Source organism: Pseudomonas sp. TMW22089 (assembly GCF_022496645.1).
Classification (GTDB): Bacteria; Pseudomonadota; Gammaproteobacteria; order Pseudomonadales; family Pseudomonadaceae; genus Aquipseudomonas; species Aquipseudomonas paraversuta.
This window is the reverse complement of record NZ_SCFG01000001.1, coordinates 57672-288357: the sequence shown is the minus strand read 5'-3', so window position 1 is coordinate 288357 and position 230686 is coordinate 57672. Positions and strand designations below refer to the sequence as shown.

Below are 230686 nucleotides of genomic sequence, written 5' to 3'. Positions count from 1 at the left end.
TTGGCCTGGTCGCCCTTGAGGTCGTACAAGCCGATCCCGGCGTGGGTATCGAGGTAGGCAAAAGGTTGATCTTTACGCGACATCAGGGCGATGAGGCGGGTCAAGACAATGTGTTTAAAGACGTCGGCGTGGTTGCCGGCGTGGAAGGCGTGACGATAGTTCATGGTTGCTCCTGCGCAGGGGGCGAAGTTTACCCTGTGCAGGGAATAACGTCAGGGGTTAAGCCCGTGGCCGCGCCAAACGGTTCAGCCAGGCAGGGCCAGCGGTGCCGCGCAAAGCAAAAAAAAGGCCCGCCTCCAAAGGAGACGGGCCTTTTCTCAAGGCCGGCAGAGCTGGCCCTGGCTCAAAACACTTAGCTGTTTTGCTGGAAATCTTTCTCGGCAGCGTCGAAGCGCTCGATCATCTTCTTGCTTGGGCCTTTGCCCATGGAGCTGACCAGCACAATGGCAATGCTGGCAAAGATGAAGCCCGGGATGATTTCGTACAGACCGAACAGGGAGAACTGCTTCCACACGATCACAGTGACTGCACCCACCAGAATACCGGCCAGCGCGCCATTGCGAGTCATGCCTTTCCACAGTACCGAGATCAGTACCACTGGACCGAAAGCAGCACCGAAGCCTGCCCAGGCATAGCTAACCAGGCCCAGAACGCGGTTCTCGGGGTTGGCAGCCAGCGCGATTGCGATCAACGCAACGGCCAGCACCATCAGACGACCGACCCACACCAGCTCTTTCTGGGAAGCATTCTTGCGCAGGAAAGATTTGTAGAAGTCCTCGGTCAGGGCGCTGGAGCACACCAGCAGCTGGCAGCTCAAGGTACTCATCACGGCCGCCAGAATGGCCGACAGCAGGACACCGGCAATCCAGGGGTTGAACAGCAGCTTGGCCAGTTCGATGAATACACGCTCAGGGTTTTCATTCACAGGACCTGCCACTTCCGGGTGTGCCGAGAAGTAAGCAATACCAAAGAAGCCCACGGCGACGGTACCGGCCAGACACAGGATCATCCAGGTCATGGAAATGCGACGCGCCTTGGCGATCGACTTCACCGAATCGGCGGCCATGAAACGCGCCAGAATGTGCGGTTGACCGAAGTAACCCAGACCCCAGCCCATCAGCGAGATGATGCCGATGAAGGAAGTGCCCTTGAGCATGTCGAAGTTGCTTGGATCGTTGGCTTCGATTGCCAGGAAGGTGGTATCAACACCACCCGTGGCCAGCAGCACGATGATCGGCGTCAGGATCAGCGCGAAGATCATCAGGGTTGCTTGTACGGTGTCTGTCCAGCTGACCGCCAGAAAACCACCGACGAAGGTGTAAGCGATGGTCGCTGCAGCACCGGCCCACAGCGCAGTCTCGTAAGACATGCCGAAGGTGCTTTCAAACAGGCGGGCACCGGCCACGATGCCGGACGCGCAGTAGATGGTGAAGAACACCAGAATCACGATTGCCGAGATAATCCGCAACAGTCCGCTTTGGTCTTCAAAACGGCTGGAGAAGTAATCCGGCAGGGTCAGCGCATCACCGTTGTGCTCGGTCTGCACCCGCAGACGGCCGGCAACAAACAGCCAGTTCAGGTAGGCACCGGTCACCAGACCGATGGCAATCCAGCTTTCCGACAGCCCGGACATATAGATCGCGCCCGGCAAACCCATCAACAACCAGCCGCTCATGTCGGAGGCGCCAGCGGACAATGCAGTCACTACGCTGCCCAGGCTACGGCCACCGAGAATATAGTCAGAAAGGTTGTTGGTGGAGCGATAGGCCATAAAGCCGATCAGCACCATTGCCGAGATATAGATCACGAACGTGATCAGGGTTGGGTTACTTACAATCATTGAGTTAAGCCCTGGCATTGTTTTTATGTTTAGCGGCGGTCTGGCCGTACGCTCACAAACGTCCTGTCTGAGACGATTAACCTGGCCGCGCATTTATGACTGATGTTTCCCCAGAAAATCCACCAGCCGATGAACCAATCTGTATTTCGAGGTTGCACCTTAACCGCGGATGCTATGCAACAAAGCAAATAAGGTGCAACCAGTTTTTGCCGTCCTAGTTGCACCTTGTCGCATTTTCAACTCAATTGAGCTTTTTTGCTCCTTTTCGGAGCAAGAAGTCCCTGTTACTGCCTAAATACAACCCACCCTGCAGGAGCGAGCTTGCTCGCGAGTTTTTCCTCACAAGCCCTCAAGATCTCGCGAGCAAGCTCGCTCCTACATTCGGGTTAGACACACCGCCGATTTTTTCCGACAGAAAACGGGTTGCACTAGGTTGCACCTGCTTCAGCGCAGCGCTAATCTTGCCGCCAGCTGCTGCCACGCAAATGTGGCACCCATGAGGATAAAAATATGGCTACCACCACCCTTGGGGTCAAACTCGACGACCCAACCCGCGAGCGCCTCAAAGCCGCCGCGACCTCGATTGATCGCACGCCACACTGGCTGATCAAGCAGGCAATCTTCAATTACCTGGAAAAACTCGAGGGTGGTGCAACCCTGAATGAGTTGAGCGGCATCCCTGGCATTACCAGCGATGACGCCGACGACGCGCACGCCGATCACGCGCATCAGTGCTTCCTGGAGTTCGCAGAAAGCATCCTGCCGCAATCCGTGTTGCGCGCAGCCATCACCTCGGCCTACCGCCGTCCGGAACCGGAAGTGGTACCCATGCTGCTGGAGCAGGCCCGCCTGCCCGCGCCAATGGCTGAAGCGACCCAGACCCTGGCGGCCTCGATTGCCGAAAAACTGCGCAATCAGAAGAGCGCCGGTGGCCGTGCCGGGATCGTCCAGGGCCTGCTGCAAGAGTTTTCCCTGTCGTCCCAGGAAGGCGTGGCACTGATGTGTCTGGCCGAAGCGCTGCTGCGGATCCCTGACAAAGGCACCCGTGACGCCCTGATCCGCGACAAGATCAGCACCGGCAACTGGCACCCGCACCTGGGCAACAGCCCGTCGCTGTTCGTTAACGCCGCGACCTGGGGCTTGCTGCTGACCGGCAAGCTGGTCTCGACCCATAACGAAGCAGGCCTGACCTCCTCCCTGAGCCGCATCATTGGCAAAAGCGGCGAGCCGATGATCCGCAAGGGCGTCGACATGGCCATGCGCCTGATGGGCGAACAGTTTGTAACCGGCGAAACAATCGCCGAAGCCCTGGCCAACGCCACGCGCTTTGAAGCCAAAGGCTTCCGCTATTCCTACGACATGCTCGGCGAAGCGGCCCTGACCGCCCATGACGCGCAAAAGTACCTCGCGTCTTACGAGCAGGCCATCCACTCGATCGGCAAAGCCTCCAACGGTCGCGGCATTTACGAAGGCCCGGGCATTTCGATCAAGCTGTCGGCCCTGCACCCGCGCTACAGCCGCGCCCAGTACGAACGCGTAATGGACGAGCTGTACCCGATCCTGCTGTCGCTGACCCTGCTGGCCAAACAATATGACATCGGCCTCAACATCGACGCCGAAGAAGCCGACCGTCTTGAACTGTCGCTCGACCTGCTGGAGCGTCTGTGCTTCGAGCCGCAACTGAGCGGCTGGAACGGTATCGGGTTCGTGATCCAGGCTTACCAGAAGCGTTGCCCGTACGTGATCGACTACGTGATCGACCTGGCACGCCGCAGCCGTCACCGCCTGATGATCCGCCTGGTAAAAGGCGCGTACTGGGACAGCGAAATCAAGCGCGCCCAGGTCGAAGGCCTGGAAGGCTATCCGGTCTACACCCGCAAGGTGTACACCGACGTTTCCTACATTGCTTGCGCGAAAAAACTGCTGGCCGTACCTGAGGCCATCTACCCGCAGTTCGCCACGCACAACGCCCACACCCTGTCGGCCATCTACCACCTCGCCGGCCAGAACTACTACCCGGGTCAGTACGAGTTCCAGTGCCTGCACGGCATGGGCGAACCTCTGTACGAGCAAGTGGTAGGCAAGGTTTCCGAAGGCAAGCTGAACCGTCCGTGCCGCGTGTACGCACCGGTCGGCACCCACGAAACCCTGCTGGCGTACCTGGTACGTCGCCTGCTGGAAAACGGCGCGAACACCTCGTTCGTCAACCGCATCGCCGACCACTCGATTTCAATCCACCAGTTGGTGGCCGATCCAGTGAGCCAGATCGAGCAGATGGCGACCGCGGAAGGCGGCTTCGGCTTGCCGCACCCGCGCATCCCGCTGCCGCGTGACCTGTACGGTAGCGAACGCGCCAACTCCAGCGGCATCGACATGGCCAACGAACACCGTCTGGCGTCGCTGTCCTGCGCCCTGCTGGCCTCGGCCCATAACGACTGGAAAGCCGCGCCAATGCTCGGCTGCCCGTCGAGCAACGAAGTGGCTGCAGCGGTACTCAACCCGTCCGACCTGCGTGACATCGTCGGTTACGTGCAAGAAGCCACGATTGAAGACGCCGACAACGCCATCCAGTGTGCCCTGAGCACAGCCCCGATCTGGCAGGCCACCCCGCCCGCCGAGCGCGCGGCGATTCTGGAGCGTGCTGCCGACCTGATGGAAGCCGAGATCCAGCCACTGATGGGCCTGCTGGCCCGTGAAGCCGGCAAGACCTTCGCCAACGCCATCGCCGAAGTCCGTGAAGCGGTCGACTTCCTGCGTTACTACGCAGTGCAGGCACGCAACGATCTGACCAACGACGCCCACCGCCCGCTGGGCCCGGTGGTCTGCATCAGCCCGTGGAACTTCCCGCTGGCCATCTTCAGCGGCCAGGTGGCTGCAGCGCTGGCTGCCGGCAACCCGGTACTGGCCAAGCCTGCGGAACAAACGCCGCTGGTGGCTGCCCAGGCGGTACGCATTCTGCTCGAAGCCGGTATTCCCGAGGGCGTGCTGCAATTGCTGCCGGGCCGTGGCGAAACCGTAGGTGCCCGTCTGGTCGGTGACGATCGGGTCAAGGGTGTGATGTTCACCGGCTCCACCGAAGTCGCACGCTTGCTGCAACGCAACGTGGCCGGCCGCCTGGATGCCCAGGGCCGTCCAATCCCGCTGATCGCCGAAACCGGCGGCCAGAACGCCATGATCGTCGACTCCTCGGCACTCACCGAACAAGTGGTCATCGACGTGGTGTCCTCGGCCTTCGACAGCGCCGGTCAGCGTTGCTCTGCCCTGCGCGTACTGTGCCTGCAGGAAGACTCGGCAGACCGCGTCATTGAAATGCTCAAAGGTGCCATGGCCGAATCGCGCATGGGCAACCCGGAACGTCTGAACGTGGACATTGGCCCGGTGATCGACGCCGAAGCCAAGGCCGGAATCGAACAGCACATCCAGGGCATGCGTGATAAAGGGCGCAATGTCTACCAGATGGCCATTGCCGACATCGAAGAGTGCAAACGCGGCACCTTCGTGATGCCGACCCTGATTGAGCTGGAAAGCTTTGACGAGCTGGAACGCGAAATCTTCGGCCCGGTCCTGCACGTGGTGCGCTACAAGCGCAAAGACATCGACCAGCTGATCGCACAGATCAACGCTTCGGGTTACGGCCTGACGCTGGGCGTGCACACCCGTATCGACGAAACCATCGCCAAGGTGGTCAACAACGTCAATGCCGGTAACGTCTACGTCAACCGCAACATCGTAGGCGCCGTGGTCGGCGTGCAACCCTTTGGCGGTGAAGGCCTGTCCGGCACCGGCCCGAAAGCCGGCGGCCCGCTGTACCTGTACCGCCTGCTGTCGACTCGTCCGGCCAACGCGATCGAACAATCGTTCGCCAAAGTCGACGCCATCACCGTACCGGACACCCAGGCCCGCGAAGCGCTGAGCAAACCGCTGCACGCCCTGCAAGCCTGGGCCAGCAGCAACCAGCAAGCGGCGCTGGCTGAACTGTGCGCCGAGTACGAGGCTCACTCGCAAAGCGGCATCACCCGCCTGCTCAACGGCCCGACCGGCGAACGCAACAGCTACGCCATCCTGCCGCGCGAACACGTACTGTGCCTGGCCGAAGTTGAAACTGACTTGCTGACCCAGCTGGCTGCGGTCCTGGCCGTAGGCAGCTCGGCAGTCCTGCCGGAAAGCGAACTGGCCAAAGCACTGGTTGCACGCCTGCCAAAAGAAGTGAAGGCGCGCATTACCCTGGTGCCTGACTGGACCAAGGACGACGTCATCTTCGACGCCGTTGTCCATCACGGCGACTGCGATCAGCTGCGTGACGTCTGCCAGCAAGTGGCAAAACGTCCGGGCGCCATCGTCGGCGTACAGGGTCTGTCCCAAGGCGAAACCAGCATCGCCCTGGAACGCCTGGTGATCGAGCGCGCACTGAGCGTCAACACCGCTGCCGCTGGCGGTAACGCAAGCTTGATGACAATCGGCTGATAGCAGGCTGAAACGCGAAAACCGGACGCCCTCACAGGGGTCCGGTTTTTTTATGTCTGCATAAACCTGCGGGTGGCCGTTCAGGCCCGGACGGCGAACACGATATAAACCACCAGCGCCATGCACATCCCGCCCAAGAGCGTCCACAGCACATCGCCGCTGCTGAAACCGTGATTACCCAGGCCCTGCGGGTCATCGGCCAATATATTGATTGCGCGCTGGGCGCCGATGAACAGGAACAGGCTACCTTCCATCAGCACGGCATCCACCACCAACACAAAAACCGTGTCCGAAGGACGATCAAAGAATAAAGACAGCAGAATGCAAATCATGACCACCAGCATGATCAGTAACCCTCTGGCCTCGCAATACCAGAAATACCCCCGCCCCCTGATATCCAGGCTTCGCTGGATGTTGTCAAACAGCTCGAGAATGAAAAAGGGCCAGAACAGGCCGCGCATGAGCGGCATGATAGGGGCCCCGCCAATACCTTTGAAGCACGCCCAGTTGCGGTAAGACCAATAGAAAATGTACCCGCCACCGGTCAGAAGATATAACAGTACAAACTTGGTAACTGACACGACGTACAGCGGGTACGGGCCGTCAAACAGTGCCCGCTTTCCATCCGGCGCACACGTGTTATGCGCAGTGGTGGGTTTCATGACTGTGCCACTCCTTAATAAAAAAGAGATGTACAGATACAACCCGCCCAGCCAAAAAAATGCAGGACTTTTCCATTTCTTCCGTATGCAAGTTCCTCTGAGCCGGATGTAAAAGATTTATCAGCTCCTGCCCGCCTCAACCCCTGGCGCAATCATGCCCGGCAAAACCTTTTTGACAGCCCGCCAAGAACGCAGGTTAGAATCGCTGGCACGCAGACTGCATAAGCCGTTTGCGCCCTGTCTTGTAGGTTTCCTGGAGTACTGCCTTTGAATGCGACGACCATCAACAGCCTGTTCTTGATCGGCGCGTTGCTGGTAGGTGCAAGCATTCTGGTGAGCTCACTGTCCTCGCGTCTGGGCATCCCGATTCTGGTCATCATCCTTGCGGTGGGCATGACAGCGGGGGTCGATGGCGGCGGGATTATTTTCGACAATTACCCCACAGCGTATCTGGTAGGCAACCTCGCCCTGGCGGTGATCCTGCTCGACGGCGGCCTGCGCACCCGGGTCTCGAGTTTCCGGGTGGCGTTATGGCCCGCACTCTCGCTGGCCACGGTCGGGGTAATGATCACCACCGGCCTGACCGGCATGATGGCGGCCTGGCTGTTCAACCTGAACATGATTCAAGGCCTGTTGATCGGCGCCATTGTCGGCTCCACCGATGCGGCTGCAGTGTTCTCGCTACTGGGCGGCAAAGGCCTGAACGAACGGGTCTCGGCCAGTCTCGAAATCGAGTCCGGCAGCAACGACCCAATGGCGGTGTTCCTCACCGTGACCCTGATCGACATGCTCGCCAGCGGCGAAACCAGCCTGCACTGGAGCCTGCTGCTCAACTTGCTGCGCGAATTCGCCATCGGCGGCGCGGTGGGCCTGGCGGGTGGCTGGCTGCTGCTGCAAATGGTCAACCGCATCCATCTGGCCAACGGCCTGTACCCGATTCTGGTGGTAGCGGGCGGGCTGGTGGTCTTCGCCCTGACCAACGCCCTGCATGGCAGCGGCTTCCTCGCGGTTTACCTGTGCGGTCTGGTGATCGGCAACAGCCCGATTCGCAGCCGCCACGGCATTTTGCACATGCTCGACGGCATGGCCTGGCTGGCCCAGATCGGCATGTTCCTGGTACTGGGTTTGCTGGTCACCCCCCACGACTTGCTGCCCATCGCGGTACCGGCCCTGGCTCTGGCATTGTGGATGATTCTGTTCGCACGCCCGCTGTCGGTGATGGTCGGCCTGCTGCCCTTCAAGGCCTTCCACGGACGCGAAAAAGCCTTTATCTCCTGGGTTGGCCTGCGCGGCGCGGTACCCATCATTCTGGCGGTGTTCCCGCTGATGGCCGGCTTGCCCAATGCACAGCTGTATTTCAACCTGGCGTTCTTTATCGTACTGGTGTCCCTTCTGGTGCAAGGCACCAGCCTGCCCTGGGTCGCCAAACTGCTGAAGGTAACGGTTCCGCCGGATCTGGCTCCCGTGTCCCGCGCAGCGCTTGAGGTCCACCCCACCAGTGAGTGGGAACTGTTCGTTTACCGGCTCGACGCACAAAACTGGTGCATCGGTGCCGCCCTGCGGGAACTGAAAATGCCGGAGGGCACCCGTATCGCTGCCCTGTTCCGCGATCAAAAATTGCTCCATCCGTCGGGCAGTACCACCCTCGAAATCGGCGATCTGCTCTGTGTGATCGGTCACGAACACAACTTGCCGGCCCTGGGCAAGCTGTTCAGCCTGCCGCCGACCCGAGGCCTGGATCTGCGTTTCTTCGGCGACTTTGTGCTCGAAGGCGACGCCCGGCTGGGTGCGGTGTCGGCGCTGTACGGTCTCAAACTCGACGGCATCGATCCCGACCTGCCCCTCAGCAGCTTCATTGCCCAGAAAGTCGGCGGCGCTCCGGTGGTCGGCGACCAGGTGGAGTGGAACAACACCATTTGGACAGTGGCCGTCATGGACGGGAACAAGATAGGCAAAGTAGGCGTCAGATTCCCCGAAGGAAGTGCCCCGGGACCGGGGTTGTTCCTCTAAACTCCAACTTTTCGCCCCTTGTCTGACCGGTATCTATGCCAACTCTGCGCACGTTTTTCGCAACAGTCCTGCTCGGCCTGAGCCTTAGTGTCGGGATGCTCCAGGCCGCCGAGCCGCCCTCCGCCGAGGCGGTACAGCAAAGCCTGGACAAAATAGCTGATCGCAAACTGCCAGAGGCCGACCAGAAAGCCTTGCAGACGGTGCTGCAGCAGACCCTCAGTCTGCTGGCCAACAAAGCCGATTACGAACAGCGCCTGAACGATGTCAAAGAACTGCTGGCCAATGCACCGCGCCAAACCACTGAAAACCAGCGGGAACTGGCGCGGCTCAAGGCCACCAAACCCCTGCCGGTAGCCCAGCGCTACAGTGGCCTGAGCGTGCCGCAGCTGGAGCAGATGCTGGCGGACCGCACCACACAACAGGGCGAGCTGCAAAAGGCCCTAGCCAGCGCCAACAGCCAGAGCATCGCGGCGCAAACCCGGCCGGAGCGGGCCCAGGCTGAAATCAGCAACAGTCAGACCCGCATCCAGGAAATCAGTAACATCCTTAAACTCGGTCGCGACAATGGCAAATTGCTCAACGCCGACCAGCGCAACCAGCTCAACGCCGAATCCGCTTCGCTCACCGCATTGATTGCCCTGCGCCGTCAGGAACTGGCGGGCAACAGCCAGCTGCAAGACCTGAGCGGTAGCCAGCATGATCTGTTGCTGGAAAAAACCACGCGTCAGGATCAGGAAATCCAGGAGCTGCAAACCCTGATCAACCAGAAGCGTCTGGCCTACTCCCAGCAGACCGTGACCGAACAGTCCATCGAAGCGCAAAAATCAGGCAGCAGCAGCCTGCTGGCGACCGAAAGCGCGATCAACCTCAAGCTCTCGGACTACCTGTTACGCAGCACCGACCGTCTCAACGAAGTCACCCAACAGAACCTCGAAACCAAGCAACTGCTCGATAGCGTCACCCAGAGCGATCAGGCGCTGGATGAACAGATCAGCGTGCTCAAAGGCAGCCTGTTGCTGTCCAAGATTCTCTACAAACAAAAGCAGGCCCTGCCCCGCCTGCAGAAAATGGACAAAAACCTGGCGGATGAAATTGCCGATATTCGCCTGTATCAGTTCGAGATCAATCAGCAGCGCGAGATGATCAGCAACCCGACGACCTACGTCGACAACCTGCTGTCGACTCAACCTGCCGATCAGGTAACCCCGCAACTGCGTAAAACCCTGCTGGAGCTGGTCAACACCCGCGGCGACCTGCTGGACCGCCTGAACCGCGAATTGAGCTCGCTGCTCAACGAGTCGATCACCCTGCAACTCAACCAGAAACAACTGCTCAGCACCTCCCAGAGCCTGCGCGCCACACTCGATGAGCAGATGTTCTGGATCCCCAGCAATAAACCGCTGGACCTGGAATGGCTGCAAGGTGCGCCACGGCAACTGGAGCGGCAGGTCATTACCCTGCCCTGGACTTCAAGCTTCAGCGAAGTCGCCGAGGGTTTGTCCAAGCGCCCGCTGCTGTTCCTGCCATTTTTGCTGCTGATGGTGGCCTTGCTGTGGAAGCGCAGGTACCTGTACGGCAAGCTGAATAAAATCCACCAGGACATCGGTCACTTCAAACGCGACAGTCAATGGCACACGCCACTGGCGATCCTGATCAACATCCTGCTGGCAATGCCGGTCTCCCTGGCGCTGGCCCTGTGCGGTTATGCCCTGCAGATTGATGCCCGGGGAATGAACAGCAACACCGGCGCGGCCCTGATTCAAATGGCCGAAGCCTGGTTGGTGTTCTACACCGCGTACCGCATCCTGGCCCCCGGCGGCGTGGCCGAGCTGCATTTCCGCTGGGACAAACCGCTGGTTGAATTCCTCCAGAACTGGATCCGCAAGCTCGGCTTTGTGGTGCTGGCACTGGTGGCCGTGGTCGCCTTTGCCGAACAACAACCGGCCGCACTGGCCGAAGACGTGCTGGGCATTCTCGTGGTCCTGAGCTGCTACGCCGCCATGGCCTGGCTGCTGATGCGCCTGCTACTCAACGACAAGACCGAGAAAAAAGCCTATCGGCTGCGCAAATTCCTCGGTTTTCTGTTTGCCATCCTGCCCATCGCCCTGTTTGTGGCCGTGTGCTTTGGCTATTACTACACCGCCCTCAAACTCAGCGACCGCCTGATCAACACCCTGTACCTGCTGATGCTGTGGATGGTGGTCGAGGCCGCCTTCGTTCGCGGTCTGGCCGTGGCGGCGCGACGCCTGGCCTATCAGCGTGCGCTGGCAAAACGCCAGGCCGCCAAGGAAGCCGGCGAAGGCAATGACATCATCATTGAAGAACCGACCCTGGACATCGAACAGGTCAATCAGCAGTCGCTACGCCTGATTCGCCTGGCCTTGCTCGCGGCCTTTATCGGCGTGCTGTATTGGGTGTGGGCCGACCTGATCTCGGTCTTTTCCTACCTCGACAACATCACCCTCTACGAGTACACCAGCGGCACCGGTGCCAACATGAGCATGGTGCCCATCAGTATTGGCGATATGGTCGGTGCGCTGATCATCATCGGCATCAGCATTGCACTGGCGCGCAACCTGCCCGGCCTGCTTGAAGTACTGGTGCTGTCGCGGCTCGATCTGGGCCAGGGTAGCGCCTATGCCACCACCACCTTGCTGACCTACGTGATCATCGGCATCGGCTTTGTGTCGACCCTGTCGACCCTCGGCGTGAGCTGGGACAAGTTGCAATGGCTGGTGGCCGCACTCTCGGTGGGCCTGGGGTTCGGCATGCAGGAAATCTTCGCCAACTTTATCTCCGGCATCATGATCCTGTTCGAGCGCCCGGTGCGCATTGGCGACACCATCACCATCGGCAACCTGTCGGGCACCGTGAGCAAGATCCGCATCCGTGCGACCACCATCACCGACTTCGACCGCAAGGACATCATCGTCCCGAACAAGACCTTCATCACCGGGCAACTGATCAACTGGTCGCTGACCGACACCATCACCCGCGTCACCCTCAAGCTCGGTGTCGACTACGGCTCAGACCTGGATCTGGTGAAACACCTGCTGCTCAAGGCCGCCCAGGAAAACCCGCGAGTGCTCAAAGAGCCGGAGCCTCACGTGTACTTCCTCAATTTCGGCGCCAGCACCCTGGACCACGAACTGCGCATGCACGTGCGGGACCTGGGTGACCGCAACCCGGTAATCGACGAAGTGAACCGCTTTATCAACCGCGAGTTCAAGAACCATCACATCAACATCTCGTTCCAGCAGATGGAGGTGTACCTGAAAAACCTCCAGGGCCAGGAGTACAAACTGGTACCGGTCGGGCCGGAAGCACCGCCCGAGCCGCCACCGCCGCAAAAGCCGCAACTGGGCAAGCTGGACTGATCACTGCCCCCTGCAGGAGCGAGCTTTTCCATATAGCCGCACAGAGCTCGCTCCTACAGACGACACGCCCCCCATTTCTCACTGGAGACGGTCATTGAAAGCCCTCGACGAACTGACCTTCGATAACCGTTTCGCCCGCCTGGGTGACGCCTTTTCGACCCATGTGCTGCCAGAACCCATCGACGCGCCACGCCTGGTAGTTGCCAGCGATGCGGCCATGGCCCTGCTCGACCTTGATCCGGCTGTCGCCCAGGACCCGGTATTCGCCCGGCTGTTTGGCGGCCACACCCTGTGGGCCGACGCCGAACCCCGCGCCATGGTCTATTCCGGCCACCAGTTCGGTTCCTACAACCCGCGCCTGGGTGACGGTCGCGGGCTGCTGCTGGGCGAGGTATACAACCAGGCCGGCGAGCATTGGGACTTGCACCTCAAAGGCGCCGGCATGACACCCTGGTCGCGTATGGGCGATGGCCGCGCCGTGCTGCGTTCATCGATCCGCGAATTCCTCGCCAGCGAAGCGCTGCATGCACTGGGCATCCCGAGCAGCCGTGCCCTGTGCGTGATCGGTTCCGACACCCCGGTGTGGCGCGAGAAACAGGAGCGCGCGGCCATGGTCCTGCGTCTGGCGCAGAGCCACATACGCTTCGGGCATTTCGAGTATTTCTACTACACCAAGCAACCCGAGCAGCAGAAGCAGCTAGGCGAACACGTCCTGGCGCTGCACTTCCCCGAGTGCCTGGAGCAGCCGGAGCCGTATCTGGCGATGTTCCGCGAGATTGTCGAGCGCAACGCCGAACTGATTGCCAAATGGCAGGCCTACGGCTTTTGCCACGGGGTGATGAACACCGACAACATGTCGATTCTGGGCATCACCTTCGACTTCGGCCCGTTCGCCTTCCTCGACGACTTCGACGCCAACTTCATCTGCAACCATTCCGACCATGAAGGGCGTTACTCCTTCAGCAACCAGGTGCCCATCGGCCAATGGAACCTCAGTGCACTGGCCCAGGCGCTGACGCCGTTCATCAGTGTCGAAGCACTGCGAGAAACCCTGGGCCTGTTCCTGCCGCTGTACCAGGCCCATTACACCGACCTGATGCGCCGCCGCCTGGGTCTGACCAGCGCTGAAGAGGGTGATCAAAAACTGATCGAAACCCTGCTGCAGCGCATGCAAGGCAGCGCCATCGACTACAGCTTGTTCTTCCGTCGTCTGGGCGATGAGCCCGCTGCACAGGCCGTAGCCCGGCTGCGTGACGAGTTTGTCGACCTCAAGGGCTTTGACGAGTGGGCGGCGCAGTATGTTGATCGGGTGGCGCGTGACGGCGTGAACGATCAACACGCCCGGCGTGAGCGCATGCACGGGGTGAATCCGCTGTACATCCTGCGCAACTATCTGGCGCAAAAGGCCATCGATGCGGCTGAAGCGGGGGACTACAGCGAAGTACGGCGCCTGCACCAGGTGCTGACCCAACCGTTCACCGAACAACCGGGCATGCAGGGTTATGCCGAACGCCCACCCGAATGGGGCAAGCATCTGGAGATCAGTTGTTCGTCATGAAATCCATGGGAATGCCCCTGCCCCCGGATTGTGTGCAGATAGATCATGGCCAGTGGCGTGCCAGACCATCATCTGCTGAACTGCACCTTCCAAAGACATGCACATGACCTGTGGCAGCTGGCTTGCCAGCGATTGGTTGGCACCTGCAACCATCCCGATTCCGGAGTATTTGAAATGACTGACCCGCTACTCATCCCCTGCCCCCACTGCAACGGCCTGAACCGCATTCCCGCTGCGCGCGTGGGCGAACAGCCAAAGTGCGGACGCTGCAAAAACGAGATTCTGCTCACCCGGCCTTTCGACTTGAAGCAAGCCGACTACAGCAGTCAGATCAAGGGCGATCTGCCGTTATTGGTGGATGTGTGGGCTGAGTGGTGCGGGCCGTGCAAGGCGTTTGCGCCCGTATTTGAACAGGCCGCCAGCCAGTTGCTGGGGAAATGCCGTCTGGCCAAACTCGACAGCGAAGCCAATCAGCAATTGGCCACGCAACTGGGGATTCGCTCGATCCCCAGTCTGATCCTGTACAAAAACGGCCAGGAGGTTGCCCGTCAAAGCGGCGCCTTCCCCTTGCAGCAACTCAAGGCTTGGCTGCAAAGCCACGGCATCAGCGCTTAAGCGTTCTGGTCCAGGTAGTCATGCAACTCGACAAATTGCTGGGTCAGCTTGTGTCGCGGATCAAAGTAGACCAGCGGTTGACTGGCCTGATGGGATTCGCGCATACGCACTGAGTTGCTCAGGTACACCGGCAGCACGGGCAGGCCTTCAGCAATCAGCTCATCGAGCATTTGCTGGGGCAGGCTGGCACGGGCCTGGAACTGGTTGACCACTATGCCTTCGACCAGCAAGTCTGGATTGTGGTCTTCTTTCAACTCTTCGATTTCCGCCAGCAGGCCGTACAGGGCTTGACGCGAAAAGCTGTCACAGTCGAAAGGGATCAGTACCCGATCGCAGGCGATCAGCGCCGATACGGCATAGAAATTCAAGGCTGGCGGAGTATCGACATAAATCCGGTCATAGTCTTCGGCCAGTTCATCGAGCAACTTTCGCAACTTGTTGATCTTGTGCTTGGCTTCCAGCTTTGGTTGCAGGTCAGCCAGTTCGCAAGTGGCGGTAATGACATGCAAGTTGTCGAACGGGGTTTCGTAAATATCGACCCGGTTTTTCTTGCTGCCCACACCGGCTGACAAACTGTGCTTAAAGAAGTCGGCGATCCCCATGGGGATGTCCTCGCCCGTGAGCCCGGTAAGGTATTGAGTGGAGTTGGCCTGAGCATCCAGGTCCACCAATAGTGTGCGATAGCCCTCACTGGCGCTGACTGCAGCCAGGTTGCAGGCGATGCTGGACTTGCCCACACCACCCTTTTGATTGAACACCACGCGACGCATTTCAAAACCTCCGTGTATCAATAAGTGCCCGAGTGTAGATGTCATTTGTGACGCTTCGCTACCTTGCAGCGAAATGAGCTACGACTCCAGCGAACATATCTCTGTTTTGGAAGTCATAAACACTATCCCTGGCTCAATAATGGCAAAAAGACAGCTTCTCTCCCGAACTGCGGAAAAAACCCTGCCCAAACTGCAAGGGATGTTTGCTACGAGCCAACTGCACCGGGATAATGCTGCCACTCTGTAATAGGTGCCGCATTGATCGCTGCCTACCTTCGCATCAAGGAAGCCCGCAAGGGCGGGATAGACCTCCAGTGATTAATTTCAATATTGCCGCATGGCGCGCCTGGTCTCCGGGCCTCGACAGCGTGGCCGATTGGCAGGCCTGGAGCCAGCAACCCCGCCTGCTCGACGCCAGCGATAGCGCCCCCGACGTCTCGTTTCTACCCGCCATGCAGCGCCGTCGCCTCAGCCGTCTGGCACGCATGGCGTTCAGCGTCGGCTGGCCCCTGGCAGAAGGTCTCGAAGCCTTGCCACTGGTGTTTGTCTCGCGTCACGGCGAAACCCCGCGCACCTTCGACATTCTCAGCGACCTTGGCGCGGGGCAGCCGCTGTCGCCCACTCAGTTCAGCCTCTCGGTGCACAACGCCGTGATTGGCCTGTGGTCGATCATGCGTGGCGAGACCAGCGAAATGACAGCCGTCGCCGCTGCCGGCGACGGCCTGGAACACGGCCTGATCGAAGCCTGCGCACTGCTGCATGAGGGCGCCCCCGCCGTATTGCTGGTGATCACCGAAGAGCAGCCTCCCGAGGCCTATGCCCGCTGGATCGACGATGTACCCTTTCCCTATGCCGTGGGCCTGCTGCTGACGCCGGGCGAACAATGGCAGGTGTCACTCAGCGCCGCCCCTCCCGGCGCCCCCCGAACCCGCTGGCCCCACGCCCTGGAACTGCTGCGTCACCTGCTCGCCGGGCACACCCCGTTCCAACACGCCTGGAAAAGCCGTGTCTGGAACTGGCAACGCACTCCGTGAGCCCGCGCAGCGACGGATATTACTGGCGCCTGTTTGCCACCGCGGTGAGCTTCACGCTGTTCGGGCTCGGCGGCCTGAGCCTGCGCCTGGTGGTATTCCCGCTTCTGAGTTGCCTGCCCGGCGATGCCGTGCGCCACCGGCAACGTGCGCGTTACACCGTCAGCCGACTGTTCTGGCTGTTTATCCGCTTTATGACGCGCACCGGCGTGCTGAGCTATGAAGTCCATGGCGCAGAGCGCCTGGGCCGGCCCGGGCAGATGATCATTGCCAACCATCCGTCGCTTATTGACGTGGTGTTTTTGATCGGCCTTATGCGCGACACCAACTGCGTGGTCAAACAAAGCCTGTGGCAAAACCCGTTCACCCGCAGCCCGGTGCGGGCCACGCAATACATCAGCAATGACGGCAGTGTCGACATGCTCGACAACGCTGCCGGGGCGCTCAAAGAAGGCCAGACCCTGATTATTTTCCCGGAAGGGACGCGCACCCGGCCCGGCCACGCACCTGCCTTTCATCGCGGCGCCGCCGCCATTGCGCTGCGGGGTGCGAAGATCCTCACCCCGGTGGTGATAACGGTCAATCCAACCTCGCTGACCAAGGCTGAACCCTGGTATCGGATCCCCAAGCGACGCATGCACTTCAGCTTTCGGGTCGGGGCCGATATAGATCCACAAACCTTTGCCGCACTTGGCCCGCCGCCCAAAGCGTCGCGCCTGCTAAACGACTTCGTGCATAACTATTTCATTAAGGAGCTCGCCATAGATGAGCGATCTGAACCGTGACATCAAACAGCTGATCATTGACGCCCTGGGTCTGGAAGACATCAGCGTCAGCGATATTGGCGACGAGCAAACCCTGTTTGGCGAAGGCCTGGGGCTGGACTCGGTCGACGCCCTGGAACTGGGCCTGGCGATTCAAAAAACCTACGGCATCAAAATAGACGCCGACGCCAAAGACACGCGCAATCACTTTTCCAACGTGGCCAGCCTTGCGGCTTTTGTCACCGCCAAACAGGCTGCCTGAGACCGAACCATGCAAACCCGTGAAGACATTTTCAATACCCTGCGCGACTCCCTGGTCGAACTCTTTGAACTCGAGCCCGAGCGCGTCACCCTGGACGCCAACCTGTACCAGGACCTGGAAATCGACAGCATCGACGCCGTTGACCTGATCGACCATATCAAGCGCAAAACCGGCAAAAAGATCGCGGCCGATGAATTCAAATCGGTGCGTACCGTCAACGACGTGGTTGAAGCGGTTTACCGTCTGGTTCACCCGGACGCATGAGGCGACTGATTGCCCCGGCACTGCTGCTGGCCGGCCTGCTGTACCCCTTTGCGGTGTATTTCGGCATGGCCCGTTTCGCCCCGTGGCAGTTTGCGCTGCTGCTCGGCGGCCTGTGGCTGGCACGCGCACTGACCGGTGGACGACGCCCGGCCGATCTGTGGATGGCCGGTCTGGCACTGGTGTTCTGCGGGTTGCTGGCGCTGTTCAACAGCCCGCTTCTGCTGCGCTGGTACCCGGTACTGATCAGCACGTTCATGCTCAGCCTGTTCGGCCTGAGCCTGAAGTTCGGCCCGCCGGTGATCGAGCGTCTGGCGCGACTGCGCGAACCGGAACTGCCCGCCATCGCAATTCATTACACACGACAGGTGACCAAAGTCTGGTGCCTGTTTTTTCTGTTCAACGGGTTAGTCGCAGCCGGCCTGACCCTGTGGGCACCGCTGAGCTGGTGGACGTTGTACAACGGCCTGATCGCCTACGGGTTGATGGGCCTGTTGTTTGCCATTGAATGGCTGGTACGACAAAAAGTAAGAGGCAGGGCATGAACTGGATAAAACTTGAGCAGCTATTGCTCAAGGGGCACAGCGGCCGAGCGGTCAGTTTCGACCCGGCACTGGATCACGACACCCTGCGCGGGCAGGCATTGAGCCTGGCAGGCGGGCTGCAACAGCGCGGCGTGCAACGTATTGCGCTGCACCTGGAAGATGCCGCCGAGCTGGCGGTCGCCCTGCTCGGTGCCTGGCGGGCCGGCGTCAGCGTATTGCTGCCCGCCGACCTGCAAGCGCAAACCCGGCAACGCTGGGACCCGCAGGTTGACCTGTGGATAACCCAAAGCAGCGAACTGCAGGCCCTTTATGCAAACCCCCTGCCCGGCGCCGGGCTCGATCTCGATGCCTGCCGGCTGAGCCTGTGTACTTCGGGCTCCAGCGGTGAACCCAAGCGCATCGACAAAACCCTGCGCCAGATGGCCAATGAAGTTGAGGCCCTGGAGCAACTGTGGGGCAACGAGCTGGGCGAGGCCTGTATCATCGCCAGCGTCGCTGCCCAGCATATCTATGGCCTGTTGTTCCGGGTGCTCTGGCCGCTGTGTGCGGGCCGCAGCTTTGTGCGCCAGCAACTGGCGTTCCCCGAAGACATGCAGCGCGTCAGCCGCGAGCACCCGGCATTTGCCTGGATTGCCAGCCCTGCGCTGCTCAAGCGCATGGGCGACAACCTCGACTGGCCGGCGCTGAGCCCGGTGCGCCGGGTATTTTCCTCTGGCGGTGCCTTGCCGGCCGAAGCCGCCCAAGCCTTGCACCAGCGCCTGGGCCAATGGCCTACGGAAATTTTCGGCAGCTCCGAAACCGGCGGCATTGCCTGGCGTCAGGGCCCGGGCCTGTGGCAACCCTTTGCCGATGTACAACTCAGCCAGGGCGAAGACGGGGCCCTGTGCATTGCCTCGGCTTACTTGCCCCCAGGCCATGTCGAACATAGCGCCGATGCGGCACGCATCGAAGCCGACGGGCGCTTTGAATTGCTCGCACGCCTGGACCGCATCGTCAAACTCGAAGAAAAACGTATCTCCCTGCCAATGCTGGAACAGGCACTGGAGGCACACGACTGGGTGCTTGAAGCTCGCTTGGGTGTAGTGCGGGAAAACCGGGCGTCACTCGGCGCCTTGCTGGTCCTGAGCGACAGCGGCCTGTTTGCCTTGCGTGAACATGGCCGGCGCACGCTGACCCAGACCCTGCGCCAGCACCTGAGCCAGCACTGCGAAGCCCTGGCCTTGCCGCGCCGCTGGCGCTTGCTGCGCCAGTTGCCGCTCACCAGCCAGGGCAAACTGCCCCAGGCGCAGGTCGATGCACTGTTATTGGCACCACGGCCCAAACAGCCTGAAGTCCTGAGTCAGAACCAGCGCGATGGTGTTTGGACCCTGAGACTGGCGGTGCCCCCGGACCTGGCATTCTTTAGCGGTCACTTCCCCACAACCCCGGTGCTGCCGGGCGTGGTGCAAATAGACTGGGCCATCAGTCTGGGCCAGCAATTGCTCGACCTGCCACCGCGGTTTGGCGGGATGGAAGTCCTCAAATTCCAGCAACTGGTGCGCCCCGGCGACGAGATTGAGCTGACCCTGGGTTTCGACCCGCAGCGCAGCAAATTGCACTTTGCCTATCGCCATGGCGACGCCGCCTGCTCCAGCGGGCGCATTGTCTGGGCCGCCAATGACAACCTCGGTGGGAGCAGCGACATCAAGGAGCCTCCCCATGCATAACCCCTGCGCCGTGATCCCGGTTTACAACCACGAAACTGCCGTGCCTGACGTGGTCGAAGCGCTGCTCGCTGCCGGCTTGCCCTGCGTACTGGTGGACGATGCCAGCAGCCCCGCGTGCAGTGCCGTCCTGGAACAACTGGCGCAAGGCCCAGGCATCCATCTGATCCGCCTGGCGATCAACCAGGGCAAGGGCGGCGCAGTCATGGCCGGCCTGCGCGAAGCCGAGCGCCTGGGCTTTAGCCACGCCCTGCAGGTGGACGCCGATGGCCAGCACGACCTGCGTGATGTGGCGACTTTTATCCAGGTTTCGCAACTCAATCCCGAAGCGCTGATTTGCGGGTATCCGCAATATGACGCCAGCGTGCCCAAAGGCCGTTTGTACGCGCGTTACCTGACCCACGTCTGGGTGTGGATCAACAGCCTGTCGCTGCAAATTCCCGACTCGATGTGCGGTTTCCGGGTCTACCCGCTGACCCCGACCCTGGCCCTGATCAACTCGGCCAGACTGGGCAGGCGCATGGACTTCGACCCAGAAATCCTGGTGCGTCTGGCGTGGCGCAATCAACCGATGCGCTGGCTGCCGACCAAGGTCCATTACCCGCAAGACGGCCTGTCGCACTTTCGCCTGTTCCATGACAACGCATTGATCAGCGCCATGCACACCCGGCTGTTCTTCGGCATGCTCCTGCGTTTTCCGGTCATTCTCTGGAGGCGCTGGCAGGCATGAGCGAAGCACAACAGCATTGGGCCGAGCACAAGGAGCGCGGCAGTTTCTGGCTGATGAAACTCACCGCCTTCGGCATCAAATTGCTCGGCCGCCGCCTGCTGGCCCCGGTGCTGTACGGCATCGTGCTGTACTTCTTTGTCTTCGGCCGCAGCGCCCGCCGCAGCATCTGGTGCTACCAGCAGCGGCTGGCCGACTGGAGCGGCCAGACCGCCCCGGGCCCTTCCCACAGGCGGGTATTCGGGCAATTCATGGCCTTCGCCGACGCCCTGCTGGACAAGCTCGACATGTGGAATGGCCGCCTGAAGATTGCCGACATCGAAATCGTCGACCCGGCCGGCCTGCGCGATCAACTGCGCGGCGAACGCGGGCAAATGCTGGTGGGGGCGCATCTGGGCAACCTTGAGGTCTGCCGCGCGCTCGCCGAGCTGGGCGAAAAGGTCACCATGAACGTGCTGGTGCACACCAAGCATGCCGAGCAATTCAACCGCCTGCTGGGGGAAGCCGGGGCCACCAACCTGCGACTGATCCAGGTCAGCGAACTCAACCCGGCGGTCATGCTGCAACTGAGTCAGCGTCTGGAAAACGGCGAGTGGCTGGCGATCGCCGGTGACCGCGTACCGCTGCATGGCGGGCGCAATGTGCGGGTCGATTTTCTCGGCCACCCGGCGCCCTTCCCCCAGGGCCCGTGGCTACTGGCCGGACTGCTCAAGTGCCCGGTCAATTTACTGTTTTGCCTGAAACGCGAAGGCCGTTACCGGGTCATCCTCGAACCCTTCGCCGACGCCGTGCAGTGGCGGCGCAGCGACCGCGAGCAGGTCATCGCCGAATGGACGACACGCTACGCCGAACGCCTGGGCCATTACTGCCTGGAAGCGCCACAACAGTGGTTCAACTTTTACCCTTTCTGGAAAACCGATGACGACGCAACCCCATGAGCCAGTAACCTTCGGCCAAACCCCGTTGCGCATTGAAGACGTGCTGGCGCTGGCCAATCGTCAGGTGCCGACCCGCCTGCAAGACGACGCCGAGTATCGCGAGCGCATCGCCAAAGGCGCGCGTTTTCTCGATTCGTTGCTGGACAAGGAAGGCGTGATCTACGGCGTGACCACCGGTTACGGCGACTCATGCGTGGTGGCGGTGCCGCTGGAGCATGTCGAAGCGCTGCCCCGTCATCTCTATACCTTCCATGGCTGCGGGCTGGGCAAACTGCTCGATGCCCAGGCCACCCGCGCCGTGCTGGCGGCGCGTTTGCAGTCGCTGTGCCATGGGGTCTCCGGGGTACGGATCGAGCTGCTGGAGCGGCTGCAGGCCTTCATCGCCCACGACATCCTGCCGCTGATCCCGGAAGAGGGCTCGGTCGGCGCCAGCGGTGATCTGACCCCGCTGTCCTACGTCGCCGCGACCCTGTCCGGCGAGCGCGAAGTGCTGTTCAACGGTGAACGCCGCCTGGCCGCTGACGTCCACCGCGAACTGGGCTGGACCCCGCTGGTACTGCGACCCAAGGAAGCGCTGGCGCTGATGAACGGCACCGCGGTGATGACCGGCCTGGCGTGCCTGGCCTATGCCCGCGCCGATTACCTGCTCAAACTGGCGACCCGCATCACCGCTCTCAACGTGGTCGCGCTGCAGGGCAACCCCGAGCATTTCGACGAACGCCTGTTCGCTGCCAAGCCGCATCCGGGGCAAATGCAGGTCGCCGCATGGATTCGCCAGGACCTGGCCATCGACGCCCCGACCGCTCCATTGCATCGTCTGCAAGACCGCTACTCGCTGCGTTGTGCGCCCCACGTCCTGGGGGTGCTGGCCGATAGCCTGAACTGGCTGCGCGGGTTTATCGAGATCGAACTCAACAGTGCCAACGACAACCCCATCATCGACGCCGAAGAAGAGCGCGTGCTCCACGGCGGTCACTTCTACGGCGGCCATATCGCCTTCGCCATGGACAGCCTCAAGACCCTGGTCGCCAACGTCGCCGACCTGCTGGACCGCCAGCTCGCGCTGCTGGTGGACGTGCGCTACAACCACGGCCTGCCGAGCAACCTGTCGGGTGCGACAGCGCAACGGGCGATGCTCAACCATGGTTTCAAGGCCGTACAGATCGGCACCAGCGCCTGGACCGCCGAGGCCTTGAAAAACACCATGCCGGCCAGCGTGTTCTCACGCTCCACCGAGTGCCACAACCAGGACAAAGTGAGCATGGGCACCATCGCCGCCCGCGATGCGATCCGCGTGCTGGAGCTGACCGAACAAGTGGCCGCCGCAACCTTGCTCGCCGCCAATCAGGGCGTGTGGCTGCGCAGTCGTGCCGAAGATGCCCGCCCGCTGCCGCCTGCGCTGGCCGCGATGCACACCGAACTGAGCAAAGACTTCCCGCCCGTGGTTGAAGACCGCGCCCTCGAAGCCGAACTGCGCCTGTGCCTGGCCCGGATCGCCCAACAACACTGGAGGCTGCATGCGTAGCAAAGGCGTTCTGCACGTTGACACTGAAATTCTGGTGCCGTTTTTCGACATCGATACCATGCACGTGGTGTGGCACGGGCATTACGTCAAATACCTGGAAGTGGCGCGCTGCGCGCTGCTGGACCACATCGGCCACAACTACACCCACATGCTCGCCGCGGGCTACGCCTGGCCGGTGATCGACATGCAGCTGCGTTATGTGCGCGGCGCCACCTTTGGCCAGCGGATCAATGTACGCGCCAGCCTGGTGGAGTGGGAGAACCGCTTGAAGATCAACTATCTGATCAGCGACCTGGCCAGCGGCGAACGCCTGACCCGCGCCAGCACCGTGCAAGTGGCGGTGGAAATTGCCAGCCGCGAAATGCAACTGGCGTCGCCCGCCTGCTTTACCGAAGCCGTCGCCAGGGTGCTGCCATGAGCCCGAAATCCTGTAGCAGCGAGCTGGCTCGCGAGATGTCTGGCCGCTTTAAAAAGCTCGCTGCTACAGGGTTTGTGCTGATGTTTTTATGTTCATCAGCCCAGGCCTTCGACCTGCAACAACTCAGCACACAGCTGGCCAGGCCACAGGTTATCCACGGCGATTTCATCCAGGAAAAACACCTGCGCGCCCTGCCCAAACCACTGATCAGCACCGGTACTTTTGTACTGGCCAAGGACCACGGCCTGCTCTGGCAACTCAAGACCCCGTTGCAACAGGACTACCGCATCACCGCCCAGGGCATAGCCCGGCGCAACGCTTCTGAATGGCAAATGCTCCCCGGCAAGAGCGCCGGAGCCGAGCAGAACCGGCTGTTCCTCGCCGTCCTGCAGGGCGACAGCAGCGACCTGCAGCGCGACTTCGAGCTGCAACTGCAAGGCGAAGCCAGCCACTGGCAACTGACCCTGACCCCGCGTTCAATGCTGCTCAAACAGATTTTCACCCGGATCAATATCGACGGCGGCGAACTGGTGCAACGCATCGAGCTGCAAGAAACCCAGGGCGACAGCACCTTGCTCAAGCTGCAAAACAGCGTCAGCAATCAACCCTTGAGCGATGCGGAGCAGCACGACTTTGCCCAGTGAACGCTGGTTGCCCCGTGGCTTTCTGATCCTGCTGCTGGCCGTGCTCGCACTGGCCGCCTGGCAATGGCGTCACGGCGCTCCGCTGTCGGCCAACCTGATGGAACTGGTGCCCGGTGAATCGCCGGACGCCCTGGAACTGAGCGCCGAACAGCGCATGCAAGAACCGCTGAACCGAGAGATGCTGGTACTGGTGGGCAGCGCCGATCGCCAGCAGGCAATCGCCACTGCCCGGCAACTGGGCGAAGCCTGGCAAGCCAGCGGCCTGTTCGAGAAGGTGCAGTGGAACCTGCAAGCCGACCTGCCGGCCCTGCGCCAACAACTGCTGCGCGGACGTCTGGCGATGCTGGCCGAAGCTGATCGTACGCAACTGATCCAGCATCCCGATGCGTTCATCCAGCAGCGGGTGCAGTCGCTGTTCGACCCCTTTACCGGGTTCAGCCTGGTGCCGAGCCAGGACGACTGGCTGGGCCTGACCGGACGCATTCAGAACAGTCAGCCGGCCCGTGGCAGCGTGCAGCTGGATATCGGTAGCGGAGCCCTGATCGCCGATGCCGACGGTAAAAGCTGGGTGCTGCTGCGGGCGCGCACCCTGGGCAATGCCTTTGACATGCAGCTGCCGCTGCAAGTGGCCGGGCTGCTCGAACAAAGCCGCCAGCAAGCGGCCAGCCACGATGTGCAATTGCTGGCCGCCAGCGGCCTGCTGTATGCGGCCAGCGGGCAACAGCAAGCGAGCCGCGAAATCACCTGGGTCGGCGGCGGTGCCACCCTGGGCATTCTTCTGCTGTTGCTGTTGGCCTTTCGCCGCTGGCGAGTATTGCTGGCCTTTGTCCCGGTGTTGGTGGGCATGCTGTTTGGCGCCGTGGCCTGCGTCGCCTGGTTTGGCAGCATGCACGTGATGACGCTGGTGCTGGGCTCCAGCCTGATCGGGGTGGCAGTGGATTACCCGCTGCACTACCTGTCCAAAAGCTGGAGCCTGAAACCCTGGCGCAGCTGGCCCGCCTTGCGCCTGACCTTGCCCGGGTTGAGCCTGAGCCTGGCCACCAGCTGCATCGGTTATCTGGCCCTGGCCTTTACCCCGTTCCCGGCCCTCACCCAAATCGCCATTTTCTCCGCCGCCGGCCTGGTCGGGGCTTATCTGAGCGCCGTGTGCTTGCTGCCCGCCTTGCTCAAGGGTGTCGAGCTGCGCCCGGCGCAATGGCCGCTGAGCATTGCGCAAACCCTGCTGGATATCCGTGAAGCCTTGCTCAGAAAGATTCCCACCCCGGCATTGCTGGCCCTGTTGCTGGCGTTTTGCGCCGCCGGGTTGTGGCAACTGACCAGCAAGAACGACATCCGCCAATGGGTCGGCGCACCGCCGCAGTTAATGGCCGAAGCCCAGGCCATTGCGCGAATCACCGGCTACCAGCCCACCAGTCAGTTTTTTCTGGTGCGCGCCGACAATCAACAGCAGTTGCTGGAGCGCCAGGCCGCCCTCAGTGAGCGCCTCGATCAGTTGGTCAACATGGGCAAACTGCAGGGCTATCTGGCGCTCAACCAACTGGTCAACCAGCCTGGCGCGCAACATCAACTGCGGGCCGCCCTGGATCAACTGCCACACCACTGGCAGCCGCTGCTGGAACTCGGCGTCAGCGAGGCCGCCCTGCAAAATGAGCTGGCCCAACTCCAGGCCTTGCCCGAGCAGCAGATTGACGATGCCTTGAGCGGGCCGCTGGCCGAACCGTGGCGCCCGCTGTGGCTGGGTAACACCCCCGAGGGCGTGGCCGCGATGGTCAGCCTGCAAGGGCTGAACAATGCCAGTCTGCTGCGGGTGCAGGCGCAGGACCTGCCCGGTGTGCAACTGGTGGACCGGCTGGGTGATTTGAACCGGGTGTTCGCCGCCACCCAAATCAGCGCCGCCGAATTGAAACTGCTGTCCTGCGTCCTGATCGTGCTGCTGTTGATCGCGCCATTCGGTTTTCGCGGCGCGCTGCGCATCGTCGCCCTGCCGTTGCTGGCCGCGCTGTGCAGCCTGGCCAGCCTTGGCTGGCTGGGTCAGCCGCTGACCCTGTTCAGCCTGTTCGGCTTATTGCTGGTGACGGCCATCAGCGTCGATTACGCCATTCTGATGCGCGAACAGATTGGTGGCGCTGCAGTCAGTCTGCTTGGCACCTTGCTGGCGGCACTGACTACCTGGCTGTCATTCGGCCTGCTGGCCGTATCCAGCACCCCGGCGGTGAGCAACTTCGGGCTGTCGGTGAGCCTGGGGCTGGCGTTCAGCTTCATCCTCGCGCCATGGGCCGGGAAGCAGGAGCACAAGCCATGCTGACCCTGCTGTTCTGGCTGATGGCCCTGGCCCTGTTTGCCGGGGCCACCCGGCTGGGCCGCCACTTCGGGGTGATCCCGATTGTCAGCCAGTTATTGTTGGCGTCCATCGGTTTGCCGCTGCTGATGCTGCTGTGGGTCGAACCCCACTGGCAGCTAAGCGGCGCGCAGCTGGTCACGCCAGGGTGGCTGAAAACCCTGTACAGCCTGAGTTTCGCCCTGTTGCTGGGGCATATCCTGAGTGATGTGATTGACCTGCGCATCGACCGCCAGAGCCTGAAAATCGCCCTGCCCAGTTTTGCCATTCCCTTTGTCTGCGGGCTGGCCTGCGCGGTGTGGCTGCTGCCCGCACAACCCTGGCTGAGCTCGCTGGCGGTGGGCCTGGTGTTTGCGATCACCGCGATCCCGGTGCTGTATCTGTATCTGCGCCATATCGACTACCCGCCCGCCGCTGCCCGCCGCCTGGTACAAAGCGCGATCCTGATCGACCTGACCTGCTGGAGCCTGTTCGGCCTGGCCCAGGGCAGCCTCAATCTCAGCAGCCTGCTCCTGCCGCTGGCGGGCGCCCTGCTGCCGTTGTTGCTGCGCGGACTGCGGATTCGCCAACCCCTGTGTTACAGCCTGGGTTTTCTCGCCCTGCTGGTGGTAGCCGAGCATTACCGGCTCAATGCGCTGGTTTTCGGCGTCGGTTACCTGTTGTGCATGGCGTGGCTCAAAGTCCCGCTGGTGATGCCGTTGAAAGCCGCCTGGCTGGAAAGCCTGCAAACCCGCCTGGCGGTGCCGTTGATCCTCACCTTCGGCATTGTGCAGATCAACCTGCACAGCGCCCTGAACAGCATCAGCGCCTTGCAGATAGCGGCACTGTTGCTGCTGCCGATGGCCAGCAAGCTGCTGGGCAACTGGCTGGGGTTGAGCTGGGCCACGCCTTCGTTTACCGGCGCCAGCAAGTGGCGTGAAAGCCTGCTGCTGAATATTCGCGGCTTGAGTGAAATCGTCTTTCTCAACCTGCTGCTGCAACAACAGCTCATCAGCCCCGCACTGTACTTCGCGCTGATGCTGATGGGCCTGATCGCCACGCTGTTACCGGCGCTGGCGGGCATCAACAAAACCCCTGTGAAGTCTGCCGTCCCCCCCGGCAAGGAGCCCGTGTGTCAGTAATAGATATGGAACGTCGTCAGGTCGTGGTGATTGGTGCCGGGCCGTCCGGTGCAATCGCGGCGGCCTTGCTCAAACGCAAAGGGCACGATGTATTGATCGTCGAGCGCCAGCACTTCCCGCGCTTTTCCATTGGTGAAAGCCTACTGTCGCACTGCCTGGATTTCATCGAGGAAGCCGGCATGCTCGAGGCGGTGCAAGCCGCCGGTTTTCAACTGAAGAACGGCGCCGCCTTCGCCTGGGGCGAGCAGTACAGCGCCTTCGATTTTGGCGACACCTTCAGCAACGGCAAGCCGACCACGTTCCAGGTCCAGCGGGCCGATTTCGACAAGCTGCTGGCTGACCAGGCTGCACTGCAAGGCGTCGAAATCCGCTATGGCGAAACCGTGACCGCAGTGGATATCGAGCGCAGCAAGCCGCTGCTGGATGTGGTGCGCGAAGACGCCAGCAGCTACCGGATCGAGGCCGACTTTATCCTCGACGCCAGCGGTTACGGACGAGTTCTGCCGCGCCTGCTCGATCTCGAAGCGCCCTCCGGTTTCCCGGTGCGCCAGGCGGTGTTCACCCATGTCGAGGACCGGATTGACTGCACGGGTTTCGAGCGCGAAAAAATCCTCATCACCACCCACCCGACCCAGCGCGATATCTGGTTCTGGACCATCCCCTTCAGCAATGGCCGAAGTTCGGTGGGCGTGGTGGCGGCGGCGGAACACTTTGTGGGACGCAGCCAGAACCCCGACCAGTGCCTGCGCAGTTTTATCGAGCAAACCCCAAGCCTGGGCCGGGTACTGGCCAATGCCGTGTGGGACACCCCGGCACGCACCCTCGGCGGTTACTCGGCCAACGTCAAAACCCTGCACGGGCCGGGTTTTGCCTTGCTGGGCAATGCCGCCGAGTTCCTCGACCCGGTGTTCTCTTCGGGCGTGACCATTGCCATGCGCTCGGCCAGCATGGCCGCCGCAGTGCTGCACCGCCAGCTACAAGGCGAAGCCGTAGACTGGCAAATCGAGTTTGCCGAACCGCTCAAACGTGGAGTCGACACCTTCCGCTGCTACGTCGAAGGCTGGTACGCCGGCACTTTCCAGGACGTGATCTTCCACCCCGACAGCTCGCCACAAATACGGCGCATGATCAGCGCGATTCTGGCCGGCTATGCCTGGGATGAAAGCAACCCCTTTGTCAGCGAACCCCGGCGCCGCCTGCGCATGCTGTCGGACATCTGCGCCACGGAGACCCCATGAAACCTCTGAGCGATACCTACGTCGAAGAAACCCGTTTCGGGTTCTGGTTTTTACGCAGTCACACCTGGCAGCATCACGTACTGCGCGTGGCCATCAACGACCTGCGCAGTCTGTTCAGCGCTGAGCTGCCAACGGCGCCGGTCATCCTCGATGCCGGTTGCGGGCAGGGCAAGTCGTTCCAGTACCTGCAACAAACCTTCGCCCCCAGGCGCCTGATCGGCCTCGACGCCGACCCGCTGAGCCTGACCCTGAGCCGCGAAGAAGCGCGGCGTCAGGGCATCGACATTGAACTGATCGGCAGCGACTGCGCCGAACTTGAAATCGCGGACGCCAGCGTCGACATCCTGTTTTGCCATCAGACTTTCCATCACCTGGTGCAACAGGACCGCGCACTGGCCGAGTTTTATCGGGTGCTCAAGCCCGGCGGCTATTTGCTGTTTGCCGAATCTACCGAGGCTTACATCGATACCTGGGTGATTCGCTGGCTGTTCCGCCACCCGATGCACGTGCAGAAAAGTGCCGCGCAATATCTGGAGATGATCCGCGATCAGGGCTTCGAGTTTACAGAGCAGAACGTGTCATACCCGTATCTGTGGTGGAGCCGCTCCAAAGACTTCGGGCTGCTGGAACGCCTGGGCCTGCGTCGCGCGAAACCGGTGGGCGAGCGCGAGGAAACCCTGGTCAACCTGGTGGCCCGTAAACCTGCGGGACCTGCGCAGTGAGCCTGGCGATGCACAAAACCTGCAGGAGCGAGCTTGCTCGCGAGATTTTTAAAAAGATCAAACAGCTCGCTCCTGCAGGTTTGCTGGCGTGCCTGCTATTGGGCGGCTGCGCGAGCCTGCCACTGCCCGAACAGACCCCGACCCTGGCGCTGCCGATGCAATTGCATATTCAGCGCGAACAGGCCGACCAGCGCCAGGACTGGCTGCTGGTGATTCAACAGCAAGGCGCAGGCTTGCGCTGGTCGTTGATGGACCCGCTGGGGATTCCCCTGGCGCGTCAGGTGTTGCAGGACGGAAGCTGGCATGCCGACGGTTTGCTGCCTCCCAACCCCGAGGCCCGGGAGCTGTTTGCCGCCCTGCTGTTTGCACTTACGCCCCAGGCCGAACTGGCGGCCAATTATCCACAGGCAGAATCGGCGGCCGACGCGCGGTTTCTGAAACCACGCTGGCAAGTCCATTATCGACAGCCACAGGTATTGCGCATTGATATCAAGGGCGATGTGCATTACGCCATCAGCCCGCTGGAGGCGCCACCATGACCGCGTATCTGAATGCCTTGGGCATCATCTGCTCCCTGGGCCGCAGCCCCGATGAAGTGGCGCGCCGGCTGTTTGCCGGTGACTGCTCGGGCATACAGCGCGCCAGCGGCCTGGTACCCGGACGCAAGGTGTCGGTGGCCGGTGTGCAGGGCGAACTGGCGGCGATCCCGGCGCAATTGAGTGCGCACGCCAGCCGCAATAACCAGTTGCTGCTCGAAGCGGCATTGCAGATTCGCGAGCCCATTGAACAGGCAATCCGCACCTGGGGCCGTGACCGCATCGCCATTGTGCTGGGCACCAGCACCTCGGGGATCGATGAAGCCAGCCAGGGTATTGCCCACTACTTGCAGCATCAGCAGTTCCCCGAAAATTACGACTATCAGCAACAAGAACTGGGGGCGCCGGCCAGTTTCCTGGCTGACTGGCTGAATGTCAGCGGCCCGGCCTATGTCATTTCTACCGCCTGCACCTCCAGCGCCCGGGCCCTGATGAGCGCCCAGCGCCTGCTGGACATGAACCTGTGTGACGCGGTGCTGTGCGGCGGTGTGGACAGTTTGTGCAAGCTGACCCTCAATGGTTTTTCGGCCCTTGAAGCGGTGTCCGATGAACGCTGCAACCCGTTCTCGGCAAACCGCTGCGGAATCAATATTGGCGAAGCCGGCGTACTGTTCTTGATGAGCCGTCAGCCCGCCGCAGAACATTCGATTGCCCTGCTCGGCGCCGGCGCCAGTTCGGACGCGCACCATATCTCGGCCCCCGAGCCCACTGGCCGGGGTGCGGTGCAGGCCATGCACAAGGCTTTGCACCGGGCCAGTCTGCAAGCCGGCCAGATCGGTTACCTGAACCTGCATGGCACTGCCACCCGGCACAATGACGCCATGGAAAGCCACGCCGTGGCCCAGGTGTTCCCCCAGGCGGTGCCATGCTCGTCGACCAAGCCCATGACCGGCCATACGCTGGGTGCAGCAGGCGCACTGGAAGCTGCGTTTTGCTGGTTGAGCCTGACCCGCGGCAACCTGCTGCCACCCCATGTCTGGGACGGCCAGGGCGATCCGCAACTTCCGGTACTGAATTGGGTGACGCCCGGCCAGACCCTGGCATCTACACAACAGCGCTGCCTGATGAGCAACTCGTTTGCTTTCGGTGGCAATAACGTCAGCCTGATTATCGGAGACGCCCCATGATTGCTTGGCCGCTCGCCGAATTGCTGCCCCACGCCGGCGACATGATCCTGATCGATCAGGTGCTGGAGTTTGACCAGGAACAGATTCATACCCGTCTCACCGTGCGCCCCGGCGGCTTGTTCAACCGTGAAGACGGCAGCCTCCCGGCATGGGTGGGCATCGAGTTGATGGCGCAAAGCGTGGCGGCCTATGCCGGTTGCCGCGCACGCAGTGAAGGCAACCCCGTCGAGCTGGGCTTTTTGCTCGGCACGCGCAAATTTGAATGCAATGTCGAACACTTTCCGGCGGGCGCCGAGTTGCAGATTCACGCCCTGCGCTCACTGGAAGACGACAACGGCATGGGGGTTTTCGAGTGTCATCTCACCGCCCCCGGCATTCATGCCAGCGCCCGCCTGAACGTGTTCCGTCCACCCCAGGCACAAAACTATCTTGCTCAAGCCTCCCGGGAGACCCGCCATGACTGAGTCCATTCTGGTTACCGGTTCCAGCCGTGGCATCGGCCGCGCCATCGCCCTGCGCCTGGCCCGGGCCGGTTTCGATCTGGTGCTGCACTGCCGCAGTGGCCGCAGCGAAGCCGACGCCGTGATGGCCGAGGTCCAGGCCCTGGGGCGCACTGCCCGGGTACTGCAATTTGACGTCTCGGATCGCGCCCGCTGCCGGGAAATTCTTGAAGCCGACGTAGAAGCCTTTGGCGCCTATTACGGCGTGGTGCTCAATGCCGGCCTGACCCGCGATGGCGCCTTCCCGGCGTTGAGTGAAGACGACTGGGACGAGGTGATGCGCACCAACCTGGACGGTTTTTACAACGTGCTGCACCCGGTGATGATGCCGATGATTCGCCGCCGCAAGGCCGGGCGCATTGTGTGCATTACCTCGGTGTCGGGCCTGATCGGCAATCGCGGGCAGGTCAACTACAGCGCCTCCAAGGCCGGTCTGATCGGTGCCGCCAAAGCGCTGGCCATCGAACTGGGCAAACGCAAGATCACCGTTAACTGCGTCGCTCCGGGCCTGATCGACACCGCCATGCTCGACGAAAACGTCCCCGTGGAAGAACTGATGAAAATGATCCCCGCACAACGCATGGGCACCCCGGAAGAAGTGGCGGGCGCGGTCAACTTTTTGATGTCCGGCGAAGCCGGCTACATCACCCGCCAGGTCCTGGCGGTCAATGGAGGCCTGTGCTGATGAAGCGCGTTGTCGTCACCGGCATGGCCGGCATCACCTCGCTGGGCAGTGACTGGGCCAGTATCGAAGCCAATTTTTTAGCCGGTCGCAGCGGCATCCGGCGTATGGACGAGTGGGACCGGTTCACCGAGCTCAACACCCGTCTGGCCGGCCCCATCGATGACTTTGTGGTGCCAAAGCACTGGACCCGCAAACAACTGCGCAGCATGGGCCGGGTCTCGCGCCTGGCGGTTGGCGCCGCCGAACTGGCCTTGCAGGACGCCGGCTTGCTGGGCAACCCGATCATTCGTGACGGACGCATGGGCGTGGCCTGCGGCTCGTCCACCGGCAGCACCGACGAGATCAAGGCCTTTGGCAACATGCTGCTCAACTCGGTGGCCGACGGTCTGAACGCCAACAGCTACGTGCGCATGATGCCCCACACCACCGCGGCCAATATCAGCATCTTTTTTGGTCTGACCGGGCGCCTGATCCCCACCTCCAGCGCCTGCACCAGTGGCAGCCAGGGCATCGGCTATGCCTACGAATCGATCAAGTTCGGACGCTTGCCCCTGATGCTCGCCGGCGGTGCCGAAGAACTCTGCCCCACCGAAGCCATGGTGTTTGACGCGCTGTACGCCACCAGCCTGAAAAACGACGCACCGCACACCAGCCCGCGCCCCTACGACCAGGACCGGGACGGCCTGGTGATAGGCGAAGGCGGCGGCATGCTGGTGCTCGAAGAGCTGGAACACGCCCTGGCCCGTGGTGCCCATATCCATGCCGAGATCGTCGGTTTCGGCAGCAATGCCGACGGCCAGCACACCACCCGCCCGGAAGTCAGCACCATGCGCCGGGCCATGGAGCTGGCGCTGGAAGACGCAGGCATCGCCGCGCAGGCCATCGGCTATGTCAACGGACACGGCACCGCCACCGAACAGGGCGACATTGCCGAAACCCTGGCCACCAGTGAATTGTTCGGCAAGCACATGCCCATCAGCTCGCAGAAGAGTTTTCTGGGCCACACCCTGGGTGCCTGCGGGGCGCTGGAATCGTGGTTCTGTATCGAAATGATGAACCGCGACCGCTATGTACCGACGCTCAACCTGGACCAGGTCGACCCGCGCTGCGGCGAGCTGGATTATCTGCGGGGCGGGTTTCGCGAGATGCACAACGATTACGTGATGAACAACAACTTTGCCTTTGGCGGGGTCAACACATCGTTGATCTTGCGCCGCTGGTCGTAACGCTTCTGGAGCCAATGGAATGTCTTACCTGCTACGCGTAACCCTGATCGCCCTCGCCCTGCTGAGCACCGTGTCGTGCAGCAGCAAACCCATGCAGACCCCCGACCGCACACTGCACGCTTCGATTCATGCCGACCGGGCGCAGATGCAGCAGGCGATCGTCAAATCCCTGGTGGGCCGTGGCTGGACAGTGCAAAAAATCACCCCTGACCTGGTGCAGGCGCAAATCACCGTGCGCGAGCAATACCACGCCGAAATCGACATCCCCTACAGCGCCAGCCACTACCAGATCATTTACCGCAACAGCAGCGGTCTGGACTACAAGGACGGCAAGATCCACAAAAACTACATCCGCTGGGTGCGCCTGCTGGACCGCGACATCGTGCGCGATCTCAAGGACAAGCAGAACGAGCGTACGGCGCAACAGCTGTCGGAAGCGGCTGCAAAGTGACAATCAACCCCCCTGTAGGAGCTCGCTCCTACAGGGGTTGGTTAACGGTTTTACGCGTCAGCAGTTCGGCAAATGCCGTGGCCATCGGCGAGCTTTGGCCCTTGCGCTGCACCAGCCACACGGCTGTATGGGCGTAGGCATCCAGCAGCGGTCGATACACCACCCCCTTGATCCGCATGTGCTGGAACGACGCAGGTAGCACCGATACGCCCAGCCCTGCCGAGACCAGGCCAATGATGGTCATGGCCTCACCCGCTTCCTGGGAAAAATGCGGGCTGAAACCCGCCTGGCGGGCCAGGCTCATCAGCTGTGCATACAATCCGCTGCCGTAACTGCGCGGGAAAAATACAAAAGGCTCTTCGGCCAGGGCCGCCAGCTGCAAACCTTCTTCGCTGCCTGCAGCCAGCGGGTGATCGGCCTGGATCACAGCCACCAGAGGCTCGCTGAACAGTTCCACCACCGTCAATGACTCCGGCAACGCCAGCGGGCGGATCATCCCGACCTCGATGGACTCGTCCACCAACCCTTCGGCCACTTCGCGGCTGCTCATTTCCTTGAGGTTTAAATGCACCGCCGGGAACGCCTGGCGAAAGGCAAATATGGCCTGGGGAATGCTCGAGCTGAATGGCGCCGATGAGGTAAAGCCGATCTTCAGTTCCCCCAGCTCCCCCAGCTGTGCGCGCCGGGCCACGTCGGCTGCCTTGTCGACCTGGGCCAGCACCAGTCGCGCCTCCTCCAGAAACAACCGGCCCGCTTCACTGAGCTCGACCCGACGGTTGGTCCGGTCGAACAGGCGAGCCCCCAGCTCTTGCTCCAGGGCCTGTATTTGCTGGCTCAGGGGCGGCTGGGAAATACCCAGCAACTGGGCCGCGCGACCAAAGTGCAGTTCTTCGGCAACAGCGATGAAGTAACGTAAATGACGCAATTCCATAGGAGCCCCATTGAGTCGTAAAACCTATCAAACAGGTCGAACAATATATTGGAAAGAATCGTTAGCCACCTATATTCTTTTGCCATTGCCGCTCGGCTTTATGTTTGTCTGAGGTCCCCGTGAAAACTGCTGTCGCCCCTCTCGCCCACGAAATCCCGCCGCCCGCGCAGGATGATATGGGCACGCAACTGAATGACATTTTCATCGAGAAAGGCACACCGCTGTTTATGCGCACGGTGCTGGCACTGTTCTCCGGGGGCTTCGCCACCTTTGCCTTGCTGTATTGCGTGCAGCCGATGATGCCGGTGCTGTCCCATGAATACGGGATCAACGCGGCGCAGAGCAGTCTGATCCTGTCGGTAGCCACAGGGATGCTGGCCATAGGTTTGCTGATCACCGGGCCCATTTCCGATACGTTCGGGCGTAAACCGGTGATGGTGTTTGCATTGTTTTCGGCGGCTGCGTTTACCCTCCTCAGCGCGCTGATGCCCACCTGGGAAGGTGTGCTGATCACCCGGGCGCTGGTGGGTTTGTCACTGAGCGGACTGGCCGCCGTGGCCATGACCTATTTGAGTGAAGAAATTCACCCGCAGCACATCGGTCTGGCGATGGGTCTGTACATTGGCGGCAATGCCATTGGTGGCATGAGCGGACGCCTGATCAGCGGCGTGTTGATCGACTTTGTGAGCTGGCATACGGCGATGCTGGTGATTGGCGGCCTGGCACTGGTGGCCGCCCTGGTGTTTGTGAAGATCCTGCCCGAGTCGCGAAACTTCCGCCCCCGCACCATGAACCCGCGCAGCCTGCTGGACGGGTTCACCATGCACTTTCGCGATGCCGGCCTGCCATGGCTGTTTCTTGAGGCGTTCTTGCTGATGGGCAGCTTCGTGACGCTGTTCAACTACATCGGTTATCGCTTGCTGGCAGAGCCGTACAACATGAATCAGGCGCTGGTGGGCTTGCTGTCAGTGGTGTACCTGTCCGGTATTTACAGCTCGGCGCAAATTGGCGCGCTGGCCGACAAGCTGGGGCGGCGCAGGGTGTTGTGGGCCGTGATCGTGCTGATGCTGGCCGGGATCGCACTGACCATGTTCGAGCCTGTGGCGCTGGTGATCATCGGCATGTTGCTGTTCACCTTCGGCTTCTTCGGCGCGCATTCGGTGGCCAGCAGCTGGATCGGCCGGCGCGCCACCAAAGCCAAGGGCCAGGCGTCGTCGTTGTACCTGTTCAGTTACTACGCCGGATCGAGCATCGCCGGGACCGCCGGCGGTTTCTTCTGGCATTACGCCGGGTGGAACGGCATTGGTTCGTTTATCGTCGCGCTGCTGGTGATTGCATTGTTGGTGGCGTTGCACCTGGCCCGATTGCCGGTGCTGCCGAGGAACGTGAAGAGCATTTGATCCAGGGCCTCGCGCAAGCCAAAAAAAACCCGGCACTGGCCGGGTTTTTTTATAAGGCTTGAGCTTACTCGTGATACTGGCCCGAGAACTCGTGCACGGCGCTGATAAAGGCACCCGCATGTTCCGGTTTCACTTCCGGGGTAATGCCATGCCCCAGGTTGAATACATGGCCCGAACTCTTGCCGTAGCTGGCCAGGATGCGCTTGACCTCGGTGCGGATTGCCTCGGGGTTGGCGTAAAGCACAGTCGGGTCCATGTTGCCTTGCAGCGCAACCTTGTTACCGACGCGCTGACGGGCTTCACCCAGGTCGCAGGTCCAGTCCAGGCCCAGGGCATCAGCGCCGGCATCGGCAATGCTTTCGAGCCACAGGCCGCCATTTTTGGTGAACAGGATCACCGGTACTTTGCGCCCTTCATGCTCGCGGATAAGACCGCTGACGATTTTGCGCATGTAGGCCAGGGAAAATTCCTGATAAGCCGCAGACGACAGGTTACCGCCCCAGGTATCGAAGATTTGTACGGCCTGTGCGCCGGCCAGAATCTGGCCGTTGAGGTAGGACGTAACCGACTGCGCGAGCTTGTCGAGCAACAGGTGCATGGCCTGGGGGGTGTCGTAGAGCATGGCCTTGGTTTTGCGGAAGTCTTTCGACGAACCGCCTTCTACCATGTAGGTGGCCAGGGTCCACGGGCTGCCGGAGAAGCCGATCAGCGGCACACGACCGTTAAGCTCGCGGCGGATGGTGCTGACCGCGTTCATCACGTAGCCGAGGTCTTTTTGCGGGTCCGGGATCGGCAGGGCTTCGATGTCAGCCAGGGTGCTGACCACCTTTTTGAAGCGCGGGCCTTCGCCGGTTTCAAAGTACAGGCCCTGGCCCATGGCGTCAGGGATGGTCAGGATATCGGAGAAAAGGATGGCCGCATCCAGCTGAGGGAAGCGGTCCAGAGGCTGCATGGTGACTTCACAGGCGAACTCGGCGTTCTTGCACAGGCTCATGAAATCGCCGGCCTTGGCACGGCTCGCGCGGTACTCCGGCAGATAGCGACCGGCCTGACGCATCATCCAGACAGGCGTGACATCTACGGGTTGCTTGAGCAAAGCGCGAAGGAAACGGTCATTCTTGAGATCAGTCATGTCTGCATCCGGAAAAAAAGTGGGGGCATTTTCTCAGAGACGGACGCAAAAGGCACGGCAAGAGCCGTGCCTTTTATCTATCGGGGCGATTTGTCGCGGGGATTTTGATTTGGCGCAGCCCACAAACCTCATTCTGGAATGAGGTTTGTGTGGGAGCTGGCTTGCCAGCGATGCTGACAACGCGGTCTTTGATCAAGACCGAGGTGATGCTATCGCTGGCAAGCCAGCTCCTACATTTTGATCATGTTTCAAAAATTACAACCGCATCACACGCCCAGGTAATCCATGATCCCTTCAGCCGCGGTGCGGCCTTCGAAGATCGCGGTGACCACCAGGTCGGAGCCGCGCACCATGTCACCACCGGCAAAGATCTTCGGGTGGCTGGTCTGGTGCTTGAACTGCGACTGCTCGGGCGCAATGACACGGCCCTGGCTGTCGGTCTGGATCTCGAACTGCTCAAACCATGACGCCGGGCTCGGACGGAAACCAAAGGCGATGATCACGGCGTCCGCCGGGATGATCTCTTCAGAACCCGGGATCGGCTCCGGGCTGCGACGGCCGCGGGCATCGGGTTCGCCGAGACGGGTCTCGACCACCTTCACGCCTTCAACCCGGCCTTCGCCGACAATGGCAATCGGCTGGCGGTTGTAGAGGAATTTCACGCCTTCTTCCTTGGCGTTCTTCACCTCTTTGCGCGAGCCGGGCATGTTGGCTTCGTCACGACGATAAGCACAGGTCACCGACTTGGCACCCTGACGGATCGAGGTACGGTTGCAGTCCATGGCCGTGTCGCCACCACCAAGCACCACAATCTTTTTGCCTTTCATGTCGACGAAGTCTTCCGGCGACTTTTCAAAGCCCAGGTTGCGGTTGACGTTGGCAATCAGGAAGTCCAGCGCGTCATGCACACCCGGCAAGTCCTCACCGGCAAAGCCGCCCTTCATGTAGGTGTAAGTGCCCATGCCCATGAATACCGCGTCGTACTCGGCCAGCAGCTGCTCCATGCTGATGTCCTTGCCGATTTCGGTATTGAGACGGAACTCGATACCCATGCCGGTGAAAACTTCGCGACGGTGGCTCAGCACGGTTTTTTCGAGCTTGAACTCCGGGATGCCGAAGGTCAGCAGACCGCCGATTTCCGGGTTTTTATCGAAGACCACCGGGGTCACGCCACCACGCACCAGCACGTCGGCACAGCCCAGGCCCGCAGGCCCGGCACCGATGATCGCCACACGCTTGCCGGTCGGCACCACCCGCGACATGTCCGGGCGCCAGCCCATGGCAAAGGCGGTATCGGTGATGTACTTCTCCACCGAGCCGATGGTGACCGCGCCAAAACCGTCGTTGAGGGTGCAGGCACCCTCGCACAGACGGTCTTGCGGGCACACCCGGCCGCACACTTCGGGCAGGGTGTTGGTCTGGTGCGACAGCTCGGCGGCGGCGAGGATGTTGCCCTCGGCCACCAGCTTGAGCCAGTTGGGAATGAAGTTATGCACCGGGCATTTCCATTCACAGTACGGGTTACCGCAACCCAGGCAGCGGTGGGCCTGCTCGGCCGACTGCTGGGGTTTGAAAGGTTCGTAGATTTCCACAAACTCTTTTTTGCGTTGACGTAACAGTTTCTTCTTCGGATCTTTGCGCCCGACATCGATAAATTGGAAGTCGTTACTCAGACGTTCAGCCATCTTCAAAACCTCTTTACGACAGCTGCAAGCTTCAAGCTTACAGCTGCAAGAACACGTTTACCGGAACACCCCTGACTGCTTCGAGCTTGCGGCCTGAAGCTTGCCGCCTGCCGCTGCGTCGTCACTGCGGACTACCCAAAGTACTGGCCAGCAGAGACTTCAGGCTCGCCGCCTTGGGTTTGACGAGCCAGAAACGACGCAGGTAATCATCGAGGTTTTCCGAGAGGTTGCGGCCCCACTCGCTGTTGGTTTCCTGAACGTATTCGTCCAGCACGTGTTGCAGATGGTTGCGGTAGGCCTCCATCGCTTCGCCACTGATACGCTGGATTTCCACCAGTTCGTGGTTAACCCGGTCGACAAAGCTGTTGTCCTGATCCAGCACGTAGGCGAAACCGCCGGTCATGCCCGAGCCGAAGTTGTAACCGGTTTTGCCCAGTACGCAGACGAAACCGCCAGTCATGTATTCGCAGCAGTGATCGCCCGTGCCTTCAACCACGGTGTGGGCCCCGGAGTTACGCACGGCGAAACGCTCGCCCGCCGTGCCCGCCGCAAACAGCTTGCCGCCGGTGGCGCCGTACAGGCAGGTGTTGCCGATAATCGCGCTGTCCTGGGTTTTGTAGACGCTGCCCGCAGGCGGCACTATCACCAGCTTGCCGCCGGTCATGCCCTTGCCCACGTAGTCGTTGGCATCGCCTTCGAGGTACAGGTTCAGGCCGCCGGCGTTCCACACACCAAAGCTCTGGCCTGCAGTGCCTTTGAAGCGGAACGTGATCGGCGCCTTGGCCATGCCCTGGTTGCCGTGGGCACGGGCGATTTCACCCGAGATCCGGGCACCGATCGAGCGGTCACAGTTACAGATGTCCAGGGCGAACTCCGCGCCACTCAGGTCGTTGATGGCAGAAGTGGCCATGTCGACCATCTTCTCGGCCAGCAGGCCTTTGTCGAACGGCGGGTTGCGCTCTACCTGACAGAACTGCGGCTTGTCGGCCGGGATATGGTCGCTGCCCAGCAGTGGCGTCAGGTCGAGGTGGTGCTGCTTGGCGGTTTCGCCCTGCAGGATTTCCAGCAGGTCAGTACGCCCGATCAGCTCTTCGAGGGTGCGCACACCGAGTCTGGCCAGCCACTCGCGGGTTTCTTCAGCCACGTAGGTGAAGAAGTTGACCACCATGTCGACCGTGCCGATGTAGTGGTTTTTACGCAGCGATTCGTTCTGGGTCGCCACGCCGGTGGCGCAGTTGTTGAGGTGGCAAATACGCAGGTATTTGCAGCCCAGGGCGATCATTGGCGCGGTGCCGAAGCCGAAGCTTTCAGCGCCGAGGATCGCGGCCTTGATCACGTCGAGGCCGGTTTTCAGGCCGCCGTCGGTTTGTACCCGCACCTTGCCGCGCAGGTCGTTGCCGCGCAGGGTCTGGTGGGTTTCAGCCAGGCCCAGCTCCCACGGCGCGCCCGCGTATTTGATCGAAGTCAGGGGCGATGCACCGGTGCCGCCGTCATAACCGGAGATCGTAATCAGGTCGGCATAGGCCTTGGCCACGCCTGCGGCGATGGTGCCTACGCCCGCTTCCGCCACCAGCTTGACCGAAACCAGCGCCTTGGGATTGACCTGTTTGAGGTCAAAAATCAGCTGCGACAAGTCTTCGATGGAGTAGATGTCGTGGTGCGGCGGTGGCGAGATCAGGGTCACGCCGGGTACTGCGTAACGCAGTTTGGCGATCAGACCGTTGACCTTGCCGCCCGGCAGTTGCCCGCCCTCGCCCGGCTTGGCGCCCTGGGCCACCTTGATCTGCAGCACTTCGGCGTTGACCAGGTATTCCGGGGTCACACCGAAACGGCCGGTGGCCACCTGTTTGATTTTCGAGCTTTTGATGGTGCCGTAACGCGCCGGGTCTTCGCCGCCTTCACCGGAGTTGGAGCGTGCGCCCAAACGGTTCATGGCTTCGGCCAGGGCTTCGTGGGCCTCCGGCGACAGTGCGCCAAGGGAGATGCCCGCCGAGTCGAAACGCTTGAGGATCGACTCCAGGGGTTCGATCTGGTCAATGGACAGCGGCGTGTCGAGGGTTTTGACCTTGAACAGATCGCGGATCATCGACACCGGGCGTTTGTCGACCAGTGCCGTGTATTCCTTGAACTTGCTGTAGTCGCCCTGCTGTACAGCCGCCTGCAGGGTGGCAACCACGTCCGGGTTGTAGGCGTGGTATTCGCCACCGTGCACGTACTTGAGCAAACCGCCTTGCTGAATCGGCTTGCGCGCGCTCCAGGCTTCGGCAGCCAGCAATTTTTGCTCGGCTTCAAGGTCAACGAAACGTGCGCCCTTGATCCGGCTTGGTACGCCGCGGAAGCTCAGGTCGCAGATTTCTTCAGACAAGCCAATGGCCTCGAACAGCTGCGCTCCGCGGTACGAGGCAATGGTCGAGATGCCCATCTTCGAGAGGATCTTGAGCAGGCCCTTGGTGATGCCCTTACGGTAGTTTTTGAAGACTTCGTAAAGGTCGCCCAGCACTTCGCCGGTGCGGATCAGATCACCCAGCACTTCGTAGGCCAGGAACGGGTAGACCGCCGAAGCGCCGAAGCCGATCAGCACCGCGAAGTGATGCGGGTCACGGGCAGTAGCGGTTTCTACCAGGATGTTGCTGTCGCAGCGCAGACCTTTTTCGGTCAGGCGGTGGTGCACCGCGCCCACAGCCAGCGAGGCGTGAACCGGCAGCTTGCCCGGCGCGATATGGCGGTCGGTCAGGACAATTTGCGTACGGCCGGCACGGGCGGCTTCTTCAGCCTGATCGGCAATGTTGCGCACCGCCGCTTCCAGGCCAACCGACTGGTCGTAGTTGAGGTCGATGATCTGACGCTCAAAGCCCGGCAGGTCGAGGTTCATCAGCGAGCGCCATTTGGCAGGCGAGATAACCGGTGAACTGAGGATCACGCGCGAAGCGTGCTCTGGCGATTCCTGGAAGATGTTGCGCTCGGCACCGAGGCAGATTTCCAGCGACATGACGATGGCTTCACGCAGCGGATCGATCGGCGGGTTGGTGACCTGCGCGAACTGCTGACGGAAGTAGTCGTATGGCGTGCGCACTCGTTGGGACAGCACCGCCATTGGCGTGTCGTCCCCCATCGAGCCCACGGCTTCGTAGCCCTGTTCGCCCAATGGACGCAGCACCTGATCGCGCTCTTCGAACGTGACCTGGTACATCTTCATGTATTGCTTGAGCTGGTCAACGTCGTAAAACGCCGAACCATGGTCATTGTCGTCGATGGTGGCCTGAATGCGCAGGGCATTCTTGCGCAGCCACTGCTTGTACGGGTGGCGCGACTTCAAGCGGTTGTCGATGGAGTCGGTGTCCAGCACCTGGCCAGTTTCGGTGTCAACGGCGAGGATCTGTCCAGGGCCCACACGGCCTTTGGCAATCACGTCCTGTGGCTGGTAGTTCCACACGCCGATTTCCGAGGCGATGGTGATATAGCCGTTGGTGGTGGTGACCCAGCGCGCCGGGCGCAGGCCGTTGCGGTCGAGCAGGCAGACAGCGTAACGACCATCGGTCATTACCACGCCCGCCGGGCCGTCCCACGGTTCCATGTGCATCGAGTTGTACTCATAGAACGCCCGCAGGTCGGGGTCCATGGTTTCAACGTTCTGCCACGCCGGTGGAATCAACATGCGCACGCCACGGAACAGGTCAATGCCACCGGTGACCATCAGCTCCAGCATGTTGTCCATGCTGGAGGAGTCAGAACCCACGCGGTTGACCAGCGGGCCGAGCTCGTCGAGGTCGCCGATCAGGTCGTTGGCGAACTTGGTGCGACGGGCCAGGGCCCAGTTGCGGTTGCCGGTGATGGTGTTGATCTCGCCGTTGTGGGCGAGAAAGCGGAATGGCTGGGCCAGTGGCCATTTCGGCAGGGTGTTGGTCGAAAAGCGCTGGTGGAACACGCAGATCGCGGTTTGCAGGCGCTCATCGCTCAGGTCCGGATAGAAGGCGGTGAGATCCGCCGGCATCATCAGGCCTTTATAAATGATGGTCTTGTGGGAAAAGCTGCAGATGTAATGGTCGGTATCAGCGGCGTTGGCCACCGACGATCGACGACGGGCGCTGAACAGCTTGATCGCCATGTCCTGATCGCTCAGGCCGGCACCGGCAATGAACACTTGCTCGATCTGCGGCAGACGATCCAGGGCCAGACGGCCCAGCACGCTGGTATCGATCGGCACTTTGCGCCAGCCCACCAGTTGCAGGCCCGCCGCGAGGATTTCGCGGTTCATGTTGTTACGGGCCGCTTCAGCCTTGATCGGGTCCTGGTTGAAAAACACCATGCCGACCGCGTACTGCTTGGGCAAATCACTGCCGAACTGTTCTTTGGCCACGGCACGCAAGAACAGATCAGGTTTTTGAATCAGCAGGCCACAACCGTCACCGGTCTTGCCGTCTGCGTTGATCCCACCGCGGTGGGTCATGCAGGTCAGGGCCTCAATGGCGGTTTGCAGAAGGGTATGACTGGGCTCGCCCTGCATATGGGCAATCAGGCCGAAACCACAGTTATCCTTGAATTCATCGGGGTGGTACAGACCTGCTTTCATAGACACTTTCTCACCAGGCTGCCCCATAAAGGGGCAAATTTCTTTTAATTCAACCACTTGGTCCCCGCGCTGAACGTACGCCAGCTTGGCAGGGCAAAAGGGTGGTCATTCTACACACCGACGTAAGAGCTCACAAATTAAGCGGCGAATTGCCGTAAATTCATGTCGCATTTATGAAGGTTTAAAGCGATTACCTGTGCTAGTCAAAACATTTTTGATGTTGACCGCCACACGGCGCAGACACCACAAGGCATACGGCCTATTTAGCCGCATGCTCAAGCTGGAATTTTGATGTACGAGAACGGCGGCCTGGGTAAGGCCGCCGGAGCATCAGCGAGCTGCTGCCAGTTCTTGTTGGACGCTGGCGACAGTGCGAGGCCAAGGTTTACCAGCCTGAATCTTCGCTGGCAAGTTCTTGATTGCCGCAGTTGCTGCGGCATGGTTCGGGAAATTGCCGTAGGTGACGACAAACAGGGGCTTGCCGTTGAGCGATTTCTTGAAGTAGCGGGCTTGGCCACCTACTTCTTTGACGACGTTTTGTGCAGAGGCTTCGGAGCTGGTGCCAACAATCTGCACCACGTAGTTAGTTGCTGGCTGGCTGGAATACCAGCTACCGCCCGGTGCCGCCTTGGCCAGTGTGACCGGCTTCTCGGCCGGTTTCACCACAGGCTTTGGAGCCGGGGCCGGAGCAGGTTTGGCAACCGGAGCAGGTGCAGGTTTGGCTGCTGCCACGGCCGGTGCCGGTGCCGGCGCAGGACGTGGTGCTGCCACTGGTGCCGGGCCCGATGCCACGCCTGGAGGCGGCGCAGTGGTGGTTACGGTTGGCGGCTGGGCCACGCCACCGTCGACTGCAGGTACGCCGCCGTCATCGCCTTCAGCAATGCCGCCAGCGGCTTCAGCCAGAGGCCCGCGCATGACCGGCTGCGATTGACCCACCAGCGGCAATGGCATTGGCTGCGAAGAACCGGCGAAATCTATCGACGGATTGGCGCCGCCATTCGGCGTGGCCTGGCCCAATTGTGTCTGCTCAGCAGCGGGTGCGGTTGGTGCTTTGCTGCGACCCGGAATCAGAATGGCAGCGGCTACTGCCACCACCACTACGGCACCAATGGCCAATACGTGTTTCTTAGGCATGTTGAACCCCATACTTGGACGTTTGACCGCAGAACGGCTAGCAATCATGGCTTCGATCATTGCATCGCGGGCGACCTGATTGATGATGCCAGGCCAGCCTTCGGAGCTCTCGTGTATATCTGAGATCTGTTGTGCGCTAAAGAGTTCGATTCCACGCCCGGCACCTTCAAGGCGTTGCGCCAGGTACTCGCGGGTTTCTTCCTCGGTATAGGGCTGCAGCTCGATCACATGGAAGCGCTCTTCATCAGCGCTCAACTGCTCAAGCCCGTCAATCATTGACGGCTCGCCAAACAGGAAGACATGCGGCCGGCCTTCCGGCGCACCCGCCGCCAGGGCCAGCAGGGCCTCAAGAGCAGACTCGTCGAGCTGCTCGGCGTCATCGACCAGCAGGTAGACTTCCTGCCCGGTCAGCGCCAGCTGTACCACTTGCGCCAGAATCGCGCCCACATCGGCCCGGGCAGCGTTCAGGGTCTGCGCCACCTGGCGCAAGATGCCAGCAGCGTCACCGGCACCCCGTGCCGACACCACCACGCTCTGTACTGACTGTTTGTTGGTGCTGGCGACCAGTGCCTGACGCAGCAAGGTCTTGCCGCTGCCCTCAGGCCCGGTCACCACCAACAGCAACTGGCTATAGCGGGCTAGGTGGTGCAATTGCCCCAGCACCGGCTTGCGCTGGGCAGGGAAAAACTTGAACCCCGGCACCCGCGGTGCAAAGGGGTCATGGTTCAGCTGGAAGTGACCGAGGAACGCCTCGTCGGCATGCAAACTAGTCATCAGGATCTTATTAACCTTTAAGCTGAGCCAGTGCGCGGTAATCCGCACCCAGCGTGGCTTGTAGAACCTCTTGTGGATAATCGTCAGTCACTGTGGCTTCGCCAAGACGGCGCAACAGCACCAGTCGCATACGACCGTCGATCACTTTTTTATCAACTGCCATGTGTTGCATGAAGTCGGCTTCGCTCATGTCGGCAGGCGGCACAACCGGCAAACCTGCACGCTGGAACAAACGGATACCGCGATCACGCTCGGCCTGGTCGATCCAGCCTAAACGGAAAGACATTTCCAGCGCCATCACCGTACCTGTCGCAACCGCCTCGCCATGTAGCCACACGCCATAGCCCATATGGGTTTCGATGGCGTGGCCAAAGGTGTGTCCAAGGTTGAGGGTGGCACGCACACCCGACTCGCGTTCATCGGCGCCGACCACTTCGGCCTTGGCCGAGCACGAACGCTGAATGGCGGCAGTCAGGGCAACCTGATCGAGGCCACGCAGGGCGTCCATGTTGTCTTCCAGCCAGGTCAGGAAAGGCTCGTCGCAAATCAGCCCGTACTTGATGACTTCCGCCAGCCCTGCGGACAATTCGCGGGGCGCAAGGGTATTGAGGGTTTGCGTATCGATCAGCACCAGATTGGGCTGATAGAAGGCACCGACCATGTTCTTGCCCAGCGGATGGTTGATCCCGGTTTTGCCGCCCACGGACGAATCAACCTGCGAGAGCAAGGTGGTTGGCACCTGGATAAAGTCGACACCGCGCTGATAGCAAGCGGCGGCAAACCCGGCCATGTCACCAATCACGCCACCACCAAGGGCAATCACCGTGGTGCGCCGGTCATGGCGGGCTGTGAGCAGGCCATCGAAAATCAGCTGCAGGGTTTCCCAGTTTTTGAACGATTCGCCATCGGGCAGGATGATCGGCAGCACCGAATACCCCGCCAGGCTGCGGGTCAGGCGCTCAAGATAGAGGGGAGCCACGGTGGTGTTGGTCACAATCGCCACCTGGCGACCGGCGATGTGCGGAGCCAGCAGCAGCGGCTGATCCAACAAACCTTCGCCAATGTGAATCGGGTAGCTACGCTCGCCTAGATCAACCTTCAGTGTTTGCATGAATCCCCGCATTGAAAAAGGACAGCCGGCGCCCTGTCTCACAATTATCAAGTGTGGGTCGCGCCGGGAAGTGACACAACTCTATAGCCTTTGGCCATACCGCTGAAGCAAAACAAGCTTTGTCGGAGCGGGCCTGGCGGCGGCTGCATGAACCTGGTCAAACCTTGTGACCGCGGCACCTGCATCGCTGGCAAGCCAGTTCCCTCAATACCTTTGACTGCCTGACAGCACGCCATGGCCGGCGCCGAGGATAGCGCATTTCGCAACGCACTTTAATGGCCCGGACATGGATACACCGTCAAGGGTGCGATGGTTTTTTGTAACCGCTGTCGAAGCAGCGACTACCGTGGGGCAAGTTGAGCCAGACGTTCGAGAATATTCAGAACCACCATCCGCGGCGGTCGCTCATCGGTTTCGACCACCAGATCGGCGATTTCCCGATAGAGCGGGTCGCGAACAGCCAGCAGGTCCCGCAGAATTTTCTCCGGGTTGGCATTGCGCAGCAGGGGTCGGTTGCGGTCACGCGCGGTACGTGCAACCTGCTGCTCGATGGAGGCATGCAAGTACACCACCCGCCCGCCATTACGCAGCGCAAGCCGGTTTTCCGGGCGCATGACCGCGCCACCACCGGTTGCCAGTACCACGCCATCGGCTTCGCAAAGCTCGGCAATCATCGCCGCTTCACGATCACGAAAGCCCGGTTCGCCTTCTTTATCGAAGATCCACGGGATATTGGCACCGGTGCGCAATTCAATTTCCTTGTCGGAATCTTTGAACGGCAGGTGCAGCTCTTTGGCCAGCAAACGTCCGATGGTGCTTTTTCCAGCCCCCATTGGCCCAACAAGAATCAAATTTCGCACAGAATCAATGACTCACAGCAATCGCCTGGTTGTTCATGATACGCGGAGTCAGGAACACCAGCAGTTCGGATTTTTTTTCCTGGACAACGTCTCTCCGGAAAAGTCGGCCAACATACGGCAGATCGCCAAAAAATGGCACTTTATCTATTACTTTGCTTTGAGTATTTGAGAACACGCCCCCAATCACAATGGTTTCTCCGTCTCTAACCAGCACCTTGGCCTTGACCTCGTTCTTTTTGATCGGCGGCACATCGTTGACCATATTGATGTAGTCAGGCTCGTCCTTGGTCACCACAACGTCCATCAGGACGCTGTTGTCCGGGGTGATTTGCGGCGTCACCTGGAGAGACAAGGAGGCCTCCTTGAATGACACCGAGGTTGCCCCGCTGCCGCTGGTCTGCTGATAGGGAATTTCGGAGCCCTTGAGGATTTTGGCGGTTTCCTTGTCTGAGGTAACGACCTTGGGTTGAGAGATGATTTCACCGTTTCCGGTCTTTTCCATGGCACTGAGTTCCAGATCAAGCAACAGGTTGTTGCTGATGAAGGCGACACCCAACCCCGAGGTATTGCCCCTGACACCGAGATCGACGAAGGGTGAATTCAAGTCTGCAGCCCCGCCTGCTGCATCAATACCTCCTGCGCTCAACCTGCCACCCTGATTGACCGCCCCGCCCCAGCGCACCCCAAGATTCTTTTCAAAGTCCACCCCGGCCTCAACAATACGGGCCTCGATCATGACCTGGCGCACCGGCACATCCAGCTGAGCCACGATGCGCCGCAACTCTTGCAGTTGCTCGCCGGTCTGCAAGGCAATGATGTGATTGGTGCGCTCATCAACCGTGAGCGAGCCTCGCCCCTGGGCGCCGGGCTGAGCAGCGGTCACTGACTGAAACAGGCTGGCAATGTCTGCCGCCCGGGCATGCTTGATCTGCACCAGCTCCCGACGCAACGGTGCATGTTCGGCCAGTTGATTGCGCAGATCCTGCTCATACTGCTGGCGGGCAGCCATTTCTTCGGCAGGCGCTACCAACAGCACATTGCCTTCAAGGCGTTTGTCGAGATCCTTGCTTTTAAGCACCAGGTCCAGTGCCTGGTCCCAGGGTACGTCCTGCAAATTGAGGGTCACACTGCCTTGCACGGCATCACTGACCACCAGATTGAACCCGGTAAAATCTGCCAGCAACTGCAGCACCGTGCGCACTTCGACGCCCTGGAAGTTAAGGGATATTGTTTCGCCCACATAGACCGCCCCGGGCGCTTTTGAGCCTGGGGACTCAAGAGGGCCGGCTGGCACGACCGCCAGTAACTGCTGCGAATTCAGCGCGCTGCATAGCGCCAGTACACACACCGGGAAAGTCCTTTTCATGGCGTAGTTCCGTCAAGACTGCTGTTTTAAAGGGATCGTCAGGGACCGCTCCAGCCAACCGCCCCGACCATCGGAAATAACCTCAAACACCTCAACCCGGGCGTTATTGATCGAGGCAATCTGACCGTTGTTGCGACCCAGGTAATCGCCGATTTTCAACCGATGGACAACACCCTTGGCTCGCAACAAGGCATTGATTTGCAGAGCACTGGAAAGCGTGCCGACCATTTCGAATTGTTCAAGGTCAATGCCTTCCAGAAACTGCCGGGGCCGGTTGCCGTCAAGTTCATCATCGCGCAGAAGACTTGTTTGCCAACTACCGGCGCCAGCTTCTCCTGCAGCCTGAAAAGGGCTGCGCAGAGCCTGGGCCGTGTAGACAAACGGCGGCCGGTCACCAGCCTGCGCAACCGTTACAACCGCATCCCCCCCATGCGTCCGGACTTCCTGAAGCCAGGCCTGCAACTGCACAGGGCTTTGCCCGTTGTCGCATCCCGCCAGGGCCACCGCCCACCCCATGACCCATAACCGGGCCAGAACACTCACGGGGCAGATTCCTGATCGTGGGTGCGGTAAGTACTGGCCAGCAGGGTCATGCGCAATTGGCCGTTACCCGCATCACTGAGCGGGGCAAGGGTAAAATCCTGCACCGTCACAATGCGCGGCAAGCCAGCAAGGCCGCTGACGAAAAGACCAAAGTCGTGATAAGCCCCGACCAGCGACAACTGCAATGGCAGCTCGCTATAAAAAGGTTGAAGAACTTCGGGCAACCACTGGATGCGTTCGATCATCAGGCCGCTGGTCAGGCCCAGTAGTGAGATCTGGTCAAGCAGCGCGGGGACTTCTGCCTTGCGGGGCAGTTGCGCCATCAAGTGCCTGAAAGAGCTTTCCAGCACCTGCACTTGCTGCAGGTGAGCATCAAGCCCCGAAACATGCGCGGCCATGGACTCAAAACCGGCCTTGAGCACAGTCTCTGTCGCACGTTCCTGCTCGAGCCTGGTGAGCGCAGAATGAATCTGCAGCAGATACCCCGCCAGCAACACAAACCCCACCAACGCCAGCGCCACCAGCGATTTTCGCCGCAGTGACCAGTCACCCGACTGAGCCGGGTTCAACTCGTGCAGCTCAAGGACGCGCAGGCTCTGCAGCCAGTGCGCGGCCATCAGAGCACCCCACCGGCGGGCGCATGCCGGCTGCGTACGGTCATCTGAAATAACCGCTCATTGCCCCCGGTGTGCACCGGCCCCGCTTTCACATCGATCAGTACGGGGGTTTCCAGCCAGTGCGACGCATCCAGGTTGCGCATCAACTCGGCGACCAGTTTATTGGACAGGGCAACCCCCGTGATGACGATGGTGCGCTCGGTCATTTTTACGTCGGTGAAATACACCCCCACCGGCAAGCTGCGGGCCAGTTGCTCGAGGATAATCCCGCTGTCCGAGCGGTTGCCCTGAAGCGTCTCGATCGTTTGCATGCGCTCAAGCAATTGCTCGCGGCGCACCTTCAACTGATCGATTTGCCGGGCTCGCCCGTCCAGCTGCACCGTGGCGCTGCGGATCAAGTCATTGCGCGCCAGCTGCCGCTCTACGGCGCGGTCGATGAAGCGATCGATCACCAGCAGGCCACCTGCTGCTGCCACAGCCAGGGCGAGCAGTACAATCAAAAAAACCCGGCTGCGCTTTTCACGCAGCAATGCGCGCCAGGGCAGCAAGTTGATTCTCGCCATTAATCAAACCCCCTCAAGGCCAGACCACAGGCAGTCAACAACAGCGGAGCATCGCAGAACAAGGCTTCAGGCGCGAGTGCAGGATTGAGATCCATGAGCGCAAACGGGTTGGCCACCCGCGTCGGTATACCCGTTTGCGCCTCAACCCGCTGATCCAGCCCCGGGCGCGACGCCCCAGCACCCGCCAACAGGATCGCGACCACCCCAGGGCCACTGCCGGACTCGGCAAACTGCGCAAACCCGCGCTGCAGATGCTCAGCCCCAGCGGTGCTCAAGGCTTCATTGCAAAAATCAGCGGAGCCAAACGGCAGCTCTGCGCAGTGGATCACAAGGCCTTGCCGGACGATGCTTAACCCCGTCGTTGCCGCGGCGAAGTCCAGCACGGCCACTGTGCCCGTCACGTCCAAGGGCTGAGGCGGACCAGGGGCCCAGACCGCTCCACGGGCCAGGGCATGGGCCTGAACATCAACCACTCGCGCCTTCAGTCCGGCACCGCTCAACAGTGCCTGGTACCAGGCCAGGGTTTCTTGCCGGCAGGCCACCAGCAATACGCTGACCTGACCCGGGCTGCTGGATACATGCTCTTGAACCTCGAAGTCCAGTGCCGCATCTTCAAGGGCATAGGGCAGATATTGCTCGGCCTCCAACCAGACATGAAGCTCCAGATCTTCCCGGCTCAGCCCCGCTTGCACCTCAAAGGTTTTACCTATGACCAGCGCGTCAGGCACCGCCACGACAGCATCACGGGCCTCTACCCCCGCCCTGCCCAATGCCCCGAGCAGCGCTTGTGCGACACTTTTCGGATCCGCGCCGGTCTGATCATCTGCACCCGGGATCGCCAGCGGTTGAACGGCATATGCCTGCAACCTGAACCTGCCGTGCGCACGGCTCAGTTCGACGATTTTTATCCCGTGCGAACCGATGTCGATTCCCACATATCGCTGGCCGGACTTGTTGAATAATCCGCTCACTGATGTTTTCCCTAATGCAATCCGTGACTTACGGAGGGGTAAAAAATGAGATCCGCTCAAAACCCGTTCTGACATGTGGCCCATGACGCCCATGAGCGAAAAATGCTTATAATGCCGGGCGTTTTTTTCCGTATCGTCGACCCGGCGCACTTGCGCATTACCCTGACGTGCAAACCCATTTCTCAATCTGGAAATCCAAAAGCCTTGATTCGTCTGCTGAAGTTTTTCGGGTGGTCTTTCGTTGCTGTGTTCTGCGGGCTCCTGCTCGTGCTGAGCGGCGCGTTTCTCTATCTTAGTCCTGGCTTGCCGTCCGTAGAGTCGTTGAGAAGCATCCAGTTGCAGATTCCTTTGCGGGTCTTCACCAGCGACGGCAAATTAATCGCAGAGTTCGGCGAAATGCGCCGCTCCCCGATCAAGTTCGCCGACATTCCACCCAATTTCATCAATGCCTTGTTGTCTGCAGAAGATGACAACTTCGCCAATCATTACGGGGTTGATCCCAGCAGCCTGATGCGTGCCGCCACCCAGCTGGTAAAAAGCGGACACATTCAATCGGGTGGCAGCACCATCACGATGCAGGTGGCGAAGAACTATTTCCTCTCCAGCGAGCGCAGCTTTTCGCGCAAAACCAATGAAATCCTGTTGGCTCTGGAGATCGAGCGCGAACTGACCAAGGACGAAATCCTTGAGCTGTACGTGAACAAAATCTACCTGGGCAACCGCGCTTACGGCATCGAGGCCGCGGCGCAGGTGTACTACGGCAAGTCGATCCGCGACCTGAGCCTGGCGCAGATGGCCATGATTGCCGGTCTGCCCAAAGCCCCTTCGCGCTTTAACCCGCTGGCCAACCCGGTGCGCAGTAAAGAGCGACGCGACTGGATTCTGGGCCGCATGTACAAGCTCGGGAAAATCGACCAGGCCAGCTACGAAGCCGCAATTGCCGAGCCGGTCAACGCCAGCTACCACGTACCCACTCCGGAAGTCAGCGCACCGTATATCGCCGAGATGGCCCGCGCCGAAATGGTCGGGCGCTATGGCAGCGCTGCCTACACCGAGGGCTACCGCGTCACCACCACCGTGCCGAGCAATCTTCAGGAACTGGCCAACACCGCCGTACATGAAGGCCTGATCGCCTATGACCAGCGCCACGGCTATCGCGGTCCGGAATCCCGCTTGCCGGGCAAAACCCCGGCGGCCTGGGCTCAAGAGCTGGCCAAGCAACGCCCGTTCAGCGGTCTGGAGCCGGCCATCGTGACCCAGGTCGACAAAAACGGCCTGCAAGTGCTGACCCGCACCGGAGAAGGCCACGTGGCCTGGGACAGCATGAAATGGGCGCGCAAGTTCCTCAATACCAACAGCATGGGCCCCATGCCCAAGCAGCCTTCCGATGTGGCGCAAGTCGGCGACCTGATTCGCGTACAGCCACAAGCCGATGGCAGCCTCAAGTTCAGCCAGGTGCCAAACGTACAAGGCGCTCTGGTTTCCCTTGATCCGGACAACGGCGCCATTCGTGCCCTGGTCGGTGGTTTTGCGTTCGAGCAGAGCAACTACAACCGCGCGATGCAGGCCAAGCGCCAACCGGGTTCAAGCTTCAAACCTTTCATCTATAGCGCCGCGCTGGATAACGGCTACACCGCCGCCACCCTGGTCAACGACGCGCCGATCGTGTTTGTCGACGAGTACCTGGACAAAGTCTGGCGCCCGAAGAACGACACCAATACCTTCCTCGGCCCGATCCGTGTGCGTGAGGCGCTGTACAAGTCGCGCAACCTGGTCTCGATCCGCTTGCTGCAAAGCCTGGGCATCGACCGCACCATCGACTACATCAGCAAGTTCGGCTTCAACAAACAGGACCTGCCGCGCAACCTGTCGCTGGCCCTGGGCACGGCAACCCTGACCCCGATGGAGATTGCCACCGGCTGGAGCACCTTCGCCAACGGCGGATACAAGATCACGCCGTACCTGATCGACAAGATCGAAAGCCGCAACAGCGAAACCCTGTTCGTGGCCAACCCGCCAAGCGTGCCGAAAGACGCCAGCAAAGATGTGCCGAAAGAAGCCGCAGCGCTGACCATCGACACCATCAACGCCGCACCGGGCTTGCCGACGACTGAAACCCAGGCGGTCGCCGAGCGCATCGTTGACGGGCGTACCACTTACATCCTCACCAGCATGCTGCAGGACGTGATCAAGCTCGGCACCGGGCGCCGCGCCCTGGCGCTGGGCCGTACCGATCTGTCGGGCAAAACCGGTACTACCAACGAATCCAAGGATGCGTGGTTCTCCGGGTACAACGCCGATTACGTGACGACCGTGTGGACCGGTTTCGACCAGCCGGAAAGCCTCGGACGTCGCGAGTACGGTGGCACCGTCGCCCTGCCGATCTGGATCACCTATATGGGCGGCGCACTCAAAGGCAAGCCTGCTCACAGCCAGGCCGAACCCGAAGGCATCCTCAGCCTGCGCATAGACCCGGCAAGCGGCCGTATCGCTTCCCCCGGCACCCCTGGCGCCTACTTTGAGCTGTTCAAGAGCGAAGACACACCACCTACCAACAGCGAACTGGGCAATGGCGTAGCGCCGGGCAGTCCACTGCCGGCAGATGATGGCGCGCCGATCGATCTCTTCTAACGAGGTCGCCAGCCGCAAGCGCCCCTAACAGGCGCTTGCGGCCAGCCCAGAGTGGCATTGATCCAGGCCAGCGTTCAAAAAGTCATAAACCTGCATGGCTGCTTGCCTGAAGCCAGGTCAAACGGGCAATTGCCCAACGTCGCCAGCTGATAGTGGTCCAGTGCGCAAGATTGCGGGCTGCCTGAGCGCATCGGACACAACGCCCCCAAGCACCCCGAAAACCAAAAAGCCCCGATGCTTCGCAGCATCGGGGCTTCAGGTTTGACGCTAAACGAAATTAGCCGTTAAACACGTCATCCACGCTTTTGAGCGGGTAGTTTTTCGGGTATGGCAGGGTAGCAACACCGGTCTCGATCGCAGCTTTGGCCACGGCATCGGAGATCAGGGTGATCAGGCGGGCATCCATTGGTTTCGGGATGATGTACTCACGACCGAACTCCAGCTTGATACCGCCGTAGGCGTCGCACACTTCCTGTGGCACTGGCAGTTTGGCCAGTTCACGCAAGGCGTTGGCCGCTGCGATTTTCATCTCTTCGTTGATACGCTTGGCACGGACGTCCAGAGCACCACGGAAGATGAAAGGGAAACCCAGTACGTTGTTGACCTGGTTCGGGTAGTCCGAACGACCTGTGGCCATGATCACGTCGTTACGAGTGGCGTGGGCCAGCTCCGGAGAAATTTCCGGATCCGGGTTGGAGCACGCGAACACGATCGGGTTAGGCGCCATGCGCAGCAGGTTTTCAGCGCTCAGCAGGTTCGGACCCGACAGGCCAACGAACACGTCTGCGCCTTCCATGGCGTCAGCCAGGGTGCGCTTCTCGGTGGCGTGGGCAAATACCGCCTTGTACTGGTTCAGGTCGTCACGGCCGGAGTGAATCACCCCGGTACGGTCGATCATGTAGATGTTCTCGATGGCCGCGCCCATGCTCACCAGCAATTTCATGCAGGAGATGGCTGCAGCGCCGGCGCCCAGGCAAACGATTTTGGCATCGGCCAGGGTTTTACCGGCGATTTCCAGGGCGTTGATCATGCCGGCCGCGGTCACGATGGCGGTACCGTGCTGGTCATCGTGGAATACCGGAATATCGCACTGCTCGATCAGGGCACGTTCGATCTCAAAGCACTCAGGTGCCTTGATGTCTTCGAGGTTGATGCCGCCGAAGGTGATGGAAATGCGTTTAACGGTGTCGATGAAGGCTTGCGGGCTTTCGGAGTCAACTTCGATGTCAAAAACATCGATACCGGCAAAGCGCTTGAACAACACGCCTTTGCCTTCCATAACAGGTTTGGAGGCCAATGGGCCGAGGTTACCCAGGCCCAGAATCGCGGTACCGTCAGAAATTACGGCTACCAGGTTGCCCTTGCCGGTGTACTTGTAGGCAAGTTCAGGGTCGCGGGCGATTTCGCGCACTGGTTCGGCTACACCCGGGCTGTAAGCCAGCGCTAGATCGCGGGCAGTAGCGGTAGGTTTGGTGAGCTCGACACTCAGTTTCCCTGGACGGGGCTGGGTATGGTATTCGAGAGCGGCGGTTTTCAAATCAGACATGTGGGCAATCCGCTTTTATGCTGTTGGACAGACGGATCGCCGAGCATACGCGTGTCGCAAAGTCCCGACAAGACTGACCAGTCAGCAGTGTCAAGGGCTTTACCTTAAGACTTTGGGCCAAGAGCCGCGCCCTGCAAGGGTTAGAGTGTTCACAATCACCATTAAAAATTGTCTACAATTTTTAATGCGCAATGACTTTAAACATCCCCGGATCAGTCAAAGGCAGCATCCAGCGCGCCTGCCCACCTTGCAAACCGCCCCGCCTGGCGCGATCCAGAACCCAGCCACGGGCCTCAATCTGCGCGCCCTGCAGCCTGAGGAGGGCCTTGTGATCAAAGCCGCCCAGCTGATTGGGTGCAATATGCAATACCAGACCGCCCTGCAGATCGATCCAGAGTCCACCGCGATTGCGCTGCACCTTACTGACCGTTGCGCTGACCAGAACGAAACCCGAGCGGGTGATTTGCTGCGGCGTCAGCACCGGCGACTGCCGCCATAGCCCCAGCCCGGATGCCCGGGCGCTTTGCTCGGCCGCTTGCTGGCAATCGAGTAACCGGGTATTCGGGGCGATTGCCACCTGATAGGCCAGGCCATCGGCCAGCAACCGGGCTTCAAGATTACTGCCATCGGCGCCAAACACATGGGCAAGGGTGCGCCCGTAACGGTCCTGAGCCTGCTTGCCCGCGAGCAATCCGACCCGGCCATCGCTTTGCGCCACCAAGTCTTGCAGGCGCTTGCGCGCAGCGTCGGCAAAAGGCTCGGCGGACTGGCCTTGCTTCCCCGTCTCCGGGGCATTGAGGCCGATCATGCGCACGCTGCGGCCATCCTTGAGGCGCAGGGTGTCGCCATCGACCACCCGCTGCACCTGTGCGTATGACAAGGCTGCCGGTGCAGGGCACAGAGGCGCGGCAGAAACGTCAGCCAGCCAAATCCCGGACACAAAAAAGGCGCCCGCAAGGGACGCCTTTTTCAATAACCCGGCCAGACCAGAAAGCCTGCCCAAGGTCATCAGCCTTACTCGGCTGCTTTGTCTGCTTCTGCTGCTGGAGCTGCTTTAGCGCCGAAAGCACCAAAACGAGTCTTGAAGCGATCAACACGACCGCCAATGTCCAGAGTTTTCTGCTTACCGGTGTAGAACGGGTGGCACTCGTTGCATACGTCAGTGCCCAGTGGCTTGCACAGGTTCGAACGGGTTTCGAACTTGTTGCCGCAGCTGCAAGTTACCAGGATTGTTTCGTACGCTGGATGGATATCGGCTTTCATGGGGTATTCCTCAGGCTAGCGTGCCGCCACTCAACACCATTGTTGAATACCGCACGTAAATTTAGGGCGCCGATAATACCAGACCTTTGCATTGACGCAAGTGACCAATCATGCTCCCCCCAAATTCTTTCACCATTCATTGACCTGCCTTTTAGTCCCGGACCGCGTTGTCTGCTAGGCTCCGGGCCATCTTTGCCGTTCATCACTTGAGAGCCCCGCGTGCCCGACGCCATTTTGCGCCTTGCCCTGCCTTCCCCCTTGCGCCGCCTGTTTGATTACCGGGCGCCTGCGGGCGTGCTGCGCAGTCAATTACAGCCCGGGATGCGCCTGCGGGTACCGTTCGGGCGGCGGGAAATGATCGGGATTCTGGTGGAAGTGGTCGACCACAGCGAAGTGCCGGCCGACAAGCTGAAACCGGCAATCGCACTGCTCGATGCCACACCGCCGCTGCCGGCCTCCCTGTTCAAGCTCTGTTTATGGACCTCGCAGTATTACCAGCACAGCCTGGGCGACACCCTTAGCTGGGCGCTGCCGGTGTTGTTGCGTCAGGGCGAGCTGGCCGAAACCCGCCAGGAGCGGTTCTGGCAGATCGCCCCCGGGGCCAGGCTTGACGACCCGCGTGTCGCCCGGGCCCCGCGCCAGCGCGAGGCGCTGGCCACCCTCGCCCAGCACCCCCACGGCGTGGCCCATCAACTGCTCAGTAAATTGATGTTGAGCAAAGACAGTCTCGACCTGCTGCTGGCCAAAGAACTGGTCACCGTGGAAATCCGCCGTCACGCGCCGAGTGAGCGCCACGAACACTGGCTGGCCCAGCCCGAACTGCCACTCAACAGCGAACAACGGGCCGCCTACGAGGCGATCCGGGCAGGATTCGACCACTTTCATGCCTTTTTGCTGGCTGGGGTGACGGGCAGCGGCAAGACCGAAGTGTATTTGCAACTGATCCGCGAGACGCTCCAGGCAGGTAAACAGGCGCTGGTGCTGATCCCCGAGATCAACCTGGGCCCGCAAACCCTGGCCCGTTTCGAGCAGCGCTTCAACGCGCGCATCGCTCTGGTGCACTCGGCGGTCAACGATCGGGAACGCCTCGAAAGCTGGCTGGCAGCCCGGGATGGCGAAGCCGACATTATTATTGGCACCCGCTCGGCATTGTTCACCCCGATGAAAAACCCCGGGCTGATCATCATCGACGAAGAGCACGACGGCTCTTATAAACAGCAGGAAGGTTTGCGCTATCACGCCCGGGATTTGGCACTGGTACGCGCCCGCCAGGAAAACATCCCGATTGTGCTGGGCTCTGCCACCCCGTCCCTCGAAAGCCTGCACAACGCCTATACCGGTCGCTACGGCCTGCTGCGCCTGAATGAACGCGCCGGCGGGGCCAAACAGCCACGCTTCCTGCGCCTGGATGTGAAAAGCCGTCCACTGGACAGCGGCATTTCCGGGCCGATGCAACAGGCCATCGGCCAGACGCTCGCCGCAGGCCAGCAAGTGCTGGTGTTTCTCAACCGCCGGGGCTTCGCGCCGACCCTGTTGTGCCATGACTGCGGCTGGATGTCGGAATGCCAGCGCTGTGATGCACGCATGACCGTTCATCAGCGATCCGGCGAACTGCGCTGCCATCACTGCGGCTACGTCGAACCTGTACCGCGCAATTGCCCGCAATGCGGCAAAGTCGATTTACGGCCCGTGGGCGCCGGCACCGAGCGCGCCGAAGAGCGGCTGGGGATTCTGTTTCCGGACTACCCGGTGCTCAGGGTCGATCGCGACAGCACCTCGCGCAAAGACGCGATGAACCAGCTGTTTGCCACGATTCAAAAGGGCCAGCCGTGTATTTTGATCGGCACCCAGATGCTTGCCAAAGGCCATCACTTTCCCCGGGTGACGCTGGTCTCGATCCTCGACGCCGATGGCGGTTTGTTCTCCGGTGACTTCCGCGCCAGTGAGCGCATGGCCCAGCTTATCGTTCAGGTCGCGGGTCGGGCCGGGCGCGCCGAAGAGCCGGGCAAGGTGATCATCCAGACTCACCTGGCCGACCATCCGCTGCTGATCCAACTGACCGAGCAGGGTTACTTCGCCTTCGCCGAACAGGCCCTGAGCGAGCGTCGGGCCGCCGGGCTGCCGCCCTTCGCCCACCTGGCCCTGCTGCGTGCCGAGGCCCACAAGCCGGGACAGGCCGAAGGTTTCCTGGATGAGGCGTGCAGCGAGGCCGAACGTTTACTGGCCGAGCTGAACCTGGGCGGCATCGAACTGCTCGGCCCGGTACCGGCACCCATGGAGCGCCGTGCCGGGCGCTATCGTGCTCAGCTATTATTGCAAGCCAATGCCCGCGGCCCCTTGCATCGACTGCTCAGCCAATGGCTGCTGGTGCTGGAGCAAATGCCCAGCGGCCGTCAGGTGCGCTGGTCGCTGGATGTAGACCCGGTGGATTTGTATTGAGCCACCGGCAATTTGCATAAACCCTGAACTACCCGGCCGCCAAGGTTGGCAAGGCTGCTTTCGCAACGGATAATACCCAGTTTTTCCACCTGCGCACTGAGGCGCTACCGCGCTTGCGGTCGACAGAGAAGACCATGAAAGACACCATTCGCCAGCTGATTCAAAAAGCCCTAGCTCAACTCGTCACAGAAGGTGTGTTGCCTGAAGGCCTGACGCCAGCGATTCAGGTGGAAAACGCCCGTGACAAGACCCACGGCGACTTCGCCAGCAACATCGCCATGATGCTGGCCAAACCTGCCGGCATGAAGCCCCGGGATCTGGCTGAAAAAATCATCGCGGCCCTGCCTGCCGATGAGCAAATCAGCAAGACCGAGATCGCCGGCCCCGGCTTCCTGAACTTCTTTCAGAACACCCAGGCCCTGGCTTCGCGCCTGGACGCAGCCCTGGCTGACCCGAAAATCGGCGTGCACAAGGCCACCAGGCCAATGCGCACCGTCGTGGACATGTCCGCCCCCAACCTGGCCAAAGAGATGCATGTGGGCCACTTGCGCTCAACCATCATCGGCGACGGCGTTGCACGGGTCCTGGAATTCCTCGGCGACGAGGTGATTCGCCAGAACCACGTGGGCGACTGGGGCACCCAGTTCGGCATGTTGATGGCGTACCTGGAAGAAAACCCGATCACCAGCGACGAGCTGTCCGATCTCGAGAACTTCTACCGCGCCGCTAAAAAACGCTTCGACGAGTCTCCTGAATTTGCCGACCGCGCCCGCGGCCTGGTGGTCAAGCTGCAAGCCGGCGACCCGGATTGCCTGGCGCTGTGGACCAAGTTCAAAGATATCTCGCTGTCCCACTGCCAGAAAATTTACGAGCAGTTGAACGTCAAACTGACCATGGCTGACGTTATGGGCGAAAGCGCCTACAACGACGACCTGATCAACGTGGTCAACGACCTCAAGGCCAAGGGCATGCTGGTGGAGAGCAACGGCGCCCAGTGCGTGTTCCTCGACGAGTTCAAGAACGCTGAAGGCGAACCGCTGCCGGTGATCATCGTCAAAGCCGATGGCGGCTATCTGTATGCCACCACTGACTTGGCAGCCATTCGCTATCGCAGCGGCGTGTTGAAAGCCGATCGGGCCTTGTACTTCGTCGATCAGCGCCAGGCATTGCACTTCCAGCAAGTGTTTGCAGTTGCCCGCAAGGCCGGCTTTGTAACCCATCCGATGGAAATGGAGCACATGGGCTTCGGCACCATGAACGGGGCCGACGGTCGTCCGTTCAAGACCCGTGATGGCGGTACGGTGAAGCTGGTCGACCTGCTGACCGAAGCCAAGGAACGCGCCTACACCCTGGTCAAAGAGAAAAACCCGGAACTGGCGGAAGACGAGCTGCGCGCAATCGCCAAGGTCGTCGGCATTGGCGCGGTGAAATACGCGGATCTGTCCAAACACCGCACCAGCGACTACAGCTTCAACTTCGACCTGATGCTGAACTTTGAAGGCAATACCGCACCTTATCTGCTGTATGCCTACACCCGAGTTGCGGGCGTGTTCCGCAAACTGGGCAAGAACTTCGACGAAGTTGAAGGTCAAATCGTCCTGGAGGCACCGCAAGAACAAGACCTGGCCGCCAAATTGGCACAGTTCGGTGAAGTACTGAACAACGTTGCCGAAAAAGGCACCCCGCATACCCTGTGTACCTATCTGTACGAAGTGGCCGGGTTGTTCTCCAGCTTCTACGAAAACTGCCCGATCCTGACGGCCGAAGACGAAGCGCAAAAACACAGCCGTCTGCGCCTGGCAGCTCTGGCGGGTCGTACCCTCAAGCAAGGCCTGGAACTGCTGGGCCTGGAAACTCTGGAGCGCATGTAAGTTGGCCGCCAAGAAAAAACCTGCACCCAAGCGAGGCGCCAGCCGCTATCAGGCGCCTGCAAAGAAGCCGATTCCGGGCTGGCTATGGATGGCCATCGGCCTCACCGTGGGTGCGTTTATCGTGTTTCTGATGAAACTCGAGCCCGGCAAGGGCGACGATGTAAAACGGGTCAAGCAGGAGCAGCAGAAAGCGGCGCAAGTCGCCGAGGCCAACAAAACTGCGCCTAGCCCGACCCAGCCGGTCAAGCCCAAGTACGACTTCTACACCTTGCTGCCGGAGTCGGAAGTGATAGTGCCGCCGGAGGCCGTACCGGAGAAAACTCCGCCTACGCCGCAAACGGCGCCACTGGCACCGGTGACGCCTGCCGAAGCTGCAAAAATCGATACTGCCCGCGCCCAGGCGGCCTTGAGCGGCATTACCCCGCCTCCTGCGCCACCCGTCGCCAAAGCTGCACCTGTTACCAGATTTTTCCTGCAGGCCGGTTCGTTCCGCAAACAGGCCGATGCTGAACGGGTGCGCGCGCAAATCATTTTGCTGGGCCAGACCGCCACGGTTGAAGCCGGCACGGTGAAAGATGAAACCTGGTATCGGGTACTGGTCGGCCCGTTCAGCAACCGCGAACAGCTGACCGTCGCCCAGAAACAGCTGGCCGGTAGCGGCTTCAACAACCTGTTGTTGCAACAACGCCGCTGACCAAAGGCGGCTCCCACAGAAACTGCAAACAATCTGTGGGAGCCGGCTTGCCGGCGATGGCAGCCCCCCATCATCCAATTCGCTGGCAAGCCGGCGCCCGCCCAATTCCCCCTCGTATCCGCGTTCCATTCATCTGCATTCCCTCTGCGCTGTTGAAAAACCGTCTACAACCCCCATATGTATTTCCATCAGGCATTTTCGCCCCGCTGCGTGGAGACTCTCCCTTGACCACCATCGTTTCAGTACGCCGTCACGGCAAAGTCGTTATGGCTGGCGACGGCCAGGTTTCTCTTGGCAATACCGTGATGAAAGGCAACGCGAAAAAAGTCCGCCGTCTCTATCACGGCCAGGTCATTGCCGGTTTTGCCGGTGCTACCGCTGATGCATTTACCCTGTTTGAACGCTTCGAAGGCCAGCTGGAAAAACACCAGGGCCATCTGGTTCGTGCAGCTGTCGAGTTGGCCAAAGAATGGCGTACCGACCGCTCGCTGAGCCGCCTTGAGGCAATGCTGGCTGTCGCCAACAAAGACGCGTCCCTGATCATCACCGGTAACGGTGACGTGGTTGAGCCGGAAGACGGCTTGATCGCCATGGGCTCCGGTGGTGCATTCGCCCAGGCTGCAGCCCGCGCCTTGCTGATGAAAACCGATCTGTCGGCCCGCGAAATCGCCGAAACCGCGCTCGGTATCGCCGGCGACATCTGCGTATTCACCAACCACAACATCACTATTGAGGAGCAGGACCTCGCTGAATAAGCCAACTGCCGGGCCGGCTCACCGGCCCGTTTGCTTGATTCTGCTAGAGGAACGCCAATTACTATGTCCATGACTCCCCGCGAAATTGTCCACGAACTCAATCGCCACATCATCGGCCAGGACGACGCCAAGCGCGCCGTTGCCATCGCCCTGCGTAACCGCTGGCGCCGGATGCAACTGCCTGAAGAACTGCGAGTTGAAGTCACCCCGAAAAACATTCTGATGATCGGTCCGACCGGCGTCGGTAAAACCGAAATCGCCCGCCGCCTGGCCAAACTGGCCAACGCGCCGTTCATCAAGGTTGAAGCGACCAAGTTCACCGAAGTGGGCTATGTCGGCCGCGACGTTGAATCGATCATTCGTGATCTGGCTGATGCGGCGATCAAGCTGCTGCGCGAGCAGGAAATCGTCAAGGTTCGCCATCGCGCCGAAGATGCAGCCGAAGAGCGCATCCTCGACGCCCTGTTGCCGCCTGCCCGTACGTTTGGCGAAGAAGCCGCCACGCCGCAGGACTCCAACACCCGTCAGCTGTTCCGCAAGCGCCTGCGTGAAGGCCAGCTGGACGACAAGGAAATCGAAATCGAAGTCGCAGACATTGCCGGCGTCGATATTTCCGCGCCGCCAGGCATGGAAGAAATGACCAACCAGCTGCAAAGCCTGTTTGCCAACATGGGCAAAGGCAAGCGCAAGAACCGCAAGCTGAAAGTCAAAGAAGCACTGAAAATGGTGCGTGACGAAGAAGCCGGTCGCCTGGTCAATGACGAAGAACTCAAGGCCAAAGCCCTTGAAGCCGTTGAGCAACACGGCATCGTGTTCATCGACGAAATCGACAAGGTTGCCAAGCGCGGCAATGTCGGCGGCGCCGATGTGTCCCGTGAAGGTGTACAGCGTGACCTGCTGCCGCTGATCGAAGGCTGCACCGTGAACACCAAGCTGGGCATGGTCAAAACAGACCACATCCTGTTTATCGCTTCGGGGGCATTCCACCTGAGCAAGCCAAGCGATCTGGTGCCGGAGCTACAAGGCCGCCTGCCAATCCGGGTCGAGCTCAAGGCACTGACGCCGCAAGACTTCGAGCGCATCCTCAGCGAGCCGCATGCGTCCCTGACCGAGCAATATCGCGAGTTGCTGAAAACCGAAGGCCTGAACATCGAGTTCATGCCCGAAGGCATCAAACGCCTGGCCGAAATTGCCTGGCAGGTGAACGAAAAAACCGAGAACATCGGTGCTCGCCGCCTGCACACACTGCTTGAGCGCTTGCTGGAAGAGGTGTCTTTCAGCGCCGGCGATATCGCCAGCGCACAAAAAGACGAGCCTATCCGGATTGATGCTGAATACGTGAACAGCCACCTGGGCGAACTGGCCGAGAACGAAGACCTCTCGCGCTATATCTTGTAAACCCTCACACAACCTGTAGCCGCTGGCGCAGGCAGCGATCGCCGACTCCGTTGCCGATCGCTGCCCGTGGCAGCGGCTACGGTGTGTGTGATGAGAAAAAGGTTTTGTCCCATGAGCTCTACTCCAGCGCCAATCCCCAGCGCCATCAACCTGCACAAAGCCTCAAAAACCCTCACCCTCAAATATCCCTCTGGCGAGCAATACCACCTGCCTGCGGAATTTCTGCGCGTGCACTCCCCGTCCGCCGAAGTTCAGGGCCATGGCAACCCCATTCTGCAATTCGGGAAAATCAACGTAGGTCTGAGCAAGGTAGAACCGGCGGGGCAATATGCGCTGAAAATAACCTTTGATGATGGCCACGACAGCGGCCTGTTCACCTGGGAATACCTCTATCAGCTCGGGGTTCGCCAGGAAGAGCTGTGGGCTGATTATCTGCAGCAACTGAAGGAAGCCGGCAAGTCCCGCGACCCGTCAGAATCCATCGTCAAGTTGATGCTGTAACGCCAGCCCCGGTGGGGGCCGGCTTGCCAGCGATGGCATTGGCATCGCTGGCAAGCAAGCCCAGAGTTGCTATGGACTAAAGCGCTGCGTCAGATTTTGGCTCTGGAGTAACCACAGAAGACTTGGCGGCGGCCGGCTTTTTGGCTGCGGCCGGTTTTTTAACCGCCGGTTTGGCTGCTGCAGGTTTAGCTGCGGGCTTGCTCGCAGCAGTTGCTGGCTTGGTTGCCGGCTTGGCCGCTGGTTTTGCCTTTGGCTTGGCGGCTGACTTGGCGACTGCTTTAACAGCCGGTTTTGCCACTGGCTTGGCCGCTGCGGGTTTGGCAGCGGGTTTGGCTGCAGCTTTGGCAGCTGCTGGCTTGCTGGCAGACGAAGCCTTGGTGGCAGCAACTTTGGCTGCCGCCGCGGTGAGCTTCTCGATATGTTTGGTCAGGGTCTCGACCTTGGTGTGTAAGGTTTTGACCTCTTCACGGCTCGGAACACCCAAACGTGAAATCGCGCTGTTCAGGCGTTTATCAAACGCCTCTTCGAACTCGCTCCACTTGCCCATGGCCAGGTCTTTAACATCCTCGACCCGGGTACGGGCAGAAGAGGTGGTCGATTTGGCGCTGTCAGCCAGTTTACCGACTGCGGCCTTGGACAGTTTTTCGGCCTTCTCCCCATCTTTGACTAACGAATCAAATAGCTTGCTGCCGTCTGTATCGATCTTCGAGTACACACCCAAACCTGCCAGCCAGATTTTGCGCGAGTACTCTTCGACCTTGCCTACCCATGAATTGCTGTCTTTGGCAGTCGGTTTTTTAGCAGCCATCGTGTTCCCCTCAATGTTAAGTCGCGACGTCAGTGAGCAAGATCGTCGAATCATCAAGATGAACAGAGTGCTCACCTGCATCAGGTTTAGACGCTAAGTGGCCTTGCTGCCAGTCAGAAGCCCATCGGGGCAGGCACAACAGTGCTACTTCACGACAACGCCTTGTCCAGCGAGCGCTCGATTTCCGATTGAATCATGCCGCTCATCGCAGACATCAGCATGCCCAGCTCAACGTCGACCCGAATGGTTTTCTCGCCGATTGCCAGGGTGCCGTTAACCCCCGAACGCTTGAGCTTTACTGTATCTCCGGACCAGTCAGGGGTCAGCCCATACTGCCCCGCCAGCTTCTCAACCAGGGGTAGAGCTTTTTCACGTGCTGCCTCAAGGCCCAGGGTATGGGTCCGTTCAACGCTGATACGAGCCATTGGTTCACTCCGAGTAAATAAGGCCGACACTATACTTACCTTCAGCCTCGCCAAGACAAAGCCGGCCACCGGGATTAGAATGGCCAGCATTCTCTTTTGGTGACAGCGATATGACTGATCAGCGCAAAGGCAGCGATGCCGAACCCACCACCCACTTCGGCTTCAAAAATGTGCCGGAAAGCCAAAAGGCGGAAAAAGTCGCCGAGGTTTTTCACTCTGTAGCCGCTAAATACGACCTGATGAACGACGTACTGTCGGGCGGCATGCACCGCCTGTGGAAGCGTTTTACCATCGAACTGTCCGGCGTTCGCCCTGGCAACAAGGTGCTGGACATCGCAGGCGGCACCGGTGACCTGGCCCGTAAGTTTTCCCATCTGGTTGGCCCGACCGGCCAGGTAGTGCTGGCAGATATCAACGCCTCCATGCTCAAGGTTGGCCGTGACCGCCTGCTGGACAAAGGTGTGGCCGGCAATATCGAGTTCGTTCAGGCCGACGCTGAAAAGCTGCCGTTCCCGGACAACCACTTCGATTGCGTGACCATCGCCTTCGGCCTGCGCAACGTGACCCACAAGGAAGACGCATTGCGCTCCATGCTGCGGGTACTCAAGCCGGGCGGGCGCTTGCTGGTGCTGGAGTTCTCCAAACCGACCAACCCATTGATGTCCAAGGTTTACGATGCTTATTCGTTCGCCTTCATGCCGATGGTGGGCAAGCTGATCCTCAATGACCCGGAGAGCTATCGCTACCTGGCCGAGTCGATCCGCATGCACCCGAACCAGGAAACACTGAAGTCGATGATGGTCGAGGCCGGGTTTGACCGGGTGACCTATCACAACATGACTTCAGGCATCGTTGCGCTGCACCGCGGCATCAAGCCCTGATGTTGCTCCGCGGCCTTCTCGCCAGCGTCGAAAACGGCGTCAATCGCATTTTGCGGCTGGACAGCACGGCCATGGCGCGCTTGCAGCCTTTGACCGGCAAAGTGATTGCTGTCGAATGCGCGGCTCCGGCATTGCAGCTGTTTATCCTGCCCAGCGATGAAGGCCTGCTGCTGGCCACCCAATGGGCTGCCGATGCCGATTGCACCCTGCGTGCACCTGCTGCCAGCTTGATGCGTCTGGTCCTGAGCAAAGACAAGACCGCCGTGCTGCACAGCCCTGAAGTAGACCTTGAGGGCGACAGCCACGTGTTGATGGCGCTTGCCCAGGTGCTGCAAGACCTGGAGCTGGACTGGGAGTATGAACTCTCGCGCTGGCTCGGACCGGTTGCCACGGCACTGATCGGCGGTCATTTGCGCAGCCGCGCCAACTGGTATCAGCAAGGGTTCGCCAGCCTTAATCAGAATCTGGCCGAATACCTCAGCGAAGAAGCCCGCACCTTGGTCGGAGAACGTGAAGCGCAAGCGCGTTTTGACGAACTCGACCAACTCAAACTCGACCTGGACCGCCTTGAGGCGCGCTTTGAGCGCCTTGGCCGATCCCTCAATTCCAGCGATAACGCATGAAGCTGCTTGCCATACGCCGTTTGTTCCGCATCCAGCGCGTCGTCATTCGCTACCGCCTTGATGACTTGCTGTTCGCCCTGCCCTTGCCATGGTGGATGCTCTCGCTGCGCTACGCGCTGCCGTGGCGCTGGTTCCCGCGCAAGAAGCTGGAGCTGAGCCGGGGCGCTGCGCTGCGCCTGGCGCTGCAGGATCTGGGACCGATCTTTATCAAGTTCGGGCAAATTCTCTCGACCCGTCGCGACTTGCTGCCCGAAGACATCGCCGACGAACTGATGCTGTTGCAGGATCGCGTACCGCCGTTCGACCCGCAGGTAGCGGTCAAGCTGATCGAAGAGCAACTTGGCGCCACCATCGGCGAAGTGTTCAGCCGTTTCGACATCGAACCCCTGGCCTCGGCCTCGGTGGCCCAGGTGCACTCGGCCAAGCTCAAGACCGGCGAAGAAGTTGTGGTCAAGGTCGTACGCCCGGGCCTCAAGCCAATCATCGGTTCAGACCTGGCCTGGCTGTTCATTCTGGCCAGGGTTGCCGAACGCCTGAGCGCTGACGCCCGCCTGCTGCACCCGGTGGATGTAGTCAGCGATTACGAAAAAACCATTTACGACGAGCTCGACCTGTTACGTGAAGCGGCCAACGCCAGCCAGCTCAAGCGCAACTTCGAAGGCTCGCCGATGCTTTACGTGCCTCAGATCTACTGGGACTGGTGCCGGCCCAAGGTTCTGGTCATGGAGCGCATCTACGGGGTTCAGGTCACTGACCTGAAAACCCTCGCCGATCAGCGCACCGACATGAAGATGCTGGCCGAACGCGGGGTCGAGATTTTCTTCACCCAGGTTTTTCGTGACAGTTTCTTTCACGCCGACATGCACCCCGGCAACATTTTTGTCAGCACAGTCAGCCCGTGGAGCCCGCAATACATCGCCATCGACTGCGGCATTGTCGGCAGCCTGACCCCCGAGGACCAGGACTACCTGGCGCGCAACCTGTTTGCCTTCTTCAAGCGTGATTACCGGCGGGTGGCGCAGTTGCACATTGATTCGGGCTGGGTACCGGCGCACACCAAGCTCAACGAGTTTGAAGCAGCGATCCGTACCGTATGCGAGCCGATTTTTGAAAAACCGCTGAAAGAAATTTCCTTCGGCCAGGTGCTGATGCGCCTGTTCCAGACCGCGCGGCGCTTCAACATGGAAGTCCAGCCACAGCTGGTGCTGCTGCAAAAAACCCTGCTCAACATTGAAGGGCTGGGGCGTCAGCTGTACCCCGACCTCGACCTGTGGAGCACCGCGCAGCCGTTCCTTGAACGCTGGATGCGTGAACGGGTGAGCCCGAAAACCCTGTTGCGCAACCTGCACAGCCAGGTCGAGCAGATCCCGCATCTGGCGGGCATGACCCGCGACCTGCTGGAACGCATGTCGCAGCCCCATAGCAAAAATCAGCGGCTGGTGGTCAGCGAACCCCGGGACAGCTGGTTCCTGCGTCTGCTGGGTGCCGGGCATCTGGCCGCCGGGGCCCTGCTGGCCAGTGTCGGGCCGCTGCACACCCTCAGCTACTGGCCGGCCGGTATCTTGCTGGCAGTGGGCCTGTATCTGATCGTACGCAGATAACCTGCAGGAGCTAGCTCTGTCCTGCAGGAGTTCTAGCCACTCTCTGGCGAGGCTGGCAAACTGTTAAATCGCTACGCGCGGAGTCGAACATGAACAACTGGCTGGACGAGATCAAATGGGACAGCGACGGCCTGGTGCCGGCGATTGCCCAGGACCATAAAACCGGGCGCGTTTTGATGATGGCCTGGATGAACCGCGAAGCCCTGAGCCTGACCGCCACCGAGAACCGTGCCATTTACTGGTCACGTTCCCGTGGCAAGCTGTGGCGCAAGGGTGAAGAGTCGGGCCACGTACAAAAGCTGCATGAAATGCGCCTGGACTGCGACGCTGACGTCATTATCCTGATGGTCGAACAAATCGGTGGCATCGCCTGCCATACAGGTCGTCAGAGCTGCTTCTACCGCGTGTACGAAAACTCCGGATGGAAGACCGTCGATCCGGTGCTTAAAGACCCGCACGCCATTTATCACGCAGGACACTCCAATGACTGACACCTTGAGCCGCGTAGCCCGGGTACTCGAAGAGCGCAAAGGCGCCTCGCCGGACAGTTCGTATGTCGCCAGCCTGTACCACAAGGGTCTGAACAAGATTCTGGAGAAGGTCGGCGAAGAGTCGGTCGAAACCATCATCGCAGCCAAAGATGCGGCCATCAGCGGAGATTGCAGCGATGTCATCTACGAAACCGCCGATCTATGGTTCCACAGCATGATCATGCTCGCCCAGCTGGGTCAGCATCCTCAGGCCGTACTGGATGAACTGGAGCGTCGCATCGGTACCTCCGGCCACGTGGAAAAAGCCTCACGGCCATCCGCTTAAACTTTTTTGCAAGGAACTCATCATGGGCATTTTTGACTGGAAACACTGGGTCGTCATTCTGGTAGTTGTGGTCCTGGTCTTCGGCACCAAAAAACTGAAAAACCTGGGCACTGACGTGGGCGAATCGATCAAGGGCTTTCGCAAAGCCATGAACGACGACGAGAAGCCTGCCGAACCGGTAGTGCCGCCTGCACAGCCAACGGCCGCACCGCAGCCACACACCACTTCGACCCTCAACGAGCCGCACACCATTGACGTGCAGGCCCAGAAAGTCGAAGAGCCGACCCGCAAAGACGTGTGAGCCAAAAATAATGTTCGGTATCAGCTTCAGTGAACTGCTGCTCGTCGGCCTGGTGGCCCTGTTGGTGCTTGGCCCCGAGCGCCTGCCGGGAGCAGCACGCACGGCGGGGCTGTGGATCGGCCGCTTGAAACGCAGCTTCAATGCGATCAAACAGGAAGTTGAGCGTGAAATCGGCGCCGACGAAATTCGTCGGCAACTGCACAACGAGCACATCATGTCGATGGAAGAAGAAGCCAAGAAGATTCTGGCCCCGCTCCAGCCGCCTGTGCCGCCTGTGATGCCGACCCAGCCTTTGGCCGCACCTGCGCAGCCGGAGCCCGCAGAGCCGCCGGCCCCTGCTCCGGTCAGCCTGAGCAAGACCGAGTCCGGGCCTGCACCTCAACCGGCAGTGCCACACGACCCTACCCTGCCACCGCGAGCCCCCTAAGCGCATGAGCGATAAGCCTGAACACGACCAGCCAATGCCGCTGGTTTCGCATCTGACCGAGCTGCGCACCCGCCTGCTGCGCTGCATCGCCGCGATTTTTCTGATCTTCATCGGGTTGTTCGCCTTCACCCAGCAGATCTACACCCTGGTTTCCACGCCATTGCGTGAATACCTGCCGGTGGGCGCCACGATGATCGCCACCGACGTGGCATCGCCGTTCCTCACACCGCTCAAGCTGACCATGATGGTGTCGCTGTTTATAGCGATCCCGGTGATCCTGCATCAGATCTGGGGCTTTATCGCCCCCGGCCTGTACAAGCACGAAAAGCGCATTGCCGTGCCGCTGCTGATCTCCAGCATCTTCCTGTTCTACGCCGGCATGGCGTTCGCCTATTTCCTGGTGTTCCCGCTGGTGTTCAAGTTCTTCGCCTCCGCGACACCGGAAGGCGTGGCCATGATGACCGACATCAGTAGCTACCTTGATTTCGTCATGACCCTGTTTTTTGCCTTTGGCGTAGCCTTTGAAATCCCGGTGGCAGTGGTGCTGCTGGTATGGATCGGTATTGTCGACGTCAAATACCTGCGCAAAATCCGGCCGTACGTGATTATCGGCTGCTTTGTAGTCGGCATGATCCTGACCCCGCCGGACATCTTCTCCCAGACCCTGCTGGCGATTCCGATGTGGATGCTGTTTGAAATCGGCATTCTGTTCGGCAGCCTGATCAGCAAAAACAAGCGTGGCGATCACCCGGACGAACAGCCCGAGAACGACAGCAACGCCCAGCCGCCAGCACCGCAAGCGTGAACCTGCTGCTCCTCGAAGAGGCTGATTTCATTGCCGCCGATCGCGTGATCCTGCGCGATCGGCGCCTGACTCACATGCAGGAAGTGCACCGTGCGGCAGTGGGCGACAACCTGCGGGTCGGACGCATCGGCGGTTTAATGGGCAGCGCCGAACTGGTGCGCCTGGAGGCCAAAGAAGCCGAACTGGTTATCCACAACCTCGACCAGCCGCCGCCCGACAAACTGCCCCTGACCCTGTTACTGGCCCTGCCGCGCCCGAAGATGTTGCGCCGGGTCCTGCAGACAGTTGCCTCGATGGGCGTGCCCAGGGTGGTTCTGGTCAACAGTTATCGGGTCGAAAAAAGCTTTTGGCAGACCCCGTTTCTGGAGCCCGAAGCAATTCGCGAACAGCTGATTCTGGGGCTGGAGCAGTCCCGCGACAGCGTGCTGCCTGAAATCATCATCGAAAAACGTTTCAAGCCGTTTGTCGAAGACCGCCTGCCACAGGTGGTCGAAGGCACACTGGGCCTGGTTGGCCACCCCGGTGATTACCCCGCGTGCCCACGCGGCCTGGATCAAGCCGTGACCCTGGCTATCGGCCCGGAAGGCGGCTGGATTCCGTACGAAATCGACCTGCTGGCCAAAGCCGGCCTGCAACCGGTGCAACTCGGCGCGCGCATCCTGCGGGTCGAAACCGCCGTCACCGCCCTTCTCGCCCGGCTGTTCTGAGCCCTGCCACCTAGTCGCTGACTATGAGCGAGGCTGCGCCCCCCGGGGCCAGCTTCGCAGCCATCGCAGCCTCGTTCCTCGGCGACTACGAAGTTGCGCTGCGGGTTTGAGGCCTCGGTCACACATTCAACACCCCCCGCTTCAGTTCCCCTGCGCCACGCCGATGCCCTGATACCCGTGAAGAACGCAAAGCAATGGACGGCTTCCCGTCAGGCTGCTCGCGTCATAAAAGGAGTTTCATCATGTACCGTCAACTGGCCAGACTACTGGGCAATATCGGTGTTAATCGCAAGCTGGGCCTGGGATTTGGCCTGGTACTGGTTTTAACAGTGCTGATAAGCGCAATCGGTTGGAAGGGTCTGGTTTCAGTGATCGACCGCGGTGACAAGCTGGCCAACATATCAAAGACCATCGAGCTGACCAAAGACTTGCGCATTGCACGTCTGGACTACGAGCGGGACAAGGGTGAAAAAGGCAACGCCGAGGTAAATGGCCAGTTGACCGCCCTGGACCAGACGCTGGACCTGTCGCGCCGCCAGCTCACCGATCCTGCGGAGCTGGCCCTGGTCGAGCAACAGCTCGCCGCGGTGGCCGAATACAAAAGCGCATTCGCCGACTCCGGGCTGGCCACTCAAGCACGTGAAGCCAACCGCGTACTGCTCGGCAGTACCGCCGACAGCGCCGTCGCCAGCGTTGCAGACATTGAGCAGACCTTGCTGCAAAGCGACAGCCTGGCGCAGTACAAGAGCGTCATCGAACTGCAAAAACTGCTTCAGCAAGCCAGGTTCCAGGTGCGTGGCTACACCTATAGCGCCAGCCCCGAGGCCGAGCAGCCCGCCCTGGATGCCATCGACCATGCGCTCAAAGAACTCGACAGCCTGCCCGCCAGGCTCCCCGACGAACATCTGAGCCACTTGCAGCAAGCCACGCTGGCCATGCAAAACTATCGGGCCGCCGTGACCGGCTTTCGCGATGCTCAAGTCGCCAGTGCCCGGGCGCTGACGCGCATGCAGCAGCAAGGCAGCACCCTGATCGATCTGAGCCAGAAGCTTTCGACCCTGCAAACCGAAAAACGCGACCAGGACAGCCAGCAGGCCGAGAACCTGCTCATAGGTTGTACATTACTGGCGCTGGTACTGGGCATCATTGCTGCCTGGGTTATTACCCGGCAGATCGTCATCCCGCTGCAGCGCACGCTCAAGACCGTTGAGTGGATCGCCGCAGGCGACCTGAGCCATGACAACCCCACCGCTCGCCGCGACGAGCTGGGGCAATTGCAGCAAGCCGTGCAAAGGATGACCGAAGGTCTGCGCGAACTGATCGGGGGCATCAGCGATGGCGTGACCCAGATTGCCAGCGCGGCCGAAGAACTCTCAGCCGTGACCGAACAGACCAGTGCCGGGGTCAACAGCCAGAAAGTCGAAACCGATCAAGTCGCTACCGCCATGCACGAAATGGCGGCAACGGTGCAGGAAGTGGCGCGCAATGCCGAAGAGGCCTCAGAAGCCGCTGTTGTTGCCGACCAGCAGTCCCGTGAAGGCGACAAAGTGGTCGGTGAAGCCATTGCCCAGATCGAGAAACTGGCGATTGAAGTGGGCCACTCCACCGAAGCCATGGATCATCTCAAGCGCGAAAGTGACAAGATCGGCAGCGTGCTCGATGTGATCAAGTCGGTGGCCCAGCAAACCAACCTGCTGGCGCTCAATGCCGCCATCGAGGCCGCCCGGGCCGGTGAGGCAGGCCGTGGCTTTGCGGTGGTAGCCGACGAGGTACGCAGCCTGGCGCAGCGCACGCAAAAATCCACCGAAGAGATCGAAGAGCTCATTGAAGGCCTGCAAAGCGGTACCCGGCAGGCCTCCAGCAGCATGGACAGCAGCCGTATCCTGACCGACAGCAGCGTTGAACTCACCCGTCGTGCAGGCGAAGCGCTGGGCAGCATCACCCGCACGGTGTCGACCATTCAGGGCATGAACCAACAGATTGCGGCGGCCGCCGAACAACAAAGCGCCGTAGCTGAAGAGATCAACCGCAGCGTGCTGAATGTGCGTGACGTGTCAGAGCAGACGGCAGCGGCAAGCGAAGAGACCGCGGCGTCCAGCGTTGAGCTGGCGCGCCTGGGTGCGCACCTGCAGGCGCTGGTGGCACGCTTCAAGGTCTGAAGTCTGATAACCCTGCAGGAGCGAGCCCCTGCAGGGCTGGGGTTTTACAGCACCTGACGCAGGAACGCCTGGGCCCGCAGGTCTTTGGGCGAATTGAAGAAGTCTTCCGGGGCGGAGTCCTCCAGCAGCTTGCCGTGATCAAAGAACAGCACGCGATTGGCCACTTCACGGGCAAAGCCCATCTCGTGGGTCACACAGACCATGGTCATGCCTTCACGGGCCAGGGTCTTCATCACGTCCAGCACTTCGCCGACCATTTCCGGGTCAAGCGCCGAGGTCGGCTCGTCGAACAGCATCACCTTGGGTTCCATCGCCAGGGCACGGGCAATCGCCACCCGTTGCTGCTGGCCACCCGATAGCCGCGACGGATACTCGTCAGCCTTCTGCCCGATCCCGACCTTCTCCAGCAGAGCCCGGGCCTTGGCCTCGCGCTCGGCCTTGCCGCGCTTGCGCACGACCTTCTGTGCCAGACACAGGTTTTCGAGCACGGTCATGTGCGGGAACAGGTTGAAATGCTGGAACACCATGCCGACTTCACGGCGATAGGCGTTGACGTCAGTTTTCGGGTCGGCCAGGTCCAGGCCGTCGATGCTGACCGAACCGGAGTCGAACTCTTCCAGGCCGTTGAGGCAGCGTAGAAAGGTCGATTTACCTGAGCCCGAAGGCCCAATCACCACCAGCACTTCGCCTTTGGCCACTGTGGTGCTGACATTGTCTACCGCACGGACGACTTGCCCGCGGGTATCGAAGACTTTTACCAGTTCGCGAACTTCAATCACTTTGCGCAAGCCTCCGCTCAAGCCGGCTGGCCAAATGCGACAGCGGCAGGTTGATCAACAGGTACAGGCCCGCCACGCAGAACAGAATCTCGAACGGCGAAAACGAAGTGGTGATGACTTCACGGCCACTTTTAAGCAACTCGGTAATCGCAATCACCGACACCAAAGAGGTGTCTTTTACCAGACTGATAAATTGCCCGGCCAAGGGTGGCAGCACGCGCTTGAAGGCTTGTGGCAGAACCACGTGACGCATCGACTGGCTGGCATTGAGACCCAGCGAGCGCGCCGCTTCGTCTTGCCCGCGGGCTATGGATTGCACGCCCGAGCGGATGATTTCGGCCACATAGGCACCGGTAAACAGCGACAACGCGGCAATACCGGCAAACTCGCGGGACAGGTTGAGCACGGTGCCGATAAAGAAGTAAAAGATAAAAATCTGTACCAGCAGCGGCGTGCCACGAACCAGTTCCACGTACAGGGTCGACAGATCGCGCAGGGTCGGGTTTTTCGACAACCGGCAGAGCCCGGTGGCCAGGCCGATCAGCAACCCCAGCACACCGGATACCAGTGACAGCCAGACGGTGGTCCACAAGCCCCAGAGCAGCGGGCCTGCCGCCCAATGACGATTGACCCCCACCACATCGCCTTCGGCAACATCGTCACCTTCGGCCAGTTGCAGGCTGTTGTCGGCCACGGTCAGACGCTGTTCGGCGCCATCGTCACCTTTCAACACCACTTCGGTATTGTCGCCCTTGCGCACCAGCTCAATCACGGTGGAGGTTTCGGCTGCCCGCTGGGCTTCTTCAGCCTGGTAGGCGAAGTACTGCGGGACTCGATTCCAGCGCCATTCGTAGGACATCAGCGAGGTGGCGTAGTACAGACCGCCCGCCAGACCGATGAGCACCAGCACGGTCAATACGTGCCAGGGCCACTGGGGTTTTTTTTGTTTGATCACTTTCAGGTTCCACGTTTTGTGTCGCTAGGGAGGCCGTCAATCGCGGGCAGGCTCGCTCCTGCAGGAGTTAACGCAAATGCTCGCGATTGAAGAGTCGGCCTTATTCCATGTCTTTGAGCCAGGCAGTGTCTTTGAACCACTTGTCATGGATGCGATCGTAGGTGCCGTCTTCGTGGATCTGGTGCAGGAAGTTGTTGATGTAGTTGATGCTGTCGTAGTCGCCTTTCTTCAGACCGAAGGCCAGCGGCTCGTAGGTGAATGGCTTGTCGAGGAACACCAGCTTGCCGTTACCGAACTTGTTGACGGCCACAACGTTGTACGGGGCGTCATAGATAAACGCATCGGCCTTGCCGTTTACCACGTCCAGTACCGCTTCCGGTTCGTTGTCATAGCCGTGGTACTGGGCTTTTGACATCAGTTTGCGGGCGACGATTTCACCCGTGGTGCCGATCTTCGAAGTCAGGCGGTATTGCGGGTCGTTGAGGTCTTTGTAGGACTTGACCTTGTCTTCCAGTTCTTTGCGAATCAGCAGGGTCTGGCCCACAACAATGAAGGGTTCGCTGAAATTGAGGCGCAGGTTGCGCTCCTGGGTCAGGGTCATGCCGCTGCCGATCATGTCGAACTTGTTGGTCATCAGGGCCGGGATGATGCCGTCATAGCCGGTGGACACCAGTTCCAGTTTGACGCCCATGGACTTGGCCATGGCTTTGAGCAGATCGACTTCGAAGCCAATGATCTGACCGCGTTTGTTAGTCATTTCGAACGGCATGTAGGTCGGGTCCATGCCCACTTTCAACGTACCGCGCTTGACCGCGTCCTCGATTGCGCCTGCATGAGCGGCGCTCACCGCCAGCAGTGCAGTGACACCGCACAGCAGTTTTGACAGAAACTTCTTCATCATCAACTCCCCTCGACCTGCTTATAAAGGTGTTGGCCAGCGGCGGGCTCGATTCAAAAAGCCAATAAAGCCGGGCACTCACCCATTCGGAGACGGATGCTAACTCACAGAAGGGTTATGAGACGAGTTTTGCGATAGAAAAGCGCGACAGGCGGGGGGGGGTGCAGGCAGGTGTGATTTATAGCGGGTGATCTGTGTGGCAGCCGGCTTGCTGGCGATGCTATCGCGGACAAGCCTGCTCCCACAAAAGCAGGAGCAGGTTGCTCGCGTTAGATCATGCTGCCGGTTGCAGGGGCAGCAACGGCGCGTGAGGATCGGCCGCAACCGATTCACGCCAGGCGTTCAGCCAGTCTTCGTGGCCTTCGCTCCATACCAGCGCATGCAGGCGGCCCAGTGCAACCGGGTCGCTCAACAACGCCATGCGCTCGTTATTGTTCAGACCCTGAGGCCCGACCTTGAGAGCATGCCGCACGCGCTCGGCCCGCAGCCATTCAATCGGCTCGGCGGCACGGTGACGCGAGGTCGCCAGGCCACAGGCCAGGGCGTTCTGCTGCGGATCAACCACGGCCCGGACAAAGCCGTCATGCAGCGCGCGGTAGCGGTTCTCGTGGGTGTACTCGGCGGTAGCCGACAACTCACGGGGCGGCGCGTATTCCTCAGGAATCAGGAACAGGCTTTCGTCACGGGACTTGAGGCCCAGCTTGACCCGGCTGGAAATCACCGACACCGGAATCGACAGCATCAGCGAACCGACAATCGGCACCAGCCACCACAGAAAGCTCGGATTCAACCACAGTACCAACCCGGCCCAGGCCGCACCCAGCAGAGTTTGCGGGCCATGCCGGCGAACGGCTTCGCTCCATGGGGTGGAGTCGTCGTCGCGTTGTGGCGAGTTCCAGGTCGCAGCCCAGCCAAGGAACGCAGCCAGTACAAAGCGGGTGTGGAAGATCATGCGCACCGGTGCCAGCAGCATCGAGAACAGCATTTCCAGCAACATCGACAACGTGACCTTGAACTTGCCACCGAACTCTTTGGCGCCCTTGGCCCAGATCAGAATGATGCTGAGCAATTTAGGCAGGAACAGCAGCACGATGGTGGTCGAAAACAGCGCCACAGCCTTGTCCGGGTGCCATTGTGGCCACAGCGGATACAACTGGCGCGGTTCCATGAAGTACTGCGGTTCCATCAGCGTGTTGACCGCCAGCAAGGCCGTCGACAGCAACAGGAAGAAGAACCACAACGGTGCTGACAGATACGACATCACACCCGTCAGGAACACCGCGCGATGCACCGGGTGCATACCCTTGACCAGGAACAGGCGGAAGTTCATCAGGTTACCGTGGCACCAGCGACGGTCACGCTTGAGTTCGTCCAGCAGGTTTGGCGGCAGTTCTTCATAGCTGCCCGGCAAGTCGTAGGCAATCCATACGCCCCAACCGGCACGACGCATCAACGCGGCTTCAACGAAGTCGTGGGACAGGATCGCCCCCGCAAAAGCCCCTTTACCCGGCAGCGGCGCCAGGGCGCAGTGCTCGATAAAAGGTTTCATGCGGATGATTGCGTTGTGGCCCCAGTAGTGGGATTCACCCAGCTGCCAGAAGTGCAAACCGGCGGTAAACAGCGGCCCGTATACCCGCGTCGCAAATTGCTGCATGCGTGCATACAGGGTATCCATACCCGACGCCCGTGGCGCGGTCTGGATGATGCCGGCGTCTGGCGTGGCTTCCATCAAGCGCACCAGGCTGGTCAGGCATTCGCCGCTCATGACGCTGTCGGCGTCGAGCACCACCATGTACTTGTAATCGCCGCCCCAGCGACGGCAGAAGTCGTCGAGGTTGCCGCTTTTACGTTTCACACGACGGCGCCGACGGCGATAGAAAATCCGCCCGAAGCCTTCTGTTTCGCGGCACACATCCAGCCAGGCCTGTTGTTCGGCAACACAGATATCAGGATCGTTACTGTCGCTGAGCACGAAGAAGTCGAAGCGATCCAGATCACCGGTGGCGGCGACCGACTCGTACGTAGCCCGCAGGCCCGCAAACACGCGGGTCACGTCTTCGTTACAGATCGGCATCACCAGCGCCGTACGCGCCTGCTCCGGGATCGGCTCATTGCCGGCACTTTTACCGGAAATGCGGTATTTGTCATGCCCGGTCAGCAATTCCAGAAAGCCCATCAAGGCCGTCCAGAAACCCGCCGAAACCCAGCAGAACAGAATCCCGAACAAGATCAGGATGCTGGTCTGCAAGGCATACGGCAGCACTTGCTGCGCGGTCTGCATCAATGGCTGGTGCAGCACTTCATCAAGGTCGACGAAGGCCCAGCCCTGATACGGCATGATCCCTTTCATGTACCAGCCGGCGACGATGGTCTGACCCAGCATCAGGACCAGCAGGATGTAACGGCGGATCGAACCCACCGTACGCCAGCGGGCCTTGGGCAGCACCCGCTCGTCGATTACCGGCTTGGGCGGATTGCTGCGCCCGGTCAAACGACGCCAGCCACGCACCAGAATATTGGTCCGCCACGGCTCGGGCACCACTTTGGTACGGCGAATCGGCGGTGTGGCCTTGAGCATCACCCGGCCGCTGGCGTCGAGGGCGAGCATTTCTGCTTCCTCGAGCTCAGCTGCCGAACTCAGGTTAAGCCGCGTGCCCACCGAAGCCTGAGCGGCCTCGGCAGCATCGATGTCCGATTGCGCCGACAAACGCGCGTGCAACTCGGCGAACGAGGTGCAGCTCGCCAGTTCGGCGCGCTGCTCATCGTTCAGTGGCAAGTGCGCCAGATACTCGCCGAGCGAGTCTGGCCGGGCTTGAGCGTTACTCATCGGCGGGCAACTGGTAGCTCCAGGTCTCGGTCAACACTTTCTCAGTCTTGACCGGTTCTGGCGTGGCCGGTGCAGCTTCGGCTTCAGGCGCCTTGGCGTTGTGCTCTTGCTTGTCCTTGACCTTGGCCGCAGCTTTTTCAGCTTTGGTGACAGGCGCTGCAGGTTTGGCCGCCGGGGTTTCTACATCCTGGACCAGTGCCGCACGCATTTCCGTGGCCTTGCTCGGGTCTTTGATTTTCATCCGCAGGGTCAGGCGCCAGCCTTTGGTCTCAGGGTTGTAACGTACGTTGTTTTCAACCAGGTCGGCATTGTCGCCGACACTGACCTGGCTACGCACAGGGGTATTTTCAGGCAGTTTTGCAAGCGACGGGCCTTCGAAATCGACCAGGTACGCCACGCTGCCGTCCGGCTGACGGATCAGGTTGGACTGCTTGACGTCACCAGTGGAACGCAAGGTCTGCTTGACCCAAGCGCTGTCCGTCGGGTGCAGGGCAGCCTCATCCAGGGTCCAGTGCATGCGGTAGGCGAAATCAAACGGCTTGAGCGGCTCTGGCTGTGTTTCCGGGCTCCAGAACGCAACGATGTTGTCGTTGGTTTCGTCGGCAGTCGGAATTTCCACCAGGTTTACAGTGCCCTTGCCCCAATCACCCTGTGGCTCGATCCAGGCGCTCGGGCGCTTGTCGTAGCGGTCATCAAGGTCTTCGTAGTGGCTGAAGTCGCGACCACGTTGCAGCAAGCCAAAGCCCAGCGGGTTTTCAACCGAGAAGTTGCTCACCGACAGGTGTTTCGGGTTGTTCAGTGGACGCCAGATCCACTCGCCATTGCCGGCATGGATCGCCAGGCCCGACGAATCGTGCAGTTCGCGACGATAGTTGAGGACCTTGGACGGCTGGTTGGCGCCGAACAGGTACATGCTGGTCAGCGGAGCGATGCCCAGCTTGCCCACTTTGTCACGCAGGAACATTTGCGCCTTGACGTCCACCACTGTGTCCATGCCCGGACGCAGGGTAAAGCGGTAAGCACCGGTCGCACGCGGCGAGTCAAGCAAGGCGAAGATCACCAGATGCTTGTCGTTCGGCTTGGGCTTCTCGATCCAGAATTCGGTGAAACGCGGGAACTCTTCGCCCGATGGCAATGCAGTGTCGATTGCCATGCCACGCGCCGACAGACCATAGATCTGGTCTTTGCCCACTACGCGAAAGTAGCTCGCGCCGAGCATGGTCATGATTTCGTCCTGCTTGTCCGCCTTGTTGATCGGATACAGCACGCGGAAACCGGCCCAGCCGAGATTTTCGGTGGCCTTGGGGTCGAACTTGACGTCACCGAAGGAGAAACGGCTCGGGTCGTACTTGATCTCTTCGACCTTGGTGGCAGTCACTTCATTGATTTTCACCGGCGTGTCGAAATGCATGCCCTGGTGATAGAAGGACAACTTGAACGGGGTTTTATCCCCGGCCCACTGGGCTTTGTCGCGGTTGAACTGAATTTTTTGGTAGTCCGCGAACTTCATGTCACGGAACTCATTAGGCAAATTGCTGCGTGGCGCTTGGTATTTCTGTTCAGCCAGGGTCTTCGCCTCGGCCGCCACGTCATCCAGACTGAATGCCCACAGTTGACCCGCACCGAACAAGCAAAAGAGCGCAGAGCCCGTCACCAGTGCGTTGCGTAACCGCTTGGCAGACATTTTTGGTGCATTAATTGGACTAACAATCACGAGCAAACCTCGCCGAAAACAGATGATGAAACCAACGGCCAGCGATCTAAATGCCAGGTTGGCGAGCACTCTTCCGACAGCCAAAGGGATGAATGATTCCCCAAGACAGTAGGACAAGACTCTATGTAGCGCAGGATTATCTAGTAGGCCGCGTTACAACGCATCTAGTCTCAGCAAGTATTTATCGCTAAAACCCCCTGTTTTCGGACGAAAACGAGGTTTTTCGGGTTTTTATGTATGTAACAAAAATGTAACCGGGCCGTCGTTGACCAAATGCACCTGCATATCGGCTGCAAAGCGGCCCGATTCGACATTTGGATGCAGACGTTTGGCATCGTTTAACAGGTGATTGAACAGCGCCTCGGCCTGCGCAGGGGGCGCTGCCGTGGAGAAGCTCGGGCGCAGGCCGCTTTTGGTATCGGCCGCCAGGGTGAACTGCGAAACCAGCAGCAAACCGCCGCCGATATCGGCCAGCGACAGGTTCATTTTGCCCTCGGCATCACTGAACACCCGATAGTTGAGCAATTTGTGCAGCAACTTGGCGGCATTGGCTTCGGTGTCATCCGGCTCGACGGCGACCAGCACCAGCAAGCCCTGATCGATGGCACCGACAGTTTCTCCGCCAACCTCTACCCGTGCGCTGCTGACCCGCTGTAACAGCCCCTTCATGCTTCGGCGGGCTGCAAGCGCAGCAGACGGCGGGCCATTTGCTCGGTGGCACGCACCAGCGCGTCAGTAATACCGGGTTCGGAGGCCACATGCCCGGCCTCCCGAATCACTTGCAGCTCGCTGTCGGGCCAGTTCTTGTGCAGCTCCCAGGCATTGTCCAGCGGGCAGATCATGTCGTAACGACCGTGCACTATTACACCCGGCAGGTGGGCAATCTTGTGCATGTCGCGGATCAGCTGGTTGGACTCCAGAAACGCATTGTTCATGAAGTAATGGCACTCGATCCGGGCAATCGACAGGGCCCGGTGCGGATCGCAGAAGCGGTCGACCACTTGCGGGTTGGGGCGCAAGGTAGCAGCACGCCCCTCCCAGGCCGCCCACGCCTTGGCCGCATGCATCTGGGCAATCTGATCATTACCGGTCAGGCGCTTGTGGAAAGCCGTCAGCAGGTCATGACGCTCTTCCTCGGGGATCGGCGCGACATACTCTTCCCAGTAATCCGGGAAAATCCGGCTGGCACCCGACTGATAGAACCATTCGATTTCTTGTGGGCGGGCCAGAAATATTCCGCGCAGGATCAGGCCCTGTACGCGTTCGGGATGGGTCTGCGCGTACGCCAGCGACAGGGTCGAGCCCCATGAGCCGCCAAACACCACCCACTGCTCGATACCCAGGTACAGACGGATGCGCTCCATATCTGTGACCAGATCCCAGGTGGTGTTGTTTTCGAGGCTGGCGTGAGGGGTCGAACGCCCGCAACCGCGCTGGTCGAAGGTAATGATGCGGTACAGGTTGGGATCGAAATAGGAGCGGCTATTGGCATCGCAGCCCGACCCTGGCCCGCCGTGGACAAACAGCACCGGCAAGCCGTCCGGGGAGCCACTTTCATCAATGTAGAGCACATGCGGCTCGTCCACCGCCAGTTCATGCCGGGCGTAGGGTTTGATCTGCGGGAACAAGGTCTGCATTACGCACTCCATGTGGGGCTGAAAAAATGTTGCCGTCTGGCATCATAAACCCGATTGCTGGAATGAGCATGCGCAGATGAATACGCCGAAAAACTCGCAGCAGCGAGCTTTTCCATCCATTGGCAAGCTCGCTCCTGCAGGGTTCAGGTCAAGCGTAGCGCTGCTGGCCCCACTGGATGATCCGCGCCAGCAATTGCTTGAGCACTTCCTGAGTCGGCGCTGCCAGATCCTGGCGATATTTGAACGGCTCGAACTCTTCCATGTAGGTGCTCTGCGCCAGCTCCAGCTGCACGGCGTGGATGTTATCCACAGGGCTACCGTAATGACGGGTGATGTGGCCGCCCTTGAAGCGCCCGTTCAGCACGTGACTGTAGGCCGGATGCTCGGCGCAGATCGCTTGCAGATCGCTGGCCAGGGCCGGGTCGCAACTGGCGCCATTGAAGGTCCCCAGGTTGAAGTCCGGCAGCCGACCGTCAAACAGGTGCGGCACCTGGGAGCGGATCGAGTGCGCGTCGAACAGCAGTGCATAGCCAAACTCATCCTTGAGGCGCTTGAGCTCCTGCTGCAAGGTCTGGTGGTAAGGCTTCCAGATGTGCTCCAGATAGGTCGCCCGTTCTGCCGCCGACGGCACCTGCCCCTCGCGAAACAAGGGTACTCCGTCGAACAGTGTGGCCGGGAACAGACCGGTGGTTGCCCCCACGTACATCGGCGCATCGTCTTCGGGGCGATTGAGGTCAATCACAAAGCGCGAATACTCGGCCGCCAGGGTGCTGGCCCCCAGATCGGCAGCAAAGTCGTAAAGCTGCGGGATATGCCAGTCGGTATCCGGCAGACTTTGTGCTTCGGGAATCAGACCGGCTTTAACGGCCGGGGTCAGCTTCAGGCCGGCGTGGGGCATGCTGATCAGCAATGGCACGCGACCCTGTTTGAATGTCAGAACCTTATCCACAAGCGTTTCTCCTAAAGCTCAACGTCGGCGCCATTGCGCACGACGCGTTTATCCAGATCACCACCCAGCCAATAGGCCAGGTCTGCCGGCCGATCGATGTTCCAGGCCACAAAATCGGCCACTTTGCCCGGTTCCAGCGAACCGTGGGTCTGGCCCATGCCCAATGCCGTTGCAGCGTGCTGTGTAACCCCGGCCAGAGCTTCTTCAGGGGTCATGCGGAACAGGGTGCAGGCCATGTTCAGCATCAGGCGCAGCGACAGACCTGGCGACGTGCCGGGGTTGAGGTCGCTGGCGATGGCGATTTTAACCCCGTGTTTGCGCAAGGCATCCATGGGCGGCAGTTGAGTTTCGCGCAGGAAATAGAACGCACCCGGCAACAGCACCGCCACAGTGCCCGATTTGGCCATGGCGATGGCGTCGTCTTCGGTCATGAACTCCAGATGATCCGCCGACAGCGCCTGATAGCGCGCCGCCAGACTGGAACCGTGCAAGGACGACAGTTGCTCGGCATGCAGCTTGACCGGCAACTCCAGCGCCTGCGCCACCTTGAACACCCGCTCCACCTGTTCAGGGGAAAACGCCAGGTATTCGCAGAACGCATCCACCGCATCCACCAGCCCTTCAGCTGCCAGCGCCGGGAGCATTTCGCTGCAGATATGCTCGATGTAGTCATCGGCCCGGTCTTTGTATTCCGGCGGCAAGGCGTGGGCCGCCAGACAGGTGCTGCGCACCGTCACCGGCAACTCCTGGCCGAGGCGACGAATCACCCGCAGGATTTTGCGTTCGCTCTCAAGGCTCAAGCCGTAACCGGACTTGATCTCGACGCTGGTCACACCGTCTCGCAACAGACAGGTCAGACGCTGACGGGCACTGGCAAACAACTCATCTTCACTGGCAGCACGGGTCGCCCGCACGGTACTGGCAATGCCACCACCGGCGGCGGCGATTTCGGCATAGCTCACACCTTGCAGGCGCTGCTCGAACTCGCCGCTGCGGTTACCGCCAAAGACCGTATGCGTGTGGCAATCAATCAGCCCCGGGGTGACCCAGGCGCCTTGCAGTTCTTCGGTCCGGGCGTACTCGCCCACTGGCAATTGCAGACGCGGGCCGATCCACTCAATGAAGCCCTCACGGGTCACGATGGCCGCATCCTCGATGATTGAGTACGTGCCATTGGCCATGGTCGCGACATTGCAGTGTTGCCACAGGGTTTTCATTCGCTCACTCCGTCAATGATCAAAAACTCAGGAAAGCTCGGGAGCTTCTTCAACCGCAGCGCCGGCAGCCGGTTTTACCCACAGCAGGTAAGCCACCACCAACAGCACAATCCAGACCGCACCCACCATCAACGCCGCCTGAGTTTCAGGGAAGTAGCCCAGCACGCCGAAGATAAACACCATGAACACGATGGCGGCAATGGGTGCATAGGGCCAGAACGGCACCGGAAACTTGAGCTCGGCCACTTGTTCACGGGTCATGGAGCGGCGCATGGCTACCTGGGTCACCAGAATCATCAACCATACCCACACGGTGGCGAAGGTCGCAATCGAGGCGATAACCAGGAAGATGTTTTCCGGGATCAGGTAGTTAAGCAGCACACCGGCCAAAAGTGTGACCCCCATGACCAGAACGGTCATCCACGGCACACCGTGACGGGAAATTTTGGCAAAGCCTTTAGGCGCCTGCCCCTGCTGGGCCAGACCGAACATCATGCGGCCTGCGCCGAAGATGTCGCTGTTGATTGCCGACACGGCTGCCGAAATCACCACGATGTTGAGGATGGTAGCCGCCGAGCTGATGCCCAGGCTGTCGAAAATCTGCACAAACGGACTGCCCTGGCTGCCAATCTGGGTCCATGGGTAAATGGCCATCAGCACAAACAGGGTCAGCACGTAGAACAGCAAAATCCGCAACGGGACCGCGTTGATTGCCTTGGGAATGACGCGCTGCGGATCTTTGGCTTCGCCGGCAGTGATGCCGATAATTTCAATGCCGCCAAACGCAAACATCACCACTGCAAACGAAGCGATCAAACCGCCGATGCCGTTGGGCATAAAGCCGCCATAGGCCCAGAGATTGCTGATCCCGGTTGCGGCTGCGTCCGTGCTGGAGGTTCCGATGCCAAACAGCATGATGCCGAAACCGCCCAGAATCATTGCCACAATGGCGGCAACTTTGAGCAGCGACAGCCAGAACTCCATTTCACCGAAGACTTTGACGCTGCACAAATTCAACCCGCCGATCAGCAGCACGATGCCCAGCACCCAGATCCAGCGCGCCACTTCGGGAAACCAGAAGCCCATATAGATACCGAAGGCGGTGATATCGGCCAGACACACGATGATCATCTCGAAGGCATAGGTCCAGCCGAGGATAAAGCCGGACATCGGCCCCAGGTAGGTACTGGCGTAATGACCAAACGAGCCGGACACCGGATCGCGCACGGCCATTTCCCCCAGTGCGCGCATCACCATGAAGACCGCGGCGCCACCAATCAGGTACGCCAGCAGCACAGCAGGTCCAGCCATTTGGATGGCAGCGGCTGAACCATAAAAAAGACCCGTTCCGATCGCTGAACCCAGCGCCATAAAACGGATGTGACGGGCCGATAGCCCGCGCTTCAAACCTTGAGTTTGACTTTGCATTTCGCGTCCCTAGTTATTTTTGTCGGCGAAAACAGATACGCAGAGCGCTCAACGAGCGCTCTGCGTTTTTTGGGTTACAGGCTTGGAAGAACGTTGGCAGGCACCAGCTCATTCAGACAGCGCGAGGCCAGCAACTGCATGGCGGCTTCGATATCCGGGGCGAAGAAGCGGTCTTTTTCGTAGAACGCGACCTTGCTACGCAAAGTGGTACGGGCAATTTCAAGCTTGACCGAGGTTTTCAGGCCATCACGCAGATCAAGCCCCTGGCACGCCGCCAGCCACTCGACCGCCAGCACGCCACGGGTGTTCTCGGCCATTTCCCACAGACGCTTGCCTGCAGCCGGAGCCATCGAGACGTGGTCTTCCTGGTTGGCCGAGGTGGGAATGCTGTCGACGCTATGGGGATGGGCCAGTGCCTTGTTCTCGCTGGCCAGGGCCGCAGCCGTTACCTGAGCGATCATGAAGCCGGAGTTGACGCCGCCATTGGCCACCAGGAACGGCGGCAGTTGCGACATGTGCTTGTCCATCATCAACGAGATACGGCGCTCGCTCAGCGAACCGATTTCTGCAATGGCCAGGGCCATGTTGTCGGCCGCCATGGCAACCGGCTCGGCGTGGAAGTTGCCGCCCGAGATCACGTCGCCCTGCTCGGCAAACACCAGCGGGTTGTCCGATACGGCGTTGGCCTCAATGCCCAGCACTTCGGCGGCCTGGCGGAACTGGGTCAGGCAGGCACCCATCACTTGCGGCTGGCAACGCAGGGAGTACGGGTCTTGCACCTTGTCGCAGTTTTTGTGCGACTCGGACACTTCGCTGCTGGTGCCCAGCAGATCACGGTAGATCGCAGCGGCGTCGATTTGCCCGCGCTGGCCACGTGCGGCATGAATGCGCGGGTCGAACGGCGAGCGCGAACCCAGTACCGCTTCCACCGTCAGGCCGCCGCAGGCCATGGCGGCGGCAAACAGGTCTTCACCTTCAAACAGGCCGCGCAGCGCGTAGGCAGTCGACACCTGAGTGCCGTTGAGCAAGGCCAGCCCTTCCTTGGCCGCCAGGGTCAGCGGCTCAAGGCCAGCCTGCTTCAAGGCCGCAACGGCATCCAGCCATTGACCTTTGTAGCGCGCCTTGCCTTCGCCCAGCAGCACCAGGGACATATGGGCCAAAGGCGCCAGATCGCCCGATGCACCCACCGAGCCTTTTAGCGGGATGTGCGGATAAACCTGGGCATTGATCAAGGCGATCAAGGCGTCGATCACTACGCGGCGAATACCGGAGAAACCACGGCTCAGGCTGTTGACCTTGAGCACCATGATCAGGCGCACCATGTCATCGCTCAACGGCTCGCCGATACCGGCCGCATGGGACAGCACCAGCGAGCGCTGGAGGTTTTCCAGGTCTTCGCTGGCAATTTTTGTCGAAGCCAACAAACCAAAACCGGTATTGATGCCATAGGTGGTGCGGTTCTCGGCAAGGATTTGCTCGACGCAGGCCACGCTGGCATCAATCTGCGCCGAAGCGCTTTCGTCCAGACTGAGGGTTACCGGCTGCTGATAAATGTCACGCAGTTGGGCAAGGCTCAGTTGACCGGGGATCAGGTTTAAACGGTTCACATTAATGCTCCTTTGAAATTCTTGTTGGCTGCCAGTCACTGCGGGCTTTTTCAAATTGATGTTTGCAGGCTAAATCGTCGCCGGCACTACGGGCAGCACAGCTGCCGTATGGGCGGGCGCATGGGTTTGGGCCGGTAAAATCAGGTGCTCGGGAACCGGCCGCGCCCACTTCCTTGCAGCCCAGTAATACAGGGCTGCAGGCACGACCAGACCGATGATCCAGGAGATATCGGTGCCACCCAGGCTATCCACCAGCGGGCCGGTGTAAAAATGGGTCGACATAAAAGGCATTTGAATCAGCACGCCAAACACATAGACGCTCAAGCCAACCCGGTTCCAGCGGCCATATCGACCCTCGGGGTTGGACAGCGCCGGAATGTCGTAGCGTTCTTTGGTAATGCAGTAGAAATCCACCAGGTTGATCGCGCTCCAGGGCGTAAAAAACGCCAGCAGGAACAGGATAAAAGCGGAGAAATCCTTGAGGAACGAGTCTTTGCCCAACAGAGCCAGGGTGGTGGCCATGGCGACCATCACCAGGATGTAGAGCAGGCGCACGCCACCGGGAATCCGCCGGCTGCCGCGAAAGCCGCTGACGATGGTGGCGATGGACATGAAACTGCCGTAGGCATTGAGCGTGGTGATCGTCACCTTGCCGAAGGCCACGGCGAAATACAGCAACGCCGCCACAATGCCGGTGCCGCCCAGTCCGACAATGAACGACACTTCGTGGTGGGCGAATTGCGAGCCGGCCAGAGCGGCAGCCAGAACGCCGAACACCATGGCAATCTGGGCACCAATGACGGACCCCAGACTGATCGCCCAAAAGGTTTTGACCGGTGAAGTTTTGCTCGGCAGGTAGCGCGAGTAATCCGCCACATAGGGGCCAAACGCAATTTGCCACGAGGCGGACAACGAGATCGCCAGCAAAAAGCTGCTGATGGAGAAATGCTTGTTGGCCAACAGCGCGCCAATGTCATTGCCGGCCAGCAGTTTGTAGAACAGATAGATGAAGGCAATCACCCCCAGCACACTGGCGATCCGGCCAATGCCGTGAATCACCCGGTAACCGAAGATGGTCAGGATCACGATAAAACCGGCAAAGGCGACAATGCCGATCCAGTCTTCAACATGCAGCAACTGGGCAATCGCTTGACCGGCCAGCAGCGAGCCGCTGGCCGAAAACCCGATATACATCAGGCACACCAGCACCAGCGGCACCACCGCGCCATACACCCCGAACTGCACACGGCTGGAGATCATCTGCGGCAAACCCAGTTGCGGACCCTGGGCACCGTGCAGCGCCATTACCGCGCCACCGAGCAATTGCCCGACAAACAGGCCGATCAGCGACCAGAACACATCGCCGCCCAGCACCACGGCCAGCGCGCCCGTCACAATCGCCGTGATCTGCAGGTTGGCTCCCAGCCACAAAGTGAATTGACTGATGAGCCGACCATGACGCTCGGACTCGGGAATGTAGTCGATCGAGCGTTTTTCGATCAGCGGTGTTGCGCCTGCACGATCATCATTAACAGCCATGTGCCCCACCTCAAATAAAGGAAAACGGGATGTGCTCTGAATTTGGCTCGCCAGCGATGCAAACACCTCACTGCATCAGTCATTGCGAGGTGCTCTGATCGCTGGCAAAGCCAGCGCCCACATTTTTTGCTGCCAGCCGGATCAGCCGTTGATCATCGGCAGGTTCAGGCCCTGTTCGTTGGCGCAGTCGATGGCGATGTCGTAGCCGGCATCGGCATGGCGCATCACGCCGGTGGCCGGGTCGTTGTGCAACACGCGGGCAATGCGCTCAGCTGCTTCGTCGGTGCCATCACACACAATCACCATGCCCGAGTGCTGCGAGAAGCCCATGCCTACGCCGCCGCCGTGGTGCAAGGACACCCAGGTCGCGCCACTGGCAGTGTTGAGCAAGGCGTTGAGCAGTGGCCAGTCGGATACGGCATCCGAGCCATCTTTCATCGATTCGGTTTCGCGGTTCGGGCTCGACACCGAACCGGAGTCCAGGTGATCGCGGCCGATCACGATCGGCGCTTTCAGCTCGCCGCTACGCACCATTTCGTTGAACGCCAAGCCCAGCTTGGCGCGCTGGCCCAGGCCAACCCAGCAGATACGCGCCGGCAGACCCTGGAAGCTGATGCGTTCGCGTGCCATGTCCAGCCAGTTATGCAGATGCGCGTCGTCGGCGATCAGCTCTTTGACCTTGGCATCGGTCTTGTAGATGTCTTCTGCATCGCCAGACAGAGCAACCCAACGGAACGGGCCTACACCGCGGCAGAACAGTGGACGTATATAGGCCGGTACGAATCCCGGGAAGTCGAAGGCGTTTTCAACGCCGACTTCTTTGGCCATTTGACGAATGTTGTTGCCGTAGTCGAAGGTTGGAATGCCGGCCTTCTGGAACGCCAGCATGGCTTCAACGTGTTCGCCCATCGAAGCCTTGGCGGCTTTGACCACGGCAGCCGGATCGGTCACGGCGCGGTCGCGGTACTGTTCCCAGGTCCAGCCTTTTGGCAGGTAGCCATTGAGCGGATCGTGGGCGCTGGTCTGGTCGGTGACCATGTCCGGGCGTACACCACGACGGACCATTTCGGGCAGCAGTTCGGCAGCATTCCCGCACAGGGCTATGGAGATGGCCTTGCCTTCAGCGGTGTATTTCGCGATACGGACCAAGGCGTCGTCCAGGTCGACGGCTTGCTCGTCGACATAGCGGGTGGCCAGACGGAAGTCGATGCGGCTCTGCTGGCATTCGATGTTCAACGAGCAGGCACCCGCCAGGGTCGCGGCCAGTGGCTGCGCACCACCCATGCCGCCCAGGCCTGCGGTCAGTACCCACTTGCCTTTAAGGCTGCCGTTGTAATGCTGACGGCCGGCTTCGACGAAGGTTTCGTAGGTGCCTTGCACGATGCCCTGGCTGCCGATGTAGATCCAGCTGCCGGCGGTCATCTGGCCGTACATGGCCAGGCCTTTGGCGTCGAGTTCGTTGAAGTGTTCCCAGGTGGCCCAGTGCGGTACCAGGTTGGAGTTGGCGATCAGTACCCGCGGCGCGTTGCTGTGGGTCTTGAACACGCCGACCGGCTTGCCCGACTGCACCAGCAGGGTTTCGTCGTCGTTGAGGTTGGTCAGGCTTTCGACGATTTTGTCGTAGCACTCCCAGTTACGCGCTGCACGCCCAATACCGCCATATACCACCAGTTCGGTCGGGTTCTCGGCCACTTGCGGGTCGAGGTTGTTCATCAACATCCGCAGCGGAGCTTCGGTCATCCAGCTTTTGGCAGTGAGCTGGGTACCGCGGGCGGCGCGGATTTCACCATCACGATGACGGGTAAACGCAGCTGGCGATTTAGGGGTAGTTGAAGTCACGGGTAACTCCTCAGCGATGGGCAGATGCGTCGGGGACAAGAGGATCGACGCACACTTATGTACTTGTACATACAAGCATATGCAAGTAAGCGGCCAAGGTGCGATATCAGCCCGTGAAATTTAAGTATTCGAAGCTGCAAGGCACGAAAATCAAGGCGATGAGGGATGAAGGATTTTTTTGCAGGGAGTAAAGGGCAAAGCGCAGGGATGTTACTGAAGCGGGGGTTTTGCGTCTTTTTGGGGCGTTCGGTAACAAGATGGGGCGCAGCAATGACTCAAACCTTGCAGGAGCGAGCTCTTGGTGGCCGCATTCAAGAGCTCGCGAGCAAGCTCGCTCCTACAGAGGTGTATGTGCGGCTTAGATCCCGCTCAACTCAATCACACAGCAGCGCCCGGTTACCGTGATTTCCAGCAGTTCACTGTTGTCGTTCAGCTGCAGGCAGTCATAACGCCCCAGATGTTGCTGCTGAGTGTTACCCGGGCAGACATGGACTTGCTCATCGACAGCGAAAACCAGCAGGGTCCGGGCCGAGCTGAAGAAACGCTGCGGTGTTACCGCGTCCAGCCACTGCAGGCGCGCACTGTAACGATCCGGGGCGTAGATCAGGTTGAAGTCGCGGATTGGTCCGTCAATCAAGGTGCAACTGACCGCGCTGTCACCTTTGAATGCATAGGCATCGAACGGCAACAGGGCCCGGGTGCTGGCGCCATCGACCTGCAGGTTCATGCCCGCGCCTTGCAGCACGCTGATAATTCGCTGATAGCCGTCGAAGCGGGAAAATCCGCCCGACTCACCAATATCGGCAATCGACAGGCGCCAGCCGAAACCTTCAAGGCCTTCCCCGGCGTCACGGGTAATTTCTTCGGTGCTGCCGCCGCCGTTCTTCCACGGCATGCTCGGGTAATCAACAGCGCGTAAAACTTTCAATTCATTCATTTACTGAAGCGTCCTTCCAGGCGATGGCGGGAACCGGGGTGGATCAACCGGGCGGCGGTAACAGGCTGACGCCCGGACCAGGTGCGGCGGCGGATCAGCAAGCAGGGTTCGCCGGGTTCGATTTGCAGCAGTTTGCACTCTTGGGAGTCAGCCAGAATCGCTTCGACAATGTGCTCACCCTCGGTCAGGGGTGCGACCTGGGACAGGTAGGCGTAGGGCGTTTGCAAAGTGAAGTCTTGCTTCAAGTAGTCCGGCGCCACCTGGGCATTGACGAAACGGTCCTCAATTTGCACGGCAATTTCGTTTTCGTAATGCACGATCAATGAGTGAAACACCTTCTGCCCTTCGCGCATGTCGAGCACGGCCGCGCGCTCTGAACCGGCAAGCTCTTCACCCAGGCTGATCACCTTGCAGGAGTGCCGGTGCCCGCGAGCGGCGATTTCATCGGCAATGTTATTCACTTCAAACAAGGCCGACTGGGTTTTGGGCTCGGCGACAAAGGTGCCGACACCTTGCATGCGCACCAGCAGGCCGTCGGCGGTCATTTCACGCAGCGCACGGTTGATGGTCATGCGGCTGAAGCCCAACTGGCTGACCAGTTCGCTTTCAGAGGGCACGCGGTAATGCGGAGGCCAGTTCCCGCTCTGGATTTGCTGGGTGATCATCTGCTTTACACGGGCGTATAGCGGGGCCGGGCTATCGCCCATGTGGGCGGCCAGCGGGGACACGACAGGCGGAGTCGACACAGGCAATCCTTGTTTATGAGTTAGGGGCTTAGATTGCCGGAGTTTACCGAGCAGGCAAACGTCTGTATATGTATATACAAATAACAAACCATGGGATGCCGAACCAATGTCCGTCTTCTTTGCCGAGCGTGCGCTGTTACCTACAGGCTGGGCGACCAATGTCCGAATCGAGGTGGGTGCCGATGGCCGCCTGACCCGCATCCAGGCCAATGCCGACGCCCACGGCGCCGAACGCTTGAGTGGCCCGCTGCTGCCGGGCATGCCGAACCTGCACTCGCACGCGTTCCAGCGCGCCATGGCCGGGCTGGCCGAAGTCGCGGGCAATCCCGATGACAGTTTCTGGACCTGGCGCGACCTGATGTATCGGCTGGTCGGCAAAATCAGCCCCGAACAGCTCGGCGTCATTGCCCGGCAGCTGTATATAGAAATGCTCAAGGCCGGCTACACCTCGGTTGCCGAGTTTCATTACGTTCACCATGACCTCACGGGCCAGCCCTATGCCAACCCGGCAGAGCTGGCACTGCGCATCAGCGAAGCGGCCCGTTCGAGCGGGATTGGCCTGACCCTGCTCCCTGTGCTGTACAGCCACGCCGGTTTCGGCGGCCAGGCGCCCAATGAGGGTCAGCGACGCTTTATCAACAGCACCGAGCAATACCTGCAACTTCAGCAACAGTTAAAGCCGCTGCTGGCACAACAACCGGCCCAGAACCTGGGCCTGTGTTTCCACTCGTTGCGCGCCGTGACCCCGCAACAGATCCACGATGTACTGGCTGCCAGCGACACCACCTGCCCGGTGCATATCCATATCGCCGAGCAGCAAAAGGAAGTCGACGACTGCCTGGTCTGGAGCGGCAAGCGCCCTATCCAGTGGCTGTATGACAACGTCGAGGTTGACCAGCGCTGGTGCCTGGTACACGCCACCCATGCCGATGCGGATGAAGTACGTCTGATGGCACAAAGCAAAGCGGTGGCTGGTTTGTGCCTGACCACTGAAGCCAACCTGGGTGACGGGATCTTTCCGGCGGTGGATTACCTGGCCCGGGGCGGTCGCCTGGGGATTGGCTCGGACAGCCACGTGTCATTGAGTGTGGTCGAAGAGTTGCGCTGGCTGGAATACGGCCAGCGCTTGCGTGACCAACGCCGCAACCGGCTGTATCGCAGCGATCAGCCCATGGTCGGGCGCACACTGTACGACGCGGCCCTGGCTGGCGGCGCCCAGGCGATGGGCCAGCCGGTAGCAGGTCTGGCCGTAGGCCAGCGCGCAGACTGGCTGGTACTCGACGGCAAAGACCCGTACCTGGCCACTGCCCAGGACGACGCCATTCTCAATCGCTGGTTGTTTGCCGGTGGCGACCGCCAGGTGCGCGACGTACTGGTGAATGGCCAGTGGGTGGTCCGCGACGGCCATCACGCCGATGAAGAAGCCAGCTGCCGCGACTTCACCCGGGTATTGCGCGAGCTGTTGGGCTGACGGAGCGAGGTTGCCTGTAGGAGCGAGCTTGCTCGCGAGCTCTTTCAACCGCCGACAGCTCGCTCCTACAATGATTCTGGGCCTTGATGTTGTGCGGCCCATTCCCGCACCTCGGCATAGGGGTAGTTTTCCAATGCCGCAAACCCGGCAATCCCCCGGGCTTTCATTTTGGTAAACAACGGCACGCTGATCCCGCATAAAAACCGGGTCAGGCGTTCCGGCGGGGGATAACTTGCGGTGAATTCCTGATGCCTGTGGATAAAAACAGCGCACAGCGCTTCAAAGTTTTTATCCACAAGCGGCGCCAGCGCGGGGGGTTCAGGCAAGTGCGCGACCTGCCCGGCACACACCGAGCAATGCCCGCATTGTTGCGGTGCCCGCCCGTCACCGAAGTAGTGCGCCAAGCGATAGCTTAAGCAGGTGTCACTGGCGAACAATGCCAACATGGCGTGAATGCGCACAATCTCGCCACGCTCATGGGCTGTGAAGTACTCATGCAGCTCCAGGCTCAGCGCCTCGACGTCAAACTCTGTCAGCAACAGGCTGTAAACCTCGGTCATCTGTTTGCTTTCAAGCTCGATCCAGCCCTTTTCCTGGAAATAATCCAGCGCTTTGACCACCCGGTTACGGTCGGCCTGATGCTGGCTGTACAGGGTGTCGAAATTGACCGTGGCCCAGGTCCGGGCACGGCTGGAGGTCTGGATAATGGCCGAGACAAACTGCTGGCGCTCACCCTCGAATCTGGCCAGCAGTGCATCGGGCTCAATCAGGAACTTGAAACGGTACTCGGCAAAATACGCATAGCGCGGAGCAATCAGGCCACGCAATTCCAGCTGCACCAGCAGGGTCTTGAGCGGAAGCTGGCGAATATTGCTCTGATCGGCCAAAGGCCCCAGCAAGAATTCCCACTGCCCTTCTGGGATGGCTGCACGCAGTTCTTCAAGCACACAGCGGATGCCCTGCAATTCGGGGGTGTCGCCGTACACAAAATTTTCCAGCACGTTGAGACTGTCACGATTGGCCAGAACCAGGCAGTCCGATGGCTGGCCATCACGCCCGGCGCGACCGATTTCCTGACTGTAGTTTTCGATCGACTTGGGCAAGTCGAAATGCACTACGTTGCGGATGTCGCTTTTATCGATGCCCATGCCAAAGGCGATGGTGGCCACGATGCAATTCAATTGCCCGCCCATGAACTGACGTTGAATGCCCTCGCGCTGATCGTGGGGCAAACCGGCGTGATAAGCGTTGGCGCTGATGCCGTTCTGGTTCAGATGCGCGGCGATCTGCTCCGCAGTCTTTTGCAGGGTGACGTAGACAATGCTCGGCTGGCCGCTGCGCTCGCCCATCCATTGCACCAGGCGCTGGCGCTTGGCGGCCCCGGTGACCGGCTCGACCCACAGGTTGAGGTTGGCGCGATAGAAACCGGTGGTGATCACATCCGCCTCGGCGATCGCGAATTTGCTCTGCATGTCGGCAATCACGTTGGGCGTGGCCGTTGCCGTGAGCAGCAAGGCTTGCGGGATGTTGAACTGACGCTGGTAGTCCGGCAGCTTCAAGTAGTCCGGGCGAAAGTTATGCCCCCACTCGGAGATACAGTGGGCCTCGTCCACAACCAGTAACGAAATCGGCACCTGCTGCAAAAAATTGCGAAAACGCTCGTTCTTCAGGCGCTCAACCGAAATCATCAGGATCTTCAATTCGCCCGCTTTGGCCCGGGCCATGACCGCACTGGCGTCATCACGGCTTTGCGCCGAATCAATGCTGGCGGCGGCAATGCCATGGCGCTGTAAAAACGCCAACTGGTCCTGCATCAGCGCCAGCAGCGGCGACACCACCAGCGTCAGGTGCGGCAGCAGCAAGGCCGGCAGCTGGTAGCACAGCGACTTGCCCGAGCCCGTCGGAAAAATCGCGGCCGCCGAACGCCCGGCCAGCACGGCACTGATCGCCGCCTCTTGCCCGTCACGAAACTGTGGATAACCGAAAACCTGTTCCAGGGTGTTGTGCATAACTGTCACTCCATTGACCGCTGCAAAGCGCAAAACTCTAACCCGAGCCGTGCAGTCGATCGAGAAAAGGCAGCAGGCTTGACGCCACAAATTGATACAGAGAAAACCTGCACGCCTGGACAAAACCACAGACATTAACACGCCTGACCCGACCTGCCGCACGCAGCGACACCACGGGTATTAACCATGGAATTTATCCACAAAAGGACCCACCCATGCCTGAGGCGTTACCCCATCACCGGAATAAAGCATCGATCTCCATGCTGCAACGCACCACTCTGCTCGTCCTGCCCGTGCTCCTTCTGGGCTGCGTCACACCAGCGCCCGCGCCGCCGGAACTGGACACAAGTGTCTTTGAAACAACTGAATACCTCGCACAGAAAGCCCTGCCGGTGGTCAAGGCCTCGACGCTCTATGCCCGGGGCGGCACCGGCCAGAACGTCAAGGTTGCCTTGATTGACTCGGGCATGAACGACACCCTTTCCGAGTTCCGGGGGCGTATTGCCGACCTCGGCCATGACTTTGTGCGCAAGCAACCGGGCACCGTCGACATCAAGGGCCACGGCACACAAATGGCCGGCATTATCGCCGCCAACAAAGACGACAAAGGCATGCATGGCATTGCCTTCAACGCCCAACTGATCCCCATGCGCTTTGGCGACGACAAGGAGCCGTTCTATTTCGACGCTGAAATTGCCCGGGCGTGGCAACTCAGCCATGACAAGGGCGCACAAATCATCAGCAACTCATGGGCCAACCCGATTGAAGCCAACACCAATGAAGCCATTATTTATGAACGCCTGATGGGCGACTCCCTGGCGGCTGCCAAAAAGCTGGTGGCGGACGGCGCCGTCTTGGTGTTTTCCACCGGTAACGAAGTCAAGCGCGAACCCCTCGCCGAACCGGGCCTGCCCGCGCTGTACCCCGAACTGGAACCCGGCTGGATTGCGGTAATGGCCCTCAAGAGCGACGGCACTGCCATCAACCAGAAATCCAACTACTGCGGTCTGGCAGCACGCTGGTGTATTGCAGTACCCGGGGGCGACAGCGGGGATGGCTTGCTCACCACACGCGAGGACGGCAGCTATGGACCGACTATCGGAACCTCTCCTGCCGCGGCGCTGGTCAGCGGCGCCTTGGCAGCCCTGCAAAGCCGTTACCCGCAGATGACCCCGCAACAGTTGCGCGAGCGCTTGCTCAGCACGGCCAATCGCAGCGGCATCTATGCCAACAGCGAAGCTTACGGGCAAGGCTTGATGGATCTGGAGGCCGCTTCGCGTCCCGCCCCCGGCCAGTAAAGTGAGGACGTCGGCCCACTGGCTAAAGACCCATGGGCCTGCGTACCGTCTTGAGGTATTTTGCTGCTCACCCAAAGCCGATCTCGCCCAAACTGCCATACGGAGACTGCCGCCATGAAACTCGCCGCCGACCTGCCAGATAACCCGACCTTGCGCGAGCTGGTGCAACTGCTGCATGAAGAAATCGGCCTGCCGGAACACAAGACTGTCAGCCTGAAGACATCGATCAACCTTGACCTGGGCTGTAACGGCAGCGACGCCCTGCATTTGATGGAAGTCCTCGAGGAGCACTTCGGTCTGGACCTGGCGGACTACGATGCCTACCGCTATTTCCAGCCGGCAGGCAACGATCCGCATTTCAAGCGCGATGCCAAGGGCCGGGGCAATAAAGTGCCCCTGACCATCGGCATGCTGTACGCGGCGATAAACAGCGGGCAGTGGGACACGCACACCCTGGAAGGCTAAATTCCAGGCAGAAAAAAGCCGCCCTTGCAGGCGGCTTTTTCGTGGATCAAACAGCTGACCGCAAGCTTACAGCTTAGGGCCGGCAGCCTTGATCGCGTCGCTGACGTCGAACTTCTTGAAGTTCTCTACGAACAGGCCGGCCAGGGCTTTGGCAGCTTCGTCGTAGGCAGCTTTGTCAGCCCAGGTGTTACGCGGGTTGAGCAGCTCGGTGTCAACGCCCGGTACGGTCAATGGCACGTCGAGGTTGATGGTGTCCAGGTGCTCGGTTTCTGCACCGATCAGAGCGCCGCTCTGGATTGCTGCAATCACGCCGCGGGTAGTCGGGATGTTGAAACGCTTGCCAACGCCGTAGCCGCCGCCGGTCCAGCCGGTGTTAACCAGGTAAACCTTGGAGCCGAAGCCACGGATGCGCTTGATCAGCAGCTCTGCGTATTCGCCAGCCGGACGCGGGAAGAACGGTGCGCCGAAGCAGGTGGAGAAAGTCGACTTGATGCCGCTGCCCGAACCCATTTCAGTCGAGCCCACCAGCGCGGTGTAGCCGGACAGGAAGTGGTAAGCCGCCTGCTCTTCGCTGAGGATCGAAACCGGAGGCAGTACGCCAGTCAGGTCGCAGGTCAGGAAGATCACAGCGTTTGGCTCGCCGCCCAGGTTCTTCTCGGAACGCTTGGCAACGTGCTCCAGCGGGTAGGCTGCACGGCTGTTCTGGGTCAGGCTGACGTCGGCATAGTCAGGGTGCTTGGCGTCGTCGATGACAACGTTTTCCAGCACCGCACCGTGCTTGATGGCTTTCCAGATAACCGGCTCGTTCTTCTCGGACAGGTCGATGCACTTGGCATAGCAACCGCCTTCGATGTTGAACACCACGCCTTCGCCCCAGCCGTGTTCGTCGTCACCGATCAGGTAACGGCTTTCATCGGCGGACAGGGTGGTTTTACCGGTACCGGACAGGCCGAAGAACAGAGTCACGTCGCCTGCTTCACCGATGTTGGCGGCGCAGTGCATCGGCAGCACGTCGGCAGCCGGCAACAGGAAGTTCTGTACCGAGAACATGGCTTTCTTCATTTCACCGGCGTAACGCATACCGGCGATCAGCACTTTTTTCTGGGCGAAGTTGAGGATCACGCAACCGTCGGAGTTGGTGCCGTCACGCTCTGGCACGCATTCGAAGTTGGCCACATTGAGCACTTGCCATTCTTCACGACCGGCCGGGTTGTACTGAGCCGGGTTGATGAACAGGCAACGACCGAACAGGTTCTGCCAGGCAGTCTGGGTGGTCATCTTCACGGCCAGGTAGTGGTCTTCGGAAGCACCTACATGAACGTGGGAAACGAAGTGTTCCTGCGCATTGTTGAACGCCTCGACGCGGTCCCACAGAGCATCGAACTTGTCAGCCGGGAACTTGCGGTTGATCGCGCCCCAGGCAATGGCAGCCTGAGTAGTCGGCTCTTCAACAATGAAGCGGTCAGCTGGCGAACGGCCTGTACGGTGGCCTGTTTTAACTACCAGTGCGCCATTGTCGGCAAGCTCGCCTTCACCACGGCTCAGGGCTTCTTTGACCAGATCGTCGATGCTCAGATCGGTGTACACGGCGTTATTAGCTTGCGTCATGAGGTTCCCCGTCGGCCATTGGCCGAGTGCGCCAAACGTTTTGTAGTAGAAAAGTTTGCACTACTACCGCGAAAAAAGTGGGGCGGATTATGCCAGAAATGCCCAAAAAAAGTAGGGCCCACCTGTCAGAACCGCGCAAGAACGGGGTTTGACAGGTGTTTCACCTGGGCTGAAACGTTTTAGTGATGAGTGTCGGAAGGCGACTTTACACCGGCACCGGAGAACAATTGGTCCACATCGGCAGCATCGAACAGGTAGCGCTCATTGCAGAACTGGCAGTCGATTTCGATATGGCCGCCATGTTCGGTGACCAGATTCTGCGCATCTTCAAGACCCAGGCTGGTCAATGCAGTGCCCGAGCGCTCACGGGAGCAGCTGCATTTGAAAACAACGGTTTCGTCGTCAAACAGGCGCACGGTTTCTTCGTGGTACAGGCGATGCAGGATGGTTTCGTTGTCCAGACTCAACAATTCTTCAGCCTTGAGGGTATCGCCCAGCGCCAGCAATGTGTTCCAGCTGTCTACGCGCTCATCTTCATCTTTGGTTTTGTCGGCCGGTAGTTGCTGCAGGAACATGCCGCGGGCACGTTTACCATCCGCGACCAGCCAGAAGCGGGTCGGCACTTGCTCGGACATGACAAAGTAGTTGGTGAAACAGTCCGCCAGGGTTTCGCCGTTCAGATCCACAATGCCCTGGTAACGCTTGCCAACGGTCGGATCGATAGTAATGGCCAGTACGCCGTTGGGCAGCAGGTCTGCAAGGGTCGCATCCGGGGCAATCCGCTCGGCGTCGAAACGGGCAATACCGCGAATTTCACGGTCGCTGGTGCACTCGATCATCAGCAGTGGTACCGGACCTTCAGAGCGCGCCTGCAGGCTCAGAAGACCATCGATTTTCTGGTTGCCCACCAGCAACGCAGCCGCTGCCATCAGCTCACCCAGCAACTGCTGGACCGGCAGCGGATAATTATGTTTGGCCAGCACTTCAGCGTAACTGTGCTCCAGCGAAGCCAGCTCGCCGCGGGCATCACAGGTGTCGAACATGAAGCGTTGGGTGGCATCGGTTTTGTTTAAGTCGGACATAGGAATAAGATTCTAAAAGTGGTTACTAAATGTGTTCGAGCCTGTAAACAGACTGCAGATATTAAGGCTAATAGCCCTATATGGCGTCACACATGAATGGTTACAAGCCCCCGGCTAGCCAGACACGACGCACGGTCGGTGAGCCATTGACGGCCAGGCAGCCCTTGGGGGAGCCCGGCTCCCACAAGGGTTGATATAGGGCACAGAGCTAATCCGCGGCGCCAGAATCATGAAACTGATGCAACTGGCGGCGTTGTTTCTTGGTTGGTTTACCATCGCTGATAATGCCCATCGCCCCCGATTTTCGCATCGCTGCCAGGCTTTCGCGCTTGGCAATGCTCTGCCCGGTTTCGGCGTACAGCAGTTGCGCTTCAGGAGCGCCGCGGCGCACCACCGACAAGGCTTTGACCTCCACAGTACGCTCTTCGAGCCCTACACGGATTTGCAGCTCGTCGCCAATCCGTGGCTCTTTGCTCGGTTTGCAGCGCTCACCACGGCAGTGCACCTTGCCGCTCTCAATGGCGGTCTTGGCCAATGCACGGGTCTTGTAAAAACGTGCAGCCCATAGCCACTTGTCCAGACGGACCTTGTCGTCCTCTTCCTGTTTCTGCGCCATTGGAACCCCCTTCACCAGATATTCGGAACTGTACTACGTCTTTTGATGATCCAAAGAAGGAACCCGCTCGATAGAATTCCGTCTGCTGCAATACCTGTGCTGAAAACACAGCACAGCGTACGCGCAGATAACTGTCGCCATTTACCGGATATTCTGCGTGAATACCGACTTTATGCTTTCGAATCGGCGTTCGCCGATTGTTTTACCTGCAGGGTCTGCCCTGCGGCCTGGATACGTTAATCGCCGGTTACTTATATTGAAGACTTTTGACCATTTGACCGTTGTCGGTCTGCGCGAGTGGGTGGCGCTTCCCGATCTGGGAGTCGCGGGCCTGCGGGCGAAAATCGACACCGGTGCCAGTACCTCCAGCCTGCACGCCACTGAAATCGAGCCGTTTGTGCGTGATGGTGTCGAGTGGGTACGTTTCAATGCCCATTTGGGAACGCTGGTACAACTACGCCACCGCCGGTGCGAAGCGCCGCTGGTGGCGATAAAAACCATTAAAAGCTCCAACGGCCATACCCAGGTGCGTTATGTGATCCGCACCGGCCTGGCACTGGGTGATCGGGTGTGGTCGGTGGAGTTCACCCTCGCCTGCCGCAAATCCATGCGTTACCGCTTGCTGCTGGGCTCAAAAGCGCTGATCGACGGCCAGTTGGTGGTCAATCCAGAGCTTAAATACGTACAAGACAAGCCGGTGTTTCCGGTCACTACTACCTCTGCCACAGGTGTTGCATGAAGATCGCTGTGCTGTCGCGTAACCCGCGTCTGTATTCCACTCGTCGTCTGGTTGAAGCCGGTATCGCACGAGGCCATGAAATGGTAGTGATCGATACCCTGCGCGCCTATATGAACATTGCCAGTCATAAGCCGCAGATCCATTACCGTGGCAAGCCGCTGGAAGGCTTTGATGCGGTGATCCCGCGCATTGGTGCGTCAGTCACGTTTTATGGCTGCGCGGTATTGCGCCAGTTCGAAATGATGGGGGTTTTCCCGCTCAACGAATCGGTGGCAATCGCCCGCTCGCGAGACAAGTTGCGCTCGCTGCAACTGTTGTCGCGCCGCGGCCTGGGCTTGCCGGTGACAGGCTTTGCCCACTCGCCGGATGATATTCCGGACCTGATCGAGATGGTCAATGGTGCACCGCTGGTGATCAAGGTCCTGGAAGGCACCCAGGGTATCGGCGTGGTGTTGTGTGAAACCGCCACCGCGGCCGAGTCTGTGATCGAGGCTTTCATGGGCCTCAAACAGAACATCATGGTGCAGGAGTACATCAAGGAAGCCGGCGGTGCGGATATCCGCTGCTTCGTGGTGGGTGACAAGGTGATTGCGGCCATGAAGCGCCAGGCCAAGCCCGGTGAATTCCGCTCCAACCTGCACCGCGGAGGCAGTGCCAGCCTGATCAAGATCACCCCGCAAGAACGCATGACCGCCATTCGTGCGGCCAAGGTCATGGGGTTGAGTGTGGCCGGGGTCGATATCCTGCGCTCCAACCACGGCCCGCTGGTGCTGGAGGTGAATTCCTCGCCCGGGCTGGAGGGGATCGAAACCACCACCGGCAAGGATGTGGCCGGGCTTATCATTGAGCATCTGGAAAAAAACAGCACGCCCCACATGACCCGGACCAAAGGGAAAGGTTGAAAGCAGCCACCCCTGACAACTCTGCAGGAGCGAGCTTGCTCGCGAGCGGTTAGAAGCTCGCGAGCAAGCTCGCTCCTGCAGACAGGTCGAAGGCTTTAAACCGCCCCTCTGGGCAACATCAGGCCCAGCGGCAATCGCACCCGGGCCTCAAGGCCTCCGCCGGCACGGTTACGCAGTTCAACATTGCCACCGTGCATGGAGGCGATGCGCTTGACGATGGCAAGGCCCAAACCTGTCCCCTTGCCGCCACGCGCACGGTCACCGCGGATAAACGGATTGAAGATGTCTTCAAGCTCTGAAGGGTCGATGCCCGCCCCCCGGTCCATCACACTCAGCACCACATACGGCGCACTGGTGTCGCCGGAGACGTAGGCGGCCACTTCCACGTTATCTCCCGCATGGTGCAAGGCATTGCCGATCAGGTTATTGAGCAAGCGCTTCATCGAGACCCGACGCAGCGCAAACGGCTGAATCGGCTGCAGGCGCAAACTCACTTGATGTTCGTTCTGGTTGTAAGGCGCCACGACTTCGCGAATCAGTTCACACAAATCGACCTCTTCGACCGGCTCGTCGCGCCCGTCACGGATAAAGGCCAGGAACTGATCAAGAATCGCGTCCATATCTTCAATGTCGCGCACCATGTCGTCGGACAGGTCGCTGTGGTTGCCCATCAGCTCCAGAGACAGGCGCAAGCGGGTCAACGGCGTTCGCAGGTCGTGGGACACCCCGGCGAGCATCAGTTCGCGTTCACGGCCAGCCTGCTCCACATCTTCTGCCATTTGATTGAAGGCGCTGTACACCTCGGTCATTTCGCTCGGTGTATCACTGATCGGCAGCCGCACACTGCGCCCCTGCCCCAGTTGCCGGGCGGCATAAACCAGACGCTTGAGCGGCTGGTTGAGCTGACTGACGAATATCCATGCCGACGCCGTCGATAGCAGGCCGATGGCCAGGAACCAGCCCAGCACACTCCAGATTTTCTGTCCGCGTAACGGATGCGGGTACAGCGGCACTTTCAGCCAGCCATCGCCAAGGCTCGGGGCACGTACCCACAACGCGGGCGGCGCATGCATGCGCAAGCGAACTTCGGTATCGGCACCCAGCTCTGCCTGCATCTGGCGCTCATAAATCTCACTGTACGGCCAGTGCTGCTCGCCTTCAGGTACGCCACCGCCGACCACCCGGATCAAACCGGCCGCATCGGCAATTTTTTCGCGATTTTCTTCATCGGCAGCCCAATAAGCGCGCAGGGTCAAAGCCACGCCATGGCTGTACTGGCGGTCGACCAGCATGTCTTCGTTCATCAGCAGATAAACCAGGGTCAGGGCCTTGGAGAACAGTACGACAATGAGGACCAGCCACAGGGTGCGGGAGAAAAAACTTTGGGGGAACCACAGAGGGGTTTTCATAGACAGCCGTCTTAACACTTTGCAGGAGCGAGTTGTGAGGCTCGCAAAATTTGGAATCGCGAGCCTTCGGGCATCCGGGTACCGGAAAGGCTCGCTCCTACAAATGATCCGTCACTTGGTCGCGTTGCCGTCCGGCACGAACACATAGCCTACGCCCCAGACAGTCTGGATATAGCGCGGTTTGGACGGGTCAGGTTCGATCATGCGGCGCAAGCGGGAAATCTGAACGTCGATGGAACGCTCCAGGGCATCCCATTCACGGCCACGGGCCAGGTTCATCAGCTTGTCGCGGGTCAACGGCTCGCGGGCATGCATGACCAGCGCTTTAAGCACGGCGAACTCGCCGGTGGTGAGCATGTGAACTTCATCGCCACGCTTGAGCTCGCGGGTTGCCAGCGACAACTCGTAATCACCGAAGGTAACGCTTTCGTCTTCGCTGCCCGGTGCACCCGGTACCGGCGCTGCCTGACGACGCAATACCGCACGCACCCGCGCCATCAGCTCGTCAGGGTTGAACGGCTTGGCCAGATAATCGTCCGCGCCCAGTTCCAGGCCCTTGATGCGGCTCAGTTCGTCACCTTTGGCGGTCAGCATGATGATCGGCACACGGTTGCCCGCAGCACGCAGGCGGCGGCAAGCGGACAGCCCGTCTTCACCGGGCAGCATCAGGTCCAGCACCACCAGGTTGAATACCTCGCGGGCCAGCAAACGGTCCATTTGTTCCACGTTCGGCACAGCGCGGGCGCGATAGCCCTTGCTGACGAAGAAACGTTCCAGCAGGCTGCTCAGCCCCGGATCGTCGTCAACGATGAGAATTTTTTCGCCTTCTGCCGCTTGTGCAATGCTGCTCATTAGATGCTCCTGTGATCTCGGCGCGCATTATGGCTTAGCTGCTGTCATGCGCATGGAGTGCATTGTTAGCAGATTTTTCCTCCGCGAACAGCACGCAGACCAATGTGCGCCGTAGCGTAGCCCCCTGAATTCGGGAACGCTGGTTATAATGCGCCGCCTTTTGTGTCGGGCAACCTTGGATTTTCAAAGATCGCGCCAGAATTTATTTTTTCAAGTCCTGGCGTAATGTGCTGATTTCGCGGGTCAACAGGCCGCCCTTTTGGCCCAGGCAGCGGCCCCGTTAAGGTCGCTCAACCAGCCTCGCAAGCCAAGAAACCCGGGCATGCGAGCCTGCTTCACAATTTGTCAGGTGGTTTTATGGACAGCATCAACAGCCGCATCGCCGAAGAACTTGGCGTGCGCCCGCAGCAGGTCGAAGCGGCCGTCGCGCTTCTGGATGAAGGCTCCACCGTACCCTTCATTTCCCGCTACCGTAAGGAAGTGACCGGCAGCCTGGATGACACCCAGTTACGTCATCTGGAAGAACGCCTGCGCTACCTGCGTGAACTCGACGAACGGCGTATCAGCATCCTCGCCAGCATCGAAGAACAAGGCAAATTAACCCCGGAACTGGCCCGCGACATCAAACTCGCCGAGACCAAGACCCGCCTTGAAGACCTGTACCTGCCGTACAAACAGAAGCGCCGCACCAAGGGTCAGATCGCCCTGGAAGCGGGCCTGGGTGAACTGGCAGACGGCCTGTTCAACGACCCGACACAAACCCCTGAAATCGAAGCAGCACGTTTTGTCGATGCTGAAAAAGGCGTGGCAGACGTCAAGGCCGCACTCGACGGCGCCAAGTACATCCTCATGGAGCGCTTCGCCGAAGACGCCAGCCTGCTGGATAAACTGCGCAGTTTCCTGAAACAGGAAGCGATCCTCAGCGCCCGGGTGATTCCCGGCAAAGAAGAGGAAGGCGCCAAGTTCCGCGATTACTTCGAACACGACGAGCCGCTCAAAAGCATGCCGTCGCACCGCGCGCTGGCGATTTTCCGTGGCCGCAACGAAGGCATTCTCAGCTCCTCGCTTAAAGTCGGCGAAGAGCTGCCGGGCACCATGCACCCCGGCGAAATGATGATCAGCGAGCGTTTCGGCCTGCAAAACCAGAACCGCCCGGCTGACAAATGGCTGGGCGAAGTGGTGCGCTGGACCTGGAAGGTCAAGCTTTACACCCACCTTGAAACCGACCTGCTGGGTGAGTTGCGCGACGGGGCAGAAACCGAAGCCATCAACGTGTTCGCCCACAACCTGCATGACTTGCTGCTGGCCGCACCTGCCGGCCCGCGCGCAACCCTGGGCCTGGACCCGGGCCTGCGTACCGGCTGCAAGATTGCCGTGGTCGATGCCACCGGCAAAATGCTCGAATACGCCACCGTGTACCCGCACGTGCCGCACAACAAGTGGGATCAAACCATCGCCGTCATGGCCGCCCTGTGCGCCAAGCACTCGGTCGAACTGATCGCCATCGGTAACGGTACCGCCAGCCGCGAAAGCGACAAGCTGGTGATTGACCTGATCAAAAAATACCCGGCCCTGAAAGTCACCAAAGTGATGGTGTCTGAAGCCGGTGCTTCGGTGTACTCGGCGTCAGAACTGGCCGCCAAGGAATTCCCCGACCTCGACGTATCGATCCGTGGCGCGGTGTCGATTGCCCGCCGCCTGCAGGATCCGCTGGCAGAGCTGGTGAAAATCGATCCTAAATCCATCGGTGTCGGCCAGTACCAGCACGACGTATCCCAGCTCAAGCTGGCACGCGGCCTGGACGCCGTGGTTGAAGACTGCGTAAACGCCGTGGGCGTTGACGTGAACACCGCATCGGTGGCGCTGCTGGCCCGCATCTCGGGGCTCAATGCCACACTGGCGCAAAACATCGTCAGCCATCGCGATGAAAACGGCGCATTCAAAACCCGCGCGGCACTGAAAAAAGTCAGCCGTCTGGGCGAAAAAACCTTCGAACAGGCTGCCGGTTTCCTACGGGTAATGAATGGCGACAACCCGCTGGACGCTTCTGCGGTTCACCCCGAGGCCTACCCGCTGGTCAAGCGCATTGCCTCGGACACCGAGCGCGACATTCGCTCGCTGATCGGCGACGCGAGCTTTCTCAAGCGTCTTGATCCGAAGAAATTCACTGACGAAACCTTCGGCCTGCCGACCGTCACCGACATTCTCCAGGAGCTGGAGAAACCTGGCCGCGATCCGCGTCCCGAGTTCAAGACTGCCGAGTTCCAGGAAGGCGTCGAAGACCTCAAGGACCTGCAACTGGGGATGATTCTGGAAGGCGTGGTGACCAACGTGACCAACTTCGGTGCCTTCGTCGATATCGGCGTCCATCAGGACGGCCTGGTGCATATTTCGGCCCTGTCCGAGAAATTCATCAAGGACCCGCGTGAAGCCGTAAAAGCCGGTGACGTGGTCAAGGTCAAGGTCATGGAAATCGACATTCCACGTAAACGCGTGGGTCTGTCGATGCGCATGAGCGACACCCCCGGCGAGAAGATCGACGGGGCTCGTGGCGCGCGTCCGGGTTCGGCACCGCGCCAGCAAAACACTGCGCCGCGTAAGGAAACCGTGGCTGCGGCCCCGGCCAATAACGCGATGGCATCGCTGTTTGCCAACGCCAAACAGCTGAAAAAACGCCCATGACGCTCCCCGACGGCCTGACCCAAAGCGCCTTCAGCGAGCTGATCGGTTGCCGCGTGCAGTCGGTGCAAGATGGTATTGCGCAGGTTGCACTAAGCCTGGAACCGCAACTGCGCAACCGGGGCGGCAAACTGCACGGCGGGGTTTTGTTCAGCCTGGTGGATATCAGCATGGGGCTGGCGTGTTCCAGCGTCCATGGCTTTGACCAGCAGAGCGTGACCATCGAGTGCAAAATCAACTACATCCGGGCAGTGTCCGAAGGCGAAGTACTGTGCATCGCCAAAGTCATTCACCCCGGAAGGCGCACCCTGGTCGTCGAGGCAGACGTGCTGCAAGGCGACAAACTGGTGGCGAAAGCCCAAGGCACCTTCGCCGTCCTGTAGCCGCCGGCAGGTGAATTGAGTTAATTTCGGCGCTGCAAGGGGCAACAGGCCCTGATGCAGTGCCGGAATTCGCTTGAAGCGCCGGGACCGAAACAAAGACGGGCGACACATTACAAGCCAGGCGACAACGCCAGTTTCAACTTCACCCTTGTAGACCGTCCTGACCACCCCCATATTGGGGCGACTGACGCGTGAAGGAATCCAACTTGAGCCAACTTCTCAACCGCCGCCTGGCTCTGCTCAGCGAGCGCGCTAACCTCTCACTGCTGGAGCAGTGCCTGCACGGTATCGAGCGCGAATGCCTGCGCGTTACGGCCAATGCCCGCCTGGCGCAGACCCCGCACCCCGAAGAACTGGGCTCGGCACTGACCAACGATCAAATCACCACCGACTATTCCGAGTCGCTGCTGGAGTTCATCACCCCGGCCCTGCCTGATCCGGCAGAGACGCTGGCCAGCCTCGACAAGATTCACCGTTTTGCCTACAGCAAACTCGGCAACGAGTACCTGTGGAGTCCTTCGATGCCGTGCCCGTTGCCGGCCGAAGAAGATATTCCGATTGCCTACTACGGCACCTCCAACATCGGACAGCTCAAGTATGTGTACCGCAAGGGCCTGGCCCTGCGTTACGGCAAGACCATGCAGTGCATCGCCGGCATTCATTACAACTTCTCCCTGCCTGAAACACTGTGGCCGGTGCTGATGAAGGATGAAGGCTTTGTTGGCACCGATCGCGACTACCAGTCCAACGCCTACATCGCGTTGATTCGTAATTTCCGTCGTTACAACTGGCTGCTGATGTACCTGTTTGGCGCTTCCCCTGCGCTGGATGCGGGTTTCCTGCGCGGCCGTTCCCATCAGCTGGAACAGCTGGATGCCGATACGCTGTACCTGCCCTACGCCACCAGCCTGCGCATGAGCGACCTGGGTTACCAGAGCAACGCCCAGGCCGGTCTGACGCCCTGCTACAACGACCTCAACAGCTACACCGACAGCCTGCGCAAAGCTGTGGCCACGCCTTACGCGCCCTATGTCGAGATCGGCACCCACAAAGATGGCGAATGGGTGCAGCTCAATACCAACATCCTGCAAATCGAAAACGAGTACTACTCCAACATCCGCCCCAAGCGCGTGACCTACACCGGCGAACGGCCGATTCAGGCCCTGGTGTCCCGTGGCGTGCAGTATGTTGAAGTGCGCTTGCTCGACATCAACCCGTTCCTGCCCGTGGGCATCGATTTGCCTGAAGCACGTTTTCTGGATGCGTTCCTGCTGTATTGCGCGTTCCAGGAAAGCCCGCAATTCGACAATACGACCTGCAGTGATTGCTCATCGAACTTCCTCAGCGTGGTCAAGGAAGGTCGCCGTCCGGGCCTGCAATTGCAGCGCAATGGCCAGCCGGTCGACATGAAGGAATGGGCGGCAGAACTGCTGGAACAGATTGCGCCACTGGCCGCACTGCTCGATGCAAGCCATGGCGGCGACGCCCACAGCAAGGCGCTGGACGAACAGCTGGCGAAGGTCAATGACGTGTCACTGACGCCTTCAGCCAAAGTCCTGGCCAGCATGATCGAGCACAAGGAAAGCTTCTCCCAGTTCTCGATGCGCCAAAGCCTGGCCCATGCCGAGTTCTTCCGTAACGAACCGCTGAGTGCTGAAGATCAGGCTGCATTCGAAGAAAAGGCCCGCAGTTCGCTGGTACAGCAAACCGAACTGGAACAGAACGAAGTCGGGGATTTTGATTTGTTCGTCGCCTCGTATCAGGCGAGCATTCTGGCAATAAGTAACTAAAAGCCCTTACTCGGCCCTGTCCTTTGACACGGGGCCGGGGTGAGGGAGCGCGGGTTACAGCGCCTTCTCGAATATCTTGGAATTACGCTGAAAGTTGTACAGCGACGCACGCGCTGCCGGCAGTCGCTCGACGCTGCTCGGCTCAAAGCCACGTTCGCGGAACCAGTGGGCCGTGCGGGTGGTCAGCACGAACAGGGTTTTTAGCCCCTGGGCCCGGGCACGGTTTTCGATGCGTTCCAGCAGCTCGTCACCACGACGGCCATGGCGATACTCAGGATTCACCGCCAGACACGCCAGCTCCCCCGCATCCGAATCGGCAATCTGATACAGCGCCGCACAGGCGATGATCATGCCTTCACGCTCAACCACACTGAACTGCTCGATCTCGCGCTCCAGCACTTCGCGCGAGCGGCGTACCAGAATGCCCTGCTCTTCCAGCGGGCTGATCAGGTCGAGCAAACCACCCACGTCTTCAATCGCCGCTTCGCGGGTCACTTCGAATTGTTCCTGGGCCACCAGCGTACCGCCGCCGTGACGGGTAAACAGTTCGGTCAGCAACGCGCCATCTTCGGCGTAGCTGACGATATGGCTACGGGCCACGCCGCCACTGCAGGCCTCGGCAGCCGCCTCCAGCAGCTCGGCCTGATAATCGCTACCCAGACGCTTCATGTGCGCCGGTACCTGTTGCGGACGCAACTCACGGACCAGATGCCCGGTCTCGTCGAGCAGGCCCGATTCGGCACCGAACAACAGCAGCTTGTCAGCCCCCAGGTCGATAGCGGCGCGGGTAGCGACGTCTTCGCAAGCCAGGTTGAAAATCTCCCCTGTCGGCGAGTAGCCCAACGGTGACAACAGCACGATCGAGCGCTCGTCCAGCAGGCGGTTGATGCCCTTGCGGTCGACCCGGCGCACTTCGCCGGTGTGATGATAATCCACACCCTCGAGCACACCGATCGGGCGCGCCGTGACCAGGTTGCCGCTCGCCACCCGCAGGCGTGAACCCTGCATCGGCGAAGAGGCCATGTCCATCGACAGGCGCGCTTCAATGGCAATTCGCAGCTGGCCGACGGCGTCGATTACACACTCCAGGGTCGGCGCATCGGTAATGCGCATGCCTTGGTGGTAACGCGGCACCAGGCCACGGGCTTCAAGCCGGCTTTCGATTTGCGGGCGCGAGCCATGGACCAGCACCAGCCGCACGCCCAGGCTGTGCAACAGCACCAGGTCGTGAACTATGTTGCCAAAATTGGAATGCGCCACACCGTCGCCGGGGAGCATGACGACGAATGTGCAGTCGCGGTGAGCATTGATGTAAGGGGAAGCATGACGCAGCCAGTTAACGTAATCGTGCATAACCAGAGCCTGTAAAAAAATGAGCAGCCTGAAAAGGGCAAAAACAGCGAACGCACAACGGGCTGGTGGTTATCGTCGAAACATACTTGGCAACACGCGTGTTCTCCTTGTGTATGGAAATGGCGAGAAGCTGGCTTGCCAGCCCCCACCTTTTTGCTAGGTCAGGCAATAGTGTCCGATCAGCTGACTCAATAGACGAACTGTCGGCTGCAAACGTGACATTTCCAGGTGTTCTCCCGGTTGATGGGCGCAGGCGATGTCGCCGGGGCCCAGCACTATGGTTTCGCAGCCAAGTTGCTGAAGATAAGGCGCTTCGGTACCAAACGCCACTGCTTGCGCGCGATGCCCGGTGAGGCGCTCGGCTACCCGCACCAATTCAGCGTCGGCAGCCTGTTCAAATGGCGGCACACCACCGGCAATCGGCGCGAAGTCGATCTGCACTTGATGCCGCTCCGCCAATGGCTGCAGCTTGCTGCGAATGATTGCCCGCAGCTCGTTCGGGTTCATGCCCGGTAAAGGCCGCAGGTCAAACTCCAGCGAACACTGACCGCAAATCCGGTTGGGATTGTCGCCACCGTGAATGCAGCCAAAGTTCAGGGTCGGTTGCGGCACGCTGAACTGCGGGTTGCGAAACTCGTTGAGCCATTGCTGGCGCAGGCCTTTAAGCTCGCTGATGGCATCGTGCATGGCTTCCAGCGCACTGTGGCCCAGGTCAGGGTCCGATGAATGGCCGCTGCGCCCCAGAATATCGATGCGTTCCATCATCACGCCCTTGTGCATGCGGATCGGCTTGAGCCCGGTAGGCTCCCCGATCACGGCAGCGCGCCCGAGGGGACGTCCGGCTTCGACCAATGCCCGGGCGCCTGCCATCGACGTTTCTTCGTCGCACGTGACCAAAATCAGCAGTGGCTGTTTGAACGGCTGATCAAGCAGCGGACGTACAGCCTCGATCACCAGCGCAAAAAAACCTTTCATGTCACAACTGCCAAGGCCTACCCAGCGATTGTCGACTTCCGTCAGCTTCAGTGGATCGGTCTGCCACAGCGCTTCGTCGTAGGGCACGGTGTCGCTATGCCCCGCCAGTACCAGCCCGCCGGGGCCGCTGCCAAAGCTGGCGAGCAAATTGAACTTGCCCGGATTGACCTGCTGGATATCGCAGTTGAAACCCAGCTCGGCGAGCCAGGTCGCCAGCAAGTCGATCACCCCTCGATTGGATTGATCCAGATGGGGCTGGGTGCAACTGACCGACGCGGTGCCGATCAAGGCAGCGAACTGCTCTTTCATGGAAGGTAAAGGCATGCGCTGACTTCCTGTTGGCTGGGCGAGGCCCATCATAGAGCCATCCAGCAGGCAGAATAAACCCGTGCGACGCGCCGGGGCGGCTTGTCCTGTACACTGCACGGCCTTGGCAGCCACACTTTTCCCGGCTGCGCACCGATCCTGGATTTTCCGGCCATGCAAAAAGAAACTGAAATCAAACTCCGCGTCAGCCGCGAAACCCTCGCCGCCTTGCGCGAGCACCCACTGCTGAAAAAGCGCAACAAAAGTGGCTGGGAAAGCCGTGAGTTGTTGAACCAGTACTTCGACACGCCTGAGCGCGACCTGGCCAAGGCCAAGGTTGCCCTGCGCCTGCGCCGTGATGGCGAAGAAGTTATCCAGACCCTCAAGACCCGCGGCCAGAGCATTGCCGGGCTGTCGGAGCGTAACGAATACGACTGGAAGCTGGCGAAAGCCAAGCTCGACACCAAAAAACTCGACGGCGAATGCTGGCCCGAAGAGTTGGCCGAGCTGGACAAGAAAACCCTGAAACCGATCTTCACCACAGATTTTGTCCGCGAACGCGCTGAAATTTCCTGGGGCCGCGGCAAAGCCAAGGTCGTGATCGAAGCGGCGCTGGACTTCGGCCATGTGATTGCCGGCAAGCAGAAAGAAGAAATCTGCGAGCTGGAACTCGAACTGCGCGAAGGCGAGCCGGCTGCATTGCTGGAACTGGCAGCCGAGCTGGCCGAGAAGCTGGCCCTGATGCCATGCGACATCAGCAAGGCAGAACGCGGCTATCGCCTGTTCGACGCCAACAGCTATGCCGTCAGCCTGCCGACACCTGTTCTGACCCCGCAAACACCGCTGGACGACGCCTTTGCTGCGCTGGCCTGGCACCTGTTGGGCAGCAGCCAGCGTCTGGCCGAGCAGTACCGTTTCAATGGCCACTGGCGTTTGCTGCAAGACTGGGTTCAGCAACTGACTGACCTGCGGGCACTGGTCAGCAGCCTGGGTCAGGCCGCACCACGTCAGTCCACCAGCGCGTTGCGTGCCGAACTCGATGCCTTGCTTGAAGACTGGCGCCCGCTGGTACAAATCGGCCAGGACGACGAAGACGTGCGTAAAGCCGCGCCGGAGCAGTTCCTGGAAGAGCTGGAAGATCCACGCTGGGGTCAGTTCTCGCTGAACACCTCGCGCTGGTTGATGGCCCGCAGCTGGACCATTGATCGCGGCACAACCCGTGGCAATCGCCAGGGTGCTGCGCAGCTGGCCAGCTGGTTGCCGCGTCTGCTGTCGGACGAAGCCATCGCCCTGCGTCTGAACCGCTACCAGCAACAACCCGAAGATCTGGCCGAGCAACTGCCACGCATCGAACGGATTCAGGCATGGCTGCGCCTGGCGCGTAACGTGCTGGAAATCCCGGAAATCGATCGTTTGTACGGCGAAATGAACAAACTGCAGGAACTGGCCAACCAGCCAATCTCTGAAGATGCCGAGAGCAACGACTTGCTGCTCAACGCTCGCAAGCAGCAAGCGATTGCGGTGTACCAGAACCGCGCCTGGAAAACCCTGCTGCGCGGCTAAGTACCCGGCCTCTGCAGGAGCGAGCTTGCTCGCTCCTGCAGCTGCAGCCCTACTTCGTGCCTTTGGGCATGTCCGCGTCAGGGGCACGCCAGATCAGCCGTGTGGTGTCATAGCCCTGTTGTTGAGCCTTGTTCAGCAACTCCTCACGGGTTTGCTGATCGATCTGCGACTTGCGTGACAGCAGCCACAAATAACGCCGGTCCGGATTACCCACCAGCGCCGTGCTGTAGCCATCCCCCAGGTACAACACCCAGTAATCGCCCTTGGTCACCCCCGGCAGCAGGGATGACACCCAGTTGTCGAACTCGACCCACAGCTTGTCGGTTTTCCCCGCAACCTGGGGCGTCGCTGTGCCCGTGGCTTCTTCCCACTTGCCTTCTGCAGTCCGGCAACGGTTCAGTACTGCAACGTTACCGTCCGGCTTGAGACTGTAGTGCGCCTCGGATTGTGCACAGTTGCGCTGGAAGAACATCGGCAACCTTGCCTGTTCGTACCAGGTGCCCTGATAACGCTTGAGATCGACGCTTTCGACGGTTTTGGGGGCCAGCGAATCAGTGTCGGAAGTGGCGCATCCGGCCAACAGCAGCGCAGCGCCGAGCGAAGCTAAAAGACCTTTCATCGCAAACGCTCCTTAGTCCTTACTTCAGACCCTGACCCGAGAAGATCAGTACTTTATCGCCCGCATATTGCACGCTGATAAAGCTGGTCTTGTCACCCCAGGTGCAGCTCGACATACCCAGTGCACCGGAACAATCGGTCGGGCTACCCAAGAGTTTTTCGACCTCGGCCTTGGTCATGCCGGCCGACAGTTTTGCGTAATTTTCCTGATTGACCTTGCTGCATGCCGCCAGCAAAACGCAGAACGACAACATCGCCAAAGAACACAACTTCATGGAAAAGCTCCTGATTGAGAAAGTCGGCCGAGCCGCCTGATGCAAGCTTAGAAGAGAAAAGTGCGGGGTGGTTCCCGGAGGGCGGGGGATTTGTTCCAGGGCCGGAAACAACTGTAGGAGCGAGCTTGCTCGCGAGCTGTTTTGAAAAGCTCGCGAGCAGGCTCGCTCCTACAGGAGGGTAACGCGGGGTTTTACTTGGCGTGGTACGAGGTCACGCGCGCCACTTCTTCTTTCGAACCCAGGAACACTGCTACACGCTGGTGCAAGCCTTCCGGCTGGATGTCGAGGATGCGCTGGTGGCCGTCAGTGGACGCACCACCCGCCTGCTCCACCAGGAACGACATCGGGTTGGCTTCGTACATCAGACGCAATTTACCCGGCTTGGACGGCTCGCGGCTGTCGCGCGGGTACATGAACAGACCGCCACGGGTCAGGATCCGGTGTACGTCGGCAACCATCGCGGCAACCCAGCGCATGTTGTAGTTCTTTTCCAGCGGCCCTTCTTCGCCAGCCAGCAACTCGTCGACGTAGCGCTGTACCGGAGCTTCCCAGTGACGCTGGTTGGACATGTTGATGGCGAATTCCTGAGTGGTTTCAGGAATGGTGATGTCTTCGTGGGTCAGCACGAAGCTGCCCATTTCGCGATCCAGAGTGAAGCCTTTGACGCCGTCACCCAGGGTCAGTACCAGCATGGTCTGAGGGCCGTAAATGGCATAACCGGCCGCTACCTGCTGTGTTCCTGGCTGCAGGAAGGCCTTTTCATTCAAAGGCTCGTTCTGGGTCAGATATTCGTTCGGGCAACGCAGTACCGAGAAGATAGTGCCGACCGGCGCGTTGATGTCGATGTTCGACGAACCGTCCAGCGGGTCGAAAACCAGCAGGTAGGCGCCTTTCGGGTATTTGCCCGGAATCTGGTAGGCATTGTCCATTTCTTCGGACGCCATGCCGGCCAGGTGACCGCCCCATTCGTTGGCTTCGAGCAGGATTTCGTTGGAAATCACGTCGAGTTTCTTCTGCACTTCACCTTGTACGTTTTCAGTGCCCATGCTGCCCAGAACACCACCCAGGGCGCCTTTGGACACGGCGTGGTTGATCTCTTTGCAAGCACGCGCCACCACTTCGATGAGGAAACGCAAATCAGCAGGAGTGTTGTTGCTGCGGGTCTGCTCGATCAAATAGCGACTCAGGGTAACGCGGGACATGTAAGGCTCCGAACAATGGGGAGGGGGCGAAAAACCCGCGCAGTTTAACGCGTGTTGCCGTGCAAATCTTCTAATCAGACTCAGAACCGGCCGAGCGGGTTCAGCTGAATCCTTAAATCAGGCAAAAATCTGTAGCCGCTGCCGCAGGCTGCGATACGTCCCGCAGGGGCCTGGCTCTTGAAAGCACGGGCCCGGCGGTCTCGATCGCAGCCTGCGGCAGCGACTGCAAGCGCTCTACATGGCTTTCCAGATTTCAGTCGCATATTCGCGAATGGTCCGGTCCGAGGAGAACCAACCCATGCGCGCGGTGTTCAGTACCGCCTTGCGCCACCAGGCGTCCGTGTCATGCCACAGGGTTTCGACCCGCATCTGGGCCGCCCAGTACGCATCGAAATCGGCACAGACCAGAAACCGGTCGTAATCAATCAGCGAATCGACAAAACCGGTGTATCGCGCCGGGTCATCGTGGGAGAAGACCCCGCCGCGTATGGCCTGCAATACATCATCAAGTCGATGTGAGGCTGCAATATCGGGCCCGGCGTGAAACTCGCCATTACGCTTGCGGGCTTCGACCTGCTCCGCACTGAGGCCGAAAATAAACATGTTATCGGCCCCCACCCGTTCGCACATTTCCACGTTGGCTCCGTCCATGGTGCCGATGGTCAGCGCCCCGTTGAGACCGAACTTCATATTGCTGGTGCCCGATGCCTCATAGCCCGCAGTGGATATCTGCTCGGACAAGTCAGCTGCCGGAATGATGCTCTCGGCCAGGCTGACGTTGTAGTTGGGGATAAATACCACTTTGAGCAGGCCGCGCACGGTCGGGTCGTTGTTCACAGTACGGGCAATATCATTGGCCAGTTTAATGATGAGCTTGGCCTGCTCATAACTGGCCGCCGCCTTGCCCGCGAAAATCTTGACCCGGGGTACCCAGTGGTTGCCCGGTTCGGCACGAATGGCCTGGTACAGCGCAACGGTGTGCAACAGGTTGAGCAGTTGGCGCTTGTACTCGTGAATCCGTTTGACCTGAACATCGAACATCGCTTCAGGATTGACCACCACCCCCAGCCGCTCATATATGAGCGCTGCCAACGTGCATTTGCTTTGCAGACGCTGCTCGGCGAATTGCTTGCGAAAATCTGCGCGCTCGGCAAAAGGCTCCAGCTTGATCAGCTTGTGCTCGGTTTCATCGAGGACATCAGGCCCCAGCGCGTTAACCAGCATCACGGTCAATGGCGGATTGGCCTGAAACAGCCAGCGGCGGAAGGTAACGCCATTGGTCTTGTTGTTGATCCGGTCCGGGTAAAGCTTGTGCAACTCGGAGAACACCGTGCTGCGCATCAACTGCGTGTGCAGCCCGGAAACGCCGTTGACACTGTGGGAACCGAGAAACGCCAGATTGCCCATCCGCACCCGGCGGCCATGCTCTTCTTCAATAAGGGACACGGCACGCAGCACATCGAAATCATGCACCCCCTGGTTGCGCAGTGAGTCGATGTGATAGCCGTTGATCAAGTAGATGATCTGCATATGACGCGGCAACATGCGCTCCATCAACCCCACAGGCCAGGTTTCAAGCGCTTCGGGGAGCAGGGTGTGATTGGTGTACGACAAGGTATCGACGGTGACTTTCCAGGCCGTCGGCCACTCGATGCCGTGTTCATCAACCAGGATGCGCATCAGTTCCGCAACAGCGATCGAGGGATGGGTGTCGTTGAGCTGGATGGAAACATGCTCGGCCAGATTCAGCAGCGTGTCGTGAACGTGCAGGTGTCTGCGCAACAGATCCTGCAGCGAAGCCGAGACGAAGAAAAACTCCTGGCGCAAGCGCAGCTCCTGCCCGGCCTCGTTGCTGTCTGCCGGATACAGCACACGGGAGATGCTTTCGGCACGCACCACCTCGGCCACTGCCCCCAAATGGTCACCGGCATTGAAACGCCCCAGGTTCAAGTCATGCAGGGCCCTGGCCCGCCACAGGCGCAAGGTGTTGACACTGGCACCGCGCCAGCCGACGACGGGTGTGTCATAGGCGATGGCCCGCACCGTCTCGCTGGGTTCCCAGACCTGGCGTGACTGGCCGTGTTCATCCTGCCGGGTTTCAACCGCTCCGCCAAAACCTATCAAGTACGTCACTTCGGCGCGCTCAAACTCCCACGGGTTGCCGAAGTCCAGCCAGTTCTCGGTTTGCTCTTGCTGCCAGCCGTCGACGATGCTCTGGCGGAACAGTCCGTGTTCATAACGGATGCCGTAGCCGTGGGCGGCAACGCTCAGGGTGGACATGCTTTCCATGAAACAGGCAGCCAGCCGGCCCAGCCCGCCGTTGCCAAGCGCCGCATCGGGCTCCAGCAGGCGGATACGTTCCAGATCGACCCCAAGCCCGGTCATCGCCTCACGCGCCACCTCCAGCAGCCCCAGATTGTTCAGGCTGTCATAAAGCAGGCGACCGATCAGAAACTCCAGCGACAGGTAATACACCCGCTTCTGATCCTTGCGATAAATCTGCCGCGTGTGGTCCATCCAGTGCTCGACCATATGGTCGCGGGCAGCCAGTGCAATGGCTTCAAACCAGTCATGGTCAAACGCGTGTTCCGGGTCCTTGCCCACCGCGTAAGTCAGTTTGGCTACTACGGCGGCCCGAAAAGCCGCCACCTGTGCGTCACGAACAAGCGGTTCCTGGGGCATCGATACAACCTCGAGCGAGATGGAGCGATTTGAAGAACGGGTGGATTCAGCCTAGACCTTTCGACAGGAACTAAACGCTTTGATTCGGGCTTTTATGGCGGTTTCCATAAAAAAAACTGACGAAATGAACATTGCCCCAAAACGATGCGCATACGAGAAAGGGCGCCTTAAAACATGGCCCTGATCGAAAAACCGGCAAATGGTTGTTCACAGATTCACCAACCCCGGTATGATCGCGCGCCCTGATGCACGCCGGAAAACAAGCCTGATGAAGTCCAACCTGATCGCCGCCGCGGAAATCGACCGTATCGATACCTGGGCCAAATACTCCGCGCCCATGTGCGGCTCCTGCATTTCCAGCTGCTGCACGCTGCCGGTGGAGGTCAAGATCAAAGACCTGATCCGTATCGGCATCGTCGATGAGTTCGAGATGGGCGATCCGCCGAAGAACATCGCCAAGCGCCTGCAGAAAGAAGGGATCGTGGAGCGCTTCAACCAGAAGTCCGGGATTTTCACCCTGCAGCGCATGAGCAATAACGACTGCCTGTACCTGGATCGCAAGTCGCGCATGTGCACCATTTACGAAAAGCGCCCGGACACTTGCCGCAATCACCCGCGGATAGGCCCGCGCCCGGGTTATTGCGCCTATGTGCCCAAAGCGGTTGAACGCAAAAACAGCAGCGAGAAGCTGATGGTGTTTTGACCCGAAGGGGCGGCTTGCGGCGATGATAATCCTGCAACCTGCCCCATCGCTGGCAAGCCAGCTCCCACAAGGCCTGCACAGCACCCATTACCTGTGGGAGCCGGCTGCCGGCGATGATGATCCTGCAACCTGCCCCATCCCTGGCCTGCACTGCACTGCACTGCACCTACTATCTGTGGGAGCCGGCTTGCCGGCGATGCTTACCCTGCAACCCGCCCCATCCCTGGCCTGCACTGCACCCACTATCTGTGGGAGCCGGCTTGCCGGCGATGCTGACCCTGCAACCCGCCCCATCCCTGGCCTGCGCTGCACCCGATACCTGTGGGAGCCGACTGCCGGCGATGCTGACCCTGAAATCTGCCCCATCCCTGGCAAGCCAGCTCCCATAAGGCCTGCACTGCACCCATTACCTGTGGGAGCCGGCTTGCCGGCGATGCTGACCCTGCACCTTCCCCATCGCTGGCAAGCCAGCTCCCACAAAGCCTGCACTGCACCCATTACCTGTGGGAGCCGGCTTGCCGGCGATGCTGACTCTGCAACCCGCCCCATCCCTGGCCTGCGCTGCACCCAAATCCCGGACACAAAAAAACGCCCCCGACCGCAAGGCCGGGGGCGTTTTTTATTCAGCTAAATAAATAGCTTATTTGCTGCTTTTCTTGCTGGCGCGGGTACGCTCGCTTTCGCCCAGGATCTTCTTACGAAGACGGATGGACTTAGGAGTCACTTCGCACAATTCGTCTTCTTGAACGAATTCCAGAGCTTGCTCCAGGGTGAAGCGGATAGGCGGAACCAAAGCGATGGTTTCGTCTTTACCCGAAGCACGCATGTTGTCGAGCTTCTTGCCTTTGGTTGGGTTAACGCCCAGGTCGTTGTCGCGGCTGTTGATGCCGACGATTTGACCTTCGTACACGTCTTCACCGTGACCCAGGAACAGTTTGCCGCGAGCCTGCAGGGTTTCCAGCGAGTAAGTCAGAGCCTTACCGGTAGCAACCGAAACCAGAACGCCGTTCTGACGGCCGGACATGTCGCCCGACTTCATCACGTCGTAACGGTCGAAGATCGAGGTCAGGATGCCAGCGCCCGAAGTCAGAGTCAGGAACTCGTTACGGAAACCGATCAGGCCACGTGCAGGGATGTTGTATTCAAGACGAACACGGCCCTTGCCATCCGGAACCATGTTGGTCAGATCGCCTTTACGGATACCGATCTGTTCCATGATTGCGCCCTGCGATTCTTCCGGCAGGTCGATGGTTACGTTTTCGTACGGTTCGTGCTTAACGCCGTCAACCATGCGGATGATTACTTCCGGACGACCAACACCCATTTCGAAGCCTTCGCGACGCATGGTTTCGATCAGTACCGACAAGTGCAGCTCACCACGACCCGACACTTTGAACTTGTCAGCGGTGTCGCCTTCTTCAACGCGCAGAGCAACGTTGTAGAGCAGTTCTTTGTCCAGACGTTCCTTGATGTTACGGCTGGTTACGAACTTGCCTTCACGGCCGCAGAACGGCGAGTCGTTAACCTGGAAGGTCATCGAAACGGTAGGTTCGTCAACAGTCAGCGGCTTCATCGCTTCGACGTTCAGTGGGTCGCACAGAGTGTCGGAGATGAACAGCTGGTCGAAGCCGCTGATGCAGACGATGTCGCCGGCAGCTGCTTCTTCAACGTCGATACGGTGCAGACCGTGGTGACCCATCAGCTTCAGGATACGACCGTTACGGCGCTTGCCGTCAGCATCGATGGCCACAACCTGGGTGTTCGGCTTGACGCGACCACGAGCGATACGGCCAACGCCGATGATGCCCAGGAAGCTGTTGTAGTCCAGTGCCGAGATTTGCATCTGGAAAGGACCGTCACGGTCAACTTTTGGAGCCGGAACGTGGTCAACAATCGCCTGGTACAGCGGGGTCATGTCTTCAGCCATGTCGGTGTGGTCAAGACCAGCAATACCGTTCAGGGCAGAGGCGTAAACCACTTTGAAGTCCAGCTGTTCTTCGGTAGCACCCAGGTTGTCGAACAGGTCGAAGATTTGATCCAGAACCCAGTCCGGACGCGCGCCTGGACGGTCAACCTTGTTGATAACCACGATTGGACGCAGGCCGGCTTCGAAAGCCTTCTTGGTCACGAAACGGGTTTGCGGCATAGGGCCGTCTTGAGCGTCAACCAGCAGCAGAACGGAGTCAACCATCGACATCACGCGCTCTACTTCACCGCCGAAGTCGGCGTGGCCCGGGGTATCCACGATGTTGATGTGGTAGCCGTTCCAGTTGATAGCGGTGTTCTTGGCAAGAATGGTAATGCCGCGCTCTTTTTCCTGGTCGTTGGAGTCCATCACGCGCTCGTCGTTGAGCTCGCCGCGTTCCAGAGTGCCGGATTGACGCAAGAGTTTGTCTACCAGGGTGGTTTTACCGTGGTCAACGTGAGCAATGATGGCGATGTTACGTAGATTTTCGATCACTTGTGTATCTCGATCAGAGGATTCGGTGTGCTGACAGGTCGTGGCAGCGATTAACAGTAGAGTCAGGTCAAGCCGTTACAACTTGACCTCGGCGTCGGGGGGCCGGTGACGCAGGCCACAGGCATACAGCCCCGGGCTCTTAGCTCGGTCGATAAACGCGCACATTGGCATGCCCCTCACTGAGCAAATGGTGAGCATGCAGGCGACTCATCACGCCTTTGTCGCAATACAACAGGTACTGACGGGTGTCATCCAGTTCCTTGAAGCGGCTGTTCAAAGCATAAAACGGCAACGCTTGTACTTCGATGCCAGCCAGTTCCAGCGGTTGATCTTCCTGAGCATCCGGGTGACGGATGTCAATCACGATCTGGCCCGCCAGCACTTCGCTGACTTCTTCGACTTGCAAGTCCTGGCCCAACTCATCGATCACCCGATCAATCGGCACCAGTTTGGCCCGCTCCAGCGCACGCTCGAGCACGGCCATATCGAACTGTTGTTCTTCGTACTCCACGCGGTTGCGTTTGGCGTGGGTCTTGGGGTTGACCGAAATCACCCCGCAATATTCAGGCATGTGCTTGGCAAAATCGGCCGTACCGATTTCAACCGCCTGATCAATGATGTCCTGCTTGTGGCTAGCGATCAGCGGACGCAGAACCAATTTGTCAGTAGCCGAGTCGATCAGCGACAAATTGGGCAGGGTCTGGCTCGAAACCTGGGAAATCGCTTCACCGGTAACCAGCACTTCGATATCGAGCCGCTCAGCGATACGGGTTGCAGCGCGCAACATCATACGCTTCAAAATGACGCCCATATGACTGTTATCGACTTTGCCGAGAATTTCCCCCAAAACTTCTTCGAAAGGAACGCTGACAAACAGCACGCGCTGGGAGCTGCCGTACTTCTTCCATATATAGTGCGCGACTTCCATCACGCCCAGTTCGTGGGCACGCCCGCCGAGGTTGAAGAAGCAAAAGTGGCTCATCAGGCCGCGGCGCATGATCTGGTAGGCGGCAACGGTGGAGTCGAAACCACCGGACATCAACACCAGGGTCTGCTCCAGCGAGCCCAGCGGGAAACCGCCGATGCTGTCGTGCTGGCTGTGAATCACAAACAACCGTTGGTCGCGAATTTCGAAGCGGACTTCGATTTCCGGTTTTTTCAGGTCGATTCCTGCCGCACCGCATTCACGACGCAGCTTGCTGCCGACGTATTTCTCGATTTCCATCGAGGTAAACGGGTGCTTGCCGCCGCGTTTGCAACGCACGGAAAAAATCTTGCCTGCCAGCGCATCGCCGAAGTGCAGTTTGCACTTCTCGACCACGTCATCGAAGTCACCCAACGGGTACTCGTCGACCTGCAGGAAATGCGTGATGCCCGGCATGCAACTCAGGCGCGCAGTCATCTCCTTCAAGGCTTTGGGGTCGGTCACGCGCGTTTGCAGCTCGATGTTGTCCCACACGCCCGTCACCACCACAGCCGGGTCCAGATCGCGGAGCACAGCGCGGATGTTTTTAGCCAATTGGCGGACGAAACGCATCCGAACCGGACGGCTCTTAATAGTGATTTCGGGGAAGACTTTAACGATTAGTTTCATGAAAACAGCGCGCGAGCAGCCTGCCAAAAAAGGGGGGCGCGGATTATAGCGGAAATTGCTCAAGGTTTAACCAGTTATCGTACAAACGGTTTTCGATGCACCAAAACAGGTCAAAAGCGTCGGTTTTCGCTTCATTTGAGTGCGGCAAGACGCCTTAATCGGTAGTCTGCGGCCCTTATCTGCTTGAGATTGGGGCATTACGCCCAAGTCGGGGCACTGGCATGCAATTTGCTCCCTTGTGAGGCAGGTTGCCTTGGCAGAGTATTCGCGCCGGCATCAACCACCTTTAACGGGCTCTCCACTACCTAGCCCGAAGCCACCCCGGAGGACACTATGTCGAAGTCGGTTCAACTCATCAAAGATCATGACGTCAAGTGGATTGATCTGCGCTTCACTGACACTAAAGGCACTCAGCACCACGTGACCATGCCGGCCCGTGATGCGCTGGATGAAAACTTCTTCACCGACGGCAAAATGTTCGACGGCTCCTCCATTGCTGGCTGGAAAGGCATCGAAGCGTCCGACATGATTCTGCTGCCGGACGACAGCACTGCCGTTCTGGACCCGTTCACCGAACAGCCAACCCTGATTCTGGTGTGCGACATCATCGAACCCTCGACCATGCAAGGCTACGATCGCGACCCGCGCGCCATCGCCACCCGTGCCGAGGAATACCTGAAGTCCACCGGTATCGGCGACACCGTATTTGTAGGTCCGGAGCCAGAGTTCTTCATCTTCGACGAAGTGAAGTTCAAGTCCGACATCTCCGGTTCCATGTTCAAGATCTACTCCGAACAAGGTTCGTGGATGTCCGACCAGGACGTGGAAGGCGGCAACCGTGGCCACCGTCCAGGTATCAAGGGCGGCTACTTCCCGGTTCCTCCGTTCGACCACGACCACGAAATCCGCACCTCCATGTGCAACGCCATGGAAGAAATGGGCCTGGTCATCGAAGTGCACCACCACGAAGTGGCAACTGCCGGCCAGAACGAAATCGGCGTGCAGTTCAACACCCTGGTGAAAAAGGCTGACGAAGTTCAGACCCTGAAGTACTGCGTACACAACGTGGCAGACGCCTACGGCCGTACCGCTACTTTCATGCCCAAGCCTCTGTACGGCGATAACGGCTCGGGTATGCACGTTCACATGTCCATCTCCAAAGATGGCAAGAACACCTTCGCAGGCGAAGGTTATGCCGGCCTGTCCGACACCGCCCTGTACTTCATCGGCGGCATCATCAAGCACGGTAAGGCCCTGAACGGCTTCACCAACCCGGCCACCAACTCCTACAAGCGTCTGGTACCAGGCTTCGAAGCTCCGGTAATGCTGGCCTACTCGGCTCGCAACCGTTCCGCTTCGATCCGTATTCCTTACGTGTCGAGCCCTAAGGCGCGCCGTATCGAAGCACGTTTCCCGGACCCGGCAGCCAACCCGTACCTGTGCTTCGCAGCACTGATGATGGCTGGCCTGGACGGTATCCAGAACAAGATCCACCCGGGCGACGCAGCTGACAAAAACCTGTACGACCTGCCGCCTGAAGAGGCCAAAGAGATCCCGCAGGTTTGTGGCAGCCTGAAAGAAGCCCTGGAAGAGCTGGATAAAGGTCGTGCGTTCCTGACCAAAGGCGGCGTTTTCAGCGACGACTTCATCGACGCTTACATCGCACTGAAAAGCGAAGAAGAAATCAAGGTTCGCACCTTCGTACACCCACTGGAATACGAGCTGTACTACAGCTGCTGATCCAGCAACGCCTGCCCGTGCAGGCGTTACCAAGAGGCCTCCTTCGGGAGGCCTTTTTTATGCCCGGCACTTTATCCCTGGCGCCGATTGCGCGGTCACAAAAATTCCGACAGGAACGGCTGCCATTGACCCGGCCGACAAAGGCCCCGTCCTACATTAAAGCCATCAGCACTGCCCCAGAATGACCGCCTTTTCTTCCCTCGGGATGGCGGCCTGCGATGATGCCGAAAGTACTGTTGCTGCTTGTTATTGCCCACCCGGCTGGCGCGCAGGTCTATCGCCAGGCCCCCGACAACGCCAGCTTGATCTTCAGCAACGTACCCCTGGCAGGAGTCCAGGCAGAGCCGATATCCGTGCAACCCGCAAACCGGATCGCAGCATTCAAGTATTCGTCGACCTTGATCCCCTCTTCCATGCTGTTGCCCGAACAAGAGCCCGGGCCAGCGATCAAACCTGATCGCGACCCGCATCGTCAGGCGGCACAAGACCGTCTCGCAGAGAACTGAATCTATTCAGCAAATCTGCACTATATTGGTGCAACAACAGAGCGAAGACACACTTGCCAGCCCAATTTGGTTCAAAACGACTCACTCCAAGCGCATAAACGCCATCTAAAAGGGCTGCAACCCCCTATTTCAGGCGAATAACGCTTCTTTTCGGAGCCTTGGTTTGTTTTTTGCATTTTCCTAGTCTCAGCGCCTCACCCGCGCATGCAATCCGGGATCGGCCCATGACCATCAGTGATGCCCTGCACCGACTGCTACTCGATAATCTGACCACAGCCACACTGCTGCTCAATGCCGACCTGCGTCTTGAGTACATGAACCCGGCGGCGGAAATGCTGCTGGCCATCAGTGGCCAACGCAGTCATGGGCAATTCATCAGTGAACTGTTCACTGAGTCCACCGAAGCCTTGCACTCGCTGCGCCAGGCGGTTGAGCAAGCGCACCCGTTCACCAAGCGCGAAGCCATGCTGACTTCGCTCACCGGCCAGAACCTGACGGTGGACTACGCCGTGACCCCGATCCTGAGCCACGGCAGCACCATGTTGCTGCTTGAAGTGCACCCCCGCGACCGGCTGCTGCGCATCACCAAGGAAGAAGCCCAGCTGTCCAAGCAGGAAACCAGCAAGATGCTGGTGCGCGGCCTGGCCCATGAAATCAAGAATCCGCTGGGCGGCATTCGCGGGGCGGCCCAGTTGCTGGCCCGCCAGCTACCCGATGAAAGCCTGCGTGACTACACCAACGTCATCATCGAAGAAGCCGATCGCCTGCGTAATCTGGTGGATCGCATGCTGGGCTCCAACAAGCTGCCATCGCTGGCCATGACCAATGTGCATGAAGTGCTGGAGCGGGTGTGCAATCTGGTCGAGGCCGAAACACAGGGCAGCATCACGCTGGTGCGCGACTACGACCCGAGCCTGCCCGACCTGCTGATCGACCGTGAACAGATGATTCAGGCCGTGCTCAATATTGTGCGTAACGCCATGCAGGCCATTGGCAGCCAGAACGAGCTGCGCCTGGGCCGCATCAGCCTGCGTACCCGGGCCATGCGCCAGTTCACCATCGGCCATATCCGCCATCGACTGGTGACCAAAATCGAAATTATCGACAACGGCCCGGGCATCCCCCCCGAGCTGCAAGACACTCTGTTCTTTCCAATGGTCAGCGGCCGCCCTGACGGCACCGGGCTGGGACTGGCCATTACCCAGAACATCATCAGTCAGCACCAGGGATTGATCGAGTGTGAGAGCCACCCCGGCCACACACTCTTCTCGATCTTTCTACCACTGGAACAAGGAGCCGCATCGACATGAGCCGAAGTGAAACCGTGTGGATCGTCGACGACGACCGTTCTATCCGTTGGGTCCTGGAAAAAGCCTTGCAACAGGAAGGCATGACCACACAAAGTTTCGACAGCGCCGACGGGGTGATGAGCCGCCTCGCCCGCCAGCAGCCCGACGTGATCATTTCGGACATTCGCATGCCCGGCGCCAGCGGTCTGGACTTGCTGGCCAAGATTCGCGAACAGCACCCCCGCCTGCCCGTGATTATCATGACCGCCCACTCCGACCTCGACAGTGCGGTGGCGTCCTATCAGGGCGGCGCGTTCGAATACCTGCCCAAGCCGTTCGACGTCGACGAAGCCGTGTCTCTGGTCAAGCGTGCCAACCAGCACGCCCAGGAACAACAAGGCCTGGCCGTCCCTCCAGCGCTGGCACGCACGCCGGAAATCATCGGTGAAGCCCCGGCGATGCAAGAGGTGTTTCGCGCCATTGGCCGGCTTAGCCACTCCAACATCACGGTGTTGATCAATGGCGAGTCGGGCACCGGTAAAGAGCTGGTGGCCCACGCCCTGCATCGCCATAGTCCGCGCGCAGCATCGCCCTTTATTGCGTTGAATATGGCGGCCATCCCCAAGGACCTGATGGAGTCCGAGCTGTTCGGCCACGAGAAAGGCGCCTTCACCGGAGCCGCCAACCTGCGGCGCGGCCGGTTCGAGCAAGCCGATGGCGGAACCCTGTTTCTGGACGAAATCGGCGACATGCCCGCCGACACCCAAACGCGCCTGCTGCGGGTTTTGGCCGATGGCGAGTTCTACCGGGTCGGCGGTCATACGCCGGTCAAGGTCGATGTGCGGATCATTGCCGCCACCCACCAGAACCTCGAAACCCTGGTCCAGGCCGGCAAGTTCCGTGAAGACCTGTTCCACCGTCTGAACGTGATCCGCATTCATATCCCGCGCCTGTCGGACCGTCGCGAGGATATCCCGACCCTGACCCGCCACTTTCTCAGCAGCGCCGCGCAAGAGCTGTCTGTCGAGCCCAAGCTGCTCAAGGCCGAGACCGAGCAATACCTGAAAAACCTGCCATGGCCGGGCAACGTGCGCCAGTTGGAGAACACCTGCCGCTGGATCACGGTGATGGCCTCGGGCCGCGAAGTGCATATCAGCGACTTGCCACCCGAGCTGCTGAACCTGCAGCAGGACACGTCGCCGGTCACCAACTGGGAACAGGCCCTGCGTCAGTGGGCTGATCAGGCGCTGGGCCGGGGTCAGTCCAACCTGCTCGACAGTGCCGTGCCGACGTTTGAACGGATCATGATCGAGACCGCCCTCAAGCACACCGCAGGCCGTCGTCGCGATGCAGCCGTGCTGCTGGGCTGGGGCCGCAACACCCTGACCCGCAAGATCAAGGAGCTGGGGATGAAGATTGATAGCGACGAGGATGACAGCGACGAGGCATGACTCGGCGGCGCGATGATGGGGGAGCCGGCTGGCCAGCGATGGCACCCCTGTGATCGGCCTGAACGATCGCGAGCAAGCTCGCTCCTGCAGGACCGCACCAGCTTCAGGCAACACGCACTGTTTGTGTGCACAGCTCTGGATCAATGGTTACAGCAACATCGGCAACCCAAAACAGCAGTCCCAGAAAAGCCCCGGATTCCGGGGCTTTTGCATATTCAGGAAAAAAATCAGGCAGAAAAACCAGAACTGGCATGCACCCTGCAATAACCCTGATAACGCTTTAGGGGACCTTGATACAGGCAGGTCAAGACTCCCCACTTTTACACCCGCAGCCTTGATGCCTTGTGCATCGAGGCGCACAACGATTTTGGGGAACCGGTACAGGCAGGCCGCAATTCCCTCTTTTATTACTCCCGCAGGTTTACCTGCAGTCGCCAGCGCCCGTCCCGGGACGCTCCGGCCCAGTCGCCCTGCAGCGCACGGGCCGCCACCAAGGTCAGCAGCAACCCGCCATCGGTATGCCGTAGCCGCCAGTTCACCACCTTGTCACCCAGCTTTAACTGGCCGTTCTGCGGCTTGCCCCTGGCATCGAACAGCAACCCCAGCGTGCCATCAACCAGCTCGCCATGCAGCTTGGGCTCATCGCTGAACCACACCACCAGCGCACCGGGCAACACCTCCACTTGCTGCAGCTCAACCGGCACAGGCGCGGTCAAACGCCCGATCATCATGCCCACCATTACACCGACTATCACCAAAGAACCTAAAACCCGTGGCCATAGTTTCGGCCGCGGGTCTTCTTCAGGCGTAGAATGCTGCCTATCTTTAAGTTCGGAGCCGTGCATGTTTCACGTCATCCTTTTTCAACCAGAAATTCCGCCGAATACCGGCAACATTATCAGGCTGTGCGCCAACAGCGGCTGCCACCTGCATTTGATCGAGCCTATCGGTTTTGAGCTGGACGACAAGCGCTTGCGCCGGGCCGGGCTCGATTACCACGAGTACGCGCCGCTCAAGCGCCATGCCGATCTGGCCAGTTGCCTCGAAAGCCTGGGCCATCCGCGACTGTTCGCCTTTACCACCAAAGGTTCACGGCCGTTCCACGACGCCCGGTTTGCCGAAGGTGATGCCTTTATCTTCGGCCCGGAAAGCCGGGGCCTGCCGCCAGAAGTGCTGGATGCGCTGGACGGCGACCACCGCCTGCGTCTACCGATGCGTGAAGGTTGCCGCAGCCTGAACCTGTCCAACACCGTGGCCGTGGCTGTGTACGAGGCCTGGCGCCAGCTGGACTTCAAGTAATACGCAAAAAAACCTGTAGGAGCGAGCTTGCCTCGCGAGCTGTTGGCGCATGGAAAAGCTCGCGAGCAAGCTCGCTCCTACAGATAGCCTTTGGACAAGGGCAATAAAAAAGCGCCATCAAGGCGCTTTTTTATTGGGCATCGACTGTTTATTGAACAGTCGGGCTGCCTTCTTCCTGCATGCGCTGCAATTCTTGCGCGTACAGGGCATCGAAGTTCACCGGAGCCAGCATCAACGCCGGGAACGAACCACGGGTAACCAGGCTGTCCAGGGTTTCACGGGCGTACGGGAACAGGATGTTCGGGCAGAACGCGCCCAGAGTGTGGTTCATCGACGCCGGATCAAGGTTTTTGATCAGGAAGATGCCAGCCTGCTGAACTTCAGCAATGAACGCCACTTCGTCACCGTTTTTCACGGTAACCGACAAGGTCAGGACCACTTCGTGGAAGTCGCCTTCCAGCGGCTTTTGACGGGTGTTCAGATCCAGGCCAACGCTCGGCTCCCACTGCTGACGGAAGATCGCCGGGCTTTTAGGGGCCTCGAACGACAGGTCGCGCACGTAGATACGCTGCAGGGAAAATTGTGGAGCGGTGTCTTCATCGCTAACAGCAGCGGTGTTCTGTTGGTCAGTCATCACAGATCCTTGTTGATCTTGGGGCTTATAGAGAATGAGAGTCAGACGTTCAGCAGCGCATCCAATTTACCTGCGCGCTCCAGGGCAAACAGGTCATCGCATCCGCCAACGTGTTTCTCGCCAATCCAGATTTGCGGCACCGACGTACGACCTGCCTTCTGAGCCATTTCGGCCCGTACTTGAGGCTTGCCGTCGACCTTGATTTCTTCAAAGGCTACACCCTTGTTTTCAAGCAAAGCCTTGGCTCGGATGCAGTAAGGGCAATAATCGCTGGAGTAAACGGTGACCTTGGACATTTTTACTTCACCACTGGCAGGTTGTCGGCGCGCCAGCTGCCAATGCCGCCGGACAGTTTGGCAGCGTTGTAGCCGGCCTTGAGCAGCTCACGGGCGTGGGAGCCTGAATGCTGGCCCTGGGCATCAACCAGAATAATGGTCTTGCCCTTGTGCTTGTCGAGCTCGGCAATGCGCGCCATCAACTTGTCTTGCGGGATATTCAGCGAACCCACGATGTGGCCGGCGGCAAAGTCTTTTACCGGGCGAATATCAATCACCACGCCTTCGTCGCGATTGACCAGACCGGTCAGTTCGCCCGTGCTGATGCTGCGCCCGCCTCGGCTCATCTCGTGGGCGATCAACAGCGCCAACAGGATGACAAACGCGCCTACAAGCAGGTAGTGAGAAGTCGCAAATGCAATCAGGTGCTCAACCATCAGAAGGTTCCAGGGTCGTAAAATGTGGGCCAGTATACACAGCCGCCTTGGTCGGCCAAACCCCGCCCGGCGGTGACGTCACATGAACTTCGCTTTAAACTGCGCGTCTTCTTCACACCTTCCAATAAACCAGCCACAAGTGGGATCTATGACTACCACGCCTAAACCTTTGGTCCTGATCATCCTGGATGGCTTCGGTCACAGTGAAAGCCACAAGAGCAACGCCGTCTATGCGGCCAAAAAACCGGTGCTCGACCGTCTTTGCGCGAGCATGCCAAACGGCCTGATTTCAGGCTCGGGCATGGATGTCGGTCTGCCAGACGGCCAAATGGGCAACTCCGAGGTGGGCCACATGAACCTCGGCGCCGGCCGCGTGGTGTATCAGGATTTCACCCGCGTCACCAAGTCGATCCGCGACGGTGAGTTCTTCGAGAACCCGACCATTTGCGCCGCGGTCGACAAAGCCGTGGCTGCAGACAAGGCCGTGCACATCATGGGCCTGCTGTCCGAAGGCGGCGTTCACAGCCACCAGGACCACCTCGTGGCAATGGCCGAACTGGCTTTCAAGCGCGGCGCCGAAAAAATCTACCTGCACGCGTTTCTCGATGGTCGCGACACTCCGCCAAAAAGTGCAGGTTCGTCCATCGAACTGCTGGACACGGCCTTCAAGGCCCTGGGCAAAGGCCGTATCGCCAGCCTGATCGGGCGCTACTTCGCCATGGACCGCGACAACCGCTGGGACCGCGTATCCCAGGCCTACAACCTGATTGTCGACGGCAAGGGCGAGTTCAACGCCGCCACCGCCCAGGAGGGCCTGGAAGCTGCCTACGCCCGTGGCGAGAGCGACGAATTCGTCAAAGCCACCACCATTGGTGAGCCGGTCAAGGTCGAAGACGGCGACGCCGTGGTCTTCATGAACTTCCGTGCCGACCGGGCCCGCGAACTGACCCGCGTATTCGTTGAAGACGATTTCAAGGAATTCGAACGTGCACGCCAGCCGAAACTGGCCGGCTTCGTGATGCTGACCCAATACGCCGCCAGCATCCCGGCGCCTAGCGCATTTGCTCCCGGCAGCCTGGAAAACGTACTCGGCGACTATCTGGCGAAAAACGGCAAAACCCAGCTGCGCATTGCCGAAACCGAAAAATACGCCCACGTGACCTTCTTCTTCTCCGGTGGCCGCGAAGAACCGTTCCCGGGTGAAGAGCGCATTCTGATCCCGTCGCCGAAAGTGGCGACCTACGACCTGCAACCGGAAATGAGCGCACCCGAAGTCACCGACAGGATCGTCGATGCCATCGAGCACCAGCGTTACGACGTGATTGTCGTTAACTACGCCAACGGCGACATGGTCGGCCACAGCGGTGTATTCGATGCTGCGGTCAAGGCTGTTGAATGCCTGGATGCCTGTGTCGGCCGCATCGTCGAAGCGCTGGACAAGGTCGGTGGCGAAGCCCTGATCACCGCCGACCACGGCAACGTGGAGCAGATGTCCGACGACACCACTGGCCAGGCGCACACCGCCCACACCTGTGAACCGGTCCCGTTCATCTATGTAGGCAAGCGTGCATTCGAGGTCCGTGAAGGTGGCGTATTGGCCGACGTGGCACCGACCATGCTCAAGCTGCTGGGCCTGGCGCAGCCGCAAGAAATGACCGGCAAGAGCATTTTGCTCGACGCTTAAAGCCATGCACCTGCAGGAGCGAGCTTTCAAGGCTCGCGAGCAAGCTCGCTCCTGCAGGAATTTCGCGTACAGGATCTGCAGCTACTATTTCACTTCCATCCATTTCTTATAGGTAACGATGGCGGGCATACTAGGCCGTCCCGTTCCCCAGGTGTCGCCCGCCCCATGCTTCGCGCCCTTATAGCCCTGACCCTCGCATGCCTGCTCCAACCGGCGTTTGCCGACGAGCGCGCACAAACCCAACAACAGCTGGAAGCTACCCGCCAGGACATTGGCGAGCTAAAAAAACGCCTTGGCCAGCTTCAGCAAGAACAATCCGGCGTGCAAAAAGACCTGCGCGGTACCGAAACCGAAATCGGCAAGCTGGAGAAGCAGGTAGAAACCCTGCAAAAAGAACTAAAAAAGAGTGAAGGCGAGCTGCTGCGCCTAGATAGCGAGAAAAAAAAACTCCACAGCGCAAAACTTGAACAGCAACGCCTGATCGCCATTCAGGCCCGTGCCGCCTATCAGGGCGGACGTCAGGAATACCTGAAGATGCTGCTCAACCAGCAAAACCCCGAGAAGTTCGCCCGAACCCTCACCTATTACGACTACCTGAGCCAGGCCCGCCTGGAGCAGCTCAAGAGTTTCAACGAAACCCTGCGCCAACTGGCCAATGTCGAAGCCGACATCAACTTGCAACAGGCCCAGTTGCTGACCCAGAAAAGCAGCCTCGATGAGCAGCGCGCCGCACTGGATAAAGTCCGTGCAGAGCGCCAGCTAGTGCTGGCCAAACTGAATTCCGACGTTAAAGACCGCGATCAAAAGCTGCAGGCTCGCGAGCAGGATCAGGCCGATCTGGCTAAAGTCCTCAAGACCATTGAAGAGACCCTCGCCCGCCAGGCCCGTGAAGCCGAGGCAGCGCGGCAAAAAGCCCTGATCGCCCAGCAGGAAGCAGAGAAGAAACGTCAACGGGAGGCTGAAGCGGTTGCCACCGACGCCCCGCGCAAACCGGTCAAATCGACGCCGGGCGCCCTGGTTTCGAGTGCCGGTGTGTCCTACGGCGGACCTTTTTCTCAGGCACGGGGCAAACTTCCATGGCCAGTTGATGGTCGATTGCTTGCGCGCTTCGGTGAAAGCCGTGGTGATGATGCCCGTACCAAGTGGGACGGGGTGATGATCAGCGCCGGTGCAGGCACCCCGGTGCATGCGGTACATGGTGGTCGCGTAGTGTTTGCCGACTGGCTGCGCGGCGCCGGCCAGCTGGTGATTCTGGACCACGGCAACGGCTACTTGAGCCTGTATGGCCACAACCAGACACTGCTCAAGTCGGCCGGCGATATCGTTAAAGCCGGAGAGGTGATTTCTACCGTCGGTAACAGCGGTGGTCAGGCGACCCCCGCACTGTATTTTGCTATTCGTCAGCAGGGCCGCCCCAGCGACCCTGCACAATGGTGTCGCGCTCAAGGATGAGCCCATCACTTTTAAAACGTAGGAGTTCGTTCAACATGCAGCATTTGTCCCGCCTCAACTCGCTGGCCCTGATGATCGCTCTGGTGATCGGCTCGCCTCTGGCATTTGCTGCCGAGCCGGCTGCTCATCCGGTGCCTGCCAACAGCGCCAAGGCGCCACTGCCGCTGGACGAGCTGCGCACATTTGCCGAGGTCATGGACCGGATCAAGGCTGCGTATGTTGAACCTGTGAATGACAAGACCCTGCTCGAAAACGCCATCAAGGGCATGCTCAGCAACCTTGACCCGCACTCCGCGTACCTGGGCCCTGAAGACTTCGCCGAGCTGCAAGAGAGCACCAGCGGCGAATTCGGCGGGCTTGGCATCGAAGTCGGCTCCGAAGACGGCAATATCAAGATCGTCTCGCCAATCGACGACACCCCGGCGAGCAAGGCCGGGATTCAGGCCGGCGACTTTATCGTCAAGATCAACGGCCAGCCCACCCGTGGCCTGAGCATGACCGAGGCGGTCGACCTGATGCGCGGCAAGATCGGTCAGAAAATCACCCTGACCCTGGTGCGTAATGGCGGCACGCCGTTCGACGTGACCCTGACCCGCGCCAACATTCAGGTCAAAAGCGTCAAGAGCCAGCTGCTTGAAGACGGCTACGGCTATATCCGCATTACCCAGTTCCAGGTCAAGACCGGCGAAGAAGTCGCCGCCGCGCTGTCCAAGCTGCGTCGGGACAACGGCAACAAAAAACTCAAGGGCATCATTCTCGACCTGCGCAACAACCCGGGCGGAGTCCTGCAATCGGCCGTTGAAGTGGTGGATCACTTCATCACCAAGGGCCTGATCGTTTACACCAAAGGCCGCATCGCCAACTCCGAGCTGCGCTTCTCCGCGACCGGCAAAGACCTGAGCGAGGGCGTTCCGCTGGTGGTGTTGATCAACGGCGGCAGCGCCTCGGCATCAGAAATCGTCGCCGGTGCCCTGCAGGACCAGAAACGTGGCGTGGTGATGGGTACCACCAGTTTCGGCAAAGGCTCGGTGCAAACCGTACTGCCACTGAACAATGACCGTGCACTGAAGATCACCACCGCGCTGTACTTCACCCCCAACGGTCGTTCGATCCAGGCCCAGGGCATCGTGCCGGACATCGAAGTCAGCCGCGCCAAGATTACCCGCGAGCAAGACACCGAGTACTACAAAGAGGCCGACCTGCAAGGTCACCTCGGCAACGGTAACGGCGGTGCAGACAAGCCCAGCGGTTCGGGCCCCAAAGCCAAGCCGATGCCGCAGGATGACGACTTCCAGCTGAGCCAGGCCCTGAGCCTGCTCAAAGGCCTGAGCATTACGCGCGGCAACTGAGATGCGTTTTTCGTCGCTGCTTGCCCTGCTCTGCTGCCTGACCGGTGCCGCCCACGCGGCGCCGGCCAGCCCGGCCGCAACACCGCACAAGGCTTACCTGAGCCTGATCATTGATGACCTTGGGCAAAACCTGCCACGGGACCGCCGCGTGCTGGCGTTGCCCGGCCCGGTCACCACCGCCGTAATGCCCGACACCCCCCATGCCGCCGAATTTGCCCGTGAAGCCCACAAGGCCGGCAAGATCGTCATCTTGCACATGCCCATGGACCCGGCGACCGGCCCGTTTGCCTGGCACCCCGACTTGCCGATCGACGAACTGGCAAAGCGCCTCGAGGCTGCCTTCAAGGCCGTGCCCTACACCAGTGGAATCAACAACCACATGGGCAGCCGCATGACCTCACAGCCGCAGGCCATGGCCTGGCTGATGGAAAACCTGCAGCAACGGCACAAGTTCTTCGTCGACAGCCGCACCAGCGCCCAGACGGTCGCCGCGGCCCAGGCGCAGAAGATTGGCCTGGCCAGCGTGTCGCGGGATGTATTTCTGGACGATGTGCGGACCGAAGAGGCGATTGCCGTTCAACTGCAAACTGCGATCAAGCTGGCGCATAAACAAGGATCGGCAGTGATGATCGGTCATCCCTACCCCCAGACCCTTGCCGTACTTGAACGCGAATTGCCCAAGCTCAAGGCCCAGGGCATTGAGTGGATCGATATCAGGCAAATGATCGGCGTGCGCAGCAACAAGGCCATGGCCGGACACGGCAAGGACGGGGTTTACCGCTAAGCCCCCTGCCCTGCCTTCCTACCTCCCTGCCTTCCTACCTCCCTGCCTCCCTACCTGTAGGAGCGAGCTTGCTCGCGAGCTCTTAAATGCAAAGCTCGCGAGCAAGCTCGCTCCTACAGATCAGATCAGATCAGGGTCAGGTCAGGTCAGGTCAGGTCAGGTCAGGTCAGGTCAGGTCAGGTCAGGTCAGGTCAGGGTCAGGCTCAGAGGTATTTGTCGCTGATCTTGTCAACCACACCTTCGGCCCGCAACTGATCCAGGGCCTTCTGCAACCTGGCCACCACCTCATCCGGCACCTCTTTATTCAACGCCAGATAAAGCTGCGCCTGATTGAAACGCAGTACGGTCTTGAACCCCGAAATACCTACCTGACGCGCCAAAAATCGGCCTGCCGGATCACCTGTGGCCCACAGGTCAATCTGACCGGCCTGCAGCTTTCTGGCGTTGTCCTGATCGCGCAGCACAATCACCGGCGCCATCCCTTTTTCTTCCAGGGCCAGGGCAATGGCATCACCCTTATAGGCGCCTACCTTGTACTGCCGGGCCTGCTCAAGGGAGGTCAGGGTAATAGGGCTATTGGCCCGGGCCAGCAACACCCAGTCATCCGGGCCGATGGGCCCGACCCATTTGAACAAGGCTTCGCGCTCGGGGATCCGGGCCGTGACGAACACGCCATAATCGGGATTATCCAGGGCAAGGTGATAGATGCGCTCCCAGGGGAAACGCAGGGTCATGCTGTAACCGATATCGGCCCGTTTGAAGGTTTCGCGCAGAACTTCGACGGCAATGCCTTCAAGGTTCTGGTTCTGGGCAAAGTTCTTGCCGTTCTTGGCCATGTTGTACGGCGGGAAGTTTTCAGTCAGCAGCACCAGCGAGTAACGCGAAGTATCAGCTGCAAAAACAGCACTCGTCAGGCACAGGGCAGAAGTGGCGAGAGCGAGCAACAAAGGTTTGAACATGACAGACGACCTAAATCCATGGCGTGCCCAAGAGTGCCGTGGGCCCGCCATGCTGTCCAGTGCCTAGCGCACCACAATCCCGCGCTCAGCCATGTAGGCCTTGGCCTCTGGCACGGTGTATTCGCCAAAGTGGAAAATACTCGCCGCCAGTACCGCGCTGGCATGGCCCTCGAGGATGCCGTCCGCCAGGTGCTGCAGGTTGCCGACACCGCCCGAAGCGATCACTGGAATACCCAGCGCATCGCTGATGGCACGGGTCACGCCCAGGTCGAAGCCGCTTTTCATGCCGTCCTGATCCATACTGGTCAGCAGGATCTCACCGGCCCCCAGGCCTTCCATCTTCATCGCCCACTCGACTGCATCGAGCCCGGTCGGCTTGCGCCCGCCATGGGTGAAGATTTCCCAGCGCGGGGTTTCGCCCGGCAAGGAAACCTTCTTCGCATCAATCGCCACCACGATGCACTGGGAACCAAAATGCTGCGCCGCCTCCCCCACGAACTCGGGGTTGAACACCGCTGCAGTATTGATCGAGACCTTGTCGGCACCGGCATTGAGCAAGTTGCGAATGTCTTGAATGCAACGCACGCCACCGCCCACGGTCAGCGGGATAAACACCTGGCTGGCCATGCGCTCGACGGTATGCAACGTGGTGTCACGGCCGTCGACGCTGGCAGTGATGTCGAGAAAGGTAATCTCGTCGGCACCCTGCTCATCATAGCGACGGGCAATTTCCACCGGGTCACCGGCATCGCGAATGTTCTCGAACTTGACGCCCTTGACGACCCGGCCGTTATCCACGTCCAGGCAAGGGATGATGCGTTTGGCCAGCGCCATGCCGTTCTCCTCAGGCCTTGTAGGCGTCGCAGAAGGCTTGCGCCTCAGCCACGTCCAGGGTGCCCTCGTAAATCGCACGGCCGGTGATGGCACCGACGATACCGGGCGCTTTGGCGTCCATCAGGGCTTTGATATCACCCAGGTTATGGATACCGCCCGAAGCGATCACAGGAATGCTGGTGGCTGCTGCCAGGGCCGCGGTGTAGCTCACGTTGCAGCCCTGCATCATGCCGTCTTTGGCAATGTCGGTATAAACGATGGCCGATACGCCGTCAGCTTCAAAACGCTTGGCCAGGTCGATGACCTGAATGGTGCTCACTTCAGCCCAGCCATCAGTGGCGACGAAGCCGTCCTTGGCGTCCATGCCGACAATGATTTTGCCGGGGAAGGCGCGGCAGGCTTCAGCCACAAACTCAGGGTTCTTAACGGCTTTGGTGCCCAGAATCACGTAGCTGACGCCAGCCTTGACGTAATGCTCGATGGTTTCCAGCGAGCGGATGCCGCCACCGATCTGGATCGGCAACTGCGGGTAGCGCCTGGCGATGGCAGTCACCACCTCGCCATTGACCGGCATACCTTCGAAGGCGCCGTTCAGGTCAACCAGGTGCAGGCGGCGGCAACCGCCCTCTACCCATTTGGCGGCCATGCTCACCGGGTCATCGGAGAACACGGTGGAGTCTTCCATACGGCCCTGGCGCAGACGTACACAGGCACCGTCTTTAAGATCGATAGCGGGGATAATCAGCATGCTTTTTCCTTCGTCAAAAGAGCTGCAAGCGTTGAGCTTGAAGCTGCAAGAAAGAGCGGAGTGCGATCTTGCCCCTAACTTGCAGCTTGAAGCCTGGAACTTGCAACTGACTCAATTCTTTTCGAGTGCCCACAGGTCGCTTTCGATGCTCTCGAACCTCTCTTTGAGGTGCGTCTGCACATCGAAAATCGCGCGATTGTAGTAATGCGGCGCGATTTCGCGGGTGAACAGTTCAAGGATTTCAGCCGCTTCAAATGAACCCAGGTCCAGTTCGAAGCGGTCCTGCATAAAGCGTTTGATCTTGCTGTTGGCTTCGTTCTCTTGCTCGGGGGTGAGCGTGAGAATCGGCGGCTTCTTGCGAGGCGCCATTACCAGCGTCCGTCCCAGGCCGCGAAATTTTCCAGCAGTTGCAAGCCGTGGGTATGGCTCTTCTCTGGATGGAATTGCACCGCGAAACGCGAGCCGTCAGCCAGCGCGGCCGCAAAATCGACGCCGTAGTGCCCGCCACCGACCACCTGGCGAGGATTGCCCGCCGCAATGTAGTAGCTGTGGACGAAATAGAAGCGCGACATGTCAGGGATACCATGCCACAGAGGGTGATCGACCTTCTGCTGCACTTCGTTCCAGCCCATGTGCGGCACCTTGAGGTGCTCGCCGTCTTCGTGCAGATCCTTGCCGAAAAACTTCACCTGACCGGGAAACAGGCCGATGCAATCAACCCCACCGTTCTCTTCGCTGCTGTCGAGCATGGCTTGCATGCCGACGCAAATCCCGAGAAAAGGACGGTCCTGGCTGACTTCACGCACCAGCGAGTCGAAACCCAGGCGACGGATTTCGGCCATGCAATCCCGAATGGCGCCCACACCGGGGAACACCACGCGGTCAGCTTCGCGAATCACATTGGCATCGCTGGTAATCAGTACCTTCCCGGCGCCAACGTGCTCCAGCGCCTTGGCCACCGAGTGCAAGTTACCCATGCCGTAATCGATCACCGCCACTGTCTGCATCAGAGCACGCCCTTGGTCGACGGCATTTGCCCGGCCATACGTTCGTCCAGCGCGACAGCCATGCGCAGCGCGCGGCCGAATGCCTTGAACACGGTTTCGATCTGGTGGTGGGTGTTGGTGCCGCGCAGGTTGTCGATGTGCAGGCTGACGTTGGCGTGGTTCACGAAGCCCTGGAAGAACTCCTGAAACAGATCGACATCGAAGCCGCCCACGGTGGCGCGGGTGTATGGCACATGCATTTGCAGGCCCGGACGGCCCGAAAAGTCGATGACCACGCGCGACAGCGCTTCGTCCAGCGGCACGTAGGCGTGACCGTAACGGGTCATGCCTTTTTTATCGCCGACGGCCTGGCTGAAGGCCTTGCCCAGGGTAATGCCAACATCCTCGACGGTATGGTGATCGTCGATATGCAGGTCGCCTTTGCACTCGATGTCCAGGTCGATCAGCCCGTGTCGGGCGATCTGGTCGAGCATGTGCTCAAGAAAAGGAACGCCGATATCGAATCGGGCCTTACCGGTACCATCCAAGTTGATCGAGGCTTTGATCTGGGTTTCCAGAGTATCGCGCTCGACTGACGCCTTACGTTCGGCCATCACCAGCTCCGCAAAATCATTGGGCGAAAAAGGTGGCCATTATAGGCACGGGTCAGGCAAACAGAAACATGGAAGGGAATATGACTGACGGACTGAGTAATTCGGTAGGAGCGAGCGTGCTCGCGAGCCCTTTAAAAGCTCGCGAGCACGCTCGCTCCTGCGGGTCAGGCAGCGGTATTAATGGAACAACACCGCAGTCTTCTGCACTGTCACCCACACGCCCCACAGCAGCGGAATGCCCACTGCCAGCCAGGCGGCGATGACCAGCGGCAGACTGCCGGAGGCCGCTTTCCATTCCAGCGAGGTGCTGGCATCGGCGCCCTTGTCGTGCCCCAGCGCCTGTTCGGCCGCCAGTTGCGCGTCAGTCATGAAGTACTTGTCAGCCACCGGGCGTACCAGCAAGTTGCAGATAAAGCCCAGCACCAGCAGACCGGCGAGGATATACAGGGTGATGTCGTAGGCCGCCGCACGCTCGACGCCGATGCTGAGCTGGTACTCACGCAAATAGTTGACCAGCACCGGCCCCAGCACACCTGCCGCAGCCCACGCAGTCAACAGCCGACCGTGAATCGCCCCCACCATCTGCGTACCGAACAGATCCGCCAGGTAAGCCGGCACTGTGGCAAAGCCGCCGCCGTACATCGACAGGATGATGCAGAACGCGGCCACAAACAGTGACACGTTGCCCAGATGGCCCAGGTTCGGAATCAGCGCATACAAGGCAAAACCCAGGGCAAAGAACACAAAGTAGGTGTTTTTACGCCCCAGGTAATCGGAGAACGAAGCCCAGAAGAAGCGCCCGCCAATGTTGAACAGGCTCAACAGACCGGTAAAGCCGGCCGCAATCGCCGCGATTTGCGCCAGCTGCGCCGCATCCAGCTGGCTGAATGTCAGGTCATTACCCAGCAATTTGCCCGCGAACACTTCCTGCAACAACGGTGAAGCCATACCCAGAATGCCGATACCGGCAGACACGTTCAGGCACAGCACCAGCCACACCAGTGCAAACTGCGGGGTTTTCCAGGCAACACTCACATGTACATGGCGCTGGGTAATCATCGCATTGGCGGCTTTTTTCGCCGGCGCAGTCCAGCCCTCAGGCTTCCAGCCGGTAGGCGGCACGCGGTACGACAAGGCACCACCAATCATGAACACGAAATAAATCGCGGCCATGACTACAAAGCTCTGCCACACGCCCACGCCGTCCGGGCCGGCAAAATGGCCCATCAGCGCAGCGGCCAACGGCGCGCCCACCATGGCGCCACCGCCAAAACCCATGATCGCCATGCCGGTCGCCATGCCGCGCTTGTCCGGGAACCACTTGATCAGCGTCGACACCGGCGAGATATAGCCCAGACCCAGACCGATACCGCCAATTACCCCCGAGCCCAGCCACATCAGCCAGATCTGGTGGGTATAAATGCCCAGTGCGGAAACCAGCAGGCCACCACACCAGCACAATGCCGAAACCACACCGGCCTTGCGCGGCCCGGCATGTTCAAGCCAGCCGCCCCATACAGCTGCCGAGCAGCCGAGGAAGATGAAAAACAGGGTGTAGATCCAGCCGAGCATGGAGATCGGCCAGTCACATTGCGAAGAGAACACCTGGGCGATAAAACTCATGTCCGGCGCACAAGCCACTGGCGCAGTCACGCCCAGGGCTTTGGACAGCGGCAGCCAGAACACGGAAAACCCGTAGGCCATGCCGATACACAAGTGAATGGCCAAGGCGGCCGGCGGAACCAGCCAGCGGTTGAAACCGGGCCTGGCGATGATGCGCTCCTTTGACAGGAACGCAGGCTTTGAGGCAAGACTGCCTTCAGCGGTGCTGGTACTCATTATTGTTTCCCCCATGGATGAAGTGCTCCCCGGACGCGCGGAACCCCCGACTTTGGTGCCCTGCAGCACGAGTCATTTTTTGTAGGATTCATCTCAAGGCGCGACAATGCGCCGCAGAAGGCCCGAAAAACAGCCGAAGATTACCACTTGAACACAGGAAAATGCCCACGCTGATGCCGTGTTTGCTCAGCGGACCGATCCGGCACTATCCACCCCCAGTCGGCCTGCCCGTGACGCTATACTCTGCGACCAACTTTAAAATTCCCCTTCACTCAGACTTACAAGGACTCGCCCATGAAAGCGTTCGGCAAAATCCTGGGTCTGGTGCTTCTCGGATTGTTGCTGATCATCGTGGCTCTGGGCTTTGCTCTGAGCCATCTGTTCGATCCCAACGACTATAAAGACGAGATCCGCCAGATAGCCCGCGACAAAGCCCACATTGAGCTCACGCTCAATGGCGACATCGGCTGGAGCCTCTTCCCCTGGCTCGGTCTGGAACTGCACGACGCCAGCGTCGCCACCCTGGCGGCACCTGATAAGCCTTTTGCCGACCTGCAAATGCTGGGTCTGTCAGTGCGCGTACTGCCACTGCTGCGCAAAGAAGTGCAGATGAGCGATGTGCGGGTCGAAGGCCTGAACCTGCGCCTGACCCGGGACAAGGACGGCCACGGCAACTGGCAGGACATCGGCAAGCCGGCACCTGCGGGCGTGAGTACCGTGACCCCGGTCGCCAGCACTGAAACCGTGAGCAAGCCGGACAGCGTCAGCCAGCCGCTGAAGCTGGATATCGACAGCCTGACCGTGAACAACGCCCGGGTTGAGTACAACGATGAGCAAAACGGCCAGCAATTCAGCGCCGAAAGCATCCAGTTGAGTACCGGCCCGGTTCACGAAGCCACCAGCACCCCGGTCAAACTCACTGCGTTTCTGGGCACCAACAAGCCGGTGATGCGTGTCAAAACCGAAGTCGACGGCAAGCTGCGGTTTGACCGTGTGCTCAAGCGCTATCAGATCGAAGACCTGAAAGTGGTGGGCGAAGCCTCAGGCGAGCCGCTGCAAGGCAAGACCATGACCTTCGCTGCCCAAGGGCAGATACTGGTGGATCTGGCAGCCAACGTCGCCGAATGGAGCGGCCTGAAGATATCAGCCAACCAACTGCGCGCCCTGGGTGAACTCAAGGCCAATAATCTGGACAGCACGCCACAGATCAGCGGCGGCGTGTCGATTGCCCAGCTCAACCTGGCCACCTTCCTCGACAGCATCGGCCACACTCTGCCGCCAATGGCACCGGGTAGCCTGAGCAAAGTCGAACTGGTCAGCCGCCTCTCCGGCAGCCCCACCAGCCTGGCCTTCGACGAACTCAACCTGAAAGTCGATGACAGCAGCTTCACCGGCCGTATCGCCATTGAAGACTTCGCCAAACAAGCCTTGCGCATTCAGCTCAAAGGCGACACGTTCGACGCTGATCGCTACCTGCCGCCCAAATCGGCCGAGGCCAGCAGCGCCAGCGCCGCACGTAAAACAGAAGTGCAAGGCAACGAAGCCGGCGCATTGGCCGCATCAGGCGATACGCCATTGCCAGAGGCTCCAACCAAAAGCGGCTGGAGCACGACCAGGATCATTCCTGTCACGCGCCTCAAGACACTGGACCTGGATGCCGATCTCAGCTTTGGCCAGCTGACCGTAACGAAACTGCCGATCCAGAACGCAGCCCTCAAGGTCAGTAGCAAAGACGGCCTGCTCACTCTGCAGAACCTCAGCGGCAACCTCTACAAAGGCACGTTCGCCGCCAACGGCAGCCTCGATGTACGTCCGATGCTGCCACTGGCCAACCTGCAAACCCGGATCAACAACGTACCGGTGGAAAAAATCCTCCAGAGCCAGGGTCAAAAACCGCCGGTGACCGGCCTGTTGACCCTCAACAGCAACGTTACAGGCAGCGGCGACAACCAGAACGCGCTGGTTCAAAGCCTCAACGGCACGGCAAGCTTTGTGCTCAACAACGGAGTGCTGCTCAACGCCAACCTTGAACAACAGCTGTGCAAAGGCATCTCCGTGCTTAACCGCAAAACCCTGAGCGGCACGCCACCGGGCAAAGACACTCCGTTCAAGGAACTCAAGGGCAGCCTGGTATTCCGTAACGGCGTGGCCAGCAACCCGGACATGATCGTGCGCATTCCCGGCATGAGCGTAAAAGGTGATGGCGACATCGACCTGCGCGTGCTGGGCATGGATTACCGCATCGGTATCACCATTGAAGGCGACACCCGCGCCATGCCGGACCCGGCGTGTCAGGTCGGCAAGAACTTTGTCGGCATCGAACTGCCATTGCGCTGTCGCGGTCCGCTGGAGCTGGGCGCCAAGGCCTGCCGTCTGGACAAGGAAGGCCTGGGCAAAGTCGCCGCCAAAGTGGCGGGCAATAAAATCAGCGAGAAGCTTGAAGAGAAACTCGGCGACAAGGTCAGCCCGGAACTCAAAAACGCCCTCAAGGGGCTGTTTAACCGATGAGAGACGAGCAATTTTCTGTGGCGGTACTGGACTGGTATGACCGCCACGGCCGCCACGACCTGCCCTGGCAACAGGGCATCACCCCATACCGGGTATGGGTCTCGGAAATCATGTTGCAGCAGACCCAGGTCAGCACTGTGCTCAACTACTTCGACCGGTTCATGGCCTCTCTGCCTACGGTACAGGCCCTGGCCGCCGCCCCGGAAGACGAAGTGCTGCACCTGTGGACCGGGCTGGGCTACTACACCCGTGCGCGCAATTTGCAGAAGACCGCGAAAATCGTCGTCGCTGAATATGGCGGCGAATTCCCGCGGGATGTCGAAAAACTGGTGGAGCTGCCCGGCATTGGCCTGTCCACTGCCGGTGCGATCGCCAGCCTGAGCATGGGCCTGCGTGCACCGATCCTCGACGGCAACGTCAAGCGGGTGCTGGCGCGCTATACGGCGCAAGAGGGATATCCCGGCGAACCCAAGGTTGCCAAACAGCTGTGGGCCACCGCAGAGCGCTTCACTCCCCAGGACCGGGTCAACGCCTATACCCAGGCGATGATGGACATGGGCGCCACGCTTTGCACTCGCAGCAAGCCCAGCTGCCTGCTGTGCCCCCTCGAAAGCGGCTGTGAAGCGCACTTGCTGGGCCTGGAGACCCGCTACCCGATCCCCAAGCCACGCAAGACCATCCCGCAAAAACGCACCCTGATGCCAATGCTGGCCAATGCCCAGGGGGCGATTCTGCTGTACCGCCGTCCCTCAACCGGGCTGTGGGGCGGACTCTGGAGCCTGCCCGAACTGGATGACCTGAAAGACATCGAACATCTGGCACTGCAGCACGCCCTGACACTGGGGCTGCAACAGGAACTGCCCGGCCTGACCCACACCTTTAGCCATTTCCAGCTGGCCATCGAACCCTGGCTGGTCCACGTCGAAGAGTCCGGCCATCACGTGGCCGAGGCCGACTGGCTCTGGTATAACCTCGCCACCCCGCCGCGCCTGGGCCTTGCCGCCCCGGTCAAGAAGCTGCTCAAACGCGCAGCCGAGCTATTGAATCCAGGAGAGTCGTCATGACCCGCACCATCATCTGCCGCAAGTACAAAGAAGAACTGCCCGCTCTTGAGCGCGCTCCGTTTCCGGGCGCCAAAGGCCAGGACATTTTCGATCACGTCTCGGCCAAGGCATGGGCAGACTGGCAAAAACACCAAACGCTGCTCATCAACGAGAAGCGTTTGAACATGATGAACGCCGAAGACCGAAAATATTTGCAGGGCGAAATGGATAAGTTCTTCAGCGGCGAGGAATACGCACAAGCTGAAGGCTATGTTCCGCCGACCGAATAATCCCCGGTTTTATTGGGTTTGGCCCGTAAGCGACGGTAATAGTTAAATATTTTTCAAAAAAGTGTTTGACGGATAATCGAAAAAGGCTTCTAATGCGCCCCGTTGCCCAGATAGCTCAGTCGGTAGAGCAGGGGATTGAAAATCCCCGTGTCGGCGGTTCGATTCCGTCTCTGGGCACCACATTCAGCATTGATGTGGTGTTCGCACCACCTCAAAGCAAACAAGAAACCCGCCTAGTGCGGGTTTTTTGTTGGGCGCGATTTATACCCGGTGGCGCCACCTCTCTTGGCGATTGCAAAGAGATGGGGTTCAATCCTCTCCTCAGCCTGCAAAGGACACACGTTCATGGCAACGCCAAAGAAACAGCAAAAGCACGCGCAGCGGGCCAAATCCAAAGCCAAACAGAACCGCGTCGGCAAACCGGCCAAAGCTTCGACTGCGACCCTGATCGACAATCCGTTCGATGACGTAAAAATCGACCTCAGCACCTTCAACTTCCAGGACATCCTCGACAACGGCTTTGACCCGGCCGATTACGACGATCTGTTCCAGGTCATGAAGGCCGCCGAAGCCATCAACCTGCAAACCATGTGCACGGTGTTCCTGCAATACCCGGTACTGGAGCTGGTGATCTCGGAAGAGGAAGAAGAACCGGCGACCGACTTCCTGATGGGCCTGCTGATCGAGTACCGGATTGCCATCCATGGCGACGATGAAGACAGTGCCGTGGCCTGGATCGAAACCCCGGCATTCCACAAAGCCTACGTCGAAGCTTCGCGCCTGCTGCAGGAACGCAGCACCCGGAGCGCCCACTGACAGCTGCCCTGCCCCGACCTGCCAGCCGGGCATTCACCGAGCCTGCTGCTGACGGTTACTTGCTGGGCGGTCTTGAATGGCGCCAGCCCGCGGCGGATGCCACGCGCGCCGTCGTCATCATCAACGCCGCCACCTCGGTGCGCTGCAGCTACTACGCGCGCTTTGCCGAGTATCTGTTCAGCCATGGCATGGACGTGATGCTGTTTGACTACCGCGGCATCGGGGCTTCGCGCACAGGATCACTGCGCGGCTTCAAGGCCTCATGGTCGGACTGGGGGTCGCTGGACTTTGAAGCCCTCCTCAAGCGCGCACAGCGCGAATGCCCGGGCCAGCCGATCGATGTGGTCGGTCACAGCTTTGGCGGCTGTGCAGTGGGCCTGGCGGCCTCAGGAGCGGTTATTCGCCACGTAGTGACAGTGGGGGCGCAATTTGCCTGCTGGCGCGACTATGCGCCGGCACAGCGCTGGCAGATGTTCGCGAAGTGGCACGGAGTCATGCCGCTGCTCACCCGGCTCTGCGGCTTTTTCCCCGGTACCCGCCTGGGCTGGCTCGAAGATACCCCGGCAGGCGTGGTCCGGGACTGGGTGACCTGCAGCACGCACTACGGACAACTCCCCAGCGCTCGCCAGCTTGCCACCCTGCCCTTTGCCTCAGTAAGCGCCAGAACCCTCGCCATCAGCCTTAGCGACGATCCGTTCGGCACCGTAGCGGCCATCGAGCGCCTGCTCAGCCATTTCAGCGCCAGCTCCCGCACACATTTGCGCATCAGCCCCGAAGATATCGGTGTAACAGAGATCGGCCATTTCGCGTATTTCCATAGCCGATTCCAGGACAGCCTGTGGCCGATTGCCCTGCAATGGTTACAGGCGGGAGAGTTGGCGGACGATGTACCCGGTGCCATACAACACCCCTTCCGGACGCCAAAAAACCTGTAGGAGCGAGCTTGCTCGCGAGCTGTTGGCTGATTGAAAAGCTCGCGAGGCAAGCTCGCTCCTACAGCGCCAGCCCCGCACACATTTGCGCATCAGCCCCGAAGATATCGGTAATGGTTACAGGCGGGAGAGCTGGCGGACGATGTACCCGGCGCCATACAACACCCCTTCCGGACGCCAAAAAACCTGTAGGCGCGAGCTTGCCTCGCGAGCTGTTGGCGGACTGAAAAGCTCGCGAGCAAGCTCGCTCCTACAGCGCCAGCCCCGCATACATTTGCGCATCAGCCCCGAAGATATCGGTAATGGTTACAGGCAGGAGAGCTGGCGGACGATATACCCGGCGCCATACAACACCCCCTCCGGACGCCAAAAAACCTGTAGGAGCGAGCTTGCCTCGCGAGCTGTTGGCGGACTGAAAAGCTCGCGAGCAAGCTCGCTCCTACAGCGCCAGCCCCGCATACATTTGCGCATCAGCCCCGAAGATATCGGTAATGGTTACAGCCGGAAGAGCTGGCGAACGATGTACCCGGCGCCATACAACACCCCCTCCGGACGCCAAAAAACCTGTAGGAGCGAGCTTGCCTCGCGAGCTGTTGGCGGACTGAAAAGCTCGCGAGCAAGCTCGCTCCTACAGGGGGCTGCCTCCCAATCGCACGGCCAGTGCCGCCAAAGTGATCAAGAGCACCGGTAACGTCAGCACGATCCCGACCTTGAAGTAGTAACCCCAGCTAATGCGGATCCCCTTGCGCGCCAGTACGTGCAGCCACAAAAGAGTGGCCAGACTGCCGATCGGGGTGATTTTTGGCCCCAGGTCGCTGCCGATCACGTTGGCGTAGATCATGGCGTCCCTGATCACCCCGCTAGCGTTGCTGGCGTCAATGGACAGGGCTCCGATCAGTACGGTTGGCAGGTTGTTCATCACCGATGACAGCAACGCTGCCAGCAGCCCCGTCCCCAGGGTCGCGCCCCACACACCGTAGCGGGCGAAGCCGTCGAGCCAGCCCGCGAGGTAATCGGTGAGCCCGGCGTTACGCAGGCCGTAGACCACCAGGTACATGCCCAGGGAAAAAATCACGATTTGCCAGGGGGCTTCCCTGAGCACTTTGCGGGTGGAGATTTTGTGCCCGCGAGCCGCGATGCCCAGCAACAAAGCCGCGCACAGGGCCGAGATGGCACTGATGGGAATCCCCAGCGGTTCCAGGGCGAAACAGCCCGCCAACAGGATCCCCAGTACCCACCAGCCCGCCACGAAGGTGGCTTTGTCATTGATGGCACTGGCCGGATCAGCCAGCTGCGCAGGGTCGTAGGCGGCGGGAATGTCGCGCCGGAAATACCACAGCAGCATGCCCAGCGTGGCAGCCACGCTCACCAGGTTGACCGGCACCATCACCGCGGCGTACTGGTTGAAGCCGATTTTGAAGTAATCCGCCGAGACGATATTGACCAGGTTCGACACCACCAGCGGCAAGCTCGCGGTGTCGGCAATGAAGCCGGCCCCCATCACAAATGCCAGGGTCGCCGCCGGTGAAAATCGCAGCGCCAACAACATGGCGACCACGATCGGGGTGAGGATCAGCGCCGCGCCGTCGTTGGCAAACAATGCCGAAACCAGGGCCCCAAGCAACACCATGCAAGCGAACAAGCCTTTACCGCGGCCCCTGCCCCAGCGCGCCACATGCAAGGCCGCCCAGGCAAAGAACCCGGCTTCATCGAGCAACAGGCTGATGATGATCAGCGCCACGAAAGTGCCCGTGGCATTCCAGATGATCGCCCATACAACAGGCACATCGCCCGGCTGCACCACACCAAAGATCAGGGCCAGCAACGCACCCAGGGAAGCGCTCCAGCCCACCCCGAGCCCTCGGGGCTGCCAGATGACCAGCACAATCGTGAACACAAAAATTGCAACTGCAGCCAACATAAAACTCTCCCGACCCGGCTTAGCAGCAGCGGTTGCGTTGAGGGCGATCGCCCATGGCTGCAAGGCGCAGCATATCGTCGCGCAGCCATTGGCCGTTGGCGTTCAGGGTGGTGTCGAGAACCGCCACGACCCACTGCGGCAGCGCCGGATTCAGCCGGTAATAAACCCACTGGCCCTGACGCCGGTCCAGCAGCAGCCCGCTGCTGCGCAATTGCGCCAGATGCCTTGAGATTTTGGGCTGGCTGTCATTCAGCGCGCACATCAGCTCACACACGCACAGCTCACCTTCTTGCACGATGAGCAGCGCCGAGCGCATGCGGGTGGCATCAGCCAGACATTTAAAAATCGCCGGAGGGGGAAAATCGTCCGTCATCTCGCATCGCCTTGCATATGGGAATCCGAATATATGAATTTCCATATGTAATAACAACCAGGATAAACCGCTCAGGTCAGTTGCGGGTGCTGCATCCTTCAGGCTTGTTCACTCGGGTTTTGGATGCAGGGTTGTTGCCCAGCTTGTTGTCCGGCCGACGCGGCCGCACCACCAACTCGCCGCCGCAGTTAGGACAAAGCCCGCCCAGCTTTTGCTCCGAACAGGAGGCGCAAAACGTGCATTCGAATGAACAGATCCGCGCAAGGGACGAATCAGGCGGAAGGTCACAATCACAGCATTCGCAATTGGGGCGTAATTCGAGCATGAGCACCTCGGCTGGACGAAAACATTCGTTGTTGCAGTTAAGACGCTTCCAACAAAAAGCCAATCGTTAATTTGCGCGTAAAAATGCCGGAGCTGTGCGTGAGATCAAAACCTTCTATCTGAATGAATGGCACTTTTTGATTTTCACGCCTTCATATCTTGATCAGCGCTCCTTTCAAAGCGTACACAGAGAGCCCCGTCACACGGCATGCCATACGAATCCAGCTCCCCGCCAACGCCTTCGGTTTTGCACGAGCTCCGCTCCGGCACCCAGACCCTGCATGTCGCGCTTGAGAAGCGCCTGCCGTTTTTCTCGGACAGCCTTGACCTGCAACGTTACACACGCTTGCTGGCGGCCTATTACGGGTTCTATCAGGCCATGGAGAGCAGGCTTGCAAACAGCCCCTTGATCCCGCCGGGCTTTGACCTGCACGCACGCCTCAAGACTCAGGCCCTGGAGCAAGATCTGCAGGCCCTGGGCATCAATCCCGGGACACTCTCGCTGTGCCCGTCCCTGCCGCAGTTGAACAGCGAAGCCAGTGTGCTTGGGGTTTTATATGTGCTTGAGGGTGCCACGCTGGGCGGCAATATCTTGCGCAAACAAATATCCGAGCGCCTGGGGCTGCAAGCCCATGACGGTGGCGCCTTTCTCTATGTATATGGCGAAGCCACCGGCCGCAACTGGAAATCGTTCCTGGATTTTCTCTGCGCAATGCCGCTGGACGCCGGGGCACGCGCCGAGGCCGTCAAGGCGGCCTGTTTTACTTTCAGCTGTTTCGAGCAATGGTTAGAACGTCAGGAGGTGTTGTTATGAACCCACTGGATACTGAAGCTTTTGAAGTCTTGCTGGCCAACTGCGCTGACGAGCCCATTCGTTTTCCGGGGGCCATTCAGCCCCACGGTATTTTAGTGACCCTCTGCGGTCCCGAGCTGCTCATCCAGCAGGTCAGTGCCAATGTCGAGACGCTGTTCGGCATGCTGCCTGCTGCCCTGTTGAATCAACCGCTGTCGATGCTGACCGGCCCGCAGGCAGCCGCCGCGGTGCAACAAGCCAGCCACTTCGTCGAGCAAATCGATTTGCCGCCACTGGAGCTGAATCTGCAGGGGCTGACCTGGGAGGGCTTGTTACACCGCAGCAACGGCACCCTGATTCTGGAACTTGAGTTAAAGCCCGATGAAACCGAGCTCAACAGCACGATGGCCAAAGTGCGCAACCTGAGCCGCGTACTGCAACGCCTGCAGGCGGCCAGGACACTGCCCGCGCTGTACGAAATCTGCGTCAGCGAGATTCAGGCGCTGACCGGGTATGACCGGGTACTGATTTACCACTTTCATGAAGAGGGTCACGGCCAGGTCATCGCCGAAGCCTCAGCCCCTGCGATGGAGCTGTTCAACGGCATGTTCTTTCCGGCCTCGGACATCCCGGTGCAGGCGCGCGAGCTGTATCGCACCCATTGGCTGCGCATCATTCCCGACGCGGCCTATGAGCCGGTACAGCTGGTCCCCAAACTGCGCCCAGACACGGGGCAAGCCCTGGACCTCAGCGGAGCAGCCTTGCGCAGCGTGTCGCCGATCCACTGCCAATACATGCAGAACATGGGCGTACTGTCTTCGATGAGTATCTCCCTGATGGATGGCGAACGGCTCTGGGGCCTGATCAGTTGCGGTCATCGTACCCCCCTGCATGTGCCGCACGAGCTGCGCATGGCGTGCCAGACTATTGGCCAGGTCCTGTCCTTACAGATCAGTGCCTTGCAAACCCTGGAAATCAGCCGCCAGCGAGAAGCAAAAATAGACGCTCTGGTGCACCTGAACAGCGCCATGGAGCAAGGCCCGGAAAATGTGTTCGACGGTCTGGCACTGGAGCCACGGTTGTTGATGGAACTGACCCGGGCCAGCGGTGTAGCCATCATCGAAGACAAAGTGCTGCACCGTTATGGCCAATGCCCGCATCCCGAACAAATCCGTGATCTGTACCGATGGTTCAAGCAATCCGGCGACCCTGTATTTTCCACCCACAGCCTGTCGACGGTTTATGCCCCGGCCACCGAGTACAAGGACGTCGCCAGCGGCCTGTTGGCCATGTGCCTGCCCAAGCCTGTGGACAATGCCGTGCTGTGGTTTCGCAGCGAGATCAAAGAAAGCATCCCGTGGAGTGGCGACCCGAATAAACCTCTGAACCTGGAACGCAGCGCTACCGGTTTGCGACTGAGCCCGCGCACCTCGTTCGAGCTGTGGAAAGTCGAGGTGGACGGTATCTGCGAAAAATGGAGCCACGGCGATTTGTTCGCCGCCAACGACCTGCGTCGCTCGGCACTGGAAAACGACCTGAGCCGTCAGGTTCTGCGCGAGCAGCAGGCAGTACGGGCGCGGGATGAGTTGGTGGCGGTGGTGTCACACGACTTGCGCAACCCCATGACCATCATCTCCATGCTGTGCGGGATGATGCAGAAAACCTTCAGCAGTGACGGCTCCCATGCTTCACGGCGCATCACAACCGCCATCGACACCATGCAACAGGCCACCAGCCGCATGAACATCCTGCTCGAAGACTTGCTCGATACGTCCAAGATAGAAGCCGGGCGCTACACGATCTCCCCCCAGTCACTGGACGTGACCCAGATCTTTGAATAAGCGCTGTCGTTGCTGACGCCATTGGCCACCGACAAGGGGCTCGAGCTGACCTTCCACTCAGAGCCCGATCTGAAAATCCATGCCGACCCCGAGCGTCTATTCCAGGTGCTGTCGAACTTGATCAGCAACGCGATCAAGTTCACCCCTGCTCAAGGCACCATCAAAGTGGCCGCCATAACCAGCGGAGACGACATTGTGTTCAGCGTACGCGACTCCGGCAAAGGCATCCCGGCCGAGCAACTGCCGCACATCTTTGAACGCTACTGGACAGCGAAGGAAGGAAATACCTCTGGCACTGGCCTTGGGCTGTACATCTCTCAAGGGATCATCAAGGCCCACGGCGGCCTGTTGAGTGCACAAAGCACCCTGGGCCAAGGCAGTGAATTCCGCTTTACCGTGCGCCGCGTAGAGCCTGTCGAAGGCAGCCAGCTCCCACAAGAGCTGGCCTGACATCACCTGACCTTAGCTGAACGCGTTGATAAACCAGGTGATCATGGGGATGGCCACAATGTCGATCAGCACTGCGCCGCATAACGGCACGATGATGAAGGCCTTGTAGGAGAACACTTTGTAGTGGTCACAGATGGCACCCATGTTGGCCACGGCATTGGGTGTCGCTCCCAGACCGTGCCCCATGAAGCCTGCACACAGGACTGCAGCGTCGTAGTTGCGGCCAAACAGGCGGAACAGGACGAACACGCAGAGCAGGATCATGATCACCACTTGCACCACCAGGATCACCAGCAGCGGCAACCCCAGCTTCTCCAGTTCCCAGAACTTGAGACTCATCATGGCCATGGTCAGGAACATGCCCAGGCTCACGTCGCCAATGGTGCTCACGGCATGATCGGGCATCTCTACAGCCTGGGTGCGGTCATTGATATTGCGCAGAATGATGGCCACGAACATCGCGCCCACATAGCTCGGCAGTACGATGCCCAAATGCTGCTGCAAGCTGCCGCCCAGCCAGAAGCCCAGGACCATGATCACCACGATGCAGGTCAGCAACCGCAGCAAGGTCGCAGCATCCAGAGCCGCCGGCGGGGTGTGGACCACTTCTTCGAAAGCCTTGAGGTTGCCCACTTCCTCCGCCTTGACCGTCAATTTGTTGCGCTCGATCAACCAGCGCGCCAGCGGACTGCCCAGCAAACCGCCGGCCACCATGCCGAAGGTCGCGGCCGCCAGAGCGGCAGTGGTCGCGCCTACCGCACCGAGGTTCTCGGCAATCGGGCCGAACGCGGCCGCGGCACCGAAACCACCTTCCAGCGACACCGCACCGGCCATGATCCCCAGCAACGGGTCGATACCCAGCAGCTTGGCCACGCTGACACCCACCACGTTTTGCACCAGGGCCAGGCCCCAGCATGCACCCAGGTAGATAAACAGCAACTTGCCGCCCTTGCGCAGCAGCCCCAGGCTGCCCCCCAGGCCGACGGTGGTGAAAAACGCCACCATCAACGGCGTTTGCAGGCTGGTATCGAGGGTCAGGTCGAGCAGTTTCCGATCACGTAACAGCCAGATCACCAAGGCAAAACCAAAGCCGCCAATCACCGGTGCCGGAACACAGAGTTGGCGCAGCCAGTAGCTGCGTTTTTTCAATTGGGCACCCAGGCCCAGCAGGAGCAGCGCGAGAGCAAGGGTGCTCAACGCATCCAGTTCGAATGTCAGCATGGCGAATTTCTCTTTTTCTTATGATTCAACAAGCGGTTTCAGGGATATACGGAAAAACTCAATCAATCAGGCTGGCGAGCAGACGCGCGCCGATACGGGCGGTTCGGTTATCGGTGTCCAGGCTCGGATTGAGCTCGGCAATGTCGGCCATGCGCAATTTGCCGCTGGCTTTGGCATGGCGTACCAGATGCTCGACGATCTGCATGTCCACCCCATGGGCAGACGGCGCGCTGACCCCGGGCGCCTGGCTGGCGGGCAAAACGTCAAGACAGATGGTCATGTAGAGGTGGTCGACCTCTTGCAAAAATTCGTCGATCAGGGCTTCGCAGGCAGAGATGTCCCAGCTGTTCATCTGCCGGTCGAGGCGGTAACGCACCTTCAGTTGCTCGGCCTGTTCAAACAGCGCAGCGGTGTTATTCAGCTGGCTGACGCCCAGGCAACAGTAGGTAAAGGGCATGTCGGCACGCTGGCAATACTCGGCAATCTGCCGGAAAGGAGTGCCCGAGCTGCTTTGCCCGGCATGCCGCAAATCAAAGTGGGCATCGAAGTTCAGAACCCCGATCCGCGCCTGCGGACTGCGCTGACGCAAGTGATCGGCCAGACCGCTGAAGCTGGCAAAGGCGATTTCATGGCCGCCACCCAACCCCAACGGCAAGTGCCCCTGGTCGAGCAGGAAGCTGACGTGGGAGGCGTAGATCTGCTGTGCGCCTTCAAGGTCGCTGTCGGTACAGCCCACATCGCCCGCGTCATACAGCGGTGCCTGGCCGTGCCAAGCCAGATTGGCCAGGGCCTTGCGCAAGGCCGGCGGCCCCAGGCGGGCACCGGTGCGGCCTTGATTGCGCTTGACCCCTTCATTGCAGGCCAGTCCGATCAGTGCCGCGCCCGCAGGCTGGCTCCGGGCAAAGGGCTTGACCCATTGATGCCAGCGCAGTGCGCCCTGCCCTTCGGCAGCGTCTACGCGGCCTGTCCACACCTGCATCTCGGGAACCATGGTCATGCTTGAAACTCCAGTCAAATTCAGTCGAGCCGGGCGCTCAGGCGCAGCGCTACATCCTGGGTCCAGCGGATCAGGCGTTCACTGCGGTGTTGTGCCCGGATGGCCGGGGCCATGAGGCTGATAGCACCCAGCAGGCGATTGCGGCTGTCGACCACCGGCGCACTGACGCCCCAGATGCCGTCGTCAATTTCACTCAGGCTCACGGCATAGCCGGTCGCGCGAATCTCGGCAAAATTGCGCTGATAAGTGGCGATTTCTTCACTTTCGATGCCCTGCGCCTGAAGAATCGGCAGGCTTTGTGCCTCATCCATGTACGCCAGTAACACCCGTGCCGAAGCACCGACCAACAGCGGCTGGGCCAGCCCTTTCTGGTAACAGCAGCGCAGCGGTTGCGGGCTGTCGACCAGCTCGATGCAAATCGCCTGACCATTACTCGGCACCATCAATGCCACGCTTTCCTGGCTCTGTTCGGCCAGGCGCTTGAGTTCAGCCTTGGCCAGCGTCACCAGCACGGCTTCGCGATCGAACTTCTTGGCCAGCTGCAAACAGGCAGGCCCCGGCAAATAGCGGCCCTGACCGTTTTCTTCGGCCAGGCCCCAGCGCAACAGGGTCTTGAGGTGTCGATAGGTGCTGCTGAGCGGCTGTGACAGCTGCTCGGACAGTTCTTTGGCGGAGATCGCCTCGCCGGATTGCCCCAGGGTGACGAGGATCTGCAGCAAACGATCAGTGGGCGTGTTGTAGTTCATATCGGCCTCATGCTCTTGCGGGCATGGTGCACGGAGTTTCCCATTAGCTGAAACTTGATTCCCACTGAGTGGGAAAAATCCGCCAGATAACGATCAGCGGTAAGCAATTCACCTGCTTGCGCCCACAAAAAAGGCCGCCATCCTGAGGGATGGCGGCCCGCTGTACTGAAGGTGGAACGCCGTCCTGGCGTCAGTTCAGTACGGGTGCCCCCAACTTCTCGATACGTCGGCGACGTGCCACCAACAGGCCCGCCACTACCACCAGAATGCTCAGCAAACCGGTGGCCATGATTTCAACTCGATGCGCTTCCTGGAACAGCATGATGGTCAGGATGGCGACGATAAACACGATGACCGCCCAGGTCAGGCCCGGGAACAGCCACATTTTGAAGGAGATGGTCTCACCCTGCGCCGTACGCTTCTGACGCATGCGCAGTTGCGAGATGGCAATCACCAGGTACACCAGCAGCGCAATGGCGCCGGAGCTGGCCAGCAGGAACTCGAACACGGCTGCCGGTGCGACATAGTTGGCAAACACGGCCAGGAAGGCTGCACCGGTAGACATCATCACAGCCCAGTAAGGGGTGCCGCTGGCGTTGGTACGCTTGGCAGCCGCCGGCGCATCACCGCGTTTGCTCAGGGAGTAGAGCATGCGCGACGAGGTGTAGAGGGCCGAGTTCAGGCAGCTGGTAACTGCGATCAGAACCACGATATCGACGATCAGCTTGGCATTCGGAATGCCCATGCGATCAAGCACGGTCTGATAGGAGCCGAACTGGGCCAGGCCCGGATCGTTCCACGGCACCAGTGCCACAACGATGAAGATCGACACCAGGTAGAACAAGCCGATACGCCAGATCACCGAGTTGGTGGCCTTGGTGATCTGCTTGCTCGGGTCTTTGGATTCAGCCGCCGCGATGGTCACGATTTCCGTGCCCATGAACGAGAACATGGTGGTCAGCATGGCGGCCAGCACAGCGCCCATGCCGTTGGGCATAAAGCCCATATTGTCCACCAGATGCGAAACGCCGCTGACCTGACTGTTTGGCAGCAGGCCGAAAATCGCCATTAGCCCCAAAATGATGAAGCCGATAATCGCCAGCACTTTGACCAGCGCAAACCAGAACTCGAATTCGCCGTAGTTCTTGACGCTGAACAGGTTGGTCGCGGTCAGCAACAGAGTGATGACCAGGGTAAATACCCAGATCTCCGTACCGGGGAACCACGCATGCAGGATGGTGCCGGCGGCGACGGCTTCCAGCGGGATGACCAGCACCCAGAACCACCAGTACAGCCAGCCAATGGTGAAGCCGGCCCAATGCCCGATGGCACGGTCGGCGTAGGTGGAGAACGAACCGGTGTCAGGGGATGCGACGGCCATTTCGGCCAGCATGCGCATCACCAGCACCACCAACGTACCCGCTGCGGCGTATGCCAGCAGCACTGCAGGACCCGCCTGTGCAATCGCGTGTCCGGAGCCGACAAACAGACCGGCACCGATGACCCCGGCAATCGACAGCATGGTCACATGCCGTGGTTTGAGCCCTTGCTCCAGGCCGTTAGGAGTTTGCGTATTGCTCATTGGGACTACCTTTGCAGTGAAAGCCATTCCGAGCGCCGCGCCTGCTTACCTTCTCGTAAAAAGTAACCAACGGGGCGTTTAGAATTATTTACGCAATAAATGAGCCAAAATGTGACAAGTGCACGGTTTGCGCGGGCTGCATCGATTCATCTCTGGCGTTGCAACCTGTTGAGAGTAATGGCTTTTTGCCAAAGCGTTACCGTAACACTCAGTCACAAGCACCAAAACGCACCAAAAATACTCAAAACTGCCCGTATGGCCCAAAAGCGGTGCGCATCTGTGCCCTTTAGTAGGTTCACGCTTCCAACACAGGGCCAAAGCTGGCAACATCGCGACCTTTTTTAAGCGACACCTGTCTGGCCGAGCGGCAAATTACAGGGTCGGTTGTTGTCCGCGCGACAGTCTGCTGTCGGGATGCGACAAACGGCCACCCTCTCGCCTTTTGTTCCTTTAGAGCAGCTGGTTGCCTTTGTGGCCCTATGCTAGCTTGGCCGCCACACAGCAGGATCGCTCCCGAACACAATGAGGAACGCACATGGCTTTGGCCACGCCCGCGCTTGAAATCCGCAACTTGCATAAACGCTACGGCGAGCTTGAGGTACTTAAAGGTATCTCGCTGACCGCACGCGACGGTGACGTGATCTCGATCCTGGGTTCTTCCGGCTCCGGCAAGTCGACCCTGCTGCGCTGCATCAACCTGCTGGAAAACCCCCATGAGGGCCAGATCCTGGTCGCAGGCGAAGAACTCAAGCTCAAGAAAGCCAAAAATGGCGAACTGGTCGCAGCCGACGGCAAGCAGATCAATCGCATGCGCAGTGAATTGGGTTTTGTATTTCAAAACTTTAATCTATGGCCGCACATGACCATCCTCGACAACATTATCGAGGCTCCCCGTCGTGTCCTGGGCCAGAGCAAGGCTGAGGCAATCGAAGTTGCCGAAGCGTTGCTGGCCAAGGTCGGCATCGCCGAAAAACGCCATGCCTATCCGTCAGAATTGTCCGGCGGCCAGCAACAACGTGCCGCGATTGCCCGCACATTGGCCATGCAGCCCAAAGTAATCCTGTTCGATGAACCCACATCGGCACTTGACCCGGAAATGGTCCAGGAAGTACTTAGTGTTATCCGCGCGCTCGCCGAAGAAGGTCGCACCATGCTGCTGGTCACCCACGAAATGGGCTTTGCCCGTCAGGTGTCTTCGCAAGTCGTGTTTTTGCACCAGGGCCTGATCGAAGAGCAAGGGTCGCCAGAACAGGTGTTCGACAACCCGGTTTCAGCGCGCTGTAAACAATTCATGTCCAGCAACCGCTAACGGAGCAACACGAATGCAAAACTATAAAAAGCTTCTCCTGGCCGCTGCCGCCAGCCTGGTATTCAGTGCCAATGCCCTGGCTGTTGATAAGTACAAAGTGGGGATCGAAGGGGCCTACCCTCCGTTCAACAACAAGAACGCCAGCGGGCAAGTGGTCGGTTTTGACTACGACATTGCCATGGCCCTGTGCGCCAAGATGAAAGCCGAGTGCGAAGTTGTGACCTCGGATTGGGACGGCATCATTCCCGCACTGAACGCCAAGAAGTACGACTTTATTGTCTCTTCCCTGTCGATCACTGACGACCGCAAACAGGCTGTCGACTTCACAGACCCGTACTACTCCAACAAACAGCAGTTCGTGGCCAAGAAAGGTGTCGATTTCAAAACCGACATTGAATCGCTGAAAAGCAAAAAACTGGGCACCCAGCGCTCAACCCAGGCCGCAACGTGGCTGGAAGATAACGTGGGTGGGGACATCGCCTTGTACGATACCCAGGAAAACGCCTATCTCGATTTGTCCTCGGGCCGTGTAGACGCACTGCTGGCTGACAAGTACGCCATCTATGGCTGGTTGAAGGATGACCCGGCGGGCAAGGACTATGAGTTCAAGGGCAACCCGATCAACGAAGACGACAAGGTCGGCATTGCTTTGCGTAAAGGCGAAAGCGACTTGCGTACCAAGTTGAACCTCGCGCTCAAAGAAATCAAAGAAGACGGCACCTACAAAAAGATCAACGACAAGTATTTCCCATTCAGCATTGAATGACCTGCCTGACCGGCGCGCCGCAAGGCTGCGCCGGTCCCTAGCAAAGCCTGCCTAATTTATGACTATCGACTTATACGGATTCGGCCCGGCGCTTGCCGCTGGCGCGCTGATGACCGTCAAACTGGCACTCACTGCGTTGTGTCTGGGCCTGGTGCTCGGGTTGCTCGGTGCACTGGCCAAAACTTCGTCCTACAAACCATTGCGATGGCTGGGCGGCGCGTATTCGACTCTGGTGCGCGGCGTTCCGGAGCTGCTGTGGGTCTTGCTGATTTACTTCGGCAGCGTGAATGCCGTACGTGCCCTCGGCGAATTCATCGGCATGCCCGACCTCACCCTCAGTGCCTTCGCGGCGGGTGTGCTGGCTCTGGGACTGTGCTTTGGCGCTTACGCCACTGAGGTTTTCCGCGGTGCCATTCTGGCCATCCCCAAAGGCCACCGCGAAGCGGGCCTGGCGCTGGGCCTGTCGAGGCCGCGGATTTTCAGCAAGCTGGTGCTGCCGCAAATGTGGCGTATTGCCCTGCCCGGCCTGGGCAACCTGTTCATGATCCTGATGAAAGACACCGCGCTGGTATCGGTCATCGGTCTGGAAGAAATCATGCGTCAGGCACAGAACGCCGTGACCTTCGCCAAACACCCGTTCACCTTCTACATGGTGGCTGCCGTGATGTACCTGGGCCTGACCGTGCTGGCCATGGGTACCATGCATGTGCTTGAAAAACGCGCGGCGCGCGGCTTTGTGAGGAGAACGTAATGCTCCTGGAACTCTTCATCAAGTGGCTGCCCAAGCTGATTCAGGGCGCAACCCTGACACTGGAGCTGACTGCCCTTTCGGTCATCGCCGGTCTGATTGTCGCCATTCCACTGGGTATCGCCCGCTCATCCAGCCTGTGGTACGTGCGTTCGCTGCCCTATGCCTACATCTTTTTCTTCCGTGGCACGCCGCTGCTGATCCAGCTGTTTCTGGTCTATTACGGCCTGTCGCAGTTCGATGTAGTGCGTGAAAGCGTGTTGTGGCCGTACCTGCGCAGCCCGTTCTGGTGTGCGGTGATCACCATGACCCTGCACACCGCGGCGTACATCGCCGAGATCCTGCGCGGTGCAATCCAGGCAATCCCGCCGGGTGAAATCGAAGCCGCACGCGCCCTGGGCATGTCGCGCTTCAAGACCCTGGTGCATATCGTGCTGCCCCGTGCTGCACGTATCGGCCTGCCGGCCTACAGCAACGAAGTGATCCTGATGCTCAAGGCCAGCTCGCTGGCGAGTACCGTGACCCTGCTGGAACTGACCGGCATGACCCGCACCATCATTTCCCGCACCTACCAGACGGTGGACATGTTCCTGATAGCCGGTGTCATCTATCTGGTGATGTCGTTTGTGCTGATTCAGGGCTTCAAATTGCTGGAGCGCTGGTTGCGCGTCGATGCCTGCCAGGGGCGTTAATCACAAGGGCGAGCCCCTGCTCGCCCGCTTCGAGGCACTGGACAGGTTTTTGCGCGACCACCAGCACCTGTGGCGCCCACGGCCATTCACCGAACTGAATATGCCGTGGGAAGCGCAACATCCCGAATTGGCCCGGTGGCTGCGCGGGCGCTCCCTGCAAGACGCCGAAGCCAGTCACAACCAGCCCCAATACCTGTCTGCCCCCGCGCCGTTCCCGCAACTGGCCGCCACCTCCCTCGCCCTCGGCAGCGTCGAGCGCCTGCCCGGGCAAGCCCTGGCACCGGCCCCCCAGCGCTTGCAAGTGGACGTCCCGGGCCGCAAATGGCAGCAAATAGAAGCCTTCGCCCAAAGCCTTGACTTCAGGCAGGCCCCCGTTCACTGGCTGGACTGGTGCGCGGGCAAAGGCCATTTGGGACGCCGGTTGTTAACCGGTGAGCAGCAGCTGACGTGCCTGGAATACGACCCGGCCCTGGTCGACGCAGGTCAGGCGCTGAGCCAGCGTCACCACTTGCCGGCCCGGCACGTACAACAGGACGTCCTCGCCCCTGACGTCGAATTACACCTGCGGGCCGACATGACCCCCGTCGCCCTGCATGCCTGTGGTGATCTGCATGTGCGCCTGCTGCAACTGGCCAGCGCCGCGGGTTGTGCACAACTGGCGATCTCGCCCTGCTGCTACAACCGTATCAGCGCCACCCACTATCAGCCGTTATCCACAGCGGCCCGCACCTCGACCCTGCATCTGTCACTGCAGGACCTGAGCTTGCCGATGAGCGAAACCGTGACCGCCGGCAGCCGGGTGCGGCGCCAGCGCGATGAGTCAATGGCGCGACGCCTGAGCTTCGACCTGTGGCAACGCCAGCACCGTCAGTGCGACCAGTACTTATCCACACCCTCGCTGCCCGGAACCTGGCTCAATAAGCCTTTCGCTCAATACTGCCAAGACCTGGCGCAGCTGAAGAACTTATCCACAAACGGCGAAGAAGACTGGCCTGCACTTCAGGCAGCAGGCTGGAAACGGCTGGCACAGGTGCGCAATCTGGAGCTGGTACGCGGGCTGTTCCGCCGCCCGATGGAACTGTGGCTGGTGCTGGATCGGGCCTTGTACCTGAGTGAGCGCGGCTATGAGGTGCAGCTTGGGGAGTTCTGCGACAGCCACCTGACCCCGCGCAATCTGATGTTGCTGGCGCAGCGCTGTGGATAACTTGTGGGAGCCCCGCTCCCACAATGATTGGCTGCGGTTTACGATCCGCGATAGGTCGAGAACCCGTAAGGGCTCAGCAGCAACGGAATGTGATAGTGCTGATCCGCATTTTTCACTTCGAAAATCACCGGAATTTCCGGAAAGAAAGTATCCCGCCCCGCTTTTTTGAAGTACTCGCCGGTTTTGAAAACCACCCGGTACTGACCCGCTTCCATTGCCTGTTTCTCCGGGAACAACTCGCCGATGCGCCCCTGTTCGTTGGTCACACCCTGTGCCAGCGGCTGCCAGTTCTGGCCAACGTGTTTTTCCAGGGTTACGTTAACCCCTGGCGAAGGCAGGCCGTTTTCAAGGTTGAGCACATGCACGCTCAAAGGGTTGCCCGCCGCCAGTGCCAGGCTCGATATTGCACTCAGGCTCAAGGCCGTCAAAGTGATTCGCAAAGCTTTCATCGGTCTTCCTCAATGGTTAAAAAACACTCAACTCAGCGTTGAATCGTCAGGCCAATCTGTTCGGCGGCCTTGATTGCGCAGGCCTCGTCCTGCTCCGCACCACCGGCCCCCGCCACACCCAGCGCGCCCACCAGCTCACCGTCTGCAAACAGCGGCACACCACCGCCCAGCAGCAACAATTCAGCAATGGAGTTGAGGTTCGCAGCTTCGGGATTGCTGCGCGCACGCTCGGCAAACAGACGGGTCGGGGTTTTGCTCGACAGCGCGGTAAAGGCTTTACGCTGGCTGGCCAGCAGGTTGTGCGGGCCTACCGCCTCGGGGCGCATGGCCGTCAGTACGTTGCCACCGCGATCCAGCACGCTCAGCGCACCGGAGCAGTGCTGGAGCGTGGCATCGGCCAGCTGGCGGGCGGTGGCCAGGTCCAGATCAGCATGACGCGCCAGGTTTGGCGCAGCCTGGGCCGCACCGGCAACGCCCACCGCAGTCCATAACAGCAAAGTTTTCAGCATCATCGGCAAGCTCCTTAACGAGTGCCGACACCTTAGCCAGAGAGCTCCGTCAAAACCCCGTCAGTTGCATTACAAGTTTGTAATAGGCAATGCCACAGAAGACGCCTAGCCTGTGCAGACGATTGATCGAGGTGTGCGATGCGTTTGTTACTGGTTGAAGATGAAGCCAAGACGGCCGATTTCCTGGCCAAAGGCCTGGGCGAGTCAGGCTTTGCGGTAGATGTGGCGCTGAACGGGCTGGACGGACGCTACTTTGTTGAGCAGCAGGAATACGACCTGATCATCCTGGACGTGATGCTGCCGGGGCTCAACGGCTGGCAACTGCTGCAGTTGATTCGTCAGCGTGGCGCCACCCCGGTACTGTTCCTGACCGCCAAGGACGCCATCGAAGACCGGGTTCGCGGCCTGGAACTGGGGGCCGACGATTACTTGCTCAAACCCTTCGCCTTTGCCGAATTACTGGCCCGGGTGCGCACCCTGCTGCGTCGCGGGCCGTTGCGCGAGGCCGAGTCTTACACCATTGCCGACCTCGAAATCGATGTGCTGCGCCGGCGCGTCAGTCGTGGCGGTCAACGCATCAGCCTGACCAACAAGGAGTTCGCATTGCTGCACCTGCTGGCCAGCCGCCAGGGTGAAGTGTTATCGCGCACCTTGATCGCCTCCCAGGTCTGGAACCTCAACTTCGACAGTGACACCAACATGGTTGAAGTCGCCGTACGCCGCCTGCGCTCCAAGGTCGACGATCCGTACATGCCAAAACTTATCCACACCGTACGCGGTGTCGGCTACCAGCTCGAAGCCCCGGATGAATAGATCCATCGCCTGGCGTCTGGCCCTGGCGATTGCCTTGACCTGCGCTCTGGTGCTGAGTGTGATCGGAGTGTTTCTGTATCGCTCGCTGGCCTCGGAACTGACCTTTCGCGACGATCAGGCACTGCTCGGTCGTCTCGAGCAGGTCCGGGCCCTGCTGCACGACAGCGACAGCCTCGAAGCCCTGCAGGAGCGTCCGCGCCTGTATCAAAACATGCTGGGCAATCTGGACAGTGTGTTGCTGGTCAAACGTAGCGATGGGGGTCGGGTCATCGCCATCAATCCGCATCAGCAAACTCTGCCCGAAATGACACCCATTGCTCAGGATTCGTCGCCGCTACGGTCTGACATCCAGACTGTGGATAACATCGCCTTGCTCACAGGGGTGGCACAAGGCCCGGGTGACGAGCGCTTGATTGTCACCGTCGGCAAACGTCTGCAAGAGCGTGAGCAAATGCTCGCCAGCTACCGGGGGCGTCTGTACATGGCGGTAGGCTTTGGCGCAGTACTCGCCTTCGGCCTTGGCTTGCTGCTGTTGCGACGCGGACTGGTGCCTCTGCGTGAACTGGCGCAGGCCATGCGCAACATCACCCCCCGCAGCCTCGATCAACGCATGCCCGCCGACAATGTTCCGGCAGAGCTGAAAGAGCCCGTACAGGCACTTAACGCAATGCTGGTTCGCCTCGAAGACAGCTTTGGCCGACTGTCACAGTTCTCTGCCGACCTGGCCCACGAAATTCGCACGCCACTGCACAACTTGCTGGGCAGTAACAGCCTGGCACTGAACCAGCCACGCAGCCCGGACGAGTATCAGGAACTGCTGGCGTCGAATATCGAAGAGTACGAACGGCTGAACCGCATGGTCGAAAACCTGATTTTCCTGGCCCGTGCCGATCACGGCCAACGGCCCCTGAAACTGCAAACCCTGGACTTGCAGACCGTGGGCGAGGAGTTGTGCGATTACTTTGAGGCCTTGGCAGAAGACCGTCAGTTACAGCTGAACAACTCACTGACAGGGGTGCTGAACGTCGACCAGCAGTTGCTGCAACGGGCCCTGGGTAACTTGCTGGCCAATGCCGTGCGCCATGCCGAAGCCGGGACAACCATCACCTTGCAACGCCGTGATGACGCCCAATATTGCTGGGTTGGCGTACATAACCAGGGCCCGCCCATCGACCCGCAACATCTGGACAGACTGTTCGACCGGTTTTACCGCGTCGATCCCTCCCGTGCAGAACCCGGTGACAGCGGCGGGCTGGGGCTGGCGATCGTGCGCTCGATCATGCTGTTGCATCACGGACAGGTGCGGGTACGCAGCGACGCTCAAGGAACGTTGTTTGAGCTGGGGTTCCCGGCGTTGCCCATGAGCGCTTGAAAGGTCAGCGCGTCGTTGATGGCGAAACCGCTGGCCGTGTTATCGAAAATGAACCAGTACTCGGTCGTAGACGCTGCGCCCATGAGCACCTGTTCTGCCAGCGCCCTGAGTCGGGCTACGCCATATTCACTGTGATAAATGCGCGGCGAGCCATGCAGGCGCCAATATTGCACCCCAGGCCACCCGCCCGTTTGAAAGCCCGTGCTTAATACCGCCGGATCAGCGGCAACCTGGCCGATATGCAATGTCTGTAACAGCTCATCGGCCGCCAGCCATGAGTCGTTACGCGGCTCCAGCACCAATGAACCTTTGTACCGAAGGCGCACCTCCTGGAAAAACGCCCGTGCAATCTGCGGTTCATACATCAACCCGGGCGGTAATTGCACCAACACACAGCCCAGGCGATCGCCCAACTGCGTGCATTGCGCAAAAAAACTGTCCAGCTCCTCTTCGCAGCTCTGCAAGCGCCGATCATGGGTGATCGATTTGGCTAATTTGACCGAGAATCGAAAGTCCGGCCCTACGCTGTCAGCCCACCGCTGGTAAGTCTGCGCACGGTGGGGCCGGTAAAATGAACTGTTGATTTCGGTGGCCGAAAAGCGCCCGGCGTAACGCTGCAAATGCGTACCGTCACTGGCAAAACGTGGCCAGTATTCACGGCCGATGCTCCATCCGGCGCAGCCCACGAAGACGCGGTTCAAAACAACACCGCAGCGGCATCGCGCATAAAGATTTCCACAGTCTTGGGCCCCACACCGTCGAATTCCAGCAAGCGACGTTCAAAGGTGTGGCGATCTTTACCGGTACTACAGAGGGCGGCGAATTTACCGTCATATTCATCGAGCAGTTTCCTGGCCAGGGCAGACAGACGGGTGGCGGTAGTTTCGTCGTAACGCACGTAATGTGCCTTACCGAGAATCGACACCAGTTCCCGATGGGAAAGCTGTGCCAGACGCCGGGCCGAGTCACAGCCGTGCTCTTCGACCAGAACCTGATAAGCCCTGGCGGCAATCGGTGCCTGTATTCGCTTGCCCATCAAAAAACTGGCAACGAACCATTTGAACAGGGCGGTCTCATCGCTGGCCTGCAACCTGATGCCCAGATCGTTGGCGGTGATCACTTCAGTCATGACGCGCTCCCTCATCAGCCCTGTGTAGATATGAAAAACACCAGGTGCGGAAGTTCGTTTTTTCGGGTCCGCTGACGCGCGCGTAAAAATAGTCAGTTATCAGGGGTTTACAACTAAAAACATCCGGGTATACTCGTCGCCCATAACGCCGGTATAGCTCAGTTGGTAGAGCAACTGACTTGTAATCAGTAGGTCCCGAGTTCGACTCTTGGTGCCGGCACCATACAAGGTTCCAAAGACAGCCAACACAGTCTTTGAAACCACCGAAAAACCCGCCTTCTGGCGGGTTTTTTCGTTTTGGGGTTCCGGGCCTGGTGCTTAAAGGATGCCCGTTAACTGCTAGCTATTGTGCAGATGCTTTTTCAGGAACGACCGGGTTCGCTCCTGAACCGGGTTTTGCAGGATCTCGCCCGGCGCCCCTTCCTCGACCACAACCCCGCCGTCCATAAAGATAATCCGGTCTGCAACTTCGCCTGCAAAACGCATTTCATGGGTGACGATCAACATGGTCATGTTCTCCGCGGCGAGCTGCTTCATGACCAGGTTGACCTCTTCGACCAGCTCGGGGTCCAGCGCCGATGTGGCCTCATCGAACAACATGACTTTGGGCTGCATTGCCAGTGCCCTTGCGATGGCAACCCGCTGTTTCTGTCCGCCAGAGAGGCGGGAGGGATATTCATCAAATTTGTCGGCCAGTCCGACTTTTGCCAAATATTCCAGCGCCAGTTCACGCGCGGCTTTTTTCGTCAGCCCCTTGAGCTTTAGCGGGCCCAGCGCAATGTTTTCATATACGGTCAAATGCGGAAATAAATTGAAGTGCTGGAAGACCATGCCCATTTGCTGACGCACGGCATTTATATGCTGTTCATAGGCACGGCCTTTCAATGGCCGGTTAACTTGTTCTCCATCTAACCAGACCTCGCCATCATTCAGCACTTCCAGGTGATTGATGGAGCGCAGCAGTGTGCTTTTGCCAGATCCACTGGGGCCGATGATGGCGATGATTTGCCCGCGAGCGACACAAAGATCTATGCCCTTGAGTACTTCTAGTGCTCCATATGCCTTACGGGCACCCTTGACCTCAACCATATATGTATTATTGATCATCGTGACATCTCTACTTTCTTTTCGAGAAGATGCAGGCCGGCTTCGAGAACAAGATTGGCCGCGTAATAGATAACCGCAACAGTCAGATAAAACTCGAACGGGCTATAAGTTTCGCTGACTGCCAGTTGCGCGCTGTATACCAGCTCTGCAATCCCGATCATTGACACCAGTGAAGTGTCCTTTAACAGGACAATCAGATTATTTCCCAGCGGCGCAAGGGTCCTGCGCAGTGCTTGCGGCACTATGACGTAACACTGGGTCTGTCCACGGCTGAGACCGATAGAACGGGCACCTTCAATCTGACCGGGGTCAACCGAGACCACGCCGGCACGTATCACGTCGGCATTGTAGACAGCGAAGTGCAGGCTAAGGCCAATGATCCCGGCCACCGGTGCAGGAATATCGATGCCCACTTGCACCAGACCATAATAAATCACGTACAACTGCAAAAGCAGTGGCGTGCCCATGAGCAGCCACGTCATAAATCGCACGGGCAATGCCACAACTTTGGGGGCATAAAGAACGATCAGGGCAAAGGCGATCCCGGCCAGCAGACTTACTACGCTGGACGTTACAAACATTATTAGCGTCCACCACAGCCCCATCGCCAGCATCTCGGAATAGGGTGTAACGATACTCAGATCCAGGCTTTGCATATGAATGCTCTCACCTTGCCGCGAAGCGATTGTCGAGATAATCCACAATAAATCTGACCGAGTAGACCATCACAATATAAAGCAGTGCCGAGACCATAAAGATTTCGAATGGCTTGTAGGTTGAACTGATAAAGCGTTGCGCCGTATATGAAAGTTCAACCACAGAGATCGTCGACACCAGTGCAGACCCTTTAATCAGTGCGACAGCGTTAACCCCCAGCGGCCGGATCATTAACTTTGCAGCTTGTGGCAGGGTGATGAACCATAAAGTCTGGCTGCGCCCGAAACCAATTGAACGTGCAGCCTCTTCCTGGCCAGGGTCCACGTTGGAGATGGCGCCACGAATGGATTCCGCCATATAAGCGGCGATGTTCAGGCCCAAACCTATGACACCTGCGGCAAACGGCTCCAGTTCAATTCCGATCTGCGGGCCGCCGAAGTAGATGATGAACAGCTGAACCAGGCAGGGGGTGCCACGAAAAACACTGATGTAGAGCCTTGCAAGCCAGCGAAATATGAGGACTGTGGATAACCGCGCAGCCACCAGCACGATGGCCACCAGAAAACCAAGCAACAGTGCGAGCACTGAGATTTGCACCGTAATCCAGGCCGCCTCCAGGAAAAACGGAAATGTGCGCTGTATGAGAGTCAAATCCATGGGCACGCTCAGAAAAGTCAGATGACTGGCCCGACGACAAGTCGGGCCAGGCTAACGCCGAATCAGCGGATATCTTTGCCAATCCACTGCATCGAGATCTTTTCGTAAGTACCATCGGCGAGCATGTCTGCAAGCGCGCCCTGCAGCGCCGCCTTGAGCTCGGGGTTATTTTTGCGCAGTGCAATGCCCATGCCTTCAATCCCGCCATCGCTCTGCGGTGGCGTAATGATGCGCACCTTCTGCCCGGTTTCCTTGACTGCGACCAGCACCGGAACGCTGTCCATCACTATCGCATCGATACGCCCGGCATCCAGATCGACCAGCATTTCGGGCAGACCTTTATAGGCTCGCACCTTCAGGTTGCCGCGCGCCCTGGCCCATTTATCGTGGGCATCCCCGAGCGTGACGCCAACCACCACATCTTTAAGGTCATCAAGGCTTGTGATCGAAGAGTCGTCCTTCACCACGATCGTGCGGCCCGCATGGTAATAGGGCCCCACGAAATCCACGGCCCTCTGGCGTTCCGGGGTAATGGTCATGGAGGCGATAATGGCGTCATATTTTTTCGCCAGCAGACCGGCAATTATCCCGTCGAACGGCGTGGTAATAATCTTCACCTTTACCCCCAGGCGCTCGGCCAGGGCCTCGCTGATGGAGGCATCGAAGCCGACAATCTGGTTCTGCTCGTTGGCAAAGCTGAAGGGAGAGTATTGGCCGCTCATCGCGATACGGATTTCTTTGGAGTCCTGGACCGACGCCAAATCATCGGCCTGAACAGCTGACGTGCAAAACAGGGCCGCAGCCGCAACTGTGGACGCGGCAATCAATTGCTTGAGCTTTGTAGTTAGCATTGGAGGCACCTTGGAAGAATTGTTTTTTATTTTTCTTGGGATTACTCACCCAGCCTTCACCAAAGCTTTGCATAGGTCATTGCGCAAAGCACCCTGCAAGGTGTCAGCCTGACTGACACATTGCCGGAGTTGGCCGACACAATGTCGGCCGAGGATTTACTCAAGTGCAGCCTTAAAGCTTTCGTCCAGAACCTCAAGCAGGAAATCAGCATTGGTCTGACTGAAAATCATCGCCGGGCGCATTTTCAGAACATTGTCATGGGGGCCTTCCGTACCTATCAAAATGCCTCGCTCCCGGGCACCATCGGCGACTTTCCTGGCCAGCGCGGTGGCGGGAACCCTGGTTTTTCGATCCGTGACCAGTTCGATGCCGAGGAACAGCCCCTGGCCGCGCACATCGCCTATGGCCTCGTAGCGTAGCTGCAGCTTGCGAAAGCCATCGAGCAGATAGTTACCCATGGTCAGTGCGTTGAGCTTCAAGTTATCGCGCTCGATCACATCCAGCACCGAGAGCCCTATGGCGCATGAAACCGGGCTGCCGGCAAAGGTATTGAAGTACTCCATGCCGTTGTTGAAGCTGTCGGCAATTTCACGGGTGGTCACCACCGCCGACATGGGATGCCCGTTGCCAATGGGTTTGCCCATGGAGACTGCATCGGGAACCACACCCTGGGTTTCAAACGCCCACCAGTGGCTGCCGACCCGACCAAAGCCGACCTGGACTTCGTCAGCCAGGCACAGACCGCCCTCTGCACGCACCATGGCATAGACTTCTTTGAGGTAGTTTTCCGGGAAGAACAGTTGCCCGGCGACGCTGGGAATGGACTCCGCCAAAAAGAACGCCGGGGCTCTGCCCTGCTTGCGCATGATCTCGATCTGGTCCGCCACGCTTTCAGCGAAACGTTTGCCCAGCTCCTCGAACGGCCAGTCAGCCGCAGCACGGTAAGCATCCGGTACAACCGCCTCAAACACATGCTCTGCACGGCCCTTGCCGGCTTTGCGCTTGTACTTGTAAGGGCTGAGGTCGATCAGTTCCTGGGTCGTGCCGTGGTAAGCCCAGTCCAGCACAATCGCGTCGTTGCGACCCGTGTGATTGCGCGCCATACGGAGCATCAGGCTGTTGGCTTCACTGCCTGAACAACCGAAGGAAGCAACCGCCAGACCTGCGGGTAACGTGGCGGTGAGCCGCTCTGCATACTCCACAATATTGTCGTGCAGGTAACGGGTGTTGGTATTGAGCCGGGCGGCTTGTTGCGACAGCGCTTGCACCACATCCGGATGGGAATGGCCGAGATGGCAGACGTTATTGAAGCAATCCAGGTAGGCCCTGCCGAAGTTGTCTATCAACCAGACCCCGTCCCCGCGTACGAACTTGATCGGATCTGAATACGAAATCGACAAGTTAGGCAGCAACAGCTCTTTACGCTTCGCCACAATCTCGGCCTTGCTGCGCCCGTCCTGGCTGTAGGTTTCCGGAGGAATGCCGGCGAGCGCCGACGGGTCGGGGAACACGTCAGCCCAGACCTCAAGATAAGCCCGCTCACCTACGCCGATGAACTCGCTGGCTTGCAACCCGGTGTCAGTGGACATCTGAAAATGCACATGGGGGATCCAGCCACCATTTTCCGCATCCGTGCCCATATACCCCACAAGCGCACCCGCCTCCAGGCGATCACCGGGTTTGAGCCGCGCCAGCGCTTCATGGGCCATGTGCCCCCACAGCGTCAGGAATGGCGGACAGGCTTCTGGCGAATGCTCGAGCATGATCAAACCACCGTAGCCCAGCGGATCGCCCTCGACTTCGACGCTGCGCACCACCCCGGCAACAGGGGTATACAGAGGCGTCCCCGCGGGCATGAGCAAGTCGACACCAACGTGAATGATCCGTCGCTGCCCTTCAATGAACCGCGATTCGAACGCCGTATCGGTATAGATGGTTCTGGCCTCGCCCCATGGCCCGATGCCCAGCGGCACCTTATGCCCGGCAGAAAATTCATTCCACCACCTGGCGGCCTCTGCAGGACGCTGCTCGGCGGAAGCGATGGTCATCACGTGGGATGCATCTGCAAACGGCGCAATGGCCTTGTTCATGGTCGCCGCAGACGGATGCACGATATCCGCGAAGGATTTGCTGTTTTCGCCCATCCAGCGGCGAACCGCACCGGCGCCCTCGATCGCATCAAACCCGCAGGCTTTGCGCAGGATCGCCGTCGCCAGGCGCGGGTTCATCCGGTCCATTCGCTCCAGAAGGCGCCAGGCCGGCGCTTCGCTGATGGCCAGGTAGGGATTGTCCTCGGTCTGGCCGCAGCGCAAAGCCGACAAGGTGACGCTTGTCACCAGGCGCATGGCAATCAGATTGAAGAGAACATCAAGCTCTTGCGGTTGCAGCGGGTACTTCTCATGGAAACCGGCAGTCAGGACAGCTGCTGCGCCGACCGGATCTTCCATGTCGAGAATGGAATACGCGCAGGTGATGGCGACTTCGGCAATCAGAATGGTATGGACCGCATCGCCAAAGTCGATGATGCCTGAGACCTTCTGCGGATTCCGCGGATCGACCAGGATGTTCCAGTCATTACCGTCGTTGTGAATGACCTGGGTGCGCAGACGCGCAAGCCGGGGTTGCACGGAGTGTTCAAAACGATCGATGAAGCGTTCCAGAATGGCTCTTCTGGCAGGGTCCTTGATGAAGTGCAGGCGTGAACGCGAACGTGCGGCGTGACGCAGATCCCAGTCCAGATCCCGTACCGCGCCGGGATGGATGAAGCCTTGAAGGGCCCGGTCTATATCACCGAACGATTGGCCCAGGCTGCGCATCAATTCGAACGTGCGCGGAACCTCGGCCAGGGGCGTGCCGTGCAACCAGCTAACCATGCGCACTGCATGGGTTTCACCGGAGGGCGCCACTACAGAGGCCAGAAAGTCACCTGTCAGGCTTTTCTTGAGTGAAGGCACGGTGAGTTCAGGGCTGTAGCTGGCGAGGTGGCTGAGAATGGCGGCCTGAAACTCGCTTTCGACTCGCGGTTCAGTCGAGTTGACCACTTTCAGAATCCATCCCGCACCGGTTCCTGTCTGCAACCGGTAGTTGCGGTCGCGCTCGCCATCCAGAGGCGCAGCCGTACCTGTAACGTTGAAAAGCTGCTCGCCGAGCTTTTCGGCATCAGCCATCGAGAACCGGGGGGCGGGATGGGAAAGATTAGTCATGGTAATTGTTTTCCAGGCCATTTTTTTCAGATAGCTTGGCATGCGAAACCTTGCAGGACAGTAGGTATGCGGTCGGCTTTGGCCTGCATATTGCCGGAATCAACCGGCACAAATTCGGTAGCAGAATCGGGGAGTTCCAATGCGCGAGCTGGACACGAAAGATCGCGAAATACTCGAAATTCTTTCTAAAGAGGCTCGAATTGCCCTGAAGGCCCTGGCAGCGAGAATCGGTCTTTCAAGAAGTGCTACCAGCGAGCGGGTCATCAACCTTGAACGCAACGGGGTGATCAGAGGCTACCGGGCCGATATCGGCGAAATCGATGCCAACGTGATTCGCGCAATCCTCCTGGTGTGCCTCAAGCGCACGCCTGCAATGGGCCTGCTTGACCTGCTTGCACAAAACTCCCAGGTGCGACGCATCTCATCGGTCAGCGGTCAGCTCGACCTGGTGATTGAGGTCGAGTCACGCACCATTGATGATCTGAACCGGGTACGGGATGCAGTCGCCAGCCATGAATCCGTTGAAGACATCACCACCGCCGTGGTGCTTCGCCGCGATATTGACCGGCAGTCCTGAGGCGTCAGCGACTCCAGATTCAAACCGTTATCCGGGGTCTCATAGATGACCCCACGTCATCTGTCCCTTGAGGATCCATCCTTTGTCAGCCCCCTGAGATGTAACTTCTAATTGCTGGAAGCAAAGTGACTCCGATCACTGATTTCAACAATAAAAGCGCTTCCAGGAGATTCCATGCACAGTGCTACCACTCTATTGCTGGTGTTGTTTTGTGCCATTGCTCTGATTGTTTTTCTGATCGTCAAAGTCCGCGTCCACGCCTTTCTGGCCCTGACTGCCGCCAGCTTTGTGGTGGGTATTGGTTCAGGCATGCCGCTGACGCAACTGACTGCTTCCTATGAAAAAGGTGTCGGCGGCACGCTCGGGTTTCTGGCAACCATCATTGGTCTGGGCGGGATTCTCGGCAAGATGCTGGAAGAGTCAGGCGGCGCCGAGCGCATCGCTCAGACACTGCTCAAGGCGCTGGGTAAGGAGCGCGCCTCCTGGGCCATGATGCTCGTAGGATTCATAGCCGGCATCCCGGTGTTCTTTGAAGTGGGTTTTGTTCTGTTGATTCCGTTGATCTATGTGGTCGCGAAAGAAACCAGAATCAATCTTTTGTACCTGGGCGTGCCCCTGGCCGTGTCGCTGATGGCCGTGCATTGCATGTTGCCGCCCCACCCGGCCGCGATGGCAATTACCGGGTTGCTGGGTGCCGATGTCGGCAAAGTGATCATCTATGGCCTGATTGTCGCCCTGCCGACCGCCATGATCGCCGGACCGCTGTGGGTCAAGCTGGTCTGCAAGCGCGATGCGCCGGACTCTCAGGAAGCGTTTTTGAACGAGCATTGCGATGACAGCAAAACCCGGGAGCTGCCAGGCCTTGGCCTGACCCTGCTGACCATTATGTTGCCCCTGCTGCTGATGGTGGGGAAAACCTTCGCTGCCGGGCTGCCCCACGACTCCATGGCATTCAGCGTTATTTCATTTCTGGGCACTCCCCTGATCGCCCTGTCCATTGCCGTGGTGTTTGCCTATTGGTCGCTGGGCTTGCGCCGCGGGCTGAGCATGGCTGAGCTGCTGGCTCACACTCAGAAGAGCTTCCCGCCTCTGGCCAGCATTCTGCTGATCATCGGTGCCGGCGGGGCCTTCAACGGCATTCTGGTGGACAGCGGCGTGGGTGACGCACTGTCCGCCACCCTGACCCAATTGAATATGAACCCCATCGTTCTGGCATGGCTGGTGGCCGGCCTGATGCACTTCGCCGTCGGTTCGGCAACGGTGGCCATGATCAGTGCGGCGGGCATGATCCTGCCCATGCTCGGTGCCCATCCCACGGTGAGCAAGGAAATCATCTGCGTAGCCATCGGCGCCGGTGCCATGGGCTGGACCCATGTCACGGACTCGGCCTTCTGGGTGGTCAAGGAGTACCTGGGGGTCTCGCTGACCGACGCACTGAAGATATTTACCACCGCCACGGTACTGGCCTCGTTGATCGCACTGGGCCTGACCCTGGTGCTGTCGCACTTTGTTTGATCCAACCCGTATTTTTCAGCCTTATTGTTTAAAGGGACCACGTCATGATTTTGGGAAAAACCCTTGAAAGCTGGTGTGCCAGCTACCCTCTGATTCGCGATCTGGTCGCGCTGCAAGAAACCACCTGGTTCAATCCCGGCGTGGCCCCGGTCGCCCAGGCCATTGGCGATGTGGGACTGACCGAAGCCGATGTCGCCGATGCCAGCGCCCGGCTCACGCGATTTGCTTCTTACCTGCGCCAGGCGTTCCCGGAAACGGCCAGCAGTGGCGGGATTATCGAGTCGGACATTGTGCCGGTGAGCCATCTGCAGCAACTGCTCGGCGAGCGCTACAACCAGGTATTGACGGGCTCGCTGTGGCTCAAGCGCGACAGCCATCTGCCCATCTCGGGTTCGATCAAGGCGCGCGGCGGGATCTATGAAGTGCTCAAGCATGCCGAAGATCTGGCACTGGCCGAGAATTTCCTGACCCTCGAAGACGACTACGCGGTGCTGCACAGCGACAAGGCCCGGGCGTTTTTCGGGCAGTACAAAATAGCCGTCGGCTCCACCGGAAACCTCGGCATGTCGATCGGGATCATGGGCGCAGCCCTGGGCTTCCAGGTCACCGTGCACATGTCGGCCGATGCCCGCCAATGGAAGAAAGACAAATTGCGCGCTCACGGCGTAACCGTCATCGAATACGCCAGCGATTACAGCGTGGCCGTGGCCCAGGGCCGTGAACAGGCAGAGGCCGACCCGGCCTGCCATTTCGTCGACGATGAAAACTCGGTCAATCTGTTTCTGGGTTACGCCGTCGCTGCCGAGCGTCTGAAGCAACAATTGGCAGCAGCGCAAATTACCGTAGATGCGCAACATCCGCTGTTTGTGTATTTGCCCTGTGGCGTGGGCGGCGCACCGGGTGGTGTGGCTTTCGGCCTGAAGCTGGCGTTCGGTGATGCCGTGCACTGCATCTTCGCCGAACCCACCCATTCACCCTGCATGATGCTGGGCGTCTATACCGGCCTGCACAATGAAGTCAGCGTGCAAGACTTCGGCATTGATAACGTAACCGCTGCAGACGGCCTGGCGGTTGGCCGCGCTTCCGGTTTTGTGGGCAAGGCCATGCAGCGCCTGCTTGATGGCTTTTACACCGTTAGCGATGAAGAAATGTACAGCCTGCTGGCACTGATGGAGCGCAGCGAAGGTCTGCGCCTTGAGCCCTCTGCGCTCGCCGGCGTACCCGGGATTGCCAGGGTGCAGGCCGATCAGCAGGGCTACCTGGCCCGCGCAGGCCTGGACGCCCATGCCATGGCCAACGCCACTCACCTGATCTGGGCTACGGGCGGCAACATGGTGCCTGGCGACGAGATGGACGCTTATCTGGGCAAGGGCCGTGAATTGCTCGCCAGGGGCTGATCCTGCCCGCTGACTCAAAGGCTGGACCGGATGTGGCAAAATGCACCCATTGCCACATCCGGCAAGCCTTACCGGTCTTTTGGCTTGAGGGGAAACAGCCGTGCTCAACCTTCCGCCCCGCATCAGTTCCAGACTCAACAGCAGCCAGTTCGCCAATTTGCATACGTTTCTGGTTGCCGCACGCCATCTGAGCTTCGCCCGCGCCGCAGAGGAACTGTGCCTGACCGCCAGCGCCGTCAGCCACCGTATCAGCCGGCTGGAAACAGCCCTGAACATGAAGCTGTTCCAGCGCCTGACCCGCCAGGTCAGTCTGACCGACGAAGGCGAACGCATCTTCGAAATACTGCAGAACGCGATGGGCGAACTGTCCGAGGCCCTTGAACAATCGTCACAGGCAGAAATTGCCGGCTCCATTGCGCTTTATGTCCGGCCTTCGGTCGCCCAATGCTGGCTGGTGCCCAGACTGGCGGATTTCGTCGAGCGTTACCCGCTGGTCTCACTGGATCTGCGGGTGGGCAATGACAATGTCGACTTCCGTACCCGCAAAATTGATCTGGCCCTGTATTACGCCAACGGTGAATTTCCCGGCCTGACCAGTCACCGCCTGATGCACGAACGTCTGGCCCCGGTATGCAGCCCGCAATACGCGCAACGCCACGGCCTGCTGCAAAGCCCGGAGAACTTGAGACACTGCACGACCCTGCACGACTCCCTGGCCTGGGATCATGCCGCCTTCGATGCCGAGTGGACGTTGTGGGCCGAACAACACAACATGCTTGCAGCCCTGCCCAAGCGAACCCTGACCTTCGATCGCTCCGACCTGAGCGTGACCGCAGCCATGAACCACGCCGGCATCGCCATCGGCCGCCAGCAGCTGGTCCAAAAACGCGTTGATCGTGGCGAACTGGTGCTGCCCTTCGCCGACTTCAGCGTGTGCGGCCACTACGATTATTATCTGGTTCACCCCCCCCTCAGCACCCTCCCCAAGCGCTTGCTGGTGTTTATGAACTGGCTCAAAGAATGTGCGCGGCAGTCATCGCCACCACTCTGACCCACGCGCCGGGCTCGCGCATCATGGCGCCCGTCCTGAATCGAAGGACGCCGGGCCGCTGTCTGCAAGCGCCGCCACACAGCGACCCGATCCATCCCGTCAAAAACGCCCTTGCATAAACAGCGTGCCATCACGACAATGCGATCGATTACCATTTACTCACTGGTGGCATTCTCATGTCGGCGCTCGATCGCTCAGCTCTTCATCAGTTGTACAACGACCACAACAGTTGGTTGAAGGGCTGGTTGCGCGTGCGCCTGGGCAATGCTGCCGACGCCTCTGATCTGGCTCAGGATACGTTCCTGCGGGTCATGACCGCTCGTAACGCGGCCCCGATTCGCGAACCACGAGGCTACCTGTGTGCCATCGCACGTTCACTTTTGATTGATAAATCTCGCCGGCGCACCATTGAGCAGGCTTACCTTCACGCGCTGTCGCAAAGGCCGGAGCCCATGGATGTTTCACCAGAGATCCGTTTGTCGATCATCGAAATGCTGGTCTCCATCGATCGCCTGCTCGATGAACTGGGTGCCCGTACCCGGGAGATTTTCCTCGCGGTCCAGCTTGAGGGATTGACCTATGTAGCCGCGGCTGAACGGTTCGGTGTGTCGGTCACGACGGTGAAAAATCATTTGATTCGCGCCATGACCCGGTGCCTGTTGCTGGTTGATAACTGATGAGCGTTAGCCTGGACCTGAAAACACTTGAGGCTGCCGCCACGTGGTACGTGCAGCTCAATGACGGTGAACTCAGCGAAGCCAGGATCCGTGCCTGGCAAGTGTGGATGCAATCCGGTCCACAGAACGCGGCAGCCTGGGCCCGGGTCGAGAAGCTCCAGCAGCAATGGGCCCTGATACCCCGCCGGGCAGCCTTGTCCAGCCTCGGTGCAGCCAGTACGCAACGCCGCGATGTATTGAAAATACTTGGCCTGCTGCTGGCCACCGGCGCCTGTTCATGGCTGGCCGTTGAACAATTGCCCTACCGCCCGATGCTGGCTCAGCAACGCACGGGCTTGGGCGAACGTCGCTCGCTGCAACTGGAAGATGGCTCGCAACTGCAGCTGAACGCGGACACGGCGCTGGATATCCGCTTCGACGCAGAGCAACGGCTTATCCAGCTGTTGCGTGGCGAAATTCTGATCGAGACCGCCAGGGACCCCGCACGGCGTCCATTCATCGTGGATACCGGCGAAGGGCGCGTGCGGGCACTTGGCACCCGGTTCAGCGTCCGCCAATTGGCCGGGCGCACGCGAGTCGGGGTGCTGCAAGCCGCGGTGCAGGTCTGTGCAAACCGGCATCCCGATCGGGTCGTGCGGCTGGAGGCAGGCCAGCAAGTCTCGTTTGACCGCGATGCGGTGCATGACATTCACCTTTTACCCGCCGGCTCGACCGCGTGGGTACAAGGCATGCTGAGTGTCGACAACTGGCGCCTGGGCGACTTTATCGAGGAGCTGGACCGCTATCGGCCGGGTGTTGTGCGCTGTGCGCCAGGGGTACAGAACTTGAACATATCAGGCGCTTTTCGTCTCGATGACACGCAAACAGTGCTGGATAACCTGAGCAAAACCCTGCCGGTGAAGGTTCGCTACCTGACCCGCTACTGGGCAAGTATCGAACCGGCATAAGCCCGGCGACAAATGACTGGACGGTTAACCTTGCTGATTTCGATTCTCATCCGTCAATGACATAAGCCGCGATCGCAGCGAGTTTCTGACATGACAACGCAAGGATCCCCGAATGCCCCTGCTCGCCCCCAGCCCCACAACTAAAATAACCCGCGCTGTTCGCCTGGCGGTGTTTGGCGTAACCCTTGCCAGCCTGTCCGGCCTGGCGCTGGTGCCCACCCGGGTTTGTGCCCAGAGCCAGGCGACGTACCAGATCAGCGCCGGCCCGCTGGGTAGCGCCCTTACCCAATTTGGCATACAGGCGGGGGTCACGATTTCGTTCGATCCCAAACAGACCGGCCACCTCAATAGCGCCGGCCTGCAGGGCCAATACAGCGTCGATGAAGGCCTGCAACGGTTGCTCGCCAACAGCGGATTGCAAGCAGAGCGCCAGAGTAACGGAGGCTATGTGCTGGTCGCCGGCAGCCCTGAAACGGCACTGGAACTGGGGGCGACTCAAGTTTCCACCAACCAGCTGGGCACTGTTACCGAAGGCACCGGTTCTTACACGCCGGGCTACATCGCCACCGCCACCCGCATGGTGCTCAAGCCCCGGGAGACGCCGCAATCGATCAGCGTGATCACCCGTCAGCACATGGATGACTTCGCGCTCGACAATGTCGACGACGTGATGCGCCACACACCGGGCATTACCGTATCGGCCTACGACACTGACCGCACCAACTACTACTCCCGCGGTTTTTCGATCAACAACTTCCAGTACGACGGCATTCCCTCTGCCGTGCGCAACGTCGCCTATTCAGCGGGCAACACCCTGAGCGACATGGCGATCTATGACCGTATCGAGGTGCTCAAGGGCGCTTCAGGCCTGCTCAGCGGAGCAGGTTCGCTGGGTGGCACCATCAACCTGGTACGCAAGAAACCGACCAGCGATTTTCACGGCCATATCACCACGGGAGCAGGCTCCTGGAACAATTACCGCACTGAAGCGGACGTCAGTGGCCCCTTGACCGAATCCGGTAATGTGCGCGGGCGCGCAGTGGCGGCCTATCAGGACCGACAGTCGTATATCGACCGCTACTCGAATCAGAGCTCGGTGTTCTACGGCATCCTCGAAGTCGACCTGTCGCCCGACACATTGCTGACCGTGGGCGCCGACTACCAAGACAATAAACCCCAGGGTTCGACCTGGTCAGGCAGCTTTCCGCTCTACAACTATGCGGGTGAGATCAACAGTGCCAAGCGTTCCTTCAGCAACGCCACCGACTGGAGCAGCTGGCAGCAATACACCCGCACCGTCTTCGCCACCCTGGAACAGGATCTGGGCAGTGGTTGGGTAGGCAAGTTGCAGCTGGACCACAAGCTCAATGGCTACGATGCGCAGTTGGGAGCCATCCAGTTCGACCAGCCCGCGGCTGACGGCACCGCCAAAATCAACGCCCAACGTTACAAGGGCGAAACCACCAGCGACGCAGCCGATCTGTATGTCAGCGGCCCCTACGAATTTCTGGGCCGTGAGCACGAACTGGTGCTGGGCGGCTCGATCAGTACCGCGAACTGGAAAGGCAAAGGTTACTGGGACGTGACATTCGGCACGCCGAACATTGTCGATTACTTCAACTGGAACGGGCACCTGGCCAAACCTGACTGGGGCAATGCGTCGCAAATCAGCGATGACACCGTGCGCCAGACGGGCATATACGCGACCACGCGCCTTAACCTTACCGATGAGCTGAAACTCTTTGTGGGCGGGCGGGTAGTCGACTACACACTGACGGGCACCACCAACACTTACCGCGAGTCGGGGCGCCTGATTCCCTACGCCGGCCTCACCTACGACCTCACCGACTACCTGACCGCGTATGCCAGCTACACCGATGTGTTCATGCCCCAGGAGTTCTACAACCTGGACCGCCACAGCAAGATGCTTGACCCGGACCAGGGCGAGAACTATGAAGTCGGGCTCAAGAGCGAGTTTTTCGATGGCCGCCTGAATGCCAGCCTGGCGTATTTCGAGGTCAAGGAAAGCAATCGCCCCATCCCCGACGATGCCTGGAACAACCTGTCACCCACCCCGCCCAACTACGCCTTCAAGGGCACTGCCGCGAGAACCAAGGGCTACGAGCTGGAAATATCCGGAGAGCTGAGCCCTGGCTGGAGCCTGCAGGCCGGGTACACCCACAAGGTGGTGCGCGATGACAGCGGTAAAAAGATTTCGACCTTTGAACCCGAGGATCAACTGAGCTTCTACACCATCTACAAACTCAAGGGCGACCTGAACAAAGTCTCGGTGGGCGGTGGCGCACGCTGGCAGAGCACTGCCTGGCAAGAGATGTACAACAGCCCCAAGGACAGATACGAAGATTTTTCGCAGAAACCCTACTGGGTGGTGGATCTGATGACCCGTTATCAATTCACTGAAAACCTGTCGACCACCCTCAACGTCAACAACGTTTTCGACAAGTATTACTACACCAACATCGGGTTCTATAACTCTGCGATTTATGGTGAACCGCGCAACTTCATGCTGACCACGCGCTGGGACTTCTGACCCCAATGCGTCTGCAGGAGCGAGCTTGCCTTGCGACAGGTGCCAACAACAATCTGTGTGTCGTTGAGAACACCGCGAGGCACGCTCGCTCCTGCAATTTGTGGGTTGAGGAAGAAAATACGACCCATCGTTTCAAATTACACAACTATCGTATCGAATCCGGTCTCATGAACAAATTCCATATCAATATTGCCGAGTCTGATCAACCACGTACTGTTTTGCTGATAAACAATGGCACTGTAATTCTTCGGCAAAGCATTGCCCCCGCCAAGCGCGACCTTACTTATACAATCAATGGCGAATAGGTTTTTTACAACATCTGTACACGGCCCCCCAAAAAAGCAGGAAACCTTTCCTCTCGTTGTGGGGGGCTCAAGACTCGACACGCACAATAACTCACGCTGAAACTAAAACGCCCCGAACATCAGGACCTGATGTTCGGGGCGTTTCTTGTTCAGATGTCCGGCCTGTTCAGCAGACCGGTGGCATCAGAAAATGCTGATCGGGTAATCAACAAATACCCGTACTTCGTTACCGCCGACGTTGTAGTCGCTGGCGTTGTTCGACACACGCAACCACGAACCGCGCAGACGCACGCTCAGGTCCTTGACCGGGCCGCTTTGTACGACGTACTTGGCCTGGTTGAAGATTTCACGCTCGGTACCACGGCCACGGTCGGAACCGTCGTCGATGTTGGTGCCGCGCACGTAGGCGATGTTGTAGGTCAGGCCTGGAATGCCAACGGCACCGAAGTCGAAACCATAACCCAGCTGCCACGAACGTTCGTCCTTGGCGTTGAAGTCGGACCAGTAGGAGTTGGCCAGCAGGATGGTGTTGCCGCCATCGCCCACGCCGCCTGCATTGCGGTAGCCGCCATACGGGTAGCCGATTTCGCCGGTGCTGCTCTGGTAAGCCAGGGTCAGGGTGTGTGCGCCAAACGCGTAGGTGGTCGCCAGGCTCCAGATCTTGTTGTCCTGACCGTCTACTTTCAGTACGTCGCGAGCGTAGTCCTCTTTGACGTGGGTACGGTAGCCGTTGAAGTCAAACGTCAGGGACTGTTTGTCTTGCAGCGGCATGACGTAGTTAACACCCACGTACTGCTTGTTCAGCTCGTCTTCCATCTGCGAGCCGTACAGCGAAGCCGACAGGTTGTCGGTGAACTTGTAGCTACCGCCGAACACATTGATGCTTTTCAGGTCGCCGCTGTCTCGAGCGTCAGCGCTTTTACGCGATTCGGCGGTGAAACGGCCGACGTTGAGCTCAAGGCCGTTGATTTCCTTGGAGGTCAACAGTGTACCGGTGAAGCTCTCTGGCATCAGACGCGAGTTGTCGTACATCAGTACCGGCAGAGCAGGCATCTGGTCGCCATACTTGAGCACAGTGTTGGATACCCGGAACTTCACTGCAGCGCCAGCCTTGGAGATATCGTCAGCGGCTTTGCCGTCGGCACCCTGCTTGAAGAAGTCGATGCCGCCCGCGCCGCTTTTGCCACGGCCGCCATCCAGACGCAGTGCGTAAATGCCGAAGGCATCCACACCCACACCCACTGTGCCCTGGGTGAAGCCCGAGCTGAACGTGCCGAGGAAGCCCTGGCCCCATTCAGCCTTGTCCTGTTTATGGTTTTTGTAGTCACGGCTGATGTAGGCGTTGCGCGCCAGTACATTCAGGTGGCTGTCTTCTACAAAACCTTTTGCATCAGCTTGATCGTTAGCCATGGCCTGGGTAGCACTAAGTACGCCCAACGCGAGCAGGCCTATCCGTTTGTTCAACATATTATTTTCCTTATTTCTGAATACGAAGCGCGCTGTGGGTATCAAGCTGAAACATTGAGTGGTGGTTGCTTCACATAAACAAAAAAGACCCGCGCGAAGACTCGTGCGGGTCTTTCGAAAAGTTGGTGTATGGCTAGTCGCCACAGGCGTTGGCGGGAATCCTATCCGGCGTGAAGGCAAAGTGTCAATTTCGTGAAAAATTTGTTAATTGCCAAAGTTTTCCTGAAGTTTGACTAAGACGTCATCAATTACTCATCACAGCCATTCAGGCCGCAGGCGGGAGCTGAAACGTTTGAGTCGCACACAGCCACACCATCCAGCTGGCGCAACCAGTCGGCAAAGGCCCGGGGCTGGCCCAGATACTTACCTGAATCGATCACCTGATACTGACCGGACTGCTCCAGTACGAGCGTCGGGAACCCCTGAGCACCGACCCGCGCCAGCAGCGCCCGACTGTCTTTGAAGTGTGCTTGTGTCATGTCACCCCTGGCCGCAATAAAAGCCGCCTTGAATGCCTCGGCATCCAGTCCGATTTCAGCCGCCAGCTCCAGCAACAGATTTTCATCGGCAATACGCCGGCCTTCCACGTAGTGAGCCGTTTGCAGACGCCCCAACAGCTCAAGTCCACGCCCTGCCACTTGCTGCGCTGCCAATATGGCGGTGGTCGGCGGCTCTGAATCAAAAACCGCCGTGGTATCACGCAGCAAACCGTCAAAGTACGCCTCGCCAAAGGGCTGGCCAGTCAGTTCGGCAATCCGCCGATCGTGGGGCATCACGTAGTCCCGCAACTGGGCCGTCACCGGGCGGCGATGGGCACCGGTCATCATGTCGCCGCCATGGGCCACAACCGGCAAGATGCCGCGTGCAGCTTCAATCAAGGGTTTGGCGCCATAGCACCAGCCGCACAAAGGGTCGTAGATGTAATGCAAGACAGGGGTGGTGCTCACGGGTCGCTCCAAATGTTCAACAAGACAGGGCGCCAGCTTAGCTTTGGCTCACAAGGGGAAAAACGCCGGTATGGCTTTTAGTGTGTTTCGCGAATCGGGCGAATCAGATACAGCAAGGGCCTGGTGCTGGCGAAACAAATTGATACATATCTGCCGGACGGGCGAATGGCAATAATTAACATTAAGCAACAAGAACCATTACCATTCGCACCCTAAAAAATATAACCCCCGATCCCACCCGCCCGGACACTTCTCAACCATGCTCTCCCCTTGCCGCTTCACGCCTCTGAATCTGGGGCTGTGTGCCTTGCTGTACGCCGGATTTGGCACGGCTGCCACCACCCTCCCCGAGCTGTCGATTAACGCCAGCGAAGCCGAGGCCGATGACCCCCGGGTCAGAGATGTCACCACTGCCACCCGTACCTCGACCCCTGCGCGTTATGTGCCGCAAGCCATCGATTCGGTGAAAACCAGCAATGTGCTGGATTACGGAATCAATACTCTGGGCGAAGCCCTGAGCGGTATTCCCAACGTCAGCAGTACGGCTGATACCCGTTTCGACAGCCTGCGCATTCGCGGATTCGACGCCAGCAACGACTTCTATCTGGATGGTATTCGCGACGACAGCCAGTACGTTCGCGACTTGCATAACATCGAGCGCATTGAAGTGCTCAAAGGCCCGGCAGCGGTACTGTACGGGCGTGGCAGCCAGGGCGGGATCATCAACCGCGTGAGCAAGATGCCGCAATTCGGGCGTCAATCAAGCATTCAGGCCCAAGGTGGCAGCGAAGACTTGCGCAGCCTCTATGCCGACCTCAGCGCGGACCCGAGTGACACCGTCAGCCTGCGTTTGAACATGGGCAACGAAGACAAAAACAGCTTCCGTGATCACGTCAGCGGCAATCGTCAATTGTTCGCGCCATCGATGAACTGGCAGATCACCCCGGACCTGAACTGGCTGGTGCAATACGAATACAGCCGTTACAACCGCACCCCGGATCGCGGCATCCCGAGCATCAACGGCCGGCCGGCAGATGTCAGTCGCGGCACATCCTATGGCGGGCAGAATGATTTTATCGATGACAAAACCCAGAATCTGCGCTCACGCCTGAGCTATGAATTGAGCGACAACTGGCAACTTCGCCACACCTTGGGCGTGTTCAAGCTCGACAGCCAGTTCGAGAACACTTACCTGGTGGGCTACGACCCGAAAACGGACAAGGTCAATCGTCAGAGCTGGCAGCAGGACATGACCACCCGCAACCTTTTCAACAACCTCGAAATCGAAGGCGGTTTTGACACCTTTGGCCTTGAGCACCGCCTGTTGACCGGCCTGGAGATCGGCAGCCAGCGCCGTGACCCGAAGCTCTATAGTGCCAAGGACGTACCCGCAGTTGACGTCTACAACCCGGATCGAAACCTGCGCCCGAGCGGACCGATGCTGATTTCCAGCGACAACCACACCGAAGTCGAAAGCCAGGGCCTCTATGTTCAGGACCAGATTCGTCTCAACGATCAATGGCAAGTGCTGGCAGGCTTGCGCTATGACCGCTTTGAAGTCGAGTCCACCAGCAATCTCAAGGACATCACCGAAGAACGCAAAAGCCACAGCACCAGCCCGCGGCTTGGCGTGGTCTGGACACCGCTGCAAAACCATTCGTTTTACGCCTCCTGGACCAAGACCTTTTCGCCAGTGGGTGGTGGCCTGATCGGCATCACGCCGGGCGCAGCAGGGAACGCCAACGATCTGAGCCCGGAGCTGACCAAGCAGAAGGAAATCGGGGTCAAAAGCGACTGGCTGGATGATCGTTTGAGCACCACGCTGGCCGTCTACGAACTGGAACTCTACAACCGTCGGACCAAGGATCCGGATGACCCGACCATCACCCTGCTCTCGGGCCTGCAACGTTCACGGGGCATTGAGCTGACCGCCAGCGGCAAACTGGGGGGCAACTGGTACATGCGCGGTGGCATTGGCCTGCAGGATGCAACGGTGGTCAAGGACAACAACGGCTTTGAAGGCAAGCGCATCAACGGCGTAGCCAAGCACAATGGCAGCGTGTTTTTGACCTGGAAACCGGAAATGGGCTGGTACGCAGAAACAGGCCTGACCCTGGTGGGCCAGCGTTATGCGGACAACCAGAATACCGTGGTATTGCCGGGGTACGGCCGCTGGGATGCACTGGCGGGCTATCGCGAAAAGGACTGGGATGTAACCGGTGCGCTGACCAACCTCACCGACCGTTACTACTACGCCTCAGCCACCAGCGGCTCCCAGATCATGCCGGGCGAGCCCCGCAGTCTGGTGATGACCGGGACCTATAAGTTTTAAACCCTGTAGTCGCTGACGAGGCTGCGATCGGGCCTCATCCGCGGCTACAGGAGCCGTGCATCAGGCCTTGCGCGGCGCCGGTTGTTGCTGGGTCAGGCAATGGATATTGCCACCGCCCAGCAGCAATTCGCGGCCCGGCACCATCACTACTTCGTGTTGCGGGAAGAGGTTTTGCAGGATGACCTTGGCCGGCGCGTCCATCGGGTCGTCAAAGCTGGGGGCGATGATGCCGCCGTTGACGATCAGGAAGTTCACGTAAGACCCGGCCAGACGTTCTGACGGGTTGCGGTCCTGACTGCCTGCCACTTTATCCACGCCGTCGCATTCTTCCTGGGTCGCATACATCGGGCCCGGGATCGGCATTTTGTGCACGACAAAAGGGCGACCCTTGGCATCGGTACTGCTTGCCAGTACGTCCATTGCGGCGTGGCAGCGCGCATAGTTGGGGTTCTGTTCATCGTCAGTCCAGGCCAGCAACACTTCGCCCGGAGCAACGTAGCAGCAGAAGTTATCCACATGGCCGTCGGTTTCGTCGTTGAACAGACCGTCCGGCAGCCAGATGATCTTGTCCACCGCCAGATGCGAGCGCAGCACGTCTTCGATCTCTTCACGGGACAGGTGCGGGTTGCGGTTACGGTTCATCAGGCACTCGGTAGTGGTGATCAGCGTGCCTTCACCATCCACGTGGATCGAGCCGCCCTCAAGCACGAAACCTTCGGTGTGATAACGCGCACTGCGTTCGATTTCGAGGATCTTGCTACCCACCTGGCGGTCGCGGTTCCACGGGGAGTACAAACCGCCATCAAACCCGCCCCAGGCATTGAAGTCCCAGTTAACGCCGCGCACTTCACCGCTGTCATTGATGACAAAGGTTGGCCCGCTGTCACGCACCCAGGCGTCGTCGCTGGACATCTCCACCACTCGAATATTCGGCACATCGAGGTGCGCGCAAGCATTTTCGTACTGGCCGGCCGACACGCCGACGGTCACCGGCTCGAAACGCGCAATGGCCTTGGCCACGGCGACGTGTGCCGCCTGTGCCGGTTTGCCTCCCAACCGCCAGTTGTCCGGACGCTCGGGCCAGATCATCCAGGTCTGGGTTTGCGGAGCCCATTCGGCCGGCATGTGAAAACCGTCAGCGCGGGGCGAACTGTACAAAGTGGTCATCGGGATCAGGACTCCAGGGAGGCGGTATAGGGGAAATCGAACACGACTAATTCTGAAACAGTGGACACAGGGCAACCATGCGTCAACCACAGGTGCTTTTATAATCGATAAATATCGGCAATAAAACGTTTATTTAATTATTTTCAAAAACCTCGATAGGCGGTTCATCCGGGGCTTTGGCCCTCCCCTGGTCGCGCTCTGCAGGCCAATGCCACCAAGCACGTAGCCATTGCCACCCAGTTTGTGGGCGGCGCTCAGCGCCATGCCCCGTGAATGTTGCTGACCAGTGAACAGGATTAGACATAAATACCGATATAAATCGATATTCATAAATACCTCCCTTTCAGGCGCGGCCCTGCCCGCAATGACTGCTGTCAACTTATACTTGCACCACCTCGCACCTGCCCACAAGCTACGCGCCATACGTTTGAAGTCCATCTGGGAATAAGGGATATCCACATGCGCATTTTAGTCACCGGCGGCGCCGGATTTATTGGTTCGGCACTGATCCGTCATCTGATCCGGAACACTGCGCACGAAGTGCTCAACCTCGATAAGTTGACCTACGCCGGTAACCTTGAATCGCTGCAAAGCATTGCCACCGACAGCCGCTACGAATTCGTCCAGGCCGACATCGTCGACCAGGCCGCGGTCAGTGCAATCATCGAACGTTTCCAGCCCCAGGCCATCATGCACCTGGCTGCGGAGTCCCACGTTGACCGCTCCATCGACGGCCCGTCGGATTTCATCCAGACCAACATTGTCGGTACTTACAGCCTGCTGGAAGCCACCCGCGCCTACTGGCTGACCCTCCCGGAGCCGGCCAGGAGCGAATTTCGTTTCCACCATATTTCGACTGACGAAGTGTATGGCGACCTGCATGGCGTCGACGATCTGTTCACCGAAACCACGCCTTATGCGCCAAGCTCGCCGTACTCGGCCAGCAAAGCGGCCTCCGACCACCTGGTCCGCGCCTGGAACCGCACTTACGGCTTGCCGGTGTTACTGACCAACTGTTCGAACAACTACGGTCCTTTCCATTTCCCGGAAAAACTGATTCCGCTGGTCATTCTCAATGCGCTGGCCGGTAAACCGCTGCCGGTGTATGGCAACGGCCTGCAAGTGCGTGACTGGCTGTTCGTTGAAGACCACGCCCGCGCCCTGCTTAAAGTGGTGACCGAAGGTGTGGTCGGCGAGACTTACAACATCGGCGGCCACAACGAGCAAAAGAACATCGACGTGGTGCGCAGTATTTGTGCCCTGCTCGAGGAACTGGCGCCAGAGCATCCGCCAGGGGTTGCACAGTTTGCCGACCTGATTACCTTCGTGACTGACCGCCCTGGCCACGATCAGCGCTACGCCATCGATGCCAGCAAAATCGAACGTGAACTGGGCTGGGTTCCTGAAGAAACGTTCGAAACCGGCCTGCGCAAAACCGTGCAGTGGTACCTGGATAACCTGGAGTGGTGCCAGCGCGTTCAGGATGGCAGCTACCAGGGCCAGCGCCTGGGGTTCACCGAGGCCAAGGATCTGCTGGCATGAGTAACGGCGCAGCGCCCTTGAAAATCCTGATCAGCGGCAAAACCGGTCAGGTCGCCATCGAACTGCAAAAGCACCTTGCCGGTCTGGGCCAGCTGATAGTGCTGGGTCGTGACGAGCTTGATCTGAGCAAGCCCGAGCAAATCCGCGCGCAGGTTCGGGCCCACCAGCCTGACCTGATCATCAATGCGGCCGCGCACACCGCGGTGGATCTGGCCGAAAGCGAGCCTGAGCTGGCATTTGCCATCAATGGCATCGCGCCCGGAGTGTTTGCTGAAGAAGCGGCGGCCCTGGGCATTCCGCTGATTCACTACTCCACTGATTATGTGTTCGACGGCAACAAGCCTGCGCCCTACACCGAAGACGATGTTCCCAACCCGTTGGGTGTCTACGGCAAGAGCAAGCTGGCGGGCGAGCAGGCAATTGCAGCGACCGGTGCTGACTGTCTGATTTTGCGCACCAGCTGGGTGTACTCCACCCACGGCAAGAACTTCCTGCTGACCATGCAGCGCCTGCTGCAAGAAAGGCCGGAGCTGCGGGTGGTGGCGGACCAGGTCGGGGCGCCTACCTGGGCGGGCACCATTGCCCGCAGCACGCGCCTGTTGATTGAGCGCTGGCAAGCCGCAGAAGCCGGAGCATGGGGGATTTACCACCTCACGGCCCAGGGCGAAACCTCGTGGTTTGGTTTTACCCAGGCCATTGCCGAACACCTGTCAGCCCAGGGCAAGCCTTGCGCAACCCTGGAGCCGATCCCGGCCAGCGCCTATCCGACACCGGCTGCCCGGCCACAAAACTCGCGTCTTGATTGCAGCCGCCTTGAGCGCGAGTGGCACGTCGCTCAGCCCGCCTGGCAAAACGCATTACGTGAGTGCCTGGCCGCGCAGCACTGACCTGCGCAGAAACTGCTGCCAGCATCGCTGGCAAGCCAGCTCCTACAACAAAGGCCGGGTATAACTGCCCTGCGCAAACCCTGTGGGAGCTGGCGCTACAACAAAGGCTGGATTTACTGTGGGAGCTGGCTTGCCAGCGATAGCCGCAACACGGTCCGCCAGTGCACCCTCGCCGCCTGCATCGCTACAACAAAGACCGGATATAACTGCCCTGCGCAAACCCTGTGGAAGCTGGCGCTACAACAAAGGCTGGGTTTACTGTGGGAGCTGGCTTGCCAGCGATAGCGGCAACACGGTCCGCCAGTGCACCCTCGCCGTCTGCATCGCTACAACAAAGACCGGATATAACTGCCCTGCGCATACCCTGTGGGAGCTGGCGCTACAACAAAGGCTGGGTTTACTGTGGGAGCTGGTTTGCCAGCGATAGCCGCAACGCGGTCCGCCAGTGCACCCTCGCCGTCTGCATCGCTACAACAAAGGCTGGGTATACTGCGCCGTACTCTCGCGGCGCATTATTCGATGATCACGACCCCTTCAGTTCCTCGCAGACCCCGCTGGCGCAGCCTGGCCTTGCTGGCATTGTGTCTGGCGCCTTTGCTGTGGCCGCTGCAACACCTGGCCGAGCGCTATTACCGCAGTGAACTGGCCGGGCAAAATCGCCAGACCCTCGATCTCTATGTCGCCAACCTGCTGGGCACCCTGCATCGTTATGAAGTGCTGCCGCAGATCCTCGGCGAGCTGCCTGCGCTGCGTGCCGTGCTGGCAAATCCGGAGGACCCGCGGGCCCAGGCCAGGGCCAATGAGTTGCTCAATGACATCAGCACCCAGACCGGCGCGGTGGTGATGTACCTGCTGGACACCCATGGCGACACCCTGGCCACATCGAACTGGGATAAAAACGACAGTTTTATCGGCCGCAATTTCGCCTTCCGCCCCTATTTCAGCGAAGCGATGGAAGGCAAGCTGGGGCGTTTCTTCGGGCTGGGTACCACCTCCGGCAAACGCGGCTATTACTTTGCCGCACCGGTCCTGGAAGGCGATAAAAAAATCGGTGTACTGGTCGTCAAGGTCGACCTCGATCACACCGAACAGCTGTGGGGCAAGACCCCCGAACAACTGCTGATGACCGACCACAACGGTGTGGTCATTCTTACTTCGCGTCCGGAATGGCGTTTCCGCGCCACCCGCGATCTGTCACCAGAAGAGCGCGAGGCCATTTTCGCCATCCTGCCCTACCCGACCCGCGACCCGCAGCCGCTCAAACTCGACTTGAGTGCCTGGCTGGTACAGACCCAGAAAATCGACGAAACCGGCTGGAGCGTCAACATTCTTGCCCCACGCACCCTGATCGACCGGCCGGTACGCACGGCACTGGCCATCGGCGGCGCAACCTTGCTGGTGGTGATGCTGTTGATCAGTTTGATGATGCAGCGCCGGCGCCATTACCTTGAACGCATCGCCTTCGAGGGCAAGGCGCGCCGCGAGCTGGAAATGCGTGTGGCAGAACGTACCAGTGATCTCGAAGGCCTCAACCAGCGGCTGCGCAAGGAAGTGCTGGAGCGCGAACAGGCGCAACAGGAGCTGGTGCGCGCTCAGGACGATCTGGTGCAGGCGGGCAAACTGTCAGCGCTGGGTACCATGTCCGCCAGCATCAGCCACGAACTCAATCAACCGCTGGCGGCTATTCGCAGCTATGCCGAAAACGCTGAAGTGCTGCTCGATCACCAGCGCATCGAAGACGCGCGCGGCAATCTCAAACTGATCAACGAACTGACTGGCCGCATGGCGTCGATTATCGCGCACCTGCGCGCCTTCGCCCGCCGTGATCGGCATGCGCCGGAAAGCGTCGCCCTGCAACCGGCGCTGGACGATGCCCTGGCGTTACTGGCCAAGCGTCGGCGCAGCATGGAGGTGGAGCTGATTCGCGACTTGCCTGCCGCCACGCTGTGGGTCGAGGCCGGTGAAACACGTTTGCGCCAGGTGCTGGGCAACTTGCTGGCCAACGCGCTCGATGCCCTGACCGAGAAAGGTCCGCCCCGGCGTTTGTGGCTAAGTGCCCAATCCACCCCGGAAGGCGTCACCCTGTACATTCGCGACAATGGCCCGGGGTTTTGCATGGAAGCCCTGGGCCGCGCCGGTGAGCCTTTCTACACCACCAAAACCCGTACTCAGGGGCTGGGGCTGGGACTGGCCATCTGCGACACGCTGATCCGCGCGTTTGGCGGCGAGTTGTTGTTAGCCAACCACAAGGAAGGCGGTGCCTTAATTACCTTACGTCTGCGCGCAGGTGCGCCGGGCGTCAGCTTGCAAGCTTCCGAGGACTCCAGGTCATGACCCAGCCCATCGATCCCCACGTACAGATCATCCTGATCGATGATGACCCGCATCTGCGTCAGGCCCTGTATCAAACCCTGGACCTGGCGGGCCTCAAGGTCTTGCCACTGGCACAGGCCAGCGGCCTGGGTGAGCGTATCGGCCGGGACTGGCCCGGAGTGGTGGTCAGCGATATTCGCATGCCGGGCATGGACGGGCTTGAGTTACTGGCCCAACTCCACGCCCAGGACCCGGAACTTCCAGTGCTGCTGATTACCGGCCACGGCGATGTGCCGCTGGCAGTGCAGGCGATGCGTTCAGGGGCCTATGACTTCCTGGAAAAACCCTTTGCCAGCGATGCACTGCTCGACAGCGTGCGCCGGGCACTGGCCCTGCGCGCCCTGGTGCTGGACAACCGCAGCCTGCGCCTGGCCCTGAGCGATCGCCAGCAACTGAGTACCCGACTGGTGGGCCATTCACCGGCCATGTTGCGCCTGCGCGAGCAAATCGGCGCACTGGCCGCGACCAAAGCCGATGTACTGATTCTGGGCGAAACCGGTTCTGGCAAAGAAGTGGTCGCACGGGCACTGCATGATCTGTCGAGCCGGCGCAATGGACCTTTTGTGGCAATCAACGCCGGTGCACTGGCGGAGTCGGTGGTTGAAAGCGAGCTGTTCGGCCATGAACCCGGTGCGTTTACCGGTGCGCAAAAGCGTCGTATCGGCAAGTTTGAGTTTGCCAATGGCGGCACATTGTTCCTCGATGAAATCGAAAGCATGAGCCTGGACGTGCAAGTCAAACTGCTACGCATGTTGCAGGAACGGGTGGTTGAGCGCGTGGGGGGCAATCAGTTGATCCCGCTGGATATCCGGGTGATCGCCGCCACCAAGGAAGACCTGCGCCAGGCCGCTGACCAGGGCCGGTTCCGCGCCGACCTGTATTACCGGCTCAATGTCGCCCCCTTGCGCATCGCCCCCTTGCGCGAGCGCGGTGAGGACGCCTTGATGCTGTTCCAGCATTTCGCCGACGAATCCAGCAGTCGCCACGGCCTCACACCCAATGTGCTGCAGCCGGCGCAACGCGCACTGTTATTGCGTCACAACTGGCCGGGCAACGTGCGCGAACTGCAAAACGTGGCCGAACGCTTTGCCCTGGGTCTTGAGCTGGCGCTGGACGATGACTCTGCCGATGGCTCGCCCTCGTCCGCCGGTGAAGTTTCGGGAGGCTTGAGCGAGCAGGTCGAACACTTTGAAAGAAGCCTGATCGCCGCCGAACTCGAGCGCTCCCACAGTTCCATGCGCAGCCTGGCTGAAGCGCTGGGTGTACCGCGTAAAACCTTGCACGACAAACTGCGCAAACACGGGCTGAACTTCGAGAGTGGCAGTCACCCGCACACCGATGAACTTGATTGAAGAGGCCATGGCATGAATCGCGACAGTCGTTATCTGGAATCCGTCCTCCATCACGACATTCCGCTTACCCGTGAAATGGGCCTGAAGGTCATAGGCTGGCACCAGCACCAACTGCGCCTGCAGATGCCGCTGGCGGCCAACATTAACCACAAAAGCACCATGTTCGGCGGCAGCCTGTACTGCGGCGCGGTGCTTGCAGGCTGGGGCTGGCTGCACTTGAGCCTGCGCGAGGCGGGGATTGAAGACGGGCATATCGTGATTCAGGAAGGTCACATCAGCTACCCGCTGCCCGTGACCCGGGACGCTATCGTGCTATGCGATGCACCTGCCGATGCGGCCTGGAACAAGTTTCTGGCCATGTACCAACGCCATGGCCGCGCACGCCTGACCCTCGAGACCCGGGTCATCAATGCCGAGGGTGCAGAGGATGCGGTGAGGTTTAGCGGGCAGTATGTGTTGCACCGCTAAATCACTGATCCTGTAGGAGCGGGCTTGCTCGCAAGCTGGCAGAAGATCGCCGGCAAGCTCGCTCCTACAGCTTGTTTTGCGCCAGGGCCAGCAGCTGTTGGCGCCACGGCGCCCTGGCCGGCAATGCCAGAAAATGGTCATTGAGCAGCGACTCACGCGGCGGATAGCAGAACGGCTCGCCATCCAGTTGCAGCACCACCCCTCCTGCACCTTCGAGCACGCCTTGAGCCGCCGCCGTGTCCCACTGTGAAGTCGGCGCCAGACGCGGATAACAATCGGCGGCTCCCTCGGCCAGCAAGCAAAACTTCAACGAACTGCCTACGCTGGTCAGCTGCAACTCGCCCAACTGCTCGCTTAAACCCGCCAACAAGCACTCTTGCTGAGGGCTGGAATGCCGGCGACTGGCGACCACCGTTAACGGCTGGCCTGCAGGCGGGGTGTTGCGCACGCTGATGGGCGAGCTCACGCCGCCATCCTCACGCCATGCACCCATCCCTGCACCACCGTAGTAACAACGACCGCTGGTGGGCATTGAAACCACGCCGAAGACCACACGACCGTGTTCGATCAGCGCAATATTGACGGTGAATTCTTCACTGCCTGAAATAAATTCCTTGGTGCCATCCAGCGGATCAACCAGCCACCAGCGGGTCCAGCCGGCGCGCACGCTCTGTGCAATATTGGCGTCTTCTTCAGACAGTACCGGGATCTGCGGGGCCAGCGCCGTCAAGCCATCGAGCAGCACATGGTGGGCCGCCAGATCGGCAGCGGTAACCGGCGAATCATCCGCCTTGGCGGTCACGGCAACGTCGGCACGCCAGAACGGCAAGATCGCATCCCCTGCGGCATGGGCCATGGCGATGACGCCTGCAAGCAACGGGTGGGGAAAATCACTCACGGCACGAATACTCCGCGCTGGGTCAACAAATCCCGCGCCAGATACAGTGCAGCCAGAGCACGGCCTTCGCTGAATTGCGGGTTTTGCACCAGACTCGACAGCTCACGCAGATTGACCCGCTCAACCCGCATCGGCTCGGGTTCATCACCTTCCAGACGCTCTTCATAGAGGTCGGTGGCCAGCACCACCTGAATCTTCTGACTCATGTAACCCGGCGACAGCGACAGCTCGGTGAGGTGTTCCAGCTGGCGGGCGCCATAACCGGCCTCCTCCTTCAGTTCACGCTCGGCGGCGGCCAGCACATCTTCGCCCGGCTCAATCAGGCCTTTGGGCAAAGACACTTCGTACTCATCGGTACCGCCGCAGTACTCTTCAACCAGAATCGCGTGTTCGGAATCGATCATGGCCACAATCATGACCGCGCCATAGCCGTTGCCACGCCCCACCAGCCGCTCGTATGTGCGCTCGACACCATTGGAAAAGCGCAACTGCACTTCTTCGACGCGAAACAATCGGCTACTGGCAACAATTTCACGGGCAAGTACGGTGGGTTTTTGGCGCATAGCGGCTCCTCAATATGAACGGGTTACTATACCCCGGCTTTTCCGATTGTCTGTGTCGGAAGTTTTTCAACTGCGGGAGAAGTTTTGCATGACAGCGTTACCTTGGGGCGACATTGATACCGTACTGCTCGACATGGACGGCACCCTGCTCGACTTGCATTACGACAATCATTTCTGGCTGGAACACCTGCCCCAGCGCTATGCCGAGTTGCATGGCATCAGCCGGGCAATGGCCGACCTGGAGCTGACGCCGCTGTTTGAGCGCAATGCTGGCCAGTTGCAGTGGTATTGCCTGGACTTCTGGAGCACCGAGCTGAAGATCCCGGTGCGCGAACTCAAGCTCGAAACCGCCAACCTGATTGCCTTGCGGCCCGATGCCGACACCTTTCTGGCAGCGACCAGACAGGCCGGCAAGCGGGTGATCATGATCACCAACGCGCACCGCGATTCGTTGTCGTTAAAAATGGAGCGGATCGAGCTGGCGCCGTACTTCGAGCGCCTGATCAGTTCCCACGATTATGGGTTCCCCAAGGAAAGCCCGGCTTTCTGGCATGCCCTGCAAGCCGATATCGGCTTTGACCCATCCCGCAGCCTGTTTATCGATGACACCTTGCCGATCCTGCGCAGTGCCCGTGATTTTGGCGTGGCCCACTTGCTGGCGGTGAAACAGCCGGACAGCAAAAAGGGCCCGAAAGATACCGAGGAGTTTGCTGCGCTGGGGGATTACCGGGATTTGCTGCAAGGGCTTTGAGAAATTACGCCCTGTCCATGCAGGAGCGAGCTGTTAAAGGCTCGCGAGCAAGCCCGCTCCTGCAAATGAGTGACGGGGTTACTCAGGAATCCGCAGTGTCTGCCCCGGATAGATTTTGTTGACGTCTTTGAGCAGTGGCTTGTTGGCTTCAAAAATCTTGTTGTACTGGTTGGCATTGCCGTACACCCGCAGCGAAATCGCGCTGAGGGTGTCACCTTTCTCTACCACTACAAATTTGGAAGCCACAACCACCGGCCCGGTGACGGTGATCTTGTCTTCAACACTGGCTACACCGGCAATGTTGCCCGCGGCCAGAATGATTTTTTCTTTCTCTTCCTGAGTGGCCACTTCACCGCTCACCGTCACTTTGTCGCCGTCAACGGTGGCCGTAATGTTCGGGTTGCCCAGACCTACCTGTTCAACGTGTTTCTTGAGCTCTTCACTGGCATTGGCATTGCCCGGGGTCAGCAGGTCGATCAATTTCTCGCCGGCTTCTTTCACAAAGCTAAAAATACTCATGAATCACGCTCCAAGGGTTGAGATATCCAGATCCACTAGCGTAGACCATCATTGGCGAAGCAGGCTGCGAACCAGGCGCGCTAGAATCGGCCCGTGAATAGCGCGTGGAGCGACGATGGACATTAAACAGCTGAAATTCCTCATAGCCCTGGACGAAACCCGGCACTTCGGCCAGGCCGCCGCCCGCTGCCATATCACCCAGCCCACCCTGTCCATGCGCCTGCGCAGCCTTGAGCAAGAACTCGACCTGCAACTGGTCAACCGCGGCCAGCGTTTCGAGAGTTTTACCGCTCCCGGCGAGCGGGTGCTGGCCTGGGCCAGAACTGTTCTGGCCGCCTACGACGGCTTGCAGGCAGAGGCCGCTGCATGTCGCGGCAATTTGATTGGGACGTTGCGTCTGGGGGTGGTGCCGCTCTCAAGTTTTGATCCGCTGCCTTTATTACAGCGCCTGCATCAGGAGCACCCCGAACTGCGTTTTGAGCTGTCAGCCCTGAGCTCCGAGCAAATCCTTGAACAGCTGGCCAGTAACCGGCTGGACGTGGGCGTGTCCTATCTGGACCGCCTGGATCAGGAGCGCTTTGATTTTCAGGCCCTCGGGGAAACACGCATGGGGCTGCTTTACGACCAGCGGCACTTCAACTTCGGCGAGCAACCCCTGAGCTGGGAGGCACTGATTGAATTGCCCCTTGGCCTGCTGAGCAGCGGTATGCACTTTCGCCAGTCCATCGATCACAACTTCCATAGTCGTGGCCTCACGCCCCGGCCCATCCTGCAAACCGATGCCGTTCATCAACTGTTGCAGGCCGTACACGGCGGTTTTTGTTGCGCGGTAATGCCGCTGGAGGGCGGGCTTGAAGCTCTGACCGACAACCTGCGCCTGCACCCGATTCAGGACGCCAATACCTTGTCCCGTCTTGGCCTGATCATGCGCCGGGCCGCCCCCCGTTCGGCGCTGGCCGAGGCCTGCTTCGGGATGTACCAACAATCAGCCAAGCCTTCTTGATCGACGCCATCTATCAATAGATAAGGACTAGCGATTAGACGTGACACTGTGTCGCGCCTAGGCTTGTACTGACCCAAATGTCGGTACTGCCCTATGAACGCCAAGCGCCCCCAGTGCGCGGCACCCGCCTCTGTGACTCCCGCTGCCAGCCAGAACTACCACTACGTCACGCTGGACCACAGCAGCGGCGCTGAAACCGCACTGGCCGAAGAAGTTGCCCTGGCCATCGCCTATAACGGCATCAGCCAGGCAGTGATGCTGGTCACGCCCACTGACCTTGAAGACTTCATCGTCGGCTTCAGCCTGGGCAGCGGAATCATTAAAGACGCCAGCGAAATCTACGACCTCAAGCTCACCGGCGCAGGCCCGGCCCAATACGCACAGGTCGAAATCGCCAGTCGGGCGTTCTGGAATCTCAAGCAGCAGCGCCGGCAACTGGCGGGCACCAGCGGCTGCGGGCTGTGTGGGGTGGAAGCGGTGGAACAAGCCCTGCCCGAGCTCAACGTACTTGCAGGGGCGCCCTTGCCGCCCGCCCAATGGCTTGAGGGTTTGCGCCAGCGCATCAGTGAATTCCAGCCGCTGGGCCAACACTGCGGTGCGGTCCACGCAGCTGTTTATATGGACGCGCGGGGTGAGTTGCTGATGGGTCGCGAGGACATCGGCCGACACAACGCCCTCGACAAATTGATCGGCGCACTGGTACGCCAGAACATCGACTTCAGCGGCGGTGCGGCAATAGTTACCAGCCGTTGCAGCCTTGAACTGATTCAAAAAGTGTTGCGCGCCGGTATCCAGACCCTGATCAGCCTGTCCTCGCCTACCGGCCTGGCGCTGCAATGGGCCCGACGCCACAACCTCAACCTCATTCATCTGCCACAAAAAAGCGCACCACGGGTGTACAGCCCGGCGCAGGAGAGTCAAGCGTGAGCACTCATCATCAAGCCGACCAGACCCCTACCCCACGCTACAAGCCCTACAAAGGCCCGGCAGGTGGCTGGGGCGCGCTGATCAGTGTGGCGCAGGCCTGGCTGACCAGCGACAACGCGCTGAAAAACCTGCGCATGATGCTCAAGACCAACCAGAACGGCGGTTTCGACTGTCCGGGTTGTGCATGGGGCGACTCGCCGGAAAGCGGCCTGGTCAAGTTCTGCGAGAACGGCGCCAAGGCGGTGAACTGGGAAGCCACCAAGCGCCGGGTGGATGCCCCGTTCTTCGCCAAACACAGCGTAACGGCCTTGCTCGAGCAGAGCGATTACTGGCTGGAATACCAGGGTCGTCTGACCGAGCCGATGGCTTACAACGCTGAGACCGACCACTACACGCCCATCAGCTGGGACGCTGCGTTCGCATTGATCGCCAGGCACTTGCTGAATCTCTCCAGCCCCAATCAGGCCGAGTTCTACACCTCGGGCCGGGCCAGCAATGAAGCGGCGTATTTGTATCAACTGTTCGTGCGCGCGTTCGGCACCAACAACTTCCCGGACTGCTCGAACATGTGCCACGAGGCCAGCGGCGTAGCCCTGGCGCAAAGTATCGGGGTGGGCAAAGGTACAGTGACGTTCGACGACTTCGAGCACGCAGACGCTATATTCGTGCTCGGGCAGAATCCGGGCACCAACCACCCGCGCATGCTCGAGCCATTGCGTGAAGCGGTTAAACGCGGTGCCCAGGTGGTCTGTGTCAACCCGCTCAAGGAGCGCGGTCTGGAGCGTTTTCAACATCCGCAGCATCCACTGGAAATGCTCACCAACGGCGACCGGCCAACCAACACCGCCTACCTGCGCCCTGCACTGGGCGGTGATATGGCGCTGTTGCGCGGTATGGCCAAGTTTCTGCTGCAATGGGAGCGCGATGCCCAGGCGGCCGACCAGCCTGCCGTGTTTGATCACGCTTTTCTGAATGAACATACCGATGGCGTGCTCGACTACATCGCCAGCCTGGATGCCACCTCGTGGGATCACATCGTCGAGCAATCGGGCCTGACCCTGGTCGACGTCGAACGTGCTGCGCGCATGTACCTCAAGGGCAAAAACGTAATCATGTGCTGGGCAATGGGTATCACTCAGCACCGGCATTCGGTGCAGACGATCCAGGAAATCGCCAACCTGATGTTGCTGCGCGGCAATATCGGTCGCCCGGGTGCCGGGCTGTGTCCGGTACGTGGCCACAGTAACGTGCAGGGCGACCGCACCATGGGCATCAACGAGCGCCCGCCGGTGGCTTTCCTTGACTCCCTGGAGCGTCGCTTCAAGTTCAAGGTACCCCGTGACAATGGCCACAACGTGGTCGAAGCCATTCACGCCATGCTCGAAGGACGCGCCAAGGTGTTTATCGGGCTGGGCGGCAACTTTGCCCAGGCCACCCCGGACAGCCCGCGCACCGCCGAGGCGCTGCGCAATTGCGACCTGACGGTGCAGATCAGCACCAAGCTCAACCGCAGCCATCTGATGCACGGCAAGCAAGCGCTGATTTTGCCGTGCCTGGGCCGTACCGATATCGACATCCAGGCTGAAGGCCCCCAGGCGGTCACAGTGGAAGACTCATTCAGCATGGTCCACGACTCCAATGGCCAGTTGCAGCCATTGTCGAATCAGATGCGCTCGGAACCTTCGATCATTGCCGGTATCGCTGCCGCCACCCTGGGCACCCATCCGGTTGACTGGAACTGGGTGGTGGCCGACTACAGACGCATTCGGGAGCTGATTGCCGACACCATCCCCGGCTTCAAAGATTTCAACACCCGGATTCAGCACCCGGGCGGCTTCTACCTTGGCAACTCTGCCGGGGCGCGGCAGTGGAATACCCCAACCCGGCGCGCCAACTTCCGGCCTAACGTGCTGCCCCAGGATCTGGTGGATGCCCGCACCCGTGCGACCGGGAAACTGCCTGACCTGATCCTGCAATCAATGCGCTCCCACGATCAGTACAACACCACCATTTATGGTCTGGATGACCGCTATCGCGGGGTTAAAGGTCAGCGTGACGTTCTGTTCGTCAACGAAGCCGACATCATCCGCCTGGGCTTCAAGCCGGGGCAGAAAGTCGACATCGTGTCGATCTGGAACGACGACCGTGAGCGCCGGGTCAAAAACTTCACGCTGCTGGCTTTCGATATACCCGCAGGTCAGGCTGCCGCCTACTACCCCGAGGTCAATCCGCTGGTGCCGCTTGAAAGCACGGGGGATGGCAGCCATACGCCGACTTCCAAGTTCGTGGCCATATGCCTTGAAGCAGCGAGCCCGTCGAAGCTGATCATGGCCAGGACGGGTTAACCCGTACGGAATCTGCAAAGCTGGATTGCTCGCCCCTGCAGAGCGGCTGAGGAATTCCAGGCACAAAAAAGGCCGTTTCCTGTGAAAACGGCCTATGCCAACTAATTAAAAGACCCTCGAAAACCCATTAAGTTCCCGATAAAAAACAACAAGTTATATAATTGTGTACAACTCGTGTTACTGGTCGGAATTCGATTGTCACCACTCCCCGGCAGCCTCAGGATCGCGTCGTCATCCCTTTGAGGCTCACTTATGAAGCTCACCTCGATTCTCTTGTTGTCCCTTGGCCTGGTCAGTGGCGTAGCCGCGGCCGGTGGCACCACCGAAGCCGGTGTAGGCGGCGCATTAGGCGGGGTACTCGGTGCCGTAGTCGGTCAACAACTCGGCGGCTCGACCGGATCAGCGATTGGTGCTGGCGTCGGCGGCGCAGCGGGTAGTGCCGTAGGCGCCGACAAACGCAGCCGTGGCGAAGCGGCCATTGGCGGCGCCCTCGGCGCAGCTGGCGGCAACGTACTGGGCCGCAGTGTCGGCGGCAGCACTGGCGGCCTGGTCGGTGCAGCGGCTGGCGGCGGCGCCGGTGGCGCGCTGGGTAACTACATGGGCAATAAAAGCGACGCCGATGATCGCCGCTACAACAGCCGCGATAACCGCCGTTACTACCGTGACGACAACCGTGGTCGCGGCCATGCCTATGGCCATCGCAAGAAAAACAAGCATCGTCATCATTGATCGACCGCTTGAGAACGGGAGCCGCAAGGCTCCCGTTTTTCGTTTCGGTTCAGCCCTCTCCCGCAAAATTGTTTCAATGCATTACGCCCGCCTGTTTACCCCCAATCATGCAACCTGCATGACCGTCCATTTCGTTAAAACTTCTAACTAATTGAAAAATATGAAACTGCTGCCAAATATTTAATTGGCATATCCCCTGCAATCTCTTGAATGAACGCTGCACTTCCTTCCATTCTGGAGCACAACAACAATGATCGGGACAACTGAGCACTATCCCGCTGCCCTGCAAGACTCTTCTGGCCACTCAGGTGTTTCCTGGGCCGCCATTTTTGCCGGCGCAGCAGCAGCTGCCGCACTCTCCTTGCTACTCATCATGCTGGGTGCCGGCCTGGGCTTCTCGGCGGTTTCACCCTGGGCGAATGAGGGAGTGGGAGCAAAAGGTCTGGGCATTACTGCCATCATATGGCTGGCTGTGACGCAGATCATCGCCTCAGGTATGGGCGGCTATCTGGCAGGCCGGCTGCGGGTCAAATGGGCCAACATGCATGGCGATGAGGTGTACTTTCGCGATACAGCCCACGGCTTTTTGGCCTGGGCAGTAGCCACGCTGGTTACCGCCATGTTAATCGCCAGCTCGGTCAGCAGCGTGATTGGCAGCGGCGTTCAGGCCGGAGCCAGCGTTGCCTCGGGCGCCGCCACCGCCATGAGCAGTGCCGCCGGCAGCGCTGCAGGCAGCAACGCCAGCCACGGTTCGGGCAATAGCTCGGACTATTTCATCGACACGCTGTTTCGCGATGATCGTGGCACCGCCGTCAGCGAAGACGCGGCCCATGGTGTGGTGACCCGCATCTTTGTCCGCAGTCTGGGCAACGACGGCCAACTGAGTGCAGAGGACCGTACTTACCTGGCACAAATTGTCGCCCAGCGTACCAACCTCAGCCAACCTGAAGCCGAACAACGGGTTGACCAGGTCTATGCCAAGGCCCATCAAGCAGTTGCAGACGCCAAAGTAAAAGCCAAGGAAGCAGCAGACACGGCTGCCAAAGTAGCGGCCTGGACCACCCTGTGGATGTTTATCAGCCTGTTGCTCGGTGCGTTCTTCGCCAGCCTGTGCGCCACCTTTGGCGGCCGTCGCCGCGATGCAGTGACGTATCTGACCACTACCACCACACCCCTTGTTTAACCCCGGACCTTTTGCTTACTGGAGAATAAAATGCGCTCACTTCTGCTGCTATTTCTCGGCATTCCCATCCCGATCATCATCCTGATTGCGCTATTTGTTCACTGATTCAGCGGATCAACCTGACAACGGCCTTCCTTGTGAAGGCCGTTTTTTATACCGGCAAGCAAGTGGTGGATTTGATCTCGGACAAGGCAACAATCGAGTTCACCTCTTGAATGCCGGGCACCATCGACAGCTTTTCGAAGAAAAACCGTTCATAGGCTTCAATGTCAGCGGTGACGATACGCAGTAGAAAATCCACCGCGCCCATCAGCACGTAACACTCCAGGACCTCAGGAAAGCCGCGAATGGCATCGGTAAACTCGGTGAAGTTGGAACGACCGTGGGCGTTGAGTTTGATCTCGGCAAAAATCTGCGTATTGAGGCCGATTTTCTTACGATCGAGCAGGGTCACCTGGCCGCGGATAATCCCTTCGTCTTTCATCCGCTGAATCCGCCTCCAGCAAGGCGATTGCGACAACCCTACCTGCTCCGCGATTTGCGCACTGGACAGCGAGGCGTCCTCTTGCAGCAGCGCGAGAATGCGCCGGTCATAAGCATCCAGCTCGATTCGCATAGAAATACCTCTTTATGACGTATTTAAGACTTGATCCAGTCTTAATTTCGTTTAACCCCTGCATCTTAGATAAAAAATTCCCGCCCTGGCGTGTAAATATTTCTCCAGCCTAATCAGGAGTTTTAGCATGCCCCCTCTGCAAGCCGTCAGCCACTCAGTCCGCCCCGACGTCTGGGCCAGCAACGCCGCCCCATGTCCGGTGCACTTTTATATTCAGGCCGAGGCAGAGGCCGATGTGCTGTGCCGCGTACTGAATCTGTTTGCCTTGCAGCAACTGACTCCCCGATCGGTCAACGTAGAGCGCGACAACGACAGGTTAAGCATTGAAATTCTGAGTGATGAGCAAAGCTGGCACCGGGCTCAGGTGATTGGCGAAAAACTGCGCAACCTGGTCAGTGTCTTCGAAGTGCAATTGCTACCGGCCAAATCCCGGGACGCTGATTTCAAGGGTGGCGCCATGAACCACCAGCGCGTTGCCGGGTAATAGCTCGCAACCATTGGCCAGGCCTGGGTGATGGGCCAGCAACTAGGCTTTGGACTTCACGGCCCGGACAGGGATATGTCGGGCCGATGCTTTAAAGCCCAAGGAGCTTGTATGCACTTCGCCCCCGCCCATGACCACTGGCTGGATCTCAACGACCTGGTCACCGTACTCCTCGCCCAGGGCCGCCTGCACAAAGGTGGCGCAGAGCAGGCATTGAACGCCGGCCGCGAGCCTCGTCACAACGCCGTGCACCCGCTGGTGTTGCTGGCCAGCCTGCAGCTCATCGACCCCGGTCGCCCCGGCAAGGCCCTCGACCTTGAGACCCTCACCGCCTGGCTGGCGGAGCAATGCCAGCAGCCTTACATGCGCATAGATCCACTGAAAATTGATGTCGTGACGGTTACCGGACTGATGTCCCTGGCATTTGCCCAACGGCATGAAATCCTCGCGGTGGCGGCAGATCAACAGTCCATTACCATCGCCAGCGCTCAACCCGGGGTCAGCCGCTGGGAAGCGGATCTCAAGCAAGTGCTCAAACGGCCCATCAAGCGTGTGGTTGCCAACCCTCTGGATATCCAGCGCCTGAATGTGGAATTTTTTCAGCTGGCCAGATCGGTCAACGGCGCCACGCTAAATGATCATAAAACCAGCAAGCAGGCCAACCTCGAACAACTACTCACCCTCGGCGGCGGCCAGACGCCCGATGCCAACGACGCGCATATTGTGAATATCGTCGACTGGCTGTTTCAGTACGCCTTCGAGCAACGCGCCAGTGACATCCACATCGAGCCGCGTAGTGAGCAGGGCGGCGTACGCTTTCGCATTGATGGCGTGCTGCATAACGTTTACCAATTTCCGACACAGGTGACGACGGCCGTTGTCAGCCGCCTCAAGAGCCTGGGCCGGATGAATGTCGCCGAAAAGCGCAAACCCCAGGATGGCCGGATCAAAATCAGAACCCCGGCCGGGGCACAGGTTGAACTGCGGCTCGCCACCTTGCCCACCGCCTTTGGCGAAAAAATGGTGATGCGTATTTTTGACCCGCAGGTGCTGCTCAAGAGTTTCGACCAGCTCGGTTTTACCCCGCAAGACCTGCAACGCTGGCAGCACATGACCCGCCAGCCCCACGGCATTATTTTACTCACCGGCCCCACCGGTTCGGGTAAAACCAGCACCCTCTACGCAACCCTCAAACAGCTGGCCACAGAACAGATCAACCTGTGCACCCTTGAAGACCCCATCGAAATGATTGAGCCGGCGTTCAATCAAATGCAGGTGCAACCCGGCATCGACCTGACTTTCGCCAGTGGCGTACGCGCCCTGATGCGCCAGGATCCGGACATCATCATGCTCGGCGAGATACGCGATCTGGAAACTGCCGAAGTCGCGATTCAGGCCGCCCTGACCGGCCATCTGGTGCTGTCGACCCTGCACACCAACGATGCTCCCAGCGCCATCAGTCGCCTGCAGGAACTGGGCGTCGCGCCTTATTTGATCAAGGCCACGCTGCTGGGGGTCATGGCACAACGACTGGTGAAAACCTTGTGTCCCGAATGTAAAAACGAGGAGCCATTGACGCCGGACGACTGGCAGAGTTTCGTCAAACAATGGCCGGGACCAGCACCGGAGCGTACCTGCAGGGCGACGGGCTGTGCTGTGTGCCGGGATACGGGCTACCGTGGCCGGGCCGGTATCTACGAAATAATGCTGATGAATGACAGCCTCAGAACCCTGATCGATTCCCGGACCGACTTGAACGCCGTACATCGCGCAGCGTGCGCCGCAGGCATGCAGCCCTTGCGACTGGCGGCAGCCCATAAAGTGGCCACAGGCATGACCACGCTGGAGGAAGCTTTGCGCGTTACACCTGCGTGATGATTCGTTTTGACTAAAATCTAAACAGTTGCACCGTTTACATGCAGGAGTGAGCTCACGAGCCTTGGCCGTTGAGTGCATACAACCAGGTCGGTTCTTTCCCCTTACACCTCGAACAAGGAATTGTCATGCAAGTGGGTACAGTGGTCCTGTTATTTGTCGCCTTGGCTATCGCCGTGCTTTTCATGGGGTTCAAGGTCGTGCCCCAAGGTTATCAGTGGACAGTAGAACGCTTCGGCCGCTACACCAACACCCTGAAACCGGGCCTGAATATCATCATTCCGGTCATGGATCGCATCGGACGCAAGATCAACGTGATGGAAAGCGTGCTGGATATCCCGCCCCAGGAAGTCATTACTGCCGACAACGCCACCGTACAAATCGATGCCGTGTGTTTCTTCCAGGTGGTCAACACGGCCCAGGCGGCATATGAGGTCAATAACCTCGAGCATGCCATCCGTAACCTGCTGCAAACCAACATCCGCACGGTGCTCGGCTCCATGGAGCTGGATGCCATGCTCAGCCAGCGGGACGGCATCAATGAAAAACTGCTGCGCACTGTTGATGAAGCCACGGCGCCATGGGGGATCAAGATCACCCGTATCGAGATCAAGGACATCAGCCCGCCTGCAGACCTGATGGCCGCCATGTCCGGCCAGATGAAAGCCGAACGCATCAAGCGTGCGCAAATCCTTGAGGCTGAAGGCCTGCGGGCCTCGGCAATTTTAACCGCCGAAGGTAAAAAGCAGGCGCAGATCCTCGAAGCTGAAGGCGGCCGCCAGGCGGCTTTTCTCGAGTCCGAAGCCCGGGAGCGCCAGGCCGAAGCCGAAGCCCGGGCGACCCAGGTAGTGTCCGAAGCCATTGCCAATGGCAACGTGCAGGCGATCAACTACTTCGTCGCGCAAAAATACATCGATGCCCTGGGCAAGCTGGCCTCTGCCAATAACAGCAAGGTCATCCTCATGCCGCTGGAGGCCAGCCAGGTCATCGGCGCGGTGGGCGGTATCGGCGAAATCGTTAAAGCCACCTTCGATAACAAAAAGGTCTGAGGCATGTGGGAGTTCCTGCAAAACCTGAACTACTGGGACTGGCTGGCACTGGGTACGGTGCTGCTGATTCTGGAAGTGTTCGGCGCCGGTGGTTATCTGCTTTGGGCAGGCATTGCCGCGATCATCGTCGGGGCCGTGACCTTCCTGATACCGGGCCTGGCCTGGACCCTGCAGTTCCCTCTGTTTGGCGTACTGGCGATTCTCACCGCGCTGTACTGGTGGAAACGCCAGCGTGGCGCTATCGCCAGTAGCGATCAACCGGACCTGAATCGCCGGGGACACGAGCTGATCGGTCGCACCTTTGTCGTTCAACAGGCGATAGTCGGGGGAAGGGGTAAAATCAAGGTCGGTGACGGGGTATGGATGGTGACAGGGCCCGATGCTGACGTCGGCACCCGGGTTCGGGTAACAGCCCAGAACGGGACGGTGCTAAGCGTAGAAGTTACTGCATGAGGTTACGGAACTCCCGGCCGTTAACTAGAATCAAAGTTGGTAATTAACCTATTCGGAGTCACTGTCATGCGTCTCAAATATGCTGTCGCCGCGATCGCCCTGCTATCCCTTCCTGTTGGTTCTGCAATGGCCGACACTTTTTGGCGCAATGTGCTGTCTTCCGGCGCGACCACCGGCTCCACCTACCTGACCTTCAAAAAAGACCGCAAAGTAATCGCCGCCCAGGATGACGCCGGGAGCTTTGTTGCCAGCAACGGTTCGATCCGCGGCCCTTATCTGGAATCCGCCATGCAGCAAGTGCGTGCCGATAACCCGCAACTGAAAGTCAGTGACATGGATCTGGCCAACGCCATCCTGGCGAAAAACGCGACTGTCGAGTAACGCCTCTAGCCACTGGCGCTGGTTGCCATGGAATTGCTGGGCCGCTGCCCCTGGCGGCCCTGAAGACCAGGCACCCGGGCCAGCAGCTCAGGACTGGTCATTCAGCCCCTAGACAGAAATTTCACCCGATGTGAGCCATGCTATGGGTATGCTTTGCCCACCCAAACTCACATCGGACGTATTGCTTCCATGAGCTCACTGCCTTTCCTGCCGTTTTCCAAACCCACCATTGATGAAGCCACCATTGCTGCGGTTGGCGACGTGCTGCGCTCAGGCTGGATCACCAGCGGGCCCAAGGTTCAGGCTTTCGAAGCACAGCTGTCCGAGTACTTTGGCGGTCGCCCGGTGCGTACCTTCAACTCCGGCACCTGCACCATGGAAATCGCTCTGCGCATCGCGGGTATCGGTGCCGGTGATGAAGTGATCACCACTTCTATTTCATGGGTCGCCACGGCCAATGTGATCCTCGAAGTGGGCGCCACACCGGTGTTCGCCGATATCGACCCGGTTACGCGCAATATCGACCTGGCCCAGGTCGAGGCCGCCATCACCCCGCGTACCAAGGCCATCATTCCGGTGTATTTGTCGGGCTTGCCGGTGGACATGGACGCGTTGTACGCGCTGGCCAAAAAATACAACCTGCGCGTTGTCGAAGATGCCGCCCAGGCTCTGGGCTCCAGCTGGAACGGGCAACGCATCGGCGCACGCGGCGATTTCGTTTCTTTCAGTTTTCAGGCCAACAAAAACATCACCTCGTCCGAAGGCGGGTGTCTGGTGCTGAACAATGAAGAAGAAGCGCGGCTGGCCGAGAAATATCGCCTGCAAGGGGTTACTCGTACCGGTTTCGACGGTCTGGATGTCGACGTGCTTGGTGGCAAGTTCAACATGACCGATATTGCAGCGGCTATTGGCCTGGGCCAGTTTGCCCATATCGAAGCCATTACCGCCCACCGCCGGCAATTGGCAAAACATTACTTCGAATGTTTTGGCCCTGACTTTGAAGCCGAATACGGCGCGCAACTGCCGGTGGCTGACTTCAACAATACCAACTGGCATTTGTTCCAGCTGGTGCTGGCGGAGCGCAAAGATGGCGAACCTGCCCGTGCCAGCTTCATGAAAGACATGCAGGCACTGGGCGTCGGCGTCGGCTATCACTACCCGCCGATTCATTTGCTGAGTTTGTATCGTGCGCAAGGCTTCAAGGAGGGGATGTTGCCGATTGCCGAGCGCGTGGGCCGGCTGATCGTGTCGCTACCGATGTTTACCGCCATGACCAAGGCCGATGTGGAACGCTCTGTAGCGGCGGTTAAAGCGGTGTTGAAAGACGCTTGAGTATTTAGAACAACTGCAGGAGCGAGCTTGCCTTGCGCTCTTTTGATCTTCTGAAAGATCGCGAGCAAGGACGCTCCCACAGGAACAGGCCGGGGTTACTCGCCGATTGCGGCTTTGTAACCGGCAGCATCCAGCAGCTTTTCCAGTTCCGCGGTGTTGCTTGGCTTGAGCTTGAAGATCCAGCTGGCGTAGGGTTCGCTGTTCAGCGACTCAGGGCTATCGGCCAGTGCTTCGTTAACGGCAATGACTTCGCCCGACACCGGCGAGTAGATATCCGAAGCAGCTTTTACCGACTCCACGACTCCCGCAGTATCACCGGCGGCAAACACTTTGCCGACTTCGGCCAGCTCAACAAACACCACATCCCCCAAGGCTTCCTGAGCGTGATCGCTGATGCCGACAGTAACCGTACCATCAGCTTCCAGACGGGCCCACTCATGACTTTCAGCAAAGCGCAGGTCAGCAGGGATATCGCTCATATTCAGTGTCCTCAAGAAGAAATTTCAGCGGCTCACACAGCGTGTTTGCCCGCCAGTAAACATTAGATCAAGGCTTTGCCAAGACGCACAAAAGTCGGTTTAACCACGCGAACCGGATACCACTTACCACGAATTTCGACCTCGGCACGATCGGCCGTTGCCACTGGAACCCGTGCCAAAGCAATCGATTTGCTCAGCGTAGGAGAGAAACTACCACTGGTTATCTCTCCTTCGCCAACATCAGCGATACGAACCACCTGATGAGCCCGCAGGACACCCCGCTCTTCGAGTACCAGACCCACCAGTTTGAGCTTCACTCCGCTGGCCTTTTCGGCCTCCAGCGCTTCGCGGCCAATGAATTTTCGCGAGGACGGTTCCCACGCGATGGTCCAGGCCATGTTGGCGGAAAGTGGCGAGACAGACAGATGAATATCCTGTCCGTAGAGGTTCATGCCGGCTTCAAGACGCAAGGTATCGCGAGCGCCCAGGCCAATAGGCGAGATACCGGCGCCCACCAGGTCGTTAAAGAAAGCCGGGGCCTGATCGGCCGGAAGCAGAATTTCCAGACCGTCTTCGCCGGTATAGCCGGTGCGCGCGATAAACCAGTCACCACAGCTCTGCCCTTCGAAGGGCTTAAGTTGCTGGATCAACTGGCTGCGGGCCTGATTCACCAGCTCGGCCACCTTATGCCGGGCCTGAGGTCCCTGAATTGCCAGCAAAGCCAGTTCGGAACGCTCGTGCAGCTCAACGGCATAGCCTTGAGCCTGAGCCGCCATCCAGGCCAGATCCTGATCACGGGTAGCGGCGTTGACAATAAGCCGATAGCCCTCGGGCATGAGGTAGACAATCATGTCGTCGACCACACCGCCCTGCTCATTGAGCATGGCGCTGTAAAGAGCACGGCCGGGCGTGTTCAGACGTTCGACATCGTTGGCCAATAAATGCTGGAGCCATTCCTTGGCCTGATTACCGGTGACGTCAATCACGGTCATATGCGAGACATCAAAAACTCCACAGTCGCGGCGCACCTCATGGTGTTCCTCGACTTGCGAGCCGTAATGCAAGGGCATATCCCAACCGCCAAAATCGACCATCTTCGCGCCAAGGGCGAGATGCAGGTCATACAGAGGCGTACGCTGTCCCATGGGTTTCTCCTTCCGGGCTTGGCGAAGGTGCGGACAGGCTTGTTTTGGGCCCCAGCCCTCTTAAAGAGGGCTTGATGCGTTTAACAGAGAACCTGGCCTGACAGACAGACCGCACCGAATGCCGCGCATTGTATCCACATGGGGAGGGACTGGCACCTAACCGATTCGATGTGCCGAGCGACGGATCAGCCCGATGACCGGCAATAAACCGACCAGCACCAACGTCAGCGCCGGCAACGAGGCCCGCGCCCACTCACCTTCACTGGTCATCTCAAAGATCCGAACCGCCAGCGTGTCCCACCCGAACGGGCGCATCAGCAAGGTAGCAGGCATCTCTTTGAGCACATCGACAAATACCAGCAGCGCAGCACTCAGGGTGCCCGGCAGCAATAACGGCAGATACACTTTGATAAACAGTCGCGGGCCACTCACCCCCAGGCTGCGGGCCGCTTCAGGCAAAGAAGGCCGGATGCGCGCCAGGCTGTTTTCCAGCGGGCCGTAAGCCACAGCAATAAAGCGCACCAGATATGCCAGCAGCAAGGCCGACAGGCTGCCCAGCAAGAGCGGCTTGCCTGCTCCTCCGAGCCAGCCTGATACCGGGATCACCAGCTCACGATCCAGATAGCTGAAAGCCAGCATGATCGATACCGCCAGCACCGATCCCGGCAATGCATAGCCCAGGTTCGCCAGACTGACCCCGGCGCGGATAGCCGGAGTGGGCGCCTGTCGTCGGGCAAACGCCAGCACCAGCGCCACGCTGACGGTGATCAGGGCGGCCATGGCGCCCAGATACAGGGTGTGCAGAATCAGGCCGGTATAACGCTCATCAAGATCAAAGCGCCCGCGCTGCCAGAACCACACCACCAATTGCAGCATCGGGATCACGAAAGCGCAGGCGAACACCAGCAAGCACCAGCTGCTGGCCAGCCACGCCTTGGCCCCCCGCAAGTGATACAAGGCCTTGGCCCGGGGCCGCTCGTTACTGGCGCGGCTGGCACCCCGGGCCCGGCGTTCGCCATAGAGCACGAGCATCACCACCAGCAGCAGCAAACTGGCCAGTTGCGCAGCGGTGGACAGGCTGAAAAAGCCGTACCAGGTTTTGTAGATGGCCGTGGTAAAGGTGTCGAAGTTGAACACCGACACGGCGCCGAAATCGGCCAGGGTCTCCATCAGTGCCAGCGCCACCCCCGCACCAATTGCCGGGCGTGCCATTGGCAGTGCCACACGCCAGAACGCCTGCCACGGACTCTGGCCCAACACCCGGGCCGCTTCCATCAGGCCTTTGCCCTGAGCGAGAAATGCGCTGCGCGCCAACAAGTAAACGTAGGGGTAGAACACCAGAATCAGCACGATAATCACGCCGCCGGTGGAGCGCACCCTTGGCAGCCGCAGACCCATGCCGAACCATTCCCGCAGCAGGGTTTGCACCGGACCGGCAAAGTCCAGCAGGCCGACAAAAACAAATGCCAGCACATAGGCAGGAATCGCGAACGGCAGCATCAGCGCCCAGTCCAGCCAGCGCCTGCCGGGGAACTCGCACAGGCTGGTTAACCACGCCAGGCTCACGCCCAGCAGCGTTACGCCTATGCCGACCCCCACAATCAGGGTGAGGGTATTGCCCAGCAGGCGCGGCATCTGCGTATCCCACAGGTGGCTCCAGATCTGTGCATCAATGCTTTGCCAGGACAACAGCAGAACGCTCAGCGGCAACAGCACCAGAGCGGCAATGACAAAAACCAGTGGATACCAGCGACGTTGGGCAGGATGGGCCACGAAAAACTCTCGGAAGTTGTTTGGAAGTACCGATAACAAATATGGGAGCGGGCTTGCTGGCGATAGCCTCAGCCCGGTCTCCTACAGAAACCACGCTGATGCTATCGCGGGCAAGCCCGCTCCCACAGGTAAAACTTCAGTTTTTTATCAGTTCCAGCCAGCACGATCCATCATGCGGATAGCTTCTGCCTGGCGCTTGCCTGCGACTTCAACCGGCAGTTCATCGGCCTTGAAGTTACCCCAGCTGGCCACTTCGGCTGAAGGTGCAACAGTCGGGTTGGCCGGGAATTCCTGGTTGGTCCCGGCAAAAATCGCCTGGGCTTCAGGGGTGGTCATCCACTCCACCAACGCCTTGGCCGCTTCAGGATGCGGAGCGTATTTGGTCAGGCCAATACCCGACAGGTTGACGTGAACGCCGCGGTCCGCCTGGTTCGGCCAGAACAGTTTCACCGCCAGATCCGGCTTCTGCTTGTGCAGACGGCCATAGTAGTAAGTGTTGACGATGCCGACGTCGCACTGCCCGGCGTTGATCGCCTCCAGCACTGCGATGTCATCCGAGAACACATCGGTAGACAGGTTATTCACCCAGCCCTTGAGGATTTCTTCAGTTTTCTGCGGGCCATTCACTTCGATCATGGTGGCGGTCAGCGACTGGTTATAAACCTTCTTGGCGGTGCGCAGGCACAGGCGGCCTTCCCACTTTTTGTCCGCCAGGGCTTCGTAAGTCGACAGTTCTTCAGGCTTAACCCGGTCAGAGGCGTAGGCAATGGTTCGCGCACGCAAACTCAAGCCTGTCCACTCGTGGGAGGAAGAGCGGTATTGAGGCGGGATATTTTTATCGATCACGTCAGATTTGAGCGGCTGCAAAATGCCCATTTGCTCGGCCTGCCACAGGTTGCCGGCATCCACAGTCAGCAACAGGTCAGCAGTAGCGTTCTGCCCTTCGGCCTTGATGCGCTGCATCAGCGGCGCTTCCTTGTCGGTGATGAACTTGACCTTGACCCCGGTTTTGGCGGTGTAGGCGTCAAATACCGGCTTGATCAGCTCGTCGATGCGCGAGGAGTAGACCACCACTTCATCGGCAGCAAAGGCACTGCTCCCGAAAACAGTAAGGGCCAGGGCAGTCAGTAGACGCTTGGGTACCAACATGGAGGGCGGTCTCTCTTAATGCGAATCGGGCGTAAATGGTAGTGAATCACATTTGCCATCTCAACCTAACTCGCCCTAGAGCCGTTACCAGATGTTGCAAGAAACGCCTTCTGCAGGTCTCAGGCTTTGGCCAGCGGCGGCAAGTCGCCGGTCAGGCCCAGCGCCTGACGCACAAACAGCGCTTTGGCTTCGGGCATTTGATTGACCCATTTCAACCCGCTGTTACGCAGCAAGCGGGCGGTCAACGAATCTGACTGGAACAGGCGCTCAAAACCTTCCATCGCCGCCATCAACGCCAGGTTGTGCGGCATGCGGCGGCGCTCGAAACGGCTCAGTACCCGCACATCCGCCAGCCGTTCGCCACGATCCACCCCGTGCAACAGCACATCTGCCAGCACCGCTGCATCGAGGAAGCCCAGATTCACCCCCTGCCCGGCCAGGGGGTGGATGGTGTGTGCCGCATCGCCGATCAATGCCAGGCCTTCGGCCACATAACGCTTGGCGTGACGCTGGCGCAGAGGCACGCAGACCCGCGGGTCTGCACTCACAACCTTGCCCAGCCGGCCTTCGAAGGCCAGCTCCAGCTCGCGGCAGAACCCCTCGTCATCCAGCGCCATCAGGTGCGCGGCCTGCTCAGGGGTGGTCGACCAGACTATTGAGCACCAATCCTGCTGGCCATCACGCTGCAGTGGCAAAAACGCCAGTGGCCCGTGATCGGTAAAACGCTGCCAGGCGGTCTGCTGATGGGGTTCTGCGCACCGCACGCTGGTGACGATGGCGTGATGCTGGTAATCCCACTCACGGGTCTCACAGCCGGTCAGGCGGCGCACAGCCGAGTTGGCACCGTCGGCGGCAATCACTACCGGTGCCCGCAGGGTGCGTCCATCGGCCAGGGTCAGCAGCCAGTCGTCAGCGGAACGACGCATTTGCTCCAGCCGTGCATTGGCCAGCAGTTCGATATTGGTGGCTTGCAGGCACTCCAGCAGCGCATCCTGGATCACCCGGTTTTCAACGATATGGCCCAGCACCTCGGCATGCACACTGGCCGCCGAGAAGTGGATCTGCCCCGTGCCGCTGCCATCCCACACGTGCATGTGCGAATACGGACTGGCACGCCGCCGGGCAATCCCGTCCCAGGCTCCCAGGCGTTGCAGGATGCGCTGACTGGCGGCCGACAAGGCACTGACCCTGGGTTCAAACGGGGCCTGCGGGCTGAACGGTTTGACATCCAGCGGGCTGCCATCGAGCAGCAGAATTTTCAGTCCGCTGTCCTTGAGCGCCAGTGCCAAAGCACTACCGACCATTCCGGCCCCGACAATCAGCAGATCTGCGCGCATTTCCATGCTTTAAGCCTGTCTCGCTAGCGGCATACGCCGCACTTGAAAAATGGTCCGACACGGGGCATGCCCCGGCCGTCATTATTAACTGTCGGCGCGGGTGCCCAGCCCCATCGCCTGGCGGGCAAACCAGCGTTTGGCCGGCGGCAACAAATCGAGGCTGAGCAAGCCAAGGTTGCGCCCCAGCGAGACCAATGGCTGCTCACTGCCGAACACCCGTGTTACCTGGTCCGAGAAGCCAATTGTCAGTTGCTGGTCGAGTTTTTGCCGCTGTTGATAACTCAGCAGCGTGGCAAAATCACCGGGCTTTTTGTCGCTCGCCAACAAGGCGTCGGCCAATGCCTGCGCATCGCGCAAGGACAGGTTGAAACCCTGGCCGGCAATCGGGTGCAGGCTGTGAGCCGCGTTGCCCAGAATAGTCAGGTGCGGGCGTACCTGCTCTTCGGCTTCGACCAGCGAAAGCGGGTACAAATGCCGTGCGCCGACCTGCTTGAGGGTGCCCAGGCGGTAGCCGAATACAGCCTGCAACTCGCTGAGGAAGCTGCGTTCATCCAGTGCCGCCAGGCGCCGGGCATCCATCCCCAGACGGGTCCATACCAGCGCACAACGGTTGTCGGGCAATGGCAACAAGGCCATCGGACCTTCATCGGTGAAACGCTCGAACGCCATTCCGGCGTGGGGCTGGCTCGGGGTGATGTTGGCAATTAGCGCACTTTGATCGTATGGCCGCTTGCGCACATGAATCCCCAACTGCTCGCGCAAGCCCGAGCGACCGCCATCGGCCAGTACTGCCAGGTCGCAGTCGAGCGTGGTTTCGTCATTGAGCGTCAAGCGGTAGCCATCTTCGAGCGGCTGCATGTGGATAACTTCAGCCGGGCAACGCCAGCTGATCACGTCCGGGTCCAGACTTTTCCACAGGCTTTGGCCGAGCCAGGTGTTTTCGACCACATACCCGAGCGCCGGAACCCCTTCTTCGCTGGACGACAAACGAGCCGTGGAAAAACGCCCGCGATCGGACACGTGAATGTCCTTGATCGGCTCGGCACGCTCGGCAATGGCTTGCCAAAGCCCCATCCGCTCGTAGATTTGCCGCGCACCATAACTAAGCGCCGACGAGCGGGCATCGTAGCTCGGCTGATAACTGTTGCCGGGAGCAAACGGCTCGATCAATACGATTTTCCAGCCCCGGGCCTTGGCCCCGGCCTGCAGCGCCAAAGCAAGACTGGCACCGACCAGTCCGCCACCGATGATCGCCAGACTGACCCGGTTCATACCGCGCCCGCTCGTGCTGCAGCCATCAAGGCTTCGATATCCGCGACGGTTTTCGGCACGTCGCCGGTCAAGACCTCACAGCCCTGTTTGGTGACCACTACGTCGTCCTCAATGCGCACCCCGATGCCGCGCCATTTTTTGGCGACATTCAGATTATTCGGGCTGATGTAGATGCCGGGCTCAACCGTCAGGGTCATGCCGACTTCCAGCACGCGCCATTCACCGCCCACCTTGTATTCACCCACGTCATGCACATCGAGCCCCAGCCAGTGGCCAGCGCGATGCATGTAAAAGGGTTTATAGGCTTCGCTGGCGATCAGTTGATCCACATCGCCCTGCAACAGGCCCAGTTCAACCAGCCCCGCCGTGATCACCTGAACCGTGGCTTCGTGGGCCTGGTTCCAGTGTTTGTCGGGCGCGATCTGGGCAAACGCGGCTTCCTGGGACGCCAGCACCAGTTCGTATATGGCTTTTTGTTCAGGCGAGTACTTGCCGCCGACCGGGAATGTACGGCTGATATCACTGGCGTAGCAGTCGATCTCACACCCGGCATCGATCAATACCAGGTCGCCATCCTTGAGCAGGGCGTCATTTTCCTGGTAGTGCAGGATGCAGCTGTTATCGCCAGAGGCGACGATCGAGCCATAGGCTGGCATTTTTGCCCCGCTTTTACGGAATTCATAATCCAGTTCGGCCTCGAGGCTGTACTCATGCAAACCGGCACGGCTGGCCTGCATGGCGCGCACATGGGCGCGAGCCGAGATTTGCGCCGCATGGCGCATGACCTTGATCTCTGCCGCCGATTTATACAGGCGCATGTCATGCAGCAGATGATCCAGAGCAACGAATTCGTTGGGCGGCTGAGCACCGAGGTTCGCCTTGGAGCGGATCGTGTTGATCCACTCCATCAGGTTGCGATCAAAATCGGGGTTGCTGCCCATCGCCGAATACACCCGGTCACGGCCTTCAATCAGCCCCGGCAGGATGTCGTCAATGTCAGTGATGGGAAACGCATCGTCTGCGCCGAAGTCGCTGATCGCGCCTTCTTGCCCGGCCCGCAAGCCGTCCCACAGCTCACGCTCGGCATTGCGCTCGCGGCAAAACAGTACGTATTCACCGTGGGCCCGGCCCGGAATCAGGACAATCACCGCCTGGGGCTCTGGAAAGCCGCTCAGATACTGGAAATTGCTCTCCTGGCGGTAAACATGTTCGACATCGCGATTACGAATTGCCACTGGCGCAGCAGGAAGAATCGCAATGCTGTTGGGCTCCATCTGCGCCATGAGCGCCTTGCGGCGACGTGTGTATTCCGATTTCGGGATATGGATCATGGGCAGACGGGTTCCCTCTTGACGATCAATCAGTGCAGCGAAGGCTTGGCAGCCGCAGGCTCAGCAGTTTTTTTGGTTTCAGTGAACAGCAACAGCGGCGCGACGCGCAGGTATTCCATCACTTCCATGTAGTCGCTTTCGCCGTCTTCGGATTCTTCCAGGGCATCTTGCACCTGGGAAATGGCCGCCAGATCGTTCAGAACTTCTTTACCTTCAAGACTCAAGGCATTGTCACGGTAGTTCAGGCCGAAACCGGCCAGGAAACCCTGACACCACTCACCCAGGGCGATGGCGCGTTCAGTCAGCGGCGCATCATCGGTAGGCAACAGCAACACGACGGTCATGTCGTCGCCGGTCAGTTCGCCTTTAACCATTTCTTGCAAACCGATCAGGGCATTGCGTACGTTGTCACTGATTTCATTTTCGCTTTGGAACAGCTCTTTGGCATCCGCCAGCCAGCCGTCGTGGTCAAAGCCGGCGCCAGCAGCGCTGCGACCCAACAACAGGCCGTGCAGTTCTGCAGGCGAAACATTATGGCCGCTGGAGGTCAGCAGGGTGGCAAAGGCTTGATACGGGGAATTCTGAATAGGCATGGTCAGCTAGGCGCCAAGCGGCGCTATGTCTAGAATGGAGGCCTTGTATCCTAGCATCGGCAGACGTGCCAGACCATCGAGGCGTCAACTCGTTTGACGGTTACCATCCATCAGAAAATACACAGTAGGACACAATGGAAGACACCGACCTGCATGCACTGATGGCCAGGCTCGAGCTGCTGATCAGCCGCGTCGAGCAACTTAACCGTCAAAACGGACTCTTAGTAGCTCAGGAAAAAACTTGGCGCGAGGAACGCGCGCACCTCATTGAAAAAAACGAAATCGCCCGACACAAGGTGGAATCGATGATTTCGCGCCTCAAAGCCCTGGAGCAAGACTCATGAGTACTAGCAGCAGCGTCACCGTGCACATCCTCGATAAAGAATATTCGATCATGTGCCCCCAGGAAGAACGCACCAATCTGGTGAGTGCCGCCCGCTATCTGGATGGCAAAATGCGGGAAATCCGCAGCAGCGGCAAAGTTATTGGCGCCGACCGTATCGCCGTAATGGCCGCCCTGAATATCACCCACGATCTGTTGCACAGACAGGAAATCGCCGAAGTTCAGCCCAACGGCTCAACTCGCGAACAGGTGCGCGACCTGCTGGAGCGCGTCGATCTGGTGCTCGCCACTGATCCGAACGAACGTCAGAGCTGATTCAAAAGGTTTCTTTGGGGTATACTCGCGCCACTCCCTGGAGTATTCGCCAGTTAGCGATGTCCCTGAGCCGATTCGCACTACCCTGGAGCTTGCACGTTGGACCGGTGTGCATGTCCGCTCGACGGAAAGCCTTAAGGTCTACTGCAACTTCCACCTTGAACTTTCGGGTTCAAGGGCCAAGCCGACAGCGGTACGTCGGGGAGCCTGATTTCCAGCGCAATGCCGGCCATGAGCTGGCATTGCCTTTCACGAGCCAACCGTCCGGTGAACTCGATCTTGAACAGCACCATGACCGAACCTGCGACACGCCCGCAACTTCGACGACTGCTGCGCAAAGCCCGCCGCGAACTTTCGCCCTGCGAGCAACGCCAGGCTGCCCGCGGCCTGTACCGGCAACTGGCGCAACACCCGCTGTTTCGCCGCGCCAGACATATCTCGCTGTACCTGCCCACTGACGGTGAAATCGATCCGCGCCTGCTGCTGCGTGAAGCACAGCGTCGGGGCAAGATTACTTACCTGCCCGTGCTCAGCGCATGGCCACGAACCAAGATGGTGTTTCAGCGCGTTGCACCCGGTGAAAAACTGATCCCCAATCGCTTTCGAATTCTCGAACCCCGAATCAACCGCGCACGCCAGCGCAAGGTCTGGGCACTGGACCTGGTGCTGTTGCCGCTGGTGGGGTTTGATCAAGCCGGGGGACGACTGGGCATGGGCGGCGGTTTTTATGACCGCAGCCTGGCCTATCTGGCCCGTCGCCAAAGCTGGCGCAAGCCGACACTGCTGGGGCTGGCCCACGAATGTCAGAAAGTAGAGAGTCTGGCCCAGGCCAGTTGGGATGTGCCGCTACAGGGTACGGTCTCGGACAAGCAGTGGTACGTTGCCCACTGACTGCCAGGGCGTCACTGTCACATTGACTGGAAGTGTCTAGCGCTTGAAAGGTTGTACCTGTTGCTGCGCCAGTTCCATCGAGGTGTCGGTCGAAGTTGACCAGAGGCTTTGCGCATAACCCGTTGTAACCACGCCCAAACCGAACAAAATAACCAAAATCCACAGTAAATCCGGTTTGCGTTTCATCGATTGCCCCCCTTCAGGCAAATCAACACGATGACAGCAACGGTTTTTGTTATAGGCCGTGCAGCAGCGTCAAGCTTAAAATCCCGGCATTCTGAGGCAACACGAACTGACACGCAAACGCTGGCGTCAACCGACTGTCGGTTTACAAATATCTTGCCAGACAAAATGACCAGGCAGCATTTGAGGAGCAGTGAAAATGGCCTATTGGTTGATGAAATCCGAGCCCGACGAGTTCTCTATCAAGGATTTGCAGAAGATTGGCGAAGCGCGCTGGGATGGCGTGCGTAACTATCAGGCGCGCAACTTTATACGGAGCATGAGCACCGGCGACGAGTTCTTCTTCTACCATTCCAGCTGCCCCGAGCCTGGGATTGCCGGGATTGGCCGAATCGTCCAGTCCGCGTATCCGGACCCCACGGCCCTGGACCCCGAAAGCCACTATTTCGACCCCAAGGCCAGCGCCGAAAAAAACCCATGGAGTGCATTGCAAGTGGCACACGTGCAAACCTTCCCCAGGGTCATCAAGCTCGACTACCTGAAACAACAAAGCGCGCTGGCCGAAATGCCACTGGTACAAAAAGGCAGCCGCCTCTCAGTCATGCCCGTAACTGCCGAGCAATGGGCAGTGGTGCTGGGCCTGCTTTAGTAACACTCGGCTCCCGGGTTGAATCCGCCCCGGCTCCGGCAACATCCTGTATTAGCGTCTAGGCTCTCAACTTCCTTTGACTGGCATCAAGCCTGCGCGGCCTTGAAACAGTCAAACTAGAGCGCTCTGTGACACAGGATGTCGGCATGTCTAAGAATCACCGTCTTTCCCATTACTTCGTTATTCCTTTGGCAATATTGCTGATTGCCGCAGGCGGGGTCGGTTACTGGAAATCCCTGCACGACCGCCTCCCTGAAGGGATCAGCATGGGCAACGGTCGACTCGAGTCCACGGAAGTGCAGATCGCCGCGAAGATTCCGGGTCGCCTGGCCGAGGTTCTGGTCGATGAAGGTGATCACGTGACCAAGGGCCAGTTACTGGCCCGCATGGACACCCGCACCCTTGAAGCCACCCGCGCCCAGGCCCAGGCCGAAGTACAGCGCGCACGTGAGGCCCTGGCGGCCAATGAAGCCAACGTGCAATTGCGCCAAAGCGAAAAACTGCTGGCCAGTCAGGAGCTCAAACGCTTTCGCCAACTGTCCGAACGCGGTTTTGCCAGCGCCCAGCTGCTAGATCAGCAACAGGCAAAATTCAATACCAGCAACTCCGCGGTGGTTGCCGCACAGGCTCAAGTTGCCGCCGCCAAAGCCGCCATCGTGTCCAGCGAAGCGCACGTCGCGCAACTCACCAGTGAAATAGAAGACAGCAGCCTGCGAGCGCCAATCAACGGGGTGATCCAGTTGCGCCTGGCCGAGCCCGGCGAAGTGCTGGGCTCCGGTGGGCGGGTATTCATGCTGATCGACCCGAGCGACCAGTACATGAATCTGTACTTGCCCGCCTCGGTGGTCGGCAAGCTGGCGGTTGGCGCTCAAGCCCGCATCGTGCTCGACGCCCTGCCCGATCAGCCACTGCCGGCAAAAATCTCCTTTGTCGCAGCCAAATCGCAGTTCACCCCCAAAGAAGTCGAAACCCGTGACGAGCGGCAAAAACTGGTGTTCCGGGTCAAGCTGCGCCTGACCGACCCGGCCGCCGTACCTCAAGCAAAACCGGGCATGCCGGGAGCCGGTTATGTTCGGACCAGCGACGTGAACTGGCCGGCTAACCTGCAATGAGCGACCTGGCGCTCAACGCCAGTGGCATCAGCCACAGGTACGGCAAACAACAAGCCCTGCTAGACATTGCCTTCAGCCTGCCAAAAGGCACGCGCTGCGGGCTGATTGGCCCGGATGGCGCGGGCAAGTCGAGCTTGCTGGGGCTGATTGCCGGGGTCAAAAAACTACAGCAAGGCTCACTGCAAGTGCTTGGCGGCCCCATTGACGACCGTCGCCATCGCAACACCCTGTATCCGCTGATTGCCTTTATGCCCCAGGGCCTGGGCGGCAATCTTTATCCGGAATTGTCGATCAGCGAGAACATCCGTTTTTTTGGCACTCTGTTTGGCTTGTCCAGAGATGACTGCGAACAGCGTATGGCGCAGTTGCTCAAGGCTACCGACCTTGAGCGCTTTGCCGAACGCCCCGCAGGCAAGCTGTCCGGCGGGATGAAGCAAAAGCTCGGGCTATGTTGCGCGCTGATCCACGAGCCGGACCTGCTGATCCTCGACGAACCCACCACCGGTGTCGACCCGCTGTCACGGCGACGTTTCTGGGAGCTGGTGGATGACGTACGCAGTCAACGCCCACAACTCACATTGCTGGTCGCAACGGCCTACATGGAAGAGGCCGAGCAATTCGAACACTGCCTGATGCTGGATCGCGGCAAGTTGATTGCGGCCGGATTGAGCCGGGAACTGGCAGCCGTCACCACTACCGGCAAGCTGGATGAAGCCTTTACCCACTACCAGGGCGACAGCGCTCATAACAATGAACCGCTGGTGATACCGCCACGCACCAGCGACAACAGCGACATCGCCATTGAGGCCCACAACCTGACCCTCAAATTCGGCGACTTCACCGCGGTCAACAACGTCAGCTTTGCCATTGGCCGGGGCGAGATTTTCGGCTTTTTGGGCTCTAACGGCTGCGGCAAGACCACCACCATGAAAGTGCTGACCGGCCTGATGCCCGCCACGCAAGGCAGCGCCAGGCTGCTGGGTAATCCGGTTAACGCCAAAGACCTGGCCACCCGCAAGCGCGTAGGTTTCATGTCGCAGAGCTTCTCGCTGTACGGCGAATTGAGCGTACGCCAGAACCTGGTATTGCATGCCCAGCTCTTCGACTTGCCCAAGGCGCAAAGCCAGACCCGGATCGAGGAGCTGATCCAGCGCTTCGACCTCGCAGAGGTTGCCGAGCAACAATCCGGCGAACTGCCATTAGGTCTGCGCCAGCGCTTGTCCCTGGCAGTGGCGGTGTTGCATCGCCCCGAAGTGCTGATCCTCGATGAGCCCACCTCCGGCGTCGACCCCGCCGCGCGGGATGACTTCTGGCGCCTGTTGATCGAACTGTCCCGCGAGCAGGGGGTGACGATCTTTCTGTCCACCCACTTTATGAACGAGGCGCAACGCTGTGACCGGATTTCGCTGATGCACGCGGGCAAGGTACTGGCCTGCGACACCCCGGATGCGCTGCAAAAACAGTTCCACGGCGACACCCTGGAGGCGGCATTTGTCACCTGCCTGGAAGAAGCGCAAAACGATCCGGCCGCCAACGTGGCAACCCAAGCCGAGCCGCCACCGGCAGCTGCCGTGAATGCACCACCGCCACCGGGCAAAACCGGCTTCAGCATGGCCCGGCTGATTGCCGTCGCCAGCCGCGAATCCAAAGAATTACTGCGGGACAAGGTGCGCATGGCGTTCGCCCTGCTGGGCGCGGTGTTCATGATGGTCATTTTTGGCTACGGCATTTCCCTGGATGTGGAAAACCTCGCCTTCGCCGTGTACGACCAGGATCAAAGCCCCCAGAGCCGCGCCTACCTTGAAGCCTTTCGCAGTTCGCGTTATTTCGAGGAGCACGCGCCCATCCAGAGCGCAGACCAATTGCACGAACGCCTGCAGCGTTCCGAAATCAAGATCGCCCTGGAAATCCCGCCGGGCTTCGGTCGTGATCTTTACGCCGGACGCCAGCCCACCGTGGCCGCCTGGCTCGACGGCGGCATGCCGTTTCGGGCCGAAACCAGCCGCAACTATGTCGAAGCCGTACACTCGGCCAACCTTGAGCAACTGGCCGCACAAAGCAGCCTGGCGCAAAACAAGCAGGTAATGGCCAGGCTGGAAACCCGGTTCCGCTATAACCAGGACGTGATCAGCGTGAATGCCATCGGCCCCGGGGTGATGGCGCTGATTCTCGCGTTTATCCCGGCGATGCTCACGGCTCTGGGCATCGTGCGGGAAAAAGAACTGGGCTCGATCACCAACTTTTACGCCACGCCACTGACCCGGCTGGAATTTCTGCTGGGCAAACAGGCTCCCTACCTGGCGGTGAGCCTGGTCAACCTGGCATTGCTGGTGGCGATGAACCGCTGGCTGTTCGGCGTGCCGTTTAAAGGCAGCGGACTCACACTGGCATTGGGCGGACTCTTGTATGTACTGGCCACCACCAGCATGGGCCTGCTGATCTCCGCATTCACCCGCACCCAGATCGCGGCAATCCTGGGCACCATGATCATCACCAGCCTGCCGACCATTCAGTTCTCCGGGCTGATCGTGCCGCGCTCCTCCCTCGACGGATCTGCGGCGCTGATGGGCATGCTGTTCCCAGCCGGACACTTTCTCGACATAGCCGTAGGCACCTTCACCAAAGCCCTGGACCTTCGTCAGCTGTGGCCGCAATGCCTGGCACTGTTGGGGTTCTTTGTCGTGTTCACCGGACTGAGCCTGATCATGCTCAAGAAGCAGGAGGTTTGATGCACAAGCTCTCGCACATCCTGCGCCTGGGTCTTAAAGAACTCACCAGCCTGCGTCACGACAGTGTCTTGCTCCTGTTTTTGCTCTATGCCTTCACCGTAGCTATCTATATGCCAGCGGCCGGCTCGATCATCGGCGTGCATAACGCCAGCGTGGCCATCGTCGATGAAGACCACAGCCAGTTATCGCGCAAACTGGCGGAGTCGCTGCTACCGCCCGAATTCCAGGCACCGCAGGACTTGCCTTACGATCAGCTGGACCAGTCGATGGACAGCGGCCGCTACACCTTTGTGATCAACCTGCCGGCCAACTTCCAGGCCGACTTGCTGGCCGGACGCGAACCGGGCGTACAGGTCAACGTTGATGCCACGGCCATGAGCCAGGCATTTATGGGGGCGGGGTATATCGGCCGGATCTTCCAGCGCGAACTGCTCAACTACACCGGGCAGGCCGATGCCGCGGCCAATACGCCGGCGCTGCTCAGCAGCCGCGCGTTGTTCAACCCCAACCTGGAGGGCGGCTGGTTTCTGGCGGTGATCCAGATCGTCAACAACATCACCATCCTGGCCATCGTCCTGACCGGCACTGCGCTGCTGCGCGAGCGTGAACACGGCACCCTCGACCACCTGCTGGTCCTGCCACTGACGGCACTGGAAATCATGCTCGCAAAAATCTGGAGCAACATGCTGGTGGTGGTGCTGTGTACCTGGATATCGCTGGAAGTCGTGGTGAAATGGGCCCTGGGCGTGCCGCTGGCGGGGTCGTTGACCCTGTTTTTACTGGTAACGGCACTTTACCTGTTTGCCAGTACCGCACTGGGAATCTTCCTCGCGACCCTGGCCCGCTCAACGCCGCAGTTCGGTTTGCTGGCGATCCCGGTGATCATTCCGATGCTCCTGCTATCGGGCGGGAGCACCCCGCTGGACAGCATGCCCGAATGGTTGCAATGGGTGATGCAGTGCTCGCCCTCGACGCACTTTGTGAGCCTGAGTGCGGCGATATTGTTTCGCGATGCGGGGGTAGAAGTGGTGTGGCCGGACCTGTTGGCACTGACCACTATTGGCCTGGTATTTTTCGCCATTGCCCTTGCGCGGTTTCGCAAGAGCCTGGCGTCTTAGTCATGGGACTGAACACATGCCTGCAGACGCCAGGCCCGGACACTTACTGAACGATTAAATTGTTAAACAGCAAATCCTCGACCATCGGCTTGCCGGTCTCTTCGAGCATCACCTGCTGAATCTGTTTCAAGGCCTCCTGGCGCAGCTTCTCCTTGGCTTCAACACTGCCCAGGCTTGCGCTGGTCTGCTGGGTAAACAAACCCACCAACTGATTACGAATCAACGGATCATTGGCTTTCACCGCCTTGGCCGCCTCGGCTCCGGACACGCGCAACGAAATGTCCGCCTTGTACACCTTGAGCCTGGAACTGCCATCGAGCCCGTAGTTACCCACGAACGGCGGGTTCAGGGTGACATAGCTGACCTTGGCAGCGCCCTCTTCGGCTTCTTCTGCAAGCGCCACCATCGGCCAGGACAGGGCCAGCATCAATACAATCCACGCTTTCACAATTCGCTCCTCGGTACGGGTTGAAGAAGCAGCCGGGGCTGCTTGCACATCTATTTCTGGTTATCGGCCAGTTAGCGCAAAGCCGTAGGGCTCCGATCCTGGCGTGAGACAGATCCGAATAAACGGACAGACCTGCCCTTTAATTTTTTATCCACAGCCCGTTTCTCCAGGCCTGTGGACAGTTTGACCCGTTGCGTCTGCCAAGCGGGCTGTGGAAGGTTTCACCCCCAGGCAACAGGTTCACAAATGAAAGTGCTCTGTGGGATTTTTCCTATAACAGCAGAAAGTAAGGCCTGTCATTTTCAGTAACGAAAATGTAACGTTCGCGCTCGCTGATATAACAAGAAATTTGGAGCTCTTGAATGTTTGCTTTCTTTCGACCTGCCGCACACCAGGCGCCCCTGCCTGAAGAAAAAATCGACAGTACTTATCGACGTCTGCGCTGGCAGATTTTCGCGGGTATTTTCTTTGGCTACGCGGGTTATTACCTGCTGCGCAAAAACTTCTCGCTGGCCATGCCGTACCTGATTGACGAGGGTTACACCCGGGGTCAACTGGGTCTGGCCATGTCCGCGATTGCCATCGCTTATGGTTTGTCCAAGTTCCTCATGGGGCTGGTGTCCGACCGTTCCAACCCGCGCTTCTTCCTGCCCTTCGGCCTGCTGATTTCAGCAGGCGTGATGTTCATTTTCGGTTTCGCACCCTGGGCCACCTCCAGCGTCACCATGATGTTCATTTTGCTGTTTATCAACGGCTGGGCCCAGGGCATGGGCTGGCCGCCAAGCGGTCGGACCATGGTTCACTGGTGGTCGCAGAAAGAACGCGGCGGTGTAGTGTCAGTCTGGAATGTGGCGCACAACGTTGGCGGAGGCTTGATCGGGCCGCTGTTTTTGCTGGGTATGGCCTGGTTCAACGACTGGCACGCGGCATTCTATGTACCGGCTACCGTTGCCCTGCTGGTCGCGCTGTTTGCGTTTATCACCATGCGCGACACCCCGCAGTCCGTGGGCTTGCCACCGATCGAGCAATACAAGAATGATTACCCGGCCGGTTACGACTCCAGCCACGAAGACGAATTCAGCGCCAAAGAGATTTTCGTCAAATACGTGCTGCGTAACAAAATGCTGTGGTACATCGCCCTGGCTAACGTATTCGTTTATTTGCTGCGCTACGGCGTCCTGGACTGGGCTCCGACTTACCTCAAGGAAGCCAAACACTTCACCGTGGACACCACTTCGTGGGCGTACTTCTTCTATGAGTGGGCAGGTATTCCGGGCACGCTGCTGTGCGGCTGGATGTCAGACAAGATCTTCCGCGGCAATCGCGGCCTGACCGGCATTGTGTTCATGTCCCTGGTGACCGTCGCCACGCTGGTTTACTGGCTCAACCCGCCGGGTAACCCGAGCATTGACATGATCGCGCTGTTCTCCATCGGCTTCCTGATTTACGGCCCGGTGATGCTGATCGGCTTGCAGGCCCTGGAACTGGCGCCGAAGAAAGCAGCCGGTACTGCCGCAGGCTTTACCGGGCTGTTCGGCTACCTGGGCGGTTCGGTGGCAGCCAGTGCGGCCATGGGCTATCTGGTTGACCACTTCGGCTGGGATGGCGGCTTTGTACTGCTGATCAGCGCATGCCTGTTGGCGATTGCGTTCATGATCCCGACCCTGCGCCACAAGAATGTCGCCAGTGCCGAGCGGGCAACCGACGCTTAAGACAACGACATGCAACGCTTGAGCCGCGCCTCCAGATTCAGATCTGGCATGGCGTGGCTACGCAGGGCGCTTACGGTCTGCTCGACATAATCGCGAGTAGTGCCGTAACGCCCGTTGGCGTTGGCCAGTACCTGGCTGAGTACACCGTCCGACAGGTTGCCCGCATAGCTGGGTAGATGTCGCTCCAGCACAAACCCCAATGCCTGCACCTGACTGCCATCCTCCAGCCGGCAGGTGAGCCAGTGCGGCCGATAAGACGGCACCGGCATTTCACGCAGCCACAGGGCATAGAGCGAGGCATCGAGGTTGTCTTCAGGCAGCCGATAGGCAAAACCGCTGCACGAACCGCCCCGGTCCAGACCAAACACCAGCCCCGGCCATTGCGGCGTGCCACGATGTTCGTGGGACCACAGATACAGCCCGCGATGATAGCCATGCACCCGCCCGCGCTTGCGCTCGACCGCCGAACACTCGGGGCGCCAGATCAGTGAGCCATAGGCGAATAACCAGACGGGGCCGCCTTGATGACAGGCCATGGTGGCTTGCAAGGATTGCTGAAGTTGTTCTGGGGTCAACGGCGCCCCAAGATCGAGTCGCGGAGGGTAATCCGGGTTTAAACACACAGATTCAATTACAGTCATAACTAAGGCTTTTGGATCCTGCTCGCATTACATGATGTAAACGAAAGTAACGACCTGAATGGTATAGCACTAAAAAGCAAATGACT

General features: G+C 59.6%; 207 protein-coding genes, 2 tRNA genes, 1 other RNA gene and 1 pseudogene (1 of these 211 running past the window's edge). 114 read left to right on the top strand and 97 right to left on the bottom strand.

The window, feature by feature from the left end:
- Positions 1–164: the 5' portion of a 23S rRNA (adenine(2030)-N(6))-methyltransferase RlmJ gene (gene rlmJ, locus EQV90_RS01330; protein ID WP_240877659.1), read on the bottom strand. The gene continues 673 nt to the left of window position 1, outside the view; 164 of the gene's 837 nt are visible here — the first part of the coding sequence; the start codon lies at positions 162–164; the stop codon falls past the left edge of the window.
- 188 nt (positions 165–352) lie between these two features.
- A complete protein-coding gene (gene putP, locus EQV90_RS01325) occupies positions 353–1840 on the bottom strand; it encodes a sodium/proline symporter PutP (protein WP_003438880.1) in 1488 nt (495 codons plus the stop codon).
- Positions 1841–2350: 510 nt separating this feature from the next.
- On the opposite strand from putP, the gene putA reads away from it, so the two are divergent.
- Positions 2351–6304, top strand: a complete 3954-nt coding sequence (putA, locus tag EQV90_RS01320; protein ID WP_160626313.1) for a trifunctional transcriptional regulator/proline dehydrogenase/L-glutamate gamma-semialdehyde dehydrogenase — start codon at positions 2351–2353, stop codon at positions 6302–6304.
- 80 nt (positions 6305–6384) lie between these two features.
- Here putA and EQV90_RS01315 read toward each other — a convergent pair whose 3' ends face one another.
- Entirely contained in the window at positions 6385–6966 is a 582-nt protein-coding gene (locus EQV90_RS01315; protein WP_240877658.1) for a hypothetical protein, read from the bottom strand.
- Between the two features lie 267 nt (positions 6967–7233).
- Between EQV90_RS01315 and EQV90_RS01310 the strand changes: the two genes are divergently transcribed.
- The 4 genes from EQV90_RS01310 to trxC all read left to right on the top strand — a co-directional run bounded on the left by EQV90_RS01310 (position 7234) and on the right by trxC (position 14526).
- Positions 7234–8976 (top strand): potassium/proton antiporter, encoded by a 1743-nt coding sequence (locus EQV90_RS01310; RefSeq protein WP_003438877.1) that lies wholly within the window; start codon positions 7234–7236, stop codon positions 8974–8976.
- Positions 8977–9011: 35 nt separating this feature from the next.
- The gene (mscK, locus tag EQV90_RS01305; protein WP_029612537.1) at positions 9012–12353 is read left to right on the top strand and encodes a mechanosensitive channel MscK; all 3342 of its coding nucleotides are present in this window, start codon (positions 9012–9014) and stop codon (positions 12351–12353) included.
- Between the two features lie 94 nt (positions 12354–12447).
- Positions 12448–13911, top strand: a complete 1464-nt coding sequence (selO, locus tag EQV90_RS01300; protein WP_010656272.1) for a protein adenylyltransferase SelO — start codon at positions 12448–12450, stop codon at positions 13909–13911.
- A 174-nt stretch (positions 13912–14085) separates the two neighbouring features.
- Positions 14086–14526 (top strand): thioredoxin TrxC, encoded by a 441-nt coding sequence (gene trxC / locus EQV90_RS01295; protein ID WP_003438874.1) that lies wholly within the window; start codon positions 14086–14088, stop codon positions 14524–14526.
- Here trxC and EQV90_RS01290 read toward each other — a convergent pair.
- Complete coding sequence (locus EQV90_RS01290; RefSeq protein WP_003438872.1) at positions 14523–15296, bottom strand: ParA family protein; 774 nt, start codon at positions 15294–15296, stop codon at positions 14523–14525. The genes trxC and EQV90_RS01290 overlap by 4 nt on opposite strands.
- A 314-nt stretch (positions 15297–15610) precedes the next feature.
- Here EQV90_RS01290 and EQV90_RS01285 point away from each other — a divergent pair, with 314 nt between their 5' ends.
- The 21 genes from EQV90_RS01285 to EQV90_RS01185 are packed head-to-tail and all read left to right on the top strand — an operon-like array spanning position 15611 to position 34118.
- Entirely contained in the window at positions 15611–16330 is a 720-nt protein-coding gene (locus tag EQV90_RS01285) for a beta-ketoacyl synthase chain length factor (RefSeq protein WP_240877657.1), read from the top strand.
- Positions 16306–17112: a lysophospholipid acyltransferase family protein gene (locus EQV90_RS01280; RefSeq protein ID WP_029612539.1), complete on the top strand. Its 807-nt coding sequence runs from the start codon at positions 16306–16308 to the stop codon at positions 17110–17112. Before EQV90_RS01285 ends, EQV90_RS01280 begins: the two co-directional genes overlap by 25 nt.
- Positions 17093–17353 (top strand): phosphopantetheine-binding protein, encoded by a 261-nt coding sequence (locus tag EQV90_RS01275; protein ID WP_003438866.1) that lies wholly within the window; start codon positions 17093–17095, stop codon positions 17351–17353. The genes EQV90_RS01280 and EQV90_RS01275 overlap by 20 nt, the downstream gene beginning before the upstream one ends.
- A gap of 9 nt (positions 17354–17362) precedes the next feature.
- On the top strand, positions 17363–17617 hold the full coding sequence (locus EQV90_RS01270; RefSeq protein WP_003438863.1) for an acyl carrier protein: 255 nt from the start codon (positions 17363–17365) through the stop codon (positions 17615–17617).
- Positions 17614–18159, top strand: a complete 546-nt coding sequence (locus EQV90_RS01265) for a hypothetical protein (protein ID WP_003438860.1) — start codon at positions 17614–17616, stop codon at positions 18157–18159. The genes EQV90_RS01270 and EQV90_RS01265 overlap by 4 nt, the downstream gene beginning before the upstream one ends.
- A complete protein-coding gene (locus EQV90_RS01260) occupies positions 18156–19865 on the top strand; it encodes an AMP-binding protein (protein ID WP_240877656.1) in 1710 nt (569 codons plus the stop codon). Before EQV90_RS01265 ends, EQV90_RS01260 begins: the two co-directional genes overlap by 4 nt.
- Complete coding sequence (locus EQV90_RS01255; protein ID WP_240877655.1) at positions 19858–20592, top strand: glycosyltransferase family 2 protein; 735 nt, start codon at positions 19858–19860, stop codon at positions 20590–20592. The genes EQV90_RS01260 and EQV90_RS01255 overlap by 8 nt, the downstream gene beginning before the upstream one ends.
- Positions 20589–21527: a glycosyl transferase gene (locus EQV90_RS01250; protein ID WP_010656276.1), complete on the top strand. Its 939-nt coding sequence runs from the start codon at positions 20589–20591 to the stop codon at positions 21525–21527. Before EQV90_RS01255 ends, EQV90_RS01250 begins: the two co-directional genes overlap by 4 nt.
- Positions 21508–23052: an aromatic amino acid ammonia-lyase gene (locus EQV90_RS01245; protein ID WP_010656277.1), complete on the top strand. Its 1545-nt coding sequence runs from the start codon at positions 21508–21510 to the stop codon at positions 23050–23052. The genes EQV90_RS01250 and EQV90_RS01245 overlap by 20 nt, the downstream gene beginning before the upstream one ends.
- Complete coding sequence (locus EQV90_RS01240) at positions 23045–23470, top strand: acyl-CoA thioesterase (RefSeq protein ID WP_003438849.1); 426 nt, start codon at positions 23045–23047, stop codon at positions 23468–23470. The genes EQV90_RS01245 and EQV90_RS01240 overlap by 8 nt, the downstream gene beginning before the upstream one ends.
- Entirely contained in the window at positions 23467–24114 is a 648-nt protein-coding gene (locus tag EQV90_RS01235) for an outer membrane lipoprotein carrier protein LolA (protein ID WP_240877654.1), read from the top strand. The genes EQV90_RS01240 and EQV90_RS01235 overlap by 4 nt, the downstream gene beginning before the upstream one ends.
- A complete protein-coding gene (locus EQV90_RS01230) occupies positions 24104–26419 on the top strand; it encodes a hypothetical protein (RefSeq protein ID WP_240877653.1) in 2316 nt (771 codons plus the stop codon). The genes EQV90_RS01235 and EQV90_RS01230 overlap by 11 nt, the downstream gene beginning before the upstream one ends.
- Positions 26413–27573 (top strand): sodium:proton antiporter, encoded by a 1161-nt coding sequence (locus tag EQV90_RS01225; RefSeq protein ID WP_127195716.1) that lies wholly within the window; start codon positions 26413–26415, stop codon positions 27571–27573. The genes EQV90_RS01230 and EQV90_RS01225 overlap by 7 nt, the downstream gene beginning before the upstream one ends.
- Entirely contained in the window at positions 27564–28811 is a 1248-nt protein-coding gene (locus EQV90_RS01220; RefSeq protein ID WP_240877652.1) for a tryptophan 7-halogenase, read from the top strand. Before EQV90_RS01225 ends, EQV90_RS01220 begins: the two co-directional genes overlap by 10 nt.
- Positions 28808–29533, top strand: a complete 726-nt coding sequence (locus EQV90_RS01215; RefSeq protein ID WP_240877651.1) for a class I SAM-dependent methyltransferase — start codon at positions 28808–28810, stop codon at positions 29531–29533. Before EQV90_RS01220 ends, EQV90_RS01215 begins: the two co-directional genes overlap by 4 nt.
- Complete coding sequence (locus EQV90_RS01210; protein ID WP_240877650.1) at positions 29530–30072, top strand: DUF3261 domain-containing protein; 543 nt, start codon at positions 29530–29532, stop codon at positions 30070–30072. The genes EQV90_RS01215 and EQV90_RS01210 overlap by 4 nt, the downstream gene beginning before the upstream one ends.
- A complete protein-coding gene (locus tag EQV90_RS01205) occupies positions 30069–31256 on the top strand; it encodes a beta-ketoacyl-[acyl-carrier-protein] synthase family protein (RefSeq protein WP_010656283.1) in 1188 nt (395 codons plus the stop codon). The genes EQV90_RS01210 and EQV90_RS01205 overlap by 4 nt, the downstream gene beginning before the upstream one ends.
- Entirely contained in the window at positions 31253–31720 is a 468-nt protein-coding gene (locus tag EQV90_RS01200; protein WP_003438831.1) for a hotdog family protein, read from the top strand. Before EQV90_RS01205 ends, EQV90_RS01200 begins: the two co-directional genes overlap by 4 nt.
- Positions 31713–32441 (top strand): 3-oxoacyl-ACP reductase FabG, encoded by a 729-nt coding sequence (gene fabG / locus EQV90_RS01195; protein WP_003438827.1) that lies wholly within the window; start codon positions 31713–31715, stop codon positions 32439–32441. The genes EQV90_RS01200 and fabG overlap by 8 nt, the downstream gene beginning before the upstream one ends.
- Positions 32441–33667 carry a beta-ketoacyl-ACP synthase gene (locus EQV90_RS01190; protein WP_010656284.1) on the top strand — a complete coding sequence of 409 codons (1227 nt, stop codon included), beginning with the start codon at positions 32441–32443 and terminating at the stop codon, positions 33665–33667. Before fabG ends, EQV90_RS01190 begins: the two co-directional genes overlap by 1 nt.
- Before the next feature lie 19 nt (positions 33668–33686).
- Positions 33687–34118: a hypothetical protein gene (locus EQV90_RS01185; protein ID WP_003438824.1), complete on the top strand. Its 432-nt coding sequence runs from the start codon at positions 33687–33689 to the stop codon at positions 34116–34118.
- Positions 34119–34146: 28 nt separating this feature from the next.
- Here the strand turns inward: EQV90_RS01185 and EQV90_RS01180 are convergent, their stop codons facing one another.
- Positions 34147–35049, bottom strand: coding sequence for a LysR family transcriptional regulator (locus tag EQV90_RS01180; RefSeq protein WP_240877649.1), 903 nt, complete (start codon positions 35047–35049; stop codon positions 34147–34149).
- Between the two features lie 176 nt (positions 35050–35225).
- Here EQV90_RS01180 and EQV90_RS01175 point away from each other — a divergent pair, with 176 nt between their 5' ends.
- On the top strand, positions 35226–36449 hold the full coding sequence (locus EQV90_RS01175) for an MFS transporter (RefSeq protein ID WP_003438820.1): 1224 nt from the start codon (positions 35226–35228) through the stop codon (positions 36447–36449).
- Between the two features lie 64 nt (positions 36450–36513).
- Here the strand turns inward: EQV90_RS01175 and hemE are convergent, their stop codons facing one another.
- From hemE to pilM, 11 genes are all read right to left on the bottom strand, one after another.
- Positions 36514–37581 (bottom strand): uroporphyrinogen decarboxylase, encoded by a 1068-nt coding sequence (gene hemE / locus EQV90_RS01170; protein ID WP_240877648.1) that lies wholly within the window; start codon positions 37579–37581, stop codon positions 36514–36516.
- Positions 37582–37847: 266 nt separating this feature from the next.
- Positions 37848–39266, bottom strand: coding sequence for an FAD-dependent oxidoreductase (locus EQV90_RS01165; RefSeq protein ID WP_003438817.1), 1419 nt, complete (start codon positions 39264–39266; stop codon positions 37848–37850).
- Between the two features lie 121 nt (positions 39267–39387).
- A complete protein-coding gene (gene gltB, locus EQV90_RS01160) occupies positions 39388–43836 on the bottom strand; it encodes a glutamate synthase large subunit (RefSeq protein WP_010656285.1) in 4449 nt (1482 codons plus the stop codon).
- Positions 43837–44166: 330 nt separating this feature from the next.
- Positions 44167–45744 carry an AAA family ATPase gene (locus EQV90_RS01155; RefSeq protein WP_161719285.1) on the bottom strand — a complete coding sequence of 526 codons (1578 nt, stop codon included), beginning with the start codon at positions 45742–45744 and terminating at the stop codon, positions 44167–44169.
- Positions 45745–45754: 10 nt separating this feature from the next.
- Entirely contained in the window at positions 45755–46855 is a 1101-nt protein-coding gene (gene aroB, locus EQV90_RS01150; RefSeq protein WP_003438810.1) for a 3-dehydroquinate synthase, read from the bottom strand.
- Between the two features lie 341 nt (positions 46856–47196).
- Positions 47197–47715, bottom strand: a complete 519-nt coding sequence (gene aroK, locus EQV90_RS01145; protein WP_003438807.1) for a shikimate kinase AroK — start codon at positions 47713–47715, stop codon at positions 47197–47199.
- 4 nt (positions 47716–47719) lie between these two features.
- Complete coding sequence (locus tag EQV90_RS01140; protein WP_346769528.1) at positions 47720–49081, bottom strand: type IV pilus secretin PilQ family protein; 1362 nt, start codon at positions 49079–49081, stop codon at positions 47720–47722.
- Positions 49082–49093: 12 nt separating this feature from the next.
- Positions 49094–49624, bottom strand: coding sequence for a pilus assembly protein PilP (locus tag EQV90_RS01135; RefSeq protein ID WP_003438802.1), 531 nt, complete (start codon positions 49622–49624; stop codon positions 49094–49096).
- A complete protein-coding gene (pilO, locus tag EQV90_RS01130; RefSeq protein WP_003438800.1) occupies positions 49621–50241 on the bottom strand; it encodes a type 4a pilus biogenesis protein PilO in 621 nt (206 codons plus the stop codon). Before pilO ends, EQV90_RS01135 begins: the two co-directional genes overlap by 4 nt.
- Positions 50241–50804, bottom strand: a complete 564-nt coding sequence (locus EQV90_RS01125) for a PilN domain-containing protein (protein ID WP_003438796.1) — start codon at positions 50802–50804, stop codon at positions 50241–50243. The genes pilO and EQV90_RS01125 overlap by 1 nt, the downstream gene beginning before the upstream one ends.
- Positions 50804–51775, bottom strand: a complete 972-nt coding sequence (gene pilM / locus EQV90_RS01120; protein ID WP_202211116.1) for a type IV pilus assembly protein PilM — start codon at positions 51773–51775, stop codon at positions 50804–50806. Before pilM ends, EQV90_RS01125 begins: the two co-directional genes overlap by 1 nt.
- Positions 51776–51979: 204 nt before the next feature.
- On the opposite strand from pilM, the gene EQV90_RS01115 reads away from it, so the two are divergent.
- Positions 51980–54406 (top strand): penicillin-binding protein 1A, encoded by a 2427-nt coding sequence (locus EQV90_RS01115; protein WP_003438791.1) that lies wholly within the window; start codon positions 51980–51982, stop codon positions 54404–54406.
- 277 nt (positions 54407–54683) lie between these two features.
- Here the strand turns inward: EQV90_RS01115 and EQV90_RS01110 are convergent, their stop codons facing one another.
- The 3 genes from EQV90_RS01110 to rpmE form a co-directional block, all read right to left on the bottom strand.
- A complete protein-coding gene (locus tag EQV90_RS01110; protein WP_240877647.1) occupies positions 54684–55952 on the bottom strand; it encodes a malic enzyme-like NAD(P)-binding protein in 1269 nt (422 codons plus the stop codon).
- A gap of 181 nt (positions 55953–56133) precedes the next feature.
- Positions 56134–56961, bottom strand: a complete 828-nt coding sequence (locus EQV90_RS01105) for a thermonuclease family protein (RefSeq protein WP_010656289.1) — start codon at positions 56959–56961, stop codon at positions 56134–56136.
- A 5-nt stretch (positions 56962–56966) separates the two neighbouring features.
- Positions 56967–57215 carry a 50S ribosomal protein L31 gene (rpmE, locus tag EQV90_RS01100; RefSeq protein ID WP_003438761.1) on the bottom strand — a complete coding sequence of 83 codons (249 nt, stop codon included), beginning with the start codon at positions 57213–57215 and terminating at the stop codon, positions 56967–56969.
- A gap of 219 nt (positions 57216–57434) precedes the next feature.
- Here rpmE and EQV90_RS01095 point away from each other — a divergent pair, with 219 nt between their 5' ends.
- From EQV90_RS01095 to EQV90_RS01070, 6 genes are all read left to right on the top strand, one after another.
- Positions 57435–59654 (top strand): primosomal protein N', encoded by a 2220-nt coding sequence (locus EQV90_RS01095; RefSeq protein ID WP_003438759.1) that lies wholly within the window; start codon positions 57435–57437, stop codon positions 59652–59654.
- Positions 59655–59788: 134 nt separating this feature from the next.
- Positions 59789–61525 carry an arginine--tRNA ligase gene (argS, locus tag EQV90_RS01090; RefSeq protein ID WP_010656291.1) on the top strand — a complete coding sequence of 579 codons (1737 nt, stop codon included), beginning with the start codon at positions 59789–59791 and terminating at the stop codon, positions 61523–61525.
- 1 nt (position 61526) lies between these two features.
- Positions 61527–62219 (top strand): SPOR domain-containing protein, encoded by a 693-nt coding sequence (locus EQV90_RS01085; RefSeq protein ID WP_010656292.1) that lies wholly within the window; start codon positions 61527–61529, stop codon positions 62217–62219.
- Positions 62220–62443: 224 nt separating this feature from the next.
- A complete protein-coding gene (gene hslV / locus EQV90_RS01080; protein ID WP_003438754.1) occupies positions 62444–62974 on the top strand; it encodes an ATP-dependent protease subunit HslV in 531 nt (176 codons plus the stop codon).
- 63 nt (positions 62975–63037) lie between these two features.
- Positions 63038–64372, top strand: coding sequence for an ATP-dependent protease ATPase subunit HslU (gene hslU, locus EQV90_RS01075; protein WP_003438752.1), 1335 nt, complete (start codon positions 63038–63040; stop codon positions 64370–64372).
- A gap of 111 nt (positions 64373–64483) precedes the next feature.
- A complete protein-coding gene (locus EQV90_RS01070) occupies positions 64484–64873 on the top strand; it encodes a DUF971 domain-containing protein (RefSeq protein WP_127195703.1) in 390 nt (129 codons plus the stop codon).
- Between the two features lie 76 nt (positions 64874–64949).
- Here EQV90_RS01070 and EQV90_RS01065 read toward each other — a convergent pair whose 3' ends face one another.
- Both EQV90_RS01065 and EQV90_RS01060 read right to left on the bottom strand, forming a co-directional pair.
- Positions 64950–65681, bottom strand: coding sequence for a phasin family protein (locus EQV90_RS01065; protein ID WP_010656294.1), 732 nt, complete (start codon positions 65679–65681; stop codon positions 64950–64952).
- A 149-nt stretch (positions 65682–65830) separates the two neighbouring features.
- Positions 65831–66106, bottom strand: a complete 276-nt coding sequence (locus tag EQV90_RS01060) for a polyhydroxyalkanoic acid system family protein (protein WP_003438745.1) — start codon at positions 66104–66106, stop codon at positions 65831–65833.
- Positions 66107–66216: 110 nt separating this feature from the next.
- Between EQV90_RS01060 and ubiE the strand changes: the two genes are divergently transcribed.
- The 10 genes from ubiE to EQV90_RS01010 all read left to right on the top strand — a co-directional run bounded on the left by ubiE (position 66217) and on the right by EQV90_RS01010 (position 74426).
- A complete protein-coding gene (gene ubiE / locus EQV90_RS01055) occupies positions 66217–66987 on the top strand; it encodes a bifunctional demethylmenaquinone methyltransferase/2-methoxy-6-polyprenyl-1,4-benzoquinol methylase UbiE (protein ID WP_003438744.1) in 771 nt (256 codons plus the stop codon).
- The gene (locus EQV90_RS01050; RefSeq protein ID WP_003438742.1) at positions 66987–67610 is read left to right on the top strand and encodes an SCP2 sterol-binding domain-containing protein; all 624 of its coding nucleotides are present in this window, start codon (positions 66987–66989) and stop codon (positions 67608–67610) included. Before ubiE ends, EQV90_RS01050 begins: the two co-directional genes overlap by 1 nt.
- A complete protein-coding gene (gene ubiB / locus EQV90_RS01045; protein ID WP_003438740.1) occupies positions 67607–69211 on the top strand; it encodes a ubiquinone biosynthesis regulatory protein kinase UbiB in 1605 nt (534 codons plus the stop codon). The genes EQV90_RS01050 and ubiB overlap by 4 nt, the downstream gene beginning before the upstream one ends.
- Before the next feature lie 89 nt (positions 69212–69300).
- Positions 69301–69702, top strand: a complete 402-nt coding sequence (gene hisI, locus EQV90_RS01040) for a phosphoribosyl-AMP cyclohydrolase (RefSeq protein ID WP_240877646.1) — start codon at positions 69301–69303, stop codon at positions 69700–69702.
- Positions 69695–70027: a phosphoribosyl-ATP diphosphatase gene (locus tag EQV90_RS01035; RefSeq protein ID WP_003438737.1), complete on the top strand. Its 333-nt coding sequence runs from the start codon at positions 69695–69697 to the stop codon at positions 70025–70027. The genes hisI and EQV90_RS01035 overlap by 8 nt, the downstream gene beginning before the upstream one ends.
- Before the next feature lie 22 nt (positions 70028–70049).
- Positions 70050–70328: a twin-arginine translocase TatA/TatE family subunit gene (locus EQV90_RS01030; protein WP_003438734.1), complete on the top strand. Its 279-nt coding sequence runs from the start codon at positions 70050–70052 to the stop codon at positions 70326–70328.
- Between the two features lie 10 nt (positions 70329–70338).
- Entirely contained in the window at positions 70339–70755 is a 417-nt protein-coding gene (tatB, locus tag EQV90_RS01025) for a Sec-independent protein translocase protein TatB (protein ID WP_202211126.1), read from the top strand.
- Between the two features lie 4 nt (positions 70756–70759).
- The gene (gene tatC / locus EQV90_RS01020) at positions 70760–71560 is read left to right on the top strand and encodes a twin-arginine translocase subunit TatC (RefSeq protein ID WP_003438731.1); all 801 of its coding nucleotides are present in this window, start codon (positions 70760–70762) and stop codon (positions 71558–71560) included.
- A complete protein-coding gene (locus tag EQV90_RS01015) occupies positions 71557–72267 on the top strand; it encodes a 16S rRNA (uracil(1498)-N(3))-methyltransferase (RefSeq protein ID WP_240877645.1) in 711 nt (236 codons plus the stop codon). Before tatC ends, EQV90_RS01015 begins: the two co-directional genes overlap by 4 nt.
- Before the next feature lie 242 nt (positions 72268–72509).
- Positions 72510–74426: a methyl-accepting chemotaxis protein gene (locus EQV90_RS01010; protein ID WP_160626349.1), complete on the top strand. Its 1917-nt coding sequence runs from the start codon at positions 72510–72512 to the stop codon at positions 74424–74426.
- A gap of 44 nt (positions 74427–74470) precedes the next feature.
- On the opposite strand, the gene EQV90_RS01005 is transcribed toward EQV90_RS01010, so the two are convergent.
- The 15 genes from EQV90_RS01005 to hutC form a co-directional block, all read right to left on the bottom strand.
- Positions 74471–75205, bottom strand: a complete 735-nt coding sequence (locus EQV90_RS01005; protein WP_003438721.1) for an amino acid ABC transporter ATP-binding protein — start codon at positions 75203–75205, stop codon at positions 74471–74473.
- Positions 75198–76160 carry an amino acid ABC transporter permease gene (locus EQV90_RS01000; RefSeq protein WP_003438719.1) on the bottom strand — a complete coding sequence of 321 codons (963 nt, stop codon included), beginning with the start codon at positions 76158–76160 and terminating at the stop codon, positions 75198–75200. The genes EQV90_RS01005 and EQV90_RS01000 overlap by 8 nt, the downstream gene beginning before the upstream one ends.
- 100 nt (positions 76161–76260) lie before the next feature.
- Entirely contained in the window at positions 76261–77058 is a 798-nt protein-coding gene (locus EQV90_RS00995; RefSeq protein WP_003438717.1) for a transporter substrate-binding domain-containing protein, read from the bottom strand.
- A gap of 274 nt (positions 77059–77332) precedes the next feature.
- Positions 77333–79885, bottom strand: a complete 2553-nt coding sequence (gene mdoH, locus EQV90_RS00990) for a glucans biosynthesis glucosyltransferase MdoH (protein ID WP_003438715.1) — start codon at positions 79883–79885, stop codon at positions 77333–77335.
- Entirely contained in the window at positions 79878–81599 is a 1722-nt protein-coding gene (locus tag EQV90_RS00985; RefSeq protein ID WP_010656299.1) for a glucan biosynthesis protein G, read from the bottom strand. Before EQV90_RS00985 ends, mdoH begins: the two co-directional genes overlap by 8 nt.
- A gap of 231 nt (positions 81600–81830) precedes the next feature.
- A complete protein-coding gene (gene dtd, locus EQV90_RS00980) occupies positions 81831–82268 on the bottom strand; it encodes a D-aminoacyl-tRNA deacylase (protein WP_240877644.1) in 438 nt (145 codons plus the stop codon).
- Positions 82265–83236, bottom strand: a complete 972-nt coding sequence (gene pip / locus EQV90_RS00975) for a prolyl aminopeptidase (protein WP_240877643.1) — start codon at positions 83234–83236, stop codon at positions 82265–82267. Before pip ends, dtd begins: the two co-directional genes overlap by 4 nt.
- A 148-nt stretch (positions 83237–83384) precedes the next feature.
- On the bottom strand, positions 83385–84185 hold the full coding sequence (gene hutG, locus EQV90_RS00970) for an N-formylglutamate deformylase (RefSeq protein WP_003438705.1): 801 nt from the start codon (positions 84183–84185) through the stop codon (positions 83385–83387).
- Positions 84186–84196: 11 nt separating this feature from the next.
- The gene (gene hutI, locus EQV90_RS00965; protein ID WP_003438703.1) at positions 84197–85402 is read right to left on the bottom strand and encodes an imidazolonepropionase; all 1206 of its coding nucleotides are present in this window, start codon (positions 85400–85402) and stop codon (positions 84197–84199) included.
- 27 nt (positions 85403–85429) lie between these two features.
- Positions 85430–86830 (bottom strand): amino acid permease, encoded by a 1401-nt coding sequence (locus EQV90_RS00960; protein WP_010656302.1) that lies wholly within the window; start codon positions 86828–86830, stop codon positions 85430–85432.
- A gap of 74 nt (positions 86831–86904) precedes the next feature.
- On the bottom strand, positions 86905–88437 hold the full coding sequence (gene hutH, locus EQV90_RS00955; protein ID WP_003438698.1) for a histidine ammonia-lyase: 1533 nt from the start codon (positions 88435–88437) through the stop codon (positions 86905–86907).
- Between the two features lie 69 nt (positions 88438–88506).
- Positions 88507–89976 (bottom strand): cytosine permease, encoded by a 1470-nt coding sequence (locus EQV90_RS00950; protein WP_160626352.1) that lies wholly within the window; start codon positions 89974–89976, stop codon positions 88507–88509.
- 141 nt (positions 89977–90117) lie between these two features.
- The gene (gene hutU / locus EQV90_RS00945; protein ID WP_060781838.1) at positions 90118–91815 is read right to left on the bottom strand and encodes a urocanate hydratase; all 1698 of its coding nucleotides are present in this window, start codon (positions 91813–91815) and stop codon (positions 90118–90120) included.
- A gap of 358 nt (positions 91816–92173) precedes the next feature.
- Positions 92174–92752: a HutD family protein gene (locus EQV90_RS00940; RefSeq protein ID WP_240877642.1), complete on the bottom strand. Its 579-nt coding sequence runs from the start codon at positions 92750–92752 to the stop codon at positions 92174–92176.
- Positions 92749–93459: a histidine utilization repressor gene (gene hutC, locus EQV90_RS00935; protein ID WP_165439545.1), complete on the bottom strand. Its 711-nt coding sequence runs from the start codon at positions 93457–93459 to the stop codon at positions 92749–92751. The genes EQV90_RS00940 and hutC overlap by 4 nt, the downstream gene beginning before the upstream one ends.
- A gap of 145 nt (positions 93460–93604) precedes the next feature.
- Between hutC and EQV90_RS00930 the strand changes: the two genes are divergently transcribed.
- Positions 93605–94969: a formimidoylglutamate deiminase gene (locus EQV90_RS00930; protein ID WP_127195693.1), complete on the top strand. Its 1365-nt coding sequence runs from the start codon at positions 93605–93607 to the stop codon at positions 94967–94969.
- Positions 94970–95034: 65 nt separating this feature from the next.
- Here the strand turns inward: EQV90_RS00930 and EQV90_RS00925 are convergent, their stop codons facing one another.
- Positions 95035–96978, bottom strand: coding sequence for an ATP-dependent DNA helicase RecQ (locus tag EQV90_RS00925; protein WP_240877641.1), 1944 nt, complete (start codon positions 96976–96978; stop codon positions 95035–95037).
- A 260-nt stretch (positions 96979–97238) separates the two neighbouring features.
- Between EQV90_RS00925 and EQV90_RS00920 the strand changes: the two genes are divergently transcribed.
- Both EQV90_RS00920 and EQV90_RS00915 read left to right on the top strand, forming a co-directional pair.
- Positions 97239–98276 carry a S8 family peptidase gene (locus EQV90_RS00920; protein ID WP_240877707.1) on the top strand — a complete coding sequence of 346 codons (1038 nt, stop codon included), beginning with the start codon at positions 97239–97241 and terminating at the stop codon, positions 98274–98276.
- A 114-nt stretch (positions 98277–98390) separates the two neighbouring features.
- Positions 98391–98741 carry a DUF1493 family protein gene (locus EQV90_RS00915; protein WP_003438683.1) on the top strand — a complete coding sequence of 117 codons (351 nt, stop codon included), beginning with the start codon at positions 98391–98393 and terminating at the stop codon, positions 98739–98741.
- 66 nt (positions 98742–98807) lie between these two features.
- On the opposite strand, the gene EQV90_RS00910 is transcribed toward EQV90_RS00915, so the two are convergent.
- The 3 genes from EQV90_RS00910 to EQV90_RS00900 all read right to left on the bottom strand — a co-directional run bounded on the left by EQV90_RS00910 (position 98808) and on the right by EQV90_RS00900 (position 102047).
- A complete protein-coding gene (locus EQV90_RS00910; protein ID WP_003438681.1) occupies positions 98808–100349 on the bottom strand; it encodes a phosphoenolpyruvate carboxykinase in 1542 nt (513 codons plus the stop codon).
- A 179-nt stretch (positions 100350–100528) separates the two neighbouring features.
- A complete protein-coding gene (gene hslO / locus EQV90_RS00905; RefSeq protein WP_003438680.1) occupies positions 100529–101431 on the bottom strand; it encodes an Hsp33 family molecular chaperone HslO in 903 nt (300 codons plus the stop codon).
- 208 nt (positions 101432–101639) lie between these two features.
- Positions 101640–102047 carry a S4 domain-containing protein gene (locus EQV90_RS00900; RefSeq protein ID WP_003438678.1) on the bottom strand — a complete coding sequence of 136 codons (408 nt, stop codon included), beginning with the start codon at positions 102045–102047 and terminating at the stop codon, positions 101640–101642.
- Between the two features lie 256 nt (positions 102048–102303).
- Here EQV90_RS00900 and EQV90_RS00895 point away from each other — a divergent pair, with 256 nt between their 5' ends.
- Both EQV90_RS00895 and rimK read left to right on the top strand, forming a co-directional pair.
- Positions 102304–102786, top strand: a complete 483-nt coding sequence (locus tag EQV90_RS00895; protein ID WP_003438674.1) for an ATP-dependent zinc protease — start codon at positions 102304–102306, stop codon at positions 102784–102786.
- Positions 102783–103688 (top strand): 30S ribosomal protein S6--L-glutamate ligase, encoded by a 906-nt coding sequence (gene rimK / locus EQV90_RS00890; protein ID WP_003438671.1) that lies wholly within the window; start codon positions 102783–102785, stop codon positions 103686–103688. Before EQV90_RS00895 ends, rimK begins: the two co-directional genes overlap by 4 nt.
- A 95-nt stretch (positions 103689–103783) precedes the next feature.
- On the opposite strand, the gene EQV90_RS00885 is transcribed toward rimK, so the two are convergent.
- Together EQV90_RS00885 and ompR are read right to left on the bottom strand one after the other, a co-directional pair.
- Positions 103784–105097: an ATP-binding protein gene (locus EQV90_RS00885; RefSeq protein ID WP_003438670.1), complete on the bottom strand. Its 1314-nt coding sequence runs from the start codon at positions 105095–105097 to the stop codon at positions 103784–103786.
- Between the two features lie 111 nt (positions 105098–105208).
- Positions 105209–105949: a two-component system response regulator OmpR gene (ompR, locus tag EQV90_RS00880; protein WP_003438667.1), complete on the bottom strand. Its 741-nt coding sequence runs from the start codon at positions 105947–105949 to the stop codon at positions 105209–105211.
- Positions 105950–106306: 357 nt separating this feature from the next.
- Here ompR and EQV90_RS00875 point away from each other — a divergent pair, with 357 nt between their 5' ends.
- The 3 genes from EQV90_RS00875 (at position 106307) to gshA (ending at position 110801) form a co-directional block, all read left to right on the top strand.
- Complete coding sequence (locus EQV90_RS00875) at positions 106307–108631, top strand: Tex family protein (protein ID WP_003438664.1); 2325 nt, start codon at positions 106307–106309, stop codon at positions 108629–108631.
- A complete protein-coding gene (locus tag EQV90_RS00870) occupies positions 108628–109011 on the top strand; it encodes a PaaI family thioesterase (protein WP_003438660.1) in 384 nt (127 codons plus the stop codon). Before EQV90_RS00875 ends, EQV90_RS00870 begins: the two co-directional genes overlap by 4 nt.
- 206 nt (positions 109012–109217) lie before the next feature.
- Positions 109218–110801: a glutamate--cysteine ligase gene (gene gshA / locus EQV90_RS00865; RefSeq protein ID WP_010656312.1), complete on the top strand. Its 1584-nt coding sequence runs from the start codon at positions 109218–109220 to the stop codon at positions 110799–110801.
- A gap of 54 nt (positions 110802–110855) precedes the next feature.
- On the opposite strand, the gene argA is transcribed toward gshA, so the two are convergent.
- On the bottom strand, positions 110856–112154 hold the full coding sequence (argA, locus tag EQV90_RS00860; RefSeq protein WP_003438654.1) for an amino-acid N-acetyltransferase: 1299 nt from the start codon (positions 112152–112154) through the stop codon (positions 110856–110858).
- 156 nt (positions 112155–112310) lie between these two features.
- Entirely contained in the window at positions 112311–113453 is a 1143-nt protein-coding gene (gene argE, locus EQV90_RS00855) for an acetylornithine deacetylase (protein ID WP_003438651.1), read from the bottom strand.
- Between the two features lie 156 nt (positions 113454–113609).
- Between argE and EQV90_RS00850 the strand changes: the two genes are divergently transcribed.
- Positions 113610–114998 carry a CYTH domain-containing protein gene (locus EQV90_RS00850; RefSeq protein WP_240877640.1) on the top strand — a complete coding sequence of 463 codons (1389 nt, stop codon included), beginning with the start codon at positions 113610–113612 and terminating at the stop codon, positions 114996–114998.
- A gap of 49 nt (positions 114999–115047) precedes the next feature.
- On the opposite strand, the gene EQV90_RS00845 is transcribed toward EQV90_RS00850, so the two are convergent.
- The 4 genes from EQV90_RS00845 to EQV90_RS00830 form a co-directional block, all read right to left on the bottom strand.
- Complete coding sequence (locus EQV90_RS00845) at positions 115048–115617, bottom strand: lipocalin family protein (RefSeq protein ID WP_240877639.1); 570 nt, start codon at positions 115615–115617, stop codon at positions 115048–115050.
- Between the two features lie 19 nt (positions 115618–115636).
- Positions 115637–115891, bottom strand: coding sequence for an outer membrane protein assembly factor BamE (gene bamE, locus EQV90_RS00840; RefSeq protein WP_240877638.1), 255 nt, complete (start codon positions 115889–115891; stop codon positions 115637–115639).
- A 191-nt stretch (positions 115892–116082) separates the two neighbouring features.
- Positions 116083–117093: a class 1 fructose-bisphosphatase gene (locus EQV90_RS00835; RefSeq protein WP_003438633.1), complete on the bottom strand. Its 1011-nt coding sequence runs from the start codon at positions 117091–117093 to the stop codon at positions 116083–116085.
- A gap of 234 nt (positions 117094–117327) precedes the next feature.
- Entirely contained in the window at positions 117328–119775 is a 2448-nt protein-coding gene (locus EQV90_RS00830; RefSeq protein WP_003438630.1) for a glycogen/starch/alpha-glucan phosphorylase, read from the bottom strand.
- A 265-nt stretch (positions 119776–120040) separates the two neighbouring features.
- On the opposite strand from EQV90_RS00830, the gene EQV90_RS00825 reads away from it, so the two are divergent.
- On the top strand, positions 120041–120478 hold the full coding sequence (locus EQV90_RS00825; RefSeq protein WP_029612548.1) for a YkgJ family cysteine cluster protein: 438 nt from the start codon (positions 120041–120043) through the stop codon (positions 120476–120478).
- Positions 120479–121118: 640 nt separating this feature from the next.
- Here EQV90_RS00825 and typA read toward each other — a convergent pair.
- Both typA and thiI read right to left on the bottom strand, forming a co-directional pair.
- A complete protein-coding gene (gene typA, locus EQV90_RS00820; RefSeq protein ID WP_003438614.1) occupies positions 121119–122939 on the bottom strand; it encodes a translational GTPase TypA in 1821 nt (606 codons plus the stop codon).
- A gap of 139 nt (positions 122940–123078) precedes the next feature.
- Positions 123079–124533, bottom strand: coding sequence for a tRNA uracil 4-sulfurtransferase ThiI (thiI, locus tag EQV90_RS00815; protein WP_029612550.1), 1455 nt, complete (start codon positions 124531–124533; stop codon positions 123079–123081).
- Positions 124534–124866: 333 nt separating this feature from the next.
- Between thiI and glnA the strand changes: the two genes are divergently transcribed.
- From glnA to ntrC, 4 genes are all read left to right on the top strand, one after another.
- Complete coding sequence (gene glnA / locus EQV90_RS00810) at positions 124867–126273, top strand: glutamate--ammonia ligase (RefSeq protein WP_003438610.1); 1407 nt, start codon at positions 124867–124869, stop codon at positions 126271–126273.
- Positions 126274–126491: 218 nt separating this feature from the next.
- Positions 126492–126779 (top strand): hypothetical protein, encoded by a 288-nt coding sequence (locus tag EQV90_RS00805; RefSeq protein WP_240877637.1) that lies wholly within the window; start codon positions 126492–126494, stop codon positions 126777–126779.
- A 224-nt stretch (positions 126780–127003) separates the two neighbouring features.
- Positions 127004–128089: a nitrogen regulation protein NR(II) gene (gene glnL, locus EQV90_RS00800; protein WP_003438604.1), complete on the top strand. Its 1086-nt coding sequence runs from the start codon at positions 127004–127006 to the stop codon at positions 128087–128089.
- Positions 128086–129519, top strand: a complete 1434-nt coding sequence (gene ntrC, locus EQV90_RS00795) for a nitrogen regulation protein NR(I) (protein ID WP_010656315.1) — start codon at positions 128086–128088, stop codon at positions 129517–129519. Before glnL ends, ntrC begins: the two co-directional genes overlap by 4 nt.
- Positions 129520–129622: 103 nt before the next feature.
- On the opposite strand, the gene EQV90_RS00790 is transcribed toward ntrC, so the two are convergent.
- Positions 129623–129772: a hypothetical protein gene (locus EQV90_RS00790; protein ID WP_156428484.1), complete on the bottom strand. Its 150-nt coding sequence runs from the start codon at positions 129770–129772 to the stop codon at positions 129623–129625.
- Positions 129773–129926: 154 nt separating this feature from the next.
- On the bottom strand, positions 129927–130364 hold the full coding sequence (locus EQV90_RS00785) for a hypothetical protein (RefSeq protein WP_010656316.1): 438 nt from the start codon (positions 130362–130364) through the stop codon (positions 129927–129929).
- On the opposite strand from EQV90_RS00785, the gene EQV90_RS00780 reads away from it, so the two are divergent.
- Entirely contained in the window at positions 130363–130818 is a 456-nt protein-coding gene (locus tag EQV90_RS00780) for a tRNA (cytidine(34)-2'-O)-methyltransferase (protein WP_003438595.1), read from the top strand. The genes EQV90_RS00785 and EQV90_RS00780 overlap by 2 nt on opposite strands.
- A gap of 148 nt (positions 130819–130966) precedes the next feature.
- On the opposite strand, the gene secB is transcribed toward EQV90_RS00780, so the two are convergent.
- The 3 genes from secB to EQV90_RS00765 are packed head-to-tail and all read right to left on the bottom strand — an operon-like array spanning position 130967 to position 132164.
- Positions 130967–131452: a protein-export chaperone SecB gene (gene secB, locus EQV90_RS00775; RefSeq protein ID WP_003438592.1), complete on the bottom strand. Its 486-nt coding sequence runs from the start codon at positions 131450–131452 to the stop codon at positions 130967–130969.
- Positions 131453–131493: 41 nt separating this feature from the next.
- A complete protein-coding gene (gene grxC, locus EQV90_RS00770) occupies positions 131494–131748 on the bottom strand; it encodes a glutaredoxin 3 (RefSeq protein WP_003438589.1) in 255 nt (84 codons plus the stop codon).
- Positions 131749–131750: 2 nt separating this feature from the next.
- Positions 131751–132164 carry a rhodanese-like domain-containing protein gene (locus tag EQV90_RS00765; protein WP_003438586.1) on the bottom strand — a complete coding sequence of 138 codons (414 nt, stop codon included), beginning with the start codon at positions 132162–132164 and terminating at the stop codon, positions 131751–131753.
- Between the two features lie 148 nt (positions 132165–132312).
- On the opposite strand from EQV90_RS00765, the gene gpmI reads away from it, so the two are divergent.
- The 4 genes from gpmI to EQV90_RS00745 all read left to right on the top strand — a co-directional run bounded on the left by gpmI (position 132313) and on the right by EQV90_RS00745 (position 137433).
- Positions 132313–133848: a 2,3-bisphosphoglycerate-independent phosphoglycerate mutase gene (gene gpmI / locus EQV90_RS00760; protein ID WP_240877636.1), complete on the top strand. Its 1536-nt coding sequence runs from the start codon at positions 132313–132315 to the stop codon at positions 133846–133848.
- Between the two features lie 165 nt (positions 133849–134013).
- Complete coding sequence (locus tag EQV90_RS00755) at positions 134014–135300, top strand: murein hydrolase activator EnvC (protein ID WP_127195690.1); 1287 nt, start codon at positions 134014–134016, stop codon at positions 135298–135300.
- A 35-nt stretch (positions 135301–135335) separates the two neighbouring features.
- Positions 135336–136649 (top strand): S41 family peptidase, encoded by a 1314-nt coding sequence (locus EQV90_RS00750; RefSeq protein WP_240877635.1) that lies wholly within the window; start codon positions 135336–135338, stop codon positions 136647–136649.
- Between the two features lies 1 nt (position 136650).
- The gene (locus tag EQV90_RS00745) at positions 136651–137433 is read left to right on the top strand and encodes a divergent polysaccharide deacetylase family protein (RefSeq protein WP_003438572.1); all 783 of its coding nucleotides are present in this window, start codon (positions 136651–136653) and stop codon (positions 137431–137433) included.
- A 203-nt stretch (positions 137434–137636) separates the two neighbouring features.
- Here EQV90_RS00745 and EQV90_RS00740 read toward each other — a convergent pair whose 3' ends face one another.
- From EQV90_RS00740 to EQV90_RS00710, 7 genes are all read right to left on the bottom strand, one after another.
- The gene (locus tag EQV90_RS00740) at positions 137637–138392 is read right to left on the bottom strand and encodes an ABC transporter substrate-binding protein (RefSeq protein WP_010656320.1); all 756 of its coding nucleotides are present in this window, start codon (positions 138390–138392) and stop codon (positions 137637–137639) included.
- Positions 138393–138455: 63 nt separating this feature from the next.
- Positions 138456–139226: an imidazole glycerol phosphate synthase subunit HisF gene (hisF, locus tag EQV90_RS00735; protein WP_003438568.1), complete on the bottom strand. Its 771-nt coding sequence runs from the start codon at positions 139224–139226 to the stop codon at positions 138456–138458.
- Between the two features lie 10 nt (positions 139227–139236).
- Positions 139237–139974, bottom strand: coding sequence for a 1-(5-phosphoribosyl)-5-[(5-phosphoribosylamino)methylideneamino]imidazole-4-carboxamide isomerase (gene hisA / locus EQV90_RS00730; protein ID WP_003438566.1), 738 nt, complete (start codon positions 139972–139974; stop codon positions 139237–139239).
- A 111-nt stretch (positions 139975–140085) separates the two neighbouring features.
- The gene (locus EQV90_RS00725) at positions 140086–140343 is read right to left on the bottom strand and encodes a DUF2164 domain-containing protein (RefSeq protein WP_003438564.1); all 258 of its coding nucleotides are present in this window, start codon (positions 140341–140343) and stop codon (positions 140086–140088) included.
- Positions 140343–140981, bottom strand: coding sequence for an imidazole glycerol phosphate synthase subunit HisH (gene hisH, locus EQV90_RS00720; protein WP_003438562.1), 639 nt, complete (start codon positions 140979–140981; stop codon positions 140343–140345). The genes EQV90_RS00725 and hisH overlap by 1 nt, the downstream gene beginning before the upstream one ends.
- Positions 140981–141574 (bottom strand): imidazoleglycerol-phosphate dehydratase HisB, encoded by a 594-nt coding sequence (gene hisB / locus EQV90_RS00715; RefSeq protein WP_003438561.1) that lies wholly within the window; start codon positions 141572–141574, stop codon positions 140981–140983. Before hisB ends, hisH begins: the two co-directional genes overlap by 1 nt.
- A gap of 177 nt (positions 141575–141751) precedes the next feature.
- Entirely contained in the window at positions 141752–143413 is a 1662-nt protein-coding gene (locus tag EQV90_RS00710) for an OFA family MFS transporter (protein ID WP_003438560.1), read from the bottom strand.
- 294 nt (positions 143414–143707) lie between these two features.
- Here EQV90_RS00710 and EQV90_RS00705 point away from each other — a divergent pair, with 294 nt between their 5' ends.
- The 6 genes from EQV90_RS00705 to EQV90_RS00680 all read left to right on the top strand — a co-directional run bounded on the left by EQV90_RS00705 (position 143708) and on the right by EQV90_RS00680 (position 149005).
- Positions 143708–145921, top strand: coding sequence for an AsmA family protein (locus EQV90_RS00705; RefSeq protein ID WP_240877634.1), 2214 nt, complete (start codon positions 143708–143710; stop codon positions 145919–145921).
- Complete coding sequence (gene mutY / locus EQV90_RS00700) at positions 145918–146985, top strand: A/G-specific adenine glycosylase (RefSeq protein WP_003438558.1); 1068 nt, start codon at positions 145918–145920, stop codon at positions 146983–146985. Before EQV90_RS00705 ends, mutY begins: the two co-directional genes overlap by 4 nt.
- The gene (locus tag EQV90_RS00695; protein ID WP_003438557.1) at positions 146982–147254 is read left to right on the top strand and encodes an oxidative damage protection protein; all 273 of its coding nucleotides are present in this window, start codon (positions 146982–146984) and stop codon (positions 147252–147254) included. Before mutY ends, EQV90_RS00695 begins: the two co-directional genes overlap by 4 nt.
- A gap of 104 nt (positions 147255–147358) precedes the next feature.
- A tRNA-Phe gene (locus EQV90_RS00690) sits at positions 147359–147434 on the top strand.
- A gap of 165 nt (positions 147435–147599) precedes the next feature.
- Complete coding sequence (locus EQV90_RS00685) at positions 147600–148070, top strand: hypothetical protein (RefSeq protein WP_240877633.1); 471 nt, start codon at positions 147600–147602, stop codon at positions 148068–148070.
- Entirely contained in the window at positions 148067–149005 is a 939-nt protein-coding gene (locus EQV90_RS00680; RefSeq protein ID WP_240877706.1) for an alpha/beta fold hydrolase, read from the top strand. Before EQV90_RS00685 ends, EQV90_RS00680 begins: the two co-directional genes overlap by 4 nt.
- A 625-nt stretch (positions 149006–149630) precedes the next feature.
- Here EQV90_RS00680 and EQV90_RS00675 read toward each other — a convergent pair.
- The 3 genes from EQV90_RS00675 to EQV90_RS00665 all read right to left on the bottom strand — a co-directional run bounded on the left by EQV90_RS00675 (position 149631) and on the right by EQV90_RS00665 (position 151621).
- Positions 149631–150923 (bottom strand): arsenic transporter, encoded by a 1293-nt coding sequence (locus EQV90_RS00675; RefSeq protein WP_003438542.1) that lies wholly within the window; start codon positions 150921–150923, stop codon positions 149631–149633.
- A 19-nt stretch (positions 150924–150942) separates the two neighbouring features.
- Positions 150943–151296: a metalloregulator ArsR/SmtB family transcription factor gene (locus EQV90_RS00670; RefSeq protein WP_240877632.1), complete on the bottom strand. Its 354-nt coding sequence runs from the start codon at positions 151294–151296 to the stop codon at positions 150943–150945.
- Positions 151297–151372: 76 nt separating this feature from the next.
- Positions 151373–151621: a DUF1272 domain-containing protein gene (locus EQV90_RS00665; protein ID WP_003438536.1), complete on the bottom strand. Its 249-nt coding sequence runs from the start codon at positions 151619–151621 to the stop codon at positions 151373–151375.
- 207 nt (positions 151622–151828) lie between these two features.
- Between EQV90_RS00665 and EQV90_RS00660 the strand changes: the two genes are divergently transcribed.
- Together EQV90_RS00660 and EQV90_RS00655 are read left to right on the top strand one after the other, a co-directional pair.
- Entirely contained in the window at positions 151829–152434 is a 606-nt protein-coding gene (locus tag EQV90_RS00660; RefSeq protein WP_003438533.1) for a biliverdin-producing heme oxygenase, read from the top strand.
- A pseudogene (locus EQV90_RS00655) lies at positions 152431–154704 on the top strand (ATP-binding protein). The gene EQV90_RS00660 and the pseudogene EQV90_RS00655 overlap by 4 nt, the downstream one beginning before the upstream one ends.
- 12 nt (positions 154705–154716) lie before the next feature.
- On the opposite strand, the gene gltS reads toward EQV90_RS00655, so the two are convergent.
- The 4 genes from gltS to gabP form a co-directional block, all read right to left on the bottom strand.
- Positions 154717–155925, bottom strand: a complete 1209-nt coding sequence (gene gltS, locus EQV90_RS00650; RefSeq protein ID WP_240877631.1) for a sodium/glutamate symporter — start codon at positions 155923–155925, stop codon at positions 154717–154719.
- Between the two features lie 58 nt (positions 155926–155983).
- Positions 155984–156922 carry a formimidoylglutamase gene (gene hutG, locus EQV90_RS00645; protein ID WP_240877630.1) on the bottom strand — a complete coding sequence of 313 codons (939 nt, stop codon included), beginning with the start codon at positions 156920–156922 and terminating at the stop codon, positions 155984–155986.
- Positions 156923–156942: 20 nt separating this feature from the next.
- Complete coding sequence (locus EQV90_RS00640) at positions 156943–157668, bottom strand: IclR family transcriptional regulator (protein ID WP_003438523.1); 726 nt, start codon at positions 157666–157668, stop codon at positions 156943–156945.
- Between the two features lie 190 nt (positions 157669–157858).
- Positions 157859–159250 carry a GABA permease gene (gabP, locus tag EQV90_RS00635; RefSeq protein WP_010656840.1) on the bottom strand — a complete coding sequence of 464 codons (1392 nt, stop codon included), beginning with the start codon at positions 159248–159250 and terminating at the stop codon, positions 157859–157861.
- 535 nt (positions 159251–159785) lie between these two features.
- On the opposite strand from gabP, the gene EQV90_RS00630 reads away from it, so the two are divergent.
- Genes EQV90_RS00630 through EQV90_RS00610 form a run of 5 tightly spaced genes read left to right on the top strand, consistent with a single transcriptional unit; the run spans position 159786 to position 163969 of the window.
- Entirely contained in the window at positions 159786–160559 is a 774-nt protein-coding gene (locus tag EQV90_RS00630; protein WP_003438521.1) for an ABC transporter ATP-binding protein, read from the top strand.
- Between the two features lie 13 nt (positions 160560–160572).
- Positions 160573–161325 (top strand): transporter substrate-binding domain-containing protein, encoded by a 753-nt coding sequence (locus EQV90_RS00625; RefSeq protein ID WP_003438520.1) that lies wholly within the window; start codon positions 160573–160575, stop codon positions 161323–161325.
- Between the two features lie 58 nt (positions 161326–161383).
- Positions 161384–162076: an ABC transporter permease gene (locus EQV90_RS00620; protein WP_003438519.1), complete on the top strand. Its 693-nt coding sequence runs from the start codon at positions 161384–161386 to the stop codon at positions 162074–162076.
- Positions 162076–162765 carry an ABC transporter permease gene (locus EQV90_RS00615; RefSeq protein WP_003438518.1) on the top strand — a complete coding sequence of 230 codons (690 nt, stop codon included), beginning with the start codon at positions 162076–162078 and terminating at the stop codon, positions 162763–162765. The genes EQV90_RS00620 and EQV90_RS00615 overlap by 1 nt, the downstream gene beginning before the upstream one ends.
- Positions 162746–163969 (top strand): methyltransferase, encoded by a 1224-nt coding sequence (locus EQV90_RS00610; protein ID WP_240877629.1) that lies wholly within the window; start codon positions 162746–162748, stop codon positions 163967–163969. The genes EQV90_RS00615 and EQV90_RS00610 overlap by 20 nt, the downstream gene beginning before the upstream one ends.
- 38 nt (positions 163970–164007) lie before the next feature.
- On the opposite strand, the gene uraH is transcribed toward EQV90_RS00610, so the two are convergent.
- Complete coding sequence (gene uraH / locus EQV90_RS00605) at positions 164008–164418, bottom strand: hydroxyisourate hydrolase (RefSeq protein WP_003438508.1); 411 nt, start codon at positions 164416–164418, stop codon at positions 164008–164010.
- A gap of 32 nt (positions 164419–164450) precedes the next feature.
- Positions 164451–164930 carry a heme-binding protein gene (locus EQV90_RS00600; protein WP_240877628.1) on the bottom strand — a complete coding sequence of 160 codons (480 nt, stop codon included), beginning with the start codon at positions 164928–164930 and terminating at the stop codon, positions 164451–164453.
- Positions 164931–165065: 135 nt separating this feature from the next.
- On the opposite strand from EQV90_RS00600, the gene EQV90_RS00595 reads away from it, so the two are divergent.
- Together EQV90_RS00595 and EQV90_RS00590 are read left to right on the top strand one after the other, a co-directional pair.
- The gene (locus EQV90_RS00595) at positions 165066–165740 is read left to right on the top strand and encodes a heavy metal response regulator transcription factor (protein WP_010656843.1); all 675 of its coding nucleotides are present in this window, start codon (positions 165066–165068) and stop codon (positions 165738–165740) included.
- A complete protein-coding gene (locus EQV90_RS00590) occupies positions 165733–167112 on the top strand; it encodes a heavy metal sensor histidine kinase (RefSeq protein ID WP_240877627.1) in 1380 nt (459 codons plus the stop codon). The genes EQV90_RS00595 and EQV90_RS00590 overlap by 8 nt, the downstream gene beginning before the upstream one ends.
- Here the strand turns inward: EQV90_RS00590 and EQV90_RS00585 are convergent.
- Positions 167061–167813 (bottom strand): DUF72 domain-containing protein, encoded by a 753-nt coding sequence (locus tag EQV90_RS00585; protein WP_240877626.1) that lies wholly within the window; start codon positions 167811–167813, stop codon positions 167061–167063. The genes EQV90_RS00590 and EQV90_RS00585 overlap by 52 nt on opposite strands.
- A complete protein-coding gene (locus EQV90_RS00580) occupies positions 167810–168241 on the bottom strand; it encodes a DNA methylase (RefSeq protein ID WP_127195679.1) in 432 nt (143 codons plus the stop codon). The genes EQV90_RS00585 and EQV90_RS00580 overlap by 4 nt, the downstream gene beginning before the upstream one ends.
- A 147-nt stretch (positions 168242–168388) precedes the next feature.
- Between EQV90_RS00580 and EQV90_RS00575 the strand changes: the two genes are divergently transcribed.
- Positions 168389–168464, top strand: a tRNA-Thr gene (locus tag EQV90_RS00575).
- Between the two features lie 116 nt (positions 168465–168580).
- On the opposite strand, the gene EQV90_RS00570 is transcribed toward EQV90_RS00575, so the two are convergent.
- The 5 genes from EQV90_RS00570 to EQV90_RS00550 form a co-directional block, all read right to left on the bottom strand.
- The gene (locus EQV90_RS00570) at positions 168581–169348 is read right to left on the bottom strand and encodes an amino acid ABC transporter ATP-binding protein (protein ID WP_003438455.1); all 768 of its coding nucleotides are present in this window, start codon (positions 169346–169348) and stop codon (positions 168581–168583) included.
- The gene (locus tag EQV90_RS00565; protein WP_010656847.1) at positions 169345–170004 is read right to left on the bottom strand and encodes an amino acid ABC transporter permease; all 660 of its coding nucleotides are present in this window, start codon (positions 170002–170004) and stop codon (positions 169345–169347) included. The genes EQV90_RS00570 and EQV90_RS00565 overlap by 4 nt, the downstream gene beginning before the upstream one ends.
- Before the next feature lie 10 nt (positions 170005–170014).
- On the bottom strand, positions 170015–170662 hold the full coding sequence (locus EQV90_RS00560) for an amino acid ABC transporter permease (RefSeq protein ID WP_003438446.1): 648 nt from the start codon (positions 170660–170662) through the stop codon (positions 170015–170017).
- 62 nt (positions 170663–170724) lie between these two features.
- The gene (locus EQV90_RS00555) at positions 170725–171513 is read right to left on the bottom strand and encodes an ABC transporter substrate-binding protein (RefSeq protein ID WP_127195672.1); all 789 of its coding nucleotides are present in this window, start codon (positions 171511–171513) and stop codon (positions 170725–170727) included.
- A 156-nt stretch (positions 171514–171669) separates the two neighbouring features.
- The gene (locus EQV90_RS00550; protein ID WP_240877625.1) at positions 171670–174717 is read right to left on the bottom strand and encodes an aminotransferase class III-fold pyridoxal phosphate-dependent enzyme; all 3048 of its coding nucleotides are present in this window, start codon (positions 174715–174717) and stop codon (positions 171670–171672) included.
- Positions 174718–174856: 139 nt separating this feature from the next.
- On the opposite strand from EQV90_RS00550, the gene EQV90_RS00545 reads away from it, so the two are divergent.
- The 8 genes from EQV90_RS00545 to EQV90_RS00510 all read left to right on the top strand — a co-directional run bounded on the left by EQV90_RS00545 (position 174857) and on the right by EQV90_RS00510 (position 183737).
- Positions 174857–175294, top strand: coding sequence for an Lrp/AsnC family transcriptional regulator (locus EQV90_RS00545; RefSeq protein WP_003438435.1), 438 nt, complete (start codon positions 174857–174859; stop codon positions 175292–175294).
- Positions 175295–175468: 174 nt separating this feature from the next.
- Entirely contained in the window at positions 175469–176809 is a 1341-nt protein-coding gene (locus tag EQV90_RS00540; RefSeq protein ID WP_003438434.1) for a gluconate:H+ symporter, read from the top strand.
- A 44-nt stretch (positions 176810–176853) separates the two neighbouring features.
- Positions 176854–178206 carry a D-serine ammonia-lyase gene (dsdA, locus tag EQV90_RS00535; protein WP_240877624.1) on the top strand — a complete coding sequence of 451 codons (1353 nt, stop codon included), beginning with the start codon at positions 176854–176856 and terminating at the stop codon, positions 178204–178206.
- Between the two features lie 100 nt (positions 178207–178306).
- Positions 178307–179257 (top strand): DNA-binding transcriptional regulator DsdC, encoded by a 951-nt coding sequence (gene dsdC, locus EQV90_RS00530; protein ID WP_161720285.1) that lies wholly within the window; start codon positions 178307–178309, stop codon positions 179255–179257.
- 176 nt (positions 179258–179433) lie between these two features.
- Complete coding sequence (locus EQV90_RS00525) at positions 179434–179934, top strand: sigma-70 family RNA polymerase sigma factor (RefSeq protein ID WP_003438428.1); 501 nt, start codon at positions 179434–179436, stop codon at positions 179932–179934.
- A complete protein-coding gene (locus EQV90_RS00520; protein WP_161720281.1) occupies positions 179934–180881 on the top strand; it encodes a FecR domain-containing protein in 948 nt (315 codons plus the stop codon). Before EQV90_RS00525 ends, EQV90_RS00520 begins: the two co-directional genes overlap by 1 nt.
- 112 nt (positions 180882–180993) lie before the next feature.
- Positions 180994–183432 carry a TonB-dependent siderophore receptor gene (locus tag EQV90_RS00515; protein ID WP_003438425.1) on the top strand — a complete coding sequence of 813 codons (2439 nt, stop codon included), beginning with the start codon at positions 180994–180996 and terminating at the stop codon, positions 183430–183432.
- Positions 183433–183437: 5 nt separating this feature from the next.
- The gene (locus EQV90_RS00510; RefSeq protein ID WP_240877623.1) at positions 183438–183737 is read left to right on the top strand and encodes a TagA domain-containing protein; all 300 of its coding nucleotides are present in this window, start codon (positions 183438–183440) and stop codon (positions 183735–183737) included.
- 183 nt (positions 183738–183920) lie between these two features.
- On the opposite strand, the gene EQV90_RS00505 is transcribed toward EQV90_RS00510, so the two are convergent.
- Complete coding sequence (locus EQV90_RS00505; RefSeq protein ID WP_010656855.1) at positions 183921–185204, bottom strand: OprD family porin; 1284 nt, start codon at positions 185202–185204, stop codon at positions 183921–183923.
- Between the two features lie 248 nt (positions 185205–185452).
- Positions 185453–186151, bottom strand: a complete 699-nt coding sequence (locus tag EQV90_RS00500) for a DsbA family protein (protein ID WP_240877622.1) — start codon at positions 186149–186151, stop codon at positions 185453–185455.
- 259 nt (positions 186152–186410) lie between these two features.
- On the opposite strand from EQV90_RS00500, the gene EQV90_RS00495 reads away from it, so the two are divergent.
- A complete protein-coding gene (locus tag EQV90_RS00495; RefSeq protein ID WP_003438412.1) occupies positions 186411–188483 on the top strand; it encodes a TonB-dependent siderophore receptor in 2073 nt (690 codons plus the stop codon).
- A gap of 60 nt (positions 188484–188543) precedes the next feature.
- Here EQV90_RS00495 and aguA read toward each other — a convergent pair whose 3' ends face one another.
- Positions 188544–189650, bottom strand: a complete 1107-nt coding sequence (gene aguA / locus EQV90_RS00490; protein ID WP_240877621.1) for an agmatine deiminase — start codon at positions 189648–189650, stop codon at positions 188544–188546.
- A gap of 129 nt (positions 189651–189779) precedes the next feature.
- A complete protein-coding gene (locus EQV90_RS00485) occupies positions 189780–189980 on the bottom strand; it encodes a hypothetical protein (protein WP_240877620.1) in 201 nt (66 codons plus the stop codon).
- 129 nt (positions 189981–190109) lie between these two features.
- On the opposite strand from EQV90_RS00485, the gene rfbB reads away from it, so the two are divergent.
- The 5 genes from rfbB to EQV90_RS00460 all read left to right on the top strand — a co-directional run bounded on the left by rfbB (position 190110) and on the right by EQV90_RS00460 (position 196272).
- On the top strand, positions 190110–191192 hold the full coding sequence (gene rfbB, locus EQV90_RS00480; protein WP_010656858.1) for a dTDP-glucose 4,6-dehydratase: 1083 nt from the start codon (positions 190110–190112) through the stop codon (positions 191190–191192).
- A gap of 17 nt (positions 191193–191209) precedes the next feature.
- Positions 191210–192079: a dTDP-4-dehydrorhamnose reductase gene (rfbD, locus tag EQV90_RS00475; protein WP_003438405.1), complete on the top strand. Its 870-nt coding sequence runs from the start codon at positions 191210–191212 to the stop codon at positions 192077–192079.
- 519 nt (positions 192080–192598) lie between these two features.
- On the top strand, positions 192599–194413 hold the full coding sequence (locus tag EQV90_RS00470; protein ID WP_240877619.1) for a sensor histidine kinase: 1815 nt from the start codon (positions 192599–192601) through the stop codon (positions 194411–194413).
- Complete coding sequence (locus EQV90_RS00465) at positions 194410–195804, top strand: sigma-54 dependent transcriptional regulator (RefSeq protein WP_240877618.1); 1395 nt, start codon at positions 194410–194412, stop codon at positions 195802–195804. Before EQV90_RS00470 ends, EQV90_RS00465 begins: the two co-directional genes overlap by 4 nt.
- A gap of 12 nt (positions 195805–195816) precedes the next feature.
- Positions 195817–196272 (top strand): YiiD C-terminal domain-containing protein, encoded by a 456-nt coding sequence (locus EQV90_RS00460; RefSeq protein ID WP_010656861.1) that lies wholly within the window; start codon positions 195817–195819, stop codon positions 196270–196272.
- A 64-nt stretch (positions 196273–196336) separates the two neighbouring features.
- Here the strand turns inward: EQV90_RS00460 and cysQ are convergent, their stop codons facing one another.
- Positions 196337–197170 (bottom strand): 3'(2'),5'-bisphosphate nucleotidase CysQ, encoded by an 834-nt coding sequence (gene cysQ / locus EQV90_RS00455; protein WP_346769527.1) that lies wholly within the window; start codon positions 197168–197170, stop codon positions 196337–196339.
- A complete protein-coding gene (nudE, locus tag EQV90_RS00450) occupies positions 197167–197733 on the bottom strand; it encodes an ADP compounds hydrolase NudE (RefSeq protein WP_003438392.1) in 567 nt (188 codons plus the stop codon). The genes cysQ and nudE overlap by 4 nt, the downstream gene beginning before the upstream one ends.
- An 88-nt stretch (positions 197734–197821) precedes the next feature.
- On the opposite strand from nudE, the gene yrfG reads away from it, so the two are divergent.
- Positions 197822–198484 (top strand): GMP/IMP nucleotidase, encoded by a 663-nt coding sequence (gene yrfG / locus EQV90_RS00445; protein WP_003438390.1) that lies wholly within the window; start codon positions 197822–197824, stop codon positions 198482–198484.
- Positions 198485–198562: 78 nt separating this feature from the next.
- Here the strand turns inward: yrfG and lysM are convergent, their stop codons facing one another.
- The gene (lysM, locus tag EQV90_RS00440; protein WP_003438388.1) at positions 198563–199003 is read right to left on the bottom strand and encodes a peptidoglycan-binding protein LysM; all 441 of its coding nucleotides are present in this window, start codon (positions 199001–199003) and stop codon (positions 198563–198565) included.
- 115 nt (positions 199004–199118) lie between these two features.
- Between lysM and EQV90_RS00435 the strand changes: the two genes are divergently transcribed.
- The 5 genes from EQV90_RS00435 to EQV90_RS00415 all read left to right on the top strand — a co-directional run bounded on the left by EQV90_RS00435 (position 199119) and on the right by EQV90_RS00415 (position 205190).
- Positions 199119–200006 carry a LysR family transcriptional regulator gene (locus EQV90_RS00435; protein ID WP_003438386.1) on the top strand — a complete coding sequence of 296 codons (888 nt, stop codon included), beginning with the start codon at positions 199119–199121 and terminating at the stop codon, positions 200004–200006.
- A 93-nt stretch (positions 200007–200099) separates the two neighbouring features.
- Positions 200100–200933 carry a formate dehydrogenase accessory sulfurtransferase FdhD gene (gene fdhD, locus EQV90_RS00430; RefSeq protein WP_003438382.1) on the top strand — a complete coding sequence of 278 codons (834 nt, stop codon included), beginning with the start codon at positions 200100–200102 and terminating at the stop codon, positions 200931–200933.
- Positions 200930–203278, top strand: a complete 2349-nt coding sequence (locus EQV90_RS00425; protein ID WP_240877617.1) for an FdhF/YdeP family oxidoreductase — start codon at positions 200930–200932, stop codon at positions 203276–203278. The genes fdhD and EQV90_RS00425 overlap by 4 nt, the downstream gene beginning before the upstream one ends.
- A 252-nt stretch (positions 203279–203530) precedes the next feature.
- Positions 203531–204007 (top strand): glycine zipper domain-containing protein, encoded by a 477-nt coding sequence (locus EQV90_RS00420; RefSeq protein WP_240877616.1) that lies wholly within the window; start codon positions 203531–203533, stop codon positions 204005–204007.
- Positions 204008–204257: 250 nt separating this feature from the next.
- Positions 204258–205190: a hypothetical protein gene (locus EQV90_RS00415; RefSeq protein WP_010656864.1), complete on the top strand. Its 933-nt coding sequence runs from the start codon at positions 204258–204260 to the stop codon at positions 205188–205190.
- Between the two features lie 151 nt (positions 205191–205341).
- Here the strand turns inward: EQV90_RS00415 and EQV90_RS00410 are convergent, their stop codons facing one another.
- Complete coding sequence (locus EQV90_RS00410) at positions 205342–205806, bottom strand: Lrp/AsnC family transcriptional regulator (protein ID WP_003438371.1); 465 nt, start codon at positions 205804–205806, stop codon at positions 205342–205344.
- Between the two features lie 127 nt (positions 205807–205933).
- On the opposite strand from EQV90_RS00410, the gene EQV90_RS00405 reads away from it, so the two are divergent.
- The 6 genes from EQV90_RS00405 to EQV90_RS00380 all read left to right on the top strand — a co-directional run bounded on the left by EQV90_RS00405 (position 205934) and on the right by EQV90_RS00380 (position 211380).
- Positions 205934–206290 carry a hypothetical protein gene (locus EQV90_RS00405; RefSeq protein WP_003438368.1) on the top strand — a complete coding sequence of 119 codons (357 nt, stop codon included), beginning with the start codon at positions 205934–205936 and terminating at the stop codon, positions 206288–206290.
- Between the two features lie 111 nt (positions 206291–206401).
- The gene (locus EQV90_RS00400) at positions 206402–208165 is read left to right on the top strand and encodes a GspE/PulE family protein (protein ID WP_240877615.1); all 1764 of its coding nucleotides are present in this window, start codon (positions 206402–206404) and stop codon (positions 208163–208165) included.
- Positions 208166–208293: 128 nt separating this feature from the next.
- A complete protein-coding gene (locus tag EQV90_RS00395) occupies positions 208294–209214 on the top strand; it encodes an SPFH domain-containing protein (RefSeq protein WP_003438363.1) in 921 nt (306 codons plus the stop codon).
- A 3-nt stretch (positions 209215–209217) separates the two neighbouring features.
- Positions 209218–209667 carry an NfeD family protein gene (locus EQV90_RS00390; protein WP_003438361.1) on the top strand — a complete coding sequence of 150 codons (450 nt, stop codon included), beginning with the start codon at positions 209218–209220 and terminating at the stop codon, positions 209665–209667.
- A 66-nt stretch (positions 209668–209733) separates the two neighbouring features.
- The gene (locus EQV90_RS00385) at positions 209734–210048 is read left to right on the top strand and encodes a DUF2388 domain-containing protein (RefSeq protein WP_003438359.1); all 315 of its coding nucleotides are present in this window, start codon (positions 209734–209736) and stop codon (positions 210046–210048) included.
- A gap of 189 nt (positions 210049–210237) precedes the next feature.
- A complete protein-coding gene (locus EQV90_RS00380) occupies positions 210238–211380 on the top strand; it encodes a DegT/DnrJ/EryC1/StrS aminotransferase family protein (protein ID WP_060781842.1) in 1143 nt (380 codons plus the stop codon).
- Positions 211381–211475: 95 nt separating this feature from the next.
- Here the strand turns inward: EQV90_RS00380 and gcvH are convergent, their stop codons facing one another.
- The 8 genes from gcvH to EQV90_RS00340 form a co-directional block, all read right to left on the bottom strand.
- Positions 211476–211859 carry a glycine cleavage system protein GcvH gene (gene gcvH / locus EQV90_RS00375; protein WP_003438354.1) on the bottom strand — a complete coding sequence of 128 codons (384 nt, stop codon included), beginning with the start codon at positions 211857–211859 and terminating at the stop codon, positions 211476–211478.
- A gap of 62 nt (positions 211860–211921) precedes the next feature.
- On the bottom strand, positions 211922–213004 hold the full coding sequence (gene gcvT / locus EQV90_RS00370; protein WP_010656869.1) for a glycine cleavage system aminomethyltransferase GcvT: 1083 nt from the start codon (positions 213002–213004) through the stop codon (positions 211922–211924).
- 156 nt (positions 213005–213160) lie between these two features.
- Entirely contained in the window at positions 213161–214777 is a 1617-nt protein-coding gene (locus EQV90_RS00365; protein ID WP_003438348.1) for an iron ABC transporter permease, read from the bottom strand.
- A gap of 147 nt (positions 214778–214924) precedes the next feature.
- Positions 214925–215926 carry an extracellular solute-binding protein gene (locus tag EQV90_RS00360; protein ID WP_010656871.1) on the bottom strand — a complete coding sequence of 334 codons (1002 nt, stop codon included), beginning with the start codon at positions 215924–215926 and terminating at the stop codon, positions 214925–214927.
- Between the two features lie 119 nt (positions 215927–216045).
- Complete coding sequence (locus EQV90_RS00355) at positions 216046–217263, bottom strand: 2-octaprenyl-3-methyl-6-methoxy-1,4-benzoquinol hydroxylase (RefSeq protein ID WP_178105573.1); 1218 nt, start codon at positions 217261–217263, stop codon at positions 216046–216048.
- An 84-nt stretch (positions 217264–217347) separates the two neighbouring features.
- Positions 217348–218535 (bottom strand): 2-octaprenyl-6-methoxyphenyl hydroxylase, encoded by a 1188-nt coding sequence (gene ubiH / locus EQV90_RS00350; RefSeq protein WP_240877614.1) that lies wholly within the window; start codon positions 218533–218535, stop codon positions 217348–217350.
- The gene (gene pepP, locus EQV90_RS00345) at positions 218532–219866 is read right to left on the bottom strand and encodes a Xaa-Pro aminopeptidase (protein ID WP_240877613.1); all 1335 of its coding nucleotides are present in this window, start codon (positions 219864–219866) and stop codon (positions 218532–218534) included. Before pepP ends, ubiH begins: the two co-directional genes overlap by 4 nt.
- Before the next feature lie 29 nt (positions 219867–219895).
- A complete protein-coding gene (locus EQV90_RS00340; protein WP_003438334.1) occupies positions 219896–220459 on the bottom strand; it encodes a YecA family protein in 564 nt (187 codons plus the stop codon).
- A 134-nt stretch (positions 220460–220593) separates the two neighbouring features.
- Here EQV90_RS00340 and EQV90_RS00335 point away from each other — a divergent pair, with 134 nt between their 5' ends.
- From EQV90_RS00335 to EQV90_RS00320, 4 genes are all read left to right on the top strand, one after another.
- Positions 220594–220803, top strand: a complete 210-nt coding sequence (locus tag EQV90_RS00335; RefSeq protein WP_003438332.1) for a TIGR02449 family protein — start codon at positions 220594–220596, stop codon at positions 220801–220803.
- A complete protein-coding gene (locus EQV90_RS00330; protein WP_003438329.1) occupies positions 220800–221117 on the top strand; it encodes a cell division protein ZapA in 318 nt (105 codons plus the stop codon). Before EQV90_RS00335 ends, EQV90_RS00330 begins: the two co-directional genes overlap by 4 nt.
- A 31-nt stretch (positions 221118–221148) precedes the next feature.
- Positions 221149–221326: non-coding RNA, 6S RNA (ssrS, locus tag EQV90_RS00325), on the top strand.
- An 82-nt stretch (positions 221327–221408) separates the two neighbouring features.
- Positions 221409–222008, top strand: coding sequence for a 5-formyltetrahydrofolate cyclo-ligase (locus EQV90_RS00320; RefSeq protein ID WP_010656874.1), 600 nt, complete (start codon positions 221409–221411; stop codon positions 222006–222008).
- A gap of 36 nt (positions 222009–222044) precedes the next feature.
- On the opposite strand, the gene EQV90_RS00315 is transcribed toward EQV90_RS00320, so the two are convergent.
- Positions 222045–222194, bottom strand: coding sequence for a hypothetical protein (locus tag EQV90_RS00315; protein ID WP_003438323.1), 150 nt, complete (start codon positions 222192–222194; stop codon positions 222045–222047).
- A gap of 196 nt (positions 222195–222390) precedes the next feature.
- On the opposite strand from EQV90_RS00315, the gene EQV90_RS00310 reads away from it, so the two are divergent.
- The 4 genes from EQV90_RS00310 (at position 222391) to EQV90_RS00295 (ending at position 227799) form a co-directional block, all read left to right on the top strand.
- Positions 222391–222840, top strand: coding sequence for an EVE domain-containing protein (locus tag EQV90_RS00310; RefSeq protein WP_240877612.1), 450 nt, complete (start codon positions 222391–222393; stop codon positions 222838–222840).
- Positions 222841–222986: 146 nt separating this feature from the next.
- Positions 222987–223952, top strand: coding sequence for an HlyD family efflux transporter periplasmic adaptor subunit (locus EQV90_RS00305; protein WP_240877611.1), 966 nt, complete (start codon positions 222987–222989; stop codon positions 223950–223952).
- On the top strand, positions 223949–226681 hold the full coding sequence (gene rbbA / locus EQV90_RS00300; RefSeq protein WP_003438315.1) for a ribosome-associated ATPase/putative transporter RbbA: 2733 nt from the start codon (positions 223949–223951) through the stop codon (positions 226679–226681). Before EQV90_RS00305 ends, rbbA begins: the two co-directional genes overlap by 4 nt.
- Positions 226681–227799 (top strand): ABC transporter permease, encoded by a 1119-nt coding sequence (locus EQV90_RS00295; RefSeq protein WP_010656875.1) that lies wholly within the window; start codon positions 226681–226683, stop codon positions 227797–227799. The genes rbbA and EQV90_RS00295 overlap by 1 nt, the downstream gene beginning before the upstream one ends.
- Positions 227800–227842: 43 nt before the next feature.
- Here the strand turns inward: EQV90_RS00295 and EQV90_RS00290 are convergent, their stop codons facing one another.
- Complete coding sequence (locus EQV90_RS00290; protein WP_010656876.1) at positions 227843–228247, bottom strand: flagellar basal body-associated protein FliL; 405 nt, start codon at positions 228245–228247, stop codon at positions 227843–227845.
- A 362-nt stretch (positions 228248–228609) separates the two neighbouring features.
- Here EQV90_RS00290 and glpT point away from each other — a divergent pair, with 362 nt between their 5' ends.
- Positions 228610–229959, top strand: a complete 1350-nt coding sequence (glpT, locus tag EQV90_RS00285; RefSeq protein WP_003438307.1) for a glycerol-3-phosphate transporter — start codon at positions 228610–228612, stop codon at positions 229957–229959.
- Here glpT and EQV90_RS00280 read toward each other — a convergent pair.
- Complete coding sequence (locus EQV90_RS00280; RefSeq protein ID WP_003438305.1) at positions 229956–230600, bottom strand: gamma-glutamylcyclotransferase; 645 nt, start codon at positions 230598–230600, stop codon at positions 229956–229958. The two genes, glpT and EQV90_RS00280, sit on opposite strands and share 4 nt — an antisense overlap.
- Positions 230601–230686 lie beyond the last annotated feature (86 nt).

Excerpts from the sequence above, each read along its gene's own strand:
- putP (WP_003438880.1), bottom strand. The coding sequence starts at position 1,840 with ATGATTGTAAGTAACCCAACCCTGATCACGTTCGTGATCTATATCTCG.
- putA (WP_160626313.1), top strand. The coding sequence starts at position 2,351 with ATGGCTACCACCACCCTTGGGGTCAAACTCGACGACCCAACCCGCGAG.
- EQV90_RS01315 (WP_240877658.1), bottom strand. The coding sequence starts at position 6,966 with ATGAAACCCACCACTGCGCATAACACGTGTGCGCCGGATGGAAAGCGG.
- mscK (WP_029612537.1), top strand. The coding sequence starts at position 9,012 with ATGCCAACTCTGCGCACGTTTTTCGCAACAGTCCTGCTCGGCCTGAGC.
- trxC (WP_003438874.1), top strand. The coding sequence starts at position 14,086 with ATGACTGACCCGCTACTCATCCCCTGCCCCCACTGCAACGGCCTGAAC.
- EQV90_RS01290 (WP_003438872.1), bottom strand. The coding sequence starts at position 15,296 with ATGCGTCGCGTGGTGTTCAATCAAAAGGGTGGTGTGGGCAAGTCCAGC.
- EQV90_RS01275 (WP_003438866.1), top strand. The coding sequence starts at position 17,093 with ATGAGCGATCTGAACCGTGACATCAAACAGCTGATCATTGACGCCCTG.
- EQV90_RS01270 (WP_003438863.1), top strand. The coding sequence starts at position 17,363 with ATGCAAACCCGTGAAGACATTTTCAATACCCTGCGCGACTCCCTGGTC.
- EQV90_RS01265 (WP_003438860.1), top strand. The coding sequence starts at position 17,614 with ATGAGGCGACTGATTGCCCCGGCACTGCTGCTGGCCGGCCTGCTGTAC.
- EQV90_RS01260 (WP_240877656.1), top strand. The coding sequence starts at position 18,156 with ATGAACTGGATAAAACTTGAGCAGCTATTGCTCAAGGGGCACAGCGGC.
- EQV90_RS01255 (WP_240877655.1), top strand. The coding sequence starts at position 19,858 with ATGCATAACCCCTGCGCCGTGATCCCGGTTTACAACCACGAAACTGCC.
- EQV90_RS01250 (WP_010656276.1), top strand. The coding sequence starts at position 20,589 with ATGAGCGAAGCACAACAGCATTGGGCCGAGCACAAGGAGCGCGGCAGT.
- EQV90_RS01245 (WP_010656277.1), top strand. The coding sequence starts at position 21,508 with ATGACGACGCAACCCCATGAGCCAGTAACCTTCGGCCAAACCCCGTTG.
- EQV90_RS01240 (WP_003438849.1), top strand. The coding sequence starts at position 23,045 with ATGCGTAGCAAAGGCGTTCTGCACGTTGACACTGAAATTCTGGTGCCG.
- EQV90_RS01235 (WP_240877654.1), top strand. The coding sequence starts at position 23,467 with ATGAGCCCGAAATCCTGTAGCAGCGAGCTGGCTCGCGAGATGTCTGGC.
- EQV90_RS01225 (WP_127195716.1), top strand. The coding sequence starts at position 26,413 with ATGCTGACCCTGCTGTTCTGGCTGATGGCCCTGGCCCTGTTTGCCGGG.
- EQV90_RS01215 (WP_240877651.1), top strand. The coding sequence starts at position 28,808 with ATGAAACCTCTGAGCGATACCTACGTCGAAGAAACCCGTTTCGGGTTC.
- EQV90_RS01205 (WP_010656283.1), top strand. The coding sequence starts at position 30,069 with ATGACCGCGTATCTGAATGCCTTGGGCATCATCTGCTCCCTGGGCCGC.
- EQV90_RS01200 (WP_003438831.1), top strand. The coding sequence starts at position 31,253 with ATGATTGCTTGGCCGCTCGCCGAATTGCTGCCCCACGCCGGCGACATG.
- fabG (WP_003438827.1), top strand. The coding sequence starts at position 31,713 with ATGACTGAGTCCATTCTGGTTACCGGTTCCAGCCGTGGCATCGGCCGC.
- EQV90_RS01190 (WP_010656284.1), top strand. The coding sequence starts at position 32,441 with ATGAAGCGCGTTGTCGTCACCGGCATGGCCGGCATCACCTCGCTGGGC.
- EQV90_RS01185 (WP_003438824.1), top strand. The coding sequence starts at position 33,687 with ATGTCTTACCTGCTACGCGTAACCCTGATCGCCCTCGCCCTGCTGAGC.
- EQV90_RS01180 (WP_240877649.1), bottom strand. The coding sequence starts at position 35,049 with ATGGAATTGCGTCATTTACGTTACTTCATCGCTGTTGCCGAAGAACTG.
- EQV90_RS01175 (WP_003438820.1), top strand. The coding sequence starts at position 35,226 with ATGGGCACGCAACTGAATGACATTTTCATCGAGAAAGGCACACCGCTG.
- hemE (WP_240877648.1), bottom strand. The coding sequence starts at position 37,581 with ATGACTGATCTCAAGAATGACCGTTTCCTTCGCGCTTTGCTCAAGCAA.
- EQV90_RS01165 (WP_003438817.1), bottom strand. The coding sequence starts at position 39,266 with ATGGCTGAACGTCTGAGTAACGACTTCCAATTTATCGATGTCGGGCGC.
- gltB (WP_010656285.1), bottom strand. The coding sequence starts at position 43,836 with ATGAAAGCAGGTCTGTACCACCCCGATGAATTCAAGGATAACTGTGGT.
- EQV90_RS01155 (WP_161719285.1), bottom strand. The coding sequence starts at position 45,744 with ATGACTAGTTTGCATGCCGACGAGGCGTTCCTCGGTCACTTCCAGCTG.
- aroB (WP_003438810.1), bottom strand. The coding sequence starts at position 46,855 with ATGCAAACACTGAAGGTTGATCTAGGCGAGCGTAGCTACCCGATTCAC.
- EQV90_RS01140 (WP_346769528.1), bottom strand. The coding sequence starts at position 49,081 with ATGAAAAGGACTTTCCCGGTGTGTGTACTGGCGCTATGCAGCGCGCTG.
- pilO (WP_003438800.1), bottom strand. The coding sequence starts at position 50,241 with ATGGCCGCGCACTGGCTGCAGAGCCTGCGCGTCCTTGAGCTGCACGAG.
- EQV90_RS01125 (WP_003438796.1), bottom strand. The coding sequence starts at position 50,804 with ATGGCGAGAATCAACTTGCTGCCCTGGCGCGCATTGCTGCGTGAAAAG.
- EQV90_RS01110 (WP_240877647.1), bottom strand. The coding sequence starts at position 55,952 with ATGTCTGATTTGAAAACCGCCGCTCTCGAATACCATACCCAGCCCCGT.
- EQV90_RS01105 (WP_010656289.1), bottom strand. The coding sequence starts at position 56,961 with ATGACCTTGGGCAGGCTTTCTGGTCTGGCCGGGTTATTGAAAAAGGCG.
- rpmE (WP_003438761.1), bottom strand. The coding sequence starts at position 57,215 with ATGAAAGCCGATATCCATCCAGCGTACGAAACAATCCTGGTAACTTGC.
- argS (WP_010656291.1), top strand. The coding sequence starts at position 59,789 with ATGAAAGACACCATTCGCCAGCTGATTCAAAAAGCCCTAGCTCAACTC.
- hslU (WP_003438752.1), top strand. The coding sequence starts at position 63,038 with ATGTCCATGACTCCCCGCGAAATTGTCCACGAACTCAATCGCCACATC.
- EQV90_RS01070 (WP_127195703.1), top strand. The coding sequence starts at position 64,484 with ATGAGCTCTACTCCAGCGCCAATCCCCAGCGCCATCAACCTGCACAAA.
- EQV90_RS01065 (WP_010656294.1), bottom strand. The coding sequence starts at position 65,681 with ATGGCTGCTAAAAAACCGACTGCCAAAGACAGCAATTCATGGGTAGGC.
- EQV90_RS01060 (WP_003438745.1), bottom strand. The coding sequence starts at position 66,106 with ATGGCTCGTATCAGCGTTGAACGGACCCATACCCTGGGCCTTGAGGCA.
- ubiE (WP_003438744.1), top strand. The coding sequence starts at position 66,217 with ATGACTGATCAGCGCAAAGGCAGCGATGCCGAACCCACCACCCACTTC.
- EQV90_RS01050 (WP_003438742.1), top strand. The coding sequence starts at position 66,987 with ATGTTGCTCCGCGGCCTTCTCGCCAGCGTCGAAAACGGCGTCAATCGC.
- ubiB (WP_003438740.1), top strand. The coding sequence starts at position 67,607 with ATGAAGCTGCTTGCCATACGCCGTTTGTTCCGCATCCAGCGCGTCGTC.
- hisI (WP_240877646.1), top strand. The coding sequence starts at position 69,301 with ATGAACAACTGGCTGGACGAGATCAAATGGGACAGCGACGGCCTGGTG.
- EQV90_RS01035 (WP_003438737.1), top strand. The coding sequence starts at position 69,695 with ATGACTGACACCTTGAGCCGCGTAGCCCGGGTACTCGAAGAGCGCAAA.
- EQV90_RS01030 (WP_003438734.1), top strand. The coding sequence starts at position 70,050 with ATGGGCATTTTTGACTGGAAACACTGGGTCGTCATTCTGGTAGTTGTG.
- tatB (WP_202211126.1), top strand. The coding sequence starts at position 70,339 with ATGTTCGGTATCAGCTTCAGTGAACTGCTGCTCGTCGGCCTGGTGGCC.
- tatC (WP_003438731.1), top strand. The coding sequence starts at position 70,760 with ATGAGCGATAAGCCTGAACACGACCAGCCAATGCCGCTGGTTTCGCAT.
- EQV90_RS01010 (WP_160626349.1), top strand. The coding sequence starts at position 72,510 with ATGTACCGTCAACTGGCCAGACTACTGGGCAATATCGGTGTTAATCGC.
- EQV90_RS00995 (WP_003438717.1), bottom strand. The coding sequence starts at position 77,058 with ATGAAGAAGTTTCTGTCAAAACTGCTGTGCGGTGTCACTGCACTGCTG.
- mdoH (WP_003438715.1), bottom strand. The coding sequence starts at position 79,885 with ATGAGTAACGCTCAAGCCCGGCCAGACTCGCTCGGCGAGTATCTGGCG.
- dtd (WP_240877644.1), bottom strand. The coding sequence starts at position 82,268 with ATGAAGGGGCTGTTACAGCGGGTCAGCAGCGCACGGGTAGAGGTTGGC.
- pip (WP_240877643.1), bottom strand. The coding sequence starts at position 83,236 with ATGCAGACCTTGTTCCCGCAGATCAAACCCTACGCCCGGCATGAACTG.
- hutI (WP_003438703.1), bottom strand. The coding sequence starts at position 85,402 with ATGAAAACCCTGTGGCAACACTGCAATGTCGCGACCATGGCCAATGGC.
- EQV90_RS00960 (WP_010656302.1), bottom strand. The coding sequence starts at position 86,830 with ATGCAAAGTCAAACTCAAGGTTTGAAGCGCGGGCTATCGGCCCGTCAC.
- EQV90_RS00950 (WP_160626352.1), bottom strand. The coding sequence starts at position 89,976 with ATGGCTGTTAATGATGATCGTGCAGGCGCAACACCGCTGATCGAAAAA.
- EQV90_RS00940 (WP_240877642.1), bottom strand. The coding sequence starts at position 92,752 with ATGAATGAATTGAAAGTTTTACGCGCTGTTGATTACCCGAGCATGCCG.
- hutC (WP_165439545.1), bottom strand. The coding sequence starts at position 93,459 with ATGGGCGATAGCCCGGCCCCGCTATACGCCCGTGTAAAGCAGATGATC.
- EQV90_RS00930 (WP_127195693.1), top strand. The coding sequence starts at position 93,605 with ATGTCCGTCTTCTTTGCCGAGCGTGCGCTGTTACCTACAGGCTGGGCG.
- EQV90_RS00925 (WP_240877641.1), bottom strand. The coding sequence starts at position 96,978 with ATGCACAACACCCTGGAACAGGTTTTCGGTTATCCACAGTTTCGTGAC.
- EQV90_RS00920 (WP_240877707.1), top strand. The coding sequence starts at position 97,239 with ATGCTGCAACGCACCACTCTGCTCGTCCTGCCCGTGCTCCTTCTGGGC.
- EQV90_RS00915 (WP_003438683.1), top strand. The coding sequence starts at position 98,391 with ATGAAACTCGCCGCCGACCTGCCAGATAACCCGACCTTGCGCGAGCTG.
- EQV90_RS00910 (WP_003438681.1), bottom strand. The coding sequence starts at position 100,349 with ATGACGCAAGCTAATAACGCCGTGTACACCGATCTGAGCATCGACGAT.
- hslO (WP_003438680.1), bottom strand. The coding sequence starts at position 101,431 with ATGTCCGACTTAAACAAAACCGATGCCACCCAACGCTTCATGTTCGAC.
- EQV90_RS00900 (WP_003438678.1), bottom strand. The coding sequence starts at position 102,047 with ATGGCGCAGAAACAGGAAGAGGACGACAAGGTCCGTCTGGACAAGTGG.
- rimK (WP_003438671.1), top strand. The coding sequence starts at position 102,783 with ATGAAGATCGCTGTGCTGTCGCGTAACCCGCGTCTGTATTCCACTCGT.
- EQV90_RS00885 (WP_003438670.1), bottom strand. The coding sequence starts at position 105,097 with ATGAAAACCCCTCTGTGGTTCCCCCAAAGTTTTTTCTCCCGCACCCTG.
- ompR (WP_003438667.1), bottom strand. The coding sequence starts at position 105,949 with ATGAGCAGCATTGCACAAGCGGCAGAAGGCGAAAAAATTCTCATCGTT.
- EQV90_RS00875 (WP_003438664.1), top strand. The coding sequence starts at position 106,307 with ATGGACAGCATCAACAGCCGCATCGCCGAAGAACTTGGCGTGCGCCCG.
- EQV90_RS00870 (WP_003438660.1), top strand. The coding sequence starts at position 108,628 with ATGACGCTCCCCGACGGCCTGACCCAAAGCGCCTTCAGCGAGCTGATC.
- argA (WP_003438654.1), bottom strand. The coding sequence starts at position 112,154 with ATGCACGATTACGTTAACTGGCTGCGTCATGCTTCCCCTTACATCAAT.
- argE (WP_003438651.1), bottom strand. The coding sequence starts at position 113,453 with ATGCCTTTACCTTCCATGAAAGAGCAGTTCGCTGCCTTGATCGGCACC.
- EQV90_RS00850 (WP_240877640.1), top strand. The coding sequence starts at position 113,610 with ATGCAAAAAGAAACTGAAATCAAACTCCGCGTCAGCCGCGAAACCCTC.
- EQV90_RS00845 (WP_240877639.1), bottom strand. The coding sequence starts at position 115,617 with ATGAAAGGTCTTTTAGCTTCGCTCGGCGCTGCGCTGCTGTTGGCCGGA.
- bamE (WP_240877638.1), bottom strand. The coding sequence starts at position 115,891 with ATGAAGTTGTGTTCTTTGGCGATGTTGTCGTTCTGCGTTTTGCTGGCG.
- EQV90_RS00835 (WP_003438633.1), bottom strand. The coding sequence starts at position 117,093 with ATGTCCCGCGTTACCCTGAGTCGCTATTTGATCGAGCAGACCCGCAGC.
- EQV90_RS00830 (WP_003438630.1), bottom strand. The coding sequence starts at position 119,775 with ATGCCCCAGGAACCGCTTGTTCGTGACGCACAGGTGGCGGCTTTTCGG.
- thiI (WP_029612550.1), bottom strand. The coding sequence starts at position 124,533 with ATGAAACTAATCGTTAAAGTCTTCCCCGAAATCACTATTAAGAGCCGT.
- glnA (WP_003438610.1), top strand. The coding sequence starts at position 124,867 with ATGTCGAAGTCGGTTCAACTCATCAAAGATCATGACGTCAAGTGGATT.
- EQV90_RS00805 (WP_240877637.1), top strand. The coding sequence starts at position 126,492 with ATGATGCCGAAAGTACTGTTGCTGCTTGTTATTGCCCACCCGGCTGGC.
- glnL (WP_003438604.1), top strand. The coding sequence starts at position 127,004 with ATGACCATCAGTGATGCCCTGCACCGACTGCTACTCGATAATCTGACC.
- ntrC (WP_010656315.1), top strand. The coding sequence starts at position 128,086 with ATGAGCCGAAGTGAAACCGTGTGGATCGTCGACGACGACCGTTCTATC.
- EQV90_RS00790 (WP_156428484.1), bottom strand. The coding sequence starts at position 129,772 with ATGCCAGTTCTGGTTTTTCTGCCTGATTTTTTTCCTGAATATGCAAAA.
- EQV90_RS00780 (WP_003438595.1), top strand. The coding sequence starts at position 130,363 with ATGTTTCACGTCATCCTTTTTCAACCAGAAATTCCGCCGAATACCGGC.
- EQV90_RS00785 (WP_010656316.1), bottom strand. The coding sequence starts at position 130,364 with ATGCACGGCTCCGAACTTAAAGATAGGCAGCATTCTACGCCTGAAGAA.
- secB (WP_003438592.1), bottom strand. The coding sequence starts at position 131,452 with ATGACTGACCAACAGAACACCGCTGCTGTTAGCGATGAAGACACCGCT.
- grxC (WP_003438589.1), bottom strand. The coding sequence starts at position 131,748 with ATGTCCAAGGTCACCGTTTACTCCAGCGATTATTGCCCTTACTGCATC.
- EQV90_RS00765 (WP_003438586.1), bottom strand. The coding sequence starts at position 132,164 with ATGGTTGAGCACCTGATTGCATTTGCGACTTCTCACTACCTGCTTGTA.
- gpmI (WP_240877636.1), top strand. The coding sequence starts at position 132,313 with ATGACTACCACGCCTAAACCTTTGGTCCTGATCATCCTGGATGGCTTC.
- EQV90_RS00755 (WP_127195690.1), top strand. The coding sequence starts at position 134,014 with ATGCTTCGCGCCCTTATAGCCCTGACCCTCGCATGCCTGCTCCAACCG.
- EQV90_RS00750 (WP_240877635.1), top strand. The coding sequence starts at position 135,336 with ATGCAGCATTTGTCCCGCCTCAACTCGCTGGCCCTGATGATCGCTCTG.
- EQV90_RS00745 (WP_003438572.1), top strand. The coding sequence starts at position 136,651 with ATGCGTTTTTCGTCGCTGCTTGCCCTGCTCTGCTGCCTGACCGGTGCC.
- EQV90_RS00740 (WP_010656320.1), bottom strand. The coding sequence starts at position 138,392 with ATGTTCAAACCTTTGTTGCTCGCTCTCGCCACTTCTGCCCTGTGCCTG.
- hisF (WP_003438568.1), bottom strand. The coding sequence starts at position 139,226 with ATGGCGCTGGCCAAACGCATCATCCCTTGCCTGGACGTGGATAACGGC.
- hisA (WP_003438566.1), bottom strand. The coding sequence starts at position 139,974 with ATGCTGATTATCCCCGCTATCGATCTTAAAGACGGTGCCTGTGTACGT.
- EQV90_RS00725 (WP_003438564.1), bottom strand. The coding sequence starts at position 140,343 with ATGGCGCCTCGCAAGAAGCCGCCGATTCTCACGCTCACCCCCGAGCAA.
- hisH (WP_003438562.1), bottom strand. The coding sequence starts at position 140,981 with ATGCAGACAGTGGCGGTGATCGATTACGGCATGGGTAACTTGCACTCG.
- hisB (WP_003438561.1), bottom strand. The coding sequence starts at position 141,574 with ATGGCCGAACGTAAGGCGTCAGTCGAGCGCGATACTCTGGAAACCCAG.
- EQV90_RS00710 (WP_003438560.1), bottom strand. The coding sequence starts at position 143,413 with ATGAGTACCAGCACCGCTGAAGGCAGTCTTGCCTCAAAGCCTGCGTTC.
- EQV90_RS00705 (WP_240877634.1), top strand. The coding sequence starts at position 143,708 with ATGAAAGCGTTCGGCAAAATCCTGGGTCTGGTGCTTCTCGGATTGTTG.
- mutY (WP_003438558.1), top strand. The coding sequence starts at position 145,918 with ATGAGAGACGAGCAATTTTCTGTGGCGGTACTGGACTGGTATGACCGC.
- EQV90_RS00695 (WP_003438557.1), top strand. The coding sequence starts at position 146,982 with ATGACCCGCACCATCATCTGCCGCAAGTACAAAGAAGAACTGCCCGCT.
- EQV90_RS00685 (WP_240877633.1), top strand. The coding sequence starts at position 147,600 with ATGGCAACGCCAAAGAAACAGCAAAAGCACGCGCAGCGGGCCAAATCC.
- EQV90_RS00675 (WP_003438542.1), bottom strand. The coding sequence starts at position 150,923 with ATGTTGGCTGCAGTTGCAATTTTTGTGTTCACGATTGTGCTGGTCATC.
- EQV90_RS00670 (WP_240877632.1), bottom strand. The coding sequence starts at position 151,296 with ATGACGGACGATTTTCCCCCTCCGGCGATTTTTAAATGTCTGGCTGAT.
- EQV90_RS00665 (WP_003438536.1), bottom strand. The coding sequence starts at position 151,621 with ATGCTCGAATTACGCCCCAATTGCGAATGCTGTGATTGTGACCTTCCG.
- EQV90_RS00660 (WP_003438533.1), top strand. The coding sequence starts at position 151,829 with ATGCCATACGAATCCAGCTCCCCGCCAACGCCTTCGGTTTTGCACGAG.
- gltS (WP_240877631.1), bottom strand. The coding sequence starts at position 155,925 with ATGCTGACATTCGAACTGGATGCGTTGAGCACCCTTGCTCTCGCGCTG.
- hutG (WP_240877630.1), bottom strand. The coding sequence starts at position 156,922 with ATGACCATGGTTCCCGAGATGCAGGTGTGGACAGGCCGCGTAGACGCT.
- EQV90_RS00640 (WP_003438523.1), bottom strand. The coding sequence starts at position 157,668 with ATGAACTACAACACGCCCACTGATCGTTTGCTGCAGATCCTCGTCACC.
- gabP (WP_010656840.1), bottom strand. The coding sequence starts at position 159,250 with ATGAGCAATACGCAAACTCCTAACGGCCTGGAGCAAGGGCTCAAACCA.
- EQV90_RS00630 (WP_003438521.1), top strand. The coding sequence starts at position 159,786 with ATGGCTTTGGCCACGCCCGCGCTTGAAATCCGCAACTTGCATAAACGC.
- EQV90_RS00625 (WP_003438520.1), top strand. The coding sequence starts at position 160,573 with ATGCAAAACTATAAAAAGCTTCTCCTGGCCGCTGCCGCCAGCCTGGTA.
- EQV90_RS00620 (WP_003438519.1), top strand. The coding sequence starts at position 161,384 with ATGACTATCGACTTATACGGATTCGGCCCGGCGCTTGCCGCTGGCGCG.
- EQV90_RS00615 (WP_003438518.1), top strand. The coding sequence starts at position 162,076 with ATGCTCCTGGAACTCTTCATCAAGTGGCTGCCCAAGCTGATTCAGGGC.
- EQV90_RS00610 (WP_240877629.1), top strand. The coding sequence starts at position 162,746 with ATGCCTGCCAGGGGCGTTAATCACAAGGGCGAGCCCCTGCTCGCCCGC.
- uraH (WP_003438508.1), bottom strand. The coding sequence starts at position 164,418 with ATGAAAGCTTTGCGAATCACTTTGACGGCCTTGAGCCTGAGTGCAATA.
- EQV90_RS00600 (WP_240877628.1), bottom strand. The coding sequence starts at position 164,930 with ATGATGCTGAAAACTTTGCTGTTATGGACTGCGGTGGGCGTTGCCGGT.
- EQV90_RS00595 (WP_010656843.1), top strand. The coding sequence starts at position 165,066 with ATGCGTTTGTTACTGGTTGAAGATGAAGCCAAGACGGCCGATTTCCTG.
- EQV90_RS00590 (WP_240877627.1), top strand. The coding sequence starts at position 165,733 with ATGAATAGATCCATCGCCTGGCGTCTGGCCCTGGCGATTGCCTTGACC.
- EQV90_RS00580 (WP_127195679.1), bottom strand. The coding sequence starts at position 168,241 with ATGACTGAAGTGATCACCGCCAACGATCTGGGCATCAGGTTGCAGGCC.
- EQV90_RS00570 (WP_003438455.1), bottom strand. The coding sequence starts at position 169,348 with ATGATCAATAATACATATATGGTTGAGGTCAAGGGTGCCCGTAAGGCA.
- EQV90_RS00565 (WP_010656847.1), bottom strand. The coding sequence starts at position 170,004 with ATGCAAAGCCTGGATCTGAGTATCGTTACACCCTATTCCGAGATGCTG.
- EQV90_RS00560 (WP_003438446.1), bottom strand. The coding sequence starts at position 170,662 with ATGGATTTGACTCTCATACAGCGCACATTTCCGTTTTTCCTGGAGGCG.
- EQV90_RS00555 (WP_127195672.1), bottom strand. The coding sequence starts at position 171,513 with ATGCTAACTACAAAGCTCAAGCAATTGATTGCCGCGTCCACAGTTGCG.
- EQV90_RS00550 (WP_240877625.1), bottom strand. The coding sequence starts at position 174,717 with ATGACTAATCTTTCCCATCCCGCCCCCCGGTTCTCGATGGCTGATGCC.
- EQV90_RS00545 (WP_003438435.1), top strand. The coding sequence starts at position 174,857 with ATGCGCGAGCTGGACACGAAAGATCGCGAAATACTCGAAATTCTTTCT.
- EQV90_RS00540 (WP_003438434.1), top strand. The coding sequence starts at position 175,469 with ATGCACAGTGCTACCACTCTATTGCTGGTGTTGTTTTGTGCCATTGCT.
- dsdA (WP_240877624.1), top strand. The coding sequence starts at position 176,854 with ATGATTTTGGGAAAAACCCTTGAAAGCTGGTGTGCCAGCTACCCTCTG.
- EQV90_RS00525 (WP_003438428.1), top strand. The coding sequence starts at position 179,434 with ATGTCGGCGCTCGATCGCTCAGCTCTTCATCAGTTGTACAACGACCAC.
- EQV90_RS00520 (WP_161720281.1), top strand. The coding sequence starts at position 179,934 with ATGAGCGTTAGCCTGGACCTGAAAACACTTGAGGCTGCCGCCACGTGG.
- EQV90_RS00515 (WP_003438425.1), top strand. The coding sequence starts at position 180,994 with ATGCCCCTGCTCGCCCCCAGCCCCACAACTAAAATAACCCGCGCTGTT.
- EQV90_RS00510 (WP_240877623.1), top strand. The coding sequence starts at position 183,438 with ATGCGTCTGCAGGAGCGAGCTTGCCTTGCGACAGGTGCCAACAACAAT.
- EQV90_RS00505 (WP_010656855.1), bottom strand. The coding sequence starts at position 185,204 with ATGTTGAACAAACGGATAGGCCTGCTCGCGTTGGGCGTACTTAGTGCT.
- EQV90_RS00495 (WP_003438412.1), top strand. The coding sequence starts at position 186,411 with ATGCTCTCCCCTTGCCGCTTCACGCCTCTGAATCTGGGGCTGTGTGCC.
- aguA (WP_240877621.1), bottom strand. The coding sequence starts at position 189,650 with ATGACCACTTTGTACAGTTCGCCCCGCGCTGACGGTTTTCACATGCCG.
- EQV90_RS00485 (WP_240877620.1), bottom strand. The coding sequence starts at position 189,980 with ATGAATATCGATTTATATCGGTATTTATGTCTAATCCTGTTCACTGGT.
- rfbB (WP_010656858.1), top strand. The coding sequence starts at position 190,110 with ATGCGCATTTTAGTCACCGGCGGCGCCGGATTTATTGGTTCGGCACTG.
- EQV90_RS00470 (WP_240877619.1), top strand. The coding sequence starts at position 192,599 with ATGATCACGACCCCTTCAGTTCCTCGCAGACCCCGCTGGCGCAGCCTG.
- EQV90_RS00465 (WP_240877618.1), top strand. The coding sequence starts at position 194,410 with ATGACCCAGCCCATCGATCCCCACGTACAGATCATCCTGATCGATGAT.
- EQV90_RS00460 (WP_010656861.1), top strand. The coding sequence starts at position 195,817 with ATGAATCGCGACAGTCGTTATCTGGAATCCGTCCTCCATCACGACATT.
- nudE (WP_003438392.1), bottom strand. The coding sequence starts at position 197,733 with ATGCGCCAAAAACCCACCGTACTTGCCCGTGAAATTGTTGCCAGTAGC.
- yrfG (WP_003438390.1), top strand. The coding sequence starts at position 197,822 with ATGACAGCGTTACCTTGGGGCGACATTGATACCGTACTGCTCGACATG.
- lysM (WP_003438388.1), bottom strand. The coding sequence starts at position 199,003 with ATGAGTATTTTTAGCTTTGTGAAAGAAGCCGGCGAGAAATTGATCGAC.
- EQV90_RS00435 (WP_003438386.1), top strand. The coding sequence starts at position 199,119 with ATGGACATTAAACAGCTGAAATTCCTCATAGCCCTGGACGAAACCCGG.
- fdhD (WP_003438382.1), top strand. The coding sequence starts at position 200,100 with ATGAACGCCAAGCGCCCCCAGTGCGCGGCACCCGCCTCTGTGACTCCC.
- EQV90_RS00420 (WP_240877616.1), top strand. The coding sequence starts at position 203,531 with ATGAAGCTCACCTCGATTCTCTTGTTGTCCCTTGGCCTGGTCAGTGGC.
- EQV90_RS00415 (WP_010656864.1), top strand. The coding sequence starts at position 204,258 with ATGATCGGGACAACTGAGCACTATCCCGCTGCCCTGCAAGACTCTTCT.
- EQV90_RS00410 (WP_003438371.1), bottom strand. The coding sequence starts at position 205,806 with ATGCGAATCGAGCTGGATGCTTATGACCGGCGCATTCTCGCGCTGCTG.
- EQV90_RS00405 (WP_003438368.1), top strand. The coding sequence starts at position 205,934 with ATGCCCCCTCTGCAAGCCGTCAGCCACTCAGTCCGCCCCGACGTCTGG.
- EQV90_RS00400 (WP_240877615.1), top strand. The coding sequence starts at position 206,402 with ATGCACTTCGCCCCCGCCCATGACCACTGGCTGGATCTCAACGACCTG.
- EQV90_RS00395 (WP_003438363.1), top strand. The coding sequence starts at position 208,294 with ATGCAAGTGGGTACAGTGGTCCTGTTATTTGTCGCCTTGGCTATCGCC.
- EQV90_RS00390 (WP_003438361.1), top strand. The coding sequence starts at position 209,218 with ATGTGGGAGTTCCTGCAAAACCTGAACTACTGGGACTGGCTGGCACTG.
- EQV90_RS00385 (WP_003438359.1), top strand. The coding sequence starts at position 209,734 with ATGCGTCTCAAATATGCTGTCGCCGCGATCGCCCTGCTATCCCTTCCT.
- EQV90_RS00380 (WP_060781842.1), top strand. The coding sequence starts at position 210,238 with ATGAGCTCACTGCCTTTCCTGCCGTTTTCCAAACCCACCATTGATGAA.
- gcvH (WP_003438354.1), bottom strand. The coding sequence starts at position 211,859 with ATGAGCGATATCCCTGCTGACCTGCGCTTTGCTGAAAGTCATGAGTGG.
- gcvT (WP_010656869.1), bottom strand. The coding sequence starts at position 213,004 with ATGGGACAGCGTACGCCTCTGTATGACCTGCATCTCGCCCTTGGCGCG.
- EQV90_RS00360 (WP_010656871.1), bottom strand. The coding sequence starts at position 215,926 with ATGTTGGTACCCAAGCGTCTACTGACTGCCCTGGCCCTTACTGTTTTC.
- EQV90_RS00355 (WP_178105573.1), bottom strand. The coding sequence starts at position 217,263 with ATGCGCGCAGATCTGCTGATTGTCGGGGCCGGAATGGTCGGTAGTGCT.
- ubiH (WP_240877614.1), bottom strand. The coding sequence starts at position 218,535 with ATGAACCGGGTCAGTCTGGCGATCATCGGTGGCGGACTGGTCGGTGCC.
- pepP (WP_240877613.1), bottom strand. The coding sequence starts at position 219,866 with ATGATCCATATCCCGAAATCGGAATACACACGTCGCCGCAAGGCGCTC.
- EQV90_RS00340 (WP_003438334.1), bottom strand. The coding sequence starts at position 220,459 with ATGCCTATTCAGAATTCCCCGTATCAAGCCTTTGCCACCCTGCTGACC.
- EQV90_RS00335 (WP_003438332.1), top strand. The coding sequence starts at position 220,594 with ATGGAAGACACCGACCTGCATGCACTGATGGCCAGGCTCGAGCTGCTG.
- EQV90_RS00330 (WP_003438329.1), top strand. The coding sequence starts at position 220,800 with ATGAGTACTAGCAGCAGCGTCACCGTGCACATCCTCGATAAAGAATAT.
- EQV90_RS00320 (WP_010656874.1), top strand. The coding sequence starts at position 221,409 with ATGACCGAACCTGCGACACGCCCGCAACTTCGACGACTGCTGCGCAAA.
- EQV90_RS00315 (WP_003438323.1), bottom strand. The coding sequence starts at position 222,194 with ATGAAACGCAAACCGGATTTACTGTGGATTTTGGTTATTTTGTTCGGT.
- EQV90_RS00310 (WP_240877612.1), top strand. The coding sequence starts at position 222,391 with ATGGCCTATTGGTTGATGAAATCCGAGCCCGACGAGTTCTCTATCAAG.
- EQV90_RS00305 (WP_240877611.1), top strand. The coding sequence starts at position 222,987 with ATGTCTAAGAATCACCGTCTTTCCCATTACTTCGTTATTCCTTTGGCA.
- rbbA (WP_003438315.1), top strand. The coding sequence starts at position 223,949 with ATGAGCGACCTGGCGCTCAACGCCAGTGGCATCAGCCACAGGTACGGC.
- EQV90_RS00295 (WP_010656875.1), top strand. The coding sequence starts at position 226,681 with ATGCACAAGCTCTCGCACATCCTGCGCCTGGGTCTTAAAGAACTCACC.
- glpT (WP_003438307.1), top strand. The coding sequence starts at position 228,610 with ATGTTTGCTTTCTTTCGACCTGCCGCACACCAGGCGCCCCTGCCTGAA.
- EQV90_RS00280 (WP_003438305.1), bottom strand. The coding sequence starts at position 230,600 with ATGACTGTAATTGAATCTGTGTGTTTAAACCCGGATTACCCTCCGCGA.